This window comes from Lentzea sokolovensis (genome assembly GCF_033949975.1).
In the GTDB taxonomy this organism is placed as follows: domain Bacteria; phylum Actinomycetota; class Actinomycetes; order Mycobacteriales; family Pseudonocardiaceae; genus Lentzea; species Lentzea sokolovensis.
The window spans coordinates 222014-450432 of the sequence record NZ_JAXAVU010000016.1 but is presented as its reverse complement, the minus strand read 5'-3'; the positions used below and the strand labels follow the sequence as shown (position 1 = coordinate 450432).

At 69.4% G+C, this 228419-nt stretch carries 221 protein-coding genes and 2 pseudogenes (2 of these 223 running past the window's edge); 118 read left to right on the top strand and 105 right to left on the bottom strand.

Going from position 1 to position 228419, the window contains the following annotated elements; genetic code table 11:
- Both SK854_RS42460 and SK854_RS42455 read left to right on the top strand, forming a co-directional pair.
- A protein-coding gene (locus SK854_RS42460) for an ABC transporter ATP-binding protein (RefSeq protein WP_319980809.1) crosses the window boundary here: on the top strand, window positions 1–721 show its end. 1103 nt of this gene lie to the left of the window's left edge; only the last 721 of its 1824 coding nucleotides appear in the window; the start codon falls outside the window, past its left edge; its stop codon occupies window positions 719–721.
- Between the two features lie 182 nt (window positions 722–903).
- The gene (locus SK854_RS42455; protein ID WP_319980808.1) at window positions 904–1182 is read left to right on the top strand and encodes an isoamylase; all 279 of its coding nucleotides are present in this window, start codon (window positions 904–906) and stop codon (window positions 1180–1182) included.
- A 45-nt stretch (window positions 1183–1227) separates the two neighbouring features.
- Here the strand turns inward: SK854_RS42455 and SK854_RS42450 are convergent, their stop codons facing one another.
- From SK854_RS42450 to SK854_RS42440, 3 genes are all read right to left on the bottom strand, one after another.
- Complete coding sequence (locus SK854_RS42450) at window positions 1228–1521, bottom strand: STAS domain-containing protein (RefSeq protein WP_319980807.1); 294 nt, start codon at window positions 1519–1521, stop codon at window positions 1228–1230.
- A complete protein-coding gene (locus tag SK854_RS42445) occupies window positions 1451–5674 on the bottom strand; it encodes a SpoIIE family protein phosphatase (RefSeq protein WP_319980806.1) in 4224 nt (1407 codons plus the stop codon). The genes SK854_RS42450 and SK854_RS42445 overlap by 71 nt, the downstream gene beginning before the upstream one ends.
- 147 nt (window positions 5675–5821) lie before the next feature.
- The gene (locus SK854_RS42440) at window positions 5822–5959 is read right to left on the bottom strand and encodes a hypothetical protein (protein ID WP_319980805.1); all 138 of its coding nucleotides are present in this window, start codon (window positions 5957–5959) and stop codon (window positions 5822–5824) included.
- A 78-nt stretch (window positions 5960–6037) separates the two neighbouring features.
- Between SK854_RS42440 and SK854_RS42435 the strand changes: the two genes are divergently transcribed.
- The 4 genes from SK854_RS42435 to SK854_RS42420 all read left to right on the top strand — a co-directional run bounded on the left by SK854_RS42435 (window position 6038) and on the right by SK854_RS42420 (window position 11893).
- The gene (locus tag SK854_RS42435; protein WP_319980921.1) at window positions 6038–8275 is read left to right on the top strand and encodes a glycoside hydrolase domain-containing protein; all 2238 of its coding nucleotides are present in this window, start codon (window positions 6038–6040) and stop codon (window positions 8273–8275) included.
- Window positions 8272–9549, top strand: coding sequence for a glycosyltransferase (locus SK854_RS42430; RefSeq protein ID WP_319980804.1), 1278 nt, complete (start codon window positions 8272–8274; stop codon window positions 9547–9549). Before SK854_RS42435 ends, SK854_RS42430 begins: the two co-directional genes overlap by 4 nt.
- A gap of 639 nt (window positions 9550–10188) precedes the next feature.
- Complete coding sequence (locus SK854_RS42425) at window positions 10189–11049, top strand: hypothetical protein (RefSeq protein WP_319980803.1); 861 nt, start codon at window positions 10189–10191, stop codon at window positions 11047–11049.
- Between the two features lie 19 nt (window positions 11050–11068).
- Window positions 11069–11893, top strand: a complete 825-nt coding sequence (locus SK854_RS42420) for a TY-Chap domain-containing protein (RefSeq protein ID WP_319980802.1) — start codon at window positions 11069–11071, stop codon at window positions 11891–11893.
- A 4-nt stretch (window positions 11894–11897) separates the two neighbouring features.
- Here SK854_RS42420 and SK854_RS42415 read toward each other — a convergent pair whose 3' ends face one another.
- A complete protein-coding gene (locus tag SK854_RS42415; RefSeq protein ID WP_319980801.1) occupies window positions 11898–12164 on the bottom strand; it encodes a hypothetical protein in 267 nt (88 codons plus the stop codon).
- Between the two features lie 13 nt (window positions 12165–12177).
- Window positions 12178–13503, bottom strand: a complete 1326-nt coding sequence (locus tag SK854_RS42410) for a hypothetical protein (RefSeq protein ID WP_319980800.1) — start codon at window positions 13501–13503, stop codon at window positions 12178–12180.
- Between the two features lie 148 nt (window positions 13504–13651).
- Between SK854_RS42410 and SK854_RS42405 the strand changes: the two genes are divergently transcribed.
- Window positions 13652–14125 (top strand): MarR family winged helix-turn-helix transcriptional regulator, encoded by a 474-nt coding sequence (locus SK854_RS42405; protein WP_319980799.1) that lies wholly within the window; start codon window positions 13652–13654, stop codon window positions 14123–14125.
- A gap of 85 nt (window positions 14126–14210) precedes the next feature.
- Here SK854_RS42405 and SK854_RS42400 read toward each other — a convergent pair whose 3' ends face one another.
- On the bottom strand, window positions 14211–14534 hold the full coding sequence (locus SK854_RS42400; RefSeq protein ID WP_319980798.1) for a carboxymuconolactone decarboxylase family protein: 324 nt from the start codon (window positions 14532–14534) through the stop codon (window positions 14211–14213).
- A 76-nt stretch (window positions 14535–14610) separates the two neighbouring features.
- Between SK854_RS42400 and SK854_RS42395 the strand changes: the two genes are divergently transcribed.
- Complete coding sequence (locus SK854_RS42395; RefSeq protein ID WP_319980797.1) at window positions 14611–15513, top strand: helix-turn-helix domain-containing protein; 903 nt, start codon at window positions 14611–14613, stop codon at window positions 15511–15513.
- Between the two features lie 17 nt (window positions 15514–15530).
- Here the strand turns inward: SK854_RS42395 and SK854_RS42390 are convergent, their stop codons facing one another.
- Together SK854_RS42390 and SK854_RS42385 are read right to left on the bottom strand one after the other, a co-directional pair.
- Window positions 15531–16241, bottom strand: a complete 711-nt coding sequence (locus SK854_RS42390) for a type 1 glutamine amidotransferase domain-containing protein (protein ID WP_319980796.1) — start codon at window positions 16239–16241, stop codon at window positions 15531–15533.
- Window positions 16238–16642 (bottom strand): nuclear transport factor 2 family protein, encoded by a 405-nt coding sequence (locus SK854_RS42385; RefSeq protein ID WP_319980795.1) that lies wholly within the window; start codon window positions 16640–16642, stop codon window positions 16238–16240. The genes SK854_RS42390 and SK854_RS42385 overlap by 4 nt, the downstream gene beginning before the upstream one ends.
- Before the next feature lie 158 nt (window positions 16643–16800).
- Here SK854_RS42385 and SK854_RS42380 point away from each other — a divergent pair, with 158 nt between their 5' ends.
- Window positions 16801–18378 (top strand): Na+/H+ antiporter, encoded by a 1578-nt coding sequence (locus tag SK854_RS42380; RefSeq protein WP_319980794.1) that lies wholly within the window; start codon window positions 16801–16803, stop codon window positions 18376–18378.
- The gene (locus SK854_RS42375) at window positions 18375–19334 is read left to right on the top strand and encodes an amidohydrolase family protein (RefSeq protein ID WP_319980793.1); all 960 of its coding nucleotides are present in this window, start codon (window positions 18375–18377) and stop codon (window positions 19332–19334) included. The genes SK854_RS42380 and SK854_RS42375 overlap by 4 nt, the downstream gene beginning before the upstream one ends.
- 20 nt (window positions 19335–19354) lie before the next feature.
- On the opposite strand, the gene SK854_RS42370 is transcribed toward SK854_RS42375, so the two are convergent.
- Entirely contained in the window at window positions 19355–20143 is a 789-nt protein-coding gene (locus SK854_RS42370; protein ID WP_319980792.1) for an SDR family NAD(P)-dependent oxidoreductase, read from the bottom strand.
- Window positions 20144–20219: 76 nt separating this feature from the next.
- Here SK854_RS42370 and SK854_RS42365 point away from each other — a divergent pair, with 76 nt between their 5' ends.
- From SK854_RS42365 to SK854_RS42350, 4 genes are all read left to right on the top strand, one after another.
- Entirely contained in the window at window positions 20220–21209 is a 990-nt protein-coding gene (locus tag SK854_RS42365) for an aldo/keto reductase (RefSeq protein ID WP_319980791.1), read from the top strand.
- A 4-nt stretch (window positions 21210–21213) separates the two neighbouring features.
- A complete protein-coding gene (locus SK854_RS42360; RefSeq protein WP_319980790.1) occupies window positions 21214–21336 on the top strand; it encodes a hypothetical protein in 123 nt (40 codons plus the stop codon).
- A gap of 134 nt (window positions 21337–21470) precedes the next feature.
- A complete protein-coding gene (locus SK854_RS42355; RefSeq protein WP_319980789.1) occupies window positions 21471–22181 on the top strand; it encodes a ThuA domain-containing protein in 711 nt (236 codons plus the stop codon).
- Complete coding sequence (locus SK854_RS42350) at window positions 22151–23284, top strand: Gfo/Idh/MocA family protein (RefSeq protein ID WP_319980788.1); 1134 nt, start codon at window positions 22151–22153, stop codon at window positions 23282–23284. The genes SK854_RS42355 and SK854_RS42350 overlap by 31 nt, the downstream gene beginning before the upstream one ends.
- A gap of 42 nt (window positions 23285–23326) precedes the next feature.
- Here SK854_RS42350 and SK854_RS42345 read toward each other — a convergent pair whose 3' ends face one another.
- The gene (locus SK854_RS42345; RefSeq protein ID WP_319980787.1) at window positions 23327–23812 is read right to left on the bottom strand and encodes a DUF5980 family protein; all 486 of its coding nucleotides are present in this window, start codon (window positions 23810–23812) and stop codon (window positions 23327–23329) included.
- A 103-nt stretch (window positions 23813–23915) separates the two neighbouring features.
- On the opposite strand from SK854_RS42345, the gene SK854_RS42340 reads away from it, so the two are divergent.
- Complete coding sequence (locus SK854_RS42340; protein ID WP_319980786.1) at window positions 23916–24332, top strand: DUF6892 domain-containing protein; 417 nt, start codon at window positions 23916–23918, stop codon at window positions 24330–24332.
- Between the two features lie 17 nt (window positions 24333–24349).
- Here SK854_RS42340 and SK854_RS42335 read toward each other — a convergent pair whose 3' ends face one another.
- Window positions 24350–24733, bottom strand: a complete 384-nt coding sequence (locus SK854_RS42335; RefSeq protein ID WP_319980785.1) for a winged helix-turn-helix transcriptional regulator — start codon at window positions 24731–24733, stop codon at window positions 24350–24352.
- Between the two features lie 107 nt (window positions 24734–24840).
- On the opposite strand from SK854_RS42335, the gene SK854_RS42330 reads away from it, so the two are divergent.
- On the top strand, window positions 24841–25752 hold the full coding sequence (locus tag SK854_RS42330) for an enoyl-CoA hydratase/isomerase family protein (RefSeq protein ID WP_319980784.1): 912 nt from the start codon (window positions 24841–24843) through the stop codon (window positions 25750–25752).
- On the opposite strand, the gene SK854_RS42325 is transcribed toward SK854_RS42330, so the two are convergent.
- Complete coding sequence (locus SK854_RS42325; RefSeq protein ID WP_319980783.1) at window positions 25689–26159, bottom strand: nitroreductase family deazaflavin-dependent oxidoreductase; 471 nt, start codon at window positions 26157–26159, stop codon at window positions 25689–25691. The genes SK854_RS42330 and SK854_RS42325 overlap by 64 nt on opposite strands.
- Before the next feature lie 81 nt (window positions 26160–26240).
- Between SK854_RS42325 and SK854_RS42320 the strand changes: the two genes are divergently transcribed.
- From SK854_RS42320 to SK854_RS42300, 5 genes are all read left to right on the top strand, one after another.
- Complete coding sequence (locus SK854_RS42320; RefSeq protein WP_319980782.1) at window positions 26241–26861, top strand: TetR family transcriptional regulator; 621 nt, start codon at window positions 26241–26243, stop codon at window positions 26859–26861.
- Window positions 26862–27018: 157 nt separating this feature from the next.
- Window positions 27019–27786, top strand: coding sequence for an IclR family transcriptional regulator (locus SK854_RS42315; protein ID WP_319980781.1), 768 nt, complete (start codon window positions 27019–27021; stop codon window positions 27784–27786).
- A gap of 89 nt (window positions 27787–27875) precedes the next feature.
- Window positions 27876–28910: an aromatic ring-hydroxylating dioxygenase subunit alpha gene (locus SK854_RS42310; protein WP_319980780.1), complete on the top strand. Its 1035-nt coding sequence runs from the start codon at window positions 27876–27878 to the stop codon at window positions 28908–28910.
- Window positions 28907–29065 carry a hypothetical protein gene (locus tag SK854_RS42305; protein ID WP_319980779.1) on the top strand — a complete coding sequence of 53 codons (159 nt, stop codon included), beginning with the start codon at window positions 28907–28909 and terminating at the stop codon, window positions 29063–29065. Before SK854_RS42310 ends, SK854_RS42305 begins: the two co-directional genes overlap by 4 nt.
- A complete protein-coding gene (locus SK854_RS42300; protein ID WP_319980778.1) occupies window positions 29062–29991 on the top strand; it encodes a PDR/VanB family oxidoreductase in 930 nt (309 codons plus the stop codon). The genes SK854_RS42305 and SK854_RS42300 overlap by 4 nt, the downstream gene beginning before the upstream one ends.
- A 120-nt stretch (window positions 29992–30111) precedes the next feature.
- On the opposite strand, the gene SK854_RS42295 is transcribed toward SK854_RS42300, so the two are convergent.
- Entirely contained in the window at window positions 30112–30531 is a 420-nt protein-coding gene (locus SK854_RS42295) for a MarR family winged helix-turn-helix transcriptional regulator (RefSeq protein ID WP_319980777.1), read from the bottom strand.
- A gap of 65 nt (window positions 30532–30596) precedes the next feature.
- On the opposite strand from SK854_RS42295, the gene SK854_RS42290 reads away from it, so the two are divergent.
- Both SK854_RS42290 and SK854_RS42285 read left to right on the top strand, forming a co-directional pair.
- Window positions 30597–32075, top strand: a complete 1479-nt coding sequence (locus tag SK854_RS42290; protein ID WP_319980776.1) for an aldehyde dehydrogenase family protein — start codon at window positions 30597–30599, stop codon at window positions 32073–32075.
- A gap of 43 nt (window positions 32076–32118) precedes the next feature.
- Window positions 32119–33231, top strand: coding sequence for an NAD(P)-dependent alcohol dehydrogenase (locus SK854_RS42285; RefSeq protein ID WP_319980775.1), 1113 nt, complete (start codon window positions 32119–32121; stop codon window positions 33229–33231).
- A gap of 4 nt (window positions 33232–33235) precedes the next feature.
- Here the strand turns inward: SK854_RS42285 and SK854_RS42280 are convergent, their stop codons facing one another.
- Window positions 33236–33871 (bottom strand): TetR/AcrR family transcriptional regulator, encoded by a 636-nt coding sequence (locus SK854_RS42280; protein WP_319980774.1) that lies wholly within the window; start codon window positions 33869–33871, stop codon window positions 33236–33238.
- A gap of 59 nt (window positions 33872–33930) precedes the next feature.
- Here SK854_RS42280 and SK854_RS42275 point away from each other — a divergent pair, with 59 nt between their 5' ends.
- Together SK854_RS42275 and SK854_RS42270 are read left to right on the top strand one after the other, a co-directional pair.
- The gene (locus SK854_RS42275; RefSeq protein ID WP_319980773.1) at window positions 33931–34719 is read left to right on the top strand and encodes an SDR family oxidoreductase; all 789 of its coding nucleotides are present in this window, start codon (window positions 33931–33933) and stop codon (window positions 34717–34719) included.
- Between the two features lie 10 nt (window positions 34720–34729).
- Complete coding sequence (locus SK854_RS42270; protein WP_319980772.1) at window positions 34730–35818, top strand: NAD(P)H-dependent amine dehydrogenase family protein; 1089 nt, start codon at window positions 34730–34732, stop codon at window positions 35816–35818.
- Window positions 35819–36126: 308 nt separating this feature from the next.
- Here SK854_RS42270 and SK854_RS42265 read toward each other — a convergent pair whose 3' ends face one another.
- The 4 genes from SK854_RS42265 to SK854_RS42250 all read right to left on the bottom strand — a co-directional run bounded on the left by SK854_RS42265 (window position 36127) and on the right by SK854_RS42250 (window position 43143).
- The gene (locus tag SK854_RS42265) at window positions 36127–36264 is read right to left on the bottom strand and encodes a hypothetical protein (RefSeq protein WP_319980771.1); all 138 of its coding nucleotides are present in this window, start codon (window positions 36262–36264) and stop codon (window positions 36127–36129) included.
- Between the two features lie 4 nt (window positions 36265–36268).
- Window positions 36269–39400, bottom strand: coding sequence for a BTAD domain-containing putative transcriptional regulator (locus tag SK854_RS42260; protein WP_319980770.1), 3132 nt, complete (start codon window positions 39398–39400; stop codon window positions 36269–36271).
- 30 nt (window positions 39401–39430) lie between these two features.
- Window positions 39431–39991 (bottom strand): hypothetical protein, encoded by a 561-nt coding sequence (locus tag SK854_RS42255; RefSeq protein ID WP_319980769.1) that lies wholly within the window; start codon window positions 39989–39991, stop codon window positions 39431–39433.
- A gap of 143 nt (window positions 39992–40134) precedes the next feature.
- Complete coding sequence (locus SK854_RS42250) at window positions 40135–43143, bottom strand: substrate-binding domain-containing protein (protein WP_319980768.1); 3009 nt, start codon at window positions 43141–43143, stop codon at window positions 40135–40137.
- A 287-nt stretch (window positions 43144–43430) separates the two neighbouring features.
- Here SK854_RS42250 and SK854_RS42245 point away from each other — a divergent pair, with 287 nt between their 5' ends.
- Together SK854_RS42245 and SK854_RS42240 are read left to right on the top strand one after the other, a co-directional pair.
- On the top strand, window positions 43431–43949 hold the full coding sequence (locus SK854_RS42245; RefSeq protein WP_319980767.1) for an RICIN domain-containing protein: 519 nt from the start codon (window positions 43431–43433) through the stop codon (window positions 43947–43949).
- 88 nt (window positions 43950–44037) lie between these two features.
- Window positions 44038–44535: a hypothetical protein gene (locus SK854_RS42240; RefSeq protein WP_319980766.1), complete on the top strand. Its 498-nt coding sequence runs from the start codon at window positions 44038–44040 to the stop codon at window positions 44533–44535.
- Between the two features lie 51 nt (window positions 44536–44586).
- On the opposite strand, the gene SK854_RS42235 is transcribed toward SK854_RS42240, so the two are convergent.
- A complete protein-coding gene (locus SK854_RS42235) occupies window positions 44587–45480 on the bottom strand; it encodes a CPBP family intramembrane glutamic endopeptidase (RefSeq protein WP_319980765.1) in 894 nt (297 codons plus the stop codon).
- 323 nt (window positions 45481–45803) lie between these two features.
- On the opposite strand from SK854_RS42235, the gene SK854_RS42230 reads away from it, so the two are divergent.
- Window positions 45804–47654, top strand: a complete 1851-nt coding sequence (locus tag SK854_RS42230; RefSeq protein WP_319980764.1) for a DUF1996 domain-containing protein — start codon at window positions 45804–45806, stop codon at window positions 47652–47654.
- 257 nt (window positions 47655–47911) lie between these two features.
- Here the strand turns inward: SK854_RS42230 and SK854_RS42225 are convergent, their stop codons facing one another.
- The 5 genes from SK854_RS42225 to SK854_RS42205 are packed head-to-tail and all read right to left on the bottom strand — an operon-like array spanning window position 47912 to window position 56387.
- The gene (locus SK854_RS42225; RefSeq protein ID WP_319980763.1) at window positions 47912–48982 is read right to left on the bottom strand and encodes a trypsin-like peptidase domain-containing protein; all 1071 of its coding nucleotides are present in this window, start codon (window positions 48980–48982) and stop codon (window positions 47912–47914) included.
- A 17-nt stretch (window positions 48983–48999) separates the two neighbouring features.
- A complete protein-coding gene (locus SK854_RS42220) occupies window positions 49000–52431 on the bottom strand; it encodes a trypsin-like peptidase domain-containing protein (protein ID WP_319980920.1) in 3432 nt (1143 codons plus the stop codon).
- 50 nt (window positions 52432–52481) lie between these two features.
- Window positions 52482–53567, bottom strand: coding sequence for a hypothetical protein (locus SK854_RS42215; protein WP_319980762.1), 1086 nt, complete (start codon window positions 53565–53567; stop codon window positions 52482–52484).
- Between the two features lie 22 nt (window positions 53568–53589).
- Window positions 53590–54777: a trypsin-like serine peptidase gene (locus SK854_RS42210; protein ID WP_319980761.1), complete on the bottom strand. Its 1188-nt coding sequence runs from the start codon at window positions 54775–54777 to the stop codon at window positions 53590–53592.
- Window positions 54774–56387, bottom strand: a complete 1614-nt coding sequence (locus SK854_RS42205) for a S8 family serine peptidase (protein WP_319980760.1) — start codon at window positions 56385–56387, stop codon at window positions 54774–54776. Before SK854_RS42205 ends, SK854_RS42210 begins: the two co-directional genes overlap by 4 nt.
- Window positions 56388–56541: 154 nt before the next feature.
- On the opposite strand from SK854_RS42205, the gene SK854_RS42200 reads away from it, so the two are divergent.
- The 7 genes from SK854_RS42200 to SK854_RS42170 all read left to right on the top strand — a co-directional run bounded on the left by SK854_RS42200 (window position 56542) and on the right by SK854_RS42170 (window position 63117).
- The gene (locus SK854_RS42200) at window positions 56542–56724 is read left to right on the top strand and encodes a hypothetical protein (RefSeq protein WP_319980759.1); all 183 of its coding nucleotides are present in this window, start codon (window positions 56542–56544) and stop codon (window positions 56722–56724) included.
- Window positions 56725–57253: 529 nt separating this feature from the next.
- Window positions 57254–58198, top strand: a complete 945-nt coding sequence (locus SK854_RS42195) for an RNA polymerase sigma-70 factor (protein ID WP_319980758.1) — start codon at window positions 57254–57256, stop codon at window positions 58196–58198.
- An 82-nt stretch (window positions 58199–58280) separates the two neighbouring features.
- A complete protein-coding gene (locus SK854_RS42190) occupies window positions 58281–59465 on the top strand; it encodes an NAD(P)/FAD-dependent oxidoreductase (protein WP_319980757.1) in 1185 nt (394 codons plus the stop codon).
- A 31-nt stretch (window positions 59466–59496) separates the two neighbouring features.
- Entirely contained in the window at window positions 59497–60339 is an 843-nt protein-coding gene (locus SK854_RS42185; protein ID WP_319980756.1) for an NAD(P)H-binding protein, read from the top strand.
- Window positions 60340–60379: 40 nt separating this feature from the next.
- Window positions 60380–61198, top strand: a complete 819-nt coding sequence (locus tag SK854_RS42180; protein ID WP_319980755.1) for an alpha/beta fold hydrolase — start codon at window positions 60380–60382, stop codon at window positions 61196–61198.
- Window positions 61199–61413: 215 nt separating this feature from the next.
- Window positions 61414–61974 carry a snapalysin family zinc-dependent metalloprotease gene (locus tag SK854_RS42175; protein ID WP_319980754.1) on the top strand — a complete coding sequence of 187 codons (561 nt, stop codon included), beginning with the start codon at window positions 61414–61416 and terminating at the stop codon, window positions 61972–61974.
- 282 nt (window positions 61975–62256) lie between these two features.
- Complete coding sequence (locus SK854_RS42170; RefSeq protein ID WP_319980753.1) at window positions 62257–63117, top strand: DUF4082 domain-containing protein; 861 nt, start codon at window positions 62257–62259, stop codon at window positions 63115–63117.
- A gap of 107 nt (window positions 63118–63224) precedes the next feature.
- Here the strand turns inward: SK854_RS42170 and SK854_RS42165 are convergent, their stop codons facing one another.
- Window positions 63225–64370 carry a hypothetical protein gene (locus tag SK854_RS42165; protein WP_319980752.1) on the bottom strand — a complete coding sequence of 382 codons (1146 nt, stop codon included), beginning with the start codon at window positions 64368–64370 and terminating at the stop codon, window positions 63225–63227.
- Between the two features lie 120 nt (window positions 64371–64490).
- Between SK854_RS42165 and yicI the strand changes: the two genes are divergently transcribed.
- Window positions 64491–66716, top strand: coding sequence for an alpha-xylosidase (gene yicI, locus SK854_RS42160; protein ID WP_319980751.1), 2226 nt, complete (start codon window positions 64491–64493; stop codon window positions 66714–66716).
- Between the two features lie 47 nt (window positions 66717–66763).
- Here the strand turns inward: yicI and SK854_RS42155 are convergent, their stop codons facing one another.
- The 3 genes from SK854_RS42155 to SK854_RS42145 all read right to left on the bottom strand — a co-directional run bounded on the left by SK854_RS42155 (window position 66764) and on the right by SK854_RS42145 (window position 69526).
- Entirely contained in the window at window positions 66764–67600 is an 837-nt protein-coding gene (locus SK854_RS42155) for an SGNH/GDSL hydrolase family protein (protein ID WP_319980750.1), read from the bottom strand.
- 101 nt (window positions 67601–67701) lie between these two features.
- Complete coding sequence (locus SK854_RS42150; protein ID WP_319980749.1) at window positions 67702–68511, bottom strand: rhamnogalacturonan acetylesterase; 810 nt, start codon at window positions 68509–68511, stop codon at window positions 67702–67704.
- A 40-nt stretch (window positions 68512–68551) separates the two neighbouring features.
- Complete coding sequence (locus SK854_RS42145) at window positions 68552–69526, bottom strand: pectinesterase family protein (RefSeq protein ID WP_319980748.1); 975 nt, start codon at window positions 69524–69526, stop codon at window positions 68552–68554.
- A gap of 152 nt (window positions 69527–69678) precedes the next feature.
- Between SK854_RS42145 and SK854_RS42140 the strand changes: the two genes are divergently transcribed.
- Entirely contained in the window at window positions 69679–72696 is a 3018-nt protein-coding gene (locus SK854_RS42140) for a glycoside hydrolase family 2 TIM barrel-domain containing protein (protein WP_319980747.1), read from the top strand.
- Window positions 72697–72712: 16 nt separating this feature from the next.
- Entirely contained in the window at window positions 72713–73591 is an 879-nt protein-coding gene (locus tag SK854_RS42135) for an extracellular catalytic domain type 1 short-chain-length polyhydroxyalkanoate depolymerase (protein ID WP_319980746.1), read from the top strand.
- Window positions 73592–73671: 80 nt separating this feature from the next.
- Here SK854_RS42135 and SK854_RS42130 read toward each other — a convergent pair whose 3' ends face one another.
- Entirely contained in the window at window positions 73672–77229 is a 3558-nt protein-coding gene (locus SK854_RS42130) for a S8 family serine peptidase (protein WP_319980745.1), read from the bottom strand.
- Window positions 77230–77350: 121 nt separating this feature from the next.
- On the opposite strand from SK854_RS42130, the gene SK854_RS42125 reads away from it, so the two are divergent.
- Both SK854_RS42125 and SK854_RS42120 read left to right on the top strand, forming a co-directional pair.
- Complete coding sequence (locus tag SK854_RS42125) at window positions 77351–77851, top strand: SigE family RNA polymerase sigma factor (RefSeq protein WP_319980744.1); 501 nt, start codon at window positions 77351–77353, stop codon at window positions 77849–77851.
- On the top strand, window positions 77851–78912 hold the full coding sequence (locus SK854_RS42120; protein ID WP_319980743.1) for a hypothetical protein: 1062 nt from the start codon (window positions 77851–77853) through the stop codon (window positions 78910–78912). The genes SK854_RS42125 and SK854_RS42120 overlap by 1 nt, the downstream gene beginning before the upstream one ends.
- A 413-nt stretch (window positions 78913–79325) precedes the next feature.
- Here SK854_RS42120 and SK854_RS42115 read toward each other — a convergent pair whose 3' ends face one another.
- Window positions 79326–80123 (bottom strand): SGNH/GDSL hydrolase family protein, encoded by a 798-nt coding sequence (locus tag SK854_RS42115; protein ID WP_319980742.1) that lies wholly within the window; start codon window positions 80121–80123, stop codon window positions 79326–79328.
- 68 nt (window positions 80124–80191) lie between these two features.
- Window positions 80192–80359: a hypothetical protein gene (locus SK854_RS42110; RefSeq protein WP_319980741.1), complete on the bottom strand. Its 168-nt coding sequence runs from the start codon at window positions 80357–80359 to the stop codon at window positions 80192–80194.
- A gap of 86 nt (window positions 80360–80445) precedes the next feature.
- Here SK854_RS42110 and SK854_RS42105 point away from each other — a divergent pair, with 86 nt between their 5' ends.
- Window positions 80446–80607, top strand: a complete 162-nt coding sequence (locus SK854_RS42105; protein ID WP_319980740.1) for a hypothetical protein — start codon at window positions 80446–80448, stop codon at window positions 80605–80607.
- 18 nt (window positions 80608–80625) lie between these two features.
- Here the strand turns inward: SK854_RS42105 and SK854_RS42100 are convergent, their stop codons facing one another.
- From SK854_RS42100 to SK854_RS42080, 5 genes are read right to left on the bottom strand one after another with little or no spacing between them, the layout of a single operon-like run.
- Window positions 80626–81612: a pectate lyase family protein gene (locus SK854_RS42100; RefSeq protein ID WP_319980739.1), complete on the bottom strand. Its 987-nt coding sequence runs from the start codon at window positions 81610–81612 to the stop codon at window positions 80626–80628.
- On the bottom strand, window positions 81609–82598 hold the full coding sequence (locus tag SK854_RS42095) for a pectate lyase family protein (RefSeq protein WP_319980738.1): 990 nt from the start codon (window positions 82596–82598) through the stop codon (window positions 81609–81611). Before SK854_RS42095 ends, SK854_RS42100 begins: the two co-directional genes overlap by 4 nt.
- A 19-nt stretch (window positions 82599–82617) precedes the next feature.
- Window positions 82618–83577, bottom strand: a complete 960-nt coding sequence (locus tag SK854_RS42090; RefSeq protein ID WP_319980737.1) for a pectate lyase family protein — start codon at window positions 83575–83577, stop codon at window positions 82618–82620.
- A 13-nt stretch (window positions 83578–83590) separates the two neighbouring features.
- Window positions 83591–84139, bottom strand: coding sequence for a pectate lyase family protein (locus SK854_RS42085; protein ID WP_319980919.1), 549 nt, complete (start codon window positions 84137–84139; stop codon window positions 83591–83593).
- 11 nt (window positions 84140–84150) lie between these two features.
- Entirely contained in the window at window positions 84151–84450 is a 300-nt protein-coding gene (locus SK854_RS42080; protein WP_319980736.1) for a hypothetical protein, read from the bottom strand.
- A gap of 318 nt (window positions 84451–84768) precedes the next feature.
- Between SK854_RS42080 and SK854_RS42075 the strand changes: the two genes are divergently transcribed.
- Window positions 84769–85170: a PGPGW domain-containing protein gene (locus SK854_RS42075; RefSeq protein ID WP_319980735.1), complete on the top strand. Its 402-nt coding sequence runs from the start codon at window positions 84769–84771 to the stop codon at window positions 85168–85170.
- A gap of 135 nt (window positions 85171–85305) precedes the next feature.
- On the opposite strand, the gene SK854_RS42070 is transcribed toward SK854_RS42075, so the two are convergent.
- Window positions 85306–86409 carry a pectate lyase family protein gene (locus SK854_RS42070; RefSeq protein ID WP_319980734.1) on the bottom strand — a complete coding sequence of 368 codons (1104 nt, stop codon included), beginning with the start codon at window positions 86407–86409 and terminating at the stop codon, window positions 85306–85308.
- A gap of 620 nt (window positions 86410–87029) precedes the next feature.
- Between SK854_RS42070 and SK854_RS42065 the strand changes: the two genes are divergently transcribed.
- The 4 genes from SK854_RS42065 (at window position 87030) to SK854_RS42050 (ending at window position 90637) form a co-directional block, all read left to right on the top strand.
- Window positions 87030–87374 carry an STAS domain-containing protein gene (locus SK854_RS42065; protein ID WP_319980918.1) on the top strand — a complete coding sequence of 115 codons (345 nt, stop codon included), beginning with the start codon at window positions 87030–87032 and terminating at the stop codon, window positions 87372–87374.
- Between the two features lie 158 nt (window positions 87375–87532).
- Window positions 87533–88879 carry an alpha/beta fold hydrolase gene (locus tag SK854_RS42060; RefSeq protein ID WP_319980733.1) on the top strand — a complete coding sequence of 449 codons (1347 nt, stop codon included), beginning with the start codon at window positions 87533–87535 and terminating at the stop codon, window positions 88877–88879.
- Window positions 88880–88901: 22 nt separating this feature from the next.
- Window positions 88902–89990, top strand: a complete 1089-nt coding sequence (locus tag SK854_RS42055) for a sensor histidine kinase (RefSeq protein WP_319980732.1) — start codon at window positions 88902–88904, stop codon at window positions 89988–89990.
- Entirely contained in the window at window positions 89987–90637 is a 651-nt protein-coding gene (locus SK854_RS42050; protein ID WP_319980731.1) for a response regulator transcription factor, read from the top strand. Before SK854_RS42055 ends, SK854_RS42050 begins: the two co-directional genes overlap by 4 nt.
- A 579-nt stretch (window positions 90638–91216) precedes the next feature.
- On the opposite strand, the gene SK854_RS42045 is transcribed toward SK854_RS42050, so the two are convergent.
- Entirely contained in the window at window positions 91217–91693 is a 477-nt protein-coding gene (locus SK854_RS42045) for a MarR family winged helix-turn-helix transcriptional regulator (RefSeq protein WP_319980730.1), read from the bottom strand.
- Window positions 91694–91847: 154 nt separating this feature from the next.
- Here SK854_RS42045 and SK854_RS42040 point away from each other — a divergent pair, with 154 nt between their 5' ends.
- Window positions 91848–92795 carry an NmrA/HSCARG family protein gene (locus SK854_RS42040; protein ID WP_319980729.1) on the top strand — a complete coding sequence of 316 codons (948 nt, stop codon included), beginning with the start codon at window positions 91848–91850 and terminating at the stop codon, window positions 92793–92795.
- Window positions 92796–92892: 97 nt separating this feature from the next.
- On the opposite strand, the gene SK854_RS42035 is transcribed toward SK854_RS42040, so the two are convergent.
- The gene (locus SK854_RS42035; RefSeq protein ID WP_319980728.1) at window positions 92893–95253 is read right to left on the bottom strand and encodes an ATP-binding protein; all 2361 of its coding nucleotides are present in this window, start codon (window positions 95251–95253) and stop codon (window positions 92893–92895) included.
- A gap of 150 nt (window positions 95254–95403) precedes the next feature.
- Between SK854_RS42035 and SK854_RS42030 the strand changes: the two genes are divergently transcribed.
- From SK854_RS42030 to SK854_RS41995, 8 genes are all read left to right on the top strand, one after another.
- On the top strand, window positions 95404–97320 hold the full coding sequence (locus SK854_RS42030; RefSeq protein WP_319980727.1) for a S8 family serine peptidase: 1917 nt from the start codon (window positions 95404–95406) through the stop codon (window positions 97318–97320).
- A gap of 188 nt (window positions 97321–97508) precedes the next feature.
- A complete protein-coding gene (locus tag SK854_RS42025) occupies window positions 97509–97820 on the top strand; it encodes a gas vesicle protein GvpO (RefSeq protein WP_402900814.1) in 312 nt (103 codons plus the stop codon).
- Complete coding sequence (locus SK854_RS42020; RefSeq protein WP_319980725.1) at window positions 97817–98143, top strand: gas vesicle protein; 327 nt, start codon at window positions 97817–97819, stop codon at window positions 98141–98143. The genes SK854_RS42025 and SK854_RS42020 overlap by 4 nt, the downstream gene beginning before the upstream one ends.
- A complete protein-coding gene (locus tag SK854_RS42015) occupies window positions 98140–98823 on the top strand; it encodes a GvpL/GvpF family gas vesicle protein (protein WP_319980724.1) in 684 nt (227 codons plus the stop codon). The genes SK854_RS42020 and SK854_RS42015 overlap by 4 nt, the downstream gene beginning before the upstream one ends.
- A complete protein-coding gene (gene gvpJ / locus SK854_RS42010) occupies window positions 98816–98974 on the top strand; it encodes a gas vesicle protein GvpJ (protein WP_319980723.1) in 159 nt (52 codons plus the stop codon). Before SK854_RS42015 ends, gvpJ (SK854_RS42010) begins: the two co-directional genes overlap by 8 nt.
- Entirely contained in the window at window positions 98971–99240 is a 270-nt protein-coding gene (locus SK854_RS42005) for a gas vesicle protein K (protein ID WP_319980722.1), read from the top strand. The genes gvpJ (SK854_RS42010) and SK854_RS42005 overlap by 4 nt, the downstream gene beginning before the upstream one ends.
- Complete coding sequence (gene gvpJ, locus SK854_RS42000; protein WP_319980721.1) at window positions 99237–99572, top strand: gas vesicle protein GvpJ; 336 nt, start codon at window positions 99237–99239, stop codon at window positions 99570–99572. Before SK854_RS42005 ends, gvpJ (SK854_RS42000) begins: the two co-directional genes overlap by 4 nt.
- A complete protein-coding gene (locus SK854_RS41995) occupies window positions 99569–100276 on the top strand; it encodes a GvpL/GvpF family gas vesicle protein (RefSeq protein WP_319980720.1) in 708 nt (235 codons plus the stop codon). Before gvpJ (SK854_RS42000) ends, SK854_RS41995 begins: the two co-directional genes overlap by 4 nt.
- Window positions 100277–100469: 193 nt before the next feature.
- Here the strand turns inward: SK854_RS41995 and SK854_RS41990 are convergent, their stop codons facing one another.
- The 3 genes from SK854_RS41990 to SK854_RS41980 form a co-directional block, all read right to left on the bottom strand.
- Window positions 100470–101087 carry a class I SAM-dependent methyltransferase gene (locus SK854_RS41990; protein ID WP_319980719.1) on the bottom strand — a complete coding sequence of 206 codons (618 nt, stop codon included), beginning with the start codon at window positions 101085–101087 and terminating at the stop codon, window positions 100470–100472.
- A complete protein-coding gene (locus SK854_RS41985) occupies window positions 101074–102561 on the bottom strand; it encodes an MFS transporter (RefSeq protein WP_319980718.1) in 1488 nt (495 codons plus the stop codon). The genes SK854_RS41990 and SK854_RS41985 overlap by 14 nt, the downstream gene beginning before the upstream one ends.
- 157 nt (window positions 102562–102718) lie before the next feature.
- On the bottom strand, window positions 102719–102967 hold the full coding sequence (locus SK854_RS41980) for an STAS domain-containing protein (RefSeq protein WP_319980717.1): 249 nt from the start codon (window positions 102965–102967) through the stop codon (window positions 102719–102721).
- Window positions 102968–103642: 675 nt separating this feature from the next.
- Between SK854_RS41980 and SK854_RS41975 the strand changes: the two genes are divergently transcribed.
- Together SK854_RS41975 and SK854_RS41970 are read left to right on the top strand one after the other, a co-directional pair.
- Window positions 103643–104770: an AI-2E family transporter gene (locus SK854_RS41975; protein ID WP_319980716.1), complete on the top strand. Its 1128-nt coding sequence runs from the start codon at window positions 103643–103645 to the stop codon at window positions 104768–104770.
- Between the two features lie 351 nt (window positions 104771–105121).
- Complete coding sequence (locus SK854_RS41970) at window positions 105122–105559, top strand: hypothetical protein (protein WP_319980715.1); 438 nt, start codon at window positions 105122–105124, stop codon at window positions 105557–105559.
- A 541-nt stretch (window positions 105560–106100) separates the two neighbouring features.
- Here SK854_RS41970 and SK854_RS41965 read toward each other — a convergent pair.
- The gene (locus tag SK854_RS41965) at window positions 106101–107030 is read right to left on the bottom strand and encodes a pyridoxal-phosphate dependent enzyme (protein ID WP_319980714.1); all 930 of its coding nucleotides are present in this window, start codon (window positions 107028–107030) and stop codon (window positions 106101–106103) included.
- A gap of 3 nt (window positions 107031–107033) precedes the next feature.
- Window positions 107034–107348: a RidA family protein gene (locus tag SK854_RS41960; RefSeq protein WP_319980713.1), complete on the bottom strand. Its 315-nt coding sequence runs from the start codon at window positions 107346–107348 to the stop codon at window positions 107034–107036.
- A gap of 989 nt (window positions 107349–108337) precedes the next feature.
- Between SK854_RS41960 and SK854_RS41955 the strand changes: the two genes are divergently transcribed.
- The 7 genes from SK854_RS41955 to SK854_RS41925 all read left to right on the top strand — a co-directional run bounded on the left by SK854_RS41955 (window position 108338) and on the right by SK854_RS41925 (window position 117648).
- Complete coding sequence (locus SK854_RS41955) at window positions 108338–109819, top strand: serine/threonine-protein kinase (protein ID WP_319980917.1); 1482 nt, start codon at window positions 108338–108340, stop codon at window positions 109817–109819.
- A gap of 191 nt (window positions 109820–110010) precedes the next feature.
- On the top strand, window positions 110011–110832 hold the full coding sequence (locus SK854_RS41950; protein WP_319980712.1) for a DUF4097 family beta strand repeat-containing protein: 822 nt from the start codon (window positions 110011–110013) through the stop codon (window positions 110830–110832).
- A gap of 46 nt (window positions 110833–110878) precedes the next feature.
- The gene (locus SK854_RS41945; RefSeq protein WP_319980711.1) at window positions 110879–113980 is read left to right on the top strand and encodes a BTAD domain-containing putative transcriptional regulator; all 3102 of its coding nucleotides are present in this window, start codon (window positions 110879–110881) and stop codon (window positions 113978–113980) included.
- A gap of 102 nt (window positions 113981–114082) precedes the next feature.
- A complete protein-coding gene (locus SK854_RS41940) occupies window positions 114083–115297 on the top strand; it encodes a cytochrome P450 (RefSeq protein ID WP_319980710.1) in 1215 nt (404 codons plus the stop codon).
- 25 nt (window positions 115298–115322) lie between these two features.
- On the top strand, window positions 115323–116108 hold the full coding sequence (locus SK854_RS41935) for an alpha/beta fold hydrolase (protein ID WP_319980709.1): 786 nt from the start codon (window positions 115323–115325) through the stop codon (window positions 116106–116108).
- Window positions 116105–116890, top strand: a complete 786-nt coding sequence (locus tag SK854_RS41930; RefSeq protein WP_319980708.1) for an ABC transporter ATP-binding protein — start codon at window positions 116105–116107, stop codon at window positions 116888–116890. The genes SK854_RS41935 and SK854_RS41930 overlap by 4 nt, the downstream gene beginning before the upstream one ends.
- A complete protein-coding gene (locus SK854_RS41925; RefSeq protein WP_319980707.1) occupies window positions 116887–117648 on the top strand; it encodes an ABC transporter permease in 762 nt (253 codons plus the stop codon). The genes SK854_RS41930 and SK854_RS41925 overlap by 4 nt, the downstream gene beginning before the upstream one ends.
- Window positions 117649–117668: 20 nt before the next feature.
- Here the strand turns inward: SK854_RS41925 and SK854_RS41920 are convergent, their stop codons facing one another.
- A complete protein-coding gene (locus SK854_RS41920; RefSeq protein WP_319980706.1) occupies window positions 117669–118160 on the bottom strand; it encodes a DUF6326 family protein in 492 nt (163 codons plus the stop codon).
- Window positions 118161–118322: 162 nt separating this feature from the next.
- On the opposite strand from SK854_RS41920, the gene SK854_RS41915 reads away from it, so the two are divergent.
- Together SK854_RS41915 and SK854_RS41910 are read left to right on the top strand one after the other, a co-directional pair.
- Window positions 118323–119462, top strand: coding sequence for a sensor histidine kinase (locus tag SK854_RS41915; RefSeq protein WP_319980705.1), 1140 nt, complete (start codon window positions 118323–118325; stop codon window positions 119460–119462).
- A complete protein-coding gene (locus SK854_RS41910; RefSeq protein WP_319980704.1) occupies window positions 119459–120115 on the top strand; it encodes a response regulator transcription factor in 657 nt (218 codons plus the stop codon). The genes SK854_RS41915 and SK854_RS41910 overlap by 4 nt, the downstream gene beginning before the upstream one ends.
- 51 nt (window positions 120116–120166) lie before the next feature.
- Here SK854_RS41910 and pdxY read toward each other — a convergent pair whose 3' ends face one another.
- Window positions 120167–121018, bottom strand: coding sequence for a pyridoxal kinase PdxY (pdxY, locus tag SK854_RS41905; RefSeq protein ID WP_319980703.1), 852 nt, complete (start codon window positions 121016–121018; stop codon window positions 120167–120169).
- A 349-nt stretch (window positions 121019–121367) separates the two neighbouring features.
- On the opposite strand from pdxY, the gene SK854_RS41900 reads away from it, so the two are divergent.
- The 3 genes from SK854_RS41900 to SK854_RS41890 are packed head-to-tail and all read left to right on the top strand — an operon-like array spanning window position 121368 to window position 124505.
- A complete protein-coding gene (locus SK854_RS41900) occupies window positions 121368–122837 on the top strand; it encodes an FAD-dependent monooxygenase (RefSeq protein ID WP_319980702.1) in 1470 nt (489 codons plus the stop codon).
- On the top strand, window positions 122834–123880 hold the full coding sequence (locus tag SK854_RS41895; protein WP_319980701.1) for a hypothetical protein: 1047 nt from the start codon (window positions 122834–122836) through the stop codon (window positions 123878–123880). The genes SK854_RS41900 and SK854_RS41895 overlap by 4 nt, the downstream gene beginning before the upstream one ends.
- 28 nt (window positions 123881–123908) lie before the next feature.
- Window positions 123909–124505 carry a TetR/AcrR family transcriptional regulator gene (locus tag SK854_RS41890; RefSeq protein ID WP_319980700.1) on the top strand — a complete coding sequence of 199 codons (597 nt, stop codon included), beginning with the start codon at window positions 123909–123911 and terminating at the stop codon, window positions 124503–124505.
- Between the two features lie 90 nt (window positions 124506–124595).
- On the opposite strand, the gene SK854_RS41885 is transcribed toward SK854_RS41890, so the two are convergent.
- The 3 genes and pseudogenes from SK854_RS41885 to SK854_RS41875 all read right to left on the bottom strand — a co-directional run bounded on the left by SK854_RS41885 (window position 124596) and on the right by SK854_RS41875 (window position 126374).
- Window positions 124596–125057 carry a hypothetical protein gene (locus tag SK854_RS41885; protein ID WP_319980699.1) on the bottom strand — a complete coding sequence of 154 codons (462 nt, stop codon included), beginning with the start codon at window positions 125055–125057 and terminating at the stop codon, window positions 124596–124598.
- Window positions 125058–125545: 488 nt separating this feature from the next.
- Window positions 125546–125655 (bottom strand): annotated as a pseudogene (locus SK854_RS41880) (IS5/IS1182 family transposase); the annotation flags it as partial.
- A 110-nt stretch (window positions 125656–125765) separates the two neighbouring features.
- Window positions 125766–126374 carry a TetR/AcrR family transcriptional regulator gene (locus tag SK854_RS41875; protein WP_319980698.1) on the bottom strand — a complete coding sequence of 203 codons (609 nt, stop codon included), beginning with the start codon at window positions 126372–126374 and terminating at the stop codon, window positions 125766–125768.
- 91 nt (window positions 126375–126465) lie between these two features.
- Here SK854_RS41875 and SK854_RS41870 point away from each other — a divergent pair, with 91 nt between their 5' ends.
- From SK854_RS41870 to SK854_RS41860, 3 genes are read left to right on the top strand one after another with little or no spacing between them, the layout of a single operon-like run.
- Complete coding sequence (locus SK854_RS41870; RefSeq protein WP_319980697.1) at window positions 126466–127473, top strand: alcohol dehydrogenase catalytic domain-containing protein; 1008 nt, start codon at window positions 126466–126468, stop codon at window positions 127471–127473.
- A 21-nt stretch (window positions 127474–127494) separates the two neighbouring features.
- Window positions 127495–128142 (top strand): NADPH-dependent F420 reductase, encoded by a 648-nt coding sequence (locus SK854_RS41865; protein ID WP_319980696.1) that lies wholly within the window; start codon window positions 127495–127497, stop codon window positions 128140–128142.
- Complete coding sequence (locus tag SK854_RS41860; protein ID WP_319980695.1) at window positions 128142–129248, top strand: alkene reductase; 1107 nt, start codon at window positions 128142–128144, stop codon at window positions 129246–129248. The genes SK854_RS41865 and SK854_RS41860 overlap by 1 nt, the downstream gene beginning before the upstream one ends.
- Before the next feature lie 18 nt (window positions 129249–129266).
- On the opposite strand, the gene SK854_RS41855 is transcribed toward SK854_RS41860, so the two are convergent.
- The 5 genes from SK854_RS41855 to SK854_RS41835 form a co-directional block, all read right to left on the bottom strand.
- Entirely contained in the window at window positions 129267–132062 is a 2796-nt protein-coding gene (locus SK854_RS41855) for an AfsR/SARP family transcriptional regulator (protein ID WP_319980694.1), read from the bottom strand.
- Between the two features lie 271 nt (window positions 132063–132333).
- The gene (locus tag SK854_RS41850) at window positions 132334–132540 is read right to left on the bottom strand and encodes a hypothetical protein (protein WP_319980693.1); all 207 of its coding nucleotides are present in this window, start codon (window positions 132538–132540) and stop codon (window positions 132334–132336) included.
- Window positions 132541–132782: 242 nt separating this feature from the next.
- Window positions 132783–134249, bottom strand: a complete 1467-nt coding sequence (locus tag SK854_RS41845; protein WP_319980692.1) for a hypothetical protein — start codon at window positions 134247–134249, stop codon at window positions 132783–132785.
- Window positions 134250–134664: 415 nt separating this feature from the next.
- Entirely contained in the window at window positions 134665–135030 is a 366-nt protein-coding gene (locus tag SK854_RS41840) for a DsrE family protein (protein ID WP_319980691.1), read from the bottom strand.
- A gap of 68 nt (window positions 135031–135098) precedes the next feature.
- A complete protein-coding gene (locus SK854_RS41835) occupies window positions 135099–136655 on the bottom strand; it encodes an HD domain-containing phosphohydrolase (RefSeq protein WP_319980690.1) in 1557 nt (518 codons plus the stop codon).
- Between the two features lie 408 nt (window positions 136656–137063).
- On the opposite strand from SK854_RS41835, the gene SK854_RS41830 reads away from it, so the two are divergent.
- Window positions 137064–138548, top strand: a complete 1485-nt coding sequence (locus SK854_RS41830) for a glycoside hydrolase family 43 protein (RefSeq protein WP_319980689.1) — start codon at window positions 137064–137066, stop codon at window positions 138546–138548.
- Here SK854_RS41830 and SK854_RS41825 read toward each other — a convergent pair.
- The 5 genes and pseudogenes from SK854_RS41825 to SK854_RS41805 form a co-directional block, all read right to left on the bottom strand.
- Window positions 138502–138753 (bottom strand): hypothetical protein, encoded by a 252-nt coding sequence (locus tag SK854_RS41825; RefSeq protein ID WP_319980688.1) that lies wholly within the window; start codon window positions 138751–138753, stop codon window positions 138502–138504. The genes SK854_RS41830 and SK854_RS41825 overlap by 47 nt on opposite strands.
- A gap of 53 nt (window positions 138754–138806) precedes the next feature.
- Window positions 138807–139702 (bottom strand): annotated as a pseudogene (locus tag SK854_RS41820) (LysR family transcriptional regulator).
- Window positions 139703–139726: 24 nt separating this feature from the next.
- The gene (locus tag SK854_RS41815) at window positions 139727–140542 is read right to left on the bottom strand and encodes an SDR family oxidoreductase (RefSeq protein WP_319980687.1); all 816 of its coding nucleotides are present in this window, start codon (window positions 140540–140542) and stop codon (window positions 139727–139729) included.
- Between the two features lie 90 nt (window positions 140543–140632).
- Window positions 140633–143248, bottom strand: coding sequence for a LuxR family transcriptional regulator (locus SK854_RS41810; protein WP_319980916.1), 2616 nt, complete (start codon window positions 143246–143248; stop codon window positions 140633–140635).
- An 11-nt stretch (window positions 143249–143259) separates the two neighbouring features.
- Entirely contained in the window at window positions 143260–143922 is a 663-nt protein-coding gene (locus SK854_RS41805; RefSeq protein ID WP_319980686.1) for a DUF2306 domain-containing protein, read from the bottom strand.
- Window positions 143923–144643: 721 nt separating this feature from the next.
- On the opposite strand from SK854_RS41805, the gene SK854_RS41800 reads away from it, so the two are divergent.
- On the top strand, window positions 144644–145237 hold the full coding sequence (locus SK854_RS41800) for a hypothetical protein (protein WP_319980685.1): 594 nt from the start codon (window positions 144644–144646) through the stop codon (window positions 145235–145237).
- 150 nt (window positions 145238–145387) lie between these two features.
- Here SK854_RS41800 and SK854_RS41795 read toward each other — a convergent pair whose 3' ends face one another.
- The 3 genes from SK854_RS41795 to SK854_RS41785 all read right to left on the bottom strand — a co-directional run bounded on the left by SK854_RS41795 (window position 145388) and on the right by SK854_RS41785 (window position 147744).
- The gene (locus SK854_RS41795; protein WP_319980684.1) at window positions 145388–146113 is read right to left on the bottom strand and encodes a hypothetical protein; all 726 of its coding nucleotides are present in this window, start codon (window positions 146111–146113) and stop codon (window positions 145388–145390) included.
- 295 nt (window positions 146114–146408) lie between these two features.
- A complete protein-coding gene (locus tag SK854_RS41790) occupies window positions 146409–147311 on the bottom strand; it encodes an NAD-dependent epimerase/dehydratase family protein (RefSeq protein ID WP_319980683.1) in 903 nt (300 codons plus the stop codon).
- 28 nt (window positions 147312–147339) lie between these two features.
- Window positions 147340–147744 (bottom strand): Dabb family protein, encoded by a 405-nt coding sequence (locus SK854_RS41785; RefSeq protein ID WP_319980682.1) that lies wholly within the window; start codon window positions 147742–147744, stop codon window positions 147340–147342.
- Window positions 147745–147868: 124 nt separating this feature from the next.
- Here SK854_RS41785 and SK854_RS41780 point away from each other — a divergent pair, with 124 nt between their 5' ends.
- Window positions 147869–148498 (top strand): TetR/AcrR family transcriptional regulator, encoded by a 630-nt coding sequence (locus tag SK854_RS41780; RefSeq protein WP_319980681.1) that lies wholly within the window; start codon window positions 147869–147871, stop codon window positions 148496–148498.
- A 216-nt stretch (window positions 148499–148714) separates the two neighbouring features.
- Here SK854_RS41780 and SK854_RS41775 read toward each other — a convergent pair whose 3' ends face one another.
- Window positions 148715–149248 carry a hypothetical protein gene (locus SK854_RS41775; protein WP_319980680.1) on the bottom strand — a complete coding sequence of 178 codons (534 nt, stop codon included), beginning with the start codon at window positions 149246–149248 and terminating at the stop codon, window positions 148715–148717.
- Window positions 149249–149489: 241 nt separating this feature from the next.
- Here SK854_RS41775 and SK854_RS41770 point away from each other — a divergent pair, with 241 nt between their 5' ends.
- The 3 genes from SK854_RS41770 (at window position 149490) to SK854_RS41760 (ending at window position 153876) form a co-directional block, all read left to right on the top strand.
- Window positions 149490–152372 carry an AfsR/SARP family transcriptional regulator gene (locus SK854_RS41770; protein ID WP_319980679.1) on the top strand — a complete coding sequence of 961 codons (2883 nt, stop codon included), beginning with the start codon at window positions 149490–149492 and terminating at the stop codon, window positions 152370–152372.
- A gap of 130 nt (window positions 152373–152502) precedes the next feature.
- Window positions 152503–152673, top strand: coding sequence for a hypothetical protein (locus tag SK854_RS41765; RefSeq protein WP_319980678.1), 171 nt, complete (start codon window positions 152503–152505; stop codon window positions 152671–152673).
- 87 nt (window positions 152674–152760) lie between these two features.
- Window positions 152761–153876, top strand: coding sequence for a glycosyltransferase (locus SK854_RS41760; protein ID WP_319980677.1), 1116 nt, complete (start codon window positions 152761–152763; stop codon window positions 153874–153876).
- Here SK854_RS41760 and SK854_RS41755 read toward each other — a convergent pair.
- From SK854_RS41755 to SK854_RS41730, 6 genes are read right to left on the bottom strand one after another with little or no spacing between them, the layout of a single operon-like run.
- Window positions 153851–155125, bottom strand: coding sequence for a cation:proton antiporter (locus SK854_RS41755; protein ID WP_319980676.1), 1275 nt, complete (start codon window positions 155123–155125; stop codon window positions 153851–153853). The genes SK854_RS41760 and SK854_RS41755 overlap by 26 nt on opposite strands.
- 16 nt (window positions 155126–155141) lie before the next feature.
- Complete coding sequence (locus tag SK854_RS41750) at window positions 155142–156437, bottom strand: cytochrome P450 (RefSeq protein WP_319980675.1); 1296 nt, start codon at window positions 156435–156437, stop codon at window positions 155142–155144.
- Window positions 156431–157438 carry an alpha-hydroxy acid oxidase gene (locus SK854_RS41745; protein ID WP_319980674.1) on the bottom strand — a complete coding sequence of 336 codons (1008 nt, stop codon included), beginning with the start codon at window positions 157436–157438 and terminating at the stop codon, window positions 156431–156433. Before SK854_RS41745 ends, SK854_RS41750 begins: the two co-directional genes overlap by 7 nt.
- Entirely contained in the window at window positions 157435–158979 is a 1545-nt protein-coding gene (locus SK854_RS41740; protein ID WP_319980673.1) for an NAD(P)-binding domain-containing protein, read from the bottom strand. The genes SK854_RS41745 and SK854_RS41740 overlap by 4 nt, the downstream gene beginning before the upstream one ends.
- Before the next feature lie 11 nt (window positions 158980–158990).
- Window positions 158991–160370, bottom strand: coding sequence for a class I adenylate-forming enzyme family protein (locus SK854_RS41735; protein WP_319980672.1), 1380 nt, complete (start codon window positions 160368–160370; stop codon window positions 158991–158993).
- Window positions 160357–161901 carry an NAD(P)-binding domain-containing protein gene (locus SK854_RS41730; protein WP_319980671.1) on the bottom strand — a complete coding sequence of 515 codons (1545 nt, stop codon included), beginning with the start codon at window positions 161899–161901 and terminating at the stop codon, window positions 160357–160359. The genes SK854_RS41735 and SK854_RS41730 overlap by 14 nt, the downstream gene beginning before the upstream one ends.
- A gap of 63 nt (window positions 161902–161964) precedes the next feature.
- Here SK854_RS41730 and SK854_RS41725 point away from each other — a divergent pair, with 63 nt between their 5' ends.
- Window positions 161965–163461, top strand: a complete 1497-nt coding sequence (locus SK854_RS41725) for an aromatic amino acid ammonia-lyase (RefSeq protein WP_319980670.1) — start codon at window positions 161965–161967, stop codon at window positions 163459–163461.
- A gap of 99 nt (window positions 163462–163560) precedes the next feature.
- On the opposite strand, the gene SK854_RS41720 is transcribed toward SK854_RS41725, so the two are convergent.
- The 5 genes from SK854_RS41720 to SK854_RS41700 all read right to left on the bottom strand — a co-directional run bounded on the left by SK854_RS41720 (window position 163561) and on the right by SK854_RS41700 (window position 168911).
- Entirely contained in the window at window positions 163561–164802 is a 1242-nt protein-coding gene (locus SK854_RS41720; protein ID WP_319980669.1) for a sensor histidine kinase, read from the bottom strand.
- Entirely contained in the window at window positions 164799–165488 is a 690-nt protein-coding gene (locus tag SK854_RS41715; protein ID WP_319980668.1) for a response regulator transcription factor, read from the bottom strand. The genes SK854_RS41720 and SK854_RS41715 overlap by 4 nt, the downstream gene beginning before the upstream one ends.
- A 214-nt stretch (window positions 165489–165702) precedes the next feature.
- Window positions 165703–166494, bottom strand: a complete 792-nt coding sequence (locus SK854_RS41710) for a glycoside hydrolase family 20 zincin-like fold domain-containing protein (RefSeq protein WP_319980667.1) — start codon at window positions 166492–166494, stop codon at window positions 165703–165705.
- Between the two features lie 34 nt (window positions 166495–166528).
- On the bottom strand, window positions 166529–168226 hold the full coding sequence (locus SK854_RS41705; protein ID WP_319980666.1) for a sensor histidine kinase: 1698 nt from the start codon (window positions 168224–168226) through the stop codon (window positions 166529–166531).
- Window positions 168216–168911 carry a response regulator transcription factor gene (locus tag SK854_RS41700; protein WP_319980665.1) on the bottom strand — a complete coding sequence of 232 codons (696 nt, stop codon included), beginning with the start codon at window positions 168909–168911 and terminating at the stop codon, window positions 168216–168218. Before SK854_RS41700 ends, SK854_RS41705 begins: the two co-directional genes overlap by 11 nt.
- 80 nt (window positions 168912–168991) lie before the next feature.
- Between SK854_RS41700 and SK854_RS41695 the strand changes: the two genes are divergently transcribed.
- The 4 genes from SK854_RS41695 to SK854_RS41680 are packed head-to-tail and all read left to right on the top strand — an operon-like array spanning window position 168992 to window position 172450.
- Window positions 168992–170026 (top strand): efflux RND transporter periplasmic adaptor subunit, encoded by a 1035-nt coding sequence (locus SK854_RS41695; RefSeq protein ID WP_319980664.1) that lies wholly within the window; start codon window positions 168992–168994, stop codon window positions 170024–170026.
- Window positions 170023–170730, top strand: a complete 708-nt coding sequence (locus tag SK854_RS41690) for an ABC transporter ATP-binding protein (RefSeq protein ID WP_319980663.1) — start codon at window positions 170023–170025, stop codon at window positions 170728–170730. Before SK854_RS41695 ends, SK854_RS41690 begins: the two co-directional genes overlap by 4 nt.
- Window positions 170727–171896 (top strand): ABC transporter permease, encoded by a 1170-nt coding sequence (locus tag SK854_RS41685; protein WP_319980662.1) that lies wholly within the window; start codon window positions 170727–170729, stop codon window positions 171894–171896. The genes SK854_RS41690 and SK854_RS41685 overlap by 4 nt, the downstream gene beginning before the upstream one ends.
- Before the next feature lie 17 nt (window positions 171897–171913).
- Window positions 171914–172450 carry a hypothetical protein gene (locus SK854_RS41680; protein WP_319980661.1) on the top strand — a complete coding sequence of 179 codons (537 nt, stop codon included), beginning with the start codon at window positions 171914–171916 and terminating at the stop codon, window positions 172448–172450.
- Between the two features lie 14 nt (window positions 172451–172464).
- On the opposite strand, the gene SK854_RS41675 is transcribed toward SK854_RS41680, so the two are convergent.
- The 4 genes from SK854_RS41675 to SK854_RS41660 all read right to left on the bottom strand — a co-directional run bounded on the left by SK854_RS41675 (window position 172465) and on the right by SK854_RS41660 (window position 176083).
- Complete coding sequence (locus SK854_RS41675) at window positions 172465–173037, bottom strand: DUF2510 domain-containing protein (RefSeq protein ID WP_319980660.1); 573 nt, start codon at window positions 173035–173037, stop codon at window positions 172465–172467.
- Between the two features lie 4 nt (window positions 173038–173041).
- The gene (locus tag SK854_RS41670; RefSeq protein WP_319980659.1) at window positions 173042–174376 is read right to left on the bottom strand and encodes a DUF4041 domain-containing protein; all 1335 of its coding nucleotides are present in this window, start codon (window positions 174374–174376) and stop codon (window positions 173042–173044) included.
- 106 nt (window positions 174377–174482) lie between these two features.
- Window positions 174483–175502, bottom strand: coding sequence for an LLM class flavin-dependent oxidoreductase (locus SK854_RS41665; protein ID WP_319980658.1), 1020 nt, complete (start codon window positions 175500–175502; stop codon window positions 174483–174485).
- Window positions 175499–176083: an NADPH-dependent F420 reductase gene (locus SK854_RS41660; protein ID WP_319980657.1), complete on the bottom strand. Its 585-nt coding sequence runs from the start codon at window positions 176081–176083 to the stop codon at window positions 175499–175501. The genes SK854_RS41665 and SK854_RS41660 overlap by 4 nt, the downstream gene beginning before the upstream one ends.
- 103 nt (window positions 176084–176186) lie before the next feature.
- Between SK854_RS41660 and SK854_RS41655 the strand changes: the two genes are divergently transcribed.
- A complete protein-coding gene (locus tag SK854_RS41655; protein WP_319980656.1) occupies window positions 176187–176939 on the top strand; it encodes a class I SAM-dependent methyltransferase in 753 nt (250 codons plus the stop codon).
- Here the strand turns inward: SK854_RS41655 and SK854_RS41650 are convergent.
- Window positions 176923–177702: an alpha/beta fold hydrolase gene (locus SK854_RS41650; protein WP_319980655.1), complete on the bottom strand. Its 780-nt coding sequence runs from the start codon at window positions 177700–177702 to the stop codon at window positions 176923–176925. The two genes, SK854_RS41655 and SK854_RS41650, sit on opposite strands and share 17 nt — an antisense overlap.
- Window positions 177703–177769: 67 nt before the next feature.
- On the opposite strand from SK854_RS41650, the gene SK854_RS41645 reads away from it, so the two are divergent.
- The 4 genes from SK854_RS41645 to SK854_RS41630 all read left to right on the top strand — a co-directional run bounded on the left by SK854_RS41645 (window position 177770) and on the right by SK854_RS41630 (window position 181020).
- A complete protein-coding gene (locus SK854_RS41645; protein WP_319980654.1) occupies window positions 177770–179239 on the top strand; it encodes an ABC transporter substrate-binding protein/permease in 1470 nt (489 codons plus the stop codon).
- Window positions 179236–180003 (top strand): amino acid ABC transporter ATP-binding protein, encoded by a 768-nt coding sequence (locus SK854_RS41640; RefSeq protein ID WP_319980653.1) that lies wholly within the window; start codon window positions 179236–179238, stop codon window positions 180001–180003. The genes SK854_RS41645 and SK854_RS41640 overlap by 4 nt, the downstream gene beginning before the upstream one ends.
- Window positions 180000–180632 carry a nucleotidyltransferase domain-containing protein gene (locus SK854_RS41635; RefSeq protein WP_319980652.1) on the top strand — a complete coding sequence of 211 codons (633 nt, stop codon included), beginning with the start codon at window positions 180000–180002 and terminating at the stop codon, window positions 180630–180632. Before SK854_RS41640 ends, SK854_RS41635 begins: the two co-directional genes overlap by 4 nt.
- Before the next feature lie 79 nt (window positions 180633–180711).
- Window positions 180712–181020, top strand: coding sequence for a DUF1540 domain-containing protein (locus tag SK854_RS41630; protein WP_285639988.1), 309 nt, complete (start codon window positions 180712–180714; stop codon window positions 181018–181020).
- On the opposite strand, the gene SK854_RS41625 is transcribed toward SK854_RS41630, so the two are convergent.
- The 3 genes from SK854_RS41625 to SK854_RS41615 all read right to left on the bottom strand — a co-directional run bounded on the left by SK854_RS41625 (window position 181017) and on the right by SK854_RS41615 (window position 183067).
- Window positions 181017–181439: an MgtC/SapB family protein gene (locus tag SK854_RS41625; RefSeq protein ID WP_093603224.1), complete on the bottom strand. Its 423-nt coding sequence runs from the start codon at window positions 181437–181439 to the stop codon at window positions 181017–181019. The two genes, SK854_RS41630 and SK854_RS41625, sit on opposite strands and share 4 nt — an antisense overlap.
- Window positions 181440–181646: 207 nt before the next feature.
- Window positions 181647–182234 carry an SMI1/KNR4 family protein gene (locus SK854_RS41620; protein WP_319980651.1) on the bottom strand — a complete coding sequence of 196 codons (588 nt, stop codon included), beginning with the start codon at window positions 182232–182234 and terminating at the stop codon, window positions 181647–181649.
- 8 nt (window positions 182235–182242) lie between these two features.
- Window positions 182243–183067 carry an aldo/keto reductase gene (locus SK854_RS41615; RefSeq protein ID WP_319980650.1) on the bottom strand — a complete coding sequence of 275 codons (825 nt, stop codon included), beginning with the start codon at window positions 183065–183067 and terminating at the stop codon, window positions 182243–182245.
- Window positions 183068–183097: 30 nt separating this feature from the next.
- On the opposite strand from SK854_RS41615, the gene SK854_RS41610 reads away from it, so the two are divergent.
- On the top strand, window positions 183098–183739 hold the full coding sequence (locus tag SK854_RS41610; RefSeq protein ID WP_319980649.1) for a TVP38/TMEM64 family protein: 642 nt from the start codon (window positions 183098–183100) through the stop codon (window positions 183737–183739).
- 81 nt (window positions 183740–183820) lie between these two features.
- Here the strand turns inward: SK854_RS41610 and SK854_RS41605 are convergent, their stop codons facing one another.
- Both SK854_RS41605 and SK854_RS41600 read right to left on the bottom strand, forming a co-directional pair.
- Window positions 183821–184165, bottom strand: a complete 345-nt coding sequence (locus tag SK854_RS41605) for an RNA polymerase-binding protein RbpA (RefSeq protein WP_065919117.1) — start codon at window positions 184163–184165, stop codon at window positions 183821–183823.
- A 238-nt stretch (window positions 184166–184403) separates the two neighbouring features.
- On the bottom strand, window positions 184404–185159 hold the full coding sequence (locus tag SK854_RS41600; RefSeq protein ID WP_319980648.1) for a thymidine kinase: 756 nt from the start codon (window positions 185157–185159) through the stop codon (window positions 184404–184406).
- A gap of 543 nt (window positions 185160–185702) precedes the next feature.
- On the opposite strand from SK854_RS41600, the gene SK854_RS41595 reads away from it, so the two are divergent.
- On the top strand, window positions 185703–186050 hold the full coding sequence (locus SK854_RS41595) for a PadR family transcriptional regulator (RefSeq protein WP_319980647.1): 348 nt from the start codon (window positions 185703–185705) through the stop codon (window positions 186048–186050).
- On the top strand, window positions 186047–186910 hold the full coding sequence (locus tag SK854_RS41590) for a hypothetical protein (protein WP_319980646.1): 864 nt from the start codon (window positions 186047–186049) through the stop codon (window positions 186908–186910). Before SK854_RS41595 ends, SK854_RS41590 begins: the two co-directional genes overlap by 4 nt.
- Before the next feature lie 51 nt (window positions 186911–186961).
- Here the strand turns inward: SK854_RS41590 and SK854_RS41585 are convergent, their stop codons facing one another.
- Complete coding sequence (locus tag SK854_RS41585; RefSeq protein WP_319980645.1) at window positions 186962–188374, bottom strand: MFS transporter; 1413 nt, start codon at window positions 188372–188374, stop codon at window positions 186962–186964.
- 54 nt (window positions 188375–188428) lie between these two features.
- Window positions 188429–189190 (bottom strand): glycerophosphodiester phosphodiesterase, encoded by a 762-nt coding sequence (locus SK854_RS41580; protein ID WP_319980644.1) that lies wholly within the window; start codon window positions 189188–189190, stop codon window positions 188429–188431.
- A gap of 252 nt (window positions 189191–189442) precedes the next feature.
- Here SK854_RS41580 and SK854_RS41575 point away from each other — a divergent pair, with 252 nt between their 5' ends.
- The 3 genes from SK854_RS41575 (at window position 189443) to SK854_RS41565 (ending at window position 192517) form a co-directional block, all read left to right on the top strand.
- Complete coding sequence (locus tag SK854_RS41575) at window positions 189443–189784, top strand: hypothetical protein (protein WP_030466128.1); 342 nt, start codon at window positions 189443–189445, stop codon at window positions 189782–189784.
- 72 nt (window positions 189785–189856) lie between these two features.
- Window positions 189857–191857 (top strand): putative bifunctional diguanylate cyclase/phosphodiesterase, encoded by a 2001-nt coding sequence (locus SK854_RS41570; protein WP_319980643.1) that lies wholly within the window; start codon window positions 189857–189859, stop codon window positions 191855–191857.
- 51 nt (window positions 191858–191908) lie between these two features.
- Window positions 191909–192517: a VOC family protein gene (locus SK854_RS41565; RefSeq protein WP_319980642.1), complete on the top strand. Its 609-nt coding sequence runs from the start codon at window positions 191909–191911 to the stop codon at window positions 192515–192517.
- Between the two features lie 16 nt (window positions 192518–192533).
- On the opposite strand, the gene SK854_RS41560 is transcribed toward SK854_RS41565, so the two are convergent.
- Window positions 192534–192998: a PPOX class F420-dependent oxidoreductase gene (locus tag SK854_RS41560; protein WP_319980915.1), complete on the bottom strand. Its 465-nt coding sequence runs from the start codon at window positions 192996–192998 to the stop codon at window positions 192534–192536.
- A 10-nt stretch (window positions 192999–193008) separates the two neighbouring features.
- On the opposite strand from SK854_RS41560, the gene SK854_RS41555 reads away from it, so the two are divergent.
- On the top strand, window positions 193009–193851 hold the full coding sequence (locus SK854_RS41555; RefSeq protein WP_319980641.1) for an alpha/beta fold hydrolase: 843 nt from the start codon (window positions 193009–193011) through the stop codon (window positions 193849–193851).
- Between the two features lie 22 nt (window positions 193852–193873).
- On the opposite strand, the gene SK854_RS41550 is transcribed toward SK854_RS41555, so the two are convergent.
- Entirely contained in the window at window positions 193874–194005 is a 132-nt protein-coding gene (locus SK854_RS41550) for a hypothetical protein (RefSeq protein WP_319980640.1), read from the bottom strand.
- 45 nt (window positions 194006–194050) lie between these two features.
- Complete coding sequence (locus tag SK854_RS41545) at window positions 194051–195307, bottom strand: GGDEF domain-containing protein (protein ID WP_319980639.1); 1257 nt, start codon at window positions 195305–195307, stop codon at window positions 194051–194053.
- A 151-nt stretch (window positions 195308–195458) separates the two neighbouring features.
- Here SK854_RS41545 and SK854_RS41540 point away from each other — a divergent pair, with 151 nt between their 5' ends.
- Window positions 195459–195614, top strand: coding sequence for a hypothetical protein (locus SK854_RS41540; protein WP_319980638.1), 156 nt, complete (start codon window positions 195459–195461; stop codon window positions 195612–195614).
- 53 nt (window positions 195615–195667) lie between these two features.
- On the opposite strand, the gene SK854_RS41535 is transcribed toward SK854_RS41540, so the two are convergent.
- From SK854_RS41535 to SK854_RS41525, 3 genes are read right to left on the bottom strand one after another with little or no spacing between them, the layout of a single operon-like run.
- Window positions 195668–196876: an MFS transporter gene (locus SK854_RS41535; protein ID WP_319980637.1), complete on the bottom strand. Its 1209-nt coding sequence runs from the start codon at window positions 196874–196876 to the stop codon at window positions 195668–195670.
- A 3-nt stretch (window positions 196877–196879) separates the two neighbouring features.
- Window positions 196880–198364: a carboxylesterase/lipase family protein gene (locus SK854_RS41530; RefSeq protein WP_319980914.1), complete on the bottom strand. Its 1485-nt coding sequence runs from the start codon at window positions 198362–198364 to the stop codon at window positions 196880–196882.
- Window positions 198365–198369: 5 nt separating this feature from the next.
- Window positions 198370–199863 (bottom strand): carboxylesterase/lipase family protein, encoded by a 1494-nt coding sequence (locus SK854_RS41525; protein ID WP_319980636.1) that lies wholly within the window; start codon window positions 199861–199863, stop codon window positions 198370–198372.
- A 138-nt stretch (window positions 199864–200001) separates the two neighbouring features.
- Between SK854_RS41525 and SK854_RS41520 the strand changes: the two genes are divergently transcribed.
- Genes SK854_RS41520 through SK854_RS41505 form a run of 4 tightly spaced genes read left to right on the top strand, consistent with a single transcriptional unit; the run spans window position 200002 to window position 203381 of the window.
- Window positions 200002–200658 (top strand): HAD family hydrolase, encoded by a 657-nt coding sequence (locus tag SK854_RS41520; protein ID WP_319980635.1) that lies wholly within the window; start codon window positions 200002–200004, stop codon window positions 200656–200658.
- The gene (locus SK854_RS41515; RefSeq protein ID WP_319980634.1) at window positions 200655–201659 is read left to right on the top strand and encodes a phosphotransferase family protein; all 1005 of its coding nucleotides are present in this window, start codon (window positions 200655–200657) and stop codon (window positions 201657–201659) included. Before SK854_RS41520 ends, SK854_RS41515 begins: the two co-directional genes overlap by 4 nt.
- Window positions 201659–202870: an acyl-CoA dehydrogenase family protein gene (locus SK854_RS41510; RefSeq protein WP_319980633.1), complete on the top strand. Its 1212-nt coding sequence runs from the start codon at window positions 201659–201661 to the stop codon at window positions 202868–202870. The genes SK854_RS41515 and SK854_RS41510 overlap by 1 nt, the downstream gene beginning before the upstream one ends.
- Window positions 202871–202874: 4 nt before the next feature.
- A complete protein-coding gene (locus tag SK854_RS41505; RefSeq protein WP_319980632.1) occupies window positions 202875–203381 on the top strand; it encodes a GNAT family N-acetyltransferase in 507 nt (168 codons plus the stop codon).
- On the opposite strand, the gene SK854_RS41500 is transcribed toward SK854_RS41505, so the two are convergent.
- The 4 genes from SK854_RS41500 to SK854_RS41485 are packed head-to-tail and all read right to left on the bottom strand — an operon-like array spanning window position 203378 to window position 207252.
- Window positions 203378–203731: a VOC family protein gene (locus SK854_RS41500; RefSeq protein WP_319980631.1), complete on the bottom strand. Its 354-nt coding sequence runs from the start codon at window positions 203729–203731 to the stop codon at window positions 203378–203380. The genes SK854_RS41505 and SK854_RS41500 overlap by 4 nt on opposite strands.
- Window positions 203732–203740: 9 nt before the next feature.
- On the bottom strand, window positions 203741–204454 hold the full coding sequence (locus SK854_RS41495) for a poly-gamma-glutamate hydrolase family protein (protein ID WP_319980630.1): 714 nt from the start codon (window positions 204452–204454) through the stop codon (window positions 203741–203743).
- A gap of 60 nt (window positions 204455–204514) precedes the next feature.
- Window positions 204515–205363, bottom strand: coding sequence for a S66 peptidase family protein (locus tag SK854_RS41490; protein ID WP_319980629.1), 849 nt, complete (start codon window positions 205361–205363; stop codon window positions 204515–204517).
- Window positions 205360–207252: a prolyl oligopeptidase family serine peptidase gene (locus SK854_RS41485; protein ID WP_319980628.1), complete on the bottom strand. Its 1893-nt coding sequence runs from the start codon at window positions 207250–207252 to the stop codon at window positions 205360–205362. Before SK854_RS41485 ends, SK854_RS41490 begins: the two co-directional genes overlap by 4 nt.
- Window positions 207253–207330: 78 nt before the next feature.
- Here SK854_RS41485 and SK854_RS41480 point away from each other — a divergent pair, with 78 nt between their 5' ends.
- Together SK854_RS41480 and SK854_RS41475 are read left to right on the top strand one after the other, a co-directional pair.
- Window positions 207331–207897, top strand: a complete 567-nt coding sequence (locus SK854_RS41480) for a DUF3090 domain-containing protein (protein WP_319980627.1) — start codon at window positions 207331–207333, stop codon at window positions 207895–207897.
- A 1-nt stretch (window position 207898) separates the two neighbouring features.
- Entirely contained in the window at window positions 207899–208684 is a 786-nt protein-coding gene (locus SK854_RS41475) for an SCO1664 family protein (RefSeq protein ID WP_319980626.1), read from the top strand.
- Here SK854_RS41475 and SK854_RS41470 read toward each other — a convergent pair.
- Complete coding sequence (locus SK854_RS41470) at window positions 208681–211149, bottom strand: KAP family P-loop NTPase fold protein (RefSeq protein WP_319980625.1); 2469 nt, start codon at window positions 211147–211149, stop codon at window positions 208681–208683. The two genes, SK854_RS41475 and SK854_RS41470, sit on opposite strands and share 4 nt — an antisense overlap.
- A gap of 80 nt (window positions 211150–211229) precedes the next feature.
- Between SK854_RS41470 and SK854_RS41465 the strand changes: the two genes are divergently transcribed.
- The 4 genes from SK854_RS41465 to SK854_RS41450 all read left to right on the top strand — a co-directional run bounded on the left by SK854_RS41465 (window position 211230) and on the right by SK854_RS41450 (window position 214368).
- Window positions 211230–212264 carry a S66 family peptidase gene (locus SK854_RS41465; protein ID WP_319980624.1) on the top strand — a complete coding sequence of 345 codons (1035 nt, stop codon included), beginning with the start codon at window positions 211230–211232 and terminating at the stop codon, window positions 212262–212264.
- Window positions 212265–212416: 152 nt separating this feature from the next.
- Window positions 212417–212845, top strand: a complete 429-nt coding sequence (locus SK854_RS41460; protein ID WP_319980623.1) for a hypothetical protein — start codon at window positions 212417–212419, stop codon at window positions 212843–212845.
- Between the two features lie 5 nt (window positions 212846–212850).
- A complete protein-coding gene (locus tag SK854_RS41455) occupies window positions 212851–213552 on the top strand; it encodes a fructosamine kinase family protein (RefSeq protein ID WP_319980622.1) in 702 nt (233 codons plus the stop codon).
- Between the two features lie 9 nt (window positions 213553–213561).
- Complete coding sequence (locus SK854_RS41450; RefSeq protein ID WP_319980621.1) at window positions 213562–214368, top strand: DUF3097 domain-containing protein; 807 nt, start codon at window positions 213562–213564, stop codon at window positions 214366–214368.
- Here SK854_RS41450 and SK854_RS41445 read toward each other — a convergent pair whose 3' ends face one another.
- Window positions 214369–214785 carry a DUF3592 domain-containing protein gene (locus tag SK854_RS41445; protein WP_319980620.1) on the bottom strand — a complete coding sequence of 139 codons (417 nt, stop codon included), beginning with the start codon at window positions 214783–214785 and terminating at the stop codon, window positions 214369–214371.
- Window positions 214786–214895: 110 nt separating this feature from the next.
- Between SK854_RS41445 and SK854_RS41440 the strand changes: the two genes are divergently transcribed.
- The 5 genes from SK854_RS41440 to SK854_RS41420 all read left to right on the top strand — a co-directional run bounded on the left by SK854_RS41440 (window position 214896) and on the right by SK854_RS41420 (window position 219640).
- Complete coding sequence (locus SK854_RS41440; RefSeq protein WP_093603168.1) at window positions 214896–215321, top strand: NfeD family protein; 426 nt, start codon at window positions 214896–214898, stop codon at window positions 215319–215321.
- 26 nt (window positions 215322–215347) lie between these two features.
- A complete protein-coding gene (locus tag SK854_RS41435; protein WP_455032270.1) occupies window positions 215348–216571 on the top strand; it encodes an SPFH domain-containing protein in 1224 nt (407 codons plus the stop codon).
- A gap of 183 nt (window positions 216572–216754) precedes the next feature.
- Window positions 216755–217177 (top strand): YciI family protein, encoded by a 423-nt coding sequence (locus SK854_RS41430; RefSeq protein ID WP_319980619.1) that lies wholly within the window; start codon window positions 216755–216757, stop codon window positions 217175–217177.
- 28 nt (window positions 217178–217205) lie between these two features.
- Window positions 217206–218495, top strand: coding sequence for an RNA polymerase sigma factor (locus SK854_RS41425; RefSeq protein ID WP_319980618.1), 1290 nt, complete (start codon window positions 217206–217208; stop codon window positions 218493–218495).
- Between the two features lie 53 nt (window positions 218496–218548).
- Window positions 218549–219640, top strand: a complete 1092-nt coding sequence (locus SK854_RS41420) for a hypothetical protein (protein WP_319980617.1) — start codon at window positions 218549–218551, stop codon at window positions 219638–219640.
- A gap of 36 nt (window positions 219641–219676) precedes the next feature.
- Here SK854_RS41420 and SK854_RS41415 read toward each other — a convergent pair whose 3' ends face one another.
- The gene (locus SK854_RS41415) at window positions 219677–221101 is read right to left on the bottom strand and encodes an amidase (protein ID WP_319980616.1); all 1425 of its coding nucleotides are present in this window, start codon (window positions 221099–221101) and stop codon (window positions 219677–219679) included.
- A 50-nt stretch (window positions 221102–221151) separates the two neighbouring features.
- Between SK854_RS41415 and SK854_RS41410 the strand changes: the two genes are divergently transcribed.
- Both SK854_RS41410 and SK854_RS41405 read left to right on the top strand, forming a co-directional pair.
- Window positions 221152–221649, top strand: coding sequence for a hypothetical protein (locus SK854_RS41410; RefSeq protein WP_319980615.1), 498 nt, complete (start codon window positions 221152–221154; stop codon window positions 221647–221649).
- Between the two features lie 97 nt (window positions 221650–221746).
- A complete protein-coding gene (locus tag SK854_RS41405; protein ID WP_319980614.1) occupies window positions 221747–222610 on the top strand; it encodes a pentapeptide repeat-containing protein in 864 nt (287 codons plus the stop codon).
- On the opposite strand, the gene SK854_RS41400 is transcribed toward SK854_RS41405, so the two are convergent.
- Window positions 222598–223098 (bottom strand): CGNR zinc finger domain-containing protein, encoded by a 501-nt coding sequence (locus SK854_RS41400; protein ID WP_319980613.1) that lies wholly within the window; start codon window positions 223096–223098, stop codon window positions 222598–222600. The two genes, SK854_RS41405 and SK854_RS41400, sit on opposite strands and share 13 nt — an antisense overlap.
- Window positions 223099–223123: 25 nt before the next feature.
- Here SK854_RS41400 and SK854_RS41395 point away from each other — a divergent pair, with 25 nt between their 5' ends.
- Both SK854_RS41395 and SK854_RS41390 read left to right on the top strand, forming a co-directional pair.
- Window positions 223124–223330, top strand: coding sequence for a hypothetical protein (locus SK854_RS41395; RefSeq protein ID WP_319980612.1), 207 nt, complete (start codon window positions 223124–223126; stop codon window positions 223328–223330).
- Window positions 223317–223931, top strand: a complete 615-nt coding sequence (locus SK854_RS41390) for a TetR/AcrR family transcriptional regulator (RefSeq protein WP_319980611.1) — start codon at window positions 223317–223319, stop codon at window positions 223929–223931. Before SK854_RS41395 ends, SK854_RS41390 begins: the two co-directional genes overlap by 14 nt.
- Here the strand turns inward: SK854_RS41390 and SK854_RS41385 are convergent.
- Genes SK854_RS41385 through SK854_RS41375 form a run of 3 tightly spaced genes read right to left on the bottom strand, consistent with a single transcriptional unit; the run spans window position 223885 to window position 225968 of the window.
- The gene (locus SK854_RS41385) at window positions 223885–224562 is read right to left on the bottom strand and encodes a hypothetical protein (protein WP_319980610.1); all 678 of its coding nucleotides are present in this window, start codon (window positions 224560–224562) and stop codon (window positions 223885–223887) included. The two genes, SK854_RS41390 and SK854_RS41385, sit on opposite strands and share 47 nt — an antisense overlap.
- 4 nt (window positions 224563–224566) lie before the next feature.
- Complete coding sequence (locus SK854_RS41380) at window positions 224567–225094, bottom strand: AAA family ATPase (RefSeq protein ID WP_319980609.1); 528 nt, start codon at window positions 225092–225094, stop codon at window positions 224567–224569.
- 10 nt (window positions 225095–225104) lie between these two features.
- Window positions 225105–225968, bottom strand: coding sequence for a sucrase ferredoxin (locus SK854_RS41375; RefSeq protein ID WP_319980608.1), 864 nt, complete (start codon window positions 225966–225968; stop codon window positions 225105–225107).
- Between the two features lie 110 nt (window positions 225969–226078).
- Here SK854_RS41375 and SK854_RS41370 point away from each other — a divergent pair, with 110 nt between their 5' ends.
- Complete coding sequence (locus SK854_RS41370; RefSeq protein ID WP_319980607.1) at window positions 226079–226450, top strand: DoxX family protein; 372 nt, start codon at window positions 226079–226081, stop codon at window positions 226448–226450.
- 12 nt (window positions 226451–226462) lie between these two features.
- Here the strand turns inward: SK854_RS41370 and SK854_RS41365 are convergent, their stop codons facing one another.
- Complete coding sequence (locus SK854_RS41365; protein WP_319980606.1) at window positions 226463–226786, bottom strand: hypothetical protein; 324 nt, start codon at window positions 226784–226786, stop codon at window positions 226463–226465.
- Entirely contained in the window at window positions 226783–227370 is a 588-nt protein-coding gene (locus tag SK854_RS41360; protein WP_319980605.1) for a PadR family transcriptional regulator, read from the bottom strand. Before SK854_RS41360 ends, SK854_RS41365 begins: the two co-directional genes overlap by 4 nt.
- Before the next feature lie 50 nt (window positions 227371–227420).
- On the opposite strand from SK854_RS41360, the gene SK854_RS41355 reads away from it, so the two are divergent.
- Window positions 227421–228119 carry an SDR family oxidoreductase gene (locus SK854_RS41355; protein WP_319980604.1) on the top strand — a complete coding sequence of 233 codons (699 nt, stop codon included), beginning with the start codon at window positions 227421–227423 and terminating at the stop codon, window positions 228117–228119.
- 64 nt (window positions 228120–228183) lie between these two features.
- A protein-coding gene (locus SK854_RS41350; RefSeq protein ID WP_319980603.1) for a class I SAM-dependent methyltransferase crosses the window boundary here: on the top strand, window positions 228184–228419 show its 5' end (the start). It continues 394 nt past the right edge of the window; the window shows 236 of its 630 coding nt (coding positions 1–236); the start codon lies at window positions 228184–228186; its stop codon lies off the right edge, out of view.

Here is a 228419-nt window from a genome sequence, read left to right as displayed (position 1 = left end):
CGACGGGCTCGACCTGGACATCCCGGCGGGCACGCGGATAGGGCTCGTCGGCCGCTCCGGTGGCGGCAAGACCACGCTCACCCGGCTGCTCCTGCGGCTGATGGACGTCGACCGGGGCCGCGTCCTCATCGGCGGCCAGGACATCGCCCGCCTGAGTCAGGCCGACCTGCGCGGCCTGATCGGGTACGTGCCCCAGGACCCGGCCATGTTCCACCGGACGCTGCGGGAGAACATCGCGTTCGCACGGCCGGGCGCGACCGACGCCGAGATCCACCGCGCCGCGCATGCCGCGCACGTCACTGAGTTCGTGGACGCGTTGCCCGACGGGTTCGACACGATGGTCGGCGAACGCGGCATCAAACTGTCCGGCGGACAGCGGCAGCGGGTCGCGCTGGCCCGCGCCATCCTGCGTGACGCGCCGATCCTGCTGCTGGACGAGGCGACCAGCGCGCTGGACTCGGAGAGCGAGGTGCTGGTCCAGGAGGCGTTGTGGCGACTCATGGAGGGCCGCACCGCGATCGTCGTGGCGCACCGGCTGAGCACGGTCGTGCGGATGGACCGGCTGATCGTGCTCGACCGGGGCCGGATCGTCGAACAGGGCACCCACGCGGAACTGCTCGACGTCGACGGGACGTACGCGAAGCTGTGGCGCCACCAGTCCGGCGGCTTCCTCGACGAGGCGGTGTCCGCGGAATCCCTGTCCGGTGAAGGGGCGCGGTGAGCCCGAAGCGACGTCACGACCGGGAAGGTGACGGCATTCGCGCCGGCACGCGTTGACCTTCGCGGGATCACTCGATCCGGCGGTTTCACGCCCTGGCAGGCGCGTCGGCTGGTCCGATGTGGACACAACCGGCAGGTTGTCACAGCGTCGCGACTGAAACACCCGGAAGGAACGACGAGCGGATGATTCGAATCGTGCCCGCCAAGGACAAGCACGTGCGGGTGACCTGGGCGCTGCCCCGGCACGAGCCACCAGGGCGGGTCAGCGTGGTCGGTGACTTCAACGGCTGGACACCGGGAGCGACCGAACTCCGCGCCCGCTCCAACGGCAACCGCACCGCGGCGGTCGTCGTTCCGCGCGGCACGACGCTGCGCTTCCGCTACCTCGGTTCGAACGGCCACTGGTTCGACGACTCGGACGCGGCGGCACAGGACGACCACGGCTGCGTGATCACCGTCTGACGGGTACCGGATCGCCGTCGCCGCTGTCCCGGTGTGAACCCGCTGCTACACCTCCTTCTCCCGGACCGTGGTCAGCGAGGTGAGCCCGGACATCTCGAGGATCGGCGTGAGCAACGGGTTCGCGATCAGCTCGGCCCGCCCGGCGTGCGTGAACAGCACGCTCATCCCGGCACTGTCGATGTACTGCACCTCGGTCAGGTCGACGACCAGCGGACCGGTCGTGTCCGCGAACGCGGCCGCGAAGGCCTCGGCGTTGCTCAGGTCGATCTCACCGACCGCCTTGATGGCCGAGCGGCCCTGCGGGTCGACGGTCTTGGTCAGCGTCAGTGGCGTCGTCATCGAGAATCCTCACCTGCATCGTCACGGTGGTGCCGGATGGATCGGGAAGAATGGTGACCTCGTCCATCATCGTCCGCATGATCGCGGTACCCCGGCCGCGCTTCGTCGTGGGGGCGCTGGTCCGTGGTTTCCAGGTGCCGGTGTCGGACACGGTCGCGAGCAGCCCGGAGCCGCCCGCCGTCTCCACGCGGACCCGGACGTCCTTGCGGGCGGTGTGCAGGTAAGCGTGCTCGACGGCGTTGGTGCACGCCTCCCCGACGGCCAGCAGGACGCTCTGGGCGCGTTTCGGGGAGAGCCCGCACTGCCGAAGCCAGGTGCGCAACGCGTGACGGGCGCCTCCGAGCTCGCCCGGCTCCGCGGGGAAGGTCATGTCCAGCGGCGCCGGGTGCCGGTACAGGAGCATGGCCACGTCGTCGTCGTAGCCACCCTCTGGTGCCAGGGCAGCCATGATCTGGCCGGCGAGGTCCTCCAGTCCGCTCGCACGGCCCTCCTGGACCGCACGCGCGGCCTTGTCCATGCCCTCGGTCAGTGAGCTGCGACGGCGTTCGACGAGTCCGTCGGTGTAGGTGAGCAGGGTGGAGCGGGGCGGCAGGTGGCACTCGGCCTCCGTGCGCGGCACGCCCACCTTGACCGCGAGCGGGATGGACCGCCCGCCTTCGAGCAGGTGGGTGGTGCCGTCGGCCAACGCCAGGATCGCGGGCGGGTGGCCGGCGCTCGAGTAGACGAGGTGTCCGGTGGAGGGGTCGAGGACTCCGCAGAACACCGTGGTGCACAAAGCGCCGGTTACGCCGTCGGCGAAGTGGTCGAGCGCCATGAGGGCGCGTGCGGGCCCGGTCTCCTGCAGCATCAGCGCACGGCAGGCGCTGCGCAGCTGACCCATCACCGCCGCGGCGCTGAGCCCGCGGCCGACGCAGTCCCCGACGACGATGCCGATGCGCTTGTCCGGCAACGGGAACGTGTCGTACCAGTCACCGCCGACCTCGAGCGGCCGCGCCGCCGGTTCGTAGCGCACGGCGAACCCGCCGGGCAGGTGCGATGGCCCCAGGATGGCGCGTTGCAGCGCCAGCGCCGTCTCCCGCTGCTGGTCGATCTGGCGCGCACGGGACAGGCCCTGCGTGAGATGGCCGGCCAGCAACGACAGCAGCAGCTCGTCCTGCTCGGTGAAGCCGTTGCGCGAGTGAAGGCGCAGCCACAGCACCATCGGCCCGTCGGGGTGCTCGACGGTGACGGCGGCGCTGCCCTGCTCCGGGAAGACGGGGGTGAGCGCCCGGTGGTCCTTCACCTCGTCGAGCGTCGAGCGCAGGTCCGCCGGGAGGTCGTCCCAGGCGAGGTGCCCGGCGACGGTGCTGACCCGCGGCGTCTCGTGGCGGCCGAAGACGACGGCCAGCACCTGCTCGGCCCGCCACAGGGTCTCCAGGTGCTCGAGCGCGCCGGAGAGCGCCTCGGTCGCGCTGGTCGCCCGCGACAACCGGACGCTGAGCTCCGCGAGCGCGGCCTCACGCCGGCGCGCGTGGTGCTCGGCGGTGACGTCGCGGAAGGTGCCGACCGTCATCGTCCGGCCGCTGTCCGGGTCGCGAGCGGGGTTCATGAGGGCGCTGACCCACAGCCTCCTGCCGTCGCGATGGGTGACCGGGACGGTGTGGCTGCGCTGGTCGCGCCCGGACCTGGCCGCGAACGCGCCGGCGAACTGGCCGTGCGCCTCGGGATCGGTCAGCTCGTCCGGCCACCACGGGTGCGGGACGACGTAGGGCAGGCCGTCCGGCCCGTAGCCGAGGATGTCGGTGAACGCGGCGTTGACCTCGACGACGGTGCCGTCGTCGTCGCAGACGAAGAACGCCTCCTGCAGGGAGTCGATCAGCGCGTCACGCCAGCGGGCGTGCCGGCCGCGCAGACGGGAGAGGTCCACGTTCGCCCGCACCCGCGCCAGGAGGTCCGCGGCGGCGAACGGCTTGACGAGGTAGTCGTCCGCACCGGCTCGCAGCCCCTCGCCGGACGCCTCCTGCCCGGCCCTGGCGGACAGCAGCAGCACCGGCACGGCCATGGTCCGCGGGTCCGCCCGCAGGGCCGCGACCAGCGAAAGACCGTCCATGCGCGGCATCATCACGTCGCTGACCACCAGGTCCGGCGGATGAGCGCGCGCGGTCTCCAGCGCCACCTGGCCGTCGTTCACGGCACGGACCTCGTACCCCGCCCTGAACAGCAGGCGGGTGAGGTACTCCCTCATGTCCGCGTTGTCGTCGACGACCAGCACGGTCGCGGGCACCCGCGGCGCGGCGCCGGCCGTCGGACTGGACAACAGCTCCTCGACGGCGGGACCGGAATCCGGCAGCCACCGCAACGCCTCCTGCACGTAGGGGGCGGCGATGTCCGACACCGTCGGCGGCACGGGCTCCCGCGACACCGCCTCGGCGGGCAGGTGGTCCGTGCCGAACGGCAGCTCGACGGTGAAGCTGGTGCCCTCTCCCTCGACGCTGTCGGCGCGGATGGTGCCGCCGTGCAGATGGACGAGCTCCTGCACCAGCGCGAGCCCGATACCGCTGCCCTCCCTCGACCGCGACCAGCTGTTCTCGATGCGGTGGAAGCGTTCGAACAGCCTGGGGATCTCGTGCCGCGGCACACCGACCCCGGTGTCGCTGACCGTCACGACCGCGGTGCCCGCCCCGGCCCGCACGGTGATGCCGACCGAGCCCTCGACGGTGAACTTGAGCGCGTTGCTCAGCAGGTTCAGCACGACCTTCTCCCACAGGCCGAGGTCGACGTGCACCGGCTCGGGCAAGGGGGAGCAGTCGATCTCGAAGTCCAGCCCCGCCTTCTCCACGGCCGAGCGGAAGACGCCGGCCAGCTCCGCGGTGATCGTCGCGAGCTCGACGGGCTGGAAGCGCGCCTGCATGCGGCCCGCTTCGAGCCGGGAGACGTCCAGCAGCGTGTTGACCAGCTTGCCGAGCCGCAGGCCGTTGCGGTGGATGACCTCCAGTTCCTGACCGGCCTGCGGGTCCGCCTCCACCAGCCGGTTCCGCAGGTCCTGCACCGGGCCCATGATGAGTGTGAGCGGCGTGCGGAACTCGTGGCTGATGTTGGAGAAGAACGTGGTCTTGGCGCGGTCGAGCTCGGCGAGCTCCTCGGCACGTCGGTGCTGGGCCTGGAAGTCGTGGGCCCCCGCGATGCCGGAGGCGATGTGTCCCGCGACCAGGTCGACGAACCCGCGGTAGCCGTCGTCGAGCGGCCGGTGCCGGTTCAGGCCGGCGACCAGGAACCCGTGCGGTGCGCCGCCCGGCCGTTGCAGCGGGACCACCAGGGCGCCGGCGGGAGGTCTGTGCCAGTCGCCGCTGGGAAGATCGGTGAACCGGTCGCCGTCGAGCTCGACCTCGACGGAGCCGCCGCCCATCACGGTCGCCACCGGCCACAACGGTGACTCGTCCGAGGGCGAGAGGCTCGCCGGAGCGACCGGGTGACCCGGCTTGATCCCCGTCGCCCCGGCCAGCCGGGCGCGGCCGTGATCGGCGAGGTAGATCAGGGTGAACGGCAGGTCCCGCCGGTTGCGCTCGAGCTGCGCGCAGTCGAACGCCAGCACCTCTTGTTCCTCACGCGCGACGATGGGATCCGACCCGAGGTCCCGCAGCGTCGCCATCCGCCGCTCACCGATGACGCGCTCGGTCTCCTCGCTGACGACGCACAACATTCCCGCCACCGCACCGTTCTCGTCACGCAACGGGCTGTAGGAGAAGGTGTGGTAGGTCTCCTCCGAATACCCGGAACGCTCCAGGAACAACAACAACGCCTCGTCCCAGGTCGCATGCCCGGTGCTGAGCACGCTGTCCACTCTGGGCTCGATGTCCTCCCAGATCTCCGCCCACACCTCGGCGGCCGGCCTGCCCAGCGCCCACGGATACTTGCGTCCCAGCGTGTTGAGCCGATAAGCGTTGTTGCAGAAGAAGGTCAGCTCCGGTCCCCATGCCAGCCACATCGAGAACCGGGACGACAGCAGGACGCTGACCGCGGTCAGCAGGCTCTGCGGCCAGCCGGCCGGCGGACCGAGCGGGGTGGCGGCCCAGTTCACCGCGGCGAGGTCGCGGCCGATCTCCGGGTCTTCGGCGAACACATCGGTGAGCGCGGAACGGCCGTGTTCGTGTCCGATGTCGTCAAAGCGCCTCACCGACCGTTCCCTCCGCCGCACCTCGACAAGCTGATCCGTCCAGGGTGCCGACACCCGGACGAGGCTGCACAACGAGTGGTGACGAATGTGCGGTGAACAACATCGGCATTCATCCCGTGCTGAGGACGCCGTCCAGCACGCTTGTGGTCAATGCCCGGACACTCCCGCTGTGCTCAGCGGCACGAAGTCCGTGCCGGGAAGTCCGAAGTGGACTGGACGAGGCGTGAGCACCCGGACCGCCGCCTGGCCGGTTCCGTTCGCGGCCTGACCGACGTTCCTGATCACCTGGCACCGCCGCGTACCTGGCCACATGTTCACGTCGCTGAAACCAACGTGGTGCCCGCGGTCACATAGTGTCTCGGCATCCTCGACGAGATTGATCCATTCATCGGAACGGCTGCCACCTCACTGCCCGCGGCGCAGGGGCTGGCGGCCACCTGGTGGTGGCCGAAAGCGCAGGTCGGCAACACCCATCCCGGCGCGACGTCCCCGCTCGGCATGGTGTCCGCCTGCGCCTACTCCGGTGCCTACCCGACCGGATACGGCCTCTACATGAAGAACACCGAGGGGCAGCCGGAGGAACTGTTCGACCGGCCGCAGGCGTCCGGTTTCACCCATTTCCAGCAGTCCGGCACCGGTGCGATACGCAAGTACTACAACTACGTGCGGGTCACCCCGATGGTGCAGCAGCTGGACGTCCTCGGCCAGGCCTGGCCGCTGCACGACGAGACCGCTGAAGCCGGGTACTACGCGGCTGCTCTCGACACCGGCATTCGATGTGAGGTCACTGTCGGCGCGAAGGTCGCCGTCCACCGGTACACCTTTCCCGAGCATCGCAGCGCACGGGTCGTCGTCGACCTGTCCTGCGGCGGGCTGGCCATCGACCTCGGCCGCACAGTGCCGCTGCGGGGGCACGTGGAAAGCCTGGGCAACGGCCGCGCCCAGGGAACGGTGGTCGTCGAAGGCGTGCCGCTGTCGGTGTACATCAGGGTCGACAGTCCGGGCTGGCGGCAGATGCTGTGGCACGACCGCCGGCTGATCGAGGGTGGCACGCGGCTCGACTTCGACCGCATCAGGCAGACCACGCTGCGCCCGTTCGGGATGCTCTACATGGGCCCCACCACCGCCGGGCAGAGCGTCGAGATCCAGATCGGATTCTCTCTGCGCGGCTGTGAACAGGCCCGGGAGAACCTGTATCGCGAATGCGGTGACGGGGCGCCGGCGTTCGACGTCGTCCGGGCGCGGACCAAGGCCCGGTGGCGCGACCACGTGGGCCGGGTGGAGGTCGAGGGCGGGTCACCCGCCCGGCGGCAGGTGTTCGCGACGGCCCTGTACCACTCCCTGATCAAGCCGTGCTTCGCCGACGACGAGAGCCCGTTCTGGCCGTCGTCCGGGCCCTTCGTGTTCGACATCTGCACGATGTGGGACATCTACAAGACCCAGCTGCCGTTGCTGATGGCCATCTGCCCGGACCGGGCGGTCGATCTCCTGGAGTCGCTGATCCGGGTCTGCGAGGAGGAAGGCAACTTCCCCATCGGATATCGGATGGCCCGCGGCGCGGACAGGTTCTTCCGGCAGGCGAGCGCGTTGGTCCACACCGCGCTGGCCGACGTGCACGCGCTCGGCCTCGGCGACCTGGACTGGACCTGGGCGCTGGTGCACATGTACGACGACCTGCGGCGGATGTACGGCGAGGACTTCTACGAGCACGGCGTCGTGCACCCGATCTCGCACACGCTCGACCTCGCCTACGCCTGCCACTGCACGTCCGGAGTCGCCCGGAGCCTGAACGACGTCCAGCTCGCCGACGACCTCGACGCGCGAAGCCGCCTGTGGTCCAACGCGTTCGACCCGGACACCGGCCTGCTTCTCGACTCGTCGTTCTACGAAGGCGGCAAGTGGAACTACTCGTTCCGGCTGCTGCACGACATGGCCGCGAGAATCGCGATGGTCGGGGGGAACGAGGCCTTCGTCAGCATGCTCGACGCGTTCTTCGGCTACGGCGCCCCGCGTGTGGTGCAGCCCGGCAAGAGGCCCGACCCGGCGGAGATGGCGGCCGGCTACCTGCTGAACCGGTTCGAGGGGCTGAACAACGAGCCGGACATGGAAGCGCCGTGGTCCTACCACTACGCGGCTCGGCCGGACCGCACGGCCGAGATCGTGCACGCCGCGCTGACCTGGCAGTTCGGCACCGGTCCCGGCGGCCTGCCGGGCAATGACGACTCGGGCGGGCTGAGCTCCTGGTACGTGTGGGCCTCGCTCGGCCTGTTCCCGGTCGCCGGGCAGAACCTGTTCCTCGTCAACGCGCCCGCCTTCAGCCACGCCACCCTGCACCTCGGGGACCGCGACTTCGTCATCGAGACGCGCGGACACCGCGAGACGTCCATCAGTTCCGACGGGGTGGACGAGCACCCGCCGCCGCAGTACGTGCAGTCCGCCCGGCTGAACGGCAAACCACTTGATGCGGCGCATCTGCGCGCATCCGACGTCCACGCCGGCGGCCGGTTGCTGCTCGAACTCGGCCCGCACCCCTCGGAGTGGGGACGCAAGATCCTGCCGCCGTCAGTGTCCGATCCGCTCGGAAAGGGGGCTCGCACATGAGCAGGCCAAGCCGCCGTCTCGTCATCGTGGTCCGGGCCGACCCAGTCATCTGCGGTCACTCCGGAGAAGCCCGCAACCTGGCCGAGGTCGCGCTCACCCGCGGCTTCGACGACGTTCGGCTGCTGACCTGGCCGATACCCGTGCTGCAGGCGGCAGGCCTGCCGCTCAAGCCGCTGGATCGGATCACGCCCTACAGCGAGGGCATCACCGTGGAGCGGCCCGAGCCGGTCGGCGACTACCGGGTACCCGACGGCCGCTACCTGGCCGGGCTGACGGGACGCCTGGTCGAACTGCTCGCCGAGCCGGTCCCGACCACGTGCATCTCGATGTACCTGGCTCCGCACGACGCCGTGGTGCGCGACGCCGTCGACGCGGCACGCGCGGCCGGCTACGCACCGGACGTCCACACCATCGCGAAGGCGGTCGGCTCGGACGTCACCAACGTGATCCGCTCGTGCCTGCACGAGAAGCGATTCGGGGCAGCCGTCGTCCTGTTCACCCGGTTCCTCGCCAACGACGAGGTGATCGCCGTGTCGGAGTACACCAGGCAGGAGATCATCGCCTGCGCAGAGGTCATCGACACGCACTGCGGCACCCGGTTCGCCCGCCAGTGCGTGCGCCGGATAGCGGTCAGCTACCCGCCGATCGACACCTCGGCCTACCTCGACCTCGACCCGGCACACGTGGACACCGCACTGAAACGGCGCGGCCTGGAACGCGACGGGTACGTGTTGTTCCTGTCCCGGTTGACCAAGGCCAAAGGCATCTACGACCTGGTGGACGCGTTCGCCCAGAGCCGGGCGCGGTCACGGCTGAAGCTCGTGATCGCCGGCAACGGCCCCGAACTGGAGCACCTCCAGGCGATCACCCGGCACGACGACCGGATCGTCTTCCTCACCGACGTGGAGGACGAGGAGAAGCCGCTGCTGATGAACGGCTGCGCCGTGTACGCGCTGCCGACCAAGCCCGAACCGGACTTCGTCGAGACCTTCGGCATCGCGCTGACCGAGAAGATGCTCGCGGGCGGCGGGCCGGTGATCACGACCACCACCGGAGGCGTCGGCGAAGCGGTGGGCGGGACGGCCATCCTCGTCGAGGCCGGGAACACCAAGCACATCGCCGCTGCGATCGACCGGGTGGTGTTCGACATGTCAGCCGAGGAACGGCAACTCATGGCGGACCGGGCACGCGAGCACGCCCTGTCCTTCGACCGCGTCCGGGTGTTCGACGGCCTCTTCGCCACGTCCAACCCAGCCGTCGTCCTGACGGGATGAACCCCGCGGCACCCCGGCTGCTGCGGGGTTGTGGGGGAGCAGGGCGAACCTGGCGCCAAGGTCATCAACTCCGCACGTCGCAGGCCACTTCCGCCCTGTGTTCACAGTTGTTTCAGTGTGGACCGAATTCAGTGTGGGCCGTCGCGTACGTCGCCACTGACCTCCCGTCAGAGCAAAATTCCAAGATCGCAATCGAAGGCAGCCCCGACTGTTCTGGCATCGGTTATGTGGTCAGCACTTCGCCGGACACATGGTCCAATTCACCGCTGACCTGAACCCTCAAGCGTCCGAGAGCGGACTTTCGATTTCTGGTTCATGGCGAGACCAGTCAGTTCACGGCGCCGCCTTATTCGATTCTTGTTGGCACCGATGCGGCACTACCCGCCGCCGCCCCGAGTTCCTTCATGACGGCGAGTCCCTTGTGCTGACTACGCTCTGCGCATCCGTGGTTACCCTGGATATCGGTGAGCGTCGGCGCTGATCGCCGCCTTCTCTCCCGTGAACGCGGTTCCCGGTCACCAAGGCCACCCAGGTGAGCACCCCCGAGGCATGGGCGTGCCGTCACAGCGAGGTGCTGGATCATCCGCACTCGTTGGGGATGGTGAAAGCCCGACGGTCAGCGGCTGACACAATGGACGAATGGCACTGGGTTACGTCCTCGCTGTGCTGGCGACCCTGGCGTCCGGCAGCGGTTCGATCCTGGAGTCCATGGGTGTCCGGCGCGCGGGCGCGTACGGCGGCAGATCTCTGGATCTCATCGCTCTGCGGCGGCAGTGGCTTTACTTCCTCGGTCTCGGCGTGGACATGCTGGGATTCGCCTTCGCGGCTGCCGCGTTGCATCGGCTGCCGTTGTTCCTCGTGCAGTCGATGCTCGCGTTCAGCGTTGGTGTCACCGCCACGATCAGCGCGTTCATGGGCGCCCGTCTCCGCGCGTCGGGATGGGGCGCGCTGGGGGTCGGCGCGATCGGTCTGATTCTGCTGGGTGTGTCCGCCGAGCCGGGCCCCGCACAGGCCCTGCCGCCGCAGTGGCGCTGGGTCCTCGTGGGCATGACGGTTCCGGTGGCCGCCATCGCCGTCTACTCCAGGCGCCACCACCACGTGTGGGCGACGGTGGCACTGGCGTTCGGCGCCGGTGTCTCCTACAGCGTCGTCGGCATCTCGGCGCGCACGCTCGAACTCCCGGACGCCGTGTGGCGACTCGTCCTGGACCCGGCGGCCTGGTCCATCGTCCTCAACGGATTCACCGCGGCGGTGCTGTTCGCGATGGCGCTGCAGAAGGGCGGCCCGACCGGGGTCACCGCGATCATGTTCACCACCAACACGGTGCTTTCGTCGTTCGTCGGACTGGTCTACCTCGACGATCACGTCCGCGACGGGTACGCGATCGCCGCGGCCATCGGGTTCGTCCTGGCGATCGCCGGAGCGATCGCCGTCGCCCATTACGCGGCCGACACCCGGCAGAAAGATCTCGCGGCGACGCCCGCCGGCACGCGGGTGTGAGGCGGAGGGCCGGGTACCGGTGAATTCGAACGTCGACCGCCTTTCCGAACCCGGACGATTTGTTCGGTACCACGACGTCGACTATCGCCTGCGACATTCGTTCGGAAAGTGGTGGATCGCGTCGGACCACGCGGTCGACGAGTCGTTCACCAAGGCGGGGCGCCGCTATTTCGTGCGGCAACTCGCGCACGACGACGTGCTGGAGTGCTACGACCTTTCGCGCCCCGGCACCTACCGCGGTGTGCCCGTCGAGGTCGGCAGTGGCGCACCGAGCGGCTACTGGGTGACCGCGCGCGATCCGAGGGCGGCCGCCGAGGGGTTCGAGCGGGCCGATCACCGCGGGCCGTTGCAGAAAATGATCGCGTTCGACGACCCGGAGCTGCGGTTCACCAGCACGGTCACACCGGTTCCGATGCCGTGGAAGATCGCGTACGACTGGGAGCGGTTCACCGAGCGCCTCACGGACACGTTCCGCGACGTGACCGATCGTGTCTTCCTCATCATCCACGCGGCGACGGACCCGAGGCGATACGTGCAGTTCGCCGGCGCGCCCGACCGGCTCGACGCCGAAGCGCCGGCGAAGGACGTCGTGGCGGACGCCGACGAGTTCCAGCTGCGCAGGTTCGACTGGATCGCGCCTGACGTCGCGCAGCCCAACTGGACGTCGTCGCTTCGGTGTCCTGCGCTCACGGACGAGTTCGCGCGGCTGGCGCGGCGCTGCGTTGCGGCGCTTCAGCAGGCGTACGGAATCGTCAGCCCGGATGAGCTCCGGTACCGCGCCTGGTGCGAACCGGCAGGCGCAGCGGCCACCGCGGTGAAGTTGCCCGGACTCGGGCTCGGCTGATCCGTCAGGCGGTACGCGGACGGTGGAGAAGGCGGCGAAGGTGGCTGAGGGCCGCGGTCACCGCCGTGAACGCCACGGCCGTTTTCGCGACGACCGGGAGAAGTCCGAACAGGACGGTCGCGGCCAGGAACGAGCCCCGCGGCAGCAGATCGTTGATCGGCTGGAGCGTGTAGGCGGTCGCGCTCGCGATCAGCAGAGCGGTGAGCAGGCCACGGCCTCCCGCGCGGTGCAGGAACGGGATCTGGCGGAGCCTCCTGGGCGGCGGGTTCACAGGTATCCGCCGCTCACCTCGCTGCTGTCAGCACGTCGGCGGTCTTCTCCAGCACGGCGACGATCTCGTCGACACGGAGCCGCACCACTCCTTCGCGGTCGCCGACGCCGTCGATCCGCGAACGCAGCCGGTACTGGACCGTGCCGTCCGGGTGCGACTCCGCGGCCAGGTCGTCGGTGGTGGGACCCCAGCGCGCGAAGTCCGGCGACTTCCCCGCCCGGTAGCGGGCGGCGTCCATCCGCAGCGAGTTCGCGAACTGCGGCACGTACGCCGTGTTGTCGAACGGTGTGGCGATGGCGCCGTCCAGCCACAGCGTGCAGGTGCGCAGTTGTGGCCCGTCCTGGTCGGCCGGTCCGATCTCGAACGCAAGGCGTGACCGGTCTCCGATCACCAGGTCCGTTGCGCACCAACGCGAAACGTCGATGTCGAAGTCGAGTGCCGCGGTGACGGCGTCCAGCGTGGCCGCGGTCGCGTCCTGCACGAGCGGGACCGACTCCGGCAGATCGGCGAAGCCCAGATGTTCCAGCGCGGCGCGCAGGTTCTGGTAGGTGGCCGGCCGGTCGGGATGCGTGGTGTGCACGCCGATGTTGCGCAGCGCCGGCACGTGCAGCCGGTCCGCGCCGGGAAGCTGGGTACCGGCCAGGTACACCCGCGCGGCTCTGTGGTGCGGCGCGGAGTAGTCGGCGGCACCCAGGTCGACGGCGAAGCTCTCCCGGTCGCCGCGGACCCCGGCGGTCCGGACGGCGAACGCGCCGAGCAGCCTGTCGGCCACGGCACGCCACTTCGCCGGATCCTCGCTGATGACCCAGGCGAATCCGCTGCGGTTCGCGATGTCGGCCTTCTTTCCGGCCAGGCCGAGCAGGCAGTTCGCGCTGTGGTGGCGCACCAGCGACTCCTCGTCGAGCATGCCGCGGTGCGCCGCCGCCACCGAACGAGGTGTGATCGGCAGTGACGGGAGCGCCATGGCCGCGTCGATCCTGTCGCCCCAATGTCCGAAGCCTTCGAGCACCGCGGCGACCTCGGACACGTACTCCTCGACTCCGGTCATCTCGCACAACACCTGCGCGGTGCGCACCCGGAACACGCCGTGAGCCGAGGGGAGGGCGGACCGCAGCAACGCGGACGCGTCCGACGGCGCACGGCTGAGGCGGGCCAGAGCGCCCAGCGACTCGACCGCGACGTGATCGTGCTCGGCGACGCCGGCGCGCAGCATCCGTTCCGCCCGTTCCGGCCTGCGCTCGTGTTCGGCGATCAACGCGTCGAGGTCGGCGCCTTCGTGCCACACCAGGTACGGATCTCCGAACACCTCTCGACGGAACTCGTGCCACGCATCGTTCACCGTCGCGAGGCTAGCGGCGGGCCTGGTCTCAGGCGGTCGGAACCGCGATCACCTCGAAGGTGAAGTTCGAGGCGCAGATCGACAGGTGAACAAGGCCATGTCGGCTGTCAAGCGGTTGATGCGACTGAGTGGGTTGTAAGGTTGCGGCATGACGCGGGATGACGATGAGCCGGTCAGCGCCGATGCGCCCAACCGGCTGCTCTGGGCGCTGCGCCGGGCCGAACTGGGAGCGCGGGCCCTCAAAGAGCAGCGGTTGCGGCCGCTGGGCCTGGCGACCGCGCACTACTCCCTGCTGATGTCGGTCCACGGCGAACCCGGCCTCACCGGTGCGGAACTGGCCCGCCGGCTGGACGTCACGCCGCAGGCGGTGGCGTCGCTGGTCACGAGGCTGGTCGACAAGGGGCAGCTGGAGCGGCAGTCGCATCCCCGCCACCGGCACGTCCAGGAACTGCACCTCACCGACGCCGGCCGCCAGGTGCTGATGTCCGCCGACGTGGTGGTCGACTCGATCGAACAGCAGATCACCGAACGACTCGGATCCGGCGACGCCGCACGACTCACCGCGCTGCTAGAAAAGGCGATCGACGCGGTCCGCGAGACGAAGCCCGGTGCGGAGCCGTAGCGACGCGGTCGAGTTCGCAGGACCTGCCGGCGTGGGAGCACAACAGCTCCTTCGCCCGGCTTGTCCGCTGTGGACGGATCCGCGGTCAGCCGGTGCGGAACAGCTTCTTGGCGACGGCCATCGCGGACATGGCCTTGGGCCAGCCCGCGTAGAACGCCAGGTGTGTGATGGCCTCGATCAGTTCCTGCTCGGTCACGCCGTTGTCCTCGGCCCGGCCGAGGTGGTGGGCGAGTTGCTCGGTGGCGCCGCTGGTGACGAGGCCCGCCACGGTGATCAGGCTGCGATCACGTGGCGAGAGCTCCGTGCGTTCCCACACCTGTCCGAACAGGACGTCGTCGGTGAAACTCACCAGTGCCGGCGCGAAATCTCCGAACATCTGCTGCGCGCCGGACGGTTCTTCGTCAGTCATGTGATGGTGTCCTTGTCTTCTGAATCGGGTTGTTGCTGCAGCGGCGTCGTCTGCGGTGAGCGGGCACACTGGAGACATGAACAGCGACAACGGCCGGTTGAAGGACCTGGGGGAGTTCCTGCGGGCGCGGCGGGGCGAGCTGAGCCCGCAGGCCGTCGGGCTGCCGGCGGGTCCTGTCGCCCGGCGCGTGCCGGGCTTGCGCCGGGAGGAGGTGGCGCGGCTCGCGGCGATCAGCACGGACTACTACCGGCGGCTGGAACAGGGTCGGATGGCCGCGTCGGGAGCGGTGCTGGACGAGCTGGCCCGAGTGCTGCGGCTCACCGACGACCAGCGGGTCTACCTGTTCGAGCTGGCGGGCAAGCCCTCAGGCAAGGCGCGTGCCCGGTCGGCCCAGGAGATCAGTCCGCAGCTGCGCCGGCTACTCGACCAGTTGCCGGAGGCGGCCGCCCTGGTTTTGGGCAGCGGCATGGACATCATCGCCTGGAACCGCCTGGCGGCAGCGCTGATCACGGACTTCGCCCAGATCCCCGAAGAGCGGCGCAACTACGTGCGAATGGTGTTCACCGACCCCGCGATGCGCACGCTCTACCCCGACTGGGCGGACGTCGCCCGCAAGGCCGTCACCAACCTGCACATGGACGCCGCCCTGCACCCGGACGACCCGCGACTGGCCGAACTGGTCATCGAACTGTCCACTCAGGACGCCGACTTCCGGGAGTGGTGGCGCGGTCAGCACGTCGAGGCCAAGGGCCAGGGCACGAAACGGTTCCACCACCCGCTCGTAGGTGAGCTCACGCTCGACTGGGACACGCTGATCTGCGACACGGCACCGGACCAGCACGTGATCGTGCTGACCGCGCAGCCGGGCACGCCGTCGCACGACGCGCTGCGCATCCTGGCGTCCTGGGCCGGTGAGCACGTACCGGCCGCCGGCCCGAGTGACTCGGGAACGCCCGTCGCCGCGCGGCCACTGCGATAGCTGTCCCTGTTCGCCGGTCATGTCGATGGTCGGCTCAGGGTCTTCACCAGCCTGTGGGCCAGCGGGACGGCAGAGGCCGGATTCTGTCCGGTGTGGAGGGTGCGGTCCACCTCCACGTGAGGCGCGAAGGGGTCGCCCTCGCGGTAGTCCGCGCCCAGGTCGCCGACCAGCCGGTCCTGCAGCAGCCATTTCGCCCTGTCCGCCAAGCCGTTCAGCTTCTCCTCGGCGTTGCTCAGGGCGGTGAGGCGGTAGCCCGCGAACGGGGACCTCCCCGCACCGTCCACAGTGGCCAGGAGTGCCGCGGGACCGTGGCAGACCAGGGCCAGCGGCTTGCCTGAGGCCAACCAGCCGGTCAGCAGCCGCGCGGACTCCGCGTTGTCGGGCAGGTCCTCCATCGGTCCCCAGCCGCCGGGCACGAACACGGCGTCGTAGTCGTCGACGCGGACGTCCTCGATCCGCATCGGGTGCGCCAGCTCGGTCGCGTCCCGCAGCGCGGCCTTCATCCGCTCCGCGCCCTCGGGACCGCCGGTGAACTCGGGGGTGAGGCTCGCGGGGTCGGCGGTGGGCGGGACACCGCCGGGCGTGGCTGCCGCGATCTCGTAGCCGGCGTTGGTGAACACCTCGTACGGACCGAGCGCCTCTTCTGCCCAGTAGCCGGCCGGTTGTCCGGTTCCGTCGGCCAGCGTCCAGTGGGTGGCCGCGGTGATCAGGTAGAGGATCTTCGTCATCGCGTGCTCGCTCCGTTCAGCGCCTGCCGCAGGACGTGGCTGTCGGCGGCCTGCAGCAGGCGTGCGAGCTTGCCGTCCCGGACTGTCCACAGGTGGATGAACCGTGCGTCGGCGGCTTCTCCCGCCTTGGTCTCACCGTGGTAGTGCCCGACCACGAACACGCGATCGTCGTCGGTGGCGTAGTACTCCTCGGCGTGCGCGGAGAACGACTCGAATCCCGGCAGGAGCGAGCCGAAGAAGTCGTTCATCATGCTGTCGTAGCCGTGGTAGACCCCGCCGAACGGGAAGCCCGGGGTGATGTCCCAGACGATGTCCGGCGACATGATCTCCTTGCTCACGGCCGGATCGGCGTTCGAGTCGTACAGCCTGCGGGCGAGTGCGATGGTGGCTGGTTCGGGCACGCGTGTTTCCTTTGTGGACCGGTGGATTTGATGACCTGACCTCCCCAGCGTCGCAGCGCTTCGAGCGGAAAGCTCGCCGTGTGAGGGGGAGGGTTTTCTCCCCTGCACGACCGCCGTCGCGAATGGAACTCTCGCTCTGTCACAGGAGAGGGAGGCACATGCCCGGTCTCGAACTCGTCGTGCTGCTCGGTCTGGCGGTGCTGGTGGGCCGGATTGCGAGCGCCCGGTTCCGGATCGCCCCGCCGATCACGCTGCTGGCGGCCGGTGTGCTGCTCGGTTTCGTGCCGGCGCTGCGGGCCGTGCACCTGCCGCCGGAGTTGGTGCTGCTCCTGTTCCTGCCGGTGCTGCTGTACTGGGAGAGCCTGAACACCTCGCTGCGGGAGATCCGCGCCAACCTGCGCGGCATCGTGCTGTTGAGCACGACGCTGGTGATCGCGACGGCGGCGGTCGTCGCGGTCGTGGCGCACGCGCTGGGTCTGCCGTGGGGGCCGGCATGGGTGCTCGGCGCCGCCGTCGCGCCGACCGACGCCACCGCGGTCGGCGTGGTCGCCCGGTTGCTGCCCAGGAGCCAGGTCACGGTGCTGCGGGCGGAAAGCCTGGTCAACGACGGCACCGCGCTGGTGATCTACGGGTTGGCGATCGGCGTCACGGTCGGCGAGGAGCAGCTGGGTGCGGCGCACGTGGGCCGGCTGTTCCTGCTCGCCTACGTCGGTGGGGCCGCGGTGGGGGCGGTGACCGGCTGGGTCGCGGCGCAGGTGCGCCGCCGCCAGGCCGACCCGCTGACCGGGCAGGTCACCATGGTGCTGATCCCGTTCACCGCGTTCCTGCTCGCCGAGGCGGTCCACGCGTCGGGCGTGCTGGCCGTGGTGGTGTCCGGGCTGATCATGAGCCAGGCCGCGCCACGGGTCGTGCGGGCCGAGATGCGCGTGCAGGCGCAGGCGTTCTGGACGGTCGCCACCTTCCTGCTCAACGCCGCCCTGTTCGTCCTGGTCGGGCTGGAGCTCCAGTCCGCCGTGCGCGGCCTGACCAGCACCGCCCTGTCGCGTGCGTTGACGATGGTCGTCGTGGTCACGGCGGTGGTGGTCGCAGTGCGGTTGGTGTTCCTGTTCACGGTCCCGTACGTGGTCCGCCTGCTCGACCGGCGACAGGGCGTGCGTCAGGGCGACCACCGTCCCCGGCTGGTCAGCGCCTTCGCCGGCTTCCGGGGCGCGGTGTCGCTGGCCGCCGCGCTCGCCGTCCCCGAACAGCTCGCCTCCGGTGAGCCGTTCCCGAACCGGGACATGATCGTGTTCGTGACCGGCGGGGTCATCGTGCTCACCCTGCTCCAAGGCCTGCTGCTGCCCGCAATCGTGAGATGGGCCCGGTTGCCGCGCGACGTCGCTGCCGAGAACGAACATCACCTCGCCGAGACCCGCGCCACCGAGGAAGCCCTGCACGCCGTGCCCCGGCTCGCCGCAGACCTCGGCACCGACCCGGACGTCGTCGATCGCATGAGCCGCGAGCTCGGCCAGCGTCTCCAACTCCTGCGGGCTCACGGCGCCGGTGCCGCAGACCACCCGGTCGTGCGTCACGACGAGCACTACACCTCGCTGTACCGGGCGTTGATCGCCCACAAACGCGCCACCGTCGTGCGGTTGCGCGACGAACGCCGCATCGACGACACCGTGCTGCGCCAGGTGCAGGCCGCACTCGACCTCGAAGAGGTCCGGCTGTCCCCGAACGGAGTGGCGGAATGACCGGCTTGATCGACGTTCACGCCCACTTCGTCACCGATCCCTATGTGCGCCAAGCCATCGCGGCCTGCCACGTTCATCCCGACGGGATGGACCGGTGGCCCACCTGGTCGGTCGAGGCGCACTTGGAGTTGATGGACCGCCACGGCATCCAGACCGCCGTGCTGTCGATGTCCTCGCCAGGAGTGCACTTCGGTGACGACGCCGCTGCCCGCCGGCTCGCCCGCGAGGTCAACGAGCACGCCGCTCGCCTGGCCGCCGACCATCCGGAGCGGTTCGGCTTCTTCGCGTCCCTCCCGCTGCCCGATGTGGACGGAGCTCTCACCGAGATCGCCTACGCCGTCGACGATCTCGGCGCGGACGGCGTGGTGCTGATGACCAACACCGGCGGGACCTACCTGGGGGACAGGCGTTGGGAACCGGTCTTCGCCGAACTGGACCGCCGCCGGACCGTCGTCTTCCTGCACCCCACCTCACCGGTGTGCTGGGAACAGTCGGCGCTCGGGAGGCCGCGGCCGATGGTCGAGTACATCTTCGACACCGCACGGACTGTGACAGATCTGGTGATGTCAGGTGTGTTCGTTCGCCATCCGGACCTGCCGGTGATCGTTCCGCACTGCGGCGGCGCGTTGCCCGTCCTGGCCGACCGCGTCAACGAGTTCATGACGCAGTTCCTCGGCACGCAGGAGGCGGGCCGCACATCTGACGCGGTGGCGCAGCTTCGGCGGCTCCACTACGACATCGCCGGCCCGGCCTTCCCCCGCCAGGTTCCCGCCCTGCTCGAACTCGCGGACCTCGACCGGCTGCTGTTCGGCAGCGACTACTGCTGGACCCCGCCCTCGGTCGCCGACAGCCACATCGCCGCCGTCGACGCCGTCACACCGCCGGTCGACGGTGTCACCTGGCGGTCGCTGACGACGGCCAACGCACGGCGCCTGTTCCCGCGGCTCAGTCGATGAGAGGCCATGTCGGCCGTGCGTCAGGTGGTTCGGTACTGGGACGCCAGGGCCGGGCGGTTCCCGTTCACGAGCAGCGCGCGTTCGCTCGCCTGGAACCGGTCGAGTGCCTCGGGGTCGGCCAGTCCTGGGATGCACACGGTCTCTCCGCGTTCGATGGCGATCGCGGTGGCCAGTGCGACGTCGTCAGCGGACATGGTGTCCGACTGGTCCTGGTGAGCGCCGTTGTTCCACTCGGTGGCCACCCGTGGGGGACAGACCACGGTGGCGCTGACGCCGGTGCCGGTCAGTTCGGCGGCGAGGGTGCGGGTGAACGCGACAGTGGCGGACTTCGCTGCCACGTAAAGGGTGCGAGCGGGCATCGCGGGCGCGTTGACGCCGGAACTGAAGGCGAGCATCGAGGCGACCGCGGCGATGCTGCCGGTCCCCGCGGACAGCATCGCCGGCAGTGCGGCGTGCGCGAGGCTGATCGGAGCGGTCGCGTTGAGCCGCCACAACCCGTCGAGGTCGTCGGCCGTCACGTCCGACAGTCGTGCGTAGCCGGCCGTACCGGCGTTGGCGACGAGCAGCCTGATGTCACCAGCCGCGGCCCTGTCCGACGCGGCGGCCAGGCCGTCCGGGGTGGCGAGGTCGACCGCGAGCACCTCCGCGGTCGCGCCGAGACGTTCGACCTCCGCGGCCATCTGTTCGAGGCGATCGCGTCGGCGGGCGAGCAGCACCAGGTCGTAGCCACGGGTGGCCAACGTCCGGGACAGCGCGGCTCCGATGCCGCTGCTGGCTCCTGTGATCAAGGCAAGAGGTCGTGGTGACATGACGGCAGACTATCAAGCGTTTGATAGTCTGTGAGCGCTTGAGTGATTTAAAGCGCCTGTGATTCGGAGGAGGAGCATGACGCACATCCGAACCCTCGGCCAGGGTCTGCGAGTCTCGGCCATCGGACTTGGCGCCATGGGCATGTCCCAGAGCTACGGGCCCAACCCCGGCGACCGCGACGCGATGATCGCCGTGCTGCGCGGCGCGGTCGAGCGAGGTGTCACGTTCTTCGACACCGCGGAGGTCTACGGGCCCTACGTCAACGAAGAGCTGGTCGGGGATGCCCTCGCCCCGCTGCGCGACCAGGTCGTGATCGCCACCAAGTTCGGATGGCGCATCGACGACGGCCGGTCCGCGGGCCTCGACAGCCGCCCCGAGCAGATCAGGCGGGTCGCCGAGGCGTCGCTGCGCCGGCTGCGGGCCGACACGATCGATCTGTTCTACCAGCACCGCGTAGACCCGGACGTGCCGATCGAGGACGTCGCCGGTGCCGTCGGCGAACTCGTCCAGGCCGGCAAAGTGCGTCACTTCGGGCTTTCGGAGGCCGCGGCCGACACCATCCGCCGCGCGCACGCCGTCCACCCCGTGACCGCCGTGCAGAGCGAGTACTCGCTGTGGACCAGGGAGCCCGAGCCGGAGGTGCTGCCCACGTGTGGTGAGCTCGGCATCGGGTTCGTGCCGTTCAGCCCACTCGGCAAGGGCTTCCTCACCGGCGCCGTCACCGCCGACACCCAGTTCGCCCCTGATGACGTTCGTGCGACCATTCCGCGTTTCACCGCCGAGAACCGCACCGCCAACCAGGTCCTGGTGGAGCACGTGACCAGCCTGGCGCGCGCCAAGGACGCAACACCGGGACAGATCGCCCTCGCCTGGCTTCTCGCCCAGCACCCGTGGATCGTGCCCATTCCCGGCACCCGCCGCCTCGAACGGGTCGAGGAGAACGCGGCCGCCACCCGGGTACCGCTCTCGGCGGACGAACTGGCCGACCTCGACGACCTCGCCGCACGAACCGGGGTCCACGGCGACCGGTACAACGAGCACCACATGTCCTTCGTCGGCCGCTGACTCGTTGACGAGTTCCCAGCCGTCGGCGGTGCGGCGCCCGTGGTGGAAGGCGTACGTGGCCGCCTACGCGGGTGCGGACCTGGCGGCGCCGCACGTCCGGCACGGGGTGACCGTCGAGGTCCGGTGAGCGGGAGCCTGCATCCCATGTCGCCGCGAGCCCGTTCTTGACCAACGGTGACGGGCACGGCAATGTGCAGTTCGGAGTGCCGATCGAGCTGTTCCGAGACCGGATGTGCGGCGAGCGGTTCCCTGGGGGTGAGCGTGGCACGGCCGAAGGCACTGGTGGTCCGCGGCGGGTGGGAAGGCCACCAGCCGGTGAAGGCCACCGAGTTGTTCATCCCGTACCTGGAGCACGGCGGCTATGCCGTGCGGGTCGAGGAGTCGACCGAGGTCTACGCCGACGCTGCCGAGATGGCGCGCACCGACCTGATCGTGCAGTGCGTGACGATGTCGCAGATCACCACCGGGCAACTGGCCGGGCTGCGCGCGGCGGTCGAGGCCGGCACCGGTTTCACCGGCTGGCACGGCGGCATCGCGGACTCGTTCCGCGCGTCGTCGGACTACCTGCACCTGGTGGGCGGCCAGTTCGTCACGCACCCCGGCAAGGAGCCGTGCGAGCGCCAGGGCGGGCAGGAGGACAACTACCTGCCGCACACGGTGAACATCACCGCGCTCGGCCGGGAACATCCGATCACCGCGGGCATCGAGGACTTCGAACTGGTCACCGAGCAGTACTGGGTGCTGCACGACGATCTGGTCGACGTGCTGGCCACCACCACCCACCTGGCCCGGCCGTGGCATCCGTGGCACCGGCCGGTCACCTGCCCGGCGATCTGGACCCGCCGGTGGGGCGCCGGGAGGATCGTGGTGACGACGCCGGGGCACAGCCTGGACGTGCTGGAGCATCCGAGCGTCCGCGCCGTCATCACGAGGGGGATGTCTTGGGCGACCCGCACCGCGTCGGCATCGTAGGTCTCGGGTTCATCTCCCGCGCATACCTGGACACGCTCGCCAACCATCCCGCGGTGCGGCTCACCGCGGTCGCCGACCTCGACCCGACCCGCTCGGCCGCGGTCGCGGCCGAGCTCCCGGGCACCGAGGCAATCAGCGTCGAGCACCTGCTCGGCAGCGCGGACGTCGACACGGTGCTCAACCTCACCGTCCCCGCGGCCCATGCCGAGATCTCGCTCCGCGCGATCGACGCCGGCAAGAACGTCTTCGTCGAGAAACCGCTCGCCGTCACGTTCCCGGAGGGCCGGGAGATCATCGACCGGGCCGCCGCGGCCGGTGTCCTGGTCGGGTGCGCGCCGGACACCGTTCTCGGCACGGGTGCGCAGACCGCGCGGGCGGCGATCGACAGCGGGCTCATCGGACGCCCGCTCTCCGCATCGGCCGTGATGATCACGCCGGGGCACGAACGCTGGCACCCCGACCCCGACTTCTACTACACCGCGGGTGGCGGTCCGTTGCTGGACATGGGGCCGTACTACATCACCGCGCTGATCCACCTGCTCGGCCCGGTGCGCACGGTGCTCGGCGCCGCCAGCCGCCTGCGCACCGAGCGCGTCATCGGTTCCGGCGCGCGGACGGGCCATCGAATCCCGGTCGAGGTCGACAGCCACGTCTCCGGCGTGCTCGAACACGTCAACGGCGCGCTCTCCACCATCACGACCAGTTTCGACGGGGTGGCCACCACCGCCGCGCCGATCGAGGTGCACGGCGAGATCGGCACGCTCGCGGTCCCGGACCCGAACCACTTCGACGGCGAGACCCGTCTCTTCCCGCTCGGCGGCACCGGATGGCGAACCCTTCCCCTCAGCGCGGGTTACACGGGCGCAGGGCGGGGGACCGGCCTGCTCGACCTCGTCACGGCCGGCGCGCAGCGGGCCCCACGTGCCGGCGGTGAGCTCGCGCTGCACGTGCTCGAGACGATGACCGCCCTGCTCCGATCGGCGGACGAGGGACGGCGGATCGAGCTGACGACCACGGCGGAGCGGCCATCGCCGGTGCCCCTCACTCCCGTGGACGAGTCCCTCGGCCGTTCACCTGAAGGATCCGGCAGGCCGCCCGAGTGACCATCGATCTTGAGGTGGACCTGCTCGTCCGGTGCCGGGGATTCACGGCCGGTTCATGCAGTCCACCCAGGACTCGGTGGTGACGATGATGTCGGTGGGAAGGGTTTCGGTCACGGTTCCGTCCGACACCCAGATGTGGGCGTGGTAGGTCGCCATCGGCACCGACGCGGGTCCTTGCACGCCGACGAACCCGTTGACGGTGATCGAGCCGTCGGGGCGGTGGAAGTTGGAGCCCGGTGGGAGGTAGTGCTCGGTCGCGGTCCAGCCGGGAGGCAGGTCGCGCATCCCGAACTTGAGGTCGGTGGACCACTTCCCGCTCACCACGAAGATGAAGTAGGAGGCGTGGGTCCTCCCGTCGGGACCCTGCTGGACGCACATCCGGCTGGTCCTGTCGAACTGCTCCAGATGCCACGTCCGGGTCTGCGACGGCACCTGCGCCGACGCGCGGACGGACGTGCCGACCAGGGACAGCAGGAGCACCGAGGCCAGGACGAGCACCGATCTGGCGATCCGAGAAATCACATTCATCGAACCCCTCCTGAAACTGACGCGAACACACTTCGATTCACGCTAGCGACCGGATCTCAGAGCCCTCTGAGAGTGGCGGTGTCACCGCATATACGGTGCGGGCATGAGCCAGCCGATTCCGTTCGCCGACGCCAACTTCAAGCTCGCCGTCGTTCAAGAGCTGATGTACAACCAGGATCTCCTGCCGAGGTTCGACCTGCGCGCGCATGCCGCCGAGCAGGGCTTCACCTACGACGACGGGAGTGTCGCGGCGGTGCCCGAGGCACTGGCCTACTTCGAGGCGCTCGAGGTTCCCGAGGAGCTCGCGGAGAAGATCACCGAGATCGAGATGGACGGCGGCAACGAGATCTACCTCGAGATCGCGCCGAACTGGGACGGCGAGGACGGACTGTTCGACGTGGACGAGTTCGCCGACCTGCGGCACTTTCCCCACCTGAAGTCGATGACGCTGTTCTACACGGGCAACGAGGAGGCGCTGCAGACGCTGCGTGCCCGCGGAATCGAAGCGGACTGGCTCTGAACCAGGGTTTTCCGGGGTCAGCGGGCTGACGACCGCTCGTCGTACTCGTGTTGCGCGGCGACGACCTCTCCGCTGTGCTCGATCGTCCAGTTCAGCAGGCAGATGAACGGTCCGCGGAAGGACTCGCCCAGGGGTGTGAGGGAGTACTCGACGCCGATCGGGGAGGTATCGAGCACCCGGCGCCGAATCAGGCCGTTGCGTTCCAGCCGGCGCAGCGTCTGGGTCAGCACCCGCTGCGTCACGCCGTCGAGCTGCCGCTTGATCTCGTTGAACCGCGTCGGTTGTTCCAGGACCTCCATCACCATCATCGACCACTTGTCGGCTACCTGGTCGAGGATCGGGCGGCTCGGGCAGTCGGCGCTGAACCGCGGAGCCTCGGCGGGGGCCGGGGTGGTGTCCATGGGGATCCTTAGTGCTCGGAAAGTGCGTTATTGATCGTTCTCGGCGCGTCGACCAGGGTAGGTATGCATCGCAAACCTACTGGCTCATCGACAACCTTGGGGCGCTCGTGAACCTGGACGCGTACACGACACTCGGCGTCGACATCGACGCTGGAATCGCGTGGATCACGCTGGACAACCCTCCCGTCAACGTCCTCGGCGGAACCTTGATCCGCGAACTGCACGAGCTGCTCGGCACGTTGCGCGACGACCGTTCTGTCCGCGTCATCGTCTTCTCCAGCGCCAACCCGGACTTCTTCCTCGCTCACGTCGACATCCACATCCTCGAGCAGATGGACGAGTTGCAGGAGATCGCCGACCGCAACCCGGACGCCAACCTGTTCCAGGGGGTGGGCGAGTTGCTGCGGCACCAACCCCAGGTCACGATCGTCAAGCTCGCCGGCAAGGCCCGTGCGGGAGGCGCCGAGTTCGTCGCGGCGGCCGACCTGACCTTCGCCGCGAGGGAGACCGCGGGCCTCGGCCAGACCGAGGTGCTGATGGGCATCGTTCCCGGTGGTGGGGGAACGCAGTACCTGCGCGAACGGGTCGGGCGCAACCGCGCTCTCGAACTGCTGCTCACCGCGGACCTGGTGGACGCGGACACCGCGGCCGCCTACGGCTGGATCAACCGCGCCGTGCCCGCGGCCGAACTCGGCACGATCGTCGACCAGGTGGCGCGGAAGATCGCCGCGCTCTCGCCGGAACTCATCGCCGCCGCGAAGCGGCTGGTTCCGCCGACGGATCTGGCTGACGGTCTGAAGGCGGAACACAGCGCGTGGGCCGAATTGGTGAGCGGAAGCCTGCCGGCGCGGTTGATGACGCGCGCGTTGGAGCACGGCGTGCAGACACCGGAGGGTGAGCGCGATCTCGAGTCGCTCATGCGCGACGTCGCCGCCACGCTCCAGCGTCCGCAGGCCTACTCGGCAGGTGTGGCGTCTGCGGATTCGAGCACGACCACAGGGATCTCGCGCTCTGTGTAGGTCGCGTAGGCCGCATAGGGCTTGTAGATCGCCACTGCCCGCTCCCACAGGCGGGCCCGCTCCGCGCCCTCGGCGACACGCGGACGGACTTGCCGGCGTTCGCCACCGGGCAGCTCCACCTCGGTGGTCGCCATCGCCATCAAGTTGTGGAACCAGGCCGGATGCGCGTCCACGCCGCCCTTCGACGCGATGACGACCAGCCGCGGCGAGTCGTCGACGTAGATCAGCGGGCTGGTCCGGGACTGGCCCGACTTGCGGCCGACGTGGTTGAGCAGGAGCACGGGTGCACCGCCGAAGAACGACCCGCCCACCTTGCCGCCGGTCTTGCGGAACAGGAACGTGTTGAAGCGCGCCAACTGTCGTTGCAACTTCCAGAAGGGCGACGTCGGCGCGGGAGGTTTCGGCATGCCGAAATACTGTCACTCACTGACAAGTGTCGTCAACTGACAAAAGTCGGCACGTGACGTGATTGTCGTAAGCTGGCCGGCATGGAGAAGCGCGGTCTGCGGGAGCGGAAGAAGGAGCGGACCCGGGAGGCGTTGATCAACGCGGCCCACGTGTTGTTCTGCGCCAACGGTTTCGAGGCCACGACCATCGACCAGATCGCGGAGGCGGTGGAGGTCTCGTCGCGGACGTTCTTCCGGTACTTCACCTCGAAGGAGGACGTCGCCCTGTCGCTCGCGGATGACCAGATCACGGCGGTGCTCCAGGCGTTCGCCGCGCAGCCCGGTGACACACCGGTGTTGACCGCGATGCGGACGGCCGCTGTCGACGTCGTGCGGGTCCACGAGGCCGAGACGCGCTACAACAGCCTGCAGAACCTGATCTCGGTGAGCCCGGCGCTGACAGCCGCGCGTGTCGAGCGGAGCGCCGCCCGGTTCGACGAAGTGGTGCGTCAGATCAGCGCCCGGATGGGGGTGGACCCGGACGTGGACCCCCGGCCGTGCCTGGTGGCCTCGGTGGTGCTGTGCGCCGTGCCGACAGCCGTCGTCGCATGGCGGGCCGCCGGCCACCAGACACCGGAATCCGAACTGACCGGGCAGGCGTTCGACCTGCTGTCCGCCGGTCTCGACTACCCCGCGCAGCCGGCCGTGCCCGGCGTGAGCTGACCGCCTGACATCGCGTGCTCGGGGACATCGGTGACCGTGCGGCGGCTTGTCCGAAGTGGACCTGAACGCGTCCTGCCCGGACGCACGGACCGGTTGTCGTGACGTGCGTCCGCAACGGACATAGTGGCCACCGGACGGTTCCGGGCAAGATGGCGGGATGAGCGTGTCGAGAAGAGGCAGGCCCGCGGGCCCCACCGGGCCGGTGATCAGCCGTGCGTTGCGGCTCCTCGACGCGTTCGACGCCGACCGCCGCGAGCTGACGTTGAGCGATCTCGCCCGGCGAGCGGACCTGCCGTTGTCGACCACGCACCGGCTGATGCAGGAGCTCTGCGCCTGGGGCGCCGTCGAACGAGGCACGGACGGGCTGTACCGGATCGGGCTGCGGCTGTGGGAGCTCGGCTCGCTCGCGCCACGTGGCCCGGGGCTGCGCGAGGCCGCGTTGCCGTTCCTCGAGGACCTCTCCCGGGTCACCAGGGAGAACGTGCAGCTCGCCGTCAGGGAGGGCACGGAGGTCGTCTTCGTCGAACGGATCGCGAGTTCCGGCTCAGTACCGGTGCTCACCCGCGTCGGCGACCGGTTCGCGCTCACCGTCACCGGTGTCGGCCTGGTCCTGCTCGCGCACGCCCCCGTCGAGGTGCAGGAGGAGGTGCTCAGCGAACCGATCGCCCGGTACACCGCCAAGACCGTCACCGATCCGGCGCAGGTGCGCCGGATGCTCGCCGACGTCCGGTCGAACGGCTTCTCGATCAGCGACCGCCAGGTCACGATGGACGCCCTGTCGGTCGGCGCGCCGATCCGCGACCGGCAGGGCGAGGTCGTCGCCGCGGTGTCGCTGGTCGTGCGGCACGGCAGCACCACTTCGCACGCACTGGCGCCGCTCGTGCGCACCAGCGCCCAGGCGATCTCCCGCGCACTGTCGAATTAGGATCGACTTCCATTTTCCGGAAAGTGCTCTACGGCACGGGCTGTGGCCTCCGCCACTCTGTGGTTTCCCACCACGGATGAGGAGCGTCGATGACCGGCTTCCCGCGCGACCAGTGGTACGTCGCGGCTTACGGTTCCGAGATCGAGCACGACCTGTTCAACCGCACCATCTGCGGCGAGCCGATCCTGTTCTGGCGTACTCGCGACGGCGCGGTGACGGCCATGCCGGACCGCTGCGTGCACCGCCGTTTCCCGTTGTCGCAAAAGCCTTCCCGGCTCGTCGACGACCAGGTGGTCTGCGGGTACCACGGCTTCACCTACGACGCGAGCGGCAAATGCGTCGCCGTGCCCGGCCAGACGCGCATTCCGCGCACCGCACGGCTTCTGCCGTATCCCGTCGTCGAGCAGGACTCGTTCGTGTGGGTCTTCATCGGCGACCCGGCGAACGCCGACGCGTCGCGGATCCCGCGCGCGCCGTGGCTCGTCTCGCCGGACTACACGACCGTCGCCGGCATGGAACCGTTGAACGCCCGGTACGAGCTGCTCGTCGACAACCTGTTGGACCTCTCGCACGAGACCTACCTGCACGGCGGTTACATCGGCACACCGGAGGTCGCCTCGACCCCGATCACGACCGAGGTCGACGAGGACGCGGGCATCGTCTACGTGTCGCGGCACATGGACGACGCGGAATGCCCGCCCTTCTACTCCAAGTCCACCGGCCTGCAGGGCAGGATCGCGCGCTGGCAGGACATCGAGTACACACCGCCGTGCCTGTACAAACTGCACAGTCGCATCGCGCCGGTCGGCTCCGTGCCCAACCCGGACGGCACCGACCCGGACGCGTTCCACGTCGAGGTCGTGTACGCGATCACGCCGGAGACCGAGTCCTCGACGCACGACTTCTGGTGCGTGGCACGGGACTTCGCACTCGGGGACGAGGAGGTCTCCGCGTTCCTCGCCGAGAACAACCGCACCGTCGTCATGCAGGACGTCGTGGCGTTGAACGTGCTGGAGCAGGTCATCGCGAAGGAGCCGGACGGCTACCAGGAGCTGTCGATCAACATCGACACCGGTGGGCTCGCCGCACGGCGGATGCTCAAGCGCCTGTGCGAGAAGGCATGAACGCGCTCACCGGCGACCGCGTGTTCCGCGTCCACTGGGTGCTGGGCACGGACCGGCTCCGCGCGGTGTGCCACTGCTCCGCCGAGCGCGAGTTCGAAGATCCCGTCGAGCTGTGGACGTGGCTGCTCGATCATCCCAACGGACACACGTCATGAAGCTCCTGCTGGACAACAGGGAAGCGATCGCCGACGGCGTGGTGCTCCTGACGCTGCGGCATCCGGACGGCGAACCGCTGCCGGGCTGGACACCGGGCGCCCACGTCGACCTCGTGCTCGCCGACGACCTGGTGCGCCAGTACTCGCTGTGCGGCGACCCGGACGACGCCTCGATCATGCAGGTCGCTGTCCTTCGTGAACCAGACGGGCGTGGCGGCTCACGGCACGTGCACGACGTTCTCGCCGTGGGACAGCAGATCGAAGTGCGAGGGCCGCGCAACCACTTCGAGCTCGTCGAGGCGAAGCGCTACCTGTTCATCGCCGGTGGCATCGGCATCACCCCGATCCTGCCGATGATCGCCCAGATCGAGGCGACAGGTCGCGACTGGCGGTTGCTCTACGGTGGGAGAACGCGGTCCTCCATGGCGTTCCGCGACGAGCTCGAACACCTCGGCCAGGTCGAGATCCGTCCGGAGGACGAGCACGGCCCGCTGGACCTGCGGGCGGTGCTCGGCGAGCCGGACGAGGACGCCGCCGTCTACTGCTGCGGTCCGGAAGGCCTGCTGACCGCCGTCGAGCAGCAGTGTGCGGACTGGCGGGAAGGCGCACTGCACGTCGAACGGTTCGCACCGAAAGCCGGTGCGACACAAGGGCCTCGGCACGAATTCGAGATCGAGCTGGCGCAGACCGGTGCGGTGCTGCGGGTGCCGGCCGGACAGTCCGTCCTCGAGGTCGTCGAACGAGCGGGCGTGGCCGTGCTGTCGTCCTGTCAGGAAGGCACCTGCGGCACCTGCGAGACGACCGTGCTCGCCGGGACGCCCGATCACCGCGACTCCGTGCTCACCGACCAGGAACGGGCGGTGGGCGACGCGATGATGATCTGCGTGTCCCGGTCCCGTTCGCCCCGCCTGGTGCTGGACCTCTGAGGTAGACCCAAGAGCTTCTTGACAGTTCAACAAGGCGGGCGCATGCTCTTTATATCAGGATTCCTGATATTCGAGACCCTGATACCGCCGCTCGACGAGGAGCTGAACCATGCGCGGTCACTAGGAACCGGCGAGAGCGGCACGGCACCGGTTGAGCAGGTCGTGCAGCGCGGTTCGCTCGTTCTTGCTGAGCCTGCTCACCATCCGTTCCTCGATCGCCGCGACCTCGGCGGCGTGCTCGTCCAGGAACGCCCTGCCCTTGTCGGTGAGGCTGATCAGCAACCTCCTGCCGTGCGCGGGGTCCTGCTCCCGGGCGATCAGCTCGCGCCGCTCCAGCGCGGCGACCATGTCGGTCATCGTCTGCGCGGTCACGAACGAGTTGCGCGCCAGTTCCGCCGACGTGAGGCCGTCGCGGCCGGCCAGCACCGTCAGCGCGGTGTACTGCAGGGTCGTCACGCCGGCGGGGCGCAGCACCTCGTCCATGAGTGCGCGCACCGCGAGCTCCACCTGCTTGACCTCGTACATCAGCGACGGCCGCACGTGCCTCACCTTCCCCATCACTCTCGTCGATCACTCAAAGCCTGGCACAGGAAGGCAGATCCATCATGACCGCAGTCGACGACCGGCCGACCGCAACGGTGCGCCGCCCCGACGTCGCACCCGGCAAGTTGTTCATCGGAGGTCAGTGGCGCGCGGCTGAGAACGGCGTCCGGTTCGACGTGGTCGACCCGTCCACCGGCTCTGTCGTGACGTCCGTCGCCAGGGCGGGGAAGTCCGACGTGGACGACGCGGTCGCCGCGGCGCGCGCCGCGTTCGACGGCTGGGCGGCGACACCCGGCAGACATCGCGCCCGGATCCTGCGTCGCGTCGCCGACGTCGTGCGGGCCAGGGCGGACGAGCTCGTCGCGACGGAGAGCCTCGACGTCGGCAAGCCGGTCTCGTTGTGCCGACCGGTCGACGTGGAGACGACCGCCGAGCAGTACGAGTACTACGCGGCGCTGGCGCAAAGCATCGACGGGGCGACGCGGCAGATCCCCATCCCCGCGCACGCCTACACCCGCCGCGAACCGATCGGGGTGGTCGCGGCGATCACGCCGTTCAACTTCCCGCTGATCCTGTCGAGCTCGAAGATCGCGCCCGCGCTCGCGGCCGGCAACACGGTGGTGCACAAGCCCGCGGAGGACACGCCGCTCAGCGCGTTGCTGATGGCCGAGATCCTCACCGAGGCCGGTGTGCCCGCGGGGGTGGTCAACGTGGTCACCGGGTTCGGCTCGGAGATCGGCGACCACCTGGTGAGCCACCCCGGAGTGGACAAGGTGGCGTTCACCGGGTCCACCGCGGTCGGCAGGCACGCGGCGAGCGTGGCGGGCGCGCGGCTCAAGCCGATGACGATGGAGCTGGGCGGCAACGCGGCGCACATCGTCTTCGAGGACGCCGACCTCGAGAAGGCGATCGGCGCGGTGATCAAGGGGTTCGTCTTCAACACGGGCCAGTTCTGCATGGGCGGCCCCCGTCTCCTCGTCGCGTCGTCGTTGTACGACACCGTTGTGGGCGCGCTCGCCGACGCCGTGCCACACGTCCCGCTCGGCGACCCGTTCGACCCGGCGACCGTGATCGGCCCGATGGCAGGCGAACGACATCTGTCCAAAGTGGAACGCCATGTCGCACTGGCGAGGGCGGAGGGCGGCCGGATCGTCACCGGCGGGCGGCGCGTGGACCGGGACGGCTTCTTCTTCGAGCCGACGGTGATCGCGGACCTGCCCGACGACTCTCCCGTCGTGCAGGAGGAGATCTTCGGCCCGGTGCTGACCGTGCAGCGGTTCGGCAGCGAGGACGAGGCGGTCGCCCTGGCCAACGGCACGTCCTACGGCCTCGCCGCCGGGCTGCAGACCGAGAACCTCGCCCGCGCGCACCGGGTGGCTGCCCGGCTGCAGGCGGGCATCGTCTGGGTCAACGACTGGGCGATGCTCGACCCGGCGATCCCGTTCGGCGGCGTCAAGGACTCCGGGCACGGCCGCGAGTACGGCCCGGAGGCACTCGCGTCCTACACGCGAACCAAGTCGGTCGTCATCTCCCTGGCCTGATTCCCAGCCCTGTTCCGCTCGCTGATCCCACGGGAGAACTTCCATGCCCACCACGACAACCGCTGCCGTCGTCGAGTCCGCCGGTTCCGGGTTCGCGCTCTCCGAGGTGACGCTGGACGACCTGCGACCGGACGAGGTCCGCGTCCGCGTCGTCGCCGCGGGCGTTTGCCACACCGACCTCGGCGTCGCCGCCGGCCACCTGCCGTTCCCCCTGCCGGGCGTGCTCGGCCACGAGGGCGCCGGGATCGTCGAGGACGTCGGCTCCTCGGTCACCAAGGTCGCCGCGGGCGACCAGGTGCTGTTGAGCTACAGCTCGTGCGGCCGCTGCCCGCACTGCCGCGACGGTCACCCCGCCTACTGCGACACCTGGCTGCCGTCGAACCTGATCGGCGGCGAACGAGCCGACGGGACGTCGCCGATCTCCCGCGACGGCGTCCCGCTCGGCGGCCACTTCTTCGGCCAGTCGAGCTTCGCCCACCAGGCCGTCGTCGACGAGCGCAGTCTGGTCAAGGTCCCCGCCGACGCGCCGCTCGACCTGCTCGCCCCGCTCGGCTGCGGAATCATGACCGGCGTGGGCGCGGTCTGGAACGTGCTGGCGCCCCGTCCCGGCGCCACCCTGCTCGTCACCGGAGCCGGCGCGGTCGGGCTGTCGGCGATCATGGCGGCCTTGCTCACCCCGGCGACCCGGATCATCGCGGCCGATCGCGTGCCGCACCGGCTGGCGCTGGCCGCCGAACTCGGCGCCACCGACACCGTCGACACCACACACCAGGACCTCGGTGAGGCGATCTCGAAGCTCACCTCCGGCCGCGGTGTCGACGGCGTCGTGGAGACGACCGGCAACGCCGGTGTGCTGCGCACGGCGATCTCCGCACTCGCGAGCCGCGGCACCGCGGTGATCGTCGGCGCGCCCCCGTTCGGCACCGAGGTGCCCGTCGACGTGAACTTCATGCTGCCAGGACGTCGTGTCGTCGGGCTCACCATGGGCGACGCCGAGACGCAGTCGCTGATCCCCGCGCTCGTCGACCTCGTCGCCGCCGGCAGGTTGCCGATCGACCGGCTGGTCACCCACTACGCGTTCGAGAACATCCAGCAGGCCGTCGACGACGTGCTGGCCGGAGTGACGATCAAACCCGTGCTGCGGCCGGCCGGGTGAGGCCTCACCGCGACGGTGATGGGGCGGTGGACACCGGGGCGGTGAGCATGCCGACGATCAGGTCGACCAGTTCACCGGCCGAGTGCGGGTCGTCCGGCGGCAGGTCGCCCGCGCACACGGCCCGCTCGCGGTCGGCGAGCAGGGCGAACAACACGGTGGGGAGGACGCGCAGCCGACGGCGTCTGAGCGCGGGCGAAAGGTCCCGCAGCGCGCGGTCGAGGCGAATGATGATCAGCCGGACCGCGGCCCGCCCGGCTCGGTCGAGGTTGGTGTCCGCGGCCAGCGCGGAGTGAGTGCGGACCTGTTCGAGAAACCGCGCGTAGTGGGTGGCGCCGTGTTCGTAGGGGACGGTCAGCATCGGCATCACCAGTGCTGAGACCAGAACGCGGACGTCCTGTGCGACGCCCGCCGCCTCGCTCTCGGCGAGCAGTTCGAGGCGATGCTGCTCGAGGTCGGCGATGCGATGCTCGGCGACGGCGTCGATCAGTCCGTCCCTGGAGCCGAAGTGGTACTGGACGGCCGAGTTGTTGCGCTGGCCCGCGGCCGTCGCGATGTCGCGCAACGGCACCTCCGGGCCGTGCTCGGCGATCAACCGCTCGGCGGCGACGATGATCCGTTCCCTGGCGTCCGCGCTGGCCACACCACTACGTTAACACGCACATCTTGACTTTTAAGCACGAGAGCTTAAGAGTTGGCCGGGTGGTGACGGACATGTTCAGGTTGCCCGGCGCGGTGGCCGTGGTGACCGGCGCGGGCCGCGGCATCGGTGCGGCATCGGCGATAGCGCTGGCAGAGGCCGGCGCGGACGTGGTGATCAGCGCGCGCACCGCGGAGCAGTTGGCAGAGGTCGCGGGCAAGATCTCGGCACTGGGGAGGCGTGCCGTCGTCGTGCCGGCGGATCTGTCCGATGTGGACGCCGTGGTCGCGCTGGCGCACACGGCCGCCGAGCGGTTCGGGCGGCTGGACGTTGTGGTGAACAACGTGGGCGGCACCATGCCGAACACCTTCCTGACGACGACGCCGGACTTCCTGGAAGACGCCTTCCACTTCAACGTCACCACCGCGCACGCGCTGACCGGTGCGGCGGTCCCGCTCATGCTCGGCGGAGGTGGCGGGTCGGTGGTCAACATCGCCTCCGTCATGGGCCGGCTCGCCGGTCGGGGGTTCCTCGCCTACGGCACCGCGAAGGCGGCCCTGACCCACTACACGCGCCTGGCCGCCACGGACCTCGCGCCGCGGATCAGGGTGAACGCGATCGACGTGGGCTCGGTCCACACCTCGGCGCTGGACGTGGTCGCCCGCGACGAGAAGATCAGGACCTCGATGGAACAGGCGACGCCGCTGCGCCGGCTGGGACACCCCGACGAGGTCGCGGCCGCGGTGCTGTTCCTGGCGTCACGTGCCTCCGGCTACACCACGGGATCAGTGCTGCGCGTCGACGGCGGGATCGGCGCGCCCAACCTCGACTTCAACCTGCCTGATCTCTGAGGAGGCTCGGATGCGCGTGGTGCAGTGGAGCACCGGCAACGTCGGCAGGTGGGCGTTGCGCGGAATCATCGACCACCCCGCTCTGGAACTGGCGGGCGTGTGGGTGTCCAACCCGGCCAAGGACGGCCGCGACGCCGGGGAACTGGCCGGGGTGGACCCGATCGGGATCCGGGCGACCACGGACGCCGCCCAGCTGGTCGCGGCGAAGCCGGACTGCGTCGTCTACACGGCCATGGCCGACAACCGGCTGAACGAGGCGATCGACGACCTGTGCCTGCTGCTGCGGGCGGGCATCAACGTGGTGGCCAGTGGTCCGGTGTTCCTGTCCTACCCGGAGGGCACCGTGCCACCCGAGCTGATCGAGCCCGTTCGCCAGGCCGCGGCCGAGGGCGGAAGTTCGCTGTGGGTCAACGGAATCGACCCCGGCTGGGCCAACGACTGGCTACCCCTGCTGTTGTCCGGCACCTGTCAGCGCATCGACCTCATCCGCTGCTCGGAGATCACGGACTACTCCACCTACGACAACCCGCTGGTGCTGTTCGACATCATGGGCTTCGGCACACCGCCCGACCACACGCCGCTGCTGCTGCAGGCCGGCGTGCTCACGCTCGCCTGGGGCAGCGTGGTCCGCCAACTGGCCGCCGCCCTGGACGTCCCGCTGGACTCGGTCGTCGAGCACCACGAGCGGTACCCGGCGCCGACCCCCTTCACGGCCGCGGGCCGCACGATCGCCGAAGGCACCATGGCGGCACTGCGGTTCACCGTCAGCGGCATGATCGCGGACCAACCGGTGCTCGTGCTCGAACACGTCACCAGACTGCGCCCGGACCTCGCGCCGGACTGGCCGCAGCCGGTCGGGACCGGCTGCTACCGCGTGGAGATCACCGGCGAACCCAACTACGTGCTGGACCTGCGACTGACCGGCGGCGACGGCGACCACAACACCGCCGGCGTGGCGTCCACCGCCATGCGTCTGGTCAACGCCGTCCCCGCGGTCGTCGACGCACCACCCGGCCTGCTCACCGCACTCGACCTGCCCCTGACCACCGGACGCGGACTGGTGTCGGTTCCCGGACGCTCGGCGTCGCGGAATCGCTGATGCGCCGAGCGGGACGACGAGCCCGCCGACCTGGCCGCCACCATCTACCTGCGGCCTTCACCGGATGCGGAATGCAGGGCCACGACGGCAACGGGGCCGGCCACCGGAACTTCGCTCTCGGCGCCGACGAACTCACCGGCTGACCCTGTTCGACTTCGCGACGCTCACGCCGTTCGTCGTCGACCACGCTGGACCGCCGGCCTGGCTGGCCGATGCGGGACGTGTGGCTGTTCGCCTACGGTGTCGCGCTGGTTCGCCGGACGGCCTGACGCGCCCGTGGCGCACTGGCACCACGGGCGCGTCACCTGTCACGGCTGGCAGGCGGAGGCCGTCTTGCGGCAGGCGACGGAGGCCTTGTTCTTGTGCACCGAATCGGTCAGCTGGATGTTGACCTGGTGGATTCCTCCCGCCACGGACGTCGACAGGGAGAAGTCCGCGATGGCCACGCTCTCACACACCCAGTCCACGCCGACTGGGCCAGCCACCAGCGTGTTGCCCTGGTAGCCGGCGTAGCCGACGTTCACGCACTCGTCCGTCTTCACCGACAGCGTCTGGTTCGTGAAGGTGACCGTCCGCCCGGAGGACGACCAAGCCAGGTTCCCCGTGATGTGACCGACGATCACGCCGGAGCTGTGCTTCACCGTCACGTCGAACGAGGACGGGGCGGCGTTGGCCGTTCCCGCGGTCGTGGTGGCGATCAACGCCATGGCCCCCAGAGCGAGTCCGGCTCGTTTCAAGCTGCGCATCAGAGAAGTTCCTTTCGACTGGCCGACCCCCTGCCGACCCGTCTCCATGACACGCAGCTGCCGTCACCGTTCCGTCCTCACCGCCGCTGACCTGCACGTGGGCGAGGCGTTCCTGCAGACGGACGTGCCGGAACTGGTAGACCGCACCGGTCTGCCGCAGCAAGCCACGACGGTGGGCATCGTCGAGGAACGTCAGGAAACGCCAGGGAACGCGGCCTCGGGCGGCCAGCCACACCACGACGGGACCCAGTGCCCCGCAGGCCCGGGCCAGCCACACGCTCAGCCCCACCGAGAGACCGAACAACCCACCCGCGAGGCACGCCTGCGCGACGCTCCGCGTGGGTTCGAAGACCTGTCCACCGATGAGTGCGCCCGCCACCGCGTAGGCGAGACCGCCGGGACGGGGGACGAGCAACCGGCCCAGCAGACCCCCGGCCACCCCGCCCGCCACACCCAGGACCACGTCGAAGCGGCCGTTCAGGATCTCGGTCGTGGGGTCGTCCGGGGTGAGCAGCAGCGCCAGTGTGAAGAACAGGCTCAGCGACGTCGCGAACGAGGCGGTCAGGGCGAGCGCCGCCCTGCGGTCGTCGCGCAGCACGGTGCCAGGGCTGGAGACGCGGTTCGCGTCCAGCGGGGTGTCGAGCCAGACGTGCACTCCGACGGCCAGGCCGAACACCGCCGAGATCAGGCACGTGACCCACACGGGGAGCGACCAGCCGAACCCGAGGCTGACACCGATCACCGCACCGACGGCGAACCGCTGGGCGAAGCCGGCCGCGGTACCCGCGAACCTCGCCTCCACCCGCAGTGGACCCGGCCTGCGCATCGCCCGGTGCGTGACGAACCCGGCGGCGCCGAACGCGACGCCGTAGACGACCCCGATCGCGGGACCTGCCGCCAACCAGCCGGTGAGCGCGAACAGCACCGCGGGCGGCAGCCCCAGCAGAAGACCGGCGATCGCGCCCGGCACCGCGCGTTCGAGCTGCCACCAGGCGAAGTCGTGGGTGCCGTCCAGGTGACGGGCGAGGAAACCGAGCCAGCGCCGTGCCTCGTCCAGTTCGTAGCGGCGTGCCGGGGTGACGGCGCCGGGGGGAGCCGGACGATCGCTGTAGACGGCGGGAAGGTACGCGTCGAGCAGGTGCCGTTCGACCGCCGCCCGGTCGGGGAACCGCGTGGAGTCGCAGAGTTCACGGGGATCAGTCGCGGGATCACGGTAGGCGGTCTCGGCCAGGTCGACCATCAACGGCGTGCGCAACGCCCGTGCGAGCGCTCCGTCCGGTTCCTGCCGCAGCGCGCGCACCACCGGCTGCCACCGCGTCTCGCCGGTCCGGCGGCGCGCGGTGAGGAAGTCGATCGCGTCCTGCACCCGCACCGGCCCGATCTCCACCACGGCGGCGCGGACCAGGAACGCCCTCTCCTGCCGCACTGCCGTCTCGTACTCGTCGCCCCGGCAGGTCAGCACGAGCGGCCGCCCGCCGGCGACGGCTCTGTCGATGGCGTCGATCGCGGCCCTGTGCATGCCCGGCGGTGTCTCGTCGAGGCCGTCGAGCACCGGCATGACCCGCCCCTCGAGCACGAGCCGCAGCGCCGCGTCCCGGCCGTACGTGCCGGTGTTGCCGAGCCCCGGGTACTCCTCGACCAACCGGCGGGCCAGCCACGAGTGCAGGTGTTCGGTGTGCGGATTCCACGACGCCAGCGACAGCAGCACCGGCACCGGCTCTCCCGGCAGGGGGTCCGAGAGCAGCCCGAGCGTCAGCAGGATCGCCAGCACCGACTTGCCCGCGCCCGGCTCGCCGAGCACCACGAGCTGACGTGCCGGAACCTTGCGCAACGACTCGACGACGTCGGTGAGGTCACCGCTCAGCATCAGCCGTTCGGGCACCTCGCCGGGCCTCGCACCCAACACCGACGAGGCCGCGGCCGCCACCTCGCGTTCGGTGCTCGACCACCTCAGCGGCACGGGCCGCGGCCGGTCCAGCGACCGCAGTTCGACCTCGGCCGTCCACTGCCTGCCGATCGCCGCCGCCAGCTCGCGCACCGCCCGGTCTAGTTCGTCGGGCCGTGTGAACGCGTCGACGTCCGTGGGTCTGCCAGGTGTTCTCGTCTCGCCGCGCAGCACGCGTTCGTGCAGGTCCCGGATCTCCTGACCGGGATCGAGCCCGAGTTCCCCGGCCAGGGTCGTCCGCAACCTCTCGAACACCCGCAGCGCGTCGGCCTGCCGCTCGCAGCGGTCGAGGGCGAGCATCAACTGCCCGTGCACCCGCTCTCGCAACGGATTCTCGGTGGCGACCTCGGTCAGTTCGTCGACGACGTCCCGGTGCTGTCCCAGCGCGAGCTGCCAGTCGACGCAGCACTCGAAGGCGTTCAGCCGTTGCTCGTCCAGCCGAGCCGCCCTGCCCTCCAGCGCACTCGCGCCCAGCCCGCTGAGCACCGGTCCGCGCCACAGCCGCAAGGCGGCCCGGATCTGGGTCACGGCCTCGCGCGGCGCACCGCGGTCGGCCGCCTGCCGCGCCTGCGCCACCATCCTGGTGAAGCGCAACAGATCGAGGTCGTCGTCGCCGACGGCGACGCGGTAACCGGGACCGTCGGTCACGATGATCCGCTGTCCGGTGTCGCCGAGGCGGTCGCGCAGCGCGGAGACGCAGTTCTGGATCTGCTTCGTGGCGGTCGCGGGCGGTTCGCCGTCCCAGGTCGCCTCGACCAGTCTGCCGATCGTCACCACGGCGTTCGGTGTCAGCAGCAGCGCGGCCAGCACCCGCTGGTGCCTGCTGCCCGGCAGCGCGAGCCGTCCCTCCTCGGTCCACACCTGCAACGGCCCGAGCACGCGAAAGTCCACGCGACCACCCCCGCCAGGAAGATACCGAGGTCACTCGTCGGATTCGGGTGGGGTTTCCGGCTCCTCGGGTCGCGCGCTCAGAACCGCGTGCGCCAGGAACGCGGCCGTGCTGAGGTAGTGGTCCCAGTCGCGCGTGTCGAGGCCGGCCATCGCGGCCAGGTACACGAAGAAGAGCGCGATGACGAACAGGATCCGCCGATTCGCGGGCTCCTGGCTGCCGACCGGGAGCATCTCGTCGAGCATCTGCGCGATGGCGGGGTTGTGGGAGACCGCGTCCGCTCCCTTGATCACCAGCGTGATCTGCCCGTCGGGCACAGGGGTGGAGTGCGACGCCAGCGCGCTCTCCCAGGTCCTTCGCAGTTCTGCCGCCTGACGATCGTCGAGGGTGGCCCTGATTGTTTCCGCGGCGGCGGACACCTTGTCCGTCTTCAGGATCTCCCGGCGGTGCTTCTTGAGCGCGCGATGGGTGGAGTAGCTCCTGGCGAGGTTCTGCGCGCTGTAAGTCACGAAAGTCGTGCGTGAGGAATCTGCGAGGATCCACGTGATCCCCTTGCCGAGGAGCCTCAGCGCTTCGCCGAACGGTCCGGTCATCCCGCCTTCACTTCGGGTCGAGGCGGCGGATCCAGGGCCGCCTGGCGGTAGCTGTCGAGCGCGAATGGTGCCGTCGCAACGCAGGATCGTCGAGCGACGGACCTCACGGCCGGGGCGACACGCTCGACCGGTTCCGGGCGGGATCAGACTGCTTGATCGAGCAGCCTGCGGACCACGTCCAGCAGGTCGGTCTCCGCGTACGGCTTGGCGAGCAGAACCGCCGTGTCGTCCAGCTCTTCCGCGGTCGTGCAGCCGGACACGTAGAGCACGGGCAGATCAGGCTGGAGCCGCCGCACCGTGTCCGCGAGCTCGGGTCCGCCCATCTTCGGCATCACGACATCGGTCACGATGAGGTCGATGTCGTCGTGGGTGTCGACGAGTTTCAGCGCGTGCAGGCCGTTGCGTGCCTCGATCACCGCGTACCCGGACCGCTCCAGCGAGTGGCGTGCGGCGGCGCGGACCTGGCTGTCGTCCTCCACCAGCAGAATGGTTTCCGAGCCCTGGTGGGGTGACGTCCGGGGCGTGGCGCGGGGGAGCGGTGCGGCGGGTGTCTGCGCACGGGGCAGGTACACGGAGACCGTCGTGCCCGCGCCGGGCGAGCTCTTCAGGTCGATCTGGCCGCCGCTCTGCTGCACGATGCCGAACACCGTGGCCAGGCCGAGTCCGGTGCCCTTGCCCACGGGTTTGGTCGTGAAGTACGGCTCGAAGATCTGCGTCTGGACCGACTCGTCCATGCCGGTGCCGGTGTCGCTCACGCTGAGCACCACGTAGTCGCCGGGGCGCACGCCGACGATGCGGCCGGGGTGGCAGTCGTCGAGGACGACGTCGTCCGTGCCGATGCCGAGCACGCCGCCGCCGGGCATCGCGTCACGGGCGTTCGCGGCCAGGTTGAACAGGATCTGCTCGACCTGGCCTGCGTCCGCCCAGACCGGCGACACGTGCGCGGGCAGGTCCAGCGCCAGCTCCACGTCCTCGCCGATCAGGGTCGCCAGCATGGCCCGCACCTTGGTGATCGTCGCGTTGAGGTCCACCAGATCGGGGTTCAGCACCTGCTGGCGGGTGAAGGCGAGCAGCTGGTGCGTCAGGTTCGCCGCGCGCTCACCGGCGTGCCGGATGTCCTCGATCTCCGGACGCCGCGGATCCTCCGGCGAACAGCGCCGGAGGAACGCCTCGCTGTTGCCGTTGATGACGGTCAGGATGTTGTTGAAGTCGTGTGCGATGCCACCGGTGAGGCGGCCGATCGCCTCCATCTTCTGCGCGTGCCGCAGCTGCGCCTCCAGCCGCTCGCGCTCGGCGATCTCGTCGACCAGTGCCGCGGTGCGCTCCCGCACCCGGTCCTCCAGCTCGGCGTGGGCCAGTTCCAGCGATCGCCGCGCCTGTTCGGCCTCGGTGAGGGCCTGCCGTTCCCGCTCGAGCATCCTGATGCCGCGCAACGCACTGCTGAGCTGCTGCTGGATCGCCTCGTAGACCCAGCCCGGCATCGCGCCCACCTCGAACAGCGCGAACCCCAGCTGCTCCTCGAGCCCGAAGAGCGCGGCGGCCACGAAGTTGCCCGGCGCCGGCCGGTCGATCCGGTGGGGCGTGAGTTGGGTGGACCGGAACGTCAGCGCCGTGCGCTCCGGCCGGAGTTCGCCGTTCTCGTACGAGATCAGGGGGCGCGCCAGCTCACGGGTCGACTCGAACGTCATCACGTGACAGCCGGGGATTCCCATCCTGGGCAGTTCGGCCACCAGCGCGTCGGTGAGCTCGGCGACGTCTCGCGAGACGATCAGCCGCTGGCCCGCCTCGCGCACGGTCTGGTCCTGCCGTTCGTGCAGGAGGTACTCGAACGTCCTCTCTCGCTCGACCACGTCGGACACCATCAGCTGCACCCGCAGCCACAGGTCCTCGATCGCGCCCTCGTCGGCGCCGCGCGTGAGAGCGAACCGGCGCAGGTAGAACAACGGCGCCCACCACGACTGCGCGGCACATCCGGCGCGGGCGCTGTCGCGCAGGTACTCCGCGAACACACCGAGAAAGCCCTCTGGCCGTCCGGCGTCCAGGAACAGGCGGATCAGGTGTTCGGCCCAGCCGTCCGGCAACACGGCCGACTTCGGACCGAGCCCCTGACGCAGGTTCGCGGCGACCGCCTCGGCGGTGTCGTGCTCCGGTACGGCGAGCTCACCGTGCGGGGGTGCGGAGATCCCGTTGCCAGAAGGGATGCAGCCGCACGAGCGGCGGACGACGAGCTCGGTGGGAACGATCTCCAGCGCGGGCGCGGGTTCACCCCGGACCAGCGCACACGCGAGTTCGGCGGCCCGGCGCCCCATCTCGTGGAACGGAGCGCGCACCGTGGTGAGCGCGGGCGTCCCCGCGTCGATGTTCACCCTGCGGTGCACGCTGCCCGAAGCCGGCAGTGCGGACGCCTGGTAGCCGAGATCGTTCGAGCGGATGCACGTGTGGTTGTCGTACCCGACGACCGCCACGTCCTCCGGCGTGCGCAGGCCCGCCTCCTGCACCGCGGTCACCACCCCGAGCGCGAACTCGTCGTTGGCCGCCGCGAAGGCGTCCGGCGGTTCCGCCGCCTCCTCCAGCATCCGGGCGACCGCGTCCGCCGCGGCGGCGGGATCCCAGGACGGGGCCGGCGCGGTCACGAGCGCCGGCTCGACCGGCAGGCCGTGGCGGACGAGCGCGTCCACGTAGCCCTGGTAGCGATCCTGCGCGCCGACATGCGCCAGCGGACCGCGCACGAAGCCGATCCGCCGATGGCCGTGCACCTCGATCAGGTGGCTGACCGCCTGGTCCATGCCGGCGCGGTTGTCCATCAGCACCGTCGGCCAGTCCGCCAGGTGCGCCTCGACGCTGACGATCGGGATGGGCGCGTAGCGGTCGGCGAACTCGCGCATCGCGGCCTCACCGATCTGCTGACTGATCCGCGTCGTCCAGATGACGAGCCCGTCGATCCGGCCGGGCGCGATGAGGTCGTAGACCGCGTTGGCCTGCCGTTTGTGGCGGTCCGGGTGTGCCAGCTCGGTGCCGGCGAAGCAGACGAGGTCGCAACCACCGGCGGCCGCGCCGTCGCTGACGCCGTGCCACTGCTCGCCGGCGAGCTCGATGAGCGGGCCTGCCGTGATCATGCCGATGGTGGGCCGCACCGTCGCGCCGTCTCCCACGAAACCTCACAGCTGGCTCGTCGGGTGGTCGAAGCCAGCGTCAGATGATACGCGCGGTGTGGAATACCTGACACCCCGTCACGGTCATCCGCTCGTCGCCACGTGCTCGTCGACAATCGGATTCTGAGTGCCGGCGGCAGTCAACCTCCCTGAGGATCCACGGTCCGTCCGTTGTCGGCGCACTGTCGACGGGTTGTCGACGGGCATTGCCATGGTGCGTGACGACCCATCGTGTTCCACCTCAGGCGGCCCGGGTTCGGCGCCTGAGCTCAGGGGAGGTTGCTCAGATGAGAAAACGGATCGCCACCACAGCGCTCGCCATGACCGCCGCCGTGGTGGGTCTGCTCGGCACCGCCGCTCCGGCCATGGCCGACGACCACTTCGACGTGACCGTCCGGAGCGCGGCCAGCGGCAAGTGCCTGGCGCCGCAGGGCGAGTCGACGGCGGACGGCGTGCCGATCGTCCAGGTCTCCTGCAACGGCAGCGCGTTCCAGCGCTGGGACTTCGTCGACCACGACGACCACATCTTCCAGATCCGCAACGCCGTCACCCTGAAGTGCATGGACGTGCTGGGCAGGAACAACAACGGGACGCCGGTCGTCCAGTGGCCCTGTGCGGGCATCAGCAACCAGCGGTTCCAGGCGAGCCGGAACCTGCCCGACTTCGTGACTCTCAGGTCGAGGGTCGCCGGCACGCGCAGCCACTGCCTCGACGTGCCGGGCGGGCTGTCCACGGAGGGCGCCGCGTTGCAGGTCTACGTCTGCAACGGCACCGCCGCGCAGTCGTTCGGCGTCTTCCCCGTCTGACGGCGGATCGGCCGCGGCGACCTGTGGACGTCGCGGCCGTGCCTCGTCCGGACAGCGGGAGATGATCAGCTTCACTAGGCTTCAGGGCGTGGGAGGAAAGGAGAAACGCGCTGGGCTGCCGCGCTGGGCAGGCCCGTTCTACCTGGCCGCCGGCGTGATCACGCTGATCTGGGCGGGTGTGCTGTTCAACGACTTCCTGAACGCGTCCAGCCGCTGCCCGGACACCAAGGTGCGTTGCGGCGCGTTCCTGACCACCTCGCTTCGCCAGTACACGCTCTCCTGGGTGGTCTTCGACGTCGCGCTCGCGACGATGCTGGTCATCACCGGCTGGCTGGCCCTGCGGCGGCGCGACCACGTGCAGCTGCCCGCCGCGGTGACCGGCGCGCTGCTGTTCGTGGACGCCTGGTTCGACACGATGTCCAGCCCGCGCCGAGACCGTCCGCTCGCCTGGGCCCAGGCGCTGTTCGTCGAGCTGCCGCTCGGCCTGCTCTGCCTGTGGATCGCGTCGCGTGCGGAACGCGTCCGCAGGCAACGGCTCGCCGACGCGTTGCGTCGCCTGGGGGAGAAGGACGAGCTGGGGGTTTGACCGGCAAGGGCGATGAACTGTTGGCCACGGCGAGCATCCGCGTTGCGTGGTTCATGCGTCGGCCCTCACCGTCTGCCGTGCAGCGGAGCCGTAGCCGAGCTTGCCGCGGGTGGCGGCGATCACGATGGCGGAGAGCAGGCCGAGGCCGAGCGCGGGACCCCAGAGCCAGCGGGGGTCGTCTCCCGGGAAGACCTCGGAGAACACGACAGACTGGAAGTTGTTGATGGAACAGTGCAGGAGCATGACCAACGGCACGCTCTGCCGTCCCTTGTTGTAGACCAGCGTGATCAGAACGCTCATCTCCAGCGCCACCACGAAGAACAACGCGATGGTCTCGGCGCCGGTGTCACGCCCGCCCCACGGGGTGAGGAACAGCGGCAGGTGCCAGCCGGCCCACAGGACACTGAGAACGAGGGTCGCCACCAGCGGGTGATGCCGGTTCTGCAGACGGGTCAGCGCGAAGTCGCGCCAGCCGGGCTCCTCGGCGAGACCGGTGGTCAGGAGCTGCACCACGAGCGCGGGAACGTAGACCGCCAGCACCATCAACGACGGCATCCGCACGGCTTCCTCCGCACCGTCCATCGCCAGCGTGCCGAGCAGGACCGCGATCGGGACCGCGAGCAACGCGAACGCGTACCACCGCACGTCAGCGCGGAACTGGAACAGCCGCTTGCGCCAGCGGCGCAACCCTTCCCGCCCCTCGGTGATCGCGGTGACCGTGAACGCCGCGGTCAGCGGCCCGAGGTACGCGCCGGGCATGATCGCCGTCAGCTGGTTGCCGACGAGGAAGTCCGGGTAGCGGAAGTGCAGCACGCCGAGCCCGTCCAGCGACAGGACGTACGGCGTCCAGGCGAGCCAGCTGATGCCGTAGGCGAGCGTGAAGAACGTGATCAGCGGGTGGCGCAGGACCAGCGCCCGTGCGCCGGCGGTGTCCGTTGATGTCATGGCACAAAGTTAGAAACCGCAGGTCCGCGAGTCAGTCGAGGCAAGGGGCCTCTTGACGGTAGAGCCCGCTCCACCATGCTCGTTCCTGGATCGCCACGCGGACAAGGCCGGCGGCGGTGTGTGCCGCGCCGAGGTCGAGGGCCCACGCGGGACGGTCGAGACCGAGCGCCCACGACACGGCATCGCAGGTTGTCGAGCCCCCCGCGGTCGAGCGGTTGTGGAGGTCGCCGCGTTCGGTCTTGTCCGGCGGTAACAATTCGGTTGAGCCGATGAACCGTTCTGTACGTACTCCCGTTCATGCGCCGCACGAACGAGGAGTACGCATGACCCACCGCGTGACGGACAGACGGAAGTTTCGCCTGATCGCATCATTGTCGGCGGTAGCCGTGGTCGCAGCGGGTACCGCCACCGTTGCGCTGGCCGCCAAAGACGGCGAGCCGGCACCGCTCGGCGCGTTCGTGGCCATCGAGAAGGTGGGCAAGAACGTCGTCGAGCCCAAAGTCGGCAAGAACGGCGCCAGTGGCGTCTTCAGGGTCGACTGCGGCACGAACGAGAGTGGCAAGTTCAGCGCCGACAACCCGGTTGCCCAGCCGGGTCTGAAGCACGGCGCACAGCACGTCCACGACTTCGTGGGCAACCAGTCGATCAGCGCGGAGTCGACCGACGAGAGCCTGGTCGACGCGGAGACGTCCTGCCGCAACGGTGACCGCTCGTCCTACTTCTGGCCGGTGGTGCGCATCAACACCAAGGCCAACCCGCAGGACGTCGGCTCCAACCCTGACAAGATCAAGGAGAACGGCCCGGGCGAGGTCGCGTGTCCTGGCGTCGCCCAGCGCCTGCCCGCCGTTCCGCAGCGGGTGCGCGACGAGATCATCAAGAACCTCCAGCAGCTCGCGCAGCAGCTCAGGGAAGCCAACGACCGGGTGGCGCGCGCCCAGAACCCCGGCGACCCGAACTTCGTCAACAACACCGTTCTCGGCCCGTTGCGCAGCAAGCGGGTCGCCACCCTCGAACGCATCGCGAACGCCCTGAGCCGGTCCGCGCGCAAGCCGAACCTGACGCCGCTCGCCGACTGCGACCTGCGGTGGGGCCACGGCGGCGGTCACGGCGGCGGCAACCACTCGTCGAAGCCGCACAAGTTCGCCGCGGACGGCGTTCTCCAGCAGGCCGAGCAGAACGGCGCCGAGCAGGACGCCGCCACGCCGACGATCAAGTGCCCGTCGGTGCGCGAGGCGCTGCCGGGTGTGCCGGACCAGGCTCTGGACGAGGTGGACAACAACCTCGACCAGCTGGACAAGCAGATCGCCGAGGCCAACCAGCGCTTGGTGAAGACCAAGGGTCAGGGCGGACCGAACTTCATCGACAACGCGATTCTCGGGCCGTTGAAGGACAAGCGGGTCGCGACCCTCGACCGGATCGCGATCGCGATCGGCCGCAACGCCGAGAAGCCGCAGGGGCTGGACCGCCTCGCGAAGTGCGGTCTCAACGAGGGCGACGAAGGCGGCAACGAGAACAACGGCGGTAACAACAACGGCGGCAACAACAACGGCGGCAACAACAACGGTGGTGCCACGACCACCACCGCGCCGCCCCCGCCGCCCCTGGCCGCTCCCACCGGCAAGAACCTCGAGCTCGTCGGCAACAACGGCAAGATCGTCCGGCCGGCCGAGGTGAAGATCGAGTACCGGGGCAACGCGACCAGCAAGGTCACGGGCATGCCGAAGTTCCTGAAGATGGTCGTCGGTGACGCCAAGCCGACCAGCCGCGGCCCTGCCAACGCCCGCGCGACGTGGACCTGCAGCGGGTCCGAGGACCGTCTGTCCGACAAGTACGTGATCTGCCCGAACGGCAGCAAGGTCATGCGAGTGCACGACTTCGCGGGCTGCTGGGACGGCAAGAACGCCGACAGCGCCAACCACCGCGACCACGTCCGGTTCGCCGACAAGCAGACCGGCGCGTGCCCGCAGGGCTTCAAAGCCATCCCGCAGCTGCGGATCAGCATCTCCTACAACATCTCCCGCGACATCCAGCAGAAGGGCCAGTACCAGCTCGACGCCTTCCCGGAGGAGAACCACAACCCGTTCTCCGACCACAACGACTTCGCCAACGTCAACTCCGACGAGACGATGGCGAAGATCGTGAAGTGCGTGAACGACGGGCGCAGGTGCTCCTGACCGTCGCCTGACCCGGCACGGGCGGAGCTTTCCCAGACCTCAGGTCCGGGAGAGCTCCGCCCGTCGGCGTTGATGCAGGATCGCGGCCCTGGGCGCCGTGCAGCCCGAACCCTGGTGCGTGGGCCCGAATACTGACCGTGCACACCGAGACTCCTGCCACCGGCATCGTCGATCAGGAGCGCCTCGACGAATCAGGCCGTCCAGTCCACGTCGTGCAGCAGGCGAGAGGCGACGTGCTGCCGCGCGACGGTGGCCGGTCAGGGCACCGCGACTCCGCGTCGCGCGAGACCATCGGTGATGCACGAGATGCGGACGCCCTCGTTCTTCCGCATGGGCGGCTTGCCCAGCACCTCCTGCGGTCGTCCACCGGCGTGGTGCAGGGCGATCAGCCGACCGGACGCGTCGAAGACGGGCGCACCCGAGGAACCGACCTGGGTGTCGGTGAGGTAATGGACCAGCCGGTCGTCGCAGTAGGTGACCTGGTTGCGCACGAATCCCAGCCGCTTTCGCTGACCTCGGGGGTGCTGCACCACGAACGCCGGCTCGCCGCACCGGGGTGTCGCCGCCGAGGACAGCGGCACCACCGGCCACCTGTCGGCGAGGGTCCCCGTCGTCCTGATCACGGCCCAGTCGTCGCCCTGGTCGGACTCGATGCCGTTCACGTCGCACTTCACGGCGGTCGTGGCGCACACGCCGCCCACACCGTCGTCCTCGAAGCCGAACTCCGCCGTGACGACCGTCGCCCGTGCGCCGTCGTTGCGGCGATGCAGCACGTGCCAGTTGGTGAGCAGCAGGTCCGGACCGATCCGGAAACCGGTGCCGTACTGCTCGACGTTCCCGGCCGTGACGTTGAGCAGGCAGACCGAGGGTGCCAGTTCGACCAGCGTCCGCAGACTCTCGATCAATGCGGGCACGCGGCCGATCGGCATGGTCAGATCGTCCTGGTAGAGCAGCGCTTCGGGTTCGGTGACCGAGTCGTCGAAGGGCGGCTCGCCGTTGCTGCCCACCCGTTCGCTGGAGATCGGGGTGGGCCGGTCCGCGAGCAGCCCGGCCAGGAACGGGCGAGCGGGACTCGTCGGCGACAGCGTGCCGAGAACGTCGGTGACCAGCGGGCGGGTGAGTCCCTGGGTGGCGGTCATCTGCAGGATGTTCTTCCACACGAAGGCGACCGCCTGTTGTTCGTCCAGGAAGCCGGTGTCGAGTCCCGCGCGTTCCGCCATCAGCACGGCACTCTTGACGGCCGGGTACAGGGACATCAACGTGCGGTGGAGTTGCTGGCCCGCCGGGTCGTGGAACGGGTAGGGAAAGGCGTCGAGGACGGAGACCATGATCGCTCCCTGATGACTCAGGCGGGGGTGAGGGGCAGACCGAGGGCACGGCGGTGGAGCAGGTCGAGCGGGTCAGGACCGAGCAGGTACAGCGCAAGGCCTTCCGTGCCGCGACCGGGCTTGGACCTCAACGGATCGCTCGACACGTGTTCGTGCTTCAGCACGGCCTCGGTCAGGGGATCTCGGGACTCAGCGGAGAACTGCACGAGACGGGCCATCTTCGACGACCTGATCACCTCGTCGAGGTCGGCGAAGTCTCCGCGCGACGTGCGCACCCTCAGCGGCAGACCGCGGCACGCGGCGAGGGTGCCCACAGCCGCGAGGCTCAGCGGACTGGAGGACCACTGGGCCTGTTCGCACACGTCTGAGATGAAGGTCGTGCTCGATGCGAGGTGCCACCGCCTCCTGGCCAGCACCGCCAGGTCCAGCCCGATCTCGAGCGTGTGTCGCTCTTCCGCGACGGAGCGCGGGAAGATGTCGTCCGGATCCAGACCGAGATCCGCGGCGCCCCATCCGGACAGGCCCTCTTCGAGGCGCAGATCGAGCCGTCCTGGTCCCCGCAGCCGTGAGAGACGTACCTCTTCCAACGCCGATGCAAAGGCGAGCACCTCCGAATCGTCCTTGGGCGCGGTCAAAGTCGTGCCGACGCTCTCCGCCCACAACAGGGGCATGAACCGGTACGTCAGTGACGGCAAAACGACGTCCGCTGACCTCAGTACTTCCCCGATGTACAAGGGCACCTCGGCTGGCTGCTCCTGCAAGGCGTGCGCGAGTTCCAGTTCCAGCCGGAGGTCGACGGTGAGCCGAACCCTGGCGGCCCGCGCGGCGAGCGCGCTCCTGCGGCCTGTTCTGGAGTCCGGCCAGACGTCAGGGGAGTCGACGCGGGCGAGCAGCCGGTCAGCGGCCTCCCGGTCGCCGTCCTCCCTGGCCAGCATCGCGCCCAGGATCGCGCGATCACGGCCGCGCGGCCCGTCCGGGAACCCCGCTTCGGCCAGCACGCGACGAGCCGTGACGATGTCTCCCTGCCGCCACCGCAGCCAGGCGTCGTAGAGGACCAGCGCACTGGACTTCGAGCGCTCGGGGCGTTCCCGCAGGATCTCGGGGACCGCCCGGTCGAGGTCTCTGGCCAGTGCCGCCGAGATCCGCGACGCCGCGTCGTTCTCCCACTCGGTCAGCGGCGCGGGCACGCCATCCGTGCGTCGCCGCAACCAAGCCCTGGCCTCGGGTTCGTTCTCCGGGATCTCCTCGACGGCATGCCGCAGCAGGGGAGCGCAGCCGCTGGTCCAGACTCGCTGCGCTGTAGGCACATCACCGAGCCGGAGCAGGTGGTAGACCAGTTCGGCGGCGGAGGCGTCGCCTGAGGCGTGGCTCGCATACCAGTCGGCCGCTCTGCGGTCGATCTTGCGAACCCGGTCCAGGTCGTCGGCCTCCAACAACCGGAGCGTCGCCGTGCGCACCTCCGGCCGCAGGCGCAGCGTCGTTCCTGCGTCCCCCTCGACGTCCTCGACGAGACCGAGTTCCCTGGACAGCTGGGAGTAGGCCTCGGCCGGATCCAGATCGCGCGGCAGGGCTTCGCCGAGAACCTCGCGCACGACGTCCGCCGTGAGTGTCCGCAACACCAACGCGTCCCGCACCAGCGGCCTCAGCGCCGGGTCGATCACGCGATCCACGATGCGCTGGTAGAGGTATCCCTCGATGAGCGCTTTGGGGAGCGACTCGGGCAGATCCAGCACATCACCGCCCATCTCGATGAGGCGGATCGCGAGTTTGAGCACCAGCGGAATTCCGCGTGAGGTCACCACGAGCTGGTCGAGCACGGCAGGATCGGTGATACCGCGGTCCGCCAGCCAGCTTCGGGCGTCCTCGGGAGGCAGACCGAGCAGGGGAATCGTGTGGCGGAGCCGTCCCGCGAGCATCAGGCTGGGCACGGGCGCACGGCCGCTCACCAGGATCCGCAGCTGGGGCACGTGGCCGCGCAGCCGTTCCAGCACCGGCCAGATCTCCTGATGACGCCTGGCGTACTGAGCGACCTCGAACCCGTCCAGCACGAGCAGGACCGGCCGGTCTGGCGGCATGGCCGCGGTGAGGGCGCCGGCCAGCAGATCGGCGTCGCGCTGCCACGACCTGTCGCTGAAGCGGGGCGTTTCGAAGTCGTCGAGTTGGGTGTGTGCCTGTTCGCTGAGCGAGCCCAGCACGGACCGGGCGTCGTCGGCGGCGAGATCGGCGCGGTCGAAGTCCAGCCACAGCAGCAAGGTGTCCGGGAGCAGTTCCTCGGCGAACCGCGCCACCAGAGCCGATTTGCCGATGCCGCCGATGCCGGTGACGACCATCGGCCCGGCATCCGTTTCGTGGAACCAGTTCCGCAGCATGGTCAGCTCGACGCGCCGTCCCCGGAAACGAACCCCGGCGATCTCGTGGAGCCTGCTGCGCACCCGTCGCCGTTCCAGGGCCTGGTGAACGGCGGCGGGGGAGGGCAGATCCGGTGCCACCGCGGCGAACCACCGCACGGCCTGCAGCCAGTAGGGCAGGTCCTCGTCCGCGACCTCGGCAAGCGAATAGGGCGGTCCCGCGAGAATCCGGTCGATGGTGCGCTGGTCGGCGTGCTCGTCACCGGCGGACCGCCCACGTGCCTCGCGCAACGCGGCCAGCGTTCCGGCGGAGTTGATCAGGCGCTGGCGTTCGTGCGTCAACAGGGACCAGCGTGGCGCGTCCGGGTCTCCCACCAGCGGACGCAGCCGATCCCGTACCGACGCGGGCAGTTCCTGAGGGTCGAAGCTCCACCGCATGGCGGCGGGCACGAGGTCGTTGTCCACCCGCGTCACGACCAGCGGGCCGCTGAGGCTCAGCCGGGCGGCGGACACGTCGGCGAGTCCGTGGTACTCGGCGATCTCGTTCCACACTGGCGAATTTCTCAACAACTCCAGGATCGTGGCGAGCGAGAGGGCCTGGTTCTGGGGATTCTCGTTGCCCCCAGTCCGGCCGGTGTGCATACCGAGCACAGTGCGAGTGTTCAAGTCGAGAACCGGACCACCGCCGGACCCGCCCTGGGTGTCAACGTCATGGCGCAGCCACGGTGGTTGCGCTCCGAGCACCCGGCCGAAACCGAAATGCAGGAGCGGAGCACCCAGAGGATGGTGCAGCAACACGACGGGACGTCCCGGTGAGGCTTCTCCAGTGCCGAGTCGCAACGCTCGTCCGGGGTGCGGTTCATTCAGCCGAAACACGGCGATCAGGTGTGCGTCAGGCAAGGACGACGTGCGGTAGACGTAGCGACCTCGGAATGATGTCTTGTCGTTCGTTCCGCCGAAGAAGCAGAGAACCTCGTGGCTCCCTTCTGTCGTGGCGTGATCCGGCATGACAACCAGCGAATCCGTGATGAGCCATGCCGTGGACCGCCATCTGGAACCTATCCCGCCCGTCTGGACCACGCCGTGCGCCGCCTCGTGCATGTCGTCGAGGAATGGCCTGAGCTCGTGGGCCGACTCCACTGTTCCGAGGATCACGGCCGGCTCCCCTCGAGGTTGCGGAGCGTCGCTTCCAGCGCGTTCTTGATGTGCCGCAACCTGCACCCGTTCCCAGGCGGTCGTGCCTCCGCCGTCTCGATCACCTGTCCGGCCAGCTCGAGCACTTCCTCCTCCAGGACCTTCCGGCTGCGCGCGGCCGACCACGAGCGGATGAGGTCGGCGACGTGCTCCTGCCGCACGTCCGCCTCGTCGGTCCGTTCCTCGTGCCACAGGTCCTGTTCCCACTTCGTCGGCACGGGGCCCTCCGGGTAGTGGATCAGCATCAGCCGGAACCAGGCGCTGAAGCTCGAGTCGACGAGGTTGAGCGCGAACTGGTCGAAGAACCGCCTGATCTCCTGGTCCAGCAGGGGAGTGCCGTCGGCGGCGACGCCGAGGTCGTCCACCGCGATCCACAGTGGACGGCCACGCGCCGCGGCGAGCTCCTGCATCTTGAAGCAGACGTCGCGGAACCAGGCGTCCATCGTCGAGTCTCCCCGAGGGGGCACGTCGTCGACCGTTCGCAGCACGGCGAAGAGCTTCTTCACCACGTCGTCCACGGTGGCCACCAGGCCGTCGAACAGGTACACCGGATCGGCACCCCACGTGCGCGCCATCCGCTCGAACCGATGTCTGCTGTGGGTCTTCCCACTCTCCGGCGCGCCGCGCACCAGGATGACCTTCGTCGGGGAGAGGTCGGGCCCGAGATCGCTGAGCAGCCGGTCGAGCCGCACGCGGTCGAGCACGATCTGGCCGTCGTGCAGAACCGTGCGGGCTCCGATCTCGATGTCGGCGGCCAGCATCGCGTCCGCCGCGTCGCGGGCCGCCGGCATCGCCTGCACTCGGGGGAGCGCGATCAACTGACGCAACAAGCCGTGTGCGGCGATGTTCTCGAGCGCGTCCTTCCAGATGGCATACGGCGTCCGGCCCTCCAGTGCGAGCTGCGGGAGGTCGGCGGAGACCATCTTGTAGAGGAGGTCGATGTCATCAGCCTTCGACACGCCCTGGTACAGCGCTATGTGCACGTGCTGGGCCTCTTCCCGGTCCCAGAGGTAGCGGCGCTGATCGAGGAGCGGGTTCGTCATCGTGTGCGGTCTCCGTGGCCGGTTACTGGACCGGGACGCCGAGCGCCCGGAGTTGCTTGGCGCAGGCGGAGATGGCATGCGCGCAGTTCGTGTCCGCCGTCGCGCCCGCGAAGTGCAGCCCGAACGCGGCTGGCGTGGATTCCTTCCACGCCAGCAGGGGCGAGCCGGAGTTGCCGCCCAGCGTCGTGCAGTCGTGGCCGAACACCCACTTCTCAGGATCTTTCGGGGCGAAGGATCCCAGCGGCCGGTGCGTGTTGCCGGGTGCGAGCCGCTTGACGCCGTACCGGTTGCCGAAGAGAGTCGCGTTGACCCACGCCCAGTCGACGCCGTTGGTGGTCCCGGACGTGTACGGCGGAGGGCCGGGGTAGCCGACGACGCAGTGCGAGGCCAGCGAACCCTGAGGCCCGTCGGGGTTGCCCGACACGGGGATGGCGGCGGGGACCTTGCCGCCGTTCTCCGGTTCGATGCGCAACACCGCCGCGTCGAGCCGTGCGAAGTCCTTGCCGTCCACACCGGACGGTGTCGCCGCGACGATCCGGCAGCGGTTCGTCCGGTCGCGGCCTGACTCCGCCGCGAAGTCGATGTAGGCGCCGCCGAGCACCTCGAACCCGGTCCTGGTCTGCCGCATCAGGTGTCCGAGCCGCTTCCACATCGCCTCGAGGACGTGGAGGTTGGTCAGCACCAGGCCCTTGTCGGTGTCGACCACCCAGCCGGTGCCGAAGAAGTTGCGGCCGGTGGCGTTGTCCGGCTGGATCCTGCCGACGGCCTTGATGACGTGACGCAGCGGCTTGCGGCTGGCGACCAGGTCGGCGGCCCACTGGCCCACGAGCGGAAGCTTGTCGTCCACCTGATCGTCCTGGACGAACAGTGAAGGACGCGTGCCGTCCGCTCGCACGACGGCCTCGAGGACCACGGCGTCGGCGTCGTCGTCGGGCGTTTCCGCACCGGCGTCCATGCGCAGGGCCGTTTTCTCTGTCTCCCGCAAGAGAACCTTGAGAGCCCGGCGGTACTCCTGCGGATCGTCGACCCAGGACGGCACCTCGTCGAGCGCGGCCTCCACCCGCCCCACGACGTCGACGGCGCCGGGCCCGGTGCCGACCTCGTCCATCGGCACGGATTCCAGTCCTATGCCGTTGCTGTCGGCATACGAGCGGACGCACACGAGCTGCCGCAGGCGTTCTGCCCTGCCGGAAGTGGTGTTCGTGGTCATGATTCCCCCTTCACACCCACCTCGGGCTCGGACGTGTGGAGCCCGAACCGTCGCAGGAGTTTCGGATTTGTCAGTGCCTTCGCCAGCGTCGCGGAGAGGTCGGCCGGCGCGGCGGGTGTCTCGGCCTGGAGGCCGCCGCTCACCTGTTGCTCGCGCAGCATCGCGAAGGAGAGCTCGGGGCCGAACCGGTGCCAGTCGAGCTCGTCGTCCACTGCGGCCTCGGGGCTCACCGCCTCGGCGACCAGCGATCGCACGGTCACGTCCGCGCCCGCCGTGTGCGAGAGGGTCTCCCGGTCGCGGCCGAGGTCGAAGTCGGCAGCGAGCAGCGCTCTGGCGTCGACCACGCCCGCGCCCATCTCGAAGGACTTCCAGTCGGTCGGCCGTCGCGCCGTCGCGCGGACCAGTCGCAGGAACATCGCCTGCAAGGTCTCGCCACGCGCTCGCGCAGCACCGATCAGGTTGGCGCGACCGTGGTGTGCCAGCCAGAGCGCGGCCACTCCCGCCGTGAGCGCCACCGCGAAGCTCGTGCCCTGCCCCTGGCCGAAGTCACGTGCGCCGTCGCCGTTGCGGACGGTCGCGCGCAGCACGTTCTCCGCCGGTGCCGACACGTCCACCGCCGGACCCCGGCAACTGCCGGGCCACTGCACGTCCTCCCAGTTGACGCCACCGACCGCGACGCACTCTTCGTACCGCGCCGGCCACACCACCGTGCGGACGCAGTTTCCCGCCGCGGCCAGCACGACGACGTCGGCCGCGACCGCCCGTCGCAGTGCGCGGTGCAGTGAGAATGAGAAGAGACCACCGAGGCTCATCGTGATGACGTGGGCACCGTGGTCGGTGGCCCAGTCGATCGCCTCCGCGACGGAGACCTGGGAAACGCGGATCACGCTGCGGATGGCGCGAATGGGCATGTGCCGGGCTTTCGGCGCGCTCCCCGTCACCGTCGGCGTCTCGGAGGCGACCAGGACACTGGCGGTCGCTGTGCCGTGCCCCGGATTGCCGCCCGGTCCGAGCGGGTCGGTCGGATCGCTGTCGCGATCGAGGACGTCGTAGCCCGGCACGGTGAGCGTGCCTGCCAGCTCCCGGTGCGCCGTCACGCCGGTGTCGGGCTGCGCGACGATGATTCCGTCGCCGCGATCAGGCCTGTCGTGGTCCTGGGAGTACTTCCAGGCCTCGGGCACATTCATGTTCTTGAGCGCCCACAACGGATTGTCGTACAACTGCGGCCGTTCCGGGACCCAGCACCCAGGAGGGAATCCCGCGGACTCCTCCGCGAACCTGATTTCCCCCGATGTGGAATCAGGGAAGAAATCCGTCGGGAGGTCGGGTTCGGCGGCCTCCACGTCGAACTGGTCGGCGAGCGCATAGGCCGCCTCGAACGACGAAGCCGGGTCGGTGAACACCCGGCCGGGCAGTTCCACCACGAGCACCCGCGGGTCCAGTGAGGACAGTGGCTTCACCGTGGCCCCGAGCCCGATCAGGGCATTCAGCACCGCTGAGGTGCGTTCGGCGGGATCCTGCGACGGCTGCAGGACGAGGGCGAAACGGGCGGGCGCGGCAGGCACCTCGTGAGTCGCGACCAGGAGAGCGTCGTACGCGTTCACCATCATCGTGCCTTTCCTGGGACGCAATTCGCCGCCGACGTGGAAAGAGGGGACAAGGGCGGCTTGTTCGCCGCGCGGCCGTCGTGTCAATGCAGTCGCGGCAAGACGGGAAACAGTTAGCCGCGATTTGTCGTCCAGTCGGGTGAATCACCTAGCGCAGGTGGACGACTACCGCCTGACGTTCCGGGGGTTCGTGCGGCTCCGCGGAGTCGGGTCCGTGGATCGAATCGCGGGTTCGTTGTACGGGTTGGCTTTCGGAGACGTGCTCGGCCGGCCGGCGGAGTTCCTGACCCTCGCGGACATCGATCTGGACGGCCGGACGACCTGGTGGGCACGGCGTTGACCACTACGCCACTGACGCACTCGGGCCGCGGTTGCGGGAGCGGTTCGTGGCGCGGGCGCACAGTCCGGAGAACAACCGTGCGCCCGGCATGACGTGCCTACGCGCGTGCGGCGGACCCGCGGAGTTCGCGGCTGGTGATGTCAGCGAGGGTGAGTCCGATGTGGAGTTCACGTGCGGGGGCGATCAGCCGGCGGTAGATCTGGGCGATGAGCCGGTCGACGGATGCCCACCTGGGGCACCGATCAAGACGCTCGTGCTGCGGCTCGCCCGAGAGAACCCGCGATGGGGATGTCGGCGGATCCAAGGCGAGCTGGTCAGACTCGGCCACCAGGTCGCCGCCACCGTGCTCCGCTCAGGAAGTCGTCACTGCGGCGTGGCAGCGCATCTCGCCCAGACTGAGAGCGTGCTCGGGTGATCGTGTCCCTGGTTGAGGAGCAGCGCTGACTTCGAGCCTGCACTCGCCAGTTGGGATTCCGGAAGTTGGTGGGACCGAAGGTGTCGAACCACGCCGGATGGTTAACATGAGATCATGCTGGTCGGCGCGCATGAGGTCCAGGTGTTCGAGACGGCCAGAGCGCGGTTGGAGGCAATCGCCTACCGCCTGCTGGGGTCGGCCAACGATGCCGAGGACGCGGTGCAGGACACGTTCCTGCGCTGGCAGTCCGCCGACAGGACGCTCATCGAGACGCATGAGGCGTGGCTGACGAAGGTGCTCACCAACATCTGCCTGAACCGGCTCACTTCGGCGCGGGCCAGGCGGGAGACCTATGTGGGCCAGTGGCTTCCTGAGCCGGTCTTCGCCGGGGACCGGATGCTGGGTCCGTCCGACACCGTCGAGCAGCGTGAATCGGTCTCGATCGCGATGCTCACGCTGATGGAGCGCCTCTCGGCGAAGGAACGCGTTGTGTACGTGCTGCGCGAAGCGTTCGGATACTCGCACGGCGAGATCGCCGAGGTGCTCGACCTCACCGAGTCGAACTGTCAGCAGGTCTACCGGCGTGCCAAGCAGCACCTGACCGCCGACCGGCCCAGGGTGGAGGTCGACGCGACGGCGGCTCGCAGGATCGTCGAGGAGTTCCTCGCCGCGGCACTCAGCGGCAAGACCGAGTCGCTGGTGAGGATGCTGACCGACGATGCGATCAGCGCCGGCGACGGTGGCGGCGTGGTCCTGTCGGCGCCTCGGCCGATCACCGGTGCCCTGCGGGTGGCGAGGTTCCTTCGCACGCTGTTCAAGCCCAGCGAGGCCAAGTGGGAGATGATCGGTGGTCGCCCCGACCTGTTCGCCGCGGTCGCCAACGGCGTACCCGCGCTGGTGATGGTGGTCGGTGATCGGGTCGCCGGAGTGTTCTCGCTGGACGTGACCGCGGACGGAATCGCGGCGGTCCACGCCCAGGCGAACCCCGGCAAGCTCGAACGCGCGACGCGCCAGTGGTCCGCGTCCGGGCACGGGGAGCCGCTCACCGGGAACTGGTGACGCAGGTCACTCCGCGCTGCTGTCAGGTTTCGCGCCGCTGTCCGGTTCAGGGAGCACACACCGACCGGACAGGAGCAACACCATGAAGCACCGCATTGTCGTTCTCGGGGCCGGATACGCCGGAGCCAACGCCGCCGGGCGCCTGGCCAAGCGGCTGCACCCCACCGGCACCGAGATCACCCTCGTCAACGCCGATCCCGAGTTCGTCGAGCGCATCCGCATGCACCAGCTCGCGGCGGGCCAGGACCTGTTGCCCCGCTCGCTGACCGATGTCTTCGCGGGCACGGGTGTGCACGTGCGGCTGGCGCGGGTCACCGCCGTCGACGCCGAACGCAAGACCGTTGACGTCGTCGAGGCCGACGGTCCTGGCGAGATCGCTTACGACACGCTCGTCTACGCACTCGGCAGCACCGCCGGCACCTGCGGCGTACCCGGCGTCGCCGAGCACGCCCACGACATCGCCGGCAAGCAGTCCGCGCTGCGGTTGCGCGCTTCTCTGGCCGACCTCGCCGGGGGCGGCACCGTGCTCGTCGTCGGTGGCGGCCTCACCGGCATCGAAGCCGTCACCGAGATCGCCGAAGCCCGGCCGGACCTCGAAGTCTCACTCGCCGCCCGCGGTGGCCTCGGCGACTGGCTGGGGGACAAGGCCCAGGGCCATCTCCGCAAGGCGTTCGACCGGCTCGGCATCACCGTGCACGAGCACACCGACATCGCGAGCGTCGAGCAGACCGGCGTGGTCACCGCCGACGGCCGCACGATCCCGGCCCAGGTGACCGTCTGGACGGCCGGCTTCGCCGTCCATCCCATCGCCATGGCCACGACCTTGCAGGTGTCCGCGACGGGACAGATCGTCGTCGACGACACGATGCGGTCCGTGTCACACCCGGACGTCTACGCCGTCGGTGATGCCGCGCTCGCTCCGGGCGCGAGCGGCACGCCACTGCGGATGTCCTGCGCCTCGGGAGTTCCCTCGGCCCACCTCGCGGCCGACGTCATCGCGGCCCGCCTGACCGGACGCCAGATCCCTCCGAACAAGATCGGCTACACCGCCCAGTGCTTCAGCCTCGGCCGCCGCGACGCCATCCTGCAGTGGGTGACCCCGGACGACGAGCCCAAGCCGTCCGCGGTCATCGGCAAGATGGCCGTCCGCTTCAAGGAACTGATCTGCAAGGCCGCCGCCTGGAGCATCTCCCACCCGACGTTGATGTCCCCGGTCCGTCGCCGCCACGCCGTCCCGGCCGAAGAGGCCCTCACGATCGCCGCGTGACATCCCACCACCGCAAGGAGGAACGACCGTCATGATGCTGATCACCGGCGCCAACGGCGTCGTGGGACGTCAGGTGATGAACCTGCTCCTGCACGAAGGCACCGCCGTCACCGCGGTCACCCGCGGCCCCGGCAAGTCCCCGTTTCCCGGCCACGCGAAGGTCGTCGGCGGCGACCTGTTCAGTCCACAGTGGATCGAGTCGGCGCTGCGAGGAGTCGAGGCGATTCAGATCAGCCCGCGGGCCACCGGCCCCGGCCTCGCCGAGCTGCTGAAGCTGGCCGCCGAACAAGGCGTTCAGCGCGTGGTGCTGCTGTCGGCCGTCACCGTGGAGCACCCGGCAGGGGAAGCCCGCTTCGCCGCCCAGTTCAAGTCAGCCGAGGACCTCGTCACCGGCTCTGGTCTGAAGTGGACGGTCCTGCGCCTGGCCGACTTCGCCGCCAACGCGCTGGCATGGGCGCCACAGGTCATAGCGGGGGATGTGGTGCGCGGCGCGTACGGCCGAGCCGCCACCTCCCCGATCCACGAAACCGACATCGCCGCGGTCGCCGTGGAAGCACTCCGCGGCAACACCCCAGCGGAGTCGGTGTACACGCTGACCGGCCCGCAGTCCTTGGACCAGTACGAGAAGGTGCGGCTCATCGGCGCCGCCGTCGACCGGCCGCTGTCCTTCCAGGAGCTTCCAGCCGAGCAGGTGCGGCAGGGCATGCTCGCGCAAGGACTGCCCGAGGAGGTCCCTGCCCGCCTGCTCGGCTCACTGGCCGACTACAGCGAACGTCCCGGCCCCACAACCCGCACCGTGGAAGACCTCCTGGGCCGTCCCGCGCGCACCTTCGCCGACTGGGCGCACGACAACGCATCTGCCTTCAGTCCTTGATCACCGCGACGACCTGTGCGGCCAGTGCTTTGATGGGATCATGGCTCTCTCTCAGCGGTTCCACTGGCGCGGTCGTACCGTCTGCTGGGATGTTCGCGGTCGAGGCCCAGCGGTGGTGTTGTGTCATGGCACGCCGTGGTCGTCGCGCTTGTGGGAGCCGTACGCGCGCGCCTTGAGCAGTGAGTTCACCGTCTATCTGTGGGACATGCCCGGATACGGCGCATCCTCGAAACACGCCGGCCATCCGGTCGACCTCGCCGTCCAGGGTGAACTGTTCGCCGACCTGCTCGCACATTGGGAGCTGCGCGAACCACACGTCGTGGCCCACGACTACGGCGGAGCGGTCTCCCTGCGCGCGCACCTGTTGCACAAGGCCGTGTACGGGTCGCTCGCGCTGGTGGACGTCGTCGCGTTGCGGCCGTGGGGCTCGGATTTCTTCCAGCTGGTCGCCGCCAACGCCGACACGTTCGCGGCGCTGCCGCCGGCGGTGCACCGCGGTGCGCTGGAGGCGTACATCCGCGGAGCCAGCCACCGCGGCCTCACCGACGAGCAGCTGGCGACGCTGACCGAGCCGTGGCTGGCCGCGGAGGGACAAGCCGCGTTCTACCGCCAGATCGCCCAGGCCGACGAACGGTTCACCGACGAGTTCCACGACCTGCTTCCGACGATCACCATGCCGACCCACGTCATCTGGGGCGATCGTGACACGTGGATCCCGCCGGATCGCGGCCGCCGGCTCGCGGATCTCATCCCGGGCGCTGACCTGGAGATCATCGAGAACGCCGGGCATCTCGTGCAGTACGACGCACCGGTGGAGCTGGCCGTCGCGTTGCACCGATGGCTCAGCAGGACAGGCTGAGCCATCGCCGTGGGTGTCTGACGCACCGTGACGGCCGTTCGCCCCGTTTCCGCGTCTTTCACCGCATTCGTCTGAATAACAGGCAACGTCAACCGTCAAGAGCGCTGAACCACTTCACGCCAATGGCGGGCGAGTGGGTGCGACGACCTTCCTTACGTTGGGGTGGCGGAACCCCGAGGTTCCATTCTTCGCACCCTGCAAGCGAGGAGAACCCCATGTTCAGGAAAGTCGTCCTGTCCGTCGCGCTCGCCGCGGCCACGACCGTCGTCGCACCCCTGACCGGCCAGGCGTCGGCCGCCGAGGCCCCGATCACCGCGGCGGCGGTCACCGTCTACTACGACACCAGCAGCGCACCCACGTTCGCGAGCGCCATCCGGCAGGGCGCGGCGAACTGGAACGCGCGGGTGAGCAACGTGAAACTGGTGGAGAACCGCAGCGCGGCCTCCCTGCGCTACCGCGAGGGCAATGACCCACGCGGTTCGTACGCTTCCACCAACGGCCACGGCAGCGGCACCATCTTCATCGATTACACGCAGGCGCGGCAGTACTACGTCACCCGTATCACCGCTCACGAGACCGGGCACGCCCTCGGCCTGCCCGACCACTACAGCGGCCCGTGCTCGGAGCTGATGTCGGGCGGCGGTCCGGGCACGTCGTGCACCGTCGCCTCACCGAACGCCACCGAAGCGGCCCGCGTGAACTCCCTGTGGGCCAACGGGTTCGCCGGCACCTACGAGTGGAAGGTGATCTACGAGCAGGTCCCCGTCCACTCCTGAGCGCGCATCACCGCGAGGCCTGGGTCTCCCGTGGATCCAGGCCTCGTCCCTGCACGTCGTGGGCCAGTGCCGGGGTTGATCGACGAGTGCGAACCTGCGGCTGCGTGACACGCCACCAACTGCGGAGCCTTGCGGTGTAACAGGATCGGGCCGTCTGGTCTCGGGTTGTGCGGCTGCTTGGCGGGAAATCGGTTGTGCGCGTAGCGCGGAGCCGTTGTGCGGCGATGCGGGAGAAGAGGGGCAGGAAGGCTGCCTGGGTTCCGAGGCCCTGGGGGAGAGCGGATGCGTCGCTTGTCGAGGTGGATGATTGTTCTCGCGGTGGTCAGCCTGGCTGTGTTCGGCGCGCCGACGGCGATGGCCTCGAACCCGCCGTGGCACGTGGTTTATTCGCCATCGGTGGGTGCGAGTGCCGGAGTGGGCGAACCTGTTCTGATCACCGGGTATTCCTACGTCGGGGAGGGGACCCCGGCCCACGGCGTCGAATTGACCTTCGATGACGGTGTGACCTGGGCCGAGGCCGACCTCTCCAGCAACGGCTCGTGGCGCTACCTGTTCACGCCCATGCGGTCCGGCGACGTCACCTTCCGCATGCGAGGCTGGTACAACGGCGCACTCGGCGACATCAGTCCGCCGCGCACGTTCCACGTCGGCACGCCCGGCTCTCTCGCACCGATCAGCTGCCCGTGCACCTTCCGCGAGTCCGAGTTCCCGCACGACGACATCGACCCGCTTCCGGTGGAGCTGGGTGTGCGGTTCGCGGTCGACCGGCCCGGCTGGCTGAACGGTGTCACGTTCCGGCGAGGGCCGTACCGGGGCCCGGTGACGATCCGAGTCTGGGGACCAGGCGGCACGCTGCTGCACGAGCACGTCGAGCCATCGGTGACATCCAGCTACACGTCCGCGGCGATCACCCCTCCGGTACAGGCACAGCCCGGCACCGACTACGTCGTTTCGTACTACACGCCCGAAGGCGGCTACCAGGCAAGCGAGGACTTCTACACCGGCACCCTGTTCCACGCGCCGTACATCGTGCGCGCCGACGCGGGCGTCTATCGCTACGGCGAAGGCGGCGGGTTCCCGACCGACACGTGGAACCACAGCAACTACACGATCTACCCGTCTTTCACGTCCCAGCAAGGATGATCGATCCGCCGCCAGGCGGCCGGCTCTTCCTCACGGCCCTGTTGTTCCACCACGTCCAGGGCGCGAGGTGGGCGCGACCGCCCTTCACGGAACTGGCCCGCTGACCGTCACGGGCACACAGTGGACGTGCTGTTGTTCAGCGTGATGTTGCGGAACGTCGTGTTGGTGCCACAGGGATTCTCCCGGATCGACGAGTTGGTCACCGTCAGGTTCTGGACGGTGATGTCGCTGTTGTTCGGGAATTCCGAGCGCGCGGCCAGACGGATCTCCCCGCCACCGCTCACCGTGCCGCTCTGCGTCGCGAGGGTCACGTTGTAGCAGTTCTCGATCAGGACGGCGTTGTTGCCGGTGTTCGCGAGGTCGATCCGGTCGATGCTCAGCCCGCCGCTCTCCGACACGCAGAAGACGCCGCGGCCGCCACCGCGGGCGCGCACGGTCCCGACCCGGACGTTGGTGGGGTAGCCGTTGCCGACGCGGCCGTTGCGGTTGGCGACCCGGAACGCCGCGTACCCGGTGCCCGCGCCGGCGTTCTCGGCGTCCACGGTGCCGACGGTGGCGTTGATGGTGTCGTTGAGCAGCAACCCGGACTCGCCGACGCCGCGGGCCGTCACGGTGCCGATCGTGAGACCGTCCACGCCGTACGTCTCGACGGCGTGACTGCTCGCACCCGAGACGAAGACGTTGTCCATTCTGATGTTCCGGCTGCGCACGCTGGTGTTCCCGCGGTTGTCGACGCGCACGCCGAGGCCGCCGGAGAGCCGCATGTCGATCTGCCCGAGCACGAGGTTGTCGACGTTGCGCATGAAGATCCCGTACAACGGGCGGCCGGTGAGGCTGAGGTAGCGCACCTCGACGTCACGGGTTCCCCTTGAGTAGATCGGGGCCTGGTCACCGGAACCGGTGCCGGTCACGTCGATCGTGCCGCAGACGTCGATGCCCGTGTAGCTGGGCAACGAGATCCGCGAGCCCGCGCTGACCGAACCGTTGCCGCGTACGAGAACCCATTGCTTCGAGGTGCGTCCCGCGGTGAGGCTGCCGATCGCGGCCTGGACGGCGGAGCGCATGTCGCCTCCGGTGTAGACGGTCCGGCCACCGTTGCGGGCGGTCCACGTGCCGCCGCTCAGCACGGCCTCGGCGTTGAACGAGCGATCGCCGCAGGCCAGGATCCGTGGTTCGGCGTGCGCCACCGGCACGCCGCCGAGCATCGCCGACATGGCCACGACCGCGCCCAGTCGCCATCTGGTGGAGAACAAGGGAAATCTCCTTTGGAGAAGGAATTCAGGGGTTCCTCACCGGAAACGTTATCGCTAACCTTCTCGAAGAAAAGTTGATCGAAGCGTTTCGATTCGAATTCGAATGATGAAAGCGGTCGAATGAAGTTCAGCAACGGGTACTGGCTCCTGCGTGACGGTGTGCAGGCGGCTCATCCGGTCGAGGTCCAGGACATCACCCGGGCGGCGGGGGAGTTGGTGGTCCACGCGCCGACCCGCCCGATCCGCGGCCGGGGCGACCTGTTGCAGGGGCCGGTGGCGACGGTGCGGTTCTCCTCACCGATGCCGGACGTGATCGGCGTGAGCCTGACGCACTTCGAGGGCGGGCGGCCCGGGCGCCCGGAGTTCGTCCTCGCCGGGACGCAATCCCGCGTGCACCTCGCCGAGGAGTCCCTCACCGCCGGCGCGCTGGAGGTGAGGGTGAGCCGTGACTGGCTGGTCGAGTTCGTCGCGGACGGCAACGTGCTGACCTCCAGTTCCGCCAAGGGCATGGGTTTCATGACCGTGGACGGCAGGCACTACGTCCGCGACCGGCTCGGACTCGGCGTCGGTGAGGTGGTCTACGGCCTCGGTGAACGCTTCGGCCCGTTGGTCCGCAACGGTCAGGTGGTGGACATCTGGAACGCCGACGGTGGCACCAGCAGTGAGCAGGCCTACAAGAACGTGCCGTTCTACCTGACCAACGCGGGCTACGGCGTCTTCGTCAACGATCCGGGGCACGTGTCGTTCGAGGTCGGCTCGGAGAAGGTGTCCTGCGTGCAGTTCAGCGTCGAGGGACAGACGCTGGAGTACTTCGTGATCTACGGCCCGAGCCCCAAGGAGATCCTGCGCAAGTACACGTCGCTGACCGGCAGACCGGCGATGCCTCCGTCGTGGTCGTTCGGTCTGTGGCTGTCCACGTCCTTCACGACGTCGTACGACGAGAAAACGGTCTCCGGCTTCATCGACGGCATGATCGAGCGCGACCTGCCGCTGAGCGTGTTCCACTTCGACTGCTTCTGGATGCGCGAGTACCACTGGTGCGACTTCGAGTGGGACCCGCGCATGTTCCCCGACCCCGAAGGGATGCTCGACCGGCTGAAATCCAAGGACCTGCGGATCTCCGTCTGGATCAATCCTTATGTGGGACAACGGTCTCCGCTGTTCGCCGAGGGGCTCGAGGGCGGCTATCTGTTGCGCCGGCCGAACGGTGACGTGTGGCAGTGGGATCTGTGGCAACCGGGCATGGCACTGGTCGACTTCACCAACCCTGCCGCCCGCGAGTGGTACGCGGCGAAGCTGGAAGCCCTCCTGGACCAGGGCGTGGACTGCTTCAAGACCGACTTCGGCGAGCGGATTCCCACCGACGTCGCGTACTTCGACGGATCCGATCCCGAGCGGATGCACAACTACTACTCCTACCTCTACAACAAGACGGTCTTCGACGTGCTGCGAAAGCGGCGCGGTGACGGCGAGGCCGTGGTGTTCGCCCGTGCCGCCACCGCGGGGTCGCAGCAGTTCCCGGTGCACTGGGGCGGTGACTGCGAGTCGACCTACGAGGCCATGGCCGAGAGCCTGCGCGGTGGGCTTTCCCTGGGGCTGTCCGGGTTCGGGTACTGGAGCCACGACATCGGCGGTTTCGAGGGCACCCCGGACGCCGCGTTGTTCAAGCGGTGGATCGCCTTCGGCCTGCTGTCCTCGCACAGCCGCCTGCACGGCAGCTCGTCGTACCGGGTGCCGTGGCTGTTCGACGAGGAGTCCGTCGACGTGCTGCGGGTCTTCGCGAAGCTCAAGGCACGGCTGATGCCGTACCTGCACCACGCGGCGCTGCAGGCCACCACCGAGGGAACGCCGATGATGCGGGCGATGGCGCTGGAGTTCCCGGACGATCCGGCGTGCACCCACCTCGAACGGCAGTACATGCTCGGCGACAGCCTGCTGGTGGCGCCGGTGTTCTCCGACGGCGGCGAGGTGTCGTTCTACGTGCCGGACGGCGTCTGGACCGACTTCTTCACCGGCGAACCGGTGGACGGCGGCAGGTGGACAACGATGTCGTGCGACTTCCTCACGGTGCCGTTGCTCGTGCGGCCGAACACCGTCCTGCCGTGGGGGGCCGTCGACGACCGCCCGGACTACGACTACGCCGAGGGCGTCACGTTGCGGATCCACCACCTCGACGACGGTGCCTCGATCACGACCGAGGTCGCCGGATCCACGTTCCGCACGCACCGCAGCGGCAACCGGATCGACGTTCGGGTCGAGTCGCCGCCGGCGGCGTGGCAGGTCCAGTTCCCGGCCGGCGAACCGATTGCGGGCGCCGGAAACGCTCTCGCCGTCGAGAACCGGTGAGTGGTGGGTGGCCCGGCCGCCGTGGCGACCGGACCACCCGCCCCTTCTCACTTGAGGTAGCTGGAAAGCGGAATCCGTTGGTCACGCAGTGCTTTCGCGACGACGCCGGCGATCTGCTTGGCCCCGGCCGCCTCGAAGTGGGTGTGGTCGTTGCAGAAGAACGCGCCGACGGGGCCCGCGGTGTAGTCACCGTTGTTGGGGCACAGCTTGAGCGTGTTGTAGAGCGTGTAGCTCAGCTTGTGCAGGTCGATGACGGCCGCGCCGGCGGCCCGGCCCGCGTCGGACGTCTCGGTGAGGAAGCCGCGGGTGCCGACGGCCGCGTTGCCGCTGCACCTGATCGCCGAGACGGGCGTCAGGAAGATCGGGGTGACGCCTCGGTCCTTGGCGGCCTTGGCCATCAGGGCGAGGAGTTCCTTGTACCGTGCGGAACCCACGTGGCGAGGGCAGTTGCTGTCACCGTCGTTGATCCCGAACTGGATCATCAGGTAGTCGCCGGCCTTCATCCCGCTGGTGGGATCCAGCATGGTCAGCCAGCGCTGGTGGAACGTCCGCGGGCTCACCACGCACTCGCCGGCGGAGTCCTTGGTGCTCTTCACGTTGGACTCGTACAGCCAGGTCTGGATGCTCCGGCCGGCCACCGCGCTGTTCACCACGGTGACGTCGCCGGTGAACAGCGGGTCGAACTGGCTGCCCCAGCCCACGGGGCAGCTGGACTGCGGGTTGGACATCGTCGAATCGCCGGCGAGCCAGACCTTCACGCTCGCGGCGGCAGTGGACGACTCGGTGACGGGGGTGCAGTCGGCCTGATCCGCCGAGGCAGGACCGGCGTTGACGATGAAGGGGAGGGCGGCCAGCGCCACCAGTGACAAAAAACGTTTCCGCACAACAGTCTCCAGACGGCAGGGTTGTCTGATGTGGACGGCGTGGAAGAGAGACCTCGGCAGGTCGGCCACGGCCGCAACGGGAAGGCCGTCCCGACGCTCTCTCAGGCCGCGGTTCTCGGCCAGACGATCGCGCCGGGTGGGACCGCGGTGGTGAGCTGCCGGAACGAGCCGGACGGCAGGGTTCTCCGGTCGCGCAGCGCGGTGGCGACCAGCCGGGCGACCTCGATCGCGCCGGTCGCCTGGAAGTGCGTGTTGTCCTCGACGCCGTCGGGGTAGTGGGGATGCTGCCCGGCCTTGAGGTGCAGGAAGTACTTCTTCGTGCCCTCGGCGCCGGCGCGGTTGAACAGCGTCGTGCTGGACGCGGTGAGGTCGACCAGTGGCACGTCCTTGGCCGCCGCGAGCTGGCGCATCGCCGCCGGGTACGCGCCGTGGGTCGGGGATATGGTGCCCGAACTGGTGAAGCGGCGACGTTCGACGGACGTGACCAGGACCGGCTTGGCACCCTTGGCCCGGCTCTTGTCGATGTACTGCGAGAGATAGGACTTGTAGGTCGTCGACGGTTCGGTGTAGCGCGCCGGATCTTCCTTCTTCTCGTCGTTGTGGCCGAACGAGATCAGGAGAAGGTCGCCACGCCGGAGTTGGGCGAGAACGCTGTCGAGGCGTCCCTGGTCTGCGAAGCTCTTGGAGCTGGCTCCGGACAGGGCGGCGTTCACCGCCACGGCGCTGGAGGTGAGGAACACCGGCAACGCCTGTCCCCATCCGGTTCGGGGAGCCAGTGCGGACACATAGGTCGACGCGGTGGAGTCTCCGGCGACGAAGACGCGGACGGGGGTCGCCGCCGACGCGCTCGTGCCCGTGGTAGCCAGTGCGGCCACGAGGACACCGGCGAAAGTCGTGTGTTTCAGGTGCACAGGTGGTCTCCCTTGTGGGCCGGGGCGGAGGAGGACACTCTCACCGCGGGTTCCAGCCGTCGGTGCCCGCGAGGTACTTCTGCGGGGTGTGGTCACCGGCCAGTGAGTCCGGCAGCTGGGGCCGGTTCGAGTTCTGGGTGGCGCCGGGGCCGGTGTTGCGGTACTCGAAGAACCGGGCCTTCTTCCACGAGTTGTCGCTCATGTCGATCCACGGCTGGGAGTTCTTGAGCGTGGCGGTGAGAGTGGACTCGCGGAAGAGGACCTGGCCGTCGGGACGCCACGGCCTGCCCAGCTGGGTGGTGTCGCCGGTCGCGCCGGTGATCGTGCAGCGGTAGAAGAGCAGGCCGTACTTCCTGGCGGCAGGGGTGCTGGCAGCCGTGATCGGGCCGCCGGTGGTGCGCTTCTCGTGCACGGTGGTGCGTTCGAAGACCATGGTGCCGCCACCGAAGACGAAGTCGACGGTTCCTTCGACGTACGAGTCGGCCATGTAGGCGCGGGTCTTCTCGTTGACCAGGAACGTGTCCTGGTCGCCGAGCAGGCGGACGTCGCGGAACACGGCGCGGTCGGCGTTGAGGTGCAGCGCCACCGCCTGGTTCCCCTCGGTGCCGGGTTTCTCGGCGTAGTCGTTGGAAATGGTGAGGTTCGTGGCGGCGAAGTCGCGGCCGTCGACGAACATGCTGGCGCTGTTGAACGTGCCGCTGCTGCTCGCGCTGTTGTTGAACACGAGCACGGTCTGCGCGGGTGTGGAACCCAGGCCCTGCAACGTGATCGCTGTCCTGTTCGACGGCACCCGCACGATCTCCCGGTAGGTGCCCGCCTTGATCGTGATGGTGGTGCGCGCGGAGCTGTTGGCCGGCGCCGCGTTGATCGCGGCCTGCACGGTCCGGTACTGGGCGCTGCCGTCAGCCGCCACCGTCAGCGTGACCGCCGGTCCGGCTGAGGCAGGGGCCGCCGCACCGGTGCTCACCAGCGCGAGGACGGCCAAGGCGGCGGCACCCGCCACTCTCGGATTCATCGCTTCTCTTCTCTCGGCTCTTGCGCGCGGCACAGGTAAGCGCTTTCCTGGGTCGGCCAAGTATGGCGTTCCGGAGCGCGAAAATCGCTACAGGGTGGTGGGTTTTGGCTATTCGACGGTCGAATCGATGGTCGAACAGGTTCTGGGCACCCGTGCTCGGCGTCGTGGTCGTGGCCGGTCTGTGCGCTGTCCCTCCGGCGGCACAGGCCGAGCAGGTCCGACCGGGTGGAAGGTCTGTCGACTTCACCGGAGGGTGGCAGTTCGCGCTGGTCAACACCAATGGTGACGACGCGCCGCAACCCGGCGAGCACGACCCGGCGTGGCGGGACACGCGGCTGCCGCACGACTGGAGCATCGGGCTCGACCCGGTGGAAGGTCCGCACACGGGCGCCGGAACCGGCTTTCTGCCCGGTGGACTCGGCTGGTATCGCAAGGCGTTCACGCTGCCGTCTCGATTGGCCGGCAAGAAACTGTCGATCGAATTCGACGGTGTCTACATGGACTCCGATGTGTATCTCAACGGCGTACTGCTCGGCCGCCATCCCTATGGCTACACAGGATTCGCCTACGACCTCGACGCACGCACCGACGGCACACCGAACGTGCTCGCGGTGAAGGTCCGCAACCAGGTGCCCAGCAGCCGCTGGTACTCCGGCAGCGGCATCTACCGCGACGTCCGGCTGGTCATGACCGAGCCCGCGCACGTCACGCGTCACGGCGTGCAGGTGACCACGCCCGAGCTGGCGACCACGATCAAGTCCGGGTTCGCCACCCTGCGCGTGGCGACGACCGCCGTCAGCGAGACCGCCACCCAGGCGGAGATCGTCTCGACGGTCAGGGATCCGCGCGGCCGGATCGTCGGCAGGGCAACGACTCGTGCGGCACTGGCCGCGGCACCGAGCACGACCAGCACGGACATCAGGATCGCCGGACCGGCCCTGTGGTCGGTCGACCGGCCGGACCTGTACACAGTGGACAGCGAGATCCGGGTGCACGGCAGGGTCGTGGACACCGTCAGCACCCGCACGGGCATCCGGTACTTCGCGTTCGATCCGGACAACGGCTTCTCGCTCAACGGTGTGGAGACGAAGCTCAAGGGTGTCAACCTCCACCACGACCTCGGCGCGCTCGGCTCGGCGGTCTCGTCCGACGCGGTCGTCCGCCAGTTGCGGATCATGAAGAGCATGGGCGTGAACGCCGTGCGCACCTCGCACAACCCGCCCTCGCCGCAGTTCATCAGGGCGTGCGAGGAACTGGGCATCCTGCTGCAGGTCGAGGCGTTCGACACCTGGCGGTCGCCGAAGGTGAAGTACGACTACGGCCGGTTCTTCGACGCGAACAGCAGCGCGGACCTCCGCGAGATGGTGCACGCGGCCAAGAACTCGCCATCGGTGGTGATGTGGTCGATCGGCAACGAGATCCCCGACTCGAGCTCGGCCGCGGGCCCGCCGATCGCCCGGCGGCTCATCGACGACGTGCGCTCCGTCGACACCACCCGCCCGATCGTCATGGGCTCCGACCGGTACCGCCGTGTCCCCGCGATCGGCTCTCCGCAGGACCAGATCCTGCGGATGCTCGACGGACTGGGCCTGAACTACAACAACGCGTCCTCGATCGACGAGCTGCACACCCGTTACCCGGACAAGTTCTTCTTCGAGGCCGAGTCGTCGTCCTCCACGTCGACCCGCGGCTACTACCAGGATCCGGACCAGCTCAACACCGGCGAGAACCACACGCCGGGCAGGCGCAACACGTCTTCGTACGACAACAACCTGGAGACCTGGACCTACAGCGGCGAGTACGGCCTCAAGAAGGACCGCGACCGGAAGTGGTTCGCCGGCCAGTTCCTGTGGACCGGCATCGACTACATCGGCGAACCCACGCCCTACAACGTGTTCCCGGTGAAGTCGTCGTTCTTCGGCGCGGTCGACACGGCCGGGTTCCAGAAGGACTTCTACCACCTGTTCCGCAGTCAGTGGAGCAGTGAACCGATGGTGCACCTGCTGCCGATGGACTGGACCGGCCACCGGCCCGGCGAGCCCGTGTCGGTGTGGGCGTACAGCAACGCGGACACCGTCGAGCTGTACCTCAACGGCAAGTCGTTGGGGGAGCGGAGGTTCGACGAGAAGACCACGGTCTCCGGCTCGAAGTACCTGGAGACCACCGAGGCGACCGGGGACGACAAGAACGTCGTCACCGGCCCCTATCCCGGCAGTTACACCAGCCCCAACGGCAGCGCCGGCAAGCTGCACCTGACGTGGTCGGTGCCGTTCCAGCCCGGCTGGCTCGTCGCGGTCGCCAAGCGCGGTGGCGTGGAGGTGGCGCGGGACGAGGTCCGCACCGCGGGCGAGCCGCACGCGATCAGGCTGACACCGGACCGCAGGGTGACGAAGGCCGACGACAGGTCGCTCGCGTTCGTCACGGCCGAGGTCGTCGACCGCGCGGGTGTGGTCGTGCCGGACGCGGACGACCTGATCTCGTTCCAGGTCAGGGGCGGTGGCCTCGCGGGGCTGGACAACGGCCGGCAGGAGAGCGCGGAGAACTACCAGGCGAGCTCGCGCACCGCGTTCAACGGCAAAGCGCTGGCGATCGTCCGATCCGGACAGACATCGCCCGTGATCACGGTGACAGCACGCGCTCCCGGCCTGCGCACCGCGACCACCCTGATCGCGGCGATCGGCGGCAGGCCGGGCCCGGTGCGGGACACCGCCGATCCCGCGCCGGTACCGGCGCCCGCACCGGCGGCGGACGCTAGTTACTCGGGTGCCGCCGACACGATCCCGGCCGCGATGCTCGACGGGGACGCTTCGACGTACTGGTCGAACTACTACCTCAAGCGCGCCACGGGTCTGCTGCCCGCGGTGAGCCGGGCGCACGCGACGGACTGGGTGTCGCTGCCCGTTCCCGAGGGCGGTCCGGCAGGCTCGGTGCAGGCCTCGTTCCGCACCGACGCGTCACACGCCCTGCCGGCGTCGATCGCGGTGTCCTACTGGAACGGCCGGACGTTCGTGCCGGTGCGCGACGCGAAGGTCGAGTGGCCAGACGGCCAACCCGCGAGCATCACCTTCACCCCGGTGCGCAGCGACCGCATCCGCCTTGACCTCACCAGCTCCGCACCGGGAACCGCGCAAGGGTTCCTGGCTGTGTCGGAAGCAACGGTCGGACGTTAGGAGCGTCATGTTCCGCATGGCTTTGGCTTTCGCAGTCCTGCTCGGTCTGGTCGTCACACCCCAGGCCTCCGCGGCCGCGCTCGTCGAGGTGACGAACTTCGGGCCGAATCCCAGCAACCTCCGCATGCACGTGTACCGGCCGGACCGCGTGGCCGCCAGGCCGGGCATCCTGCTGGCCCCGCACTACTGCACCGGTTCCGGCCCGGAGATGTATCGCAACACGGAGTTCGCCAGGCTGGCGGACCAGTACGGGTTCGTCGTGATCTACCCGTCGGTGACCCGCGCCGAGAAGTGCTTCGACGTGTCGTCGCCACAGGCGTTGCGGCGTGACGCCGGCAGCGACCCGGTCGGACTGATCTCGATGGTGCGCTGGTCCCTGCGGCAGTACCGGGGAAATCCGGCCCGCGTGTACGTCACGGGCATCTCGTCCGGAGCCATGATGACCAACGTCATGGTGGCGAACTACCCGGACGTCTTCGACGCCGGCGCGGCGTTCGCCGGTGTGCCGGACGGCTGCTTCGCGACGAACAACGGCTCCACCTGGAACACCGAGTGCGCCAACGGCCAAGTGCTCAGGACGCCGCAACAGTGGGGTGACATCGCCCGGTCGGCCTACCCCGGCTACACCGGCGAACGGCCGCGCGTTCAGCTCTGGCACGGCACCGCTGACGACGTCCTGCGCTACCCGAACTTCGGCGAGGAGATCGACCAGTGGACCAACGTCCACAGGCTGTCGACCACTCCGACGTCCACCGACCACCCGCAGCCGAACTGGACCCGTCGCCGGTACAGCGACAAGGTCGAGGCGTACTCGCTGCAGAACGTCGGGCACAACCTGATGGCATCGGGGATGGCGTTGCGCGCCGTCCAGTTCTTCGGTCTGGACAGGGGATAGCGCGCGGGCGCACCGGATCACGTTTTGACACCCCGCGAGCTGCGCGGCGGTCACGACCGCCGCGCAGCCGAAACCGCGGGTCAGTTCACCTGGTAGGCCCTGATGATCGTCTGGGTCACCGTGTTGCCGTCCTGGTCCGCAGCGTTCGCGCGCAGCGACACGAACCCGGACGCCGGGTTCTGGATGACCGCCAACCAGGTGCCGTTCACGTGCAGCACCGGTACCCGCCGCCAGGTCTGCCCGTCGTTGTGGGAGACCTCGACCTGCTTCGGCCCGGCCTTGCCGCCCTGTGTGCCCGGCTGCCGGTCGACGCGCAGCGGTACCGGGAACAGCGCGTTGCGGGGCGCGCGGTTCGTCAGGTCGAGTTCGGGGTCGAAACCGATCGACAGCAGTGGCAGTGGTGTGGCGGCAGTGGTGTGCCCGGACCGGAAGGCCCATTCCGCGCTGACCTTCGTGGACAGCGGCCATCCCGGGTTGCTTCGGCTCGCCTCGGCGGTGAGCCGGTAGTTCGCCGCGCCCGCGGGCACCGTGAACTGCCCGCTACCGGGTTGACCGCTGCGGGCGATCTCCTTGCCGTCGATGTGGAGCACGGTGTCGCCGGTGTCACCGGAATCGGGGAACCCGGAGTGGCCGGCCGAGTCGGAGAACAGCGGCAGACGGGTGTTGATCTTCTCGCCCGCGCGGTACGCCAGGTGCGGCTCGGCCGAGAAGAAGCCCACCGGCCCGGTGACGCCCGGCCCGATCACGGCCTTTCCCCAGTCCACGGTGGCCTTCTCACCGGGCTTGAAGGTCCGCTTGGCGGCCTCGTAGCCCTGCGCGGCACCGCCCGCCGACACGCTCACGGTGTTCGCCCAAGTGGCGGGGGAGTAGTACTCGGTCCGCTCCCGGGGAAGCGGAGTCGGCGTCGACTCCAGCGCGCCCTCCAGGTCGTACTTCCCGTCGGTGGCGAACATCGACGCGTAACCCACGCCGTCCACCGGCGCCCGATAGGTCGTCTTCACCGTGGCCAGATCGCTGTTGCGCGGCCGGTAGGTCACGTTCGCCGGAATGTCCCCATAGCTGGGGAACACGAGCTCGTACCGGTACGGGCTCTCGGGCAAGCCGGTCAGCGTCACGGACGCGTTCGGCACCTTCGCCAGCCGAGCGCCCTCGGGGCCGAACGTGGCCGTCAACGGGAGCGGCGGTGCCTCCATCAACCGCACGGGACTGCCGGAGAAGTGGAACAGTGCGGAGTTCGCGCCCGCCTCTGCGATCGCCCGCGCCCGCGGACTGAACTCGAGGCCTTCACCGTCGCCCAGGGTGAACACCGCCAGTTTGCCCTGGAGATCGGCCGCGGCGATCTCGCCGGGTGTGGCACGTCCGACGTCCACAGCGGACAGCACGCGGGTGTCGGTCGTCCGCGGCGAGCCCGGTACCCATTCCACGGGCACCTCGAACGACTCGGGCTTGTCGACCGTCAGCCGGACCTGGGGCCGTTCGAGCTTCATCCGGTCGAAGTACCGGAATTCCTTGGTGTGCTTGGTGGTGGGCGCGGTGTAGTCGTTGTAGCTCGAAAAGCTGTAGTAGCCCACGCCACGCGCACCGGTGTCGATGACCATGCCGTTCGTCCAGGAGATCGGGCGGGCGTCCTTCTCGTCGGTCTGCACGGTGATCTTCTTGCTGTTCCTGGCGTCCAGCGTGACGACGGTGTCCTCGTGCAGGTCGACCTCCGGGTCGGCCACCCTGGTGCTCGTCGGCAGGGGCTGACCGAGCACCGCGGTCTGGATCGTGCCCAGCACGGCGTACCGGCCCGCAGGCAGTCGCACGGTGCTGTTGTTCCCCACCAGGTCGAAATCGTCCTGACCAGTGCCCAGCGCGACCCACATCGCGCTCGCCAGCAGGCCGTCGGCCGGTGCGGCGCCGTTCTGGTCGATCAGCTTCGTCGTCAGGTCGTAGCTTTCCGGTTCCTTGTTCGCGCCGACCGGTGTCTGGATCACCGTGTCGCCGGCGCCGCTCTTGGCAACGAGCCTGCCGCCGTGGACACCGATCTGGGCGGCGGAGTGGTCGAAGGTGACCGACACGGTGGCCTCGCCGTTGGCGGGCACCACGACCTGGTCGACGTTCGTGCGGAACGCCGGGACGTCCGTGCTCAGCCGCAGCGAAACCGGTGTGCCGCCGGTGTTGCTGTACGTGATCTGCTTGGTCAGCGCGGGCTGGTTGTGCGGCCACCGCACGAGACCGAGGCTCAGGCTCCCCGTGCTGGGGATGATCGTCTGCCTGGACGCCCGGCTCACGTCGAGCCGGCCGGCGCCCTGCTGGTAGATCGTGGCGTCGATCGGGGTCGCGCTGCCCATCAGCGCGGCCTTGATCTGACGGCCGGTCCACTCCGGATGCTGCGCGGCCAGGATCGCCGCGGCACCTGCCACGTGCGGCGTCGCCATGGAGGTGCCGGTCAGCCGCGCGTGGTGCTCGTCGACAGCGCGGTCGGCGAGCGTGCCCTCGGCCCGTGCGGCCACGATGTCCTCACCGGGCGCGGCGATGTCCGGTTTGACGGCGTAGTCCTTGAACCGCGGTCCGGGCTGCGAGAACCTGCTGTACCTGTCCTGCTTGCTCACACTGGCCACGGCCAGCGCGGCGTCCGCGGACGCCGGGCTCGCGACCGGCCTGCTCTGGCCGTCGTTGCCGGCCGCCACCACGAACAACGTGCCCTTCTCGGCCGAGAGCCGGTTGACCGCGATCTCCAGCGGGTTGCTGACGCCGTCGCCGGACCCGCCACCCAGACTCATGTTCACGACCTTGGCGCCGCTGTCCGCGGCCCACTGCATGCCCGCGAGGATCGCGTCGAACGGGCAGCCGCCTGTCTGGCAGACCTTGCCGATCAGCAGGTCCGCGCCCTTGGCGACGCCGGCGTACTGGGCGCCACGGCCGGCGACGGTCGAGGCCACGTGCGTACCGTGCCCCACGTTGTCGACGATGCCTTCGCCGGTGAAGTCCTTCTCGCCCTTCACGATCCCGGCCAGGTCGGGGTGTTTCGGGTCGTAGCCGGTGTCGAGGACCGCGACGGTCGCGCCCGCGCCGGTGTGCCCGGCCTGCCAGGCGGCCGGCGCGCCGACCTGCGGCACGCTCACATCCAGTGATGGATGAACCTTGCCGTTGAGCCAGATCTTGCCCGCACCTGCCTTGTCGAACAGTTCCGCGGCCTTGTTCTTCGGCGTGGCCACCGCGGAGAGCTCGACCGACGGCAGTTCACGGGTGATCTTGCCGAGCGTCCGGGCGCCTGGGGACTCGACGAGCAGCGGGATCTCAGACGTGTGGTCGTCGTCGTAGCCCAGGTCGATCAGGCCGGTCACGTCGAACAGCTTGCGATCCAGTGTGCCCGCCCGGATCAGCGGCTCGGCGACCGATGGGATCACCGTGACGCCCTGGGCGCTGACCGACTTGATGAACCGCACCGGCCCGAGCCGGGCGGCCGGCTGGATCTTCGCGTCCCAGGAGCCGTCCTTCCTGGTCACGGTCACCTTGTCGCCGGTGATCAACGTGACCGTCCTGGGCGCCTCGTCCGGCGCCGGTGTGGGTTCTCGCGCGGCTGCCGGTGAGACGGCCACACCGGTGGCCACCACGGCGAAGACCGTCGCATGGATGAAACCGCGTTTGCGCACAGATCGCCCCTTGTGACGTCGGCTGGTGTTTCCCCTTGCCTCCATGACTCGTTGAGCGGATCAATCTGTTTATTCGGGAAGCCGGTAAACGGTTCGCCGTCGACGTGAGTCTTCAAGAGTGATGGCTGACTACGACGACTTCGCCCGAGCGCAACTACCGCGGTTGCTGCGGTACGCGACGATGCTCACCGGCCAGCGGGAGCAGGCGGCTGATCTGGTGCAGGACGTGCTGGTCAAGGCGTACCGGCACTGGTCCCGGATCAGCGGCACGGATCACCCCGACCGGTACGTGCTGCGGATGGTGACCAACGGCTACCTGTCCTGGCGACATAGCTGGTCCGCACGTGTGATCGCGTCTGGTGACCTCCCCGACGAGGCACGGGCAGACGATTTCGCGTCGGACCACGCCGCGCGCGAGGACATGTGGCAGCGCTTGGCGCGGCTGCCCAAGCGCCAGCGGGCCGTGGTGGTGCTGCGGTACTACGAGCAGCTGCCCGATTCCGAGATCGCCGGGCTGCTCGGCTGCGCCCAGGCCACCGTCCGGGCACACGCCCACAAGGCATTGGCGGCACTGCGAAACGGCTTGGCCATCGAGCAGATGGCAGAGGCCAGGGAGACGTGATGAACATCGAGAACCTGATCAAGGACACTTTCACGGCGCGCGAACACGACGCGCCCGACAGCGATGCGGTGCTCGCCGCGGCGCGTCAACGCATCGACAGCAGGCGCTCCGGGCTGAGCCTGCCGCTCGCGGTCGCCGCCGGGGCGACCGTGCTGACCCTCGGCGCCGCCACCGCCGTGGTGCTGAACCGGCCGGATCCCGCGGAGCAGTCCCAGAACATCGCCACCGCCAACGGGCCTCAGGACAGCCAGACCCCTGCGGCCACCGGACAGGCCTTGGCGGGCCTGCAGATGCCCTACTCCCTTGGCTGGCTCCCGCCGGGCTCGGTCGCCTACCGGACGCAGCGAATCAACATCGGGTCCAGCGCGGCCAACCCGGACGCGCCCCTGTACGGCGGTGAGTACATGCTGACCGTCACGGCCGACGGCCAGGTCCTGCAGGTCGACGTCCAGCAGTTCCGGATGGTGTCGGTGGACGAGGCGATGTTCAAGTCTGGCCCGGGCAAGTCCGTGACGATCAACGGGCAGCGCGGGGTCGAGAGTGCGGTGTCCACCGGGCCAGGTGGTTACGAGCTGTACGTGGAGCACCCCGACGGCGGTTCGATGTACGTGCACGTGTCCGCCGAGCACGGCAGCGAAGCGCCCGCACAGCAACTCGTCGACACCGGCCGCCGGATCGCGGAGAACATCCGATTCCCGGGCACGACGACCGTGACCCCGGCGTACGGCCTGCGCGACCTGCCCAACGGAATGCGGATCTGCGCCTTCGAGGTCGCACAGAGCCCGGACCGGTCTCCTGCGGGGCAGGGGACCAACACGAGCTACTCGCTGGGCACGTGCACGGTCCTGCCGTCGATCTTGGTCAGCAGCGCTGTCGTCGGCGGCCCGCCCGACACACCGGGACAACCTGTGCAGGGCCACGCGACGCGCTACCTCGACGAGAACGGCTACCGCCGGTTGTGGATCCTCGACGCGGTCGGGGGAGCCCCGGTCGCCATCGCCGGGCAGGTACCGCAGGCAGACCTGTACGACATCGCCAACCGGCTCGTCCTGCCGCGCTGACCGCGGCTCGAACAGGGGTGTGAGCCAGAACCTGTTGCCGTTCTGGGGGCTACAGGTTCTGGGGTGACTGGGATGTGGACGCGGCGGCGTCGTGCGGCTCGGCCGGGTTTCGACGAGGTGGAGCATCGCTCGACTCCGCCGATCCGCAGCGGTCCTTTGCCTCCGACCAGCTGGTGGTCGAGGTCCCACCAGATGTCGGCAAGTGCCTCGGCGTGCGGAAACAGGGGACTGTTCCGCGCCCTGTTCGGCAGGAGCAGACCGATCACCAGATGAGCGTCGCCGCAGGGGAAGATCACCACGCTCTCGGATCGCGACGGGCGTTCCGCGACGGGCGCACCGGAGTGCACCGCGGCCGACATGAGCGCCGTGCTCGACGCGAACGTCGTCGGGACGGCGACCAGCATGGACACGTTTCAGAGAACCGGGTCGGGCTCTGGCCATCGACGCGCAGGGGCGAGGGTGGGGCGCTTCGCGGTGCGCCCGTCTCCGGACGACTTGCCGAGGGCACGCCGCAGGAGCCAAGGGCCGACGTAGCTCACGGCCCAGCGCAGTTCGACTCCAGCGCGCCGCCATGTCGAGGGCTTCCGTTGTGGTTCAAGAGGATTGGTCCACAGATCGGCGCCGTCCGGCAGGTCCAGCGCGTGAGCGACGGCTGCGGCGAGGCGGGTGTGGCCGAGCGCGTTGAGGTGTAGCCGGTCCGCGCTCCACAACCGCCGGTCCGTGCAGATCGGGTACACCGAAAGGTCCACCACGGTGACACCGTGCCGGTGGGCGGCCTCCCGCACGCGGGCGTTGAAGTCCAGTGTTCGCCTGGTGAGCCCACGCGCGGCAGGCACCAGGAGCCCCGGGTCGGGCAGCGTGAAGGCGACGACGCGCGCACCGGCACCGGTCAGCGCCTCGAACATGCTCTCCAGGTGTCCGGCCACGGCGACGGCGTCGAACCGGGGGCGCAGCAGGTCGTTCAACCCCGCCAACACGGTGACGAGGTCAGGGCGCAGGCTCAGCGCGATGGGCAACTGCTCTGTGCGGACGTCGCTCGTGACGCGTCCCCTGACCGCGAGGTTCGCGTACCGCAGCCGCGGTTGCACCGCGGTGAGTTGTTCGGCGAGGCGGTCTGCCCAGCCCCGATACCCGCGGATTTCGTCGCCGTCGTTCATGCCCTCGGTCTGGCTGTCCCCGAGTGCCACGTAACGCAGGTAGGTGCCCGTCACCGTTGTCCTCAGTTCGTAGGTTCAGAAGATCATGGTGTCAGGATCGGGCGGTCGTGGCGCGATTCGCGTCACATCCCGTGCAGCGCACGGCTCTGCCACGCGCGGCGTTCCGCGCCCGCCGCATCCAGCACAAGTGCCGAACGGGTGTCGAAGACCATCGTTGCCCGCTCGCGGGGTTCGTAGCGGGGCCGGCCGAGGTCGCCGGACTTGGCGAACTGAACCCAGGCGGTGTGCATGGCCGCCGCGAGGTTGCGCGGCTGGTGCGCACCGAGCAGGCGAGGGCGGGAGTCGGTCTGCCAATGGAACTCGTAGATCCACGTCGGTGCCGTCCGGGTTTTTCGCCACTGAGAACGCCGCGCTCATCGAGCTGATGTACACCATCGCCTCGATCATCAACGGCAACATCGTCGAACCGGAACTGCTCGACGCACTCGTCGAGACCGCGGTCGAACAGTTCCTGCGCGGCGCCGGCCCGCTCGTGTGACGACCTGACGTCGCGAGCTCAGATCTTGCCGGTACCCGCACCCTGGGTAACCAGCGCTTTCACGGTCGCCGGCGTGTCCAGGGCGTAGGCGTAGTAGCCGCGCGGGTCCTCCACGCTGCCACCCACCACCGGTTCGCCGCTGTTGACGTAGACGTTGTCCCGCTCGACGATGCTGCCCTTCGGGCCCGCGTAGCTGTTCGTCATCGGCTCCTCGACGTTCTCGAAGTAGTTGCCCTCGACCCAGCAGCCGGACTTGTTCTGGCAGGCGACGCCCGTGTCGCTGTTGGCGACGTAGTAGTTGTTGAACACGTGCACCGGGTTGCCGAAGCGGGTGCGCGGGTTGCGCTGCGGCGTCCGGTCGAAGAAGTTGTGGTGGTAGGTCACCTTGAGGTACCCGGTGTCCTGCGCGGCGTTGCCGTCGTCATGGCCCAGCAGCATGTTCTTGGTGTGGTGGTGGGTGTGGTTCCACGACACGGTCACGTAGCTGGACCCGCGCTTGATGTCGATCAGGCCGTCCTTGCCCGCCGACAGGTCGTTGTGGTCGATCCAGACGTGGTGGGAGAACATCTGCACGTTGATCGAGTCGTCGTTGGCGTTGCGGAACACCAGGTTGCGGATGATCACGTTGTGCACCGCGTTCGCCGGGGGAGTGGTCACCGAGCTCACCGGCAGGCCGATGTTCAGCCCGCCGCCGGTGATGCCGGAGTTCGCGCCGACGCCGATGACCGTCTTGTCCGAGGAGACGTCGTACATGCCCGCCGCCAACGTGATCATGCCCTGCACGCGGACCACGCGCGGTCCTTCGGCCTTGATGGCGGCGATGAAGTCGGCCGCCGTGGAGACCGTGACCTCCGGGCCTCCCGCGCCGCCGGTGGTCCCGCTCTGGCCGAGCGCCGTCACCGAGGCGAACCCGATGGGCGCGGCCTCGGCGGCGGACGCGGTGGCCACCGACGTGGCTCCGCCGACGAGCACCGCGGCGAGCGCGAGAGCGCTTGTCCTCCTCATGAGGTCCTCCGTTGGACTCGGCCGACGCCCGCGCCCGCGGTGACGAGCGCTGGTACGTCGGCGGCGTTGTCGAGCGAGTAGGCGTAGTAGGTGCGGGGTTCGACGACGGTGCCGAGGGTCTGCGGGGTACCGGAGCCGACGTAGACGTTGCCGCGCTCCATGACGCGGCCCGGTCCGCTCTTGTCGTAGCCGGACAGGACCGGGTGGGCGACGTTCTCGAAGTAGTTGGCCTCGACCAGCACTCCGGCGTCCTCTGTGGACGCGACGCCGTAGAGGGAGTTGCCGCGGTAGTAGTTGTTGTAGACGTGAACGGGCTCGCCGAACCGCACGCGCGGGTGCCGCTGGTCGGTGCGGTCGAAGAAGTTGTGGTGGTAGGTGACGCGGAGCTTGCCGCGGTCGGCGGTGTAGGTGTCGGAGTGGCCCAGCAGCGCGGCCTTGCTGTGGCCGTGGAAGTGGTTCCACGACACCGTGACGTAGTCGGACTGCCGCTTGACGTCGAGCAGGCCGTCGAAGCCGCGCGACAGGTCGCAGTGGTCGATCCACACGTGGTGCGCGGAGTTGGTGACGCTGACGGAGTCGTCCGAGGCGCCGGTGAAGCGGAGGTTGCGGATGATCACGTTGTTGCCGGGACGGGTGGTCGAGCCCAGCTGCAGCCCGCCGCCGGTGATCTCGGCGGTGGAGCCGATCCCGAAGATCGTCTTGTTCGCGACGACGGTCAGCATGTCGCCGACCTCGATGCGCCCGGACACCGAGATGACGTAGGGCTCCTTGCGCCCGACGTAGTCCCGCAGCGCCGCCGCGGTCGTCACGGTGACGGCCTGGCCGCCCGCGCCGCCGGTGGTCCCGTTCTGGCCCAGCGCGGTCACGCCCGCGAAGCCGTCGGCCACGGCGTCGGCGGCCGGGTCGGCCCACGCGGCGCGCGGCGCGGTGGCGAAGGCGGTCAGCGCCGCGCCCGCGAGCAGCCGTCGTCGGTTGATGGGGCTCATGGTGATCCTCCGCGTCCTGTCAGTTCCGGCCGACGCCGACGCCCGCCGGAACGGTGCCGGGCAGGCTGGCGGCGCTGTCGGGGGTGTAGGCGTAATAAGTGCGCGGCTCCACCACGGTGCCGAGCGTCTCGGGGGCGCCGGAGCGGACGTAGACGTTGCCGCGCTCGACCACGCGCCCCGGTCCGCTCTCGTCGTAGCCGGAGTAGATCGGGTGAGGGACGTTCTCGAAGTAGTTGGCCTCGACCAGGACTCCCGCGTTCTCGGTCGACGCGACGCCGTAGAGGGTGTTGTTGCGGAAGTAGTTGTTGTAGACGTGGATCGGCTCGCCGAAGCGGACCCTCGGGTGTCGTTGCGCGGTGCCGTCGAAGAAGTTGTGGTGGAACGTCACCCGGAGCTTGCCGGTGTCCTGGCTCGCGTTGGAGTCGGAGTGGCCCAGCAGCGCGGTCTTGCTGTGGTCGTGGAAGTGGTTCCACGAGACGGTGATGTAGTCGGCGCCGCGGACGATGTCGATCAGCCCGTCGGCGCCGCCGCTGAGGTCGCAGTGGTCGATCCAGACGTGGTGCGAGGACTGCTGGATGCTGATCGCGTCGTCGTCCGCGCCGGTGAACCGGAGGTTGCGGATGATCACGTTCTGCCTGCGGTACAGGTCGAGGCCGCCGCCGGTGATCTCGGCGGCCGACCCCAGGCCGATGATCGTCTTGTTCGACCGCACGCCCTGCTTGCTGCTGATCCGCATCACCCCGTCGACCTGGATGACGTACGGCTCGTTGCGGTCGCAGTAGTCCAGGAACGCGTCCGCGTCCCGCACCGTGACGACCGGGCCGCCCGCGCCGCCGGTGGTGCCGTTCTGGCCGAGTGAGTTCACCCCGGCGAAGCCGTCGGCGGTGGCGAGCGGGGCCGCCCACGCGGGTTTGGTGGTCGTGGCCAGCGCGGTCGCGGCGGCGCCCGCGAGGAGCGCCCGTCGGCTGATGCTGCTCATGTGCCCGTCCTCCTCAGACTCGGCCGACACCCGCACCGGCGGGCACGACGGTGGGGACCTCGACGGCCCGGTGCGGTGTGTAGGCGTAGTAGGTGCGCGGCTCGACGACGGACCCGCGCACCTCGATCTCGTGGTTGCACTCGACGAGGACGTTGTCCCTGGCGACCATCCGGCCGAGGTCGCCGCTGAAGTCGACCCGGCCGGGGTTGTTGACGCTGAAGAAGTAGTTGCCCTCCAGCACCACGCCCGCGTCCATCGCCGACGCGACGCCGTAGCTGTTGTCCCGGTAGTAGTTGTTGTAGACGTGCACCGACTCGCCGAAGCGGACTCGCGGGTTGCGCTGATCGGAACCGTCGAAGTAGTTGTGGTGATAGGTCACCCTGAGGCGCCCTGCGTCCTGTGCCGCGTTGTCGTCGTCGTGCCCGAGCAACAACGTCTTGTCGTGGTCGTGGAACCTGTTCCAGGAAACGGTGATGAAATCGGATCCGCGTTTGACGTCGACGGCTCCGTCATCGCCGTTGGAGAAGTCGTTGTGGTCGATCCAGATGTGGTGGCTGAACATCTGCACGTTGATCAGGTCGTCGGTGGCATCCCGTCGCTGGTGCCGGTGGGCAGCGCGATCGTGCCGCGGACCTGCACCACCAGAGGTTCTGGTCGAGCGATGTGGTCCAGGAACTGCGCGGTCGTCGTCGCCGTGACCACCGCGCCCCCCGCGCCGCCGGTGGTTCCGCCCTGCCCCAGCGCGGTCACCCCGGCGAACCCGTCGGCGGGTCCGGCCGCCGTGGCGGGCGGTGCCCCGGCCACCACGACCACCGCGGCCACCACCACCGCGGCCCGTGCGAGGGCGCGTTCGTACCCGGCGTGCGTCCGCATTTGGGTGGTCCTTTCGAGAATAGAGCTTCCGTAACGGGGTGACGTTGGGAAAGCACTTTCCTGATTCGGACCATAAGACCTGTGTTTCCGGCGTGTCAACGTCGCATCACATACGCGAACCGGTTCACATACGTGGCCTTGACGATTGCTTTTGGGTAGGGTTCGAATGGTCCTTGTGGTCGATCAAATTCGAGCTTGTGGAGAATAGTGTCGAATGAATTCGACTGGAGCGGGCGATCACACCGACAACGTCGCCGGCAGTCCGAGATGTGGCGGTCAGCCGCACCCGAGACACTGGACGTGACGAAGGAGGTTGCGATGAAGCGGCTGGGCGTGGTCGTGCTGGGCGTGGTGCTGCTCCTCGTCGGGATCGCTTTGCTGGTGCTGCCAGGCCCGGGGCTGCTGCTCGTGCTCGCCGGCCTGATCACTCTCGCCTCGGAATTCCCGAAACTGGAGCGCTACGTCGATCCGGTTCGCGACCGCGCCATGAAGGCGGCGGAGGACAGCGTCGCATCGCCGCTGCGCCTCGCTGTGTCCGCGGCGGCGGGCTTGGCACTGGTCGCGGCGGGCGTCGTGTGGGGCCTCGTGCGGTGGTTGCCTCTGGCCGGATGGAGCACGGGTACGAGCTTGATCCTGTCCGGACTCTTCCTGCTCGGGTTGCTGGCCTGGAGTTGGCGCCACGTTCGTGCCCGTTCCGCCGAGCCGAAGTCGCACGGTTAACGTCCGCCGCGGGCGGCTCCCGGTTCACGATCACGGTGCCGCCCGGTACGCGGTACCTCCTGGAAGAGGGTGGCTCGGATCCGGAACCTGTGCGGGAAGCGTTGCGCACCCGGCGGTCGCGCGGTCGAAGCCTCCCTAGCAGCTGCCGTCCGACTCCCTCAGACCCGTGTTGGCGCCCGCCGTGCGGCTCACGACGTTCGGCACGCAGCCGGCCTGGTCGAGGGTGAAGCCGTAGGGCACGGAGACGGTGGTGGTGGACTTGACGTCGGGACCGGCGGGCTTGTGATCGCTGCTCGGGGCGGACCACGTCACGTTGTCGAAGACGTTGCCGCTGACCTGCCAGTAGCCGGCCTCGGTGGTGTAGAAGGTGCCGAGGACGTCACGGGAGTTCTTGAAGTAGTTGTTGTCCACCTTGGCCTTGGCGCCGGCCCGCGAGTTGATGCCCGACTCGTTGAGGCTCACGTAGTGGTTGTTGTACATGTGGGCAACGCCGCCTCGCAGCAGAGGCGCCCGGGAGTCGATGTTCTCGTACAGGTTGTGGTGGTAGGTGATGAACCCGTTCGAGCGGTCGCTCTCGCTGGACCCGACCAGCCCGCCGCGACCGGAGTTGCGCAGGGTGCTGTAGGACAGGGTCACGTACTGGGTGTCGTTCTTCATGTCGAACAGGCCGTCGTAGCCTTCCGACTCACCACCCGACGCCAGAAGGTTGACGTGGTCGACCCAGACGTTGCGGACGTTGCTCTCCATCCCGATGGCGTCGCCGCCGTTGGACGTGGGAGAGCCCGACTTCTTGACGTTCCGGACGGTCACGTTCCGGATGATGATGTTGCGGGACTCGCGGATGTGGATGCCCAACTGGTCGAAGACGGCTCCGCCGCCGACGCCGATGATGGTGACGTTGCTGGTCCGCTTGAGTTCGATCAGGCCGGCGGCGGTGTCGCAGCTGTTGCCCGAGACCTTGGCGGTGTTGCCGTGGTTGATCGTGCCCGAGACCTCGATGATGATCGGCGTGCTGCTGCTCGCCCGGCCGCACAGGGCCTGGTGGATCTGGGTTCCCGTGGTGGCCCGAACCGTCGCCCCGCCCTGGCCGCCGGTGGTGCCGCCGTTCTGGGACGCGTAGCCGGTCGCGACGCCGGCCGCCGCCGATGCCGGTGACATCGCCAGCACCGCGCTGGTCGAGGTCGCGACGGCCAACGCGGCCACGACCGCGGGGATCCGCCATGCGACTGATCGCTTCATTTCGTCTCCTGCGTCTTCGAAGGTTGGACGGGTGTGGGCGCACTCGAAATGGAGGTGGCGGCAATACCGGCGGAAACACCGGTGATTCGCTTTGTCGCGCGTTTGTCCGTGCGCAGACTCCTGCGTCGCCTCCTTGCGAGCAGGATTGTCTGACGGATTCCCGTCGACGCTGATCGCGTTGGCGGCCGGAATCAGCATCGCTGGGAACGCTCCCAGCGAGTATTGCGCAACGTTGCGTGACTGGCAATAAAATTCACGGTTATGAACACTGGACGCGTTGATTGCACGTGTGCGACGTGACTTCGCGGCGACCGCCCGACTGATTCACGGACATGAATGCGGGTTTGCGGAGTCGAATCATGACGGGGATCTTGTCGAAATGGTTCGCGATGGCGATGGCCTCAGGATTGGTGCAAGTCACGACCGCGTGAGCGACGGCGAAGTCGGTCTACCTCCCAGCCAGGTGGCCCCAGACCGTCGAGGTGCCGCCGGCACGCCTGGGAATCGCGGTGATCGTGCCGCGTGGCGCCGCGGTTCGTACCATCGGTGAGAAGACAACGGTCGGGGGATCTCCAGTGAGGAATTCAGTGACTTCGGGCGAAACAGCGTCAGTGGCCAACATGCAGACCAGCGACCATGACGGCGTGCTTGTCGTTGCCATCAGCGGCGAACTCGACATGATCAGCGTGGATGCGGTGGGAACAGCCCTGTTCGAGCACCTGGCCAAGCAACCGGACGGCCTGGTGGTGGAGTTGGCCGTGGACTTCATGGGCTCGTCCGCGCTGTCGATGCTGCTGGAGCTGCACGGGCGGGCACAGCACGAGAAGGTGGGTTTCGCCATCGTGGCCACCGCGGTGGCGGCTGCGCGTCCCTTGATGGCCAGCGCACTGACCCAGGTACTTCCGGTGGCTCAGTCGGTGGACGAGGCCGTGAAGTCGATCCAGGAGGAACGCAAGCCGGGCTAGCGGCTCTGATGGCGGTGCCGGGTGGACGCTGCGGAGGTGGGCCGGCCGGTCCTGACGCGGTGCATCCTGGGCCGGCCGCCTTCGGGCCACCGGCAGCCGGCCGGAATGTCTGTCGAAAGGCAGACGTGCCGACGTGATCCGGGTGATCGAATCGGGGCATGAAAGCGCTGATGACGCTCTTGGCCGCGGTCGGTGTGCTTGCGGGAGGCGCGGGGCCCGCCACCGCTGCCGAGGGCCTGACGTGGCGGGAGTGCCACGAGGGGCTGCTGTGCGGTGAAGTCCTGGTTCCCGCCGACTGGACCCGTCCGGCCGGCGGCACCCGGATCGCCGTGCCGCTGCTGAAGATCCCGGCTCGGGAGCAGAAGGCCGGTGTTCTTCTGCTCAACCCCGGTGGCCCGGGGGCGAGCATCCCCAACTTCGCGTTTCCCGGCTACCGCGACCAGTTCGCGGACCTCGCGGCGCGGTTCGACGTCGTGGTGTTCGACTCGCGTGGCATGGGCGTCGCCTGTCCGAGTCCCAATCCTGCTCCGTTGTCCTCACCGGTGACTGAGCCCGCCCATCGCGAGTACGCCGCCGCCAACGGCCGGTTCGCGGTGGACTGCGCGGAGACGATGGGCGCGTACCGGGGGCGTCTCAACGCTCGTCAGGTCGCGCACGACATGGACGCCGTCCGGCGTGCGCTGGGTGAGCGTCGCCTCAACTACTTCGGCAACTCGTACGGCACGGTGTACGGGCAGTTGTACGCGGAGCTGTTCGGTCACCGGGTCGGGCGGATGTACCTGGACAGCGTGCTGGACCACACCCGGCGCGACCCGGCCGAGTGGGCTCGGGCCGGTGCCGTCGCGGCGGAGAACAACCTCCACCGGTTGGCACGGTGGTGCGCGGCCGACGCCGGCTGCGCACTGCACGGCAAGGACGTGATCGCCGTGTGGGACCGCGTGCTGTCCACGCCCGGCCTGGATGTGTCCGCGGTCCTCAGGTGGGCCGCGGCGCGGATCGGCAACGACAGGGGCTGGACCGCGTTGGCCACCGGACTCGCGCAGCTGGAGGCGGGCGACACGACGGCGATCACACCGCGGCCCGGCCCGTCCGATGTCAGTCTCGCGAGGACGGCGTTCTGCGCGGACTTCCCCTTCCCCGACGACTTCCCGGCCGTGAAGCGGGTGGAGGACCGGTTGCGGGCGGTCGCGCCTCGGCTGGGATGGGCGGCGGCCCCGTGGCGGGTTTCCGGGCACTGCTCGGGTGTGCCTGAGGAAGGGCTCAACCCGCCGGCCGCGTTGTCCGCGATGCGGAACGTGCTGGTGGCGAACGGCGAACACGATCCGTTGACCCCCGCCGAGCACGGCCGCAGAGTCGCCGCCCAGTTGGGAGGCACGTACCTGTCCGTGGAGGGCGACCACGGGCTGTACCTCAACGGCAACGCCTGCGTCCGCGACCACGTGCACCGCTACTTCCTGGCCGGGGAGCTACCCGCGCCGGACGCGCGGTGCGGCACACCGGTCTGACCTGGCCGTGTACAACTGGGGAATGGACGACCGCCGGCCGGCGAGGCTTCGCGGCACCATCGGAGGCGACGCGTTGTTCGCCGGTGCGGCCGCGGTCGTCGTTTCGGTGCTCGGACTGGTCGAACACCGTTCCGCCAGTCCCGTCGTCATGGTCGCCGCGTCGGTCGCGGTGGCGGTTCCTTTGTTGCTGCGACGTCGTTTCCCGCTGATCACGGCGTTCGCCTCCGCCGCGATCGTGATCGTCATCGCCGTGCCGGACTGGTCCGGGCGCCTGGTCGCCATGGCGGCGTTCGGTTCCGCCGCGTACTGCCGTCCGCGGCCGGCGGTGTTCGTCGTGGCCGTCGGATGGTTCCTCGTCCTGTCCGTCGCCGGAGTTCACTCACCGACGGCCGCGACCTGGACGGACCTGCTCCTCCTCGGCATCGCGCCGGTCGCCGTCGGCTACGCCCTGCGCATGCACCGCGACCGCGCCGACCACGCTGAACGCCTCTACCGGGAAGAGACCCGCAGCGTGATCGCCGAGGAGCACGCCCGCATCGCCCGCGAGGTGCACGACGCGGTCGGCCACCATCTCACCGTGATCCGGATGCAGGCCAACGCCGTCCGGCACGTCGCCCGCGCTCTGCCGCCGGTCGCCGACCGGGCGCTGGTCACGATCGCCGAGGTCTCGGCCACCGCGCTCACCGAGGTCCGCGACGTTCTGGCCGCACTGCCCACCCACGGCACCACGCTGACCGACCTGGACGCCCTCGTGGACCACGCGACCGGCCCGAACCGCACCGTGACCCTCACCAGGGACGGCCCGGCGCCGGGCGGCGTGCCGCCACTGGTCGATCACGCCGGTTACCGGCTGGCCCAGGAGGCGCTCACCAACGCGCTGCGCCACTCCGATGCGACCAGGGTGGACCTGCGCCTCCACCACACGCCGGAGGCCGTCGTGATCACCGTGGCGGACAACGGTTCCACCACGCCCGGCCCGACAGCCGACGGCACCGGGCTGCGCGGCATCCGGGAACGGACCCGGCTGCTCGGCGGAACCCTGCGGATCGAGCCGAACCGGCCCAGCGGCTGGTTCGTCGAAGCCCGCCTCCCGCTGGGCGAGCGGCGATGATCCGCACACTGGTCGCCGACGACCAGGAGCCCGCGCGGTGGGCACTGCGCCTGGTTCTCGACGCCGAGCCGGACATCGAGGTGGTCGACGAGGCCGTCGACGGCGCCGAAGCCGTCGAAAAGGCCCGGTGGATGAGCCTGGACGTGGTGGTGCTCGACCTGCGGATGCCGCGGATGGACGGGCTGGCGGCCCTCCGCCGGATCACCGAATCGGTCACCCCCGCGCCCGCCGTGGTCGCGCTGACCACGTTCGACGTCGACGAGTACCTGTTCGGCGCGCTCCAGGCGGGCGCGGCGGGCTTCGTGCTCAAGGACAGCGAACCGGCGTTGCTCGTCGAGGCGGTCCGCGCGGCGTCGAGGGGACAAGGGCTGATCGACCCGCAGGTCACCCGCCGCGCCATCCGCCGGTTCGCGCAGATCGCGCCCCGGCCCGCACCGGCCGGGCTGAACCTGCTCACCCCACGCGAACTGGAGGTGCTGAGGCACGTGGCGCGCGGGCTCAGCAACGCCGAGATCGCCCGCGCCCTGACCGTCGGTGAAGGCACGGTCAAGACCCACGTGGCGCGTGTGCTCGCGAAACTCGGCCTGCGCACTCGCGTGCACATGGTGATCTACGCCTACGAGCACGCCATCCTGGGCACTTCCTGACGTGTGGGGTGCCAGAACCCCGCATTCGCCCGCCGAGCTGCAGTGATGAGGTTCTCTTGTTCTGACGGCTCGATCAGCCGACAGGGACACCGAGGAACAGGATTCGCGTGCTCTCGAATTTCCGTGATGAGGCCCTCGTCGTCGAACGAGATCCGGAAAATGTAGATATTTCGACAGTCTGCGGTGACACTCACCTCTCGGTCAACGATCTCAACCTGGGGGAATTGGTGAAGATCGTGCCGAAATAATCGATGACCGCCTCCTTGTCCTGGAAATCGAACCACAGGCCTGGGGTGCCGTCGGGGGGCGAGAGGGATGATCTCCCGCACTTCGTCGTGCAAGAGCTCCGCGACTGCTCATTTGTGTCCAACATGGACTGCCGGCACGCCGGCCGTCCAGCGGATGGCCATGACGGGAATCGTCTCGGTGACGTCGTGGTCCGTGGCCGCGGAGTTCCATCCGGACATGACCATGGGCGGCCGCACGTTCTTCGTGGGTGAGCATGCCGCGGTTCTCCGGTGGCATCGATCCGCGAAGCAGGAGGGTCCTGGGAACGTCCTCAATGGACTGGGCCGTCGATCAAACGGACTTGGCGGTCGCGGTCGCCAGATTGGTCTCGATCGTGGCGAGTGCGTCCAGCACCGGTGCCAGAGTGGCCGGTGGCAGGTCGCCGACTGTGGCGGCCTCCAGGTCGTGCCACATCCGCTCGATCTCCGTCCGCATGGCGTCGCCCGCGGAGGTGGAGGACACCAGGGTGGCCCTTCCGTCGAGGGGATCGGGCGTCCGTTCGACCAAGCCCGCCTTCTCCAGGCGCTGCACCATCCTCGTGACGGTCGCCGAATCGGAGTCCAGCACGGCTATCAGTTCCGTCTGGCGCACCGGGCCCGAGTCCCACAGGTGCATGAGGAGCAGCTCCTGGCCGCGGTGCAGGCCCAGGTCGCGCAGGAGCTGACCGGCCAGCATCCGGTGGAGCCGGACGACCCGGAACAACGCGTGGCTGACAGGTCCTCGCTCCGCAGCGCTCGGAACCTTCCGCGTACCTCGTTCTAGGGCCACGGATACATGCTCCCCGTCCGTTGTGGTGAAAGCGCGGGCAAACCCTCGTTCCGGTGGTCCAGTTCACACTCCGCACCGGAATTCCTCGGGCACTTACCTGTTTAACTAGTTAAGTTGCCGAGCAGATGCGGCGACACTGCGGAGCGGAGTGGCAATGACGAACGAGAAGATCATCGCGGTGCTGGGCTCGACAGGCGCCCAGGGTGGAGGCCTGGTCAGGGCGGTTCTGGACGATTCCGACGGCCCGTTCACCGTACGGGCCATCACCCGCGACGCCGGTTCGCCGAAGGCTCGTGCGCTGGCCGAGCTCGGCGCCGAGGTCGTGGAGGCGACTCTGGAGGACGAGGCCTCGCTCCAAGCCGCGTTCGAGGGTGCTCACGGCGTCTTCGTGGTGACCAACTTCTGGGAGTCCATGTCCGCCGACGTCGAACTGGCGCAGGCCGCGACGGCAGCGCGGGCCGCGAAGGCGGCTGGCGTCGCCCACGTCGTCTGGTCGACGCTGGAGGACACCCGCGAGGTCATCCCGGTGTTCGACGAGCGGGTGCCGGTGCTGCAGGACCGCTACACGGTGCCGCACTTCGACGCCAAGGCCGAGGCGGACGCGTTCTTCCGCGACTCGGGCGTCCCGACGACCTACCTGCGGACCACCTTCTACTGGGAAGGGTTCGCCCAGGGCTCCGGGCCGCGACGGGGCGAGGACGGGCGGCTCGTGCTCACGCTGCCGATGGGCGACGCCAGGCTGGCGGGCATCGCGGCGGAGGACATCGGCCGGACCGCCTACGGGGTGTTCGCCGCCGGCGACGAGTACGTGGGCAAGACCGTCAGCATCGCGGGGGAGCACCTGACCGGCGAGCAGTACGCAGCCGCGTTCGCCGACGCGCTGGGCGAACCGGTCGACTACCGGCCGCTCACGCACGACCAGCTCCGCTCGCTCGGACTGCCCGCGGGCGACGAACTGGGCAACATGTTCCAGTTCTACGTCGAGGGGGAGCGCGGCTTCGTCAGTGCGCGCGACCTGGATCTGGTCCGCTCGCTGAACCCTCGCCTGCAGACCTTCCGCTCGTGGCTGGCCGAGCACGTGGCAGCGGTCAAGCCCGCGTGACCCCTTGACCCGCACAGGACGCCGGCACAGCGGGACACCGGTGCCCCAGGGCAAGCGCTGTGCCGGGAGATTCCTTGTGGCGAAAGCCGCAGGCAGTTCATCGAGGACTGTGCGCGGCGAGTTCGTCGGCGAAGGCCACGAGTGCGGTGTCGTCCAGGGCGCGGCGTTCGGTCCAACGGTCGCCGAGCACGGCCAGCGCATGATCCCGTGCGGCGGCCACGAACGGCGTGATCTTCTTGCGCCGCAGGCGATCCGCCGATCCCAGCAGCACGGCGGCAGACGCGGGATCGCGGGTGCAGAGGTATCGGGCGTGAAGGGTCAGGGCCTCCGCGACCGAGTCGCGGTCACGGGTCGTGTGGCTCAGCGAGATCCGCATGGCCTCCGCCAGTTCCCGCCACGCCGTCGCGTCGCGGAGCGCGTGCCGCACCACGCTCGCCCGCAGGTGGACGGTGGCCTCGACGCGGTCGCTCCCGTTCTCCCCCACGGTGTCCGCGAGCAGGCGGTCGGCGCGACGCACGCAGGCGGCGGCCGCCGTCGGGTCGTGGTCCAGCAGCGCCAGTGCGGCGGTGGTCTCGGCGAGGGCGGCCAGCAGGGTGTGGCCGCCCTCGGTGAGCAGGCGGACGGCCTCGGCTGCCCGGCTGACGGTGGTCTCCAGGGCACCTAGGTCCAGTGTCAGCAGCGCGAGGTTGAACAGCGTGCGACCCAGTTCGAACGGTCCGGCGCCCGCTCGGCGTTTCGCCGCCAGCGCCGCCTCCAGTTGACGGATCGCCTGCTGCGGGCGTCCGATCTCGGCCAGCGCCGACGAGAGGTTGTTGAGCACGCGGCCGAGCGTCGCGTCGTCGCCGGAGAGACGGGCGACGGCCAGCGCCCGGCGCAGGTGCGCCAGGGCGGCGCCCGGGTTGCCCCGCTCCACCGCGACCATGCCGAGCAGGCTCAGACCTGCGGTGCGCGTGCTGTGATCGTTGTCCGCCGCCACGGCCAGCGCGCGCTCCGCCGACTCGCTCGCCGCGTCCAGGTCGCCGCGCAACGCCGCCAGCTGGCCCGACCTGATCAGCAACGGCGGGATCCCGCCCGTGCCCACCGCGCTGAGCAGCTCCGCGCCTTCGCCGAGCCGTCCGGTGGCCTCGTAGAACCGGGTCAGCGCCATCGCCGCGGCCGCGTCGAGCCGCGCGGGGTCCTCGGCCGCGGCCCAGCGCACCGCGGCCCGGATGTTGGCCGCGTCGAAGGCGCCGAACGTCGAACCGGCGCGGAGCCGGTCGAGGTAGTGCGAGGCGATCCGGGCGCGGGCGTCGGGGGAGTCGAGCTGTTCGGCGGCCAGTTCGGCGACGGTGTCCGGCAGTGTGTACCGCGACGTGTCGCCGTCCGGGGTGAGCCGGACCAGGTTGATGTCGACCAGCTCGGTCAGCTCCGGCAACGGTTGTCCGAGCAGCGTTTCGAGGTCTTCCAGGCGGACACCGCCGTGGAAACCGCCGAGGAAGCGGAACGTGGTGCGCGCCTCGGCGGTCACCATGTCCAGCGTGGCCTCGATCGCCGCACGCAGCGAACGGTGCCGGGCGGGCAGGTCGCGCGGCCCGTCGGTGAGGTACCGCAACCGGTGCGTGAGGCGCGTGGCCAGGTCCGCCGGGCTCATCAGCCGCACCCACCCCGCCGCCAGTTCGATCGCCAGCGGCAGATGCTCGACCTTCTGGCAGATGGCGTGCACCGCGTCGTCGGCGAACTCCAGCCCGGCTCGTCGCACGAACAGCGCTGCCGCCGCCTCACCCGACAAGCCGCTCAACGCGAGCACGTGTTCGTCGCGCACCCGCAGCGGTCGCTGGCTCGTGACCACGACGGTCAGGCCGGGGCAACGGCGCGGCAGCGCGGCGAGTTCCGCCGCGGCGTCCACCAGTTGCTCGAACCGGTCGACCACCAGCACCACTCGCCGGTCGCGCAGGTGCGCGGCCACCCGGTCCGGCGGCGCCAGCCGGGACGGACCACAGCCCAGCGCGTCTGCCACGAGATCACCGACCAGCGCCACGTCGCTGACGGCGGACAGGTCGAGCGTGCACACCACCAGATCGGTGCGCCCGTGGAGCAACGCGGCCAGTTCGGCGGCGAGGCGCGACTTGCCGGCGCCCGCCGGACCGGTGATCGAGACGAGCCGGTGCCGTGTCCGCAGCACCAGGTCCAGCAACGACCGCAGCTCGTCGTTCCGCCCGACCAGGCCGTCCGTGCCCGCAGGCGCCGAGGGGGCCGACGGCGCCGAGGGACGTGCCGCGGAGAGGAACGCGGTCAGGTCGTCGCCGATCAGCTTCAGCGCCGTGGCCATCAACCGCGCCGACTGCGCTCGCGGAACCCTCCTGCCCTGCTCCAGGTCCCGCAACGCGCGGTCACTGATCCCGCTGAGCCGCGCGAGCTCCACCTGGCTCAGCCCGGCGGCGGCCCGGTGACGGCGCAGCAGCTCTGCGAACGCGGACACCGGGCCGACCGTAGCGGAAGTTCACCGGAAACTCCGGCGGTTTCCCTGGCTTCCGCCCGGACCGCGCAGTCATCGTCGGTGCCGGACGTCGGGGGACATGTCCACGATTTCGTTGGGAGGACGGAATTGTCGTACTCATCAAGACGGGTGGTGCTCACCCTCGCAATAGCGGCGCTCGCTTCCGCGGGGCTGGCCACACCCGCGACGGCGGCACAGGGCGAGATCCGCGTGGGCGCGGGGGCGAAGACCATCGCGGGCCGATACATCGTGGTGCTCAAGGAGAACGCGGACGCTACCGACATCGTCACCAAGAACGGTGGCGGTGAGGTGCGGGAGACCTGGGCGCACGCGCTCAAGGGGTTCGCGCTCGGGGCCGACGAGACCACGGCCAGGCGGATCGCGGCGGACCCGCGCGTCGCCTACGTCGAACAGGACGCCGAGATCACCGCCGACGCGACCCAGCCGACGCCGTCGGCGTTGTGGGGCCTCGACCGGCTCGACCAGATCACCGGAAGGTCCAACGGCCAGTACGTCTCCGCCGGTTCCGGTGCCCGCGACGTGCGCGCGTACGTGATCGACACCGGCATCCGCACGACGCACACGGACTTCGGTGGCCGCGCGAGCTGGGGCACGAACACCACTGGCGACAACAACAACACCGACTGCAATGGCCACGGCACCCACGTGGCGGGCACCATCGGCGGCACCACGCACGGCGTCGCGAAGTCCGTGCGGCTGGTGGCGGTGAAGGTCCTCAACTGCTTCGGTTCGGGCACCACCGCCGGTGTCATCAGCGGTGTCAACTGGGTGACCCAGAACGCCGTGCGCCCGGCCGTGGCGAACATGAGCCTCGGCGGCGGCGCCAGCGCGACGCTGGACGCGGCAGTCGAAGCCTCGATCGCCGCGGGCATCACGTACGCGGTCGCCGCGGGCAACTCGAACGTCGACGCCTGCCAGACTTCGCCGGCCCGCGCGCCGAACGCGATCACGGTCGGTGCCACCGACCGCAACGACGTGCGACCGACGAACTGGACCAGCGGCGGCAGCAACTTCGGCAGCTGTGTGGACGTCTTCGCGCCCGGCGACGACATCACCTCGCTGTCGAACACCAGCGACACCGCCACCAGATCGCTCAGCGGAACGTCGATGGCCGCGCCGCACGCGGCCGGTGTCGCCGCGCTGTACCTGCAGCGCAACGCGAACGCCTCGCCGACCACCGTCTGGTTCGAGATGGCGTTCGTCGAGTCCACCAAGGACGTCGTGGTGAACGCGGGCGCGGGCTCGCCGAACCTGTTGCTCAACTCCCGCTACACCTTCGGTGGGCCGGACGGCGACTACAACGACGACCAGCGCACGGACACCACCGTGTGGCGTCCGTCGACGGGCCAGTGGTTCGTGCGCAACCAGTTCACCCAGCAGTGGGGCCAGCAGGGCGACGTCCCGGTACCGGGCGACTACAACGGCGACGGCGTGTCCGACGTGGCGGTGTGGCGTCCGTCCACCGGTCAGTGGTTCGTGAACGGTCAGTTCACCGTCGCGTGGGGTCAGCAGGGCGACGTGCCGGTGCAGGGTGACTACAACGGCGACCAGATCACCGACGTGGCGGTGTGGCGTCCGTCCACCGGCCAGTGGTTCGTGCGCAACCAGTTCACCCAGCAATGGGGCCAGCAGGGTGACATCCCGGTGCCCGCCGACTACGACGGCGACGGCGCGGCCCAGGCCGCCGTGTGGCGTCCGTCCACCGGGACCTGGCACTACATCGGCGTGTTCGGCGTCGTCGTGTCCGTCCAATGGGGACAGAGCGGTGACGTTCCCGTGGTGGGCGACTACAACGGGAACGGCGGGTTCGATCTGACGGTGTGGCGTCCGTCGACCGGTGAGTGGCACGTGCGCGGCGTCAGCTCGACGCAGTGGGGTCAGCAGGGCGACATCCCGGTGCCTGGCGACTACAACGGCGACGGGGTGGGTGACCTGGCGGTCTGGCGCCCGTCGACCGGGCAGTGGTTCGTGCGCAACCAGTTCACCGTCGCGTGGGGCGTGCAGGGGGACAAACCTCTGGCGTCATGACGACAGAGCCGGGGCCGCCTTCCTCGCGAAGGCGGCCCCGGCCGCGTTCCAACGGACGCGCGGGAGGCGCCTTTCGGCGCTGTGCAATGGAGCAGCCGGACCAGTATTCGACTCGTTCGACAGCCTGAGTGAATATGTCAATTGTTCCCGTCGGGGACTCCGGTAACGTTCGGTCCCGTATGCCTAAGATGTTTCCAGTGGGCGCAGAATCGAGCGAAACTCATCCATCTGGCAAACCTGAGAAATTGAGTGCGGCATTCGCCATTCGCGCTGCGACGGAGCAGTTCGGTGCGCTGATCGGCAGGGCGCCGGAAGCCGTTTCGGGGATACGTGCGCTGCCGGACGGCGGCTGGTCGGTGCTGGTCGACGTCGTCGAACTCGAACGCATCCCCGCCACCACCAGCATCATCGCCACCTATCGGGTCGACGTCGACCCGGCCGGTGAGCTGTGCGCCTGCGAGCGGCTCAGGCGCTACACCCGTGGAACGACGGACATGTGACGGGACGGTTGCGAGAGGTGAACAACAGATCCAGTTCGCTCGCCGACACGTTGGAACGGGTTCTCGACAAAGGCGTCGTGATTGTCGGCGACATTGCCGTGTGCGTGGTGGACATCGAGCTCCTCACGCTGCGGGTCCGGCTATTCATCGCGTCCGCGCAGACAGCGCGTGAAATGGGGATGGACTGGTGGACGAACGATCCCTTCTTCACGCCGAAAGCAGTGGAATCGGACATCGAGAAGAACGAGTTGGCCCAGGCGAACGCCGACCTGCGCGACCGCGTCGCGGCGTTGGAGCGGGCACTGGGGGAGGAACGGGCGTGAGACGCGGCCTGTACGCCTACGCGATCACGAGGGCACGGCAGATCGACCTGGAAGGGCCCTGGTTGATCAGTCATCGGGGCCTGGCGCTGGTCGTGGCCGAGGTCGACCTCGACCGGTTCACCGGGCTCGAGTGCGACGAACCCGACGAGGACAGCCCGTTGGCCGTGCTGGTCCGCGAGCACGATGCTGTGGTGCGCACCGTGTTCCGGCACGAACCGGTGTTGCCGTTGCGGTTCGGCACCGTTCTCGACGGTGCCGACGCCGCCGTGCGGCTGCTCGGCGCCCGTCACGTGGAGGCGCTGGCCTGGCTGGACCGGGTGGAGGGACGGCGGGAGTGGGGCGTGCGGGTTCGTGCGTCCGGGCATGAGCCGGTGAACCTGGACGAGGTGTCGGGAACGGCCTACCTGTTGCGGCGGCGTGCACAGCTGGCCGCCGCCGAGAACGCCCGGCACGACGCCACTGCCGTGCATCAGGAACTGGCCCGGCGAGCCGCCGAGAGCACCCGCCGCGACCTCGCGGGCGATCTGCTCCTCGAAGCGGCGTACCTGGTCGACACCGGAAGCGAGGAGGACTTCCAAGCGGAGGTCCACCGGCTGACCGGGGAACTGGGGCTGTCGGCGGAGATCACCGGGCCGTGGCCGCCGTACTCGTTCACGACAGTGGAGTTCGCCGATGCCTGAGCACAGCACCACGACCCTGGTCGACCTGCTCGACCGCGTAGTGCACCGGGGTGCGGTCGTGCGCGGCGACGTGGTCATCACGCTGGCGGGTGTCGAGCTGATCCGGCTCGACCTGCGATTGCTGCTGATCGGCCTCGGCGGCGCCCGGTGAGTGCGCAGGACGCGGGCAAGGGGCTCGGCCGGATCGTCGTGGCGGTCCTGGAGATCGTGTGTGAACTGCTTGAACGCCAAGCGCTGCGCCGGGTGGACGCCGGCACCCTCACCGACGAGGAGGTCGAGAACCTCGGCCGGGCGCTGGTCTCGCTGCAGCGCCAGTTCGCGGCGTTGCGCGAAGCACTCGGAGAACCGGACACCTCCGCGGTGCGGCTTCCCGTCGACATCGCGAGCCTGCTGCACGAAGAGAGGACATCATCGTGACCGCTCCCGCCACGCAGAACTCGGGCGGCCTGGCCGACGTGCTGAACGTACTGCTGGACAAGGGACTCGTGATCGACGCGTCGGTGCGCGTGTCGCTGATCGGCATCGAGATCCTGGCCATCGAGATCAAGGTCGTGATCGCCAGCGTCGACACCTACATCCGTTACCTGGAGGCGATGCATCGCCTGGAGACGGTCCGGCGCGGAGTGGTCGCACCGCCGCCCGTCGCACAGGGCATCGGCGGCACCTACGGCCTGCTGGCCGCCGCGGTCCCCGCTGTGGCCACCCCCGCGGTGGTCACCCAGGTACCGGTGGAGCAAACCCACCCGTGAGCCTGCACCTGCACGCCGTCGTAAGGGCGACCCATCAGCTGCCGGACGGTTCGTCGTTCAGGCTCGTCGAACTGGAGGACATCGCCGTCGTCGTCAGCGAGCATCCCGATGGCCGCGCGCTGACCGAGCAGGAGGCCGTCGACGACCTGGCCGGGTTGTGCGCGCTGCTACCAGGCGGACCGGTGGTGCCGCTGCGCATCGGCACCACCGCGGCGGACGAGACCGCCGCCCGTGCCGCCGTGCACGCGCTGTCCGTGCCGGTGGTGCGAAACCGGCTGAACCAGCTCGACGGTGTGGCGGAGATGCACGTGCGCTTGGTGTTCGACGAGGACACCGCACTACGCGCCGTCCACGACGAGAGCGGCTTCACCGGCGGCGGGGCCGATCTCGCCGCCACGATCGCACAGGGCGAACGGATCGCGCGGCAGATCGTGGCCTGGCGCCGGAACCAGGCCGACGGAATGCTCGCATCGGTGTCAGCCGTTGCTCTCGCGGTGGCAGTGCTCGACCCGCCTGTGCACACCGAGGAACACCGCGCGTTCCTGGTCCCGCTCGGCAAGGTCGAGGCCGTGCGAGACGGTGTCGCCGCGCTCAACGGCGTCACGGCGATCTGCACCGGCCCGTTGCCCGCGTTCCACTTCCTCGACCTGGCACCACAACAACCGCGCCACCAGGACCAGCCGGCATCGCGCTGGGGCTGGTAGGTCCTCGCCGAGGCACAGGATCCGAGGCTCGGTCGAAGTGTTCCTCCATGAGTGGCGTCGTGAACACCGGTGTCGAGGACCGCTCCGCCCTTGACCTGATCGCCGGTTACCTCGGCGGATCCGCTTCGTTCGAGGACGAACCATCCCCAGCGCCGCACGCGATCCGCATGCTGCGCGGCCGCCTGCAATGCTGTCACTCGGCGAGCTTTCGGTAGGTCAGGCGGATGTTCTGCGGGCCGGCCGAGGCGCGATGGCGTTCGAAGAGTTCGTCCAGCAGAGCGACGACCGGGCGGCGGCGCTGCCGGGTGAACACGGGGCGCCAGAGGAACAGGACGAGTTCTCCGCCTGGTCGAAGTGCCCGGTGTGCTTCGCGAATGGCTGCCAGCGGGTCGGGCATCTCTTCGAGGCTGTAGCCGTAGAACAGGGTGTCGGCCTGGCCGTCGGCCAGCGGAAGCTTGCAGCCGTCACCGGCCACATAGGACATTCGCGCGCCGGGTACGCCGTCCAGCCGGTGCCGCAGTGATCGCATGGCCGACGGGGACGGGTCGAGGGCGATCAGGGTGTTCTCGCCGCCCAGGTGGGTTTTGAGCGCCGTGGTGTAGAAGCCGCCGCCGCTGCCTACTTCCAGGCAGATCGTGCCGGGGCGGCGGTTGATCACGCGCAGGTCGTGGCGGGGCAGGTCCCACCCGAGGATCATGCGCAGGACCGGGCTGCTGATCAGCCGGTACAGGCGGTCGGGTGTGCGCCAGCCGCCGCTGACATCCGGCTGGGCCGGATGTGTCGTGCTGGTCTTGAGATCAAGCTCTGTCATCGTTGTGTGATTCCTTCGTTGTGGTCAGCGCACGTGCCGCAGCGATCGTGGCGAGGACGAACAGGACGACGCCGAGCACCAGCGCGGCTCGCAGGCCTGTCACGAACGCGGCACGGGCTAGCTCGAGCAGGTGAGAGCCCGATTCGGGCGGTAGCCCGGCGGCAGCGGCTGTCGCCTCGGTGAGACCGTCGCGAGCTTGTGCCGCCTCGCCGGGAAGACCGGCCGAGTAGATCAAGGTTGCCACGCTGCCCAGAATCGTGACACCGAGCCCGGCTCCGAGCTCGTAGGCGGTCTCCTCCACAGCGGCTGCCGCGCCCGCCTGCTCGGCCGGTGCGGCGGCGAGCAGGGCGTCGGAGGCGGCGGTGAGCGAGATCGAGACACCGAAGCCGGTCGCGGCCAGCACCGGTCCGAGTAGCCACAGGTTCTCGGTCACCGTGAGACTTGCGGCGCAGACCGCCAGGGCCACCGCGCTGACCGCGAACCCGGCGATCGTCATCAGACGGTTCCCGAACCGCTGCAACAACGGACCGGCGACGAGACTGCCGATGATCGCCGAGACCATGACGAACATCAGTCGCAACGCGGCGGGCATGGGCTGCAGCGCGAGCACGAGCTGGAGGTACTGGGCGAACAGCAGACCCAGACCCACCAACGAGGTCATGACCAGCAGGACGCTGCCGACCGCGACGCTGAACGCGCGGTCGCGGAACAGCGTCACGTCGAGCAGCGGAACAGCCAGTTTTCGTTGCCGCCGGACGAATGCCACGAGCAACAGGCACCCGAGCAGCCCGGCGACCGGACCGACCACGTACATCGTCCCGCCGTGCGGGGTCTGCTTGATCGCGAAGGCGACCCCGATGATGCCCAGCCCGGCCAGCACCGCGCTGAGCACGTCCCACGGCCCGTCCGGCGGGTCCGCGGACTCCGGGATCAGCCAGTAGGTCAACGGAATCGCCATGACCATCACCGGCACGTTGATCAGGAACGCGGCGTGCCAGGAGAACGTCTCCACCAGGAAGCCGCCGAGCAGTGGCCCGAGCACCGCCCCCGAACCGGCCACTCCACTCCAGATGCCGATGGCCGTCTGGCGTTCGGCACGGTCGGGAAACGCCTGGCGCAACAGCGACAGCGTGGCCGGCATGATCATCGCGCCGCCGACGCCGAGCACGGCCCGCGCAGCGATCAGCACCGCAACGTTGGGTGCCCACGCGCAGGCGAGTGAGGCCAGTCCGAACACGACGTATCCGAGCACCAGAATCCGGCGCCGGCCGTAGCGATCGCCCAACGTGCCGAAGGCGAGCAGCAGGGGTGCTGCGACCAGCGAATAGACCGCGATGATCCACAGTTGGCTGGTGGCGGTGGGTCGCAGGTCCTCCGCCAACGCGGGTAAGGCCATGTGCAGCACCGTGGCGTCCACGGACACCAGCAGCAGACTGGCACACAAGATCGCCAGCACGAGCCAGCGCCTGCCCACCAGGACTCTGGGCGGAATGGTCACAACCAGTTGGCCTTGCGCAGATGACGATGCACGGTTCTAGTCTCGCCAATTCCGGTCCATGACACCTCATCCTTCGGGTGCTTGCGAATCATCCTGTGGTAGTAAATGCACGGGCCCGCCGGTGGGGCTCACGTCAGCCGAAAGGTGATGCCGGTCGCCGAGTTCCTGTCGGCACGATGAACGCATCGCCGCGTTCGGCGTTGTGCGTGCCGATGAGTACGTCTGCACAGGTCAGTCTGCACGAGATGTCGCTGGAGTCGCAGAACCGCAGTCCGCTCAGACCGAGGACGACCCGCTGTCCCGCCTCCAGCGTGAGCGCCTCGGCTGGCTCGGGCGCAAGAGAAGCCGTGGCGGCATCGAGATCTCCGGCCAATTCGAGCACCGGGCCGACCGGAGTGTCGCGAGTGGTTGCCCAACGCTCTCGCTTTTGTGCGCGGTACCGGCGGCTCGCCACTTGCAGAATTTCGTCGATCCGACCATCGCACGGTTCCTCTACCGGGGTTCTCCGCGTGCCGTAGCCCGCCTCCACGAGGGCCAGGCCGGCTTCCTGCCGATTGGGGCGGGCACGTCATGCCCACGTAACCGGCCGCTACCACGGCTCCGGCGCTGTTGTTGAACAAGTCCTGTGTCTCGCACAGACCGCGCCTGACGAGCGACTGCGGGATCTCGATCACCGCGGTCAACGCCACTACCGAGACCAGCACCGCGAGTGGCCGTCGCGTCAGGCACCTCTGCGTGATCAGTGCCGACAACGACTCGTCCGCGATCTCCAACCCCATCACCATGCCGCTCAACCCGCACGGATGCGGTCTCCGGCACGAACAACGCCCACAGCAACGTCACGGCTGGGCCGGCGACTGCCTGATGAGGGTGGCAGGTCTCGACGCCCGTAAAAAGCGGCGCACGAACCACCAGCGTAAGTTCGGTGGTGCTGAGAGCACTTCGTGCGTCGGAAACCAGACTGACGCCGTCCTCGGCGTTTCCCGAAAACGGTCGCAGGACGACCGGGACGGGAGTGATGGGCGAGATGCCGAGCCGACGCGCCTACAAGGTTCCGGTGCGTACCATCCTCGCGGCCATCGGGCTGGTCCTGGCCACGGTCGTGTCCGTCGTGTTCGTCATGCACGTTCAACGAGTTCTCGTGTGGATGCTCATCGCCATCGTTCTGACCGTCGCGTTGTACCCGGCGGTGAACTGGTTGCAACACCACGTCAGACGGTGTCCCCGCTCGCTGGCGACGCTCATCGTGTTCCTCGTGGTCGTGCTGGCGTTCGGCGGTGTGCTCACGCTGTTCGCCGTACCGCTGGCGGAGCAGGGCACCCGACTGGCGGCGGCCTTGCCGGACATGATCGCGGACGCCCGTGGCGGGAGAGGGCCGGTCGGGACGCTACTGGAACGCACCAACGCGCTGGAGTTCGCCCGAGACAACGAAGAACGCATCCGGGAGTTCGCCACCGGGCTCGGCACCCCGGCGCTGGGCCTGTTGCGCAGCGCGGTCACCGGAATCGTCGCGACGATCTCCATCTTCGTCCTGGCCTACCTCGCCGTGTTGGAAGGCCCCAAGGTCGTCGAGGGGACGCTCTCGTTGTTCCCGGCGCGGCGGGCGGAACGCATTCGCCGCGTCGGCGGCGACTGCGCGAAGACCGTCACCGGCTACATCTCCGGCAATCTGCTCATCAGCGCGATCTGCGGTGTGCTGACCTACGTCGTGCTGAAGGTCTTCGGTGTGCCGTTCGCCGAGTTGATCGCGATCTTCGTCGCGATCGCCGACCTGATCCCCCTGATCGGTGCCACTCTCGGCGCGGTGGTCGCCGGCGTCGCCGCGCTCATCCACTCGGTGCCGGCGGCCATCACCGTGGTCATCTTCTTCATCGTCTACCAGCAGTTGGAGAACCACCTGCTGCAACCGGTGATCTTCTCCAGGACGGTCAAGCTCAATCCGTTGACCGTCCTCGTGGCGTTGCTTCTGGCGACCGAACTGGCGGGAATACTCGGTGCACTGCTCGCCATCCCGGTCGCCGGTGTCATCCAGGTCGTGCTGCGCGACATCTGGCACGGCCGCGGCGGAGAGCCGACCGCGGTCACGGACACCACGAGCCGAGGAAACGCGGTCGGGACGACCGATTCGCCCACAACCATCCACAGTGGACGTTCGCAACCGCCTGATGAGGAGTCGCGCTCGTGACACGCACCGACCTGGCGGTGGCATTCACCCGGCACCTCGGACGCGCCAGGCGGTGATCAACGGGCTGGCAGCCCAAGTTCGGACCCTCGCGGAGGCCTGGTTGATCGCGACCCCACCAGCAGACGTCGGCGTGTTGCCGACCATCATCCGGTGTGAAACGCGGACAGGAGCGAGCGGAGTTGTTAACTTCGGCGGATGCGCAGAGCCTGGGGGTGGCTGCTCGCCGCGATGGTGATCAGCAGCTGCAGTACCGCGGAACCACGTCCTGAACCGATCGACTCGTGCCAGCTCTTGTCGAGGGAGGCACTCGCCGAGCTCGCCAGCGGATTGCCTCCCAAAAGTCAGCCGACCGTGGCGACGACGATCTATGACTCGTCGGCGGTGGAGCGCACCGAGTGCCTTCGCGCGTATGGCGAGCGGCCGCTCAACATCCAGAAGTACTACGAGTTCGCTCCGGAAGTGCTGGGTGATCCGGCGTTCCGCCAGGTGACGATCTCTTTGCAGCGCTTCGGTGACAACGAGGACGGAACCGGCGAGGCGCGGGCGGCGTACTGGTTGAAGTCGTACGAGAGCAGTACCCCCGTCGGCGACGTCGAAGCCGATGGCGCCTTCTTCAACCCTGGGCGGCTCGCTGCCGTCACCGGCAACATGGCGCTCATGGTGGAGGTGGAGGCTCTGAACGTGAACGGCAACGGGGTGACGACGCTGAGGGAAGCGATGGACCGCGTGATGAAGCACCTCGCCCGAGACGCGATCCACACGCTGAAATGCCGTGAGCGGGGCTGCTGAGCACGGCTCTGGTGCGACCGGAGTCCACGCATCATCCGGCATGATCGCGGCCGTGCCGGCCTGCTTCGCCTACCTCGCCAACGTTCCGAGACGCACCACTAGCTCGTGCCCTTGGCGCGTGACGTTGCTCCGGCTCTTGGCCAGTCCGGACACGCCCGTATGAGCGTGGACCGAGGGCCTGGGCGTTCGCGCACTGTCGCTTCGATCCGACGCCGTGCCGGATGACTGTCACCTGGGCGGACTTCCTGCGTTCGCACGCTGAGGCTCGCGCGGGTCAGGTTCCTCATTCGCGACGATCGATTGCCGCACTGCGAAAATGCTCATGACGATCCGTGGCGCAGCATGATCGCAGACCTGGCGGAAGCGCTCCCTCACACCAGGTCCGGCGCCATCGACCATTTGCCTTGCCCAAGCCGCGCACACCGACGTCTTGGTGAGTCTGGGGACTGCCGGATCGACGAGCCGCGCGACTCGGCCGGGCATCTCGGCAGTGCCCACGCGATGACCTGATCCATCGCCGGGGATCCGCGTCGATCAGTCGTCAGAGATCCAGGTTGCCGCCTGAGGCGATCACGCCGATCCGGCGCGGTGTGGGTCGTACGCGTCCGCACAGCAGAGCCGCCAACCCGGTGGCGCCACTGGGTTCGAGGACGATCTTCAGTCGTGTCAGGGCGAAGTGCATCGCCTCGCGGATCTCGTCGTCGGTCACGAGGGCGACGGTTTCGACCAGGCGCTGGTTGATCGCGAAGGTCAGCTCACCCGGGATGGTCGCGGCCTGGCCGTCGGCGATCGTGTGGGGCACGGGGACGGAGATCCGGTGTCCGGCTTCGAGAGAGCGCCGGGTGTCGTCCCCGGCCTCGGGTTCGACGCCGATCACCCGGATTCCGCGGTGCAGGGAGGTCGCGGCGGTGGCACTGCCCGCGATCAGCCCACCGCCGCCGACCGGGACCACCAGCGCGCCGAGAGGTCCGGTGTCCTCCAGCAGTTCGAGTGCGGAGCTTCCCTGTCCGGCGATGACGTGCTCGTGGTCGTAGGGCGGGACGAAGGTCAGGTCTCGTTCGGCGGCCAGGCCGGCCCCGAGTGCCTCGCGGTCGTCGGTGTAGCGGTCGTAGGTGATGATCTCGGCGCCGTAGCCCGCTGCCGCGTCCATTTTGGACTTCGGGGCGTCCGCGGGCATGAGGATCACGGCGGTGGTACCGAGTTCGCGGGCCGTGAGCGCGACGGCTTGGGCGTGGTTGCCGGAGGAGTAGGTCGTGAGGCCCTTCGCAACCCGCAGGCGCGACGCGGCGTTGTAGGCGCCACGCACCTTGAACGAGCCTGTGCGCTGGAAGTTCTCGCATTTCAGGAACACCTCGGTGCCGGCGGCCCTGTCGAGGGTGCGGGACCGCAGGACGGGCGTGCGGTGGGCGACACCGCGCAGCCGGTCGGAGGCGGAGCGGACGTCGTCCAAGGTCACCGGATCACGGCTCACCGGTCACCGCCCACGCGCTGACCTCGACCAGCACCCCGGCCGGAGTCCGCAGTAGACGGTGGTCCTGGCCGGGCACGGCTCGGCGAAGAACTCCGCGTACACGGCGTTGAACTCGTCGAAGTCGTCGGTGTCGGTGAGGAACGCCTGCACGGCGATCACGTCGTCCGCACTGGCGCCGACGGCTCGCAGCGCGGCGGCCAGGTTCCACAGGGCGAGCCGGGTCTGCTCGGTCACGCCCTGTGCGAGCGACCGGTCCGGCAGGTAGCCGCACTGTCCGGCGACCGCGACGTGGCGCCCGATTCGCACGCTCGCCGACATCCACGACAACGATGGCGTGGTGCAGCGGCTGGGGCAACAAGGACCATCACCTCGCGCTCGCCGAACCGCGCGGCGTACCAACACGGTACGCAGGACGACGGCTCGTTCGGCAGAACCCAAAAGAGCGGAAATGCATTCCAAGCGGCGCGAAGTATGCGTTCATCCGGTCATCATGCTTAAGTTTACATTTGATTTGACCGCTAAATGCATAGGTTCATGATCAGCCTGACGGACGAGTACTGTGTTGACAGCCGTTACCGAGCTTCGTGTGCAAGGTGTCGTGGTGGCCTGCGGACCCGACCGGACTCATGTGGCGGCGTCTCGCGGCGGCAGATCGTCCTGGTGGGCGGAGTTGCCTTGGTGCGAACGAAGTAGAGACTTGTCCACCCGGTGCTGTTGTGATTGCAGGCGAATCCTCGGCGTCAAGGTGCTCGGGTCTCTCGTCGCGCAGCCCTCGTCGAACGAATTGTTGATCAATACAGGTTTTGACATCGCGCGTCGAAAGCGGGGGCCAGGTTTGCGTCCCTGCCTGGAGGGAGCCCTTCTCCGTCTCTGTGAACAGGTTCGCTCTGAGCACTGGCTCCCACGCCCGCGGATACAAGGAAGTCCGGCTCGATCAGCGCCATGTTGACTCCGTCCGCCGTCAACGCACAGTCATTGGTCGCCTCGCGGCAGGCTCAGTAGGGCCCGTATAGGGCTGCATCTGACTCCAGTGGGATGCCAGAACTCCGCACTCGCCCGCGTCCGGGGCGGACGGCCGAGACGGGGCCGGACCGTCCAGCGACTCTCTGTGGTCGGCAGCCCACGTCAGGCACGGTAGCTATCGCCCATCGGAATCAACCATTCGGCGTGCCAAGTACCTGGCGTGGCAATCCCGCGGGCGGCATTCACTCGACTGGTACGGTATGACCGGTTGCGCTCCTCGAACGGCGACTCCCCGAAGGATCTGCGAAGTGATCGATCCCGGCAGTGCTACTTCGGCGACGAGAATGTTCGGTCCGTACCGTTTGGAGTCGCTACTGGGTCGCGGTGGCATGGGCGAGGTCTATCGCGCTTACGACACCGTCAAGGATCGCATTGTCGCTGTGAAGCTCCTGTCGGTCGGTCTGGCCTCCGACATGGGCTATCAGGCCCGGTTTCGGCGTGAGTCCCAAGTGGCTGCCCGTCTGCGTGAGCCGCACATCATCCCGATCCACGACTTCGGTGAGATCGACGGCCGGCTGTTCATCGACATGCGCATGGTCGACGGCGTCGACCTGGGCTCCCTGCTCCGTCGAGAAGGGCCACTGGACCCTGCCCGTGCGGTGCACATCGTCGGGCAGATCGGCGCCGCACTCGATGCTGCGCACGCCGAGAACCTGATCCACCGCGACGTCAAGCCCTCCAACGTCATCGTCGTCGGGGCGGGTGCGGACGAGTTCGCCTACCTCATCGACTTCGGCATCGTCCACAACTCACTCGACACCAGCACCGGCGATGCCGCGCTCGGCAGCCCCGCGTACACAGCGCCTGAGCGGCTGCAGCCAGTTCCGGCGATGGACGCCTTCCAGCGGGCCGTCGACAACTACTCCCTGGGCTGTGTGCTCCACGAACTGCTCACCGGACAGCTCCCTTTCCCGTGTGAGAACAACATGGCGATGATGTTCGCCCACCTCCAAACCCCGCCGCCACGGCCGAGCGCCCTCCGCCCGAACCTTCCGCCCGGCCTGGACGACGTCGTGATCCGCGCGCTGGCGAAGAACCCCCAAGACCGCTATCCGAGTGCTGGAGCACTGGCAATGGCGGCCCGCGCAGCCCTCACGACCTCGCGGCACCCCGTCCCGACCGGCCTCGCTGACGCCACCACGAGGCTGCCTGGCCTCGGCGGCGCGGCGGCCGATCCGCGACGAACCCGATTGTTGCGAGACCAGGCTCAGCGCCCGCGTCGCGCGCTCGGCGGGTGGCGTGGCTGGGTCGTCACGGCACTCGTCCTGCTGGCCGTGACCGCGTTGGCGATCACCCTGTACCCACTCGTCCGGTCCTTGGGGCAGCCTGTCTCCTCGCCGACGGTCTCGTCGCAGCCCGTCTCGAAGTCGTCTGTCGTCACGACGTCCTCCGGCCCGCCGTCCTCCGCCGTGCAGACCACGACGCGCTTGCTGACCATTCCCGCCGGTGGCCCGCTGTTCGGCAACGACGAGGCGCAAGCGAAGGGACCGGCCATCTGCGAGCAGGTGGGCGGCAGGTTCAACGTGGCGTGGTTCACCCCGGGTCAGACCTTGGGCGAGTACAGCATGGTGACCTGCGCGTTCGTGTTCGAGCCATCCACCGAGCGCGTCCTCGACATCGACGCCGGTGGCCTGATCTCAGGTGAGGACGACGCAGAGGCGAAGGCGCCGGGTGTCTGTGCCAAGGCGGGCGGCACGTGGAATCGCGAGTGGCACGACGTGGTTTCGGGCAAGTACAGCGTGGTGAACTGCACATTCGTGTTCTGAGTGCTTTCGGCGCGAACGAGCGACTTCGTGGCAGGTGGGAAAGCACCGGCTGGAACGCCACCATCGGTCTGCGCTGACACGGGCCCTGACATCGGTGACGTCACCGGCGTCAGGGCCGTGACAGCCCTGTGTCCGGCCAGTTGGCGAACGTGGTCACCACAACCACGAAAGCCGACACCGGGAGACACGACATGCCCACGTTCACCACGCCGAACCCGATCACCGCCACGCTGACCACCGCGGGAGCCCGCGTCCGGATCACCGCCGGTGAACGGACAGACACGGTGGTGCGGGTCGAGCCCGTCAACAGCGCGAACTCGAAGGACGTGAAGGTCGCCGAGAAGACCGCGGTCGACTTCGCCGATGGCGTGCTGGCGGTCAAGACGACCAAGTCGGGTGACCAGAACGGCTCCGTCGCCATCACGATCGAACTGCCCGCCGGATCCGGCCTGATCCTGAACACGGCGTGGACGGAGGTGCGGGCCGACGGCGTGCTCGGCGACTGCGAGGTCAACATCGGGTCGGGGCAGGTCCAGCTCGACCGCGTCGCCGCACTGCGGGGCAACCTCGGGACGGGCGGGCTCGCGGTCAGGCACGTCACGGGGTCCGCCGTGATCGAGGGCAGCTCGGCCGATGTGCGGATCGGCGAGGTCGAGGGCGTCGTCAGGTACCAGGGCACGACCGGAAAGGTCTGGATCGGCCACGCCCGCTCCGACGTCGATCTGGGCGGCTCGAACGGCAGCTTCGACATCGGCCGGGCCGACGGCGGCGTCGTCGCCAAGGCGGCCGGCTGTCCCATCCGGATCGGACGGGTCACGCGTGGCCGGGTGGAGGCGATGAACGCCTCCGGTGGCATCGAGATCGGTGTCAGTGAGGGCACCTCAGCCGAGATCGACGCGAAGAGCACGAAGGGTCTGGTGCGCAGCACGGTGTTCACGCAGGACAACCCCGAGGTCAAGGTGCATGCTCGCACCCGGCTCGACGACATCGTCGTCCACCGCGCTGCCGGCTGAGTCCGCTGTCAGGGGACTGCCAGTCAGCCGTGGCAGGATCGGGCAGGTGCAAATCGGGATTCTGGGACCGTTCGAGGTTCGCGCGGACGATGGCACTCTCGCGGACGTGCCAGGTGCACGGCTGCGTGCGCTGCTGATCGCCCTCGCGCTCCAACCGGGTCGCGTGGTCCCGAAGGCGACGCTGGTCGACTGGATCTGGGGCGAGAACCCACCTGCCGACGCGCCCAATGCCTTGCAACGCTTGGTTTCCCGGCTGCGCAAGGCGCTGCCGGACCTGTCGGTCGAAGGGCTGACGGACGGGTACCGCCTGGCGGTGGAGCACGATGCGGTGGACGCGGTGCGGTTCGAACGCCTCGGTGCCCGTGCTCGTGCCGACGAGGGACCGCTTCGGGTTCAGCGGCTGCGTGACGCTCTCGAGTTGTGGCGTGGCCCGGCCTTGCAGGACGTCGGTTTGCAGGACAGCGTTGCGTTCGAGGCCGCGGCCACCCGGCTGGAAGGGCTGCGCCTGACCACGGTGGAGGACAGGTTCGACGCGGAGCTCGGGCTGGGTCGTGGTGCGGAGCTGGTCGCTGAACTGACCGACCTGGTGGCCGCGCATCCCGTGCGGGAGAAGCTCGTCATCGCGCTGATGCGCGCACTCGTCGCGGCCGGCCGCAACAGCGAGGCGCTTCTCGCGTACCAGCGCATGAGGGAAGCCCTGGCCGACGAGCTGGGCGTCGACCCCTCACCGGAGCTGTCCGCGCTGCACATCGCACTGTTGCGCGGCGAGGTCGGCCGGCGTGACGACAACCGCAGGACCAACCTGCGTGCCGAGCTGACCAGCTACATCGGCAAGGACGCGGACGTCACCGCGGTCCGCGGTCTCGTCGCCGAGCGTCGGCTCACCACTCTGATCGGCCCCGGCGGTTCAGGAAAGACCAGGCTGGCAACGGAAACCGCGCGCACGCTGCTCGGCGACATGCCGGACGGCGCGTGGCTCGTGGAGCTTGCGCCCATCGGTCCGGATGGTGACGTGGCCCAGGCGACGCTCGCCGCACTCGGCCTCCGGGACGCGCTGCTCGGGGACGCGCCGAACGCGGAGCCGGTGGAGCGGCTCATCACCGCGATCCGTGAGCGTGAGGTGCTGCTGATCCTGGACAACTGCGAGCACGTGATCGAGTCGGCGGCGGCGTTCGCTCATCGGCTGCTGGGGGAGTGCCGCCGGCTGCGAATTCTGGCGACCAGCAGGGAGCCGCTCGGCATCACCGGTGAGGCGTTGTGGCCGGTCGGACCGCTGGACCTGCCGGCGGCGGTGCAGTTGTTGCGGGAACGAGCGGCCGCGGTGCGCGCCGACCTCGTGGTCGGCGCCGGCACGGTGGCGACGATGACGCGCGTCTGCCGGGCGCTGGACGGGATGCCGCTCGCGATCGAACTGGCCGCGGCCAGGTTGCGCACCATGTCCGTCGACCAGTTGGCCGCTCGGCTCGACGATCGGTTCCGCCTGCTGACCGGAGGCAGCCGCACCGCGTTGCCCCGCCACCGGACGTTGCGCGCGATGGTCGACTGGAGCTGGGAGCTGCTGACCGACGCCGAACGGGTGGTGCTGCGCAGACTCGCGGTGTTCTCCGGCGGAGCGAGTCTGGAAGCGGCCGAGCGGGTCTGCGCGGATGAGGCCGTCGAGGAGTACGAGGTTCTGGACCTGCTCACCTCGCTGACCGAGAAGTCGCTGCTGGTCGTCGGTGACGAGGGCGCACCGCGGTACCGGATGCTCGGCACGATCAAGGAGTACGCCGCGCACCGGCTCGCCGAGGCAGGGGAGTCGGAGCTGGCTCGGCAGGCGCACCTCGCCTTCTTCACCGAGCTCGCCGAAACAGCGGCGCCGCACCTGCTGCGCGCCGAGCAGCTCACCTGGCTCGCCGCACTGAGTGCCGAGCACGACAACATCAGTGCTGCGATGCGTGGTGCGCTCGCGGCCGGTGAAGCGCATGCGGCGATGCGGCTGGCGGCGGGCGCCGGCTGGTACTGGTGGCTCGTCGGGCACAAGTCCGAAGGCCTGGAACTGATCCTCGCGGCCACCGAGACTCCGGGCGAGGTGCCCGACGAGATCCGGGCGTGGGTGTACGGCCTCGTCGTGACGTTCGTGAGTTCCGGGCTGGGTGACGAACGCCAGGCCGCGGAGTGGATCCACCGGACTTACGAGCTCTACCAGCGCCTTGAGGTTCGCCATCCGATGCTGGGCCTGGTCGCCTCGCTGGAACGCATGGTGCGGGAGCCTGACAAGAGTCCGTCCGCGTGGGAAGTGGCGCTGGACAGCGAGGATCCCTGGGTGCGTGCGATAGGCCGGCTGCAGCTCGGGAAGATGCGGGTCGCAGTCGGCGAAGGCGGGCCGGAGGCGGATCAGTTCCTGGAGGAGGCGCTCGTCGAGTTCCGGGTGCTCGGCGAACGGTTCGGGATCTCGTTCGCCCTGACCGAGCTGGCGGACCGGATCGCCACGCGTGGTGAGTTCGCCGAGGCGTGCGAGCACTACGAAGAGGCGATCGTGGTCATCAGCGAAATCGGTGCCGTCGACGACGTCATCAGGATGCGCGCGCGACAAGCTCAGCTGTACTGGCTGATGGGCGACAAGGACGCGAGCGCGGCCGCCATGGCCGAAGCCGGGCGGTGCGCGGAAGGCGTCACCTGGCCGGACGCGCTGGCCATGCTCGCTCTCGCGAAGGCGGATCTCGCCCGGTGGAGCGGCGATGTCGACGCGGTGCGCGAGCAGCTCGGCGTCGCGACCAGCGTGTGGGGCGACGAAGCGGACCAGGTGAGCATTCGCGCCGCGACCCACGCGCTGTCCAGCTGCCTCACCGACGATCTCGACGAGGCAGGGGAGTTCCTCGCGGGCGCATGCCAGGCGGCGGCTGAAGTGGGGTACGCGCCCACGATCGCGCATGTGCTCGTGGCGGTCGCGGACCTGGCACTGCGCCGCGACCAGCACGAGCAGGCGGCACAACTGCTCGCCGCGAGTACCGCCGTGCGCGGACTACCGGATCTTTCCCACCCCGACGTGGACCGGATCGAGCGGGCAGTGCGAAGCCATCTCGGCGACGCGGCGTTCGACGAGGCGGCTCGGGTGGGTGCGGAGACGAGCTGGAGTGACCTGGTGGCGGTCACCCTCGCTCCCTGACGTGCCGAGCTGACACGGGCACGGCCCGTGTCAGCGCCGTGACAGTCCCGTGTCTGGACTCCCGGTGATCGTGGTGGCGACAACCACCACGAAGGGAATCCGATGAGCCACACGGCTTCTGTCCTGCAGGGCCTGCCGATGGAGCGTGACGCGGGCCCGTTCGACCCGCCCAGCCGGATCACCGCCGTGCGCGGGGCCCGGCCCGTCAGCCCCATGGTGTTCCCCGACGGTCACGAGGGCTGGCTGGTCACCGGGTACGACGCGGTGCGCCAGGTCATGGCCGACACCAGGTTCAGCAACCGCCAGGACATCGGCATCATCCACGTGCCGTTCGAGACCCCCGGCATGCCGGGGGCCGCCGAACCGTCCCCGCAGACACCGGGTCTGTTCATCAGCATGGACCCGCCGGACCACACCCGGTTGCGCCGCAAGCTGACCGGAGCCTTCACGGTCAAGCGGATGAAGCAGCTCGAAGAGGGCATCATCGCGATCACCGAGCGGCAGCTGGATGAGCTGGCCCGCCTGACCCCGCCGGTCGACCTGTTGAAGGAGTTCGCGCTTCCGGTGCCGTCGCTGGTGATCTGCGAGCTGCTCGGCGTCCCCTACGCGGACCGCGAGACCTTCCAGTCGAACTCCTCGAAGTTCATGGAACGGGACATCACGCTCGAGGACAAGATGGCCGCTATCGGCGCCATGTTCGGCTACCTCGCCGAACTGGTCATGGGCAAGCGCGCCAACCCCGGCGAGGACATCCTGTCCGACTTGGCCCGCGACGAGGACCTCACCATCGAGGAACTGTCCGGGATGGCTTTCCTGCTGCTGCTCGCGGGGCACGAGACCACCGCGAACATGTTGGCGCTGGGGACGTTCGCTCTCCTGGAGCACCCTGCGGAACTGGCGGAACTGCGCGAGAACCCGCAACTGCTCCCCGACGCGGTCGAGGAGCTGATGCGCTACCTGTCCGTGGCCGACATCTTCTACCGCTACGCCACGGAGGACATCGAACTCGGCGGCGAAACCATCCCCACCGGCTCGACCGTCGTCGTATCGCTGCTGGCCGCCAACCGCGACCCGCAACGGTTCGAGAAGCCGGATGTTCTGGACGTGCACCGCAAGGTCCGCGGTCAGGTCGCCTTCGGGCACGGCATCCACCAGTGCCTCGGCCAGCAGCTGGCCCGCATCGAGATGCGCGCCGGCTTCGAGGGACTGTTGCGCCGCTTCCCGACGCTTCGGCTGGCTGTCCCGGCCGGCGAGGTGAAGCTCAGGACCGACATGCACATCTACGGCGTCCACGAGCTTCCGGTCACCTGGGCCTGACCCACCGTCTACTTAGGAGAGAAACGTGAACTCGCCCGCGTGGACCGGCATGCTCCCGGTCGACGACACCGAGCCGTACGTGCGTGACACAGGCGGTCCCGGCCGACCCGTGGTCTACCTCAACGGCGCCTACGCCGACCAGAAGCACTGGAAGCGCGTCATCGCAGACCTCGGTCCCGACTACCGCCACATCACCTACGACGAGCGCGCCCGCGGCAAGTCCAAGCGATCGGCGGACTACTCGTTCGAGGCATGCCTGCGAGACCTGGACGCCGTCCTCGACGCCAGGGGCGTGGAGAAGCCGCTGCTGGTCGGCTGGTCCTACGGGGGCATCATCGGCTGGCACTGGACCGACCGGAACCCGGACCGCGTCCTGGCCGCGGTCACCGTGGACGCCTTTCCGGTCGGTCTGACCGGTGAGGCCGGCCGGGAGCGGATCCGGAAGATGTTCCGCCAGTGGCGTTTGCTGCTGCCGATCGCCGCCCTGTTCGGCCTGGGCGCGCGGATGAGCGCCGACGAGCACGCCGACGTCAACATCGAACTCAACCAGATCGCCGCCGACAGCGTGCCGATCCTCGAACGCCTGACGCGCCCGATGCGGTTCGTCATGGCCACCGGAGACAGCCTCGGCAGCGAGGCGGGGGAGATGGAACAGGGCAGGAAGGTGCTCGCCCAGGTACTCGCCACCAACCCGAACGTCAAGGTGAGCGCCAAGGTCGCGAGCAACCACAGCAAGATCCTCCGCAACGACTCCCCAGCCGTCGCTCAGGCCGTGCGCGAACTCGCCGCCACTCTCGGGAGCGTCCAATGACGACACACCCCGCAATACACGTGCAAGGCCTGGAGAAGTCGTACAAGACGCTGAACGTGCTGCGCGGCGTCGACTTCGACGTGACGCGGGGCAGCATCTTCGCGCTGCTCGGCTCGAACGGCGCAGGCAAGACCACGGTCGTGAAGATCCTGTCCACCCTGCTGAAAGCCGACGCGGGAACTGCCGGCGTCAACGGCTTCGACGTCACCACGCAGGCCGCGAAGGTACGTGAGTCCATCAGCCTCACCGGGCAGTTCGCCGCCGTCGACGAAATCCTCAGCGGCCGGGAGAACCTCGTGCTCGTCGCCCGGCTGCGGCACCTCAAGGGCCCTGGCAAGATCGCGGACGATCTGCTGGCCCGATTCTCGCTGACCGACGCGGGCGGGCGGCGGGTGTCGACCTACTCGGGCGGCATGCGTCGCCGCCTCGACATCGCGATGAGCCTCGTCGGGAACCCGTCGGTCATCTTCCTGGACGAGCCGACGACCGGACTCGACCCCGAAGGACGCCTCGAGGTGTGGCAGGCCGTCAGGGAACTCGCCGGCCAGGGCACGACGGTCCTGCTCACGACGCAGCACCTGGACGAGGCCGAACAACTCGCCGACCAGATCGCGATTCTGCACGAGGGCCGGATCATCGTGAACGGGACCCTCGCCGAGCTCAAGAAGCTGCTCCCGCCCGCCAAGCTCGAACACGTCGAGAAACAACCGAGCCTCGAGGACGTCTTCCTCGCACTCGTCGGTTCCCGCAAGGACCCGGCGTCGACAGAGGAGCGACGATGACCAAGCACTTCTTCATCGACACGATCGTCCTTCTGGGACGGTCACTGAGTCACATCACGCGAAGCCTGGACACCATCCTCACGACCGTCATCACGCCGATCGCCATGATGCTGATGTTCGTCTACGTGTTCGGCGGCGCGATCCGAACCGAATCCGACTCGTACGTGAACTACCTGCTGCCCGGCATCCTGCTCATCACGGTCGCCTCCGGCATCGCCTACACCGCGTTCCGGCTCTTCATGGACATGCAGAGCGGCATCTTCGAGCGATTCCAGTCCATGCCGATCGCGCGGTCGTCCGTGCTGTGGGCGCACGTGCTGACCTCGCTGGTCGCCAACCTGATCTCACTCGTGGTCGTCGTGCTCGTCGCTCTGCTCATGGGCTTCCGCTCAGGGGCGGGACCGCTCGCGTGGCTCGCGGTCACCGCCATCCTGATCCTGTTCACCCTGGCGTTGACGTGGCTCGCCGTCATTCCCGGTCTCACCGCGAAGTCCGTGGACGGCGCGAGCGCGTTCTCCTACCCGCTCATCTTCCTGCCGTTCCTCAGCTCGGCCTTCGTGCCCACCGACACCATGCCCGGCCCGGTACGCGCCTTCGCCGAGAACCAGCCGGTGACGTCCATCGTCAACGCCATTCGTGCCCTGTACACGGAGCAGCCGGTCGGCGCCGACATCTGGATCGCCCTCGCCTGGTGCGTCGGCATCCTCGTCATCGCGTACGTCCTCGCCACGATCACCTACCGCCGCAAGTTCTCCTAGCGGTCCGACTGCCCTTGGGTTCACGCTTGCTGTTGGGCGCGAACGGTTCCACGGTCCGGGCCAGTCCTCGCGGTCGCCGACGGTGTGGTGCGGGGCCAGGTCCAGGCATACCGCACGACGAGGGCGAGAAGGATCAATTCCAGTGCGACGCCAAGGCCGTAGAAGAACAGCCAGGACTCGCCCACCGCGTTGAACGCCGTGACGGGGACGTAGATCGAGGCGACGGTGAGGTTGGTGATGCGGTTCGCCTGGGCGGGCAGCGTCATCGACAGCACGACCATGAGGATCGGGATGGCCACGAGGGTCAGCGCTGTGGTCGAAAAGGTCTGGGAGAGGTCGAACTTGAAGACCTTGCCGTCGAGGATGTCTTTGACGACGCCGGGCGTGAAGAAGTTGAGAATGTCCACGTAGGCGTACAGGAACACGAAGCTCGTCCACGTCGCGGCGAGCTTGGCTCTCACCGGGATCCGCGGGTCTTCCAGTGCGGCGGTGGTGGATTGACGTGTTCTCATCATGGGCTCCGTTGTTGTGGTGAGGATCGACAGGCCCACGATCGCTGAACCCGGCGGCGGGCACCTCGGCCCGGAGGCTCGGGTTCGCCTGGCCGATGGCACGGTCTCTGTCCTGTTCTTTCGGCGGGTACGCCGAGGCACGCCGATCCCTAGGCTGGAGCCGTGGTCACTGTCCGGCGCTCCATCTGGCGTGAGCCGCGGCCTGCTGACGCCCCACCCGTCGGTCGCCTCGACTGGCTGCTGGTGGGCGTGGTCGCGGCCGCCACCTTGGTCGAGGGCATCGCTCGGCCGGGCTTGGCGTGGCAACCCCTGGTGACGGTGCTCGCTCTGGCGCTGCTGCCTGCCCTGCTCTGGCGGCGGGGCCACCCCCTGATGGCCGCCCTGGCCGGGTGGGGCGTGGTCGGGCTGCTCTCGGTTCTTCAGCTGACCGCGCACGCCGGCGACCTCGGCCTCTACTCCACGATGGCCGTCCTGATCCTGCTCTACTCCCTGGTGCGGTGGGGCTCTGGACGGGAGATGGTCTTGGGGACGGCGTTCGTGACAGTCGTCGTCGCGCTGGGGATGTACGCCTCCTCCACGGGCCTGGCCGACGTTTTCGGCGGGAGCGTCTTCTTGCTCCTGTTCGTCGCCCTCGCTGCGGTGTTCCGCTATCGCGCGGACCTCTGGCATCGCCAGCAGCGCGAGATCCGCAATCAGGAGCGGGTGGCGCTGGCGCGCGAGCTGCACGACACAGTGGCCCACCACGTCTCGGCCATCGCTGTGCAGGCGCAGGCCGGTGCTGTGGTCGCCGGCATCCAGCCTGAGAAGGCCGCCGAGTTCCTGGCCGTGATCGAGTCTGAAGCGTCGCGAACCCTGGCGGAGATGAGATCCATGGTGCGGGTGCTGCGGGAGGAGGAAGCCGTCGCCTACTCACCGCAGCTGGGTGTGGCGGACCTGCCCGCTCTGGCACGCGCCGACGCGACACTCACCGTCGAGGTCTCGCTGGACGGTTCGTCGACTCGGCTGGCACGACCCGTGGACACCGCGCTCTACCGGCTCGCGCAGGAGTCGCTGACCAACGCCGTACGGCACGCCCGGAGCGCGACCCGCGTCGGGATCGACGTACGCCGGGAGGGCGACGCCGTCAGGCTGCGCGTCAGCGACGACGGACGGACCGAGCCGGGGCCGGCCCCGGAGCCCGGGTTCGGCCTGCTGGGCATGGCCGAGCGCGCCCAGCTCCTCGGCGGATCGTTCTCCGCGGGACCGGCGCCCGAGGGTGGCTGGGTGGTCGAGGCCGTGCTGCCCGTGGAGGCGTTGGGATGAGCATCCGTGTCGTCGTGGCCGACGACCAGGACCTGGTCCGGACCGCCCTGGTGATGATCCTCGGCGCGCACCCCGACATCGAGGTCGTGGGGGAGGCAGCGGACGGGCTCGCAGCGCTCGACCTGGCGACCCGCCTGCGTCCCGATGTCCTCCTCGCCGACATCCGGATGCCCGGGCTCGACGGAGTCGAGGTGACGCGACGCCTGGCCGGCCCGGACGTGACCGACCCGATGGCGGTCGTCGTGATCACCACCTTCGACCTCGACGAGTACGTGCTCGGTGCCCTCCGCGCCGGCGCCCGCGGCTTCCTGCTCAAAGACGCCGGTCCGGCGCTCCTCGTGCAGGCCATCCACGCGGCGGCCAACGGGGACGCGCTGATCGCCCCCAACGTCACCAGCCGGCTGCTGGCGATCTTCGCCGACCAGGCACCGGTGATGCCGGTCCAGCCCGCCGACCCGCTCACCGAGCGCGAGGAGGAGGTGCTCGGGCTGGTGGCACGGGGCCTGACCAACGCCGAGATCGCCACCGAGCTCTTCGTCGGCCTGAGCACGGTCAAGTTCCACGTCGCCTCGTTGATGACCAAGCTCGGCGCCCGCAACCGCGTCGAGATCGCGATGTGGGCGTACGACACCAGACGCGTGAGAGCCGATTAGCGGGTGCGGATCGCAGCCCAGGTGGTGATGGCGACCGCGGGCGACTCGGGCTCAGCGCACCTGCTCGGCCTTGAACTGCATCCGCGGCGTCGCGTAGAACTCCTGGGCCTGCACCAGCCGCAGCTCGCGCTCACCGGAGCGGTGGGTCAGGTCGATCAGGTCGAAGACGCTCGACGCGGTGCGCTCCAGCGCCAGTGCCGCGTCGTTGGTCTGGACGTAGTGGGCGGTGAACAGCGCGGCCGTGACGTCGCCGGACCCGTTCGCCTTGAACGGCAGGTGCGGGGTGCTCACGAGCCACGCCCCGGCGGTGTCCACGACGAGCATCTCGATCGTGCCCTCCTCCCGGTCGGGCCGCTCGACGCTCGTGACCAGCACGGTCGACGGGCCCATCGCGCGGGCGAGGTCGGCCGACGCCAGCGTCTCCTCGACGCTCGCGGGCTCGGTGCCGGTGAGGAAGCCCAGCTCGAACTGGTTCGGGGTGATGATGTCGGCCACCGGCACGACCCGGTCGCGCAGCAGCACGGGGATCTCGGGCGCGACGAAGCACCCGGACTTGGCGTTGCCCATCACCGGGTCGCACGCGTAGAGCGCCGCCGGGTTCGCGGCCTTCACCCTGCGCACCGCGTCGATGATCACATCGGCGATGCCCGTGCCGCCCTGGTAGCCGGACAACACGGCGTCGACCTGCGGGAACACCCCTCGTTCCTCCACCCCGAGCAGGATCTCGGCCACGTCCGACGGCGGCAGCAGCGGACCGCGCCACGCGCCGTACCCGGTGTGGTTGGAGAAGTTCACCGTGGGGATCGGGACGACCTCGACCCCGAGGCGCTGCAGCGGGAACACGGCGGCGGAGTTGCCGACGTGGCCGTGGGCGACGACCGACTGGATGGACAGAACCTTCATCCGCCCACCCTAGAACGGACAACTCGACGTCGTGACACCGCTGGACCACGTTGGTGGTTGATGGCGCATCTGTTCCTGGTCGTCACGATCGCCGCTGAACGATCGCCGCTGAGCGTGCCGGCCCGGTGACGGCGGAGATGATCCCGTTGAGCCGCAACGAGATCCGGCACGTGGAGGGGGAGTGCGCCGACGCCCTGACCCGGTCGAAGCGGCTGCTCCTCGCCGCGCTTCATCGGGCGAGCCGGGATCGAGGTCGCGGACGAGCCGTAGCCCGTAAGCCGGATTGACGCCACCCCTCGTCATTCATACATTCGAGTCCTGATTGTATGAATGACGAGGGGTGGTCCGCGTGACGCTGGGCAGAACCGCCGTCGTACTGGGTGGCAGCACCGCTGGTCTGTGCGCCGCCGGGGCGCTCGCCCCCTACTTCGACCAGGTGGTGGTGCTGGAACGGGACGAGCTCCCTGCCGCCGCGGAGCACCGGCGTGGCGTGCCGCAGAGCAAGCACCCGCACTTCCTGCTGAACTCGGGACGGCGCGCGATCGGGGCGCTGTTCCCCGGATTCGAGGACGAGCTCATCGCCGCGGGCGGGTTGCATCTGATGCCGTCCCTGGACGCCGCCTACCTCGACGGGGAGGGCTGGTCGGCGCGCAAGCGCGGGGCGATGACGATGATCTACGGGTCGCGGATCCTCATCGAACGCGTGTTGCGCGACGCGGTTCGAGTTCTGCCCAACACGACCATTCGCGAGGGTGTCTCGGTGCACGGCCTCACCACGCGGGACGGGGCGGTCACCGGGGTCGGCCTGTCCACGTCCGCCGGCGAGGAGCACCTCGACGCCGACCTCGTGGTGGACGCGATGGGGCGCGGGTCCTCGGTCAGCGGATGGCTCGTGGCCGCCGGGTGGCCCGAGCCCGAGGTGCGCACGCTCGACGCCAAGGTCACCTACACCTCGCGCTGGTACGAGCTGCCCTCACCGGCCGAGCGACCGGCGTCGTGGTGGTGGCAGCACCTGGTGATCATGCCCACCCCGGACAAGGGGGAGCACCCCGCCGAGCACGAGTTCCTGGTGAACTTCTTTCCCATCGAGGGGAACCGCGTCATCGCCTGCATGGGCTCGTGGGGCATCGACATGCCCCGCACCACCGAGGCGTTCGTCGAGTCGGCGCGCCGGGTGCGAACGCCGTTGTTCGCGGCCGCGATGGACCGGTGTTCCCCCACCTCGGAGGTGCACCTGACCCGGTCGACGGGCAACAAGTGGCGGCGCTACGACCGCTTGAGCACACCTGGTCTGGTGTTCGTCGGAGACTCGATCTGCGCGTTCAACCCGTTCTACGCACAGGGAATCAGTTCGGCGGCGTCGTCGGCACTGTTGCTGCGCGAGCAACTGTCGGGCGCGCAACGCCTCGACGCGGAGTTCTACACCAGGTTCCTGGTGGCGCAACGCAAATCGCTCACCGTGCCCTGGTCGCTGGCCATGGCGAGGGACCAGGGCTACGAGTGCGCGGTGGGCACCGAGAAGGTGCCGGAGTGGTGGCGTCGCGTTCTCGCGGCCATGTCCGGCCCGGCTTTCAGTCTCATCGTCGGTGCGGCGCGTGAGTACGAGGTGGTCGACGAGCACTTCGCGAAGGTGTTCAACATGGACGAGTCGCTCGGCGAGATGATGCGGAACCCGAGGGTGATCGCGGCGCTCGTGCGCTACCGGATCCGGACGGCGCTGGGACGGCAGCGGATTCCCTTCGGGTTCGATCCGCAGGCGGAGCCGCCGGCCACGGACTACTCGCCGGACGGTGCCGCGGCAACGGTCGCCGCGCGATGAGCGCCGTGTGCGGGCCGGAGGCGGAAGCCGTCGCCCGCGGCCTCGGCTTCGACTGCCACGACGTGTCACCCGTGGTCTCGGTGCGGTTTCCGTGGGATCTCGCGCACTGGACGATGCCGCTGCTCGAGCTGCTCATCATCGGTGGCGCCGTTTTCGCTCTGGTGCACGCGTTGCGCCGCTACCGCCACGGTGATCCGATCAACCTGGCGCTGTGGTGGACGTCGCTGGTGTACCTCGTGGTGATCGAACCACCGCTGTACTTCCCGGAGTGGTTCGGACTCAACGAGATCTACGGCTTCATCTTCGCCCACAACCAGTTCACCGTGCAGTTCATGTGGGACAGGTTGCCGCTCTACATCATCGCGTTCTACCCGGTGATCAGTCAGCTCGCCTACGAGCTGGTGCGGTCGCTCGGCATCTTCCGGCGCCGCGGCGCACTCGTGGGGGCGGTCGCCGTCGCCTTCGCCTGCCAGGTGTTCTACGAGGTGTTCGACCACATCGGACCACAGCTGAAGTGGTGGGCCTGGAACCCGGACAACCGCATCGTCAACCACCCCGCGCTGGCAGCGGTGCCGATGACGAGCATGCTGCTGTTCGCGTCCGTTTCGTTGGGGGCCATGACTTGTCTGGTCGTGCGCCTGACCGCCGAGCGCCGCGGGCGGTCGTTGGTGCCGCGCGTTCTGCTCGCCGGCGTCCTCACGCCACCGACCATGGCGATCGCGGGCATTCCGTCGAGCCTCTTCAGCGGCAACGCCACCGCCCAGGCCTGGGTTCTCGGCGTCGAGCTGGCCCTGGTGTGGCTGGCCGGTGGCTGGATCGTCGTGTCGCAGCTGAGGTCGCCGGGGCCCGGTGAACCGCTGTCGGACTTCGTCCGGATCTACCCAGCCGTCTACCTGGGCGGGATGGCGGTGTTCTGGATCAGCGCTCTTCCTGACGGCCCACCGATCGCAGGCGCGCTCTACGCGCTCGCCTGTTTCATCGGGGCCGGTCTGTTGCTCGCGGCGCTGCGTCGCGTGCACCGGAAAGCACCTTCCACCGTCTGAGCCAAGGCTCTCAGGGATGATGGTGCGCATGGGGTACCACGGCTGGCAGGGCAACCCGCCCGGCACCGAGGACGAGGCACGCCGCCGGATCGTCAAGGCGGCGATGGCCTGTGTGGACCGAGTCGGGCTCGCCAAGACCAGCATGTCCGTGGTCGCCGCCGAGGCGGGCGTGACGCGGCAGACCGTCTACCGCTACTTCCCACGCCTCGCGGACATCCTCAGCGCCGTCGCGCTGGCAGGCGTCGAGGACTTCGCCGCGCGGATGGCACGACACCTCGCCTCGTTCGGCAGCCCGGCCGAGGTGGCCGTGGAGTCCGTGGTGTTCGGCGTTCTGGAGGTCCCGCGGGAGCCGTACCTGGGCTTGCTCCTGCAGGCAGGCGAATCCGACTTCTTCACCGTCGCGGTGACCTCCGCCGAGTCCTTCGCGCTCGGCGCGCGCATCCTCCGTGACGTGCCAGTGGACTGGGCCGGCGCCGGGATCGCCACCGACGACGAGCTCCAGGGGCTCGCCGAGATCCTGATGCGGCTCTTCCTGTCGTTCCTGCAGCATCCCTCGACGCCGGCGCTCACCGACGACCAGTTGCGGGCTCTGGTTCGCCGGTGGATCGGGCCCGCTCTTCAGTAGCCGCCGCGTTCCTGTGCGGTGCCAGAACTCAGCAAGGTGTTCGGGTCTGTCGTCGCAAACGGATCTTGAACGCCCTTCGGGCCTGCCCGCCTAACGCAGGTGCCTGCCGATCCGGTCGAACTCGGCCGTCATCTCCGGGGACGCGAGGAAGTCGTCCAAGCGCGCGGAGACCTCGTAGTCCACCGCTTCCAGCGACCGGATCGCGAGCTGCACGACGAACTCGGGGTCGCGGTCGGCGAGGAAGCCCGCCCAGTGCTCCAAGGCTTCCAGTGCCCACAGCACCTGCGGGTCCATGTCGCCGTCGGACAGCGTGCCCTTGTCGATCAGGTCCAGCCACGCGCGCAGCCGGTCCGGCGTGCTGCCCGCCGGGTCCGTGCGAGCCTGCTCGAACGCCTGCCGGGCGTCGTCGTCGAACTCGGCCTCCGCCGCGTCCGCGAGGTCGTCGCCCGCGGTCAGCCGGACCACGGTCTCCGCGCCGAACCGGTGGCGCTTCTCGTCGTCGGCGGCCGCGACCAGTTCGCGGACGGCCTGCTCCACCTCGTCGTAGTGCACGGCGTGATCCAACCAGCCCGGCCGCACCTCTTTCGCATCCGCGCGGCATTCCGTCAGAATCAGCTTCCGGCGTGATGGGGCTGGTCTCGAGCCGCTGTGCGGTTTCGGCGGTAGTCCGACTTCTTGGGGGTTGACCGTGGTTGACATGTGGATGTTGTCCGTTGCCGCAGCACTCGTCGGTCCCGTGGAGAAGTTGGATTCCGCAGCTCTGAAGCAGCTGGAGGAAGCGGTCCGTGCGGTGCCCGGCCTGGGCGATGCACTGGACGCGGCTCGCGCGGGAAATGAGTCCGACACGGCCCACCTCGCGGTGGAACTGGCGAACGGCCTCAAGGCCGCCTACGACGGTGGCGGCGCTTTCTCCGTCCTGCTCGACGCTCTCTGGCCCGAGGTGCTGTTCGGTCCCGTGGCGAAGAGGGCGCGCAACATCAACATCGGCACCGTCAACGGCAGCCTGTTCCAACTGGGTGTTGTCGGCTCGGTCAACCTTTCCGGTCCACCGCGCTCGGCCCGGTCACGATTCCCATTTTTCGGCTCTGACCGACGCGCCAAGAAGCACCGCCCGTGACCAGTCGATCAATCCCTGGCATCTGAGTTCGTCCTGGTCCTCGCAAGTCCGCCGGTACCCCAGGCTGATCCCGGTGCTCTTGTGCTCCGCGGACAGTCGTCGGCAATGAGTGAGTGCGGCAGCGATGGCGCTGTCACGTCACTTCAGTCGAGGGCGTGGTCGCGGCCGGCTCGCAGGATCTCGTCGGACAGTGATGGCTGGACGTGGCGCACCGCACGGGCGAGCATCATCGATCCGACCAGCTCGCCGAGCAGGCGGATGGCCCTGCGGCGGGCCTCGTCCGTGTCGGGCGTCTGCCCTTTCGCTTCGGCTTCGCGCACGAATTCGGCGGTGAACCCGGCGAGATAGCCCTCGACACCCTCGGCGTACGCGTGTTGCACCGCTTCGCTCTGCCGCCCGGCATCGGTGACCAGGGCGCTGGAGGGACAGCCGCCGTCCTCGGCGTCCCGGTGGGCGGTGGACAGATATCGGGCGACGACCCGCTCCAGCGGCGAGCCCGTCTCGCCATCACCAGCCTCGATCTCGTGTGCCAGGACCCCGAGTGATGCGGCGAACGACGTACCGCACACCTCCACCGCCAGGTCGTTCTTGGACGCGAAGTGGTTGTAGAAGCCGCCGTGGGTCAGGCCCGCTTCCTTCATGAGCTCCGCGATGCCGACCGCGTCGATGCCCTGCGAGCGGAACATCCGGCCGGCGGCGTCGACGATGTTCTGCCGGTTGCGGACTTTGTCTTCCTTGGTGATCCGCGGCATGGCCGGCTCCCCAGCGCTTGACTATTTCAATGATGGATCTCATCATAACAGGGTTTACGATGATGACCGTCATCATTACGGGGGAGAGCCCATGCGCACCATCACCTACCAACAGCAGGGACACGCCGCACAAGTGCTGCGCCTGCGGGAGCGGCCGGCCCCGGCGGCACCCGCACGCGGGCAGGTGCTGGTGCGAGTACTGGCCCGGCCGATCCACCCCGGCGACCTGGCTGGAGTGGAGGGCTTTCCGGGTGTGCCGCAGCAGCGGTTCGCCACGCCGCAGGTACCTGGTCTGGAGGGGACGGGAGTCGTCGAGGCGGTCGGTGAGGGCGTGCCGGGCCTGATGTCCGGTCAGCGCGTGGCGTTCTTCCCGGTACCGGGCGCCTGGAGCGAGCTCGTCACGGTGCCCGCCGAACTGGTCGTGCCCGTGCCCGAGCGGATCGGTGTGGAGACAGCGGCGCTGCTGCTGGTCAACCCGATCACGCTGCTCACCTTGTTGCGGGCGGTCGAGGACGCCCAGAAGGGCCAGGCGGGACCGGTCGTCCAGACGGCCGCCGGTTCGTCGATCGGGAAGCTCGTGGGCGCCGCCGCGCTGCGGCACGGCTTCCCGCTGGTCAACCTGGTTCGCAGCGCCGCAGGGGAGCGGAAGCTGCGGCAACGCTTTCCCGGATTGCCGGCCATCTCGACCAGCGACGCGGACTGGCGCACTCGGGCGCGGGACGCGGTCGGAGGCCAAGGCGCACGGGTCGTCCTCGACGCGGTGGGTGGATCACTCACCGGCGAACTGGCCGCGCTGCTGGCCGACGGCGGCACGCTGATCTCCTACGGCGCCCTCGGCTCCGGGAGCACGCCGCTGGAGTCGCTGGCGCTGACCCCGCGAGAACTGACGGTGCGAGGCGTGTCGGTGGGCCGATGGCTGACCCGCACACCTGCGGAGCGGGCCGAGGACGTCGCCTTCGCCCTCGGCCTGACCGAGACCTCGCCGGAACTGTTCGAGGTCGCCGGCCGCTACGACCTCGCCGACTTCGCAGAGGCCGTCGACCACGTCCGCCGCCCCGGCAAGAGCGGAACCGTCCTGCTCACCAGTCCCGCCTCCTGACCCTGACGAAGGACATCTCCAGTGAAGATCGGTTTCATCGGCGCCGGAAACGTCGCCCAGGCCATCGCCCGGCACGCGGCGGGCCAGGGCCATCAGGTCGTGCTGAGCAACAGCCGCGGCCCCGCCTCGCTGGCCGCACTCGCCGAACAACTCGGACCCCACGTCGACGCCGGTACGCGCGAGGAAGCGGCCTCGGCGGAACTCGTCGTGCTCGCGGTGGGCTGGCCTCAGGTGCCGGACGCGGTGGCCGGACTGCCGCCGTTCGGCGGACGCATCGTCATCGACACCACCAACCAGTTCGCCTCCCCGCCCCCGCACGCCGAGATCGCCGACCTCGGCCCGCTGACCGGCAGCGAGCACGTCGCCTCACTGCTGCCGGGTGCCCGTGTGGTGAAGGCGTTCAACAGCCTCCACGGCCAGTACATCGACGCCGATCCGCGTCATGACGCCGGACGCCAGGTGCTGTTCCTGGCCGGTGACGACGCCGATGCCAAGACCACCGTCATCGAGCTGACCACGAGTTTCGGGTTCGCTCCCGTCGACCTCGGCCCGCTGCGCGAGGGCGGACGCCTCATGCAGCTCGGCGGCCCGCTCTCGGGCCTCCACGTCCTCAAAACAGGACTGAACAGGGCCCCTGCCCACCGTCGTTCCCGACAAGGAAGATCCTGATGACCAGCCAGCTGCGCACCTCCACCGCCCAGCCCCTGCTGCGCCCGGTCCGCCTCGGCGCGCTCGAACTGCCCAACCGCGTGATCATGGCCCCGATGACCAGGGCCCGCGCCCGCAACGCGGACTTGGCCCCCACCGACCTGCACGCCACCTACTACGCGCAACGCGCGGGTGCCGGCGTGATCATCACCGAGGGCACCTGGGTCAACACCGACGCGATCGGCTTCATCGACGTCCCCGGCATCTACACCGAGGAACAGACCACCGGCTGGAGGAAGGTGACCGACGCGGTTCACCGAGCGGGTGGGCGGATCATCTCGCAGCTCGGCCACCTCGGCGCGATCTCCCACCCCGACCACTTGGGCGGCCGCCTGCCCGCGGGGCCGTCCGCGGTCAACCCCGGCGAGCAGTCGTTCACCCCGGCCGGCCCGAAGGACACCGTCACCCCGCGAGCGTTCACCGCCGCCGAGATCGCCGGAACCATCAGCGCGTACCGCCAAGCCGCGGAGAACGCCCGTCGCGCGGGTTTCGACGGCCTGGAGATCCACGCCCAGGGCCAGCACCTGATTCCCCAGTTCCTCAACCCCCGCCTCAACCAGCGCACCGACGCCTACGGCGGCAGCGGCGAGAAGCGAGCGCGGTTCCTGCTGGACGTCCTGGACGCCGTGAGCGACGTGTGGGGCAGCGACCGCGTCGGCGTGAAGCTCTCTCCGCACTGGACCAGCGGAACCGCGTTCACCGGGGACGAGGAAACGCTCGCCGACTACGACCGGCTGCTCACCAGGCTCAACGACAACGACCTCGCCTACCTCCACCTCGTGGGCTCACCCGGCACGACAGAGGAGCGCCTCAGCCACTTCGCCCGCTTCCGAGCCCACTACCAGGGCAACATCATCGCCAACCTCGGCTTCACCCAGACGCTGGCCAACGACGTCCTGGACCACGGGATCGTCGACGCCGTCTCCTTCGGCGCGCCCTTCATCGCCAACCCGGACCTGGTCGAACGATTCGCCAACGGGCACCCACTGGCCGAGAGCGACCGCACCACCTACTACGGCGGTCACGTCGAGGGCTACACGGACTACCCCGCCTTCACGGCACCGTGAGATTCTGCCGAGGCTGATCTACGGCGTGACCGGCTCTGGTCCCTCGGCGAGTTCGTCGAGTTGTCGTCGCACCCGGTCGGCGTCGCCGTCGCGGCCCTGTTCCCGAAAGAGCTCCCGCGCTTCCCGCCATGCCGCGCGAGCCTGTTCGCGCTGTCCGAGGACGGCGTGAGGACGGCCCAGGTTGTCGAGCGTGTTGGCCACCTCGTAGCTGTGGCCGAGAGAGCGGTAGAGGGCGAGGGCCTGTCCGTAGTGGTGAATGGCCTGCTGCTGGTGACCCGCGCGGTGGTCGGCGTAGGCCAAGGTGTCCAGGACGGCGGCCTCACCGTGCGGATCGTGGTGACGGCGGAGCAGGACCAGGGCGGCCTCGCAGTGCTCGTGCGCCATGGCGTGGTCACCCAGATGTGCGGCGTGCCAGCCCATCAGGTTGAGCGCTTCGGCCTCCCACACCGGTTGGCCGAGGACGCGGAAGAACTCGAGGGCGCGGCGAGCGTGGTCCAGGGCCTGCGCCGCGTCCGCCCGCGGCCAGGCCGTCGAGAGGGTCAGGTGTGTGTGAGCCAGCTGTACGTGGTCGTCCTGAGCCTGGGCCAGGGCGAGAGCTTGGTGCAGGTGAGCGATGGATTGCTCGTGGAGCCCCAGTTCGGTGTGCACCGAGCCGAGGAATCGATGTGCGTGGATGCGGGACGTCGGGTCGGGCAGGTGGTCGGCGGCTCTGAGCGCCGCTTGCCACACGGCCAGGTCGTCGTGGAGGCGCCCACGCCGTTGGTGGAAGATCGTGAGAGCCCACGCCAGATGCCACACCGTGCGGTGATCGTGACGAGCGACGACCGACTGCTGGGCCGCCAGCAGATGGGGGTGGTGGTCGTCCAGCCACGCCAACGCGGCCGAGCTGTCGGGCAACGGGTCAGGCCGGACCCCGTCGGCAGGCTGACCGTGCTCGATCGGCGGACGGAAGGGATTGAGGAGTCGATCGGCGGCGAGCGCGGTGTGCAGGTAGAAGTCCACCACCCGCCGCAGTGCCGCGTCCCGCACCGGCTCGTCGAGGTCTCTGGCCGTGGCGGCGGCATAGGCGCGCACGAGGTCGTGCATCGCATACCGGCCATGGGGCCGCCGTTCGACCAGGGACGCCTCCTCCAACGCCGCCATCGTCCTGCGGGCGTCGACCTTGGACGAGCCGGTGAGAGCAACGACGGCGGGCAGGGTCGTGTCGGGGCCGGGGGCGATGCCCAGCAGGGCGAATGCGGTGCGCTGTTCGCCGGTGAGGTGGCGCAGGGACAACGAGAGGACCTTGGGCAGGCTGGCCACGGGATCGGTGTCGTGGTTGAGCACGTCCAGTCCTAGCTCGCGCAGCTCGGCGGCGAGCTCGGCCAGGGGGATGGTGGGCCGGGTGGCGGCGTTGCGGGCGGTGATCGACAACGCGAGTGGATAGCCCCCGCAGAGCTCGACCAGCTCATCGACGGCCTCGGGTTCCGCGGCGGCGCGGCCGGCGCCGACGCGTTCGGTCAGCAGGGCGTGCGCCTCGGCGCGGCTGAGCACGTCCAGCGTCAGGTGCCGGGCACCGTGCCGGTCGATCAGGGAGGCGAGCCTCGTGCGGCCGGTGATCAGCACGATGCACGAACGGCTCCCCGGCAGCAGCGGGACGACCTGCTCGGCGGCGGCGGCGTTGTCCAGCACCACCAGCATCCGTCTCCCGGCCACCAGGGTCCGGTACAGCGCGGCCTGGGCGTCCAGCTCTGACGGGATCCGGCCGGCGTCGCGGCCGAGTGCACTGAGGAACCCCCGCACCGCCGCTGCTGGAGTCATCGGTTCCTCCGTGGGGCTGAAACCGTGCAGATCGACGAACAGCTGTCCGTCGGGGAACTCGTCCAGGTGGCGGTGCGCCCACGTCAGGGCCAGACACGTCTTGCCGATTCCGCCGGTCCCCCTGATCGCCGAGACGACCACCGTCCCCGTCCGCGATCGTTCCGGTCCTGCTCCGGGCACCACTTCCAGCGCCTGGTCCAAGCGGGCCAGTTCGGCGCCGCGGCCGGTGAACCACTGGGGCGGCGCAGGTAGCTGCCTCGGCACAGGTCGCTCGGCCGTGATCGGAGTCGGCAGCGGGGTGAGGACCGGGTCCGCGTCGAGAACGCGTCGGTGGAGGTTCTGCAGGGCTTCGCCGGGCTCGATGCCCAGTTGCTCGACCAGTTCCGCGCGGACCTGCCGGAAGTGCGCCAGGGCATCCGCGGTACGTCCGGCCTGGTGAAGCGCCAGCACCAGCAGCCCCGCGACCCGTTCGTTCAACGAATCCTGTTCCGCCAGCGCGAAGAGCTCGGTCAGCACTTCGGCGTGCCTGCCGCAGCGCAACGCCACGTCGGCACGGTCGAGCTGGGCCGCCAGTCGTTCCTGCTGCAGGCCGGTGCGCACAGCAGCCAGCCACGGGGTCTCCAGACCGGTGAACGGCTCACCCCGCCACAAGGTCAGGGCTTGGCCGAGCAGAGCGAAGGCGTGCTCGTCACCCGCACCACGGGCGAGTGTCACCAGGGCGCGGAAGCGGTGCAGGTCAACGAGATCCGGGTCGGTGAGCAGCACGTAACCGGTGGAGCGGCGCTCGATTCCGATGCCTTCCGGCGACAGCACCTGCCGCAGCCGGGACAGGTAGTTCTGCAGCACCTGCCGGCTCCGCAGCGGGAGATCCCGCGGCCACACCCGTTCCAGCAGCTGGTCCACGGTGACGACCCGGTTGGCCTCCACCGCCAGCACCGCGAAGACACAACGCTGCCGGGCGTGCCCCACCTCGACCCGCCGCGACCCGATCCAGACGCCGACGTCCCCCAACATCCGAAGCTCCACCATCACGCCCCCGGCCCCGCGCTGTTCGGCGAGTTCACCTTGCCGGAGATTCGGTCGGGCCGGAGCGGATTCACGTGATTCCAGGCCGCCTCGCGTCGCGACAACGGCCGCGGTACCTGGTGGCGGACGACCCATGTCCGTCACCAGGTACCGCGGCTGAAGCGGTCAACGGTGCCCCGTCAGCAGCCCGATCCGCTGCAGTTGAAGAGGGCGCTCAGCGCCGCCCCCGACTCGCTGAAGCCGCTGTGCCCACGGATTCCTATCGGCCCAGCGCACGCAGTCTTTGCACGGTGACGACGAGGTAGCCGCTTCCGCACGGGGTGGCGCTTCCCGAACCCTTGATGACGTTGCCGTCGCGGATGGTCAGGCCGATGTCGGTGACTCGCGAGCACTCGGCCCGCAACGGTTTCGCCTGTGCCGGAGAGGCGATCACCACGCCGGCCACCGCCACTGCCGCCGTTGTCACCGCCGCCAGTCTCCCCAAGTTGGTGACTCGTTGTCGGATGGACATGACTGAGGTCCTTTCCCTGACCGTTCCGCCGGAGCCCGACGTCGTGAGCTGGTTCTCCCAGCGGCCTGTGCGGTGGTGGGCGAGAGGGGAGAGGATTCCGATGCTCGCCGCGGACGCCGCGACGAAGACCCTGTACTTCCGTGAACGGGGGACGGACACGCGTCTCCTCCTGACGGGGTTCGCGATCTGCGTCGGGGTCACGAGCGCCAGCCGGCCGCGATGCTGACCCGGGTCGCGAGACCCGGATTGCCCGCGTAAGCCCGCACGTCGCCCCAGGCCGACCATCGACCGTCCGGGTAGCGCGCGGCGTGCCAGACCGAACCGCCGGCCGCCAGCGCGACGACGTGGAGCTCACCGCTGGTGAACCCGGTGGTGGCGACGTCGAGGACGAAACCCGTCTTGTTGCCCGTGTAGTCGTCGATCTTCAACAGCGGCGTCCAGTTGCCGTTGGGCAGCCGAGTGGAGTGACGCACGCCGGCGAAGCCGTAGTTGGCCACCAGGTGGAAGATCCCGTTGACCTCGGTCGCGCTCACCGACTGCGCCGCCCCCGGATTGCCGGCGAACGCCTCCACGTCACCCCAGGGACTCCAGTTGCCATCGGTGCGGCGCAACGTGTGCAGCAGACCCCCGGTCGACATCGACACGGCCACCTGCAGCTCGCCGTTCAGGAAACCAGCCGCCGCCACGTCCACGTACCCGGACAGGTCGCCTGCGAAGGGTTCCACGCTGTGCAGGGCGGTCCAGGAGCCGTTGGGCGAACGGACGGAGTGGTGGATGGTGTTCTCGCCACCGAGAACGACGACGTGCAGGGCACCGCCGACCTCCGTGGCGGCAACCCTGGTGATCGCGCCGATCTCGCCGGCGAAGTCCTCCACGTTGCCGAACGGTGTCCACGGCCCGTCGACCCGCCGGATGGCGTGCCACAGCTCGCCGTCGTTGCCGGCCACCAATGCGTGCTGCTCGCCGGCGACCATCGCCGACGCGGTGTCGACTGGTGTGACGACAGCGCCGGTGGCCGCTTTGACGTCCGCGAAACCGGTCCACGAGCCGTCGCGCCCGCGCATGGTGTGCACGAGACCGCCGGTGCTGGTCGTCGTGAACAGCTGGGTGCTGCGCCACTGGTTGACCGTCTCGCCCTTGAGGACGCTGAGCAGGGCGACCTTGTTGTCGTAGCCGGTGACCTTGTCGCGGTCCTCGCTGAGGTGGATGTGCCAGAGGTGGGTGTCGTCCGAGGTCGCCGCCCTGTCGTAGCGGAAGTCCCACCCCTCGACCTCCCGGTCGTTGTCCGTCTGACCGAAGAACTCGCGCCAGCCGTCCAGCCGCGGGTCGTTCGGGTCCTTGCCCGATGCCAGCAACCGGTTGGAATACCTGGCGATGGTGCCGAAGCTGCCGTTCTGGGCGTCTTCGAAAGTCCAGTCGTAGGCCGCGGCCAGGTTGGCGGGACCGCCCTTGTCCTCGGCATCCACGACCGAGTAGTTGCTGGGATCGTTGGCGGCCCGCGTGTTGTGATAGCCCTTCTTGTTCGTGTACATGCCACCGTTCAGCGTTCCCGGCTGCATCGCGCGCATCTGCTGCATGAGCCACACCGAGGCGTCACTCTCGAACGCGCCGGCGTTGGCCTGCGGTTGCGCGCCCCCTGCCAGAAACCCTGCTGTCAGTGCCATGGCGGTGAGTGCTGTCATCACCCGCGCGGCCGTGGTTCTCGTTGAGCGTTCGTGCTTCAACTCGACCTCCTTCATCGGCAGCAGCAGCCGCCGGAGTGCCGCCGAGGGTGTCCCGCCCGCACACCACAAACACACGGAAACCCAGGAATTCCCTGGTCATGCCGATGGGACCGGAACGAGTCCCACCTGCCCAGGCGCGGCGGTCCGGTACGAGCAAAACCCCCACGAAGCTGATGTCTCCATCAACCCGTGGGGGTGAACAACGCTCGTGTCCGAGGGCGAAGTCGCACACGACGCCCACGCGCCCTACCAGCGGTTCTCGTCGTACCTCGGCAGCTGACGCGTCACGAACCCGGCAGGGCCGAGCGTTCGTCCCGGCCGTGGCCTGCCGACGTGCTGGTCGCCGGGAGCGTCGTCAGTAGCTGAACGTGGTCGCGGGCTCGTCGCCGATCCACTTCCACAACGGGATCGTGCCGTTGATCTCCGCGCCGGGAATGAGGTTGTCGGCGTCGAGTTGCTTGGCGTTGAAGCAAAGTGGGCAGACGTAGTAGCGCCCGCCAGCTGCCTCGTAGCGCTGGAACAGGTCTCTCAGCGGTGGGCAGCCGTCGCATGCGACGCCCGCGGCGGTGCCGGTCAGTGCGAGGCGCACCGCCTCTTTGGACAGGAACATCAGCGTCTCGCGTCCGGTCTCGGCGGCGCCGATCGCGACGAGGAACGCGACGGTCACCTTCTCCGCGTCTTCGAGCCCCGTCGACAGACTGATGACTGCTTTGTTCGACATGGTCTGCTCCTTTTCGTCGGAAACAAGACGTTAGGAGCGGGAAGGTCCCGTGTCGTCGGGCGTTCTCCCTACAGATCGAGCGGGTCGAGCAGGCCGTTGCGCAGCGCGAACAGCGTCGCGGTCGAGCGTGATGACGCCCCGGTCTTGGTGTAGATCCGCTCGATGTGCGTCCCGGCCGTCTTGCGCGAGATCCCCAGCTGGTCGGCGACCTCGCCGGTCTGCGCGCCACGCGAGATCAGGATCAGCACCTCGACCTCGCGTGGGGTGAGCCCGGCCGGACCCGACACGCGCCGCCGGAGGCCGTTGCCCGCGGCGGCGAGGACGGCCTCGGCCGCGTCGCCGTCCAACGCGCCGGCCCGGATCGCTTCGCGCACCGCGTTGACGGCCTGCTTGTCCGTCAACGCCTTCCGGTGCGCCCGCGGTTCGAGCATCGCCCGGTACGCGCAGGCCGCGGCCAGCAGGCGCCCGGTCATCGGCACCGCCGCGCCGGACAGGCCGCGGTGGTAACCGTTGCCGTCCATGCGCTCGTGGGCTGTCGCCGCGATCGCGCCCAGCCTGGCCAATGCCGCCGGACGGGCGAGGACGCGCTCGGTGTAATAGGAACTGAGCCGCACGCGCTCCCAGTCGGTGGCCGACAGCGGTCCCGGCTGGTTCAGGATCGTCGCCGGTACCCCGTGCAGCCCGATGTCGTGCAGCAGGCCCGCGCGCCGGACGGCGATGACGTCGCCGACGGGGAGCCCCATCGACCGGGCCGCCGCGCTGGCGAGCTCCGCGACGCCACGGGAATGTCCGGCCCGTGAGGCGCCGCGCAGGTCGGTGAAGTCGGCCAGCGCTTCCAGCGCTGTGTCCAGCTCGCCTTCCGTCAGCGGGCGCCGCAGCCGTGGATCCGTTGTGAGCGCGTCGATCCCGGTACCGGCGTCGGACAGCACCTCGGGGGCGTGCGCGACGAACGCGTCGACCACGTCTGGCGCGAACTGGCGGCCGCGCCGTGCTCTGGCGACTTCGAGCGCACCGTCGATCCCACTGGTCCGATGCCGGACTTCGACCACGTCGGCCAGGTGCAGCAAACGGACGATCGGCGCGATGTCCGGGCCGCCGACCCCCTGTGGCACCCCTCGCCCGTCCCAGCGGGTGAAGAACTGCCGCAACGCCGTCACCACGTCCGGGCCGAGCCCGAGCTGCTCCGCCAGCGTCGAGGTCGTCGTGCAATGCGACTGCATGCCCTGCACGACGTTCTGTCCGCCGCTCGTCAGGATCGTCGTCGCCACCCGGAGCCGGTGCCACACAGGTCCGCCGCGACCGGCCCGGCGCAGGAAGAAGCCGAGCCCTTCGAGTCCAGCGAGATCGACCCCGTAGCTGTCCGCGCGGAAGGCGATGTCATCACCGAACGACCCCGCCACTTCCGGGGAGTCCGCGACACAGCCGACCCAGGCGAGCATCGAGACGTAGAACAGCGACCGCCGCTGGTCCTCTGGCAGCCCCATGCGCTCGGCCAGCCGGTCCGCGATCCGCCACGAACGGAGCACGTGCTCCATCGGTTGCCCCAGCCCCAGGTCCGTGGCCAGCGAGAACGCGGCAAGCAGCTCGGCCAGGCCGATCCCGGCATCTCGATCACCAAGCTCCACCCGCGAAGGGTAACTCCGCGCCGTGCCCGTGACCGGGTGGCGAAGCACTCCGCCCACACCTCTCCGGCGCGCGGGGCTGACACCGTGGCACACCACCCGCCCGCGGAGTTGGTCGATCGAATAGGCGGGCAAGGCTTGCCGACCACGTATGACAGCCAGCGTCATAGCGGCACGGTCGTCGATGGCCGTGGAAGCAGGGGAGGGGTGCAGATCCTGGCCCGCCGACAGGTCGGCCGCGTCGAAGACCATCAGTCTGGTTGAGCCGCTTCTGGTCCGCACCGACCTGCGGCGTGTCCCGAGGCCTGACCACCGCGGTCCTCCTCCAGATCTGGACAGCCGTGCACGGAGAGTGTTTGGATCAATGCGCACGGTTTTTACAACGTTGTAACCCTGCGGATTGGATGAGACGTGACGTCAAAGATCGTCGTGGCGGCCTTCGCCGTCTCCCTGCTCGGCAGCGTGCCCGCCGTGGCCTCGTCCGCGGCCGTCGTGCCCGACTTCTCCACAGCGGAGGCCGGCAACCCGTTCGTGGACGGGTGGTACGCCGACCCGGACGTCGCGGTCTACGGCAACAAGTACTGGGTCTTCCCCACGTCGTCGCGACCGTACGACCAGCAGACGTACCTCGACGCCTTCTCCTCGACCGACCTTGTCAACTGGACCAAGCACCCCAACGTCCTCACCACCGCGAACGTCTCCTGGGCACGCCGAGCCGTCTGGGCGCCCGCTCCCGTGCAGCGCAACGGCAAGTACTACCTGTACTTCGGAGCGAACGACATCCAGAGCAACTCCGAACTGGGTGGCATCGGCGTCGCGGTCGCCGACCGGCCGGAAGGCCCGTACCGGGACGCGATCGGCAAGCCGTTGATCAGCCAGTTCGTCAACGGAGCGCAGCCCATCGACCAGGACGTGTTCATCGACACCGACGGCCAGGCGTACATGTACTACGGCGGCTGGGGGCACGCCAACGTGGTCAAGCTCAACGCGGACATGACCAGCCTCGGCCAGTTCGCCGACGGCAGCACGTACCAGGAGATCACCCCGGCGAACTTCACCGAGGGTTCGCAGATGTTCAAGCGAAACGGCAAGTACTACTTCATGTGGTCCGAGGACGGCTGGACCGGACCGAACTACGCGGTGTCGTACGCGATCTCCGATTCCCCCACCGGACCGTTCACCAAGATCAGCCGCGTGCTGAGCCAGGACGCCGCCGTGGCAAGGGGTTCCGGCCACAACTCGGTGATCAACGTGCCCGGCACGGACATCTGGTACATCGTCTACCACCGGCGCCCGCTGAGCCGCTCGGGCGCCAACGACCGGCAGGTCGCCTACGACCGGATGACCTTCAACGCCGACGGCACCATCCAACCGGTGACCATGCGCGTCAAGGACAACTTCGACGACAACAACGCCGTCGGCTGGACCACGCACGGCGGCACCTGGACAGCGACCGGGGGCCGGTACGAGACCGGCACCTCGTTCGGCGGGAAGTCGTTGCTGGACACGAACTTCTCGAACTTCGTGCAGGACGCCGACATCATCCCGAAGTCCGCCGCCGGCGACAGCGGGGTCGTGTTCCGCGCGACGCAGGCGACCACCGGGACGGACGCCTACCGCGGCTACTACGCCGGGATCACCGGCAGTGGACGGGTCGTGCTCGGCAAGGCCGACAACAACTGGACGCAGCTCGCGTCAGCCGCCGTGACGGTCAGGCCGAACACCCGGCACCACCTGCGGGTGGAGGCGATCGGCTCGGCGATCAAGGTGTACGTCGGGGACATGGCCACGCCGAAGATCTCCGTGACCGACACCAGCTTCTCCAGTGGTGCCAACGGTGTGCGCGTCTTCAACACCGCCGCGGGCTTCGACGACTTCGCCGTCGCGCACCGGTGACGTGCAGGCGGTGCTTGGCCCGGCTGACCGCGACGTTGAGCAGGTTGGGTTTGCTCGCCGCCCACCGGCGGGCGCCCGGCCGGTCAGCCTGCTTTCCCTGCGACGCGTGCACCGTGCCGGCGATGAGGCCGGGGTAGTCCTCGCACCACGGGCGCACTTGGTTGGCGATGTCGCGGAACGGACCGATCGCCATGACTTCGGACATGTCGAATTCCCGGTCGGCGAGCGCTCTCGGTGCTCCTTCTGACGCTGTGGAGCTCACGCACCGCCCGGACGACCTGGGCGCAACGCCCGTACGAACGCCTCGGCGGCGGGGGAGCGCTCCTCCTCGGTGACGACGACGGTCCGGCGCCGTTCGGCGAGTCCGTCGTCGCGGACCGGCACCCAGGTGACACCGCGCGGGATGACGTCCGCGGCCAGTCCGGGCAGGACGGACACGCCGAGTCCTGCGGCGACGAGGCCGAGCCGCGTCTGCCAGGTCCTGGCCTCGTACCCGACGTGCGGCGAGGGCAGGGTCGGCCACGCACCGAACTGCGGTCGCCCTCGCCGCCCACGCCCACGACCCAGACCTGGCCGGCGAGGTCGCGCACGTCGACCTCGGCCTGCGTGGCGAACGGGTGGGCGTCCGCCACGGCGACACCGAGTCCCCGCCCGATGGGCACGGAGTCCGTCCGCAGCCCCGCGAGGTCGTAGTCGGGCAGGCCGTCGCCGATCGCGATCACCGCGACCTCGATCCGTCCCGCCCGCAGCCGGCGCAGCAACGCCGGGCTGCCCGCCTCACCGAGCCGCACGGTCAGCGCGGGGTGCTCCTCCTTCAGCTGAGCCATCGCCCGCGGCAGGACACCCGCGGCGGCCGTCGGGTAGGCACCCACCGCCAGCCGGCCCGCGATCCGGTCGCGCAGCCCCGCGATCTCCAGCTCGGCGGCCTCCAGGTGCGAGACGACCTGCCGCGCGTGCTTGAGGAACGCCTCGCACGCCGCCGTCGGACGGACCCCGCGCGCCCACCGCTCGAACAGCGGGCTGCCCACTGCCGCCTCCATCGCGCCGACCTGCCGGGAGACCGCGGACTGCGTGTACCCGAGCGCGTCGGCTGCCGCGGTGAACGAGCCGCGCCGCGCGACCTCGACGACGACGCGCAGCCCGGCCAAGGTCATCTCCGACATGCGGCCAGTATCGCGTCAGGCCTCGTGGTCCGCGGCGTGCGCGGACTCCTTCCGCGCCTCGAACGCCGCGAGCCGTTCGCGCACCGCGGTCGTCACCAGCTCGTAGGCGTCGGAATTGAGCAGCAGCCGCAACGGCGGGGCGTCGGACAGCGCGGCCTCGATGATCGCGTTCGCGACCCCGGACCGGCTACCGGGCATCGAGGCGACCGGCGGCGGTGGCGTGTCGGCAGGACCGCCGCGGTAGGGCTCGCTGACCGGCACGCGCTGGGCGGCGTCGAAGAACCCCGTGCGGACCATCCCGGGCTCCACCAGCACGGTGCTGATGCCGAACGGCGCGATCTCAGCGGCGAGCGCCTCGAAGTAGCCCTCCACACCCCACTTGGTGGCGTGGTAGATCGCGAAACCGGGGAACGTGATCTGCCCGCCCATGCTCGACATCTGCACCAGCACCCCACCGCCCTGCTCCCGCAACAACGGCACGGCCCGGCGCGCGACCTGGATCGACGCGGTCAGGTTGGTGGCGATCGACTCTTCGACCTGCTGGTCGCTCAGGTCCTCGGCCGCGCCGAACACCCCGCTGCCCGCGTTCGACACCACCACGTCGACACGACCGAGATCGGCGAACGCCTTCCCGAGCACCTGCTCCACTCCGGCGGTGTCGGTGACGTCGAGAGCGTGGCGCCACAACCGTTCGCCGTACCGCTCCGCGAGGTCGTCGAGCCTGCGAGGGTCGCGGACCGTCGCTGCGACGCGGTGCCCGCGCCGGAGCAAATGCTCGACGAGTTCACGGCCGATGCCCCTGGACGCTCCTGTGATGAACCATGTGGACATGGGTTCCACGCTAGGAACGCGCTGCCATGTGCACCAGCGATGGTTTCGCACCTCTGCCATGCATTGCGTGCATGGCTTGACCGTCAGTGCTCACGACCGGAGACCGGGGTGGTCCCTGAGCTGCCGCCGCGAGGTCACTCCGAGCTTGGGGAAGATCGCGCGCAGGTGCGCGTCGACCGTGCGCTTGCTGATGAACAGCTGAGCGGCGACCTCGTTCGACGTCGCGCCGGAGGCGACCAGCCGGGCGACGGCCAGCTGTTGGCGCGTCAGGGTCTCGTGGACCGGCGGAGGCCGGCCGATCTCCTGCCCGGCGGCGCGCAGCTCCTCGGCGGCGCGTCCGGCGAAGGCGCCCGCTCCCGACTCCGTCAGCAGGTCGTGGGCGATCCGCAGCTCCCGCAGGGACTCGGTGCCGCGGCCCGCTCGGCGCAGCCACTGGCCGTAGAGCAGGTGCGCGCGGCCGCGGTACGGCAGCAGGGGACTGTCCTGAAGGGACTCGACGGCTTCCCGGTAGTCGTCCTCGGCGCCCGTGACCAGACCCCGGGCGTACGCCGTGACCCCTCGGCCGAGGTCGGTGCCGGCGGCTTCGGTGCGGTCGCTCAACGCCGCCAGTGCGGTCGCGGCCTCCGCCGGCTCCCCTTGCCGGACCGCCGCTTCGACGAGCTCGGGCAGGGCCACCCCGGTGAGGAAGAGGTCGCCGTGCCCGGTCGCCGCGCGGGCTGCGGTCAGAGCGGCCTCGTGGTCTCCCAGGCCGTTGTGCAGCAGGGCGGCGCTCCAGTGCAGGCTCGCCACGTGACCGGTTCCGCCGAAGCCCCGCAAGAGGTCCAGGGTCTCGTCGCGGTGGCCGCTCATCGCCGCCAGCAGGAGCCGGTGGTGCCGCAACGGGGGTTCGCCGACCGCGTCGGCGACGGCCTCCTCCTCGGCGGTCGCGGCGAGCGCCCCGGCCACGTCCCCGCACAGCACGGCCCCGGTGGCCTTCTGCGCGAAGGCGAGCCTGAGCAGCAACGGCGACCCCGACTCGCGGCCCGCCTTCAGCAGCCACTCGGCGATGGCGAACTGGGTGCCGAGGTCCCACAGGTCCGTGCTGATCATCGACGCCAGCGCGGGACGCCGGCTCCACAACGGGCCGCCCTCGGAGTGCAGCACGTCCCGCAACATCGGAAGCGCCGCGCGGTAGCCGTCCGAGGACCACGTGATCAGAGCTTCGAGGAGGTCCGGTGCGGCCGGTGGTGGTGCCAGGGCACGTGCCGCGGTCAGGACCTCCTCGACAACGCCACCGGCGCGCCCGACGACGAAGCTCGTCTCGATGGCGTCGAGGAAGCACTCCCTCGCGAGGCCGGGCGACCGCGCCGCCAGCCGCCGAGCCGCGCTCACCGTCCACACAGGACCGCTTTCGTCGCCGGGACGGGAGAACGCGATCCGCGCCCGCAGCAGGTCGGCGCGAGCGCGGCCGGGCTCGTCCTGCGCGGCCATGTCGACGGTGGAGAGGAGGTCCGCCGCCCGGTCGACGGACCCCGCCTCCAGGCAGGCCTCGACCGCCGCCAGCGTGATTCCGGCTCGGCGGCGCCCGTCCAGCGACAGCGCGACCGCCTGGTCGAGGAACGCGGCCGCCGCCGCGACGCCTCCCCGCGACCGGGCGCGCGTCGCGGCCTGTTCGAGGTCGGCCGCGACAGCGTCGTCCGGACCGGCGCAGGCCTGCGCGCGGTGCCACGCCCGCCTGTCGGGTGCCGTCAGCGCGTCGGTGGCGTCGGCCAGCACCCCGTGCACCGCGCGGCGTGCGCTGTCGGACGCGGCCCGGTAGACCGCGGAGCGCGCCAGCGGGTGGCAGAAGCGGATGCGCGCGCCGAACTCGGCGAGCCCCGCGGTGTCCGCTACGGCCGCGCCGACCCCCAGCGCCTCGGCGGCCGGCCACAGCAGACCGGGATCACCGGTGGGGTCCGCGCTTGCGATGGTCAGCAGCAGCCGGGCGTCCTCCGGGAGCGCGGCGAACCGGGTCCGGAACCCCTCCTCGACCCGGGACGGAACCGGGGCCGGCAGGGCGAAGCCGCCCGCGAGCGGCAGTTCGAGCAACGCGAGCGGGTTGCCGTTCGCCTCGGCGACGAGCCGGTCGCGGACCCGGTCGTCGAGGGGGAACGGATGGCGTGCGGCCAGCAGCGCCTGGGAGTCCCGGTCCGCCAGTCCACCGAGGTGCAGCCGCGGCAGCGCGCCCAGCGCGTCCACAGTGGACGGTGACCGGAGCGCGAGCAGCACGGCGACGGAGTCCGCCCCGGCACGCCGGGCGAGGAACGCCATCGCCTGCGAAGACGCCGAGTCGAGCCACTGGACGTCGTCGACCACGCACAGGACCGGTCGTCCCACCGCGGCGAGAAGGTCGAGGACGGCAAGGCCGACCTGGAAGGGCTGCGGTGTCCCGATGGCCAGTCCGAACGCGATCCGCAGCGCTTCCCGACGCGGCCGGGGCAGGGAGGCGAGGCGACCGAGGACCGGCACGCACAGCTGGTGCAGAGCCGAGTACGGCAGCTCCTGCTCGAACTCCGACCCGGCCGCCCGGAGCACCCGGAAGCCGGACGCCGCGCGCTCCGCGTGCGCGAGCAACGCGCTCTTGCCGATGCCCGCCTCCCCGCTGAGCACCAGCGCGCCGCCACGGCCCGAGCGCGCCTGATCGACGAGCTCGCCGACACGACGCTCCTCCCGGTCCCGGCCGATCATCACCACGCCGCTCATTCTGACGGTCGCGGCCTCCGCAGGAAGCGGTGGACGATGAAGTACTCGGCCACGAGCACGTTGCCGACCAGGGACAGCCACGCGCTCGTGGTGTACACCTCGCGGTACTCCAGCCACGTCACCGAGTTCATCAAAGCGAGGAGCGGCAACTGGTAGAGCCGCAACGTCACCGCGGCGAACGTTAGCGTGTAGTTGCGGATCATCCAGATCCGGTGCATCTGGATCTCACGTCGCCGGATCGCGGTGTACGCCTTCGCGGCCGTGTAGAGCCATGCCACGATCAGCACGAAGAAGGCCGCCTGCAACGCGAACCCGCTCTTCGTGACCGCGGACGAGTACACGGCGGCGAGCGAGGCGGCGACGACCGAGATCAGGTAGACGCGGCCCGTCACCCGGTGCAGCCGGGGACAACGGGCCCGCAGCTTCGGCACGAACTGCCACGGCCCGGTGACCAGCGCGATGCCCGCGGGCACGGCGTGGATCACGAGGCTCGTGTAGTAACCCGGCGTCGTCCGGTCGAGGCCCGGCACGGTCGTGCCCCCGACCAGATACGGCGGCACGAAGACCGCCGCGGTGGCGAGGGCGAGCAGCGCGAGAAGTCCCCACAGGAACCACCACCAGCGCCGGCCGGCGGTCCGTGACACGACTGCAGTGGACATGCGTGATCCCAACTCCCTGTGCGAAAAGGTCGGCAGCGAACGCACAAAGCCGTCACGTCGCCCGGCACGGCGAGGGGCTGCGGTCCGCGGCTTGATCATCAACCCGCTCCCGGCCGGGCCGCATCGGCACGAGTTGCCTATTTCGCGGACCGGAGATCGACCGGCGTCGCCGGGTGCTCGGCCGGGACGCGCGTCATGCGGGCGAGCGAACTCCCCGTTCCGACGCCGTCACGTGCCGGCACGACCGGTCTTGCCGACAACTCGGACCGAATGCGACCACCAGGATTTCTGGAGGAACTCCCGTGGCGAGATGGGTTGGCGCACTGGACATGTCGTGACTTCCCGGACGTCGTCAGGTGTGATCAGTCGTGTGCCACGGCGCTGCTGCCCACGTGAGAAGGCAGAGCGACTCCATGGTGTGGCCGGTGTTCGGCGAACGCCTCGATGGCGGAAGAGGCGGCGGCGATGGCCGTTGGTGACCGCAAGTAGTTCGACCCTCGTTGACCCCACAACCGCGCGGTGAGTGGGTTGCCGATGTAGTCATGCCGCTAGTCGATTGCGCTGATCGCTCGGTGTTGAGATTGTCGACTGGAGTCGCGGCAATCACGTTCACGGTCGACCGGCCCCCGAAGGTTGAGCATCCCGTACCGCTCGGATGACCACTCGCGTGAACCCGAAGCCACAGTCAGTGAGTCGCACAGATCAGGCAGGAGCAGCAGCCATGCCGGACCGGCTCCACGTACTCACCACCATCTACCAATCAGAACGAGCCGACCGAGCCACCACCCTGACCGTGAGCCTCGCGACGATCGGCGTCGCCACGACCTACCTCATCGGCACGATCGCCTTCTACGACAAACTCGATCTCCTCGGCTGGGCGATGAGCCTCTTGCCGTTCCCGCTGCTGTGCACCGCCGCCTTCCACTCCCAGCTGCTCACTCTCGCAGCCGTCCGAGCCCGCTCGATCCTCACCCTCGAACACGCTCTCCTCGCCGCGACCGACCCCGACCAGAGCCACCCCCTCGACCCCTCCCACATCGGCGCAACCGCCACCGAACGCACCACCAACATCCACACCGCGGGCACACCCCATCGCTTCGCCATGCTCATCGCCTACGGCGGGGCAGGCATCATCCCCCTCGCCTACACAGTCCTCATGCTGACCAAGGCCGCACACCACCTCAGCGGCTGGGTCGCCGTTCCCGCGGCGTTCTACCTGATCCTGCTCATCCCGATCACCTTCGCCTGGCGAGACAGCGCCGCAAAACTCAACTTCCACGCCACCACGAACTCAAACCCGGCAACCAGCACCTGACGACACGGATCTGCCCGGTGTCGGTGATCAGCAAGAAGTCCGGCACGTGCTTGCGCACCCCGCCGGAGATTTCCTCTTTGAGAAGAACGGGCTGAGCGACGACTCGGTGTACGGGCCTGTCGAAATCAGCGCCCGGCAGGGGAGTGGTGTCTAACTCGCTGCGCGGCGGGGTTCCAAGAGCTCCTCGGGGCTGCGACCCCGTCGTGCTGCGGCGAGGATGAGGGCCGCGAACACGACGGCGGCGGCCCGGACGATCCACAGCGTCGTCGGCGAGGTGACCGTGTAGCTGCCTTCGATGCCGAGCACGGCCTCGAAGACCGCCGCTGCCGCGCCCCGGCCGGACGGCAGGTCGTCGAGCGCGATCACCGGGAGAACGCTGAGCAGGGTGAGCAGTACGCCCGACGAGCCCCACAGGATGAGCGGGCCGCCGTCGGGTTTGCCGGTGACGACCCGCAGCAGGCCGCGGCCCAGCAGTTCCAGCGGCCACACCAGCAGCAGTGCGACCAGCACCGCCAGGAGCAGGCACGTGTAGGCGAGCAGCAGGAAGAGGAACAGCGAGAGGAAGATGTTCATCTCGGGGTCCAGGCCACCCGCGATGATCACCGGAAGCATGGTGATCGTCACGGCCGCGGGCAGGAACCAGATGAACAGCGGCTTCGGGTGTCGGTCCTCGAGCAGCGCGGCCGCGCCCCCGGCCCGCACGAAGATCGCCGTCACGATGATCAGGACGCCGAAGGTGCCGAACATCTCGCCTGCGTGCTCGTACTCCTGGAACTGCCCGAACGTGATCGCGGTGTAGGTCGAGAACGCCAGCGCGATCCCGCACAGCCACAGTTCCAGGCCGCGGCCCGAGACGACCGCCCGCACTTTCTCCACTCGGCCGAGGGTAATCGTCAACCGAGTCGCACAGGTCCGTTTTGGACACGTCGAGGCGAGCACGCGTCCGGAGCCATGCTCCTCTCGGCTGTCAGGTCGCGATGCCGCGCCTCTTTACGCGAGGTGCGAACCGATGGTGTCCGCGTGCCGAGCAGACCCGCGAGCAACGGCTCGACGTGTGTCTGCAGGACCCGCGGCAACGGCAGCGGTAGCTGGATGAGCTTCCGCAGGATTGTCCAGCCCTTCAAGTGGAAGCGATCGTCGCGGCACCATGGCCGTTGTGGCGACAGGAGTTTCAGCTGACCTCGTCGCGGACGGCGGTGTCGAGGTCGGTAGCGGTCAGGCCGAAGGTGTCGGCCGTCTCCGTCGCGTCCATGCGGAACGGCTCGTACCACTGGTAGTCCATCTCCGCCATCTCGCGGGCGATCGGCACGACCAGTCCGGTTGCGCGCATTGCGAAGCGCGGTAGTTGGATCAGTTTGATCGGTGATCGGCCCGCCGCGGTGGCGTAGCGACCGGCGAGCTCGCGGATCGTGATGGCAGGCGGGGACGGCACGTGCCAGGCCCTGCCCCACGCCCGTTCTTCCGACGCAAGCGTGACCAGTGCCTGTGCCATGTCGGTGTTGACCGTGAAGGTGTGCGGCATGTCCAGATGGCCGGTGATCCAGGCCGCTTTGCCCTTCGTCAGGGCCGGCTCGATGAGCAAGGAGTAGATGCCGTTGGCGCCCTTGCCGATGTAGTCGGAGCCGCGCACCTCCACCGTGCGGATGCCCGCGGCGAGGGCCTGTTCCCACATTCGTTTGCGCAGCCTGCCTTTGCGTCCGGCCGCGGCCATGGGGGTGCGTTCGGTCATCAGGCCACCGGGCTGCGGGCCGTAGGCGTACATGCTGCCCGTCAGGGCGAGGACGGCGTCGTTCGCCTTGGCGGCGGCGATGGCTGCTGTCTGCAAAGGCGGCAGCAGACGTTCCCACTCCGTGTAGGAGGGTGGGTTGGCACAGTGGTGAACAGCCTCGGCGCCGCGGGAAAGTTCGGTCAGACTGGACGGGTCGGACGCGTCCGCAGCGACCCGGTCGATCAACGGGTGCTCGGGCCCCGAACCGCTGCGGGTGATGATGCGGACGTTGTGGCCGCGCTCGACGAGCAGACGAGCGACGTTGCTGCCGATGGATCCGGCGCCGATGACGACGTGTTGGACCATGACGGTTCTCTCCGTTCCAGAGTCTCGGTCAGTGATCCACGCCGGAGCCGGTGTAGCTGGGCACGTCGGCGAGCATGTCGGCGATCTGCGGGTTGAGCTCGTTGCGGCGCCGATGCAGTTCCTGAATCTTGCTGTTGAGGTCCGGGTCCTCGTCGTCGCTGACGTCGAAGATCTCCATCCGATCCACCAGGGTCAGTCCCAGGTGGTCGGTCTGGTAGGTGGTCGGGTGCGTCAGGTAGGCGAAGAGGCCGTCGAGGTCCTCCACGACGAACACCGCGCTGTAGGTGTAGTCGCCACCGTGGTCGCGCCCGACGATGAACGACTTGATGGCGGGGTTCGACCTGCCCTGGTTGCGCCAGCCCTCCAATGCCGCCGAGATCTGATCTGGCGTCGCGGTGGCCTTCATCGTGGCGCGGCAGACGTGGTGAATCATGATCAACCCCTCGCTGGTTAACGACGTTAGATTTCCTAACGTTGTTAACCATGACGCACGCCGTCAGCGTGGTCAAGGGCGGTGGCTAGTGTTCGAGGACACCATCGAGTCGAAGTGACGGACCATGTCAATCAGCACGAGGCGGGCCCGCGAGCGGGCGAACACCCACGAGCGGATCATCGAGGCGGCGCTGCACGTGCTCGAGACCGAAGGCCCTGCGGCTCTGACGATCCGGCGCATCGCCGGCGATGTCGAATACTCCGCACCCGTCGTCTACCAGCACTTCGCCAACAAAGAAGCGCTTGTCCTGGAACTGGTCGGGTACGGCCACCGCCTGATGCTGGCCGAGGTCCTCCACGCCTTCCAGGAGTCCGATGTGGACCTGCGCATGAGGCGCATCGCGTCGGAGTACGTGCGGTTTGCCGGCGAGCACCCCCACCTCTACCAGGTCATGAACGCCCCGGCGATCGATGCGGACGAGCGCGGGCGCGTCGTACAGCCGGCCATCGACGCCCTCAAAGAGCTGCTCACCACCTGGTCTGCCAGGCACGACGTGGTCCTGGCCGATCTCGACGAGGCCTGCGAGACCCTCTGGGGCACGATGCACGGCATCGCCTCTCTCGGCCACCTCGGCAATGTCGGCAACGATCGCGCCCGACGCCTGGCCGAACAGGCCCTGCACGCGATTCTTCTCGGCTGGCGCACCGAGGCATTGGCGAATGACCAAGATCAGCGAGAGAAGACGCAGGGATGACGTCGGTCCATGGTCGAAACCCGTTCGGATCTTCCGGCGAATGTGGAGGCGCCACGTTGTGAATCGAGGGACGGCCGTCTTCGCCATCCGGCTCGGCTCGGGTTGTGACCCACCGCGACTCGAGCAGCTATGTCGCTTGACCTGCATCGCGAAGTATTGCTGCTCGACCCGAGGCGGTCGGGACGTTCCTCGGGGCGCCTCGGGTCGAGCATTGTGCTAGCGGGTGAGCAGCAGGCAGGCGGGCGGGTAGTAGGAGACCCACTGTGCTTGACGCTTCAGCCAGAGCCTGGAGCAGGCGCCCACGGATCGCGGCGCCGTGTGATTGGCGGTGACCCAGCCGGAGTCGACGTAGCCTGGCCAGATAGTGCCATCCCACGTCTTGTCGGGAGTGTTTTTGTGCCAGCTGGTGCCGATCCACATCTCGAAGTGGTACTTCTTCGACTCTTCGGGGTATGACATCGCGGTTCGCCCCTTGAAGCTATCGACGCGAAGCCCTGAGCCGAGTACCTCGACGCAGTTGTACACCGAAGTGCATGACTTTCCGCTTCTGATCGACACGTCGTCAACTGCCACGTAATTCGGCTCGACGTCGACCAGCTCGACAACGTTGCCGGAATTGTCCTTGACCGCCAGGGCTCCCGCTGGCACTTCGCTGAGATCCAAGGCTTCGTCGGCGCCGGCCGACCCGGCACCCGTGAAGACCAACAAAGCTGACGCGGCCAACGCCAGCGCGGATGTCAGAAGTTTCATTCTTCCTCCCAGTTGAACCACTGAATAAACTCTGCAAAATGCTCGGTGCTTGAGGTGACGCGACAGAGAACAACAGGCAGGGAAACCGGTGGCCGTCATCGCCACCAGGAGGTCGACTCCTCTGCGGCCGGCGAAGGCGTGGGCACGTTCCGAGCGATTCACAAGCTCCCCCCTGTGGTGTGGTGGCCTGGCCTTCGTTGCTCTCCGCCACGCTGGGAACTGTGTGCCGCTGAACGTGTGAATGCGCCTCAAAATCCCACAGTCGCTGGTCAGCCCCGGTATCCATGCCTACGCGGGAGGTATCGCGCTAGGGGGTAGCGGCAAGGTGGTGGAGGTCCGGCTGTTGGGGGAAGTGGCCGTGCTCGTCGACGGCCGCGGGATTGATCTGGGTCCAGCGCGGCAGCGGTGTGTGCTGGCGGCGTTGGCGGTGGACGTCGGCCGAGTGGTCTCGGTGGACGTCCTCGCCGAACGGGTCTGGGGTGATCACTCGCCGCTGCGGGCTCGGGCGACGCTGGTGAACTACCTGTCCCGTCTGCGTCAGGCGCTGGCCGTGATGGATGCGGCACACCTCGTTCGCAAGGCTGGTGGTTATGCGCTGGAGGTGGGGCAGTCTGCGGTGGATCTTCACCTGTTTCACGACCTGTGTGCCCGTGCCCGTGCCCGTGATGACCGGCAGATCGTGACGCTGCTGGAGGAAGCACTCGGCTTGTGGCGCGGGGAGGCGTTGACCGGACTCGATGGCGACTGGTCCGCTGCCGAACGCGATCGGCTGCACCAGCAGCGCCTGAACGCCGAGCACGACCTCGTCGACGCTCTGTTGCGGCTGGGACACGGCGAGGACCTGGTGGCGGGGTTGTCTGCGCGCGTCGCCGACAACCCGTTGGACGAGCGGGTAGCGGGCCAGTACATGCTCGCCTTGTACCGCGCCGGTCGTGCGACCGACGCGCTGGAGCACCACCGGCGGCTGCGGGAGCGGCTGGTCGGGGATCTGGGCATAGATCCGGGCACTGTGCTGCAAGACCTGCACCGGCGGATCCTGGCTGCCGACCCGGCCCTGTCCACGACCACGGCAGAGGTGAACAAGCCATCGGTGGTGCCCCTGCAGTTGCCGGCCGTGCCAGGGCTGTTCACCGGACGGGTGACCGCACTGACCCAACTGGACCGCGCCCTCACCACCAGCGCCGGCGGCTCCTCGGCCCAAGGCGGGCGGGGCGCGACAGCGGTGATCTCCGCGATCGGCGGAATCGGCAAAACCTGGCTCGCTCTGGCCTGGGCGCACCGCAACCTGCATCGCTTTCCCGACGGACAACTCTGGGTGGATCTGCGCGGCTTCAGCCCCGGCGAACCCAAGCAGGCGGCCGACGTGCTGGCGGATTTCCTCGCCGCCCTCGGCGTCGACCGCGACCACCAACCCCAGGACCCCGACGCCCGCGCCGCGCTCTACCGCACCCACACCGCCGGTAAGCGGATGCTGCTCCTGCTGGACAACGCCGCCACCCCCGACCAGGTCGTCCCATTACTGCCCGGCGGCGACTCGTGCACCGTCCTGATCACCAGCCGCCACCGGCTCCCCGCCCTCCTCACCCGCCACGGCGCCCACCCCGTCCACCTCGACGTGCTCACCCACGCCGAAGCCCGCACCCTGCTCGACGATTCACTGGGCGGCACCCGCGCCGCCGTCGCGAAGCAAGCGGTCACCGAGCTGAGCGGCCTGTGCGGCGGATTCCCACTCGCGCTCGGCCTGGTCGCCGCCCGCATCCGCAGCAGCCCTGACCTCGTGCACGAAATCGTCGAAGATCTGCGCGAACTAGGTCTGGACGCCCTGGACTCCGACAGCCCCGACGCCAGCCTGCCCACCATCCTGTCCTATTCGCTGCGTCAGCTCACCGACGAAAACCGCACCGTGTTCGGCCTGCTGGGCATCGCCCCCGGCCCCGACACCACGCTGCACGCCGTGGCCGCCCTTGCCGGCCTGCCCGAGGTCCGCGCACGCAAAGCGCTGTCGGCATTGGAGGAGGCATCCCTGCTTGAACGACGGCTGCACGGCCGATACGCGATGCACGACCTGGTCCGCGCCTACGCCGCCGACACCGCCTGCCAGTTGCCCGACGAGGTGCGGGAAGTGCCGCTGAGGCGAGTGGTCGACTTCTACCTCCACACCTCCTACACCGGCGAACGGGTTCTGGATCCCCACCGCCCAGCGGTCCACCTGGGCACGCCCGCACCTGGTACTCGACCCCAGGTGCTGCCCGACACCCGAGCGGCCTTCGACTGGTTCGACGCCGAGTACCCCAACCTGCTGGCAGCCCAGCACGTCGCCACCACCCGCCGGTGGTACGCCGCTGTGTGGCAGATGGCTTGGACCTTGACCACGTTTCAGAACAGGCGGGGACACAGCCACGACCAACTCGCCGTGATGCGGGCCGCATTGGCGGCCGGCAGTCACCTCGACACCCCCGCAGTCCACATGCTCCTCCATCGGCTGATGGGCATGGCCTATGCGGATGTCGGGCGGTACGACGAGGCGGTCGAGCACCTGAACCAGGCCCTCGTCCTGGCAGAACACCACGACGACCTTCTCAACCAGGGACGGAATCACCGGGGACTCGCGTGGACGTGGTCACATGCGGGAGACACCTCCAAGGCGTTGCACCACGCCACGCTCGCCCTGGACGTCCATCGCTTGCTCGACAACCCTGTCGAGGAAGCCTTGTCACGGTGCCTCGCCGCCAGCTACGCCGCTTTTGCCGGCGACTACGACCGGGCCTCCGAAGACTGCGAGATCGCGCTCCGCCAGTGCCGCGAGCACGGCATCCGCGACGGCGAGGCCTCGACCCTCACCGCCATGGGCTACATCGGTCATCACACCGGCCATCATCACCGGGCGGTCCGCGACTACTACGCGGCCATCACGCTGCACCGCGACACGGGCAACGTGTACCTCATGGCCGACGTCCTCGCCCAAGTAGGCCGTCCACTCGCCGTCCTCGGCCACCACCGTCGCGCCCGTGCCGCGTGGCAGGAAGCCCTGCAGATGTACCAGGAACAGGGCCGCCGCGACTACGCCACCCGCGTGCGACGACAACTCGACGAGTTGTCGTCGCAGGGGGATTCGTGCGATTAGCGAGTTCTCTTTGTGCTGCAATGATTCTGGTGTGCCGGGGTGACGGCGACGCAGGCCGTCGCCGCGCCGGCGTAGTGTGAGACCCGTTGTGTGTGCGCGAAAGCGGAGCTCGGCCGGGCGCCGGGTGTCGGTGAGCGACGTCGGTGACGGGCGGACCCTGTCGTTCGGCGCCCAGCAGCCGACCGACCCGCGGTACAGGCGGGCCGTGGAGGCGTTCGACGAGATCAACTCCGCGTCGGACTGCACTCCGAGCGACTGCTGGGACGCGGACGACCACGACTGCCGGCGTGTCGACGGGTGAACGCGTTCCACGACGGACCTGGCCGGCTACAGCCTCGAATCCGTCTACCGGTGCTTCCAGCACTGAAAGATCACTAGGCTGGACGGAGTGCGCATCCTCTTCTCGTGCCGTCCCGCCTACGGCCACCTGTTCCCGCTGGTCCCGCTCGCCCGCGCGGCCCAGCAGGCCGGTCACGAGGTCGTGTTCGCGATCGGTCCGAGTTTCGTGGAGAAGGCGCGGGAGCTGGGTTTCGAGGCGCACGCGTCGGGCATCTCGATCGGGGAGGCCGAGACCGAGGCTCGCAGGCGGCACGGCGACGCGGAGGTGCCGCGGCTGCTGATCACGATGTTCGCGGACGTGCTGCCACGGGCGACCGTCAAGGATCTCGGCGGACTCCTGCCTCGGATCAAGCCGGATCTGGTGGTCTACGAGCAGAGCGACACCGGTGCCGCGAAGGCCGCTCGTGACGCCGGGATCCCGTTCGTCTCGCACGTGATCGGCCGGTCCATGCCGCCCGCGATCCAGGCGATGGCGGCGGAGGAGATGGCGTGGATGTGGGACGGCGCCGCGCCCGCCGACCTGATGATGGGGGACGTGGCGATCGACCTGTGGCCGGACTCCGTCCGCGATTCGGTGGTCGCGGCGCTGCCCACGGTGCTGCGGCAGCGGCCGACGGCGTTCGATCTCGACGTGCCGATGCCGCAGATCGTCACGACGAAACCGTTGGTGTACCTGACACTCGGCACGGTGTCGTTCGGTGCGACGGCGGTGTTGCGGCAGGCGATCGACGGTCTCGCCCGGCTGCCGGTCACCGTTCTGGTGGCGGTCGGGCCCGGCGATCCCGCGCTCCTGGGCGACGTGCCGGCGAACGTGCGCGTCGCTGGGTTCGTGCCGCAGGCGAAGGTGCTCCAGCAGGCCGATCTCGTGGTGCACCACGGAGGAACGGGCACGGTCCTCGGCGCGCTCGCGGCGGGGCTGCCGCAACTGGTGCTGCCGCAGGGTGCCGATCAGTTCGTGAACGCCGACGTGCTCGCCGAGACCGGTGCGGGGGCGAAGCTCGTGGGCGAGGAGATCACCGCCGACGCGATCACCGCCGCGGCGGGCCATCTGCTCGACGACCCGGCCGCCCGGGAGGTCGCCGCGACGACGGCGGCCGAGATCGCGGACCTGCCGGCCCCGGCCGCCGTCGTCGCGCGGCTCACCGAACTGGTGCGGGGGTCTTGACGTCGGCCTGTGCCTCCAGGTGGTCGGGCAGGGACGCGCGGTAGATCGGCATGGCCGCGGCGGTGGTGACGATCGCGACGGCGACGAGGATCGCGAACATCTCGGGTGTCACCAGGTCGTAGGCGAGGCCGATGTTGATGAAGATCAGGATCATCAGGCCGCGGGCGTTCATCAGGCCGCCGACCGCGGAGGCGTAGCGCCACGAGTAGCCCTGGGCGCGCACCACCAGGCCGCACCCCAGGTACTTGCCGGCGAACGCGGCCAGCATGATCACCGCGAGCGGGAACCACAGCGCGCCACCGGAGCCGAAGCCGTCCAGCCGGGTGTTGAGGCCGCTGAACGCGAAGAACACCGGCAGCAGCAGGATCGAGTTGAGGTCGGAGAGTTTGGTTTCGAGCTCCTGGCGCACGACCTTCGACTTGGGCATCGCGAGGCCGGTGATGAACCCGCCGAACACCGAGAACACGCCGATGAGGTCGGTGAACCAGCCCGCCAGCAGCACGATCAGCAGGATCACGGCCACCATGTCGCGGCTGAGCTTGCCGTCGCGTTCGGCGCGTTCCCCGAGCTTGGCGAGCCACTTGCGGCCCAGCGTGAGCATGAGGCCCGCGAAGATCGCCGCGCCCAGGATCGTGCGCAGCGCGCCGGACGGGCTGCCGGACGTGCCGACCGCGATGATCAGGGCGAGGAAGCCCCACGCCACCGCGTCGTCGATCGCGGCGGCGACCAGGGTGAGACCGCCGATCGGGGTGTTCGCGATGCCGCGTTCCTGCAGGATCCTGGCGAGCATGGGGAAGGCGGTGATCGACAGGGCGCCGCCCACGAACAGCATGAACACCCACAGCTTCGAACCCTCGGGGCTCAGCGAGTCGAAGAAGAGGACCGCCGCGCCCGCGCCGAGCAGGAACGTGGGCACGATGCCGGACACGGCGAGGATCGATGCCTTGCGCGCGTTGGCACCCGTGGTCAGACCGTGGTCCAAAGAGGACCCGACGAGGAACATGTAGAACGTGAGCCCGATCGTGCTGAGCACGTACAGGGTGCTCTTGACGTCGGCGGGGAAGATCTGGGCCTGCACGCCGGGCGCGATGGCGCCGAACAGCGCGGGGCCCAGCAGCACGCCGGCGACCATCTCGCCGACGACCCTGGGTTGTTTGATCAGCATGGCGAGCCGCCCGCACAGCGTGGTCGCGGCGAGCACGAGCGCCAGCGCGGCGAAGACCTGCAACGCGAAGTGGATCTGGTTCACCGGGCATCTCCTGTGGTCAGTGCCGGACCGGGCAACCCTGCGTGTCGTGCGTGTCGAAATAGCGCCCGGCCGGCCGGAGCCGGTGGGCGTGCAGCACCATCGCGGTGCCGAGCACGAGTTGGACGACGCTGCGCCAGACGTCCTCCCAACGGTCGCGCACGCGCATGAGCGCCAAGCGCCGTCGTGGCGTCGCGCCGTCGCGGACGAGCAGGCACGGTCCTCGGCTGGGCAACGACCGGGTGTGCGTCACCGAGGAGTGCAGCGAGACGCGGCGCAGCACTTCCCGAGCTGCCGCGCGCATCGCGATGGGGGAGAGCCGCCAGGCCGGGCAGGGGCGGTTGGCGGCGATGCCGAACGGGATGTGGTGCTCGTCGCGTGCGGCGGTGTTCTCCCAGCGGCCGGGGTCGAAGTCGTGCGGGTTCTCGTAGCCGGTGGCGTGGTAGGCGGGATAGTTGAAGCACAGCACCGAACCCGCCGGGAACGACGTGTGCTCGTCCAGTTCGATGTCCGCGGTCGTGATGCGGTGGGCGATGCCGAACAACGGGTAGAGGCGGAAGGTCTCGTCGAGCACGTGGGCGAAGTACCTGTCGTCGTCGATTCGTTCTGCCGCTTCGGGATGTTGTGCCAGCGCGAGCAGCAGGTGCGCCATCGCCTCCGCCATCTGCACGACGGCGGTGTTGAAGTAGGTGCCCTGCAGGTAGTGCACCTGTTCGGCCTCGGACAACGTCTCGGGCAGCGGATGCCGGACGTCCGCGAGTCGCACCTTGAGGTAGCGGGTGAGGCGGTCGCGGCGGGCGGGATGGCGCAAGCTGGTGCACTTCAACGAGTCCACGACGTCGGTGGCGTGTCCGACGATCAGGTCACGCGCGAGGCGGGGACACGGTTCGGCGAACACCAGCTCGTAGAAGTACTCGGCCCACACCGGCATCATCAGGTCGCGCAACCGCACGGCGGTGACGCGGCCGCCGAGCACCTCGTCCAGCACCTTCGCCGTGCAGCGCGTCGCCGTCGCGGACAGCGCGTCGCTCGGGCCGGCGAGGAAGGTGCGGGTCGCGCGGGCCACGTCGTCGTAGCGCGGCCCCGCTTCCAGGTGCTCCTGGTGCACCTCGGGGCCGGGGGAGAGCCAGTACCAGAACAGGTCCGACAGTCCGGCGCCCCGGCTGCGGCCGTTCACGGCGGGGTGGCTGTAGAGCTCCTGGAAGCGGTCGGGGCCGACCTGGGCGTTCGGGAACGTGATGGCGTTGTCCCCGTTGACCTTCTCGAACACCTTGGCGCGCAACGCGACCACCCGTGCGGGCAACCAGTTCAGCATCCGGCCACCCCTCGGACGACGACCATGTCACGGGTCAGTTCTCCGCCGCACAGCGCCAGGACGTGCAGGAACTCGTCGCGCAGGACGTCGAGCACGCGCCGCACGCCCTGCTCGCCGTCCGCCGCCAGCCCCCACAGCACGGGCCTGCCGATTCCGGCCGCCGACGCGCCCAGTGCCAGTGCCAGCGCGATGTCCCCTCCGCCGCGGACACCGCCGTCGAGCACGACCGGCACCCGCCCGGCCACCGCGTCGACCACGGCGGGCAACGCGTCGAGCGCCGCCGGCACGAGGTCGAGCTGACGGCCGCCGTGGTTGGACACGACGATTCCCGCCACTCCGTGCCCCAGCGCGATCACGGCGTCCTTCGGGTGCAGAACCCCCTTGACCCACAACGGAAGTGCGGTCATCTCCCGGATCCGGTCGACGTGCCTCCACGAGATCGCCGTCGACATCTCGATGTTCCGCAGAGCCTCTCCTGCCAGATCACGCATGTTCTCCGCTGTCAGCCCGGCGGGCAGGTCGTGGAAGCCGTGCGCGATGTCGCGCCGGTGCCGTCCGAACACGGGGGAGTCGACCGTCACGACCAACGCCGCGCACCCCGCCCGTTCCGCCCGCCGCACCAGCACTTCCGTGACGTCCATGTCGGGCTGCACGTACAGCTGGAACCAGACCGGCCCGGTCGCGGCCGCCACGACGTCGGCGATCGGCACGGTCGAGGCCATGCTCGACACCAGCGTCGTCCCGGACAGCGCACGCGCCGTCGCCAGTTCGCCGTCGGGATGGGCGAGCCGGTGGAACGCGGTCGGCGAGATCATCAGCGGGAAATCGGTGCTGATCTCCTTGCCCCGCAACACCCTGGGCAGCAGGGCGAGGCGCCCGAACGCGGCCTCGTTCTCCGCGAGCACGACCTCGTCCCCGACCCCGCCCGCGAAGAAGTCGTAGTGGACGGGGTCGAGCACCGCGCGTGCCTTGTCGTGCAGTTCCGCGAGCACCGGGTTCACCGCAGGTACTCCCGCAACGGTGCCTTGTGGACGGTCTCGCTGTCCCACTCGTTCTCGAGGTTCTCGGTGATGTGGTGCTCGTCGAGCAGCTCGCCGGAGCGGAACCGCCGCACGACCGGGTGAAGGTAGCGGCCATCGAGCCCGCTGGTGTCGTCCTGCGAGTTGCGGCCGGCGGTGATGTCGAACGGGTTGATCTTGTCGTGGTCCGCGCCGTACTCCAGCGTGACCGTCAGGTACGACTCGACGTCGCCGAACTCGCCGCGTTCCACCGCTTCGTGCAGGTGTGCGACCGGCACCTCCTCGACGTAGCGGACCGTGCCGTCGCGCAACGTCAGCACCGCGTCCGCCATGAACGCGAACAGCTGCCACAGCGCGGAAGTCCGGTTGACCCGCTCGATGATCGCCTCGGTGACGTCCTCGGGAGCGACGGAACGGCTGGGCCAGTCCACGCCGTGGTAGCGCTGTTCCACGATCCGGTGCAGCGCGCGCACGCCGTAGCGGAAGCCGTGGATGAACCCGCTGGTCGACTTCTTGAAATCTCTGGCCTGCGTGATCGTGCCCGCGAAGAACAGGTCAGGCACGTTCACCGACTCCCACGCGGCCGTCTGGTCCGGGAACCGCGACTTGATCGTGAGCTGCGGGCGGCACTCCGGCGCGAAGATCGAGGCGTCGAACCGGAACCCCGTCGCGAGGATCACCCGGTCGTAGCGGATCTCCTTGATCACCTCGTTGACCCGCTGGAAGCTGACCTTCACCAGGTAGTCGTCGCCGTCGCGGCGGATGCCCGCGATGTGGCCGTCCAGCACGGCGTTCTGCGACTTGAGCTGGTAGGTGTCGAGGAAGTTGTTGTTCACCGCCCGCAGGTGGCCGACGAAGTGCGTCTGCCACGCCAGTTTCAGCGAACCGGGCCCGGCGACGTGGATGACCGACGCCGTCTCGACCAAGGCGTCGGCGGTCTCGAACGCGGAGTTGCCGCGCCCGATGATCAGCACCTTCTTGTTCGCGAACTCCTGCGGCTCCACGGAGACGTCGTAGTAGTGCTCGGCGTGCTCGACGCCGTCGATGTCCGGCACGTACTGCTGCGAGACGCCGGTCGCGACGATGATCCGCTTCGCCCGGTACGTGCCGCCGTGCTGGTCGCGCACCACGAAGTCGTCCGGCCGATTCACCGACACGGCCCTGGTGTCGTAGCGGACGGGCAGGTCGTTCTTGACCGCGAAGTCGCCGAGGTAGCGGACCATGTCGTCGGCGTGGGGGAAGTAGCGCGGGGTGTAGCCGGTGAACAGCAGCGCGGGATCGTCGGACAGCAACGAGTTCCAGTCGACGCGCAGGTTCAGCTCCGGGTCGTCCCAGCCCGTGTAGACCTTGTTGATGGAGATCAGCTGCCGGTGCCGGGGGAAACGGGTGAAGAACGTCCCCGCCGCCTCACCGGCTTCCAGCACCAGGTGCTCGCGTCCGGCCTGTTTGAGCAGGTAGGACGCCTGCAGCCCCGCCGGACCGGCGCCGATCACGAGATACTCGGTCGAAACCTCGCTGGACACGACGTTCTCCTTCACGCGGAGTTGATCTGTTTGGCTAACTGACGCTTGTCGGGCTTGCCGCTGGGAGCGACAGGAGGTTCTGAGATCGCGGTGACCGTCACGGGAGCGCAGGCCGCGCCCAGCCGATCGGTCACGAGCTCGCGCAGCTCGTCGAGTTCGGGGGCACGATCGGCTTTCGGGACCACGAAGGCGTGCACGGCCTCGCCGGTCTCGTCGTCCGGCACCGCGACGACGTAGGCCTCCGCGACGTCCGGATGCAGGGCGATCACCTGCTCGATCGGGCCGATGTGGTGCAGGTTGGCGTTGACGATCACGACGTCGCGCACCCGGCCGGTCAGGCGCAGGTAGCCGAAGGCGTCGAACCGGCCGAGATCGCGCGTGCGGACCCAGCCGTCCACGAACACCTCGGCCGACTCCCCGGCGTCGCCCCAGTAGCCGCAGGCCTGTCCCGGCGTGCGGACGAAGAGCTCGCCGTCGCGGACCTCGACGTCCACCGGCGGTTTTCCCACCGTGCCAGGAGGATCTGCCGGCGTGGCCATCGAGATCATGCCGGTCTCGGTCTGGCCGTAGCCGTGGAACAGCACCGGCCCCAGGGTGTCCAGGGCGTCGCGATGCCGTTCGGGAGTCAAGGGAGAGCCAGACACCAGCAGCGCTTTCAACGACGACAGGTCGGCGGGGTCGCGTTTCTGCGCCGCGACGAGCTTCGCCAGTCCCGGCACGGTGATCACGCGTGCGGTGGCCTTCAGGCGGGTGATCGCGTCGGCCGGGTCGCCGGCGACGACGATCGTGCCTCCGGCGGTCAGGGTCAGCACCGCGTACTCGAACATCACCTGGCTCGACAGCGATCCGAACACGAGGTAGCGGCCCAGTCTCGTCGCGAGGTCCCGGATCGCGGGAGGCCAGGCGTCGGGCCGGGCGGTCCACGCGTTGGTCATCGACGCGTAGGTCTGCGCGCACGCCTTGGGAGCGCCGGTGCTGCCGCTGGTGTGGATGAGGCGGGCGATGTCGCTGGGCCGGCCGTCGCAGTGCGGCGGTTCGGCGGGATGCCCGGCGAGATCGTCGGTGTCGCGCACGACCAGCTTGATGTCGAGACCGAGCAGGTGCTCGACCTGGGCCTCCGTCAGACCTGGCCGCACGCCGACCACCCGCGCGCCGACCACGTGGCCCGCGAGGATCGTCGCGAACGCCTCCGCGTTCACCCCGAGCAGCAGCGCGAGCCCGTCACCGGGCCCGATCCCGCCGGCGCGCAACCCGGTCGCGATCCGTGCGATCAGGTCGAGCATCTCGGAACCGGTCACCACGCGGGTGCCGTGCTCGAACACCGGCCGGTCCGCGGCGGCTCCGAGCACGTCGAGCACGGCGCGCGGGAACGGCTCGTCACGCGCCGGCAAGGCATTCCTTCACGAACACCACCAGCGGCTGCTGGTGCACCTCCGGCATGTCCCAGTGGTTCTCGAGGTTCTCGGCCAGGTGGTGGGTCGCGGCGAGCACGCCGTGCCGGTAGTAGCGGACAACCGGGTGCAGGTAGCTCGCGTCGGCCGCGTTGACGGGGTCGTTCTCGGCGACGCGCGGGATGGTGATGTCGAACGGGTCCACGGTGTCGTGGTCGGGCCCGTACTCCAGCGTCGCGACGAACCGGTGCTCGGCCGGTCCCAGGCCACCGTCCGCCACGTACGCCACCGGCACCTCCTCGGTGTACCGCGCGGTGGTGTCGTCGACCGTGACGACGTCGCCCATGACCGCGAACTGCTGCCACAGACAGGAAGACGTGTTCACCCTGGCGATGACCGCGTCGCTGATGGCCTCCGGCGAGAGCTCCAGATCCGTGCCCTGCCAGGGGGTGCCGTGGTTGCGGGCGCTCAGGACGCGGTGCAGCGCGCGGGCGCCGTAGCGGAAGCCGTGGATGAACCCGCTGGTCGACTTCTTGAAGTCACGCGACTGCGTGATCGTGCCCGCGAAGTACAGGCCCGGCACGGTCGTCGACTCGAACGCCGACGTCAGCTGCGGGAACCGGTCCTTGATGATCAGCGCCGGCCGGCAGTCGTCGGCGAAGACCGAGGCGTCGAACCGGAACCCGGTGCACGCGATGATCCGGTCGTACTCCAGTTCCCGCACCTTCTCGACCGTGCGCGCGTACCGGAACTGGATCCGGAACCCGCCTTCCGGCCTGGGCTCGATGCGTTCGATGGAGCCGTCGATGACCGCGTTCTCGCTCTTGAGCTGGTAGGTGTCGAGGAAGTTGTTGTTCACCGCCCGCAGGTGCCCGACGTAGTGCGTCTGCCACGCCAGCTTCACCGAGTGCGGCCCGGCGACGTGGATGACGGCCGCGGTCTCGACCAGCGCGTCGGCGGTCTCGAAGCCCGAGTTGCCCTTGCCGATCACGAGCACCCGCTGGTCGGTGAACGACTCGGGGTCCGTGTCGAAGGTGTCGTAGCGCTCGGCGTGCTCGATGCCCGGGATCGGCGGCACGTGCAGCTGGGAGACCCCGGTGGCCATCACGAGGTTCTTCGCGTGCCACGTCTGTCCACTGTGGCCGGCGACGGTGAACCCGTTGTCGTCGCGGGAGATGCGCGTGACATCGATGTCGTAGTGCACGTTGAGCCCGGTGGCGCAGTCCTGGAGGTAGCGGACGATGTCGTCGGCGTCCGGGAAGTACCGGGGCGTGTAGCGGGTGAACAACAGCTCGGGGTCGTCGAGCAACAGCGAGTTCCAGTCCATCCGCATCCGCTGTTCCGGGTCGGTGAACCCGGTGTGGACCTTGTTGATGGAGATGAGCTTGCGGTGCCGCGGGTACCGGGTGAAGAACGTGCCGGCCCCGCTGCCGCGTTCGAGGACCGCGTAGTCGCGACCGTCCCGCTCGAGCAGTGCGGCGAGCTGCAAACCGGCCGGTCCCGCGCCGATGATCAGGTAGTCGTGAGCCATGGACGGGGAAGCTACCCACGCGATCTCAGAACTTTCTGAGATCGGCTGCCTACCGTCCGTGCGGTGACCGCGACCGCTTCAGACACGTCCGTGGACCTGGGTTCGCCCCTGACTCCAGCGCACCTGCTGCGCTCGTCCGCGCCACTGGACGTGCTCGTCGGAACCGACGTCCGCGACCGGGTGGACCGCGGCCGCGCCTACCTGCGCACGGTGCTGGCCGACGACGAACGCCCGGTGTACGGCGCCAAGACCGGCTTCGGCGCCCTGGTGGGCTTCGCGGGCCGTTCCTCGGAGGCCGACCAGTGCGACAACACCCTCGCACACCTGGGCGCGGGCCAAGGCCCCGACCTGCCCCTGGACATCGCCAGGGCCGCGCTGCTCGTGCGGACGTGGTCGCTGGCCCAGGGTCTGTCGGGCGTGTCCGCGCACGTCGTCTCGGGTCTGTCCGAGATGTTCGCGACGACGTTCGTCCCGGCCATCCCGCGCTACGGCTCCGTCGGTGCCAGCGGAGACCTCATTCCGCTCGCCTACGCCGCTCAAGCTCTCCGCGGCCGCGGCCACGCGTACCTGGACGGCGTCCGCCTGCCCGCCGCCGAAGCCCTGGCCTCGGCCGGCCTGACGGCGTTGGAACTGGACGGCCGCGACGCGCTGGCCCTGGTCAACGGCACCTCCGTCACCACCGCCGCCCTGGCACTGGCCCAGTCGTCGGTCCGCTCCTCCCACCGGGCCCTGGCCGACCTGACCTGTCTGCTGGTGGACGTCCTCGGCGCCGACCCCGGCTTCACCGACCCGCGCCTGATCTCCGCCTTCGGCCACACCGGCGCGGTGACGGTGGCGTCGTGGATGCGCTCCACGCTGGACGGCACCACACCCACGGGCCTGCGCGCGTTGCAGGAGCCGTACAGCATCCGCTGCTCACCCCAACTCCTCGGCGCCGCCGAAGACGCCCTGCGTTACGTGGACGGCGTCGTGTCGGCGGATCTCGGCGGCGTCAGCGACAACCCGTTGTTCTTCCCGGGCGACGACCTGGTCGCCCACGGCGGCAACTTCTTCGGCCAGCCCGCCGCCTTCGCCGCCGACGTCCTGGCCATGGTCACCGCCTCCCTGGGCAACCTGGCCGAACGCCAGCTCGACCTCCTCGTCGACCCGGCCCGCAACACCGGCCTGCCGCCCATGCTCGCCGCCGGTCCCGGTCAGCAGCACGGCTTGCAGGGCGTCCAACTGGCCACGACCGCGTTCATCGCGGAGATCCGGCGCGGAGTCCTGCCCGCCAGCACCCAGAGCCTGCCCACCAACCTGCACAACCAGGACGTGGTGCCGTTCGGCACCCAAGCCGCTCTGCGCGCCTACGACCTCGCGGAGCTGCTGCGACTGCTGTGCGGCTCACTTGCGCTGGGCCTGCGCCAAGCCGTGCACGTGGGAGGCCGCCGCCCGACCGCGCCCCGGTGCGCAGCCTTGCTCGACGCGCTCGCCGAGGCCATCGATCCGATCGATCCGGACCGGCCGCTGGACGTGGACGTCCGGGTCGCGGCAGAGGTGGTGGTCGCGGGGGAGTGGTGAGAGGGCGCGGTCGGCGGTGACGGGGTGGTGGCTCTCGCCTGCTGCCGGCCGGCAGGAGCCACCAGCCGCCCCGTCGCCACCACGTGGCCGGACTCGCAGTCAGGCGGTGGTGATCCGCTCCCGCACCGCCATCGCCTCCCGCTGCGACACCGGAATCCGCAACGTGAACCGGGCACCCGTCCCAGGCCGCCCCACCGCCTCCACCGTCCCGCCGTGCCCGGTCACGATCTCCCGCACCAGTGACAGCCCCAGCCCGAACCGCCCCTCGCCGACCCCTCGGTGGAACCGGTCGAACAACCGGGACGCCTCGCCCGGTTCGAACCCCTCACCGTTGTCCTCCACCACCAGCTCCACCTGCCCGGCGACCACCCCCACGCGCACCGCGATCCGCCCACCCTCCGGCGTGTGCCGGACGGCGTTGGCCAGCAGCTCGTCGACGGCCCGCCGCAGCCCGGTCTCGATCCCGCTGACCACCACCGGATGCCCGGGATGGTCCAGCGACAACGTGATCCGCCGTTCGGCGGCCCGTTCGGTCTCGCCGACCACCGCGGCCTCCGCGACGTCGGCCAGGTCGACGGGTCTGCCGTCGAGCCGCTGGTGAAGCTGCGCGGACGCGAGCAGGTCGTCCACGACGTCGGCGAGGCCGCGGATCGACCTGGCCAGCGCGTCGAGGTTGGTGCGCTGGTCATCGGGCAGGTCGGCGGCGGCCGCGAGGAGCTGGGCGCGCAGGTAGGCGCGGGCGATCGGGGTGCGCAGTTCGTGGCTCGCGTCGGTGACGAACCGGCGTTGTCTCGCCAGCGCCTCCGCCCACGGGCCCACGGTGCGGCGGCTGACGCCCAGGCCGATCAGCGCCGCCACCAGCAGACCGGCCACCAGCGCGATCGCCAGTGCCTGCACCAGGTGTGAGCGGTCGGAGAGCTGGTAGCGCAGGTCGAACACCGACTGCACCGTCGTGCCGTTCGCGCCGGGAGAGGTGAGCACCATGTACTCGGTGTCGTTGGCGGTCACGTCACGGGAAACGGACGTGCCGGACGCGTGCACGGCATCGATGTCAGAGCGCAGCGGGAACCCGCTCGGCACCTCCAGCGGACCGAGGTGCAGCACGCCGTCCTCCAGCACGAACACCCACGCGCACCGGGGTGCGACGCCCGGCACGCCGTACTGGGCGTTGTAGCGCAGTTCGCGCGACACCTGGGTTTCCTGCGCGTGCACCATCACGACGTACGCGATCGCGCCGACGAACGCGATCATCAGCGTGATCGCCAGACCCACCAGCACGCTGACCCGCAGCCGCGCGTGCCGGACCTCCGCGCGTTCCGTCTCGGCCCACGACGACCTCACAGCGCCCCCAACCGGTACCCGATGCCCTGAACCGTCTGCACGACCGAACGTCCTACCTTCGAACGCAGGTAGTGCACGTAGGTGTCCACAATGGACTGGGAGGGTGCGTCGCAGAACACCGTGCGCCGCAACGCCGCCCGCGTGTGCACGGTCTCGGGATGCGTGGCGAGCACCCGCAGCAGCGCGAACTCCCTGGTGGTGAGCGGTACTTTCTCGCCGTCGGGCAGCACGACCTGGTGTTGTTCGAGCTCCAGGCGGCCGGCGCCGATGCGCAGCACCGCGGCCAGTTCCGCGGCTCGCCGGCACAGCGCCCGCAGCCGCGCGGTCAGCTCGCGCAGGTCGAACGGTTTCGTCAGGTAGTCGTCCGCGCCCGCGTCGAGGCCGTCGATCCGGTCGTGCACCGAACCCATCGCGGTGAGCATCAGCGCCTGCGTCCGCACGGACCGGGAACGCAACCGGGACAACAGGTCCAGGCCGTCGAGCACCGGCAGGGCGCGGTCGATCACCACCACGTCGTAGGGCCGGGTGAGCGCGAGATGCAGTCCGCGCTGCCCGTCGAACGCGACGTCGACGTCATATCCCTCGCCGCGCAGCACCGCGGCGAGCAGCTCCACCAGCTCCCGGTCGTCGTCGATGAGCAGCAGCCGGAACGGATGGATCTGCCGGAACTTCGAAGAGGCCCGCACAGCGACCACGATCGCACGCGCTCACAGCGCCGAACCAGATGATCGTGGTGGGACAACAGCCAATGGACATGTTCACGGATGTGATCACAAGGCCTGGTGCAGCGGAATTCTCCTGCCACACGACTTCCGAGCACCCAGGACACCGGCGGGTCAAAGATAAACATGTGAACCGCGGGCCTCATCTGACCTGCGGTCACACCACCGCTGTGAACGGCTACCAGGCGGGCGCCACGGCGGACGTCGTGCGCAGACCGCCGACCCAGCCCGCCGTCGCGACGGCACGCAGCCCGTCGTCGCCTTCGGCGAGCTTGCCGTGCGGGCCGAGAACGTCCGTGCTGCCGTCGTGCCAGCGCACCGGCAGTTTGCCGTGGCGTTCCAGCAAACCGGCGAACTTGGTCGTCAGCTTGGCCGTACCGATGTGCACCCAGCGGCTGGGGAACAGCTCCAACAACTCGATCGTCGCCGGACTCAGTTCCGGCACGACGATGATGCCGTGATCGCGGCCGTACTCGACGAGTTCGCGCAGCGCGTCCGGATCGCCTTCGGGAAAGACGTGCAGGACGTTGAGCTTGTAGGCGGCCATCCGGTCGATGGCCTTGCGCATCTCGGCGGGCGGCAGCAGCGCGCTCGACACACCGCGCCACGCGAACGCGGGGGAGTCACGCAGATCGGCCGCGCGGACCGTCGCGTCCCGGGTCATCAGCTGCCGGAACGACTGCACGCCGTGCCGCAGCCCTGCCTGGGTGCCCGCGCGCAGCATCACCGCGTCGTTGCTGACCAGCAGCGCGTACCCCTCCGGGCCGAGTCCGCGCATCGCCGGGTCGTGCGACACCATCAGCATGCCGTCGGGCGACTCCGCCAGCAGGTAGCCGGTCTCCCGGAAGATGTGCTCGCGCAGCATCGCGGCCGCGGTGCGCGCCTGCCCGGTCACCCGGACGGTCACGTCTTCGGTCAGTACGAACGAGCCCGTGCGACGGGGCGCGCTCGTGGGCATGGGAACAATCACCGGTTTCCTCTCCAGCGAACTAACGCTGGGTGTATCAGCTGAGTTCCGGCAATCGGACGCGGAACGTGGTTCCGACACCTGTCGTGCTGGTCACATCAACCGTACCGCCGTGCGCCTCGACGAGCTTGCGGACGATCGCGAGGCCCAGCCCGCTGCCGCCCGTGGTGCGGCTGCGCGACTTGTCCGCGCGCCAGAACCGGTCGAACACGTGCGGCAGATCGTCCTCGGAGATGCCCGAACCGGTGTCGGTCACGGTGAACACGACCCCGCCGTTCTCCGCTGCTGCCTCGACCGCCACCGAGCCACCGGCGGGCACGTAGCGCAGCGCGTTCGCGACGAGGTTGTCGAGGATCTGCCGCAACCGCAGGGCATCGGCCCGCACGGTCAGCGAGGGGTCCGCGGACACCGCCAGCGTGACGCCTGCCTGCGTGGCACGAACGTCGTGCCCAGCTCGGACCTGCTCCAACGCGCTCGCGACGTTCACCCGTTCGAGCGTCAGGCGCAGCGAGCCCACGTCGGCCACGGCGAGATCCTGCAGGTCGTCCACGACGTGCTGCAGGACCAGCGCCTCCTTGAGCAGCAACGTGATCAGCGCCGGATCGAGGTCGCTCACCCCGTCCTCGGCCGCCTCCAGCCAGCCCCGGATGTTGCTCAACGGCGTCCGCAGCTCGTGCGCGACGTCGCTGACCATCGCCTTGCGCGCCTGCTCGACCTGCGCCCTGGTCGCGGCCATCGTGTTGAACGCCCTGGTCAGCCCCGCGATCTCGTCCTGCCCGCGCACCGGCACCGGCGGGATCTCGCTCCCACCGGACATGTGCTGGGCGGCCGCGGTCAACGCTCGCAACGGCCGGGTGATCCGCGCCCCCGCGAACGCCGCCACCCCGATGGCCGCCAGCAGCACCGCCGCCGCGGCCCCCACGACCTGCCGGCCGTTGCCCGACAACGTGATCGCGGTGGTCGGCGTGCCCGTGGGGTTCGTCAGGTACAGCAGGACCGGCGCCGCCACGTACGGCGCGAGCTGCTCTTTGCGGGAGGCGGCCACGCAGGCGGCGACGGCGGGCTCGTCCGGCGGCGGCACGCCCGTGGACTGCTTCAGCGCCGGCGTGAAGTCGGGATCGAGCTCTACCGGCGGCAGCGACCTGCGCGCCAGGCACGCGTCGACCAGGTCCTCCAGTTCCAGCAACGCGGAGAAGTCCGCCGCGGTGTCGAACGGCAGGTCCCGCTCCCGGCAGTCCAGGCGCGCCTGTTGCTTCTTGACCAGCCGCAGGCAGAACAGCGACCCGGTGCGGTCCTCGCGGTCGCGGAAGTCGATCGGCGTGCGGAACGGCCCGAGCACGCGCTTGTCGATCCGGTCCGCGGGCGCGCCTGGCACCAGCACCGGGTCGACCGCGAGCGGATCCACCACGGCCGCGGCCCTGGCCGGCAGTTCGCCGCCGTCCCCGCCGCGATCCGCGACCGTGCGGCCGTCCTTGGTGACCAGCACGAGACGACGGCCGGGGTGCTCGGTCATCAGCGTCTCGACGTAGCCGTCCACTTCGGACCAGTCGCGGTGCTCGGCCGCGTAGGCGAGCAACGTCGTGTAGATCCTGTTGTCCGAGGCGAGCTCACGGCCCTGCTCACGGGCGATCGACGCCTGGGTCAGCTGCGTCGCCAGCCACGCCGTCGCGGCGATCGAGCAGACCGCGATCAACACCACGACCACGAGCAGCCGCGTGAAGACGCTACGGCGCATCAGCGCGTCCGGCCGTGAGCTTGTAACCGATGCCGTAGACGGTGACGAGGTGAGCGGGCACGCGTGGGTCCGTCTCGATCTTGCGGCGCAGGTTCTTCACGTGCGTGTCGATCGTGCGCGTGGTCAGGAAGCTGTCGATGCCGTGCATCCGTTCCAGCAGCTGCTCACGGCTGAACACCCTGTCCACTTCGGACGCCAGCACCTCCAGCAGCTCGAACTCGCCCGGCGTGCACTCGACCAGCCCGCCGCGCACCCGCACCTCGTGCCGCAGCTGGTCGACCACGATCGGCCCGACCTCCAGCACCGGCTCCGGCTTCTCCGCGGGTACCCGCCGCAGCAACGTCCGCACGCGCGCCACCAGTTCGCGCGGGCTGAACGGCTTGGTCATGTAGTCGTCCGCGCCGATCCCGAGCCCGTGCAGCAGATCGTCCTCAGTGGACCGCGCCGTCAGCATCAGCACCAGCACGTCCGAACCGGCCCGCAACGCCCGGCACACGTCCAGCCCGCCCAGTCCCGGCAGCATCACGTCGAGCACCACCAGCGCGGGCTGCCGATCGCGGGCCACGTCGAGCGCGTCCCGTCCGTCGTGGACGACGAGCACGCGATGATGGTCCTGCTCCAGGTACCGGCGCACCAGCTCGGCCTGGTTCTCGTCGTCCTCCGCGACCAGGATGAGAGCGCTCACCCGGCCGATCATAGGGACGCCCTCACGGCGATCACCGGTTTCACACAGGATCCTCACAAGTGCCTCCGAAGATCCACGGCATGCGCAGGACAGTCATCGCGGCCACGGTGCTCGTCGTGGTCGTCATCGCCGTGGTGCTGGTGGTGCGGGCCCGGCCATCAGAGCCCGCGGCGGCCCCTCCACCAGCGGTGAAGACCACGACCGTGCGAAAGGGAGACCTCACGAACACCCGCACGCTCCAGGCCCAGCTCGGCTTCGGCGCCGCCCGCCCGGTCAAGGGCACCACGGGCACCGTCACGAAGCTCCCGGTGACCGGCCAGGCCACCGAACTGGGCAAGGAGCTCTACCGCGTCGACGACCAGCCCGTCGTCGTGTTCTTCGGCGCCACCCCGTTGTTCCGCGCCCTGGACACCCCCGGCCTCAAGGGCTCGGACGTGGCGGTGGTGATGGACAACCTCGCCGCGCTCGGCCACTCGGTCGGCACCCGTCCCAAGGACGCGACCAAGGCCGAACTCACCCCGCGCGTGGTCGAAGCCCTGAAGAAGTGGCAGAAGGCGCTCGGTGTCGACCAGACCGGCGTCCTGGCGCCCGGCCGCGTCCTGGTCCTGGACCGCCCGATGCGCGTCGGCACCGTGAAGGCCCAGCTCGGCGAGCCCGCCGCGGAGGAACTCTTCGACCTCACGCCCACCACCCGCCTGGTGTCGTTGCAGCTGGCGGTCTCCGAGGCGGGCGTGCTGAAGACGGACCTGCCGGTCACGATCGTGCGCCCGGACAACCGCGCCGTTCCCGCCAAGGTCACCTCGGTGACGCAGGTGGCCGCCCCCGCCGACAACGGTGGCGGCCCGAAAGCCGACGTCGTGGTCACCCCCGACAACCCGGCGGACGTCGAGGACCTGGACACCGCCCCCGTCCGCCTCACGGTCACGACCGAAAGCCGCACCGGCGTGCTGATCGTGCCGCTGGCGGCCCTCGTGGCGCTGAAAGAGGGCGGCTATGCGATCCAGCTGCCCTCCGGCGGTTTGAAGGCCGTCCAAACCGGCCTGTACTCGCAGGACAAGGTCGAGATCTCCGGCGACGGCGTCACCGACGGCCTGGAAGTGGTGACCGCCCAATGACCCCGGTCCTCGCCCTGCGCTCGGTGACCAAGCGCCACCCCGGCGGCGTGACGGCTCTCGACGACGTGTCGCTGCAGGTCGAAGCAGGTGAGCTGCTCGCGATCGTGGGCCCGTCCGGCTCCGGCAAGTCCACCCTGCTGCACCTCGTCGGCACCCTGGACCTGCCCTCGTCCGGCACCGTGGAGATCGACGGCCAGGACGTCTCCCGCCTCCCGGATCGCCGCCTGTCCGCGTTGCGCGCGAGCCGGCTGGGGTTCGTGTTCCAGCAGTTCCACCTCTCCGACGCCCTGACGGCCACGGAGAACGTGGCCACCGGCCTCCTCTACGCGGGCGTGCGCCGCAAGGACCGCCGCCCGCTCGCCGTGCAGGCGCTGAACCGCGTCGGCCTCGGGCACCGCACCGACCACCGGCCGTCCGAGCTCTCCGGCGGCGAACGCCAGCGCGTCGCCATCGCCCGCGCCGTGGTGAACAACCCGGCCCTGGTCCTGGCCGACGAGCCGACCGGAGCCCTGGACACCGCGAACGGACTCGCGGTGCTGGAACTGCTGCGGGAGCTGAACGGGCAGGGCACGACCATCGCGCTGATCACGCACGACCGGGACATCGCCGCCTCGTTGCCACGCCGAGTGGAACTGCGGGACGGGCGGATCATGGCGGACACCGGTGACCGGGCCACCGTTCAATTTTCGAGGGTCGAGTCATGACCCGTCTCTCACCCGTCGACCTCCTGTCCCTCGGCTCGCTCGGCATGCGCACCCGCCGCCTGCGAGCCGCCCTGTCCGCACTCGGCATCGCCCTGAGCATCGCCACCGTCGTGGTCGTCACCGGCATCCCGGCCTCCAGCCAGCAGGCCCTGCTCGACGAGCTGACCGCCCTCGGCACCAACCTCCTGCGCGCCCAGCCCGCCCCGCGCCAGGACGACCCGGTGCTGTTCCCGGAGTCCTCGGTGGCGATGGTCCAGCGCATCGGCCCGGTGACGGACGCCGCGGCCGTCGCCAACACCCACACCCGAGTCCGCCGCAACGACCTGCTCGACCCCGGCCACAGCTCCGACATCACGGTGCTCGCCGCCACCCCGAACCTGCTGGACACCGTGAACGGCCACGTCCAGAGCGGGGACTTCCTGCCACGGCCGGACTTCCCGAGCGTCGTGCTCGGCAACGTCGCCGCCCAGCGGCTCGGCATCCCGGACGTGGGCGAACACCCGGCGGTGTTCGTGGGGGAGAAGTGGTTCACCGTGACGGGGGTACTGGGCCCCATGCCGCTCGCACCCGACATCGAACGCTCGGTGCTCGTCGGCTGGGACGCCGCCCGCACGCAGCTGGGGTTCGACGGCCACCCCACCGTCGTCTACGTCAAGGCCCGCGAGGAGTCCATTGAGGACGTTCGCGCGATCCTGCCAGCCACGCTCCACGGCGAGATCCCCGGCCTGGTGCAGGTGAGCCGCCCCTCCGACGCGCTGGCGGCCAAACGTGCCACGCAGAACTCCTACAGCGCGCTGTTCCTGGGGCTCGCGGGCGTCGCGCTGCTGGTCGGCGGCGTCGGCGTGGCGAACACGATGGTGATCTCGGTGCTCGAACGCCGCAGCGAGATCGGCCTGCGCCGTGCGCTCGGCGCCACCCGCGGCCACATCCGCGCTCAGTTCCTCACCGAAGCCGTCCTGCTCTCCGGTCTGGGCGGACTGGCCGGCACCGCCTTGGGAGCACTCGGGGTCGCGGGCTACGCGACCCTGCACCGCTGGCCGCTCGTCATCCCCCTCGAAGTCCTGGCCACAGGCGTGCTCGCCGCGTTCGTCGTGGGCGCCGCAGCCGGCCTCTACCCCTCCATCCGCGCCGCCCGGCTCACCCCGACGCAGGCGCTCGCCGCGTGACGAAAGGAAATCCCGCGATGAAGAAGGCCACCCTGGCCCTGCTGCTGGTGCTGGCGGCGTGCGGCAAGCCCGAGGCTCAGCCCCAGGTCGCCTCGATCTCGACGCCGCCCAGCAGCGCGGCCGCGACGTCGGCCGCCCAGGAGCAACGGCCCCGTGAACGCCTCGACATGACCCCGGAAGACCTCGAAGCCCTCCAGGTGCCGTACGACCAGTGCCTGGCGGGCTTCGGTCTGGACAAGAAGGGACGCGCGGCCGAGGGCAGTGGCCGTCCGCAGCCCACCAAGGAGGAGCTCGACAAGGCGCTCCAGGCGTGCGAGTCGAAGACGCCGCTGCCCCCGTGGGAGAAGGACACCTCCAACCCGGAGGCCGTCGACTTCGCCAACCGCGTCGTGCAGTGCCTGCGCGGCAAGGGAGTCCGCTACGTCGAGGTGCTCAACGAACCGGGCTCGGAGATCATCAGCTACGCGCTGGGCGGCCCGAACAACGACGCCGCGTCGATCTCACTCGGCCTGGAGCACGCCAAGGAGTGCGAGATCGCCTCGTCCAAGAAGTGACCGTGAGCAGGCCGTCAGACGACGTCTAGGCGGGGTGCCGCCGATGCGGCTCCGGCGGCCTGCGCCACCGTTTGAGCATCGGAGAGGTTGCCGACGCGCACCGCGAACGCCGGAACCGCCCGTTTCGTGGGCTTGGTGACGTAGACGAGGAACATGCGAGAGTTGCGGTCGTAGACGATCGCCTTGGCCTGGTTCCAGCCGACTTGGAGGAACTGCTTGCCGAGCAGGCCGACGAACAGGAACAGCAGGCGGTGGTTCGTGCACACCAGCACGCCCCGGCCTTCCCCGACGGCGCCGGTGAGTGCCAGTACCCGCTCCTCGGCGCCGAGATGCCCGTCCAGCAGGTTGATTTCCTTCATCGACCCCACGAGCGCACCCCGTACGCGCTCCAACGCTGCCGCGATGTCCGGCCGCAGCACTGGTTGAACTGGTTGCGAGACGACTTGGGGAACAGGTGCGGCGGCGACCTTGCGGACGGCCGTGTGGAACGTCCAGCGCTGCCCGTCCCAGTAGCGGACAAGCGCGTCGTCGAGCGGATCGGGCAGCCAGGCAGCAGGCCGCGTCTGTGCGGCGGGTGGATACGTCATGGCGTTACTCACCATCGTCCGACAGGTCGCCGTCAGCGCCGACCGACGACATGGCCAGCTCTCCCGGCGCGGCCTGTCTGTTCGACTCGGACGCGCGCCACTCCAGGGCTTCTGCGACGTCGTCGTACTGAAGGACGGGGCTGTTCTCCAACTCGACGACCAGGTCCTTCACCTCGGCGGGCGTGGCGTAGAAGAACTCACGTCGATGGTTGACCAGGTTGACGCGCTTGTGGCTCAGCCGCTGGTGCAGAGCGGTTTCGAGGCCGACGGCGTCTTCGGAGAAGATCAGGGCGTGCGTGTCGAACCGGAACGGCACCGACGCGTCCCCGAGTTCCCTGACCCGGTCCATCGGCTCCTGCCTGCGGGTCATGCCGATCTTCACCACGCCGGGGCCGAAGGCGCCGATGTTGGAGATCACGTACACGTAGCCCAGCCGCACGTTGGCGGCGCGGTGCTCGACGCCGGCGATCGCGGCGTCGACCGATGCCAGTTGCTCTTGGGCCTTGGTGAGCGCTACGAGATCGCCGTTCGCCTCCAGCTTCACCACGGCGGCCAGGTAATGAGCCCGTTCCTTGGCCAGCCGGGCGCGTTCGCGTTCGATCTCCTTCATCACCTTGGCCTCCTCGCGCAACCGGTCACGCTCGGCCTTGGCCAGTTCCTTCTCCGCCTCGACCTTGACCAGGTGGTCCGAGGTCAGATCGATCTCGAGCAGCCGCAACCGGTGGTAGTCAGGAGAAATGGTTATGCGCATCAGGACGCCGAGCTTGCCGATCGTGTCCTTTGTGGTCGTCAACCGCTTCTTCACCGTCTCGCGGGTGTGCGGCTTCACCGAACGCACCGCGTTGTCCGCCTCGGCGTTGTAGGCGCGGAGCATCAGCTTCGCCATGTCCTTGCCGAGCTTCTGCCCCTCCTTCACGGACCCGTTGACGGCCCAGTCGACGTGGCAGGACACCGCGTCGCCTTTGGCGGACTCCTTGATCCGCAGTTTCAGGTCGGCTAGTGCGTCCTTGTACGCCACCGCGTCGTCCAGCGGATGGGCGTACTCGTAGACGCCGACCTCCTGCAGCAGAGCCAGGTCACGCGTCTCGACGAGTTGCGAGCGCCACGTGTCGACCTCCGCCTGCAGTTGGCGCTGGGAAGTGCCTAGCGTCATGTACTCGTTCTTCTTGTGATCCACGGCGGCCCGCAGCTGACGTAGCTCACCCTCCAGTGAGGGTGTCTCGGCGCCGCGAAGGTGACCCACCCATCCGCGCAGTTCGGCGATCGTGCCCTGCGCTGCGGCGAGCTGCTCGCGCAGCACGGTGACTTCAGCGTTCTCCTTGCTGCCGAACAGGGACACCCGAGATCCTCCCGAAAGCGTGCGTGCGGACGTGTCTGCTGCATCGTGCGGCCGGTGGACCGCATTACCGAACGGCGCACGCACGTCAGGGATTCACTGGACCGGACTAAGCGAGCATGTCCTGCACGAGAGGCACGACCTTCGTCCCGTACAGCTCGATCGTCCGCGTCAGCGACTCGTGCGAGAGCCCGCCGATCCCGTACTTCAGGTCGAACCGGCTCGCGTCCAGCTTCTTCATGGTGGCGGCCATCTTCGTCGCGACGGTCTCCGGTGACCCGACGAACAGCGCGCCGTGCGGCCCCACCTCGTGCGCGTACGACTCCGGCGTCGGCGTGGAGAAACCGCGCGTCTTGCCGAGCCGGCTGATCACGTCGAGGTAGTGCGGCCAGAACTCTTCCCGCGCCTGTTCGTCGGTCGGCGCCACGTGGCCGGGGGAGTGGATCCCGATCGGCAACGGGTCGCGGCCGAACTTCTCCAGCGCGTGCAGGTAGAGCTCCGAGAACGGCGCGAACCGGGCGGGGTGGCCGCCGATGATCGCGAGCATCAGCGAGAACCCGTACGAGGCCGCGCGCACGACGGACTGCGGGCTGCCGCCGACGCCGATCCACGTCGGGAACGGCTCGGTGAACGGCACGACGTCCTGCTCGTGCAGCGCCGCCCGCGTCTTGCCCTGCCAGGTGATCGGGCCGCCCTTGAGCAGCTCGGCGAACAGGTGCGTCTTCTCCTCGAACAGGTCCTCGTAGTCCGCGAGGTCGTAGCCGAACAGCGGGAACGAGTCCACACTGGACCCGCGGCCCAGGATGACCTCCGCGCGGCCGTCCGACAGGGCGTTGAGCGTCGAGAACCGCTGGTACACGCGTACCGGGTCGTCCGAGCTGAGCACCGTCACGGCCGACCCGAGGTGGATCTTCGAGGTGCGGGCGGCGATCGCGGCCAGCACCACGTCGGCCGCCGACAGCGGCATGTCCGGGGTGTGGTGCTCGCCGATGCCGAAGAAGTCGAGGCCGACCTGGTCGGCCAGCACGCCCTGCTCGACCAGGTTGCGAATGGTCTGGGCGTGCGACAGCGGGGTGCCGGACGCGTCGTGGGTGACGTCGCCGAACGTGTCGAGTCCGAACGTGGTCATGACTGCTCCTTGATGAAGTTCTCGAATTCCTGCCTGCGGGCCGCGACGCCGAACACCGGGCCGCCGGGTTCCAGCAGCCGTCCCGCGGCCAGGGACCCCACCGGCACCGGGTCGAACCCGATGCGCTCCAGGAACGCCGCCACGGCCTCCAGCGCGGTCGGCGAGTCACCGGCCAGGCCGACGGCGCGGCCACCGGCGGGTTCCATGTCCTGGTAGGCGACGTGGTTGAGGGTCTTGACGACCTGCGCGCCCACCAGTCGCCGGGCCACGTCCTCGCTCGTGCCCAACGGCTCCGCGGCGGGCGGCCAGTGGTTCATCGAGTCGATGACGACCTTGCCCGCGAACATCCGCGGATCGAGCGTGGAGAACCGGTGCCACGGGATCGCCAGCACGACGAGGTCGGCGTCCGCGACGGCGTCGGAGGCGGCCTGTGCGACGGCGCCCGGCGCGAGGAACTCGGTGATCATCTCGATCCGCGCGGGGTCACCGGATCCCGCGATGCCCACCTCGTAGCCCGCGGCCAGGGCCAGACGCGCGAGGACGGGACCGACGTGGCCCGCACCGAGAACAGCGATCTTCACAGCACACCCGACCTCGCTAGTTGACGTATCACCTAGCTTAACCGGACCAGCCCCCGGATATTCCCGCGGGGTGTGGTCGGGCCGGCTGGGTTACTTTCACCGCGTGTGGGGTTTCGGTGACGCCTACGAGCGGTACGTCGGCCGGTGGAGCCGGCCCGTCGCGGTGGAGTTCCTGCGCTGGCTGGACGCGCCGCCCGGCCGGACGTGGCTCGACGTCGGCTGCGGCACGGGCGCGCTGACCGAGACCGTGCTGGCACACGCCCGACCGGCCGCGATCACCGGCATCGACCCTTCGGAAGGCTTCCTCGAGCGCGCCCGGCAGCGCGTCCCCGGTGCCACGTTCGAGGTCGGCAACGCCACCGATCTGGGCGGACGCACCGCCGACGTCGTGGTCAGCGGACTCGTCCTCACGTTCGTGCCCGACGCGGCCCAGGCGGTGGCGGAGTTCGCCCGCGCCGGGTCGTACGTCGGCTCGTACCTGTGGGACTACACGAGCGGTATGCGGATGATGCGGCTGTTCTGGGACGCCGCGAAGGACGTCGATCCCGCCGCGGCCTCGCATGATGAGGGCCTGCGGTTCAGCGACGTGAGCGGCGCCGGCCCGTTGCGGGCGTTGTGGACCGGAGCCGGTCTGCGCGACGTCGAGGTGACCGGCATCGTCGTACCCACGGTGTTCCGCGACTTCGCGGACTTCTGGGAACCGTTCCTGGGCGGAACGGGCGCGGCACCGGCCTACGCCGCGACGCTGCCGCCGGAGCAGCTCGACGCGGTGCGCGACCTGCTCCGCTCCCGTCTGCCCGGGGAAGGCCCGATAGAACTGACCGCCAAGGCCTGGGCAGTCAGAGGTTCGCGCTGAGGAACCGCTCCAGGTGCGGGTTCACGTCCGCGGCGTGCGTGAGGCTCAGGAAGTGCGCGCCACCCTCGACGAGGACCAGCGGCTCGGCCTTGGGCAGCGCCGCGACCAGGGCCTCGGCCTTCGCGACGGGGTAGGCGAGGTCCGCGGTGCCGTGCAGCACGAGCGCGGGCACGCCGATCTCCGCGGCCCGGTCCAGCACGCCTTCACGGCCGACCAGGGCGTTCATGATCAGCCGCAGCCGTTCGGGCTCGACCTCGCTCCACTTCGGCGTCCACTCGGACGGGTCGTAGTCGCCCAGGCAGATCTTCGCGACCGCCTCGATCACCGACCCCGGTCCCTGCGCGATCCACACCTCGGCGAGCTGCTGGTAGGCGTCGGAGACCTGCTCGTCCTCCGGCTCACCGGACGTGCCCAGCAGCGCGAGCGCCGTGACCCGTTCCGGCGCCAGCAACGCCATCCGCAGCGCCACGAACCCGCCCTGACTGGTGCCCGCGACCGCAGCGGCGTTCACGCCCAGTTCGTCGAGCACGGCGAGCGTGTCGCGGGCGACGTCCCAGTGGTCGAACGGCGCGTCGGCGGGCGTGTCGCCGTGGCCGCGCTCGTCGATCGCGATCAGGCGGTAGCGGTCGCCGAGGGCCTCGACCTGCGGCGCCCACATCGTCGCGTCCATCAGGAAGCTGTGCAGCAGCACGACCGCCGGGCCGTCACCGCCGTGGTCCACATAGGACACCCGCTGTCCTTCGGCGGTGGTCACCGTTGCCATGCCGTACACCCCGTCCCGCATAGTGGATCATCAGCGCCGGTCGCCCTGTTCGCTCTACCCTGCCCGGATGCGACAAGTGTTCAGGGGCGCGGTGCTGCTCCTGCTGCTGTTGATCGTCGTCCCCGCACCGGCGTACGCGCAACAAGAGCAACCACCGCTGGTCCGCGTCGGCACGGAGGGCACCTACCCGCCGTTCTCGTTCCACGATCCGCAGTCCCAGGAGCTGACCGGCTACGACGTCGAGGTCGTCAAGGCGATCGCCGCGAAGGCCGGTTGGCGGCTGGAGTTCGTCGAGACGCAGTGGGACGCGATCTTCCCCGCGCTCGACGCCGGCCGGATCGACCTCATCGCGAACCAGGTGTCGCGCAACCCCGAACGTGCCGCCAAATACGGCCTGTCCAGCACCTACACCTACTCGCGGGGCGTGATCGTCCGCCGCACCGGCGACGACCGGATCAAGTCCATCGCGGACCTGAGCGGCAAGACCACCGCCCAATCCAGCACCAGCAACTGGGCCAAGGTGGCCCGCGACGCCGGCGCCCGCGTGGAGGCCGTCGAAGGCTTCGCCCAGGCCGCCGCGCTGCTGCAGCAGGGCCGCGTCGACGCGATCGTCAACGACAACATCGCCGTCCTCGACTACCTCGCCACCACCGGCTCGAAGGACGTCGAGATCGCGGGCGACGCCGGCCAGGCGGGCAGCGAGCAGGTCCTGGCGCTGCGGCAGGCCGACTCGGCGCTGCTGACCCAGGCGAACACCGCGATCGACGCGCTGAAGGCCGACGGCACGTTGCGCGGCATCTCCCAGAAGTACTTCAAGGCCGACGTGTCCGTCGCGGACGGTGGCGCCGCCGACCTCTCGGAGGGCCGCGGCCCGCGCAGCACGGGGGACATCCTGCGCTCGACGGCGTGGCCGATGTTCGTGGGCCTGGTCAAGGTCACCATCCCGCTGACCGCGCTGTCGTTCGCCATCGGCCTCGTACTGGCGCTGCTGGTGGCTCTCGCCCGGATCTCGCCCTACAAGGTCCTGTCCGGGCTGGCACGGGCGTTCATCTCGATCATCCGCGGCACCCCGCTGCTGTTGCAGCTGTTCATCGTCTTCTACGGCCTGCCGCAGATAGGCCTGAAGTTCCCGCCGTTCACCGCCGCCGTGGTCGCCTTCTCGCTGAACGTCGCGGGCTACGCGGCCGAAGTGATCCGCTCGGCGATCCTGTCCGTGCCGCGCGGCCAGTTCGAGGCGGCGGCCACGATCGGCTTCGGCTACGCGCAGACGCTGCGCCGAATCGTGCTACCTCAGGCGGCCAGGACCGCCGTGCCGCCGCTGTCCAACACACTTCTGTCCTTGCTCAAGGACACGTCACTCGGCTCAGTCGTGCTGCTGACCGAGCTGTTCCGCGAGTCCCAGCTGGCCGCGGCCGAGAGCAACGAGTTCCTCGCCCTCTACGCGTTCGCGGGGCTCTACTACTGGGTGATCTGCGTGGCGTTGTCCGCCGGGCAGAAACGACTGGAGACCAGGCTGAACAGGTACGTGATCGCATGACCGACATCCGCATCGAGGTCACCGGACTCAAGAAGTCCTTCGGCGACCTGAACGTGCTGCGCGGCATCGACTTCACCACCCCGCGCGGCACCTCCACCGTCCTGCTGGGACCGTCCGGCTCCGGCAAGACCACCCTGCTGCGCTCGCTCAACGTCCTCGACACCCCGGACGCCGGCGTCGTCCGCATCGACGACGTGTCGGTCGACTTCTCGGCACTGCCCGCGGGCAAGGCGGGCCGCGCCGAGGGCCGGCGGCTGCGCGCGCAGAGCGGCATGGTGTTCCAGTCGCACAACCTGTTCCCGCACCGCACCGTGCTGGAGAACCTCACCGAAGGCCCGATCGTCGCCCAGAAACGCCCGGTGGACGAGGTGGTGGCGGAGGCCCGCGTCCTGCTGGACCAGGTGGGACTCGCGGAGAAGGCCGACTCGTACCCGTACCAGCTCTCGGGCGGCCAGCAGCAGCGCGTCGGCATCGCCCGTGCGCTGGCGTTGAAGCCGCGCGTCGTGCTGTTCGACGAGCCGACGTCCGCACTGGACCCCGAACTGGTGGGGGAGGTGCTGGCGGTCATCAAGGACCTGGCGTCGCAGGGGTGGACGACGGTCATCGTGACGCACGAGATCCGGTTCGCCGAGAAGGTCGCGGACCAGGTGCTGTTCCTGGACGGCGGCGTGATCGTGGAGAGCGGGCCGCCCGCGCAGGTGATCGCGGAGCCGCGGGAGGAACGCACGCAACGGTTCCTGCGGCGCGTTCTCGACCACGGGTGAACCTGACGGAGCTTCCGTGGGAGCCGCTGAGCCCGGCCGAGGTCGCCGGGCTGTTCACCGAGACTCCCTGGTGGACAGCGGGCGGCCACGCCATCGAACTGGCGGTCGGCCGCCCGGTGCGTCCGCACTCGGACGTCGACGTGCTGCTGTTGCGCCGCGATCAGCTCGCGGCGCAACGCGCACTCGCGGGCTGGGCGTGGTGGGCGGCCGACCCGCCAGGAACGCTGCGCCCGTGGCGACCCGGAGAGATCCTTCCTGCCGATGTGCACGACATCTGGTGCCGTCCGGCCGGGTCCGAACAATGGCGGGTCCAGCTGATGCTCGACGAATCCGCCGGCGAGGACTGGGTTTCCCGGCGCGATCCACGCGTCCGCAGGCCCGTCGACACGCTCACCCGCATCAGCCCGGCGGGCATCCCGTACCTGGCGCCGGAGATCCAGTTGTTCTACAAGGCGAATTCGCCGCGCCCGAAGGACGACGCCGACTTCGACGCAGCGTTGCCGCAGCTCAGCGGGGAGCAACGACGGTGGCTGGCCGACGCGATCGCACTCGGCCACGACACGCATCCGTGGTGGGAGCGACTGACGGAAATAGGCGCGGCGGAATCCCGAAAGGATAGGCTCGCCTAATTCCTTTCGAATTGCGGGCCTTCTGCCGTGGTGGCATCGTCCGAATCACCGAACCTTTCCCACCACGGCAGGAGCGGACATGACCACCCTCGAGAACCCGGCGATGCCCGCCGTCCACGATTGCACCGTGAGCGACTGCTCCTACAACCACGACGGCTGCCACGCCTTCGCGATCACCGTGCGCGGTGACAACGGCGCCGCCGACTGCGGCACGTTCATCCCGCTGGGCACGAAGGGCGGCCTGGACAAGGTCGTCGCGCAGGTGGGTGCCTGTTCCCGCACCGACTGCACGCACAACGCCTCGCTGGAATGCACGGCGCAGAGCGTGCGGGTCGGCCAGGGCGAAGGCGACCACCACGCGAACTGTCTGACGTACCAGCCGCGTTAGTCCTCTTCCTTGCGGTCGACGGCCCGGCCCAGTTCCCGCAGGCCGACGTTGACCGCGATGATCGCCACCGTGCCGGCCGCCGCGACGACGTGCAGGCCGGCGCCCGCCAGCGACCCCACCGCGGCCGCGCACCACAGCGTGGCCGCGGTGTTGAGTCCCCGCACGGACAGGCCGTCGCGCAGGATCACGCCCGCGCCGAGGAACCCGATGCCGGACACCACCTGTGCGGCGACGCGGGTGGGGTCGCCCTGGCCGTCGAAGCCCTGTGCGGACAGCAGAACGAACAGCGCGGCGCCCACCGCCACGAGGGCGTTGGTCCGCAGGCCTGCCATGCGCGAGCGGTACTGCCGCTCGAAACCGATCAACGCGCCGAGGCCCATGCTCTCGGCAATGCGCAGCGTCATGTCGAAGACGTGCATCGTGTGACTCCCCTTGTGTGCAGGGGTGTGCGTCACACGCCAGAACTGAAGCGTGCCCAGAAGGGTTCAGCGAGGTGGAGTGACCCGCGCTGGCTGCTGTCGCCTGGCATGTGTCGCTCACCTCGCTTCCTCGTGTCTGGTTGGTAAGACCGGGGAGTCACGCTACCGAACCGGGCGTGAGCCCTGGGTGAGAGTGGGACGCGCGTCTCATTCCCAGTGGAAGTCGTTGCGCTCGAACACCAGGCGGTGGCCGGTCTCGCCGCGCAGCGCGCGCAGTGCGTCGTCGAGCATCGCGGTCACGTTGGGCCACAACGGATCGCGGTCCGCGCCGCTGTACTTGTCCCACTCCATCACGCACCCGTGCAGATCCCCGCCGCGCAGGTCCACGAACAGCTCGTGCCCGGACCCGTCCGCGGCGACCGGAAGCCACGCGGGCAGCCAGATGTCCACGCACGGCGTGCCTGCCGGTTCGCGCAACGCGACCGCCTCGTAGTCCTTCTCCTCGCCGAGCGTGCGGAACGCGATGCCGCTGATCGCCTGCATCATCAGCGTGCGCAGGCGCAACGCGTTGTCGAGGCCGTGCGGCTGCCACATCGGAGGCACGAGCGCCCAGCGCGCGTAGGTCTCGCCGATGCCACCGAACTGCCGCCACCACGCGACGAGCTCGGCGGGCAGCGCGTAGCCGATGCTCTCCTCCGCGTCCGCGATGTCCACAGCGGACGACGACGGCAGCAACACGGCGTACAGCGCCGGGGAGTTCTCGCCGATCCAGGTCTCGATGTCGGTCCAGCTCACGGCCGGAACTAAAGCATGGCGAGCGGCGTCGGCCCGGCAGGGGGAGGGAAGGCCCGGTCGAGATCGGCGAGATCCTCGGGCGTGAGACGGAGTTCCAGCGCCCGAGCGTTCTCCCGCACGTGCGAGGCCGAACCGGCTTTGGGGATCGCGCAGACCTGAGGCTGCCGCAGCACCCACGCCAGCGCGACCTGGGCCGGCGTGGCGTCGTGCCGCCGGGCGACCGACGCGAGCGCGGGGGAGTCGAGCAGCCTGCCCTGTTCGACGGGGGAGTAGGCCATGATCGGGATGCCGGCGGAGACGTGCCACGGCAGCAGGTCGTGCTCGGGCCCGCGGCGGGTGAGGTTGTAGAGGATCTGGTTGGTCTGGCAGAAGCCCGGCAACGCCGTCAGCTCGCGCATGTCGTCCAGGTCGAGGTTGCTCACGCCCCAGTGCCGGATCTTGCCCGCGTCCAGGAGCGCCGCGAACCCGTCCAGGGTCTGGGCGAACGGCACGCTGCCGCGCCAGTGCAGCAGGTACAGGTCGAGCCGGTCGGTGCCGAGACGGCGCAGTGAAGCTTCACACGCGCGCACGGTCCCGGCCGCGGAAGCGTGGGACGGCAGCACCTTCGACACGAGGAACACCTCGTCGCGCCGACCGGCCAGAGCCTCGCCCACGAGCGTCTCGGACGCGCCGGAGCCGTACATCTCGGCCGTGTCGACCAGGCTCAGCCCGAGGTCCAGGCCGGTTCGCAGCGCGTCGATCTCGGCAGCGCGCCGGGAGGGATCCTCGGCCATCATCCAGGTGCCCATGCCGAGCGCGGGGACGGTCTCGCCGGAGGGGAGCAGCACGGTCATGCGCTTCAGCTTGCCGGGTACGTTGGGGTGATGCGACGTGCGGGCCTGATCCTCCTGGTGCTGCTCGTCGTCGCGCTGGCGGTCACGGCGCAGCTCGTGGACCTGCCCGACGGCGCACGGCTTCGCGCACTGGTGGACGGCGCGGGGAGCGCGGCTCCGGTCGTGTTCGTCGCGGTGTGCGCGCTCGGCACGGCGGTGTTCTTCCCGAAACCCGTCCTCGCCACGGCGGCGGGGCTGCTGTTCGGGGTGGGATGGGGGAGCGCGCTGGCGATCGCGGGTTTCACGGCGGGCGCGATGATCGCGTTCACGATCGCCCGCAAGCTCGGCCGCGACACGGTCAAGGGCTGGCTGGGGGAGCGGCTGACGGTGCTCGAACGGGTCTTCGCGCGCCGGGGAGTCGAGGCGACCCTCGTGATCAGATTGTTGCCGATCCTGCCGTTCACGCTGGCGAACTACGGCGCCGGCGTCACGTCGGTCAGAGGCCGGGACTTCGCACTCGGCACGGCGCTGGGACTGGTGCCCTCGACCGTGCTCGCCGCCGTGCTGGGGGACGCGCTGAGCGATCTCGGCTCGCCGCGCTCGATCGTCGCGCTGTCGATCTGGGCCGTGCTGGCGGCCGTGGGCGTGTGGTGGGGCCGGAACTTGATCACAGCGGCCGCACGAGCCTCCTAGACGCCCGGAAGCGGTACGCAAAAAGCCGCCCCGGCGGGAGACCGGGACGGCTTGAAGCGTCTGCGACCTGGCTGGTCTGGATCAGGCCGTGCGGGTACGGCGTCCGCGAAGCTCTTCGAGCCGCTCGTCGAGCAGCTCCTCGAGCTCGGGGATCGACCGGCGCTCCAGGAGCATGTCCCAGTGCGTGCGCGGCGGCTTGATCTTCTTGACCTCCGGCTCGACGCCGTCGATGATCTTCGACTCGGTGCCGTGGAGACGGCATTCCCAGGTCGGCGGCAACTCGGCGTCGTCGGAGAACGGGACCTCGAAGTCGTGTCCCTTCGGGCAGGCGTACCGCGCTGCCCGGCGCGGAGCGAGATCGTGGTTGCGGTCGGTCTCGTAGCTGACTGCTCCGAGCCGGCTTCCACGCAAAACGCGGTCGGCCATGGCGGTGTCCTTTCGCTCGGCTCAGGGCCGGGGCCCAGGCTTCTTGCTCACCGTGTGCAACGCCCGGATTGCTCCGTTTGTTTCCGGTTCGCTCTCATGGTCGCCCACAGTGACGTCTTTCACTCGTCAACGAAGGCTTCCTACTAATGGATGCGATCGCCACAGGATCGTGACGCGTTATCAAGCTCCTGCGCTCATGCATCACTCTAATGGCCCAGTGGGGCCGGTGGGTAGTCGCCTACGCCAACCGAAGTTGACCACTTTGTGCGACGTCAGGGCCTAGGTCGCCCAACCTAAAGTGACGCCTGCAGAGCACCTGGTAACGGATAGTAGTTTCCGTGGCCTCGGTAACACTGTTGCTCTCTGTACCCGATCGGTGCTGTTCCGTGTCCGAAGCCGTGTCGGCGACCAGAACCGTGTCCCCGGCGCGAATCACCTGCCCGGCCCGCACCCGCGCGTTGAACCGTCCCGGCACCCCGCACCAGCACAGCACCTCGACCTGGATCGCCTTGAGCTCGTCGGCCAGTTCGAACAGCCGCTGCGAGCCGGGGAACATCTCGCCGCGGAAGTCCGTGGCGAGTCCGAAGCAGTACACGTCGACCTGGACGTCGTCCGCGAGCTCCGCCAGCTGCCCGACCTGGGCGGGGGAGAGGAACTGCGCCTCGTCCACGATCAGGTAGTCCACGCGCCGGCCCTCGGCCCACTCCGCCCTCACCAGTGCGCGCAGGTCGTCGTCGCGGATCTCCGCGGCCTCGCGCGTGATGCCGATGCGACTGGAGATCTGCGGCTTGCCCGACCGGTCGTGCCGCACCAGCAGCAGGCCTCGCCTGCCCTGACGCGAGTTGTTGTGGTCGATCTGCAACGCGAGCGTCGACTTGCCGCAGTCCATGGGGCCGAAGAAGAACTTGAGGTGCCCCACCACCGGCGTCGAGCGCCGGGAACCAGCGACAGGTACAGCGGAGAGGGCGTCTGTCGGATCGGGAAGGGCGTCCACGGCGGGTCACCCTAGTGCCTGGATCCCGATCATGAGGAATCCCCACGGTCCATCCCTCCCTCACACCCGGGTCGTTCGAGTGCGACCTGCCATTTCTGGACGGCATAGCCGCTTTTCGAGGTTTCCAAACCTCATCTCGACTCGGATCACTCGATAGCTTCAGTGTTGACTGAAATGAGACCTCCGGAGGGTGGTCCCGCGCCGCGCCGACGAAGAACCGCTGAGGGCACATCGGCGGGGGAGGCGTGTGGCACTGGCGGGCAGGGACCTGCGACATGGGGGAGGAGTGCGGGCATCTCGGGCGGTCTGCCGCTTGAGATGCAACGGGAGAGGCGTCGCCGAACCCTGTTCGCGCGAACCCGTGATGCGGGCAGAGCGGTAGAGGACCGGCGTTCGGCGCACGCGATTTGATCACGGCAAGTCCGTCCGCGAGTCGACCAAGCCTGCAGTCAGCAGCCTCTATTGCTTCAGTGTTGACCGAAATCAACTCCCAACGGTCATTCCGCTTTCCGATATAGCTCGCGCCGCGATATATTCAACGACATGAGTGGTCGGGTCATGTCCGAGCAGACGTTCCTCGTCCTCACCGCGCTGGCGGAGGAGGCGTTGCACGGTTACGCGATCGTGCAGGCGGTGGAGCAGCTGTCCGAAGGGCGGATGGTGTTGCGGGTCGGCACGCTGTACGGGGTGCTGGACCGGTTGGTCGCGGACGGGCTCGCCGAGCGCGACCGCGAGGAGGTGCACCAGGGGCGGCTGCGGCGCTACTACAAGCTCACCGACTCCGGTGTGCGGGCGTTGCAGGCGGAGGTCGCGAGGCTGAGCGCGAACGTGCGGGCGGCGAGCGCGGTGCTGAGGGGGAGGGGGCTCCAGGCATGGGCGGGTCGGGCGTGAGCAATCTGGAGCGGCGCTACCGGCTGCTGCTGAGGGTGTTGCCCCGGTGGTATCGGCAGGATCGCGAGGAGGAGATGGTCGGGATCTTCCTGGCCGAGCGGGACGACGACCTCGACCTGGAGCACAGCTGGCCGGGGTGGGGGGAGACGGGCGCGATCCTCGGGCTGTCGGTGCGCACGCATCTCGCGGCGGGGGCGGCGCTCACGAGCGTGCCGGCGAAGGTCGTGTGGCGCGGTGAGGTCGTGCGGGCGCTGGGGATGATCGGGCTGCTGCTCGGTGTCTTCTACGCGACGGCGGCGATCGTGAACCTCGCGGTCGGCGTCGCTGGTCCGTTCCCGGTGTGGCGTTTGCTGGAGCTGGGGCCGTTGGTGGCGTTGCCCGCGTTGCTGGCCGGGCGGCGGACGCCGGCGAAGGTCGCGGCGGCGGCTCCGGCGGTGTTGTCGGTGGTGTCGCTGGGGCAGCCGGAGTACGCGGTGACGTGGAGCGTGTTCCAGTTGCCGTCGCTGGTGACGTTCGCGTGTCTGTGCCTGGGTTTTCACCGGGAGGCGCCGACGCCGCCCGCGCGGAGGCTGCTCTGGTGGGGTGGGGGAGCGGCGTTGCTCGGGGTGCTGGGCGGGTTCGCCGCGGGGGTGGGGTTGCTGTCGGTCGGGTTGATCACCGTGGTCGTGCGGGTGTTCGCGTTCGTGCGCGGTGACTTCGTGCTGGGGCGGGCGTTGTCGTTGTTCGCGCTGCTGCAGCTGGTGCCGTTGGTGTTCCTGGTCGTGGCGGGGAGCGAGGTGTTCGTGCCGGCGGCCGGGCTCGCGCTGCTTCTGGTCCTGGTGGCGGTGGCGCCGGTGCGGCGGCAGCGGGTCCGGGTGTGAAAAAGGGCGGTGCCGCTGGGAAAGCGGCGCCGCCCTTGGCCGGAGTGGACGTCAGACGAGTGCGGGTTCGTTGTTGCCGACGGCCTTGATGGCGCGGCGGACGGGCACGAAGATCAGCAGGACGAAGCCCGCGACGAAGAAGATGATCAGGGCCAGGATGGCGGGCCGCAGGCTGCCGGTGGCCTGGCCGACGCCGGCGAAGACCAGTGGGCCGAGCCAGCTGGTGGAGCGTTCGCCGACCTCGTAGAGCGAGAAGTACTGGGCTTCGCGGCCGGGCGGCACCATCTGGCTGAACAGGCTGCGAGACAGGGCGTTCGTGCCGCCGAGCACGATGCCGATGCCGGCTGCGACGAGGTAGAACGACGTCTCGTCGCCCGCCTTGACGAAGAAGGCGGCGGTGATCACGACGATCCACACGACCAGGGAGCCGAGGATCGTCTTCTTGGCGCCGATGCGCTTGGCGACGAAGCCGTGCAGGACGCCGCCGACGAACGCGACGAACTGGACGATGAGGATCACGGTGATCAGCGTCTGCTGTTCGAACTTGAGCTCGACGCTGCCGTACTGGGCGGAGACGTTGGCGACGGTGGCGATGCCGTCGGTGTAGATCAGGTAGGTGCCGAGGAACGCGAGCGTGAGCGGGAAGGCCTTGGCCTGCCTGAGGGTCGTGCCGAGTTCCTTGAAGCCGGCGGAGATCACCGAGGCGCCGTGCTCGGCGCCGTGCGGTCGCTGGTGCTCGGTGAGGGCGCGCAGCGGGATGATCGTGAAGGCGGCCCACCAGATGCCGGAGATGACGAACGCGATGCGCGCGGCGTCGCCGGAGGTGATGCCGAGGGAGTCCGCCGAGAGTGTGATGCCGAGCTGGATGGCGAGGGCGACGCCGCCGCCGAGGTAGCCGAAGGCCCAGCCGCGGCTGGAGACGGCGTCGCGTTCGTCGGGGGTCGCGATCTCGGGCAGGAAGGCGTAGTAGACGACGACGCTGGCGCCGTAGCAGATGTTGGCGATGATGAAGAAGACGACGCCGAGTTTCCAGTTGGTGCCTTCGACGGTGGCGAGCGCGATGGTGGCCGCGGAGCCGGTGAAGGCGAAGAAGCCGAGCATCTTCTTCTTGTTCTGGGTGCGGTCGGCGATGGCGCCCATGACGGGCAGCACGAGGACCTGGACCACGGTGGCGATGGAGAGCAGGTAGCCCCACAGCGAGCCGGAGGGGAACTGCAGGCCGAGGATCGTGACGTCGCAGTGGTCGAAGGCGTTGTCGTTGGCGCACGGGTTGGCCCCGTTGAGCGCGCTGTCCGCCTTGGCCGCGTTGGTCGCGATGCTCGTGAGGTACAGCGAGAGGAAGACGGTGATCACGGACGTGGGGAACACGGAGTTCGCCACGTCGTACCAGACCCAGCCGCGTTGTTCTTTCTTGCGGCGCCCGGCGTTGTTGGCGTCGGCGGCGTCGTCGCCCTTGACCTTCATGTCGGCGGACTGTACTTGTCCGCCGACACGGCCGATGATCGACTGTCCAAGCTGTTACCAGCTGTTGCGGGACCGGAGAACTTCGCGCAGGACGTCGGGCCTGTCGGTGACGAGTCCGTCGACGCCGAGGTCGAGCAGGGCGCGCATGTCTGCTTCGTCGTCGATGGTCCAGACGTGCACTTCGAGTGCCCTGCGGTGGGCTGCCTGGACGAACTTGCGGTCGACGATGTGCAGGCGTCCCTGGCTGACGGGGACCTGGGCGACCTGGCCGCGGACGGCGAGTCCTGCCAGTGGGATGCGGCCGGCGGCCCAGAGCGCGCCGGCGGAGCGGGGTCCCATGGAGGTGAGGAGCTCGGGTCCGGCGATCTTGCGCAGGCGGGCGAGGCGGTTGTCGGAGAAGCTCGCGAGGCAGACGCGGTGCAGTGACTTGGCTTTGCGCAGCAGGGCGATGATCGGTTCGACGGCGCTTTCGGACTTGACGTCGATGTTGAAGAACGTGTCGGGGAGTTCTTCGAGGACGTCGGCGAGGCGGGCGATGGGTTCGCGGCCGCCGACGCGGGCGTGCTGGACCTCGGTCCAGGGGAGTTCGGAGACGATGCCGTGGGCATCGGTGGTGCGGTCGAGGGTGTGGTCGTGGTGGACGACGACGACGCCGTCGGACGTGGCGTGGACGTCGGTCTCGATGTAGCGGTAGCCCTCCTGCACGGCCCGGCGGAAGGAGCTCAGCGAGTTCTCCATGCCGGTGAGGTCGTCGACGTGCCAGCCGCGGTGGGCGAAGGCTCGGGGGCGGTGGCCTGCGAGGTAGGGATGTGTCACGGGAGGTGAGTGTGCCTTCCGGCGGTGGCTCGGGGGTGGACGGTGGGTGGCGACACACTTTCTTCTTTTTCTCTATTGTTTCAGTGTGGTCTGAAACTAGGTTTCTCGGCGGTCGAAGCGACGGAAGTTGATCAAACCCCTCCAAAAACGAGCACCAACGACCATGCGGGTAGTGTCCGGTTCCCTACGAAGGTCGGGCTTTCTGGCGCGTCGCTGGAGACCGCACACCGCTATTCGCTACCGTCGCGCGCCATGGAGCGCTCCATGGAGGCGGATGAGCCCAGGCACTGTGCGTGGTGCGGGAGGCGGTTGCCGGGGAGTGGGAGGATCGGCCGGCCGCGGAGGTACTGCGCGCAGCCGTGCCGTCAGCGCGCTTACGAGCGCAGGGCGGCGTTGCAGCGTGGTGGTCTGCCGGAGGACGCGGTGGTGCTGAGCACCGCCGAGCTGGCGGATCTGCAGGACAGGTTGTTCCAGCTGCGGTGCGCCGCGGAGGATGTGGTGACGGCGGCGCAGGACGGGGCCGAGAACGACGAGCTGAGGAAGCTGGCCGCGGAGCTGGTGGAGTCGGCGAAGGGTTTGGAGCGGCTGCGATAGCCGTTCGCACAACAGCGAACTGACCGGCGTAGCGGGTTGCTTACGTCCGGTGATCGGACGATCATGACGCGCGTGACCTCCTACTGCCGCACGGTGCTGGACCGAGCGGGTGTCGGCTATGCCGTGACGGACTCGCGCGGGAACCTGTTGTGGTGCAACCGCGCGTTGGGTGCTGTGCTGGGGGTTCCGGTCGAGCAGGCGTACGGCCGGTCGTTGCCCGCGTTGCTTCCGGGGGTGCCGGAGGTGCCGGCGCCTGTTCGTGAGGTGCTGGTGCCGGGTCCGAAGTGGCTCGAGGTGCGGTGCTCGCGGCTGGGTGACGACCTGATGTACGAGGTCGTGGACGTGTCGGCGTGGCGTGATCGTGAGTTGACGGTGACGCAGGAGGCGGACGCGTTGCGCCGGGCTCAGGCTCTGGGGCGAATGGGGACGTGGGAGTGGTCGATCCGCGAGGATCGGGTGACGTGGTCGGACACTCTGCTGGAGATGTTCGGGTTCGCGGCGGGGACGGCGTTCGACTTCGAGCTGTATTCGCAGCTGGTGCATCCGGACGATCTGCCGATGATCGAGGAGACGCTGGACGCGGCGCTGAAGACGGGTTCGGTGTTCACGTACACGCATCGGATGTTGCGGCCGGACGGCAAGGAGCGGGTGTTCGAGTGCTTCGGTGAGGTCGTCGTCGGTGATGACGGGACTCCGTTGCGGGCGTTGGGTACGGCGCACGACGTGACGCAGTCGTCGCGGGTGCATGACGAGCTCGTGAGGATGGCCGAGCAGGATCCGTTGACGGGTCTGCCGAACCGCAGGGCGCTCACGCGTGCGTTGGAGCAGGAGCTGGCGAACAACGGTTCGGGTGCGCTTCTGGTGCTGGATCTGGACAACTTCAAGGATGTCAACGATCTGCGCGGGCACGCGGTGGGTGACCGGGTGATGCGGATGCTGGCGTCGGCGTTGCAGTCCCGTTTGGGTGACAGGTTGATCGCTCGTCTGGGTGGTGACGAGTTCGCGGTGGTGTTGCCGGGGGCGTCGCCGAAGGACGCGTCCGAGGTGGCCGATGGGTTGCGGGACGCGGTGGCGGGTTTTCCGCTGGCGGGGATCGGGACGCCGGCGCGGATCACGGTGAGCACGGGGCTGGCGGAGTTCGGTCCGGGGGATTCGTGGGAGCTGGTGCTGGCGAACGCTGATCTGGCGTTGTACGCGTCGAAGGCGGCGGGCCGGGACCGGGTGACGGTGTACGAGCCGAACCACTACGCGGACACGGTGAAGCGGGTCAGTGTCCTGGACCGGTTGCGGGCGGCGCTGGCGGGTAACGGTCTGGCGCTGTACGGCATGCCGATGGTGGAGCTGACGACGGGGCAGGTGCTCGGTCACGAGTTGTTGTTGCGGCTGGAGGATCAGCAGGAGCCGTATCTGGGTCCGGCGGACTTCCTGCCGGTGGCGGAGCGGTCGAACCTGATCCTCGAGGTGGACCGGTGGGTGCTGACGACGGCGATCGACGCCCTCGTGGCGCAGCCGGATCCGCGGTTGCGGTTCAACGTCAACGTCTCGGGGCGGACTCTGGAGGATCCTGACTTCGGGAACTTCGTGCTGGACAAGCTGGGTTCGGCGGGGGTGGCGCCGGGCAGGCTGGGTCTGGAGATCACGGAGACGGCGGCGGTGACGAATCTGGACGCCGCGGTGACGCTGGCGACGCAGCTGCGCAGTTTCGGGTGCCGGATCACGCTGGACGACTTCGGTTCGGGGTTCGGGTCGTTCGTGCATCTGAAGCACCTGCCGATCACGGGCATCAAGATCGATGGTGAGTTCGTGAAGGGCATCGAGACCAGCGAGGCCGACGCGGTGCTGGTGTCGGGGATCGTGCAGATCGCCAACGGGCTGGGGTTGTCGGCGGTCGCGGAGTGGGTGGAGCGTCCGTCGCAGGTGGACGCTTTGAAGCGGTTGGGTGTGCGGGTGGGGCAGGGTTTCCACCTCGGCAGGCCGATCCCGTTGCGTGACGTGGTGAGTGCGGAGCGCATGCCGCCGAATGGCGCATTGTCGTCTCAGGTGGTCGGAGCAGAGGATGGGGCGCGCTCCTGATCCGCGCCCGATGGGATTTCCGTGTCGTCTTGTGGTCTTCGTCGTCTTGAGTTGAGCGTTGCCGAGCCCGAGTTGTCGGTGGATTTCTTCGCCGGTGTTCTCGGGTGGACGGTGATCGCGGAGCCTGGTGGGTCGTTCTCGGGCTGGGTGGGGGACAGGCTTGCCGCTCAGGTCGTTGCGGGGGAACGGGGCTGGCGCGTGGTCTTCGGTGGTGACGAGGCGCGTGAGCTGGTCGGGAATTCCTCTGTGGACTCCGGCCGGGTTCTTCATGGTCCGTGGGCGCCACCGCCTCGGCATGGTGAGCCGTGTTGGGTCGAGTTGATGGTCGAGGCGCCGGACGACGAGTTCTGGACGGGGGCGCTGGGCTGGGAGGCCAGGCCGGCGACGGAGGACTTCGTGCTGTTCACGTCGGCGCGTCATGGTGATCCGCGTTCGGTGGCGGGACGGCTCACGACCACGCGTGCGCAGGGGTGGCAGACGTACTTCGCCGTGGACGATCTCGCGGCGGCGTGCGCGAAGGTGTCCGAGTTGGACGGTCGTGTGCTGCTGGAGCCCACGACCGTGCCGACCGGGGTGATCGCGTCGATCGAGGGCCCGCACGGCGGCTCGTGTGTGTTGCTGGAGAAGCCGGCGGGCTGGGGCGGGACGTGGTCCAGCTAGGCGACGGCCGGTGTGCTCAGGCGTCCAGTTCTGGTGGGAAGCCGCCGGTGGCGATGGGGCCCCAGCGGTCGATGGTGATCCGGATGAGGGACTTGCCCTGGCGGAGCATGGCGGCGCGGTATTCGTCCCAGTCGGGGTGTTCGCCCGCGATGCAGCGGTAGTACTCGACGAAGTCCTCCAGTGCTTCGGGCAGGTCGAGGACTTCGGCGGTGCCGTCGATCTGGACGTAGGCGTCGTTCCAGTCTTCGGAGAGCACGCAGATGGTGACGTTGGGGTTGCGGCGGGCGTTGCGGACCTTGGCGCGTTGCGGGTAGGTCGCGACGACGATGCGGCCCTGGGTGTCGACGCCGCAGGAGACGGGGGAGACCTGCAGTCCGCTGGTGCTGGTGCGGTGGGTGATGAGGACGCCGTGGTGGCGGGTGGAGAGGAACTCGAGCAGCTGCGGCCGGTCGACGAGGTCGGCCGTGGCGATCTTCGGCATGATGTGCAGCATGGCACGCTTCACCTCGTTCGACGGCACGGAACTCGCCTATCGAGAAGCAGGGGACGGCGTCCCGCTGGTGGTGCTGGCGGGTGGTCCCGGGCGGGCGTCGGAGTATCTGGAGACGCTCGGCGGGCTGGACGCGTCGCGGCGGCTGGTCGTGCTGGACAACCGGGGCACGGGGGCGTCGGACGAGCCGGCGGATCCGTTCACCTATCGGCGCGACATGCTGGTGCGGGACGTGGAGATGCTGCGCCGCCACCTGGGCCTGGACGTGGTGGACGTGCTGGGTCACTCGGCGGGTGCCGGGATCGCGATGGGGTATGCGGCGGACTACCCGGACCGTGTCGGGAAGCTCGTGCTGCTCACGCCCGCGTTGCGCAGCGTCGGGTTGTCGCCGGAGCAGAGCGACTGGGACACGTTCCTGGCGACCCGTGCCGGTCAGCCGTGGTTCGAGACGGCGACGGCGGCGCTGGAGCGCAACGCGGCCGGTGACGACTCGGTGCAGAACCGGGTGGCGGCGTCGCCGTTGCTGTACGCGCGGTGGGACGAGCGGGCCCGGGCTCACGCGGATGCGGAGCTGGGGCAGTGGAAGTACGAGGTGGCGCTGGGCTACAACGCGGAGGGTGCGTTCGTGCCGGGTGTGCTGCGGCGGGCCATCGCGGACTTCGGGCATCCGGTGCTGGTGTACGCGTGTGAGGTGGACCCGATCTCGCCGGTGCGGCGGTGCGCGGAGCTGGCGGGGCTGTTCCCGGACGCGACGTTGTTCGTGCACGAGGGTGTGGGGCACTACCCGTGGGTGGAGGACCCGGAGACGGTGTCGTCGCGGATCGGGGAGTTCCTGGCGGGCTAGCGGGTCTCGTCCAGAGCCGGGCTCAGGCTTGCGCGAAGGACTCACGAAGGTCGAGGTCACCGAGCGCGGCGGACATCGTTCCTTCTGCGGCGAACCGGTACAGCGAGGTCTGGTAGATCCCGTTGAGGGTGGCCGGCACGACAGTCACCAGCACGGCGCCGGTTCTGGCGTGCTCGCCGCACAGCGCCGTCAGCCCGGCCTAGCGGGCGGCGGCGGTGGCGACGCGGTCGCGGCCGTTGTTCTTGGCCTGGTAGAGGGCCTCGTCGGCGGCCAGCAGCAGCGGGCTGAGGTCGGTGGCGGTGTCGGGGAACACCGAGGCGCCCACCGAGCCGGTGAGGCCGGTGATGACGCGGGTGTTGCCGAGGCGGTCGATGACCTCGACCTCGAGGCGGGCGATGTCGAAGCGGATGCGTTCGGCGGTGGCGCGGACCTCGGTGGTGCCGACGCCGGGCAGCAGGACCGCGAACTCCTCGCCGCCGAAGCGGCCGACGAGGTCGTAGGAGCGGACGGCGTGTCTGAGGGCGTCGGCGACGGCGCGCAGCACGCGGTCGCCGGCGAGGTGGCCGTAGGTGTCGTTGATCTGCTTGAAGTGGTCGAGGTCCAGTATCAGGATGCCGACGGTGGAGACCAGGCGGCGGGCTCGGGCGATCTCGCGTTCGGCGACGTCGTGCCAGAAGGTGGCGTCGACCAGGCCGGTCTTGCTGTCGGTGCGGGCGGCGACGCGGAACTGCGGCAGCAGCAGGCCCATGTGCAGGGCCAGGACGGTGAGCAGCAGGATCGGCGAGAGCCACGGGCGGGCGGTGGCGATGATGGCGATGCCGGAGCCGAGGCCGACCGACGCGGTGACGATGAGGACGTCGGAGGCGTGGCCGAGTGCTGTCTTGAGCGGGTTCTCGGGGTTGGTCATGATGATCGCGCCCACGACCAGGGCGTAGTTGACGAACCAGTAGAGGAATCCCGCGATCACGAGTGCTATGAGGCCGCGTGGTCCGTCCAGTTCGGACGGGGTTGAGGCGGAGAACATGGCCAGGACCCATTGCGCTGCGGCACAGCCAAGTACGACAGTGGCCGCGGAGAACAGTTTCCGGTAGAGAACGGCCCGGCGCTCGTACACCCGCAGCCACGCGTGCAGGTAGATGGTCACGACCATCAGGACGACCAGTGGCATCGGGAGAACGAGCACGCCCGCGAATTGCCACACCGATTGCATCTGCGCGTGAGGGACGCCCTCAGAGGAGATTTCGCGGATGCGTTCGATTCCGCGCGCCGCTTCCAGGTGAATGAGCGCTGCCGCGGTGAGGGCCGCGAACCAGGCCCAGTGGCGCACCTCGACAGGGGTAAGCCGTGCGGTCGCGAGCGTGACGAGTGCCGCGAGCACGGCAATCGTCACGACGTAGGTCAGCACGACAGGAGGAAGGGACCATAACTTCCACCGGCGCGGGTCGAGCCTAGGCACGCTGCCACCCCCACCGAAAACCATCAGGAACAAACCACTGTAGCTACCGGGTCACGCGAAGTCGTGGCTCCATGTGGGGGACCTCACCCCCGAGCAGTCCTCGTGTTTTCACCCCTCATTGCACACCCCGCATTCCCACAAGGAGACGGTCATGATGAACCGCGCGCTGTCCACCGACTGGACTTTCACCTCCACTGACTGGACCTTCGCGAAGTCGACGGACTGGACGTTCAGTTCCGGTTCGACCGACTGGACGTTCGTGGCGTCGACGGACTGGACGTTCGCGTCGACTGACTGGACCGTCTGAGTCCTTGTGAGATCGTGGTGGCGCAGGAGGGTGCTCGCCGGCACCCTCCACCGTCACGGTGACGTTTGTGGTTGTCCGGCCTGGGCGTAGGCCTGTTTCCACTCCCACGCCGCACCCGCCGCCGCCAGCACCCCGACCCCCGCGATGATCGCGACGACGTGCGGTACCGGCCACCAGTGCGCCGCCGCCCCGGCCGCCGCGATCCCGAGTCCCTGCGACACCCGCAACGCCGTGACGGCCAGGCCGAACGCCTGCCCGCGCGTGGCGTCGGGCACCGAACGCACGAACGTCGCGTTGGCGAGCAGCTGATACCCGCTCGCCGCCCCCGACAGCCCGAGCAGCACCAACGTCCACGCCAGCCCAGGAGACAACGCCATCGGCAGCAGCACCGCGCACGACACGACCGACAGCACCGGCATCCACCGCAGCCCGCGCCCGGACGGCACGCGCGCGAGCACCACCATGCCCAGCGCGGTCCCGGCCGACACCACGCCGAAGATCGCCCCCACGGCCGCGGGACCCGCGCCGAGCTGGGACGCCAGCGGCGCGGCGAGCGCTTCGGCGGGAATGTAGAAACCGGACACGCAGGCGAGCGCGACCAGCGCCCGCAGCCGCCGATCACCCCACACCAGCCGCGCCCCGCCGAGCAGGTCGGCCGGCCACGCCCGCACGTGCGGATGGCGCGGCGCGGGCCGGTCGAGCAGGAACACCGCCACCAGCAGTGCCGACACCGCGAACGTCACCCCGTCCGCGAGCAGCACCGGCCCCGGCCCCAGTGACGCCACGAGCACGCCGCCGCCGAGGAACCCGGCCACCTGCGCGGCCTGCGTGACGGTGTTCAGCACGGCCTGGGCCAGCGGATACCGTTCGTCGGGCAGGATGTTGGGCAGCAACGCCGCCCGTGCGGCCCCGTGTGGCGCGCCCGCGAGCTGCACCGTCACCAGCAGTGCCGCCAGCACCCACAGCGGCAGCCCCGGCACCGCCATCACCAGCAGCAGGGCCGCGCGCACGAGATCCGCGGCCACCATGACCTTCTTGCGGGCGAACCGGTCGGCGAGCCCCGAGAGCAGAGGCCCGCCGAGCAGGTCCGGCAGGAACGTCAACGCGTAGGTCAGCGCTGTGAGGCCCGCGCTGGCGGTGCGGTCGTAGACGTGCACCGTCAGCGCGACCCTGGCGAACTGATCCCCGGCCACCGACACCACGTGCGCCACGAACAGGGCGCGGAACTCGCGATCGCGGGCGAGTCCGCGGTAACCGGGCATGAGCTACAGAATGGACGACCAGAACCCGCACTGGTGATCCAGGGCGAAATCGGTGCCGCCGATCGCTCCGGGAGCCAGCGACTGCACCTGCGAACGCCAGCCCGGATCACCGGTGCGCGCGAACCGGCCCCACGCCGCGATCATGTAGTCCGAGACCTCGCGCTGTTGCGGCGTCAAAGTCTGGCCCATGTCGAACAGCATCAGCAGCTCGGAGCCGTGATACGCCCCGTACTCCGGGAACGGCGGAAAGCCCGGGAAGATCATCGGCACGTCCGGGTCGGCGAATTCGTACCCCGACACACGGGCACGCCGCCCCAGCTCGCCACGCGCCGTCTGCGACGGGCACGCCCATCCCTTGTCGGTCAGCAGCTCGGCGATCTCGTCGCGCGCGTCCCCGTTGCCGTTGACCGGATACCGCGCCGCGACCTCGTCCGCGTCTCCCGCTCCGAACAACCAGACCAGTTGCTCCTGGTAGGACGTCTCGGGCACCGGCTGCGGCCAGAACAACGGCGCGAACAACGTCATCTCGTCGTGCGTGGACCCCACCAGCGTCGGAACGTGGTGCATCCGGCCCGTGCGTTGCGCGACGATCGGATCGATCGGCAACACCGCCGTGTCGTAGGACGGCGAGGCGAACTGGTCGTGCACCGTGAGCAGCTTCTCGACCGGCTGCGCCCGCAGGCACGCGAGGTCAGCGCACCCGAGCACGCCGACGCCCGCCTTTTCCGTGTCGGCCCGAGCACGCCACACGCCGGTGAACTCGCCCGGCGCGGTCAACGCCGGCAGGTGCAGCCCGCACGGTCCGGACTGGATGATCGCCTTGGCGAACAATCCGGCTGCTCGCGGTGACGCCAGCTGCGCGCACACGCTCAGACCACCCGCGGACTCGCCGAACACCGTGACGTTGCGTGCGTCGCCGCCGAACGCGCGGGCGTTGCGCTGCACCCACTTCAGCGCCGCCTGCTGGTCGGCCAGCCCGAACGCGCCCGACCCGGGCAGTCCCGGATGGCCGAAGAACCCGAACACGCCGAGCCGGTAGTTCACGGTGACCACGACGGCGTCGTTCTTGCTCGCCAGCCACGCCGCGTCGTACATCGACGCCGCCCCGGCCGTGAATCCGCCGCCGTGGATCCACACCATCACCGGCCGCGGCCGTGCCGCGTTCTTCGCCGGTGTCGTGACGTTGAGGTAGAGGCAGTCCTCTGTCTCCGACGACGGCTGCCCCAGCTGCGAGTTCTGCGCGCAGAACGGTGCGGGCGTCGTCGCGTCCCGCACCCCCTGCCACCGCGCGGCGGGCTGCGGATCCCTCCAGCGGTTCGCGCCGACCGGCGCGGCGGCGAAGGGGATGTTCCCGAACGTCCGCACCGCCTCGGTCACCTTGCCCCGCACGGCACCCTTGTCGGTGCGCACCACCGCACCACTGTTCGCGGCGGCAGGGCTCACGATCACCGCACACGCCATCACGGCGGCCACGACCGCCGGCACCATCGTTCTCACAACGCCCTCCAGAACTCGCACTGGTGATCCTTCGAGAAGTCCGCAGGCCCGACCGCCCCCGCGGCCAGCGACTGCACCCCGGCCCGCCAGCCCGGATCACCGGTGCGCGCGAATCGGCCCCACGCCGCGATCATGTAGTCCGACAGCTCCCGCTGACCCGCCGTCAGCCCCACCCCGAAGTCGAACAGCAACGGCAGCTCGGAAGCGTGAAAAGCCTTGTAGCCGCCGGGAAACGGCGGCAGGCCGGGAAAGAACACCGGCACGTTCGGGTCCGCGAACTCATAGCCCGACACCCGCGCGTGCCGATCCAGCTCCGTGCGCGTCACCGCCGACGCGCACGACCACGACTTGTCCGTCAGCAGCCGCGCGATCTCGTCCCGCGCGTCACCGTTGCCGTTGACCGGATACCGCGCCGCCACCTCGTCCGCGTCTGCACCGAACAACGCGCCCAGCGCAGTCCCGTACGCCGCTTCAGGCACGGGCTGAGGGAAGGTCTCCGGCACGAACAACGTCATCTCGTCGTGCGTCGTGCCCACCAACGTGGGCACACGGTGCATCCGACCAGTGCGTTGGGCGACGATCGGATCGATCGGCAACACCGCCGTGTCAAAGGCGGGGGAGGTGAACTCGTCGTGCACCGTCAGCAGCTTCTCGACCGGCTGCGCCCGCAGGCACGCGAGGTCGGCACAGCCCACCGTGCCCACACCCGACTGCTCCACCTCGGCGCGCGGCTTCCACAGGTGCTCGAACGTCCCCGGCTCCGTGGGCGAGGGCGCGTCGACCCCGCACGGCCCGGACTGGATGATCGCCTTCGCGAACAACCCCGCCGCCCGCGGTGACGCCAGCTGCGCGCACACGCTCAACGCGCCCGCCGACTCCCCGAACACCGTCACGTTCCGCGCGTCACCGCCGAACGCACGGGCGTTGCGCTGCACCCACCGCAACGCCGCCTGCTGGTCCGCGATCCCGAACGTCCCCGAGCCGGCGAGTCCGGGGTAGCCGAAGAACCCGAACACCCCGAGCCGGTAGTTCACCGTCACGACCACGGCGTCGTTCTTGGTCGCCAGCCACCGCGCGTCGTACATCGACGCACCGCCGCTGGTGAACGACCCGCCGTGGATCCACACCATCACCGGCCGCGGCCGCGCCGAGTTCCCCGCCGGAGTGGTGACGTTCAGATAGAGGCAGTCCTCCGTCCGCGAGGGCGGCTGCCCCAGCCCCGCGCCCTGTGCGCACATCGGCGCGGGCGTCGTCGCGTCCCGCACCCCCTGCCACGGAGTCACCGGCCGCGGATCCCGCCACCGGTTCTCGCCGACCGGCGCGGCAGCGAACGGGATGCTGCCGAACGTGCGATACGTACTGGTCACCGTCCCGGCGACCGCACCCTTGTCAGTCCTGACCACCGCTCCGCCGTCCGCCTGGGCGGCGGGGACCTGGGTGAGAGCGAGCGTCATCGCGGCGGCCAAAGCCACCGTCACAGTCCTGGCCATGTGAACCCCCTTCGGGCTCGAACGTATCGAGGTCCGCGGGGCCCGGGAACCGCATAAAGAGAACTCGCCCCATCCTCCGAAAGTCGCTGCCGCGATCACCGGTTGCCGACATACCGACCGGTCGGTACCCTCCGAGTCGTGGGTGACACAACGCTTCCGCAACAGCCACTGGTCGACGCGCTGATCTTCGACTGGGGCGGCGTCCTGACGGTCTCCGTGCCCGAGTTCGTCGGCGCCTGGCTGCACGCCGAAGCCATCGACCGCGACGTCTACAGCCGCATCATGCGCGAGTGGCTCAGCCGGGAGGCGCTGCCGGACAACCCGGTGTTCCGCCTGGAGACCGGTGAGCTGACGGTGCCCGAGTTCGAACGGCTGCTGGCCGCCGAGCTGATCACCACCACCGGCGCCAGGATCGACGAGACCGGGCTGCTCAAACGCATGTTCGGCGGCGCGACGCCCGACCCGGCGATGGTCGAGCTCGTCCGCAAGGCCCGCGCCGCCGGCCTGCACACCGCGCTGCTGTCCAACAGCTGGGGCGAGGGCTACCCGAAGGACCTGCTCGTCGAGCTGTTCGACACCGTCGTGATCAGCGGCCGCGTCGGCCTGCGCAAACCCGACGAGCGCATCTACCGTCACACCCTCGAGCGGGTCGGTGTCCCCGCCGGGCGCGCGGTGTTCTTCGACGACGCGCCGATCAACGTCGAGGCCGCCCAGTCCGTCGGCATGCACGCGCTGCGCCACACGAGCGCTGAGAGCACCCGCGCCCACCTCGCCACCCTCGGAGTGAACCTGTGACCGACCTTCCCGGCCTCGACCTGCAGGCACTGGCCGCACACCTGGGCACGGGCCCGCTGACCGGCGAGCTGTTCCGCGGCGGACGCTCCAACCTCACCTATCGCGTCAGCGACGGCACGCGGACCTGGGTGCTGCGCCGCCCGCCGCTGGGGCACGTGCTCGCCACCGCCCACGACATGGCCCGCGAGTTCCGCGTCATCTCCGCGCTCGCGAACACCACCGTCCCCGTGCCCGGCGCGCACAAGCTCGTCGAGGACACCTCCGTCATCGGCGCGCCGTTCTACCTCATGGAAGAAATGCCCGGCGCCGCCCTGCGCGAACGCTCCCAGTGCCCGTGGATCACCCCGGACATGGCGCGCACGCTCTCGGAACGACTCGTGGACGTGCTCGCCGACCTGCACTCCGTCGACCCCGCCTCCGTGGGCCTGGAGGACTTCGGCCGCCCCGAGGGGTTCCTCGCACGGCAGGTCAAGAGGTGGGGCAAGCAGCTCGACGCCTCCCGCAGCCGTGACCTGCCCGGCATCGACGAACTGCGCGACAAGCTCGCCGACACCGTCCCCGACTCGCCGCGCGCCGCGATCATCCACGGCGACTACCGCCTCGACAACGCCCTGGTCACCCAGGACCCCCTGGCCATCAGCGCCGTCCTGGACTGGGAGATGGCCACCCTCGGCGACCCCCTCGCCGACCTCGGCCTGCTCTACGTCTACTGGGCCGGCCTCGGCGCGGACAACGACCCCATCACCGGCGGTGTCACGTCCCTTCCCGGGTTCCTGAGCGCCGACGAACTCGTCGCCCGCTACACCGCCCGCACCGGCACCGACACCTCCGGACTGGGCTGGTACATCGCCTTCGGCTACTTCAAGCTCGCCGTCATCGTCGAAGGCATCCACTTCCGCTTTGCCAGCGGCAAGACCGTCGGCGCCGGCTTCGAAAAGCTCGGCGCCTTCACCGTTCCCCTCGTGCGGCAGGGACTCGCCGCCGCCCACAAGGAGCTCTAATGGACTTCGCCTACGACGCCAAGACCGAGGAACTGCGCACCAAGCTCCTCGCGTTCATGGACGAACACGTCTACCCGGCCGAAGCGGTCCTCGAACAGCAGCTGCACGACGCCGCCGACCCGTGGGAACGCCAGCCGATCCTCGAAGAGCTCAAGGCAGAAGCCCGCCGCCAGGGCCTGTGGAACCTCTTCCTCCCGGACCCCGAACACGGCGCGGGCCTGACGAACCTGCAGTACGCGCCGCTCGCCGAGATCACCGGCCGCAGCCCCCACCTCGCGCCCGAAGCGCTGAACTGCGCAGCCCCCGACACCGGCAACATGGAAGTGCTCTCCATGTTCGGCACCGACGAGCAGAAGAAGCAGTGGCTGCAGCCCCTGCTCGACGGCGAGATCCGCTCCGCGTTCTGCATGACCGAACCCGAGGTCGCCTCCTCCGACGCCACCAACATCGCCACCCGCATCGAACGCGACGGCGACGACTACGTCATCAACGGCCGCAAGTGGTGGTCCTCGGGCGCGATGAACCCGAACTGCGCGATCTTCATCGTCATGGGCAAGACCAACCCCGACGCCGAACGTCACCGCCAGCAGGCGATGATCCTCGTCCCGCGCGACGCCGCCGGCGTCACCGTCAAGCGAGCCATGCACGTCTTCGGCTACGGCGACCACGCCCACGGCGGCCACGCCGAGATCGAGTTCGTCGACGTCCGCGTCCCCGCGTCGAACCTCATCTCCGGCGAGGGCGAGGGCTTCGCCATCGCGCAGGCCCGCCTGGGCCCCGGTCGCATCCACCACTGCATGCGTCTGATCGGCATGGCCGAACGCGCCCTCGAACTGATGTGCCGCCGCGCCTCGTCCCGCGTCGCGTTCGGCAAGCCCATCGCCGCCCAGGGCGTCGTGCACGAGTGGATCGCCGAATCCCGCGTCCGCATCGAACAGGCCCGGCTCCTGGTCCTCAAGACCGCGTGGCTGATGGACACCGTCGGCAACAAGGGCGCCCACACCGAGATCCAGGCCATCAAGATCGGCACCCCGTCGATGACCGAATGGGTCCTCGACAAGGCCATCCAGGCCCACGGCGGCGCCGGCGTCAGCCAGGACTTCCCGCTCGCCGAACTCTGGGCCGCCACCCGCACCCTGCGCCTCGCGGACGGCCCCGACGAGGTCCACCGCATGTCGCTGGCCAAGCGGGAGCTCAAGAAGTACCTGTAGACGCATGGATGTCACGCGAGGCGGGCCGGCCGACGTACCGGCGATCATGCAGATGCTCGATGACGCGCAGGACTGGCTCGCCTCGCAGGGCCGCAGCGGACAGTGGGGAACCGACCACTGGTCCGCTGCCCCGGCCGGCGTCGAACGGATCACCCGGCTCGCCACCACCGGCACCGTGTGGCTGGGCGTGATCGACGACGTGCCCGCGGGCACGATCATCACCTCGACCACGCCACCCGACTACGTGCCGCCCGCCCCCGAACCCGAGCACTACGTGTCCCTGCTGGTCACCGCACGCGCGTATGCCGGCCACGGAGTCGGCGCCGCGCTGCTGGCCCACGCCCGCGCCGAAGCCCACACCGCCGGAATCGGCCTGCTGCGCGTCGACTGCTACGACGGCGACGACCACCGCCTCGTCGGCTACTACGAGCGGCAGGGCTTCACTTCGGTCTCGGCCTTCACCGCCCGTGACGGCACCTGGCCCGGCCGCGTGCTCGCCCTGCGCGTCTAGAGGAACAGGCAGAACGGGTGCCCGTCAGGATCGATGAGCACCCGCACGTCCTCCTGCGGCTGCACCGCGGCGAGCACCGCCCCGCACCCCAGCGCGTGCTCGACCGCCGAGTCCAGGTCGTCCACCTCGACGTCCAGGTGCTGCGACGCCGTCTGCCCGCCCTGCACAGCGGGCCACACCGGCCTGCGGAAACGCTCCTCGCGTTCGAAGTTCAGCGTCAGCCCGCCGGGCACCCGCACCTGCGCCCAGTCGTCCTCGACCGTCCCCACGGACGTGCCGAGCAGCCGGGCGTAGAACGCGGCGAGCTCCGCAGGCTGTGACGTGCCGACCGTGACCGCTGCAAGACGCACGCCTCGACGCTAGTTGTTGAGGGCCTCACGTGCCGCCACAGCCGCACGGCAGGCGTGCACGAAGTCCCAGAACACCTCGGTCGTCGTGTGCCGCCGGCCGGGCCGCGAGTTCTCCTCGAACATCGCCGTGCGCAACGGAGTCGTCAGCTCCAGCTGTGCGCCCTGCCGCGAACGGGTCCGGTTCGCGATGTTCGCCCGGTCGAAGCCGCCCAGGATCGGGTGGTCCACCGCGTCGACCGTGTGGAACCCCGCCCGCCGCAGCCGCGTCAGCAGCTCCAGGCGCAGCAACGCGTCCCGCCCGCCGACCAGCACCGCCCGGTCGTGGTCCTCCAGACCCGCCGCGGCCGCCGTGCAGCCGTGCAGGCCCAACGCGTGCGAGGCACCCGACACCAGCGTGCGGGCCACCCGGTCGTCGCAGTTGGACGACGTCACGTGCAGCTCGTCGTTCGAGGCCGTGCGCAGGCCCTCGAACATCCAGTAGTCGTGCGTCTGACCGATCGGCACCCGTGTACCGGGGTGGAAACCCGCGACCGCGAGGCACAACTCGGACGTTCCGACCTCGATACCGCCGCCGTGCGGGGCGAGGACGACCGACGGCGTACGGGGCCGGTGCCGCTTGAAGCGACGCCGGTAGTCCACCCGTTCCACCAGTCGGGGATCGGCGTAGAGGTCGGAGTTGGACGCGTAGACGTCTAACGCCGCCCACTGAGGCTGGGGTCTCATGGCGGCCGGAAGCGTACCCGGCGTCACCCGGACGGCCGCCGCCCACCGGGTGACCCCCACTCAGACCAGCGTCAACGTCCCCGCGCCCGCGTCGAGCTCCGCCCGCACACCCAGCGGCAACGACCACGACCCCGCGCAGTGCCCGAACCCGGCCTCACCGAGGATCGGCACCCCCAGCCCCGACAACCGGTCGGTCAGCACCGCGGACACGTCACCGCAGTCCGTCCACGACCCCAGCACGATTCCCGACACCGGCTCGAACCAGCCCGCCCGCAGCAACTGCGTCAGGATCCGATCCAGCCGGTACGGCTCCTCCCCGATGTCCTCCAGCAACGCGATCGCCCCCGCCGCGGGCGGCTCCCAGCGCGGCCCGCCCACCGACGCCGCCAGCAACGCCGCGTTCCCGCCCGTGAGCACCCCACGCGCCGTACCCGGCACCACGGGCGTGCCCGTCGTCCACGACCGTGTGCCCTCGAACAGCAGCTCACGCAGCCGTGCCTGGGCCAGCGGATCGCCGACGAAGTCAGCGGTGCCCGGCATCGGCCCGAACACCGTCGGCTGACCGACCGCGTTCAACTCGGCGTGCAGCACCGTCACGTCCGACGAACCCACGAACACCCGCGGCGGCAAGTCCTTCCACGGCACCAGGTCCGTCATCCGCAGACACCCGTACCCGCCGCGCACGCAGAACACCGCCGCCACGTCCGAACGCCACGCCGCCACGAACTCGGCGGCCCGCGCCTCGTCCGACCCAGCCAGATACGGCAACGACCACGGCGCCACCACCGGCGCCGTGACCTCCAGGCCCCACGACCGCAGCACCCGCACGCCCGCGTCGATCTTCGAAGCCAGGGCCGGGCCGGCCGGGGACACCAGCGCGACCCGATCCCCGGCGGACAGCAGACTCACTCGGACAGTTCCAGCACCGGCACACCCGGCGGGGTGAACCCGAACGCCTGCCCGTAGAACGACAGCTCCGCCTCCAGCGCCGTCTTGATGTTCTCGGCCATCCGGAAGCCGTGCTGCTCACCCTCGAACGTGATGTACGCGTGCGGGATCCCCGACCCGGCCAGATCCGCGGCGAACCGGTCCGCCTGCTCCGGCGGGCAGATCTCGTCCTCCAAGCCCTGCAACAACAACACCGGACCCGACACCGACCGCGCCTTGTTCGACGGCGAACGGTCCCGATAGCGGTCCGCGGCCTGCGGCAGCGTGCCGACCAGACCCTCGACGTACCGCGACTCGAAGTCGTGCGTCTCGCCGCCCTCCGACGTCCACCCCGCCAGATCCAGGATCGGGAACGCCACCATGCCGCACCGGTACACGTCGGTCGAGGTCAGCGACGCCGCCGACGTCCAGCCACCCGCCGAACCACCCCGGATCCCGAGGCGCTGCGGATCCGCCGTGCCCTCCTTCGCGAGCTCCTGGGCCACGAACGCGCAGTCCTCCACGTCCACGACACCCCACTGCTCACGCAGCCGCTCCCGGAACGCCCGCCCGTAGCCCGTCGAACCGCCGTAGTTCACCGCCACCACACCGATGCCACGGCTGGTGAAGTACGCGATGTCCGTGTCGAGCTTCGGCAACGCACGCCCCGTGGGCCCGCCATGCACGTGCACCACGTACGGCGGCAGTTCCCCCTCGGGCCCGGCGAAGTCCGGGTTCGACGGCGCGTACACGTACGCGGGGATCTCGCCGAACATCCGCTCCACCGGCACCGGCAGATACGCCGACTCCGAGGAAGACACAGTCTCCGTGCCGGTCAGATAGGTGAGTTCACCGTTGGACAGGTCCAGACGCACCACGGCGTAATCCGAGGTCGGCCCCGCCGCACCGCAGATCACCACGCCATCGCGCACCGACAGCTCCGACGCCCACGTCGGCAGATCCGTCTGCACGTCGGTCACCGTCGCGGAACGCTCGTCGAGCACCGCCAGCTGCCCCGAGCGCACCACCAGGTACCGGCCCGGCGACAGCGTCGCGAACCAGCGGTTGCCCAGCCTCCACATCGGACCGCCCAGCTCCTCCTCGCACGGCGCCAGGTTCTTGCGCGTGCCGTCGGGGGAGACGCGGAACAGGTTCCACCAGCCGTCCGGGTCGGTCAGCGCCAGCAGGGAGTCGCCCTCCCACTCGAACTGGCACACCGCTTCGGTCCGCGACCCGGCCACGACCTGGTGCTCGGAGGAGCCGACCTCGGCCACGCACAGTTCGGTGCCGTCCCACGGCATCTGCGGGTGGTCCCAGCCGATCCACGCGAACCTCGTGCCGTCCGGGCTGATCTTCGGGCCGGTCATGAAGTGGTGCGAGGCACCGAGAACCCGGATCTCACCTGAGCGGGTGATCGCCACCAGATCGCGGCGCACATCGGTGCGCGCCTCACCCGTGACGGTCTCCCGCACGCACCACACCTCGCCGTCCGGGCCCGCCGACAGATCCGAGTAGCGCACCCCGTGGTGCCGTTCCGGCTCGGGCGTCAGCGGCGCGGGTTCGGGAGCGTCGGGGTTGAACACGTACACGCGCTGGTCGTTCCAGTGCGTGAACGCCACCCTGTCGTCCTCCAGCACCACGAACGGCCGTCCGCCGTACTCGTGCACCCGGTTGCGGGCGTTCCACGGCGCGGGCAGCACCTCGACGCCGTCGCGCACCAGCGCCACTCTGCCGCCCTGAGCCGCCCGGCTCTCCGCCCACCACACCTGCTCACCGTGCAGGTCGGCCCACTGGAACCCACCCCCCGGTTTGGAGGTGTCGCCGGCGCTGATCGGCGAGGTCCAGGTCCCGTACGAAGCGATCTTCACCACAACCCGACCCTATACGCGGAGTGTTTGGTGGGGGAGGACCTGCCGACGATCTCCGCGTGGCCTAGGGTCGTATCTGCCATGGCTCGTGTCATTCACGTATTCCGCGCACCCGACCGTTTCATCGCAGGAACCGTCGGGCAGCCCGGCGACCGCACCTTCTACCTGCAGGCCTCAGAGCAGAGCAGGTTGATCAGCGTCGCCCTGGAAAAGCAGCAGGTCCAGGTCCTCGCCGAACGCATCGGCTCGTTGCTCGAGGAGGTGCACCGCCGCTTCGGCGCCGACGTCCCCGACGACGCGCCGCCCGACGACCTCGACACCCAGCCCCTCGACGTGCCCGTCGAGGAGGAGTTCCGGGTCGGCACCATGGGCCTCGGCTGGGACGCCGAGTCCAAGGCGGTCGTGATCGAACTCCTCGCGATCTCCGAGGAGGAGGTCGACGAGGCCGTCGTGCTCGACGACACCGAGGAAGGCCCCGACGCCGTGCGGGTCTTCCTGTCGCCGTCGGCCGCCCGCGCCTTCGCCGAACGCGCCGACCGCGTCATCAACGCCGGCCGCAAACCCTGCCCCCTGTGCGCCGAACCGCTCGACGCGGACGGCCACATCTGCCCGCGGCAAAACGGGTACCGCCGCACCGAAGAAGACTGACGTGGACACCTCCGCGGCCCTGCAGTTGCTCGAACACGGCCGCATCGAGGTCGAAGGACGCCTGGTCGACGCCTCCAACGCCACCTTGTTCTGCAAGATCTCGTTGGACGGCGTCGACGCCCAGTGCGTCTACAAACCCGTGCGAGGCGAACGGCCGCTCTGGGACTTCCCCGACGGCACACTCGCCGGCCGCGAGGTGGCCACCTACCTCATCTCCGCCGCGTCCTTCGGCGTCGTGCCGCCCACCGTGCTGCGCCCCGGCCCGTTCGGCAGCGGCATGGTCCAGCTCTGGGTCGACACCCGCGAGGAAGACGAACTCGTCGACATCATCAGCGTCGACGACGTCAAACCCGGCTGGATCCCCGTCTTCCACGCCCACGACCGCTTCGGCGACCCGGCGGTGCTGGTCCACGCCGACCACCCGCGCATCGCCGAGATGTCCGCCTTCGACGTCGTCGTCAACAACGCCGACCGCAAAGGCGGCCACGTCCTGCACGCCCTCGACGGCGCCGTCTACGGCGTCGACCACGGCATCTGCCTGCACACCGAACCCAAACTCCGCACCGTCCTGTGGGGCTGGGCCCGCGAACCCCTGCCCGAGCAGGTCGTGGAGTCGTTGCGCCGTCTGAGATCCGAGCTCGACGGCGCTCTCGGCGAATCGCTGCACGACCACCTCACGCGCGCCGAGGTCCGGGCCGTGGGGGAGCGCACCGACAAGCTGCTGGCCGCCGGCGTCTACCCCGAACCGTCCGGCGACTGGCCCGCCATCCCCTGGCCGGCCTTCTAGGTCAGCTGCTCGGCGAGCTTCGCGATCTCCGCACCGTCGTAGTCTTCGAGGATCTTCTGCACGCCCTTGCGAAACGACTTGTGCCGGTCACCGGTCAGCTCGTACTTCTGCACTTCGATCTCCCACTGAACGTTGTCGTCCACGGCCTCGGCCAGCGCTTTCAGCCCGTGCACGCCGTCGATTCGCCGATGCAGACTCCGCTGCGACGCAGGCCACCGCGCCACGATCTCCGCCAGCAACACCAGGTGACACGCTTTGCGCACCGCTGCGGGCCCTTCCTCAGGGCTCACTCGGTCCAGCACCCGCATGTAGAACATCCACACGGTGACGATCCGCTTCGCCTCCCGTACCGACAGATCCGGCTGGGCTTGAAGCCGTTCCACGAACCGTTCCTGCACCTGCTCGTCGTGCTCCAGCACCAGAACCGCTGGTGCTGTGGGGATGACCTCCGCCTCAGAAATGTCCACCTCCTGCTCAGTCGGCACGAACGGCGTCAACCGCTCCAACTCCTCCGGCAGGATGGCGGGCACCTCAGCCGACGGCGTGCCCAGCAGACCCGCGAGCAGCGGCTCGACCTGCATCTGCGCCACTCGGGGCAGCGGCAGCGGCAGCTGGATGAGCTTGCGCAGGAACGTCCACCCCGGACTGGGATCAGCCGAGTCCCTCCCCGCGTCCGCAACCACCAGCGCTGCGTAAGCAGCGTCGAGGTGGGCGGCTGTCGCCGCCGCGTCGATGCCGAGCACGAACCGGATGGTCGGGAACGACCCGGTCAGGAACCCGTTGATCGCCTCGAACACGTCCGCCGTCGTCCTGGGTGAGCACCGGTCGAGGTCGTCGATGAACACCACCAGCTGCGTGCCCTGCTCACCGAGCTCGCGAATCAGCCGGTGCACGTCCTCCTGCGCACTCTGCAACTGGCCCTTGCGGAGCCGCCGATGCGGATCGCGCAACGGATCGTCTGTCCCGACCTCCGTCGAGTAGGCGCCCATCGCCCCCGACGGCCCGAACAACTCAGCAGGCAACAACGTGTCGGCCGCGCGGCACACGTAGCGCGTGGCGGTGTGCACCAGTCCGATGCCGAGCAGGACTCCGACGACCCACAGCGCCAGGTCCACCGGCGCCACGTCGAACCCGAACACGCGGAACGGCGCTGGGGCCCGTAGCAGCTGAGCGAGCAACGGCACCGGCAACGCGAACACCCCCAGCCGAAGCAAGGGCGAAATGATCCGCTTGCGCAGCGTCCGCTGGACGTGGCTGCGGTCCAACTGTTCGACGTTGTGCACGAACCAGAACCTCTGCAACGACGAACTTGAGTTGGTGGCGATCACCGGCGCACCCGTGCCGACGATGCAGTCGTTCAGCCCGGCCCAGACGTGCTCACCAGTCTGGTAGCTCCACGGATTGAACATGGCCGTCAGAACCCGAGGAGCGGCGACGTCCTTGTGCCTCGACTGAGTGAACCAGCCGCTCAACATGAGGTCGGCGTCCCACGCACGCACTTTGCGCTGCCGCCACCGAGCCACGACCTTCGCCCACGAACTCTGCTGGGCTTTGACCAGCCCCGCGGAGTCGAGCTGGGCGCGGGTCATGTCCATGAGCGTGCTCTTACCGGAACCCCAAGCGCCCTCGATGGCGATCACCGTCGGCCCGGCGAGATCCTGGTCGCCGCCAGGCGGAGCCGAGTGCGCCAGAAGCTCGGCCAGCGAATCGACGAACGCCCGGCGAGCCAGCAGATCGGTGCTAGCGACCCGGTCACCGTGCCCCATCGTCTTGAGCTGCCGCACTACGACGCTGGAAGAGTCGAGATCGACCGCCAAGGTCATCGCGAACAGGGCCGCGGCGATGAGCCCCGGCGACATCCAGCCTGTGCTGTTGGGGGCGACGATGCCGTAGATCACCAAGCTCCGCGGCTCGGCCGCGGGCATGTCGAGCGCGGCGCCCTCGCCGTGGTCGCTGACAATCACGCCTGGCTGTCCTGGGGACGCGTGTGATCCCAGATTTGTGTCGGTGGAATCGCTGACCGCTTCACCGAAGCGGACGGCGGCCTCTCGCCGCGACGCGGCGTCGCCGGGCAGTCGTTCCCACCACGAGGTTCGGGCCAGTTCCCGCGCAGGCTGCAGGAGAGGAGACACCCAGAAGCGGCGGTCGCTGTAAACGCGCAGAGGGACGACCACGCCGTCGTCAGGACCTGTCAGCGACGTGGCGGGAACCACGACCAACACGGTCGCCGGCCGGAACAGGAGGTGCGCTCGCGTGACGAGTTCCCGGAACATCCTGGGGCCCGAACCGCTGCGGCCGATCGCGACTCGGGCGTTGGTTCCGCTCACGATGCCCGTCTCGAAGCGAGCGCCGTCAGGATCGGTGATCGGCCAGGTTGCGGCGAAGAACTCGTGCAGCTTGGCGTAGACGGCTTCCGACGACGTCAGCACCACGACGTCGACACGCTCACCACGGGCGTGCGTCATGTGTGATCTCCACGGTGATCGGCGCCAGGCACCCGTAAAGGTCGCACCCCCGCCCCCGCGCGTTACTACGCTCAGCGACCATGTCGTTGATCAACCCGCCCAAGCCCCAGCCCGGTGACCGCGTCGCGATCGTCTCCCCGGCCGCGGGCCTGCCGGGCCTGTTCCCCCTCCCGCACGAACTGGGCCTGCAGCGCCTGAAGACGGAGTTCGGCCTGGTCCCGGTCGAGTACCCGGCGACCCGCAAGCTCGGCTCCACCCCGCGCGAACGCGCAGACGACCTGCACGCCGCGTTCGCCGACCCGTCCATCAAGGCGGTCATCGCCACGATCGGCGGCGACGACCAGATCACCGTCCTGCCGCACCTGGACGAAGACCTGATCAAGGCCAACCCCAAGCCGTTCTTCGGCCACAGCGACAACACCAACCTGCTGACGTGGCTGACGAACCGCGGCATGGTCGGCTTCTACGGCGGCAGCGTCATGGTCCAGTTCGGCCGGCCCGGCGCCATGCACCCCGCCACCGCCGACTCGCTGCGGGCCGCGCTGTTCACACCGGGGGAGTACCGGCTCACCGAGTCGACCGCCTACGGCGACAAGGACAGCCCCTGGGAGGACCCCGCGACGTTCGAGACGGAACCGCGGCTCGAACCCAGCGGCGGCTGGATCTGGCACCAGCCGCACACCACGGTCAAAGCCCGGTCGTGGGGCGGGAACCTGGAGATCCTGTCGTGGCTGATGATGGCCGGCCGCGAGATCAACGCCCCCGAGCACTACGACGGCCGAGTGTTGTTCTTCGAGACGAGTGAGGAGATGCCGTCCGCGACCGAGGTCTACCGGATCCTGCGCAACATGGGCGAACGCGGCCTCCTCGAACGCTTCCCGGCCGTGCTCGTCGGGCGCGCCAAGGCCTGGTTCTTCACCGACCAGGACACCGACCGCGCCACCCACACCGCCGAACAACGCGAAGCGGTCCTCCAGGCCTTCGCGCAGTACGCGCCCGGCACGATGATCGTGTTCGACGTCGACCTCGGCCACACCGACCCGCAGGTCGTCATCCCGGTGGGCGGCACGATCGAGGTCAACGGACCGGACCGCACGATCACCGTCACCTACTGACGGGTGCCGGCCATCCGCGATCTATTCCTTGCCCATTGATCCATCCCTATTGAGATACCGCGGGTTTGACGCGCGGATGATCGTGCCCCTATCTTCTGGAGGCATTCTGACCTGCGTGAACATTCGAATTGTGAATGCGGGACCCGGTTGACATGACCTATTTCGAACGGATTGTCGTGGTGGGCGCCGCCGAACTCGGCGCGTGGGCGGCCGCGTGCCTCGCGCGGCGGTTCGGGCCCGTTCACCTGATCGGACCCGGCGCCGAGACGCTCACCGGCATCGGGGTCCGGCACTACCCGCACGCCACCGTCCGCGACCTCGACCTGGACACGCCCGCGGTCATCGTCGACAACGACGGCGGCCGCCTGCAACGGCTGGTGTGCGACCGGCTCGTCGTGGCCGGGTGGCCCGTGCCGTTGCTGCCGGTCAACCGGTGGGTCGTCGACGGCAAGGTCGCCATCGCCGGCGACGGCGCCGATCTGCGGCTGCTCTCGACGTGCTTCGACGCCAACGGGCTGTGGCGCCCGGCGCTGGCGGACTACCAGTTCCGCCGCCAATCGGGAGCGAACTCGCTAATCTGAGTTGAGTGATCGATGACGCCGCCAGAGCCCGGCTAATCCGACGTTTCGGCACCGGCGTGACCGGGTGGATCGACGCGCTGCCCGACCTCGTCGCCACGCTCACCGCCCGCTGGGGCCTCACCCTCGTCGAACACATGCCCGGCGGCACCGGCGCCACGTTCCTGTGCACCGGCGCGGTCCTCAAGCTCACCCCGGACCACGACATCGCCGTGCACGAGGCCAGAGCACTCGCCGCCTGGTCCGACACGCCCGCGATGGTCGACCTCCTCGACGCCGACCCCGCCCGCGGCGCACTGCTGCTCGGCAGGATCCAGCCCGGCGGCCCGGCGACAGACCCCGCCAAGGTCGTCCCGCACCTGCACGAGGCCGGCGCGAAAGGCTTCCCACCGCTCAAAGCCCGCGTCGACTTCCTCTTCGAAACCCTGCTCACCCGCCGCACCGGCACCTACTACGCCACCGAACACCACCGCGCCCGCAAACTCGCCGAGGACAACGTCAAACCCGTGCTGCTACACGGCGACATGCACCCCGGCAACGTCCTGCAAGGCTCGGCCGGACCGGTCGCGATCGACCCGCGTGCCTGCGTCGGCGACCCCGCTGTCGACTGGATGGACTTCGTGCACGGCGGCTACGACCTGCACGGCGCCGACGTCGACCTCGACCGCGTCCACGAGTGGCTCACCGCCTTCAAGCCCTTCTACGGTTAGGGTTCCCAGGTGCGTTCCCACGACTACGGCCGCGACATCCTGTCGACCCCGAAGCGCAAGAAGGTCCCCGAGATCGCGGCCGAACCCGGCCTCGTCGTCGAGGACCCCGCCAGCGGCTTCTGCGGGGCCGTCGTGAGGTTCGAGTACGGCCAGGTCGTCCTGGAGGACCGCCACGGCCGGCACCGGCTGTTCGCGCTCAACCCCGCCGGCTTCCTCGTCGACGGCAAACCCGTCACCCTCGTCAAACCCGTACCCGGGGCACCGAAGCCGAAGATCACCGCGTCCGGCTCGGTCAAGGTCGAGGGTCTGCGCGCGCAGACCGCCAAGGCCAGCCGCATCTGGGTCGAGGGCAAGCACGACGCCGAGCTCGTCGAACGCGTCTGGGGCCACGACCTGCGCGTCGAGGGCATCGTCGTGGAACCCCTGCACGGCGTCGACGAACTCCCGCAGCGCATCCACGACTTCGGCACCGCTCCGCACCGCCGCCTCGGCGTCCTGGTCGACCACCTCGTCGCCAACTCCAAGGAGCAGCGCGTCGTCGACCAGATCCGTGACGACAACGTGCTGGTCACCGGCCACCCCTACGTCGACATCTGGCAGGCCGTGAAACCGGCGGCCGTCAGGATCAAGGCCTGGCCGCAGATCCCGCGCGGCGTCGACTGGAAGACCGGCGTCTGCACCCAGCTGGGCTGGGGCGAGACGTGGGAGGGCTGGCAGCGCGTCCTGAGCTCCGTGAGCAGCTACCGCGACATCGAGTCCGACCTGCTCGGCGCCGTCGAACGGCTCATCGACTTCGTCACCGTCCCCCAGGACTGATCACTCGGGCCGGCGCCCGCGAGTCCACGCGATGAGGTTCATGCCGATCGAGCCGAGCGCCACGACGCTCAGCATCACGCCCAGCACCCAGAACACCTGGTCGTTGTCGGCCAGCGCGGAGTCGACGACCCGGCCGTCGCGCAGGTCGTAGCGCACGGTCACTCGTGTTCCCTGCTCGTGCTTGGACCCGTTCTCCGACAGGGTCTGCACCTGCTTCGAGCCGTCGGGCAGCGAGTACTCGATCTTCACCGAGGCGCTCTTGCCGGACTTGATCCGCTCCAGCACCGTCGCCTCGGCACTGGCCCAGGACCGCTGCTCGGCCGCAGACTGCAGCACGATCCCCAGCCCCACGAGCGCACCGACCAGCACGAGCCCGGACACGAACCGGCCCCTGCGCGACTTCACCGACTTCGCCATCACGCCTCCCTCGCCCGAATCATCTCCCGTTGATCGATTTCGTTACGGTCCGGGGCCCAGCACGGTGAATCTCGGAGCCCGGCGCTCCCCGTTGGTGTATGTATGGGCTCATGGCCGCGCTGATCTGGCTGATCGTCGGGATACTGCTCGTCGTCGCCGAGGTTCTCTCCGGTGACTTCGTGCTGGTCATGCTCGGCGCCGCCGCGCTGGCCGCGGCCGGCGTGTCCGCACTGGGTGCCGCCGACCTGGTGAGCGTGCTCGTCTTCGCGGCCTCGTCGGTGGGCCTGATCGTCGGGGCCCGGCCGCTGCTCAAGAAGCGGCTGCAGCTCGGCTCGGGGATCAGGATGCACCACGAGGCGCTGCTGGGCGGCAGGGCCATCGCGTTGTCCAAGGTGGACGAGCACGGCGGGCAGGTGAAGATCGGCGGCGACACCTGGAGCGCGCGCACCCTCGACGGGTCCGTGGTCGAAGCAGGAGAAGCCGTCACCGTTGTCGAGATCTCGGGCGCCGTCGCCGTGGTGATAGCCGCGGTGTGAGCGCCCGCAGAAGGGTGTGAACCGAGTTGGACCCGATCACCGCTGTGGTCGTGGCCGTAATCGCGATCTTCGTGCTGACCATCGCCGTCAAATCGGTGCTGGTCATCCCGCAGGCGCAGGCCGCCGTCATCGAACGCCTCGGCCGCTACCGCAACACCGCGGCACCCGGCCTGAACATCATCGTGCCGTTCATCGACAAGGTGCGGGCCCGCATCGACCTGCGCGAGCAGGTCGTGTCGTTCCCGCCGCAGCCGGTGATCACCCAGGACAACCTCACGGTGTCCATCGACACCGTCGTCTACTTCCAGGTCACCGAGCCGCGCTCCGCGGTCTACGAGATCTCCAACTACATCGTCGGTGTCGAGCAGCTCACCATCACCACGCTGCGCAACCTCGTCGGTGGAATGAGCCTGGAGGAGACGCTCACCTCGCGTGACCACATCAACGGTCAGCTGCGCGGCGTGCTGGACGAGGCGACCGGCCGGTGGGGCCTGCGCGTGGCCCGCGTCGAGCTCAAGTCCATCGACCCGCCGCCCTCCATTCAGGACTCGATGGAGAAGCAGATGCGCGCCGACCGCGAGAAGCGCGCCATGATCCTCACCGCCGAGGGCCAGCGCGAGTCGTCGATCAAGACCGCGGAAGGCCAGAAGCAGTCGCAGATCCTCGCCGCCGAGGGTGGCAAGCAGGCCGCGATCCTGTCCGCGGAGGGTGAGCGGCAGTCGCAGATCCTGCGGGCGCAGGGTGAGCGTGCGGCCCGCTACCTGCAGGCGCAGGGTCAGGCCAAGGCCATCGAGAAGGTGTTCGCCGCGATCAAGGCGGGCAAGCCCACGCCGGAGGTGCTGGCGTATCAGTACCTGCAGACGCTGCCGCAGATGGCGCAGGGCGACGCGAACAAGGTCTGGATGATCCCGTCCGACTACGGCAAGGCCCTCGAAGGGTTCGCCCGCATGCTCGGCGCGCCCGGTGACGACGGCGTGTTCCGCTACGAGCCGCCGGCCACCGAGGAGGGTGAGACGTCGCGTCCGGAGGACGAGGACGAGTCGGTCGCCGCCTGGTTCGACCTCAAGTCCGACCCGAAGGTCGCCGAGGCCGTCGCCGCCGCGGAGGCGGTGGCGCGTCAGGAGGTGCCCGGTCCGCTCAGCGGCATGCCGCGTCCGGTCGGCCGTTCCGCGCCGCTGCCGGAACTGGCCGGGTCCGAGTTCGAGAGCGAGCAGCCCCGGTCGCTGCACCAGCCCGACGAGCAGGTCTGACCGAAACCGGTACGCCGAGCGGCCCATCCCGATCACCGGGGTGGGCCGCTCAGTTGTGTGACCAGCGAAAACAGAAAAGTTCAAGAAAATCCGCGGAGAGTGTCGATCGAACGCCCGGCCCGTTCGACCTTGGCGTGAAAGGGTCCACAACGGACCCGCACGAACCCACTGGGAGAGCACATCATGAAGTTCATGCTGATCTGGCGAGTCGCCTCCGACGAGGCGTGGGCCAACCTCGGTGAGATCGACTTCGACCAGATGCTCGAGACCGTCGGCAGGTTCAACGAGGAGCTCATCGAGGCCGGTGTGCTGATCGCCGCCGAGGGCCTCGCTCCCGCCGAGGAAGGCGTGGTCGTCGACTTCTCCTCCGAACCGCCCGTGGTCACCGACGGCCCGTACGGGGAGACCAAGGAGCTGTTCAACGGCTTCTACCTGATCAACGTCCCCACCATCGAGGACGCGATCGAGTGGGCCAAGCGCACCCCGATGACCGCCGCCGGGTTCAAGACCGAGATCCGCCGCGTGCCGACGATCGACGAGTTCCCGCAGGACAACGAGTGGATCAAGAAGGAACGGGCCTGGCGCGAGTCCACCGGTCAGCTCTGATCCGGCGGGTTCTGATCTCATAGGCGCCATGAGCGACCCCACCGGACGCAAGGCCGTAGCCGCGGTGTGGCGCATCGACTCCGCGAGGATCATCGGTGCGCTCACCCGCTACACCGGCGACTTCGCGCTGGCCGAGGACCTCGCGCAGGAGGCACTGGCCGAAGCGCTGGTGACCTGGCCGCGCGAGGGAGTGCCGAACAACCCGGCGGGCTGGCTGCTCACCGTCGGCAGGCGCCGCGCGATCGACGCGTTCCGCCGCCGCAGCGCCCGTGACGAGAAGTACGCCGCGATGGCCCACCACCTGCCCGAGGGCGGCGCTCTGACCGGAGCCGAGCCCGGCGCAGCGCCGGACGACGTGCTGTGGGACCCGGACCAGATCGACGACGACACCCTCGCGCTGATGTTCACCTCGTGCCACCCGGTGCTCTCGCGCGAGTCCGGGGTGGCACTGACGTTGCGCGTGATCGGCGGTCTGACCAGCGACGAGATCGCGCGCGCGTTCCTGGTGCCCACGGCGACCGTGCAGGCCCGCATCACGCGCGCCAAGAAGACCCTCGGTGCCGCCGGTGTCCCGTTCGAGGTGCCGCCGGTCGGGGAACGGCCCGCGCGGCTGGCCCAGGTCCTGAGCGTGGTCTACCTGATCTTCACCGAGGGCTCGTCGGCCAGTTCCGGTGACGAGGTCATCCGCTTCGACCTGGCCGGGGAGGCGCAGCGGCTGGCCAGGATCCTGTCGCGGCTGATGCCAGAGGAACCCGAGGTCCACAGCCTGCTGGCCCTGCTGGAACTGACCGCCGCCCGGTTCCCCGCCCGTCGCGGTCCTGACGGTGAGACCGTGTTGCTGGAGGAACAGGACCGGCGCCGCTGGGACCGTTCCGCGATCGCGCGGGGCCGGGCCGCGCTGGCCAAGGCCGCCGACGCCGGTCGCGGGTACGGCTACTACGGGCTGCAGGCCGCGATCGCCGAGTGCCACGCGCTGGCGTCCTCGGTCGAGGAGACGAACTGGGGCCGCATCGTCGCCTTGTACGAGGGGCTGGGCAGCCTCGCGCCGTCCCCGGTCGTGGACCTCAACCGCGCGGTCGCCGTGTCGATGGCCCAGGGACCCGCCGCGGCCCTGCCGATCGTCGACTCCCTCGCGTCCGCCGACGCGTTCAAGGACTCGCACCAGCTACCGGGTGTGCGCGGAGAGTTACTGCGTCGGCTGGGCCGGGTGCAGGAGGCTCGCACCGAGCTGGAGCAGGCCATTCGTCTCTGCGGCAACGAACGCGAACGTGCGGTGCTGACCCGCAAGCTGGCCGAACTGCAGACACCTCGCCACTGAGGGTGAACCTTAAATCGTTAGGGCGACACCGGTGGCACTCGACCGGGTGACGCGTGAATGATGTTGTGATGGACTCGCTGCCCGTCACCGTGGCCTCCGCGCTCGCCGAGGCCGATGGCGAGGGCGCGGACTGGCCGGTGCAGTGGCAGGCTCTCACCGCCGTGTCCGTCGAGCTGCAGTCGTTGCTGGTGACCGACCCCGGGCCTGAGCTGGTCGCGTTGATCGAGCGGATCGTCACGCAGCTGGCCGACGGTGTCGCCGGCAGCAGGCGGCACCGCGTCGAACTGGCCGAACTGGCCCATCGCGTCCTGAGCACCCATGCCCGCGCGTGCGCCGAGACGCGGCCCGACCCGCTGCGGCTGGCCGACTGGCTGCTCGACCTGCAGTTGCAGCACCCCGACGCACCTGACGTCAGCCTCGCCGCCTACGCCGAAGCGCTCGACGACGACGGCCTCGCCCGCTACCGGGAGCGAGCGGTGGCGCTGTTCGAGCCCCTGGCGGTGATCGGGTTCGGCGAGACCGGCCGCTACGACCGCACCCGCTGGGCGTTGCTGCGCGTCATGGAGGAGCTCGCCGAGTACACCGAGGACGTCGACCTGCAGCTGCTCGTGTTGTCCAAGGACCTGTCCTCGGGCTGGCACTACCTGCAGGTCGCGACCGTGCTGCGGGACAACGGCCGCTCCGAGGAGGCCCTGGACTGGGTCGAACGCGGGCTGCGCGCGGTCGGTGGACGAGGTGCGTCGCTGCGGCTGATCGACCTCGCCGTGGAGGAGCACCTGCGTCGCGGCACACCGGAGCGGGCGGTGCAGGTGTGCCGGGAGGCGTTCTTCGCCCGCCCGAACCTCGACGTCTACCTCAAGCTCCGCGCGCTGGTCGTGCACACCGACGAGTGGCCGCCGTTGCGCGCGGAGCTGGTGAACCACCTCGTGCAGGACGGCAGCCGCCTCGCGGTCGAGGTCTACCGGCGCATCGTCGAGGTGGAGCTCGCCCGGCGCGGCATCGAGGAACAGGACCTGGTGGTCGAGCTGCTCGAACAACTACGCGGCCTGCAGCCCGACGCGTTCGCCGACTACCTGGACCACATCAAGTCGCGGCACGTGGCGGACCGGGAACTGCTCGACGAGTTGTCCAAGCGCGGATTCTGACCAATACCGATTCGGATAGTCCGTAGTCGTACTATCCTAGTTCGCATGATCGAGGCCGGAGGGGATCCGGTCCGCCCACGGCCGGGCACGCTCCAGCTGGGCGGACACCGACAGCAGCGTGCACTCGTCGTGCTGGCGGCCCACGAGCTGCACCGCGAGAGGCAGGCCCGCCGACGTGCGGCCGGCGGGCACGCAGGCGGCCGGGTTGCCCACGATGTTCCACAGCGGCAGGAACGTCGTGTAGTGCGACGCCGCGAGCAGCGCCGCGACGACGTTGCGGCCGTCCCACTCGCCCACGCGGATCGGCGGACGGGTCAGCGCCGGGGTGAGCAGCACGTCCACCGAGGAGAACACCCGGTTCGCGTACGCCGTGAGCATCGCGTCGTCCTTGCTCGCCCAGCGCACGGCGCCACGCGGGATGCGGCGGCCCAGCTCACCGACCGCACGGGTGCGGGCCTCGACGAGATCGGGCAACTCCATGCCGATGCGCGCCAGGTAGGCGTTGTGCAGGTAGCGGGCGGCGAACTGCGTAGAGGCGGTGACATCGCGCATCGGCGGGTCCAGGCGCACCACGTCGTGGCCGAGGTCGGTGAGCAGCGCGGCGGTGTCCTGCACGACGTCGCGGACCTCGCCGGCGATTGCGATGCCCGGACCCCACGGCCGCAGCGACACCCCGATCCGCAGCCGCCCCGGATCGGTGCGCGCGGCCTGCGTGAAGCTCGTGCGCGGCGGATGGGCGACGTGCGCGTCACCGGGCATGGCGCCGTGGATCTGGTCGGCGACCAACGCCCAGTCCGCCACTGTGCGGGTGATCGGGCCCGCCACGACGAGACCGCCCCACATCTGCGGTTCCGGGGACAGCGAGACGCGGCCGCGCTGGGGCTTGAGCCCGAACAGGCCCGTGACCGCGGAGGGGATGCGGATCGAGCCGGCGCCGTCGGTGCCGATCGCGGCCGCCGCCAGTCCCGCCGCCACCGCCGCGGCCGAACCCCCGCTGGAACCACCGGGCGAGTGCGTCAGCGACCACGGGTTGCGCGTCGGCCCGGCCCAGGAGCTCTCGGTGTAGGGCCACAGGCCCAGTTCCGGCATGCGGGTGCGGCCGATGATCACCGCCCCGGCCTCGCGCAGCCGCGTGACGATCGCGGAGTCGGCCGGTTGCGGGGTGCGCGCGGCGTTCGTGCCCTTGGTCGTGGGCAGGCCCTGCAGCGCGATGTCCTCCTTGACCGCGATCGGCACGCCCAGCAGCGGCAGGTCCTCGCCCGCGGCCCTGCGTTCGTCCGCGCGGGTGGCCTCCGCCAGGGCCTGCTCGGCGAAGACCAGCCGGAACGCGTTGAGCCGCGGATCGATCCGCTCGATGCGCCGCAGGTGCTCGGCGACCAGGTCGCGCGCGTTCACCTCGCCGGACCGCACGGCGTGCGCCTGCCTGGCCACCCCGGCGAAACACAGCTCCGTCAGCTCCATGAACCGACCCTAAGCGCCCACAGGTGATCTACGGAATGGGAGTGCACCGCATGAGAGTCCTCGCGATGGCCGCGGCCGTCCTCGTCGCACTGAGCACGCTGGTGGCACCGGCTCATGCGGTGTCCGTGTCCCGCCAGGAGATGATCAACCGTGCGAAGACGTGGCTGACCGCCAGCAACGGCGGGCCGGTCCCGTACAACCAGAACCTGTACTGGGGTGCCGAGGGCTACCGGCAGGACTGCTCCGGCTACGTCTCGATGGCCGCCAGGATCGGTGCGCCCGGCCAGCGCACCGTCGAGCTGGCGAAGGCGCCGTTCTCCACCGGCATCGCGATGAACGACCTGCGGTGGGGCGACATCGTCGTGGATCCCGTGGGCGACGGGAACACCCGTCACGTGGTCATCTTCGACAAGTGGGCGGACCCCTACAAAACCGCCTACTACGCCTACGAGCAGCGCGACATCCACGGCACGACCTACCGGGTACTGCGCTACGGCCTGGGCGGCGACCAGTACGTGGCTCGCCGGCTGACCAACGTGACCGGCTGAATGCCTACCGGCTGTCACCGTCGGTGGGCACAGCGTTGAACGGTGGACGGAACTCCGCCACTGTCCGGGGCGATGACCCAGGTCACATCATCGAGTCATGTCCCTTCTCTCGCGCTGGCTCACAGCGACCTCCGGTGTTCTGACCGTGGCGGCGGTGACGTGGGGCCGGCGTCGCCGGACACCCGGCCCGGTGCCGGTGAGCCCGTCGCCGCTGCAGGACATCCGCGCCCGGTTGCTCTCCGCCGAGTCCGACGTGCGCCTGGGCGGGCTGCGCGACTGGGTCGAGCACGGCGAGAGCCGTGCCGAGAACCGGCAGCCCGCGCTGGACGTGCTGTGCGAGGCGCTGCGGGAGCTGCCGTGGCCGGGCACCGCGGTCGACCAGCGGTGGCGCAGCGTGCTGCAGGCGTCGCTGGCCGCGCGGCTGCGGCCCGGTCCCGGGTTCTGGCTGGGCAGCGACGTGGACCTGCGGCGCACCACCCTGGTCGACTTCGACCTGTCGGAGTGCCGGCTGCGCGACGCCCGGTTCGACGGCACCCGGTTCCTCGGTGACGCGCGGTTCGACCAGTCGACGTTCCTCGGGGCGTTCGAGGCGCGCGGCGCGTTCTTCGGCCGGCACGTGCTGCTCACGCGGTCGGTGTTCGCCCGCGGCCTCGGGCTGCGCGGCTCGACGGTGTGCGGCAACGGCGAGCTGTCGCACATCCACGTCGCCGGACCGGCCGTGCTGCGCGGGGTGCGGTTCTCCGGCCGTGCCGACTTCACCTGCTCGCGGTTCGGCTCGGAACTGGACTGCTCACGGGTGCGGTTCGGTGGGCGGGCGGTGTTCCGCCGTGCCTGGTTCGCGGGCGCCTCGTCGTTCGCGGGCTCGTGGTTCCGGGGCCGGGAGGACTTCGTGGACGCCGTGTTCGGGGGCGAGTCGTCGTTCGAGAACACCCGGTTCGGGCACCGCGTTCACGCCGACTGACGACTCCTGTGGTTGGCCACGGCGACGCGGTTCGCGCACTTGGTCGAGCAGAACCGCCTCTTGCCGTTGCGGCTGGTGTCGACGAACACCGTGTCGCAGCCCTCACGGCCGCACCAGCCGATGCGCCCGGCGTCCTCGCAGAACAACGCCGCCATGCCCGCCGCCGTGTAGGCCTTGAGACGCACGTCGGTCGGCGCGTCCTCACGGGCGTAGTGCAGGTGCGGGGCGCGTCCGTCGTGCGTGGAGATGTAGTGCGTGGTCGACGACCGGGCCAGCAGCTCGTTGAGCAGCTCCACCGCCGGTTCCCGGAACACCTGCCGCAGCCGTTCGATCCAGTCTCGTACGTCACGTTCCTGCCGGGCGTCGAGCGAGCCCAGCGGCTTGTAGTCCGAGGATTTCAGCACGTCGAGCAGGGGATCCGCCGGATCGGCGTTGACCAGCTTCGCGGCGAGCTCGGCGGCCGCCCCGCCGTAAGGGTTGAAATGCACTAGACCATGACATCAGGCTTGGCTCATGATCGCCACCTGCCCCGCCTGCCACTGGCCCTGCGCCTCCGCCCTGTCCTCGCACGGCCCGGTCGCCTACGTGCGCTGCGTCTGCGGCCTGTTCCTCGTCGTCGAACGCGGCGTGGTCACCGCGACCGCCGGGACCAGCACGTTCGCCCCGATTCACGACAGCCGTGGTGATCTTGCTAGTGTCCCGGACCGTGAGCCGTCGTGATCTCCTGTGCGACACCGCGATCCAGATCCTCGCGGTGGAAGGCGGCAGGGGCCTGACCCACCGCGCGATCGACCGCGAGGCCGGCGTCCCCATCGGCACCACCAAGAACTACTTCCCGACCCGCGAGTCCATCCTGACCGCGTGCGCCGCCCGCATGACGTCACTGCACCGCGCCGCCGTGCAACGCCTGCGCGAGACCACCCCGGCCGACATCACCGCCACCGACGTCGCCGAGCTCTACCCGGCCCTGCTGCGCCGCGCGGTCGCCGACGACCCGACGCAGATGCTCGCGATGGTCGAGCTCTACCTGGAGGCCGTCCGCCGCCCCGGCGTGCGCGAGGCGCTCTCGGGCATGGTCCTCGCGAACGCCGAAGCCGGCGCCGCCCTGCAACAGGCGGCGGGCCTGCCGTCCACGGTCCGCGACACGGGCCTGCTCGACGCCTACTTCCTGGGCGTGGCGATCTCCCTGCTCGCCCTGCCCAGCGAGACCCTCGAGACCGTCGGCCTCAACGACCCGTACGCGCTGGGCATCGGCGTGTTCTCCGCGACCGTGCCTAACGGCGGCCGGTCACCAGAACGGAGATCAGCAGAATCAGGCTGATCACCGCCGGCACCGCGCACGCCACGGCCAGCATGGCCAGCCCGAACTGATCGCCGCCTTCGGCCGTCTCGGGGACGGCGAGGACGGCCCAGGTCGCGACACCGCCACCCACCAGCGTGATCGTGCCCAGGATCGCGGCCGCACGGCCCTTGTGCTTCTTGCGCACCGGCTCACGGGTGGCGTCCTTGCAGTGCGTGCCGAGGGCCGCGACGATCGCGCGGCTGTTCTCGGTGAGGCCGCTGAAGTGCAGCAGGTTGCCGTCGGCGAACCGGACCGTGCAGTCGAGGTCGGAGCCGGTGTAGGAGTACTCACCGCGTTCGGCGACGTCGATGGCCTTCACCTCGTCCCACGCCCAGGACCGCCGCACGCCGCCGAAGACGTGCGCGATGCCGTCCTCGTACAGCTCGATCACCTCGGGTTTGCCCGCCTTGCGCAGCAGCACCACCGAGGCCGGGGCGGCCAGGAGGAAGGGGAAGGCGGCGAAGATCAGCCCGTACTGGGCGCCGCCGAGGTCGAGGACGAACATCAGGGCCAGCAGTGCGGCGCTCACGAGCGCGATGACCAGCGTGACGCGGCCCAGGACACGTCTTCGGCTCGTGTCGACGGGGTGCGTGCTCTGCAGGGTGCCCATTCGATCAATTTAGTTGTTCGGTCAGCGCTTCGATCACCGTCGCATAGGTCTGGTCGGCGTTGCCTGTCGCGTCGATGACCGTCGTCTTGTCGGTGAGGTAGGCGGTGATGCGGGCGTGGCTCTGCTCGATGACGGTCACGCCGCCGAGCGCGTCGACGACGTGGTCGATGTGGTGTTCGCGGTGCCGGTAGCGGCTGATCGCGGTCTCGGGTGGAGTGAGCAGGACGAACTCCAGGTAGTCCGCGCCCGCGGAGGTGGCCGCCGCGGCGAACCTGTCGCGTTCGCTGTGGCGCATGATCAGCTGAGGCATCACGACGTCGTTGCCCGACGCCAGGTGCGTGGAGGCCATGGTGAGCGCGAGGGGCCGGACGAGCTCGACCGCGCCGTAGAAGTCCTCGCGCCAGCCGCCGACGAGCCGGACGATCTCGTCGGCGTCGAGGTTGAGGGTCTTCGGGTGGGCGGCGGCGTAGCGGGCGGCGAGCGTGGACTTGCCGACGCCGGTGGGACCGTTGAGGTGGATCAGCCGAGGCACTCGATCAACGCTAGCGGCAGACCTTGACCAGCTCGTCGATCGCCGTCGCCACCAGCGCGATCGCGATGTCCGGCGCCTTCCCGCAGCTGGCCGGCCGCGGCGGCACCGGCTGCTCGGTCAGCGCCACCCGCCACTCCCGGCCGTCGTCGTGCCGCACGGTCGCGGAGCCGGCGGTCTCGGCGACGACGGTGAGCACGTCGCGGGTCTCGCCGATCTGCTCGCGGACGGCGACCTCGGCCACCTGACCCCGCGGGGTGAAGCAGGAGCGGCCCCGGCAGCGGTCGGCGACGATGCCCTCGGTGACGACGCGGTGGGCCAACTGGTGGTCGATTCGTCCGTACAGGTGACCGGTGGGCAGCAGCACTCCGGTGGGGGCGAAGCGGTGGCCGCCGGTGTGGGTGCACTCCCAGAGGTTCAGCGCGGTGGCGATCGGGCGGCCGTACAGGGCGCAGCAGACGTCGCGTTTGCTGTTGGTGCAGATCAGCAGCAACGGGTCGGCGACCGGGGTGCCGAAGGCGGTGGAGCGGCCCGCGCCCAGGGCCTCGAAGTCGAGTTCGAGGGCTTCCTCGGGGGCGGTGAGGTCGGCCTGTTCCAGCCAGGAGGCGCCGGGCTTCGTCGAGGCCAGGTACAGGCGCCGCGTCGAGGGGACGTGGGTGTCGGCGTGCTTGCCGGGGCGGCGGATCAGCAGGATGCGCACACCGGTGCCGGCGGCGCGGCGCTGCAGTTCGGCGCCCAGTTCGGGGTCGAGGTGGCTCTCCAGCAGGGCGTCGCGGCCCCACGGGCCCGGCTGTTCCAGGCACAGCCACGCCGTCGCGGTCGCGGCCGTGCCAGCCAGCGGTTCGCCCGCGAAGTCGGAGAGAATCGAGCACCTCATCTGCACACTCTATACGGCCGTTCGGGTGATGACTAAGGACACCCTTACTTAATCTGTGTGACCTCGAACATCAGTGGTCGTCCCACTGAGCGGGGTCTAGGTTTTCGTTCATGAACCTCGCGGTGTGGATCGTCTCGGGAGTGCTGGCGGCCCTCTATCTCATGGCGGGCTTCACCAAGCTGGTCAAGACCAAACAGGACCTGGTGTCCGAGCCGCGCATGTCGTGGGCGGGGGATTTCACCGAGGGGCAGGTCAAGGGCATCGGCGCGGTCGAGGTCGCGGGCGCGATCGGGCTGGTGCTGCCGTGGCTGACCGGCATCGCGCCGATCCTCACCCCGATCGCGGCCATCGGCCTCGCGCTGGTGCAGGTGGGCGCCGCGATCACGCACATCCGGCGTGGCGAGGGCGCCACGGTGCCGGTCAACCTCGTGCTGTGCGCGCTCGCGGTGTTCGTCGCCGTCGTGCGCTTCGGTCAACTCTGATTCTGGCCGGCTTCACCCCTCAAGCAGCCGCACGCGGTCGCGCATCGACGCTTCGAGCTTGGCGCGGTAGCCGAGGAACAGCTTGTTCGCCAGGTAGGGCGCCCAGTTGCCCTGCCTGGCGATGTTGTAGACGCGGTGCCGCACCAGCGCGCCCTCGGGATGGGGGTGCAGCGAGTCCTCGCCGCGGTACCACCAGTCGCCCCAGTAGGCGATCACGCCTTGTTCGCGGTCCACGAGCCGATGCGATCCGGACTCGCCGGCGTCGGCGAACATCCGTGCGCGCACGTCCTCCAACGGCGCGTGCACGATGCCGGTCACTTCGAAGAGCAGTCTCATCGGTGTCTGTCCTCCCAGGTGTCGTACCCGCCGACGGTGCCCTCGCGGGTGGCGGTGGCGAACCAGGACAGCCAGGCGCGTTCGGCGCGCAGCACGGCCATCCGGTAGTCGAGCTCGATCCACGCGAGCTGCGGCAGCCCCATGCCCGCCAGCTTCTCCAGCAGCACGGCCAGCGCGGTGAGCTGCTCGGTCACGGCGGCCTCGCGCTGACTCACGACCTGCAGTGCGTCGGCCGGGGGCAGCAGGCCGACCATCGAGATCCCGGCCTCGAAGCGGGGGTACTCCTTGGCGGGCTCGGCGATCAGTGAGCGCAGCCAGTCGTGCAGTTCGGCCGTGCCCGCGTCGGTGACGGCGTAGACGGTGCGTTCGGGCCGGTTGCCTGCCTTCTGCACGGCGGAGGCGGTGATCAGCTCGTGGCGGGTCAGCGACTCCACCACGGTGTAGAGCGAGCCGTAGTTGAGCTTGATGACCTCCTCCTGGTGGCGTTCCCGCATGGTCTGCGCCATCTCGTAGGGGTGCATGGGCCGCTCCGACAACAGCGCCAGCACCGCGAGAGCCAGGGGGTTCGTGCGCTTGAACGTCATATCCGCTCCCGTATATCCGGCACCGAGTATACGGGGTTAGGGTGGGTGGCATGACAACGGTGATCACCGGGGGAAGCCGGGGTATCGGTGCCGCGACCGCGCGCAGGCTCGTGCGCGACGGGCACCGGGTCGTGATCAGCTACCGCCAGGCGGCCGACGAGGCGCGTGCGCTGGAGGAGGAACTCGGTGTGCTCGCCGTACAGGCCGACACCGCCGACGAGAACGACGTGGCGCGCCTGTTCGACGCGGCCGGCGACGACATCACCGGCGTGGTCAACAACGCGGGCATCACCTCCCCGTCCGGCCCGCTGGCCGAGTTGCGCACCGAGGACCTGCGCCGCGTGGTCGACGTCAACGTCATCGGCGCGTTCTTCGTCGCACGGGAGGCGGCGCGGCGGATGACGAGCGGCTCGATCGTGAACGTGTCCTCCGGGGCGGCGACGCTGGGCAGTCCGGGGGAGTACGTGCACTACGCCGCCACCAAGGCCGCCGTCGACGCGCTCACGATCGGCCTGGGCAAGGAGCTCGCGCCGCGGGGGATCCGGGTCAACTGCGTGCAGCCCGGCACGATCCGCACCGACATCCACCGGCTCTCCGGCCAGCCCGACCGCCCCGACCGCGTCGCCTCCCGCATCCCGCTGGGCCGCCCCGGTGAGGCCGACGAGATCGCGAACGCCATCGCGTGGCTGCTCTCGGAGGAGGCCTCGTACACGACGGGCACGATCCTGCGGGTCGCCGGCGGCATGTGATCTCCCCAGGTGTGGCCTTTCGCCTCTGCGGTCGGTGTTCGCGCTGCCCCTAAGCTTCTCCGTCATGTCCGCGCCCACGCTCACCGACTTCGTGCTCGCCAACACGACGCTGGCCCCGGTGCCGCTGGTGCCCGAGGTGCTGCTGCACAGCGCGGCCGAGGCGATGGACCTGTGGGAGCTCACGCACCACGACCAGCCGCCGTTCTGGGCGTTCCCGTGGGCGGGCGGCCAGGCCCTGGCGCGGCACCTGCTCGACAACTCGGGGCTGGTGCGCGACAAGAAGGTGTTCGACCTGGCCTC

Coding starts and splice junctions, on each gene's coding strand:
- SK854_RS42455 (WP_319980808.1), top strand. CDS start 904: ATGATTCGAATCGTGCCCGCCAAGGACAAGCACGTGCGGGTGACCTGG.
- SK854_RS42450 (WP_319980807.1), bottom strand. CDS start 1,521: ATGACGACGCCACTGACGCTGACCAAGACCGTCGACCCGCAGGGCCGC.
- SK854_RS42430 (WP_319980804.1), top strand. CDS start 8,272: ATGAGCAGGCCAAGCCGCCGTCTCGTCATCGTGGTCCGGGCCGACCCA.
- SK854_RS42425 (WP_319980803.1), top strand. CDS start 10,189: ATGGCACTGGGTTACGTCCTCGCTGTGCTGGCGACCCTGGCGTCCGGC.
- SK854_RS42405 (WP_319980799.1), top strand. CDS start 13,652: ATGACGCGGGATGACGATGAGCCGGTCAGCGCCGATGCGCCCAACCGG.
- SK854_RS42400 (WP_319980798.1), bottom strand. CDS start 14,534: ATGACTGACGAAGAACCGTCCGGCGCGCAGCAGATGTTCGGAGATTTC.
- SK854_RS42395 (WP_319980797.1), top strand. CDS start 14,611: ATGAACAGCGACAACGGCCGGTTGAAGGACCTGGGGGAGTTCCTGCGG.
- SK854_RS42390 (WP_319980796.1), bottom strand. CDS start 16,241: ATGACGAAGATCCTCTACCTGATCACCGCGGCCACCCACTGGACGCTG.
- SK854_RS42380 (WP_319980794.1), top strand. CDS start 16,801: ATGCCCGGTCTCGAACTCGTCGTGCTGCTCGGTCTGGCGGTGCTGGTG.
- SK854_RS42375 (WP_319980793.1), top strand. CDS start 18,375: ATGACCGGCTTGATCGACGTTCACGCCCACTTCGTCACCGATCCCTAT.
- SK854_RS42370 (WP_319980792.1), bottom strand. CDS start 20,143: ATGTCACCACGACCTCTTGCCTTGATCACAGGAGCCAGCAGCGGCATC.
- SK854_RS42365 (WP_319980791.1), top strand. CDS start 20,220: ATGACGCACATCCGAACCCTCGGCCAGGGTCTGCGAGTCTCGGCCATC.
- SK854_RS42345 (WP_319980787.1), bottom strand. CDS start 23,812: ATGAATGTGATTTCTCGGATCGCCAGATCGGTGCTCGTCCTGGCCTCG.
- SK854_RS42340 (WP_319980786.1), top strand. CDS start 23,916: ATGAGCCAGCCGATTCCGTTCGCCGACGCCAACTTCAAGCTCGCCGTC.
- SK854_RS42335 (WP_319980785.1), bottom strand. CDS start 24,733: ATGGACACCACCCCGGCCCCCGCCGAGGCTCCGCGGTTCAGCGCCGAC.
- SK854_RS42325 (WP_319980783.1), bottom strand. CDS start 26,159: ATGCCGAAACCTCCCGCGCCGACGTCGCCCTTCTGGAAGTTGCAACGA.
- SK854_RS42320 (WP_319980782.1), top strand. CDS start 26,241: ATGGAGAAGCGCGGTCTGCGGGAGCGGAAGAAGGAGCGGACCCGGGAG.
- SK854_RS42315 (WP_319980781.1), top strand. CDS start 27,019: ATGAGCGTGTCGAGAAGAGGCAGGCCCGCGGGCCCCACCGGGCCGGTG.
- SK854_RS42310 (WP_319980780.1), top strand. CDS start 27,876: ATGACCGGCTTCCCGCGCGACCAGTGGTACGTCGCGGCTTACGGTTCC.
- SK854_RS42305 (WP_319980779.1), top strand. CDS start 28,907: ATGAACGCGCTCACCGGCGACCGCGTGTTCCGCGTCCACTGGGTGCTG.
- SK854_RS42300 (WP_319980778.1), top strand. CDS start 29,062: ATGAAGCTCCTGCTGGACAACAGGGAAGCGATCGCCGACGGCGTGGTG.
- SK854_RS42290 (WP_319980776.1), top strand. CDS start 30,597: ATGACCGCAGTCGACGACCGGCCGACCGCAACGGTGCGCCGCCCCGAC.
- SK854_RS42285 (WP_319980775.1), top strand. CDS start 32,119: ATGCCCACCACGACAACCGCTGCCGTCGTCGAGTCCGCCGGTTCCGGG.
- SK854_RS42270 (WP_319980772.1), top strand. CDS start 34,730: ATGCGCGTGGTGCAGTGGAGCACCGGCAACGTCGGCAGGTGGGCGTTG.
- SK854_RS42255 (WP_319980769.1), bottom strand. CDS start 39,991: ATGACCGGACCGTTCGGCGAAGCGCTGAGGCTCCTCGGCAAGGGGATC.
- SK854_RS42245 (WP_319980767.1), top strand. CDS start 43,431: ATGAGAAAACGGATCGCCACCACAGCGCTCGCCATGACCGCCGCCGTG.
- SK854_RS42235 (WP_319980765.1), bottom strand. CDS start 45,480: ATGACATCAACGGACACCGCCGGCGCACGGGCGCTGGTCCTGCGCCAC.
- SK854_RS42230 (WP_319980764.1), top strand. CDS start 45,804: ATGACCCACCGCGTGACGGACAGACGGAAGTTTCGCCTGATCGCATCA.
- SK854_RS42225 (WP_319980763.1), bottom strand. CDS start 48,982: ATGGTCTCCGTCCTCGACGCCTTTCCCTACCCGTTCCACGACCCGGCG.
- SK854_RS42220 (WP_319980920.1), bottom strand. CDS start 52,431: ATGCACGAGGCGGCGCACGGCGTGGTCCAGACGGGCGGGATAGGTTCC.
- SK854_RS42215 (WP_319980762.1), bottom strand. CDS start 53,567: ATGACGAACCCGCTCCTCGATCAGCGCCGCTACCTCTGGGACCGGGAA.
- SK854_RS42210 (WP_319980761.1), bottom strand. CDS start 54,777: ATGACCACGAACACCACTTCCGGCAGGGCAGAACGCCTGCGGCAGCTC.
- SK854_RS42205 (WP_319980760.1), bottom strand. CDS start 56,387: ATGATGGTGAACGCGTACGACGCTCTCCTGGTCGCGACTCACGAGGTG.
- SK854_RS42195 (WP_319980758.1), top strand. CDS start 57,254: ATGCTGGTCGGCGCGCATGAGGTCCAGGTGTTCGAGACGGCCAGAGCG.
- SK854_RS42190 (WP_319980757.1), top strand. CDS start 58,281: ATGAAGCACCGCATTGTCGTTCTCGGGGCCGGATACGCCGGAGCCAAC.
- SK854_RS42185 (WP_319980756.1), top strand. CDS start 59,497: ATGATGCTGATCACCGGCGCCAACGGCGTCGTGGGACGTCAGGTGATG.
- SK854_RS42180 (WP_319980755.1), top strand. CDS start 60,380: ATGGCTCTCTCTCAGCGGTTCCACTGGCGCGGTCGTACCGTCTGCTGG.
- SK854_RS42175 (WP_319980754.1), top strand. CDS start 61,414: ATGTTCAGGAAAGTCGTCCTGTCCGTCGCGCTCGCCGCGGCCACGACC.
- SK854_RS42170 (WP_319980753.1), top strand. CDS start 62,257: ATGCGTCGCTTGTCGAGGTGGATGATTGTTCTCGCGGTGGTCAGCCTG.
- yicI (WP_319980751.1), top strand. CDS start 64,491: ATGAAGTTCAGCAACGGGTACTGGCTCCTGCGTGACGGTGTGCAGGCG.
- SK854_RS42145 (WP_319980748.1), bottom strand. CDS start 69,526: ATGAATCCGAGAGTGGCGGGTGCCGCCGCCTTGGCCGTCCTCGCGCTG.
- SK854_RS42135 (WP_319980746.1), top strand. CDS start 72,713: ATGGCTTTGGCTTTCGCAGTCCTGCTCGGTCTGGTCGTCACACCCCAG.
- SK854_RS42125 (WP_319980744.1), top strand. CDS start 77,351: ATGGCTGACTACGACGACTTCGCCCGAGCGCAACTACCGCGGTTGCTG.
- SK854_RS42120 (WP_319980743.1), top strand. CDS start 77,851: ATGAACATCGAGAACCTGATCAAGGACACTTTCACGGCGCGCGAACAC.
- SK854_RS42110 (WP_319980741.1), bottom strand. CDS start 80,359: ATGCACACCGCCTGGGTTCAGTTCGCCAAGTCCGGCGACCTCGGCCGG.
- SK854_RS42100 (WP_319980739.1), bottom strand. CDS start 81,612: ATGAGGAGGACAAGCGCTCTCGCGCTCGCCGCGGTGCTCGTCGGCGGA.
- SK854_RS42095 (WP_319980738.1), bottom strand. CDS start 82,598: ATGAGCCCCATCAACCGACGACGGCTGCTCGCGGGCGCGGCGCTGACC.
- SK854_RS42090 (WP_319980737.1), bottom strand. CDS start 83,577: ATGAGCAGCATCAGCCGACGGGCGCTCCTCGCGGGCGCCGCCGCGACC.
- SK854_RS42085 (WP_319980919.1), bottom strand. CDS start 84,139: ATGTTCAGCCACCACATCTGGATCGACCACAACGACTTCTCCAACGGC.
- SK854_RS42080 (WP_319980736.1), bottom strand. CDS start 84,450: ATGCGGACGCACGCCGGGTACGAACGCGCCCTCGCACGGGCCGCGGTG.
- SK854_RS42075 (WP_319980735.1), top strand. CDS start 84,769: ATGAAGCGGCTGGGCGTGGTCGTGCTGGGCGTGGTGCTGCTCCTCGTC.
- SK854_RS42070 (WP_319980734.1), bottom strand. CDS start 86,409: ATGAAGCGATCAGTCGCATGGCGGATCCCCGCGGTCGTGGCCGCGTTG.
- SK854_RS42065 (WP_319980918.1), top strand. CDS start 87,030: ATGCAGACCAGCGACCATGACGGCGTGCTTGTCGTTGCCATCAGCGGC.
- SK854_RS42060 (WP_319980733.1), top strand. CDS start 87,533: ATGAAAGCGCTGATGACGCTCTTGGCCGCGGTCGGTGTGCTTGCGGGA.
- SK854_RS42055 (WP_319980732.1), top strand. CDS start 88,902: ATGGACGACCGCCGGCCGGCGAGGCTTCGCGGCACCATCGGAGGCGAC.
- SK854_RS42050 (WP_319980731.1), top strand. CDS start 89,987: ATGATCCGCACACTGGTCGCCGACGACCAGGAGCCCGCGCGGTGGGCA.
- SK854_RS42040 (WP_319980729.1), top strand. CDS start 91,848: ATGACGAACGAGAAGATCATCGCGGTGCTGGGCTCGACAGGCGCCCAG.
- SK854_RS42025 (WP_402900814.1), top strand. CDS start 97,509: ATGTTTCCAGTGGGCGCAGAATCGAGCGAAACTCATCCATCTGGCAAA.
- gvpJ (WP_319980723.1), top strand. CDS start 98,816: ATGCCTGAGCACAGCACCACGACCCTGGTCGACCTGCTCGACCGCGTA.
- SK854_RS41990 (WP_319980719.1), bottom strand. CDS start 101,087: ATGACAGAGCTTGATCTCAAGACCAGCACGACACATCCGGCCCAGCCG.
- SK854_RS41960 (WP_319980713.1), bottom strand. CDS start 107,348: ATGTCGGCGAGCGTGCGAATCGGGCGCCACGTCGCGGTCGCCGGACAG.
- SK854_RS41955 (WP_319980917.1), top strand. CDS start 108,338: ATGTTCGGTCCGTACCGTTTGGAGTCGCTACTGGGTCGCGGTGGCATG.
- SK854_RS41950 (WP_319980712.1), top strand. CDS start 110,011: ATGCCCACGTTCACCACGCCGAACCCGATCACCGCCACGCTGACCACC.
- SK854_RS41940 (WP_319980710.1), top strand. CDS start 114,083: ATGAGCCACACGGCTTCTGTCCTGCAGGGCCTGCCGATGGAGCGTGAC.
- SK854_RS41930 (WP_319980708.1), top strand. CDS start 116,105: ATGACGACACACCCCGCAATACACGTGCAAGGCCTGGAGAAGTCGTAC.
- SK854_RS41925 (WP_319980707.1), top strand. CDS start 116,887: ATGACCAAGCACTTCTTCATCGACACGATCGTCCTTCTGGGACGGTCA.
- SK854_RS41920 (WP_319980706.1), bottom strand. CDS start 118,160: ATGAGAACACGTCAATCCACCACCGCCGCACTGGAAGACCCGCGGATC.
- SK854_RS41910 (WP_319980704.1), top strand. CDS start 119,459: ATGAGCATCCGTGTCGTCGTGGCCGACGACCAGGACCTGGTCCGGACC.
- pdxY (WP_319980703.1), bottom strand. CDS start 121,018: ATGAAGGTTCTGTCCATCCAGTCGGTCGTCGCCCACGGCCACGTCGGC.
- SK854_RS41895 (WP_319980701.1), top strand. CDS start 122,834: ATGAGCGCCGTGTGCGGGCCGGAGGCGGAAGCCGTCGCCCGCGGCCTC.
- SK854_RS41890 (WP_319980700.1), top strand. CDS start 123,909: ATGGGGTACCACGGCTGGCAGGGCAACCCGCCCGGCACCGAGGACGAG.
- SK854_RS41875 (WP_319980698.1), bottom strand. CDS start 126,374: ATGCCGCGGATCACCAAGGAAGACAAAGTCCGCAACCGGCAGAACATC.
- SK854_RS41870 (WP_319980697.1), top strand. CDS start 126,466: ATGCGCACCATCACCTACCAACAGCAGGGACACGCCGCACAAGTGCTG.
- SK854_RS41860 (WP_319980695.1), top strand. CDS start 128,142: ATGACCAGCCAGCTGCGCACCTCCACCGCCCAGCCCCTGCTGCGCCCG.
- SK854_RS41855 (WP_319980694.1), bottom strand. CDS start 132,062: ATGTTGGGGGACGTCGGCGTCTGGATCGGGTCGCGGCGGGTCGAGGTG.
- SK854_RS41845 (WP_319980692.1), bottom strand. CDS start 134,249: ATGGCACTGACAGCAGGGTTTCTGGCAGGGGGCGCGCAACCGCAGGCC.
- SK854_RS41840 (WP_319980691.1), bottom strand. CDS start 135,030: ATGTCGAACAAAGCAGTCATCAGTCTGTCGACGGGGCTCGAAGACGCG.
- SK854_RS41825 (WP_319980688.1), bottom strand. CDS start 138,753: ATGTCCGAAGTCATGGCGATCGGTCCGTTCCGCGACATCGCCAACCAA.
- SK854_RS41815 (WP_319980687.1), bottom strand. CDS start 140,542: ATGTCCACATGGTTCATCACAGGAGCGTCCAGGGGCATCGGCCGTGAA.
- SK854_RS41810 (WP_319980916.1), bottom strand. CDS start 143,248: ATGATCGGCCGGGACCGGGAGGAGCGTCGTGTCGGCGAGCTCGTCGAT.
- SK854_RS41805 (WP_319980686.1), bottom strand. CDS start 143,922: ATGTCCACTGCAGTCGTGTCACGGACCGCCGGCCGGCGCTGGTGGTGG.
- SK854_RS41800 (WP_319980685.1), top strand. CDS start 144,644: ATGCCGGACCGGCTCCACGTACTCACCACCATCTACCAATCAGAACGA.
- SK854_RS41790 (WP_319980683.1), bottom strand. CDS start 147,311: ATGGTCCAACACGTCGTCATCGGCGCCGGATCCATCGGCAGCAACGTC.
- SK854_RS41785 (WP_319980682.1), bottom strand. CDS start 147,744: ATGATTCACCACGTCTGCCGCGCCACGATGAAGGCCACCGCGACGCCA.
- SK854_RS41780 (WP_319980681.1), top strand. CDS start 147,869: ATGTCAATCAGCACGAGGCGGGCCCGCGAGCGGGCGAACACCCACGAG.
- SK854_RS41775 (WP_319980680.1), bottom strand. CDS start 149,248: ATGAAACTTCTGACATCCGCGCTGGCGTTGGCCGCGTCAGCTTTGTTG.
- SK854_RS41770 (WP_319980679.1), top strand. CDS start 149,490: ATGCGCCTCAAAATCCCACAGTCGCTGGTCAGCCCCGGTATCCATGCC.
- SK854_RS41750 (WP_319980675.1), bottom strand. CDS start 156,437: ATGCTGAACTGGTTGCCCGCACGGGTGGTCGCGTTGCGCGCCAAGGTG.
- SK854_RS41730 (WP_319980671.1), bottom strand. CDS start 161,901: ATGGCTCACGACTACCTGATCATCGGCGCGGGACCGGCCGGTTTGCAG.
- SK854_RS41705 (WP_319980666.1), bottom strand. CDS start 168,226: ATGCGCCGTAGCGTCTTCACGCGGCTGCTCGTGGTCGTGGTGTTGATC.
- SK854_RS41695 (WP_319980664.1), top strand. CDS start 168,992: ATGCGCAGGACAGTCATCGCGGCCACGGTGCTCGTCGTGGTCGTCATC.
- SK854_RS41690 (WP_319980663.1), top strand. CDS start 170,023: ATGACCCCGGTCCTCGCCCTGCGCTCGGTGACCAAGCGCCACCCCGGC.
- SK854_RS41685 (WP_319980662.1), top strand. CDS start 170,727: ATGACCCGTCTCTCACCCGTCGACCTCCTGTCCCTCGGCTCGCTCGGC.
- SK854_RS41680 (WP_319980661.1), top strand. CDS start 171,914: ATGAAGAAGGCCACCCTGGCCCTGCTGCTGGTGCTGGCGGCGTGCGGC.
- SK854_RS41675 (WP_319980660.1), bottom strand. CDS start 173,037: ATGACGTATCCACCCGCCGCACAGACGCGGCCTGCTGCCTGGCTGCCC.
- SK854_RS41665 (WP_319980658.1), bottom strand. CDS start 175,502: ATGACCACGTTCGGACTCGACACGTTCGGCGACGTCACCCACGACGCG.
- SK854_RS41650 (WP_319980655.1), bottom strand. CDS start 177,702: ATGGCAACGGTGACCACCGCCGAAGGACAGCGGGTGTCCTATGTGGAC.
- SK854_RS41645 (WP_319980654.1), top strand. CDS start 177,770: ATGCGACAAGTGTTCAGGGGCGCGGTGCTGCTCCTGCTGCTGTTGATC.
- SK854_RS41640 (WP_319980653.1), top strand. CDS start 179,236: ATGACCGACATCCGCATCGAGGTCACCGGACTCAAGAAGTCCTTCGGC.
- SK854_RS41630 (WP_285639988.1), top strand. CDS start 180,712: ATGACCACCCTCGAGAACCCGGCGATGCCCGCCGTCCACGATTGCACC.
- SK854_RS41625 (WP_093603224.1), bottom strand. CDS start 181,439: ATGCACGTCTTCGACATGACGCTGCGCATTGCCGAGAGCATGGGCCTC.
- SK854_RS41615 (WP_319980650.1), bottom strand. CDS start 183,067: ATGACCGTGCTGCTCCCCTCCGGCGAGACCGTCCCCGCGCTCGGCATG.
- SK854_RS41610 (WP_319980649.1), top strand. CDS start 183,098: ATGCGACGTGCGGGCCTGATCCTCCTGGTGCTGCTCGTCGTCGCGCTG.
- SK854_RS41605 (WP_065919117.1), bottom strand. CDS start 184,165: ATGGCCGACCGCGTTTTGCGTGGAAGCCGGCTCGGAGCAGTCAGCTAC.
- SK854_RS41595 (WP_319980647.1), top strand. CDS start 185,703: ATGAGTGGTCGGGTCATGTCCGAGCAGACGTTCCTCGTCCTCACCGCG.
- SK854_RS41585 (WP_319980645.1), bottom strand. CDS start 188,374: ATGAAGGTCAAGGGCGACGACGCCGCCGACGCCAACAACGCCGGGCGC.
- SK854_RS41575 (WP_030466128.1), top strand. CDS start 189,443: ATGGAGCGCTCCATGGAGGCGGATGAGCCCAGGCACTGTGCGTGGTGC.
- SK854_RS41560 (WP_319980915.1), bottom strand. CDS start 192,998: ATGCCGAAGATCGCCACGGCCGACCTCGTCGACCGGCCGCAGCTGCTC.
- SK854_RS41555 (WP_319980641.1), top strand. CDS start 193,009: ATGGCACGCTTCACCTCGTTCGACGGCACGGAACTCGCCTATCGAGAA.
- SK854_RS41540 (WP_319980638.1), top strand. CDS start 195,459: ATGATGAACCGCGCGCTGTCCACCGACTGGACTTTCACCTCCACTGAC.
- SK854_RS41535 (WP_319980637.1), bottom strand. CDS start 196,876: ATGCCCGGTTACCGCGGACTCGCCCGCGATCGCGAGTTCCGCGCCCTG.
- SK854_RS41530 (WP_319980914.1), bottom strand. CDS start 198,364: ATGGTGCCGGCGGTCGTGGCCGCCGTGATGGCGTGTGCGGTGATCGTG.
- SK854_RS41525 (WP_319980636.1), bottom strand. CDS start 199,863: ATGGCCAGGACTGTGACGGTGGCTTTGGCCGCCGCGATGACGCTCGCT.
- SK854_RS41510 (WP_319980633.1), top strand. CDS start 201,659: ATGGACTTCGCCTACGACGCCAAGACCGAGGAACTGCGCACCAAGCTC.
- SK854_RS41505 (WP_319980632.1), top strand. CDS start 202,875: ATGGATGTCACGCGAGGCGGGCCGGCCGACGTACCGGCGATCATGCAG.
- SK854_RS41495 (WP_319980630.1), bottom strand. CDS start 204,454: ATGAGACCCCAGCCTCAGTGGGCGGCGTTAGACGTCTACGCGTCCAAC.
- SK854_RS41480 (WP_319980627.1), top strand. CDS start 207,331: ATGGCTCGTGTCATTCACGTATTCCGCGCACCCGACCGTTTCATCGCA.
- SK854_RS41470 (WP_319980625.1), bottom strand. CDS start 211,149: ATGACGCACGCCCGTGGTGAGCGTGTCGACGTCGTGGTGCTGACGTCG.
- SK854_RS41465 (WP_319980624.1), top strand. CDS start 211,230: ATGTCGTTGATCAACCCGCCCAAGCCCCAGCCCGGTGACCGCGTCGCG.
- SK854_RS41460 (WP_319980623.1), top strand. CDS start 212,417: ATGACCTATTTCGAACGGATTGTCGTGGTGGGCGCCGCCGAACTCGGC.
- SK854_RS41445 (WP_319980620.1), bottom strand. CDS start 214,785: ATGGCGAAGTCGGTGAAGTCGCGCAGGGGCCGGTTCGTGTCCGGGCTC.
- SK854_RS41440 (WP_093603168.1), top strand. CDS start 214,896: ATGGCCGCGCTGATCTGGCTGATCGTCGGGATACTGCTCGTCGTCGCC.
- SK854_RS41430 (WP_319980619.1), top strand. CDS start 216,755: ATGAAGTTCATGCTGATCTGGCGAGTCGCCTCCGACGAGGCGTGGGCC.
- SK854_RS41425 (WP_319980618.1), top strand. CDS start 217,206: ATGAGCGACCCCACCGGACGCAAGGCCGTAGCCGCGGTGTGGCGCATC.
- SK854_RS41415 (WP_319980616.1), bottom strand. CDS start 221,101: ATGGAGCTGACGGAGCTGTGTTTCGCCGGGGTGGCCAGGCAGGCGCAC.
- SK854_RS41410 (WP_319980615.1), top strand. CDS start 221,152: ATGAGAGTCCTCGCGATGGCCGCGGCCGTCCTCGTCGCACTGAGCACG.
- SK854_RS41405 (WP_319980614.1), top strand. CDS start 221,747: ATGTCCCTTCTCTCGCGCTGGCTCACAGCGACCTCCGGTGTTCTGACC.
- SK854_RS41395 (WP_319980612.1), top strand. CDS start 223,124: ATGATCGCCACCTGCCCCGCCTGCCACTGGCCCTGCGCCTCCGCCCTG.
- SK854_RS41385 (WP_319980610.1), bottom strand. CDS start 224,562: ATGGGCACCCTGCAGAGCACGCACCCCGTCGACACGAGCCGAAGACGT.
- SK854_RS41375 (WP_319980608.1), bottom strand. CDS start 225,968: ATGAGGTGCTCGATTCTCTCCGACTTCGCGGGCGAACCGCTGGCTGGC.
- SK854_RS41370 (WP_319980607.1), top strand. CDS start 226,079: ATGAACCTCGCGGTGTGGATCGTCTCGGGAGTGCTGGCGGCCCTCTAT.
- SK854_RS41365 (WP_319980606.1), bottom strand. CDS start 226,786: ATGAGACTGCTCTTCGAAGTGACCGGCATCGTGCACGCGCCGTTGGAG.
- SK854_RS41360 (WP_319980605.1), bottom strand. CDS start 227,370: ATGACGTTCAAGCGCACGAACCCCCTGGCTCTCGCGGTGCTGGCGCTG.
- SK854_RS41355 (WP_319980604.1), top strand. CDS start 227,421: ATGACAACGGTGATCACCGGGGGAAGCCGGGGTATCGGTGCCGCGACC.